The organism is Shinella sp. (assembly GCF_035998705.1).
GTDB lineage: Bacteria > Pseudomonadota > Alphaproteobacteria > Rhizobiales > Rhizobiaceae > Shinella.
Window position 1 is genome coordinate 1 of sequence record NZ_DASYHH010000033.1, and the last position, 223,472, is coordinate 223,472.

Here is a 223,472-nt window from a genome sequence, read left to right on the forward strand (position 1 = left end):
TCTCGACGCGCATGGCATCACCTTCATCGGCCCGACGGCGGAGCACATCCGCATCATGGGCGACAAGATCACCGCCAAGAAGACGGCGCAGGAACTCGGCATCCCGGTCGTTCCGGGCTCCGAAGGCGAGGTGAAGCCGGAGAACGCGCTGGAAATCGCCCGCCAGATCGGCTTTCCCGTGCTGATCAAGGCAACCGCCGGCGGCGGCGGCCGCGGCATGAAGGTCGCCAAGAACGAGGCCGATCTCGAGGAAGCCGTCTCGACGGCCCGTTCCGAGGCGCTCGCCGCCTTCGGCAACGATGCCGTCTACATGGAAAAATACCTCGGCAAGCCGCGCCATATCGAAATCCAGGTCGTCGGCGATGGCATGGGCAATGCGGTGCATCTGGGTGAACGCGACTGCTCCTTGCAGCGCCGCCACCAGAAGGTCTGGGAAGAGGCGAATTCCCCGGCCCTCAATGTCGAGCAGCGCATGAAGATTGGCCAGATCTGCGCCGACGCCATGATGAAGCTGAAATATCGCGGCGCCGGCACGGTCGAGTTCCTCTACGAGAACGGCGAGTTCTATTTTATCGAAATGAACACCCGCCTTCAGGTGGAGCATCCGATCACCGAAGCGATCACCGGCATCGACCTCGTGCACGAGCAGATCCGCGTCGCCTCGGGTGCCGGCCTCTCGGTGCGCCAGGAAGACATCGTCTTCTCCGGCCACGCCATCGAGTGCCGCATCAACGCCGAAGACCCGCGCACCTTCGTGCCCTCGCCGGGCACGATCACGCATTTCCATGCACCGGGCGGCCTTGGCGTGCGCGTCGATTCGGGCGCCTATCAGGGCTACAGGATCCCGCCCTACTACGACAGCCTGATCGGCAAGCTCATCGTGCACGGCCGCACCCGCGTCGAATGCATGATGCGCCTGCGCCGCGTGCTCGACGAGTTCGTCATCGACGGCATCAAGACGACGCTGCCGCTGTTCCAGGACCTGATCGGCAACCAGGACATCGCCAACGGCGATTACGACATCCATTGGCTGGAGAATTATCTGGCCGACAAGACCGACGCCTGAGGGGCGTCGGTTATGGCAGGGCGTCGCGGACGGCACCCGGAAATCACGCCGGAACTGCTTTTGCGCGCCTATTCCATCGGGCTCTTCCCGATGGCCGATTCGGCGGACGACCCGGAGCTCTTCTGGGTCGAGCCGGACATGCGGGGCGTCATCCCGCTGGATGATTTCCACGTCTCGCGCAGCCTTGCGAAAACCATCCGCAAGAACCCCTTCGACATCCGCTTCGACACCGCCTTCGACGCGGTGATGGCCGCCTGCGCCGAAGCCGCTCCGGACCGCCCCTCCACCTGGATCAATGCAAAAATTCGCTCGCTCTACGGAACGCTGCACCGCATGGGGCATGCGCATTCGGTCGAGGCTTGGGAGGGCGGCCGCCTCATCGGCGGGCTCTACGGCGTCTCGCTGGGCGCGGCCTTCTTTGGCGAGAGCATGTTCTCCCGCCGCACCGACGCCTCAAAGATCTGCCTCGTGCATCTCGTGGAGCGGCTCAAGGCCCGCGGCTTCCGCCTGCTCGACACGCAGTTCACCACCGAGCACCTGAAGTCATTCGGGGCGATCGACGTGCCGAAGACCGAATACGAGGACATGCTGGCAAACGCGCTTGCGTCACCCCATCTGCCGTTTTGAGGGATGAGTCGCGTTTGCGGTGGTGGATCCTCGGGTCAAGCCCGAGGATGACGGAAGAGAAGCAGGACAAATATAGAACACTGACGCATGCCGCACCGTTTGACGGAGGCCGGCCGCACTCCCTCCCCTCCGTCATCCTCGGGCTTGACCCGAGGATCCACCCAAACGCAGCCTTTACTCGGCCTTCGTCTCGGCGTCTTCCGGCGGCGGTACGTCGGACTTGGCCTTGCACTCGATGAGCCAGACGTCATAGACGGGGTGCTCGACGGCGTTGAGGCCGGGGCTGTCGGCGAACATCCAGCCGGTGAAGATGCGGCGGATCTTGCGGTCGAGCGTGATTTCGTCGACTTCGACGAAGGTGGTGACCTTCTGCGCCTCGGTATCGTCGCGGCTGTAGCAGACTTTCGGCGTCACCTGCAGCGCACCGAACTGCACCGTCTCGCCGATATAGACGTCGAAATTGGTGATGCGGCCGGTGATCTTGTCGATGCCGGAGAAGACGGCGACTGGGTTTTCCACCCGCGCGGCCTGGGACAGGACGGGGGTCGCGACGACGGCGACGGCCGCAAGCGCGACCGAAACGAACCGCCGTCCGGCGTTTGCCCGAAAAAACCCGAATGTCATGAATGCCGTCTCCTGCGATCTGCACCGGTTTTCGCCGGTCGCTTCGAGCTACCGGCGAATTGTGGCCAAATCGGTATCAGTTGCCCGGCGTCCAGGCGTCGTAGTCGCCCGTCACGCGCGGACGCTCGCCGGCCACGGCAATCGAGCCCGGCGGGCGATAGGCCTGCGCGCTGCCGGTGCCGTTCGGGCGGTGCCCCTTCTGCCATTCACGCGGCTTGTAGTCCTCGTCGGCGGGCGAAACGTCGGTGCGGTGGTGCATCCAGCCGTGCCAGCCCGGCGGAATGGCGGAGGCATCGGCATAACCGTTATAGATCACCCAGCGGCGCGTGCGGCCTTCGGAATCCTTGGCCGTGCCCTGATAGTAGACATTGCCCAATTCGTCTTCGCCGACCTTGGTGCCGAAGCGCCAGGTGTGAAAACGGGTGCCGATCGTCTGACCGTTCCACCAGGTGAAAATCTGCGTGAGGAGCTTCATGGGCAGGCATCCTTGGCAGGGCCATGCCTGGAGCGCGGCCCGCGACTGAATATTCTTCCGCTTATGGCGCGCGGGCGCCGGAATGTCCAGCGATTCCCGCGCCTTCGCACACGCCTTTTCGCCGCACTCAGCCGCCGAGCGGCTTCTCGTAGACATGCAGCGGCACGCCGGAAACGTCGTCCGCCGTGTGCTTGGCCTCGCCGACCTTGACGAAGCCATGTGCGGCATAGAAGGCCACCGCCGCGTCGTTGCGCGGATCGACTTCCAGCAGCATGGCATTGGCATCGGGAAAGCAGGTTTCGAGTTCGGCGAACATGTCGCGGCCGATGCCCTGGCGCTGGTAACGCGGCAATACATAGAGCTGGTGCAGGAGAACCGTCTTCGGCCGCTCCTTCCACATGGCGGCATAGCCCATGCCGGCAAGCTCCTTGCCGTTGTCGGCCACGACGAATTCCGCGTCCTTGCGCTCCAGCCGGCTTTTCAGCGCCGGCACGGCATGCCAGCGCGCGGTGATCTGGCTTACCTTGTCGGCACCGTAGAGGGCGTCATAGGTCGCGTGCCAGGTCTCGCCCAATAGCGCGCTGACCTTTGCAAGATCGCTCTCGGAAGCCGTGCGGACGAAGAACACGGGATCAGTCCTCCAGGCCGAGCTTGGCCTTGACGAGCGCCTGCACGGCTTGCGGGTTGGCCTTGCCGCCCGTCGCCTTCATCACCTGACCGACGAACCAGCCGGCAAGCGTCGGCTTGGCCAGAACCTTGGCCACCTGGTCCGGGTTGGCGGCGATGATCTCGTCGACGGCCTTCTCGATGGCGCCGGTGTCGGTCACCTGCTTCATGCCGCGCGTCTCGACGATGTCGGCCGGGTTGCCGCCCTCGGTCCAGACGATCTCGAACAGGTCCTTGGCGATCTTGCCGGAGATCGTGCCGTCCTTGATGAGATCGATGATGCCGCCGAGCTGATCGGGCGAAACCGGAGTCTCTTCAATGGCTTTGCCGTCCTTGTTCAAGGCGCCCAGCAGGTCGTTGATGACCCAGTTGGCGGCAATCTTGCCGTCGCGGCCGGCGGCCACGGCCTCGTAATAATCGGCGATCGCCTTTTCCGAGACGAGCACCGAGGCGTCGTAGACCGAGAGGCCCAGATCCTTGACGAAACGGATCTTCTTGTCGTCCGGCAGTTCCGGCAAGTCGGCCAGAAGTTTGCCGACGAATTCGTTGTCGAACTCCAGCGGCAGCAGGTCCGGATCGGGGAAGTAGCGGTAGTCGTGCGCGTCTTCCTTCGAGCGCATGGAGCGCGTCTCGCCCTTGCCGGGATCGAAGAGACGGGTTTCCTGGTCGATCGAGCCGCCATCCTCGAGAATGCCGATCTGGCGGCGGGCTTCGTATTCGATCGCCTGGCCGATGAAGCGAATGGAGTTGACGTTCTTGATCTCGCAGCGCGTGCCGAACCCTTCGCCCGGACGGCGCACGGAAACGTTGACGTCGGCGCGCATGGAGCCCTCGTCCATGTTGCCGTCACAGGTGCCGAGATAGCGCACGATGGAGCGCAGCTTCGTCATATAGGCCTTGGCCTCGTCGGACGAGCGCATGTCCGGCTTGGAGACGATCTCCATCAGCGCCACGCCCGAACGGTTGAGGTCGACATAGGACATGGTCGGATGCTGGTCGTGCATCGACTTGCCGGCATCCTGCTCCAGGTGCAGACGCTCGATACCGATCTCGATATCCTCGAAGTTGCCCTGGCGGTCGGGGCCGAGCGAGATGACGATCTTGCCCTCGCCGACGATCGGGTCCTTGAACTGCGAGATCTGGTAGCCCTGCGGCAGGTCGGGATAGAAGTAGTTCTTGCGGTCGAAGATCGAGCGGTGGTTGATCTGCGCCTTGAGGCCGAGGCCGGTGCGCACGGCCTGGCGCACGCATTCCTCGTTGATGACGGGCAGCATGCCGGGCATGGCGGCGTCGACGAGCGAAACGTTGGCATTCGGCGCCTTGCCGAACTCGGTGGAGGCGCCGGAGAACAGCTTGGAATTCGAGAGAACCTGCGCGTGCACCTCCATGCCGATAATGACTTCCCAATCGCCGGTGGCGCCGGGAATGAAGCGTTTCGGATCGGGGGTGCGGACGTCGACGAGGGTCATGGCAGGCTCTTGGCTGGGGTGTCTTCGATTGCTGTCTCGGTAGAACATATGGGGAGGCCGCGCAAGGTTTTCAGCGGGTGCGGCGCGCCGTCGTTAGCCAGACCGCAAGGATGATCGGCTAAAGACAGGCGATGAGCACGGCAACAACGCTTCTGATCATTTTCCTTCTCGTCAACGTCGTGACGTTCTGCGTCTTCTGGTGGGACAAGGAGGCCGCGCGGGATGGCCATTGGCGCGTTTCCGAAGCGCGGCTGCTGCAATTCGCGCTCATCGGCGGCAGCCTCGGCGCCTTTGCCGCGCAACGGTTGCTGCGGCACAAGACGCGCAAGGAGCCGTTTCGCACGCAGTTGATGGCGATCCTGATCCTGCACGCGGTGTTGATCCCGACGGCGCTGATCTTCGGCCCTTCCCTGTACCAGATGTTGCATGCCGGCTGATATCTCGCTCGCCAGCATGTGTTGACAGGCTGCACGTTTCGTAACTATTATTGTTACATGAAAAGAAACAGCCGCCTGTCCGCCGTGCTTCACGCACTCATGCACATGGCCGAGCGCGAAACGCCGATGACCTCGGACGATCTCGCGCTCTGCCTCGACACCAATGCCGTCGTCGTGCGGCGCACCATGGCCGGGCTTCGCGATGCCGGCATCGTGCAATCCGGCCGCGGCCATGGCGGCGGCTGGCACTTTGCCAAGCCGCTTGCCGAGATCTCGCTGCTCGACATCTACAATGCGCTTGGCGAGCCGATCGTCTTCCAGATCGGCCCGGCGACGGAAATGCCGGGCTGCGTGGTCGAGCAATCCGTCAACCGGGTGATCGGCGATGCGCTGAAGGATGCGGAAGCAATCCTGATGGCGCGGTTTTCCGGCACGACGCTTGCCGATCTCGCCGCCGACTTTCGGATGGCGGTAAAACAGTGCCGGGCCGATACGGGCTGACGGCAGCCAATTCCAAAGACCCGCATCGAACGACCGGCACCCGCCGGGCGAACGATGCCGCTTGTTCCATGAAAGGATCCACCATGACCGAAGATGCCATCATCATCGGCGGGGGCTTTGCCGGCCTTTCCGCTGCCATGCAGCTCGCCCGCGCCCGCCGCCGCATCACCATTCTCGACACCGGCGAACCGCGCAACCGCTTCTCGCCGCATTCGCACGGTTTTCTCGCGCAGGATGGCCGGCCGGGGGGCGATATTCTGGCCGACGCCCGCCGCCAGCTTGCCGTCTACGAGACCGTGACTTTCCGCGATGCGCCGGCCGAAAAGCTGGAGGGCGAGATCGACGGCTTTTCCATCCTTACCGGCGATGGCGGGCGGATCGACGCCCGGCGCGTGCTGCTCGCCACCGGCTTCGAAGACCAGCTGCCGGATGTGCCCGGTCTTGCCGAGCGCTGGGGCAAGACGGTGCTGCATTGCCCCTATTGCCACGGCTATGAGGTCGGCGGCGGTCCGGTCGGCGTGCTCGCCCGCACGGCGGATGCGGCGCGCTTCGCGACGCTCGTCGCCGATTGGGGCGGCGTGACGCTCTTCACCAACGGGACGCCGGAGCCGGACGATGCAACCCTCGCCTTGCTGGAACAGCGCGCCGTGAAACTGCGGCCGGGCCGCGTCACGGCAATCGCGGACGGACCGAACGGCACGCTCTCCGTCGAGACCGGGCTGGGCATTCCGACGCTGGTCAAGGCGCTCTTCGTCATGCCGGAAGCGCGGGTGCGTAGCGCGATCCCGAAAGATCGCGGCCTCACGCTGAAGGAGACGCCGGTCGGCAAGATCATCCAGACTGACGAGACCGGCCAGACGTCGCTCCCCGGGCTTTATGCCGCCGGCGACATCGCGCTCGGCCCGGCGAATATCTCGATTGCCGCCGCCGATGGCGTGAAGACCGGCGTCATGCTGCACCATTCGCTGATCTGGTCGGCGCATTGACGTTCGCGGCCGTCCCGGTTATTTCGGGACATCCGTGAATGGAGTTTTGATGTCCAACTCGTCTGAGACCTGCTGAGGACCCTGCCCGCTCACCAATGCGCGCAGGGTCGGAAAAAACGATGAACCCTGCCACCTGACCGGTGGCGGAACGTTTTTTCGCGTTCATTCGAACGCCAGACGGATTTCTCAAGACAATGGACATTTCCCGCGCCGAACAGCGCATTCTCCACCTGCTCGCCCAGGGCGGCCGGATCGACATCGAAAAAGACGAAAACCGGAAGATCGTAACGGTCGCCTGCATCACGCGGGACGGCTGGCGCGCCAGCGGGCTCGATATCGCGCTCTTCCGCAAGCTGAAGCGCCGGCGCAGCATCGCCTCCTCCGGCGGCAGGCCCTACCGCATCACGCAGCGCGGGCTGGAGCTGGTGCGCTCGCAACTGGACAATCAATAACAAGGGCGGGCAATAGAAAGACGGGAGGCGCGGCGAAAGCCCCGCCTCCCCCTCAAAACCCGTCCGGCCCATAGCCGATCGGCGCATCCTCGACGAGCTGCCGGCGCAGGCCGATCGATTCCACATCCCTGTCGAGGCGCTCGGAATAATCGACGGAAAGCCAGCTGACGGAATAGCCATGCTTCTGGAAGAACCCCACGGCCGCCGTGTTGCGCGCATGGGTCTGGAGCCGTGCGGCCTCGAAGTCGGCGGCGACGATTTCCGCCTCCATGACGGCAAGCAATGCCGCGCCGACACCCTTTTTCTGATGGGGCGGATCGACCCAGAGGTCGGTGATCTCGTCGTCGAGGGATTCGCGCGAGGCCCAGCCGGCAAGCCCGCCGTCGAATTCGGCCACGCTCACCCGCAGCCAGTGCTGGCCGAGAAACTGCTGGAAGGCATTGCGGGCATGGTCGCGCCGCACCTGTAGATCGGCGACACCGACGACAGCCTGTTCCCAGGCCCGGACGCCGATTTCGACGATGGCCAAAACATCCTCTTCACGGGCATTGCGAACGGTGATCATGTCGCCATCAAAGCACTGCACCCCGCCCTTGGCGAGAGAGCCGAAGGTCTATCCACGGAGATGATGGGGAGCGTTGTCGCAAAACGGAACCGCCCGGCCTTGCCGGCCGGGCGATCCCTTACTTGTCGCGGAGCTGGACGATATCGTTCATCAGGCCCGCCGTCCCGTTGTGGATGGTCAGGCGCTCCACCTTTCCGGCGATGGCTTCGAGCGCTTCGAGCTCCTTCAGCCGCAGCATGACCGGGTTTTCCGCCATCACCTTGGCCGTGTTGAGCAGCGAACGGGTGGCGTTCGTTTCCTCGCGGCGGCGGATGATGTTGGCTTCGGCCTGCTTTTCCGCAGCGACGACCTGGTTGAGGAGATCGCGCATCTCGCCCGGCAGGATCACGTCCTTGAGCTCGATGGCCGAGACCTCGATCCCGATCGCCGCCATGTCGGCGCGCACCTTCTCGGCAGCCTCCGCATTGACCGTCACCTTGCGCTCAAGGATCTGGTCGAGCGTCAGCGTGCCGAGCGTCTGGCGGAAGGCGAACTGCAATGCGCGGTATAGGGCATCGGCAAAGTCCTTCACCTCCGAGACCGCCTTCAGCGGGTCGGCGACGCGGTATTCGGCGGAAATGTTCACCCGGATCGTGACCTTGTCCCGGGTGAGCAGTTCCTGACCGGTCACGTCGAGCGACTGGCGCTTCAGGTCGACCACGCGCACCTGGATCGTCTTGCCGACATTCCAGAAGGCGTGCGCGCCCGGCTCCAGCATGCGCTGGTGCGTCCCGTCGACGAAGAGCAGACCGACCTGACCGTCGTTGACGACGAAGGCCGTCGTCAGCTCCGTGCGGCGGGCGCGCGTCAGCCGGCGCATCAGCTCCGGATCGATGTCGAGCCGATCCTTGAGATCGACGCGCGTCTCGGTCCACGGCCCTGCCGCATTCCACACCACGAGCTTCTGGTTCGGCGCCAGCACCGCAAAGAGCTCGCCGTCGCGTTCGACCACCGTCATCTCGCGGCTGCCGGTCCGCAAGACCGTCAGTTCACGGCGTGCCACCTCCGGGAGCGTATCGAACAACGGCTTCTCGTAGGCGGAAGCGAAGGCCGGGCGGTTGACGTCGTGGCGCTCCAGCTCGAGCATGCCGCGGCGGTTCGGCAGGGCGTGTTCACCCGGTCCGAAAATGCCGAGCACCTCTCCCCTGTAGAGGGCGAGCACGCGTTCGTTGGCCTTCACGAGGACGCGCTGGCGCCCCAAAATCATATCGAGAAACGTCGTCATTGGTCTTGCTCCTTCGGGTCATACGCTACGTCACGAACCGATCTTCCTTTCGTTGATGATGTCGTTTGGCATCGGCAAGTTGTCTTGTCAGTTCCCTGAGAAACCCTGATCGCCCGGGGAACCCGCGGGCGGGGCATGCGAACAGTGATCCGAGGACCGGATGGCGGCCATCGGCGGTGGGCTTTCGGGAGAGGACCGCGCGGCCTTTCGGCGGGCTCGGGAGCGTCACGCTCCCTCGCTGGCCGGAAGGCGGCTTGGCCGTCACCGCGAACCGGACCGCAAACGTCCGGCGTCGGGCTTTCCGGGTTACCCCGGTCCGCCGTCCGCAGTCCGGTCCCCGGACCGGATATCGAGACAGCTTGGAAGGCTGTTTGGAGAAGGATTCGAACCTTCCACAGTCAGAGTAACAGTCTGATGCTCTACCACTGAGCTATCCAATGGAGCAGACAACGGGAATCGAACCCGCGACCTCCGGAGGAATGTCCGGCGCTCTACCGCTGAGCTAGGTCCGCAAACCAGTCTTCATGGTGCGGCATCCGTACACGACGACGGCAGGGCCGCCTCGCGCGGGAGGAGCGTGAAACTCCATCCGTTGACATCCGCACCGGCTGAACGACCGGGAGGGCGCGTTTATTCTCGACTTGTGCGGGGATCAAGCGAAAAAGGCGCAGGCACGCCTCTCGTAACGGCAGGTGTTGCCGTTACGACACGTTTTGGACGATGAAAGCGGTGCCTAGGGCTGCCCCTCACCCTAACCCTCTCCCCGCAAGCGGGAAGCGGGGACGTGGCCTGCGATCGGGTTGAGGTTAGGGAAAACGGCGCGGCATATCCCTTCTCCCCGCCTGCGGGGAGAAGGTCGCGGCAGCGGGATGAGGGGCTATTTGCCCCTTACCACCATTTGTTCGGCGAAAACCGGCCGGCGGCCTGTTCGATGACATGGGCGGTCTTGAAGAGGATGTCCTCCTCGAAGGGCTTGCCGATGAGCTGGAGGCTGAGGGGCAGGCCCTTGTGGTCGAGACCGGCGGGTACGGAGAGGCCCGGCAGGCCGGCCATGTTCACCGTGACGGTAAAAATGTCCTGGAGATACATCTTCACCGGATCGGACGCGAGGTCCTCGTCGGCGATGCCGAAGGCCGAGGAAGGGGTGGCGGGGGTGAGGATCGCGTCGACGCCGGCGTTGAAGGCGAGTTCGAAGTCGCGCTTGATCAGCGTGCGCACCTTCTGGGCCTGGAGATAATAGGCGTCGTAGTAGCCGGCGGAGAGAACGTAGGTGCCGATCATGATGCGGCGCTTGACCTCGGTGCCGAAGCCGGCCGCGCGCGTCTTCTCGTACATGTCGACGATGTCCTTGCCGTCGACGCGCAGGCCGTAGCGCACGCCGTCGTAGCGGGCGAGGTTCGACGAGGCTTCCGCAGGCGCCACGATGTAATAGGCCGGAAGGGCATATTTCGTGTGCGGCAGGGAAATGTCGACGATCTCGGCGCCGGCATCCTTCAGCCAGGCGATGCCCTGCTGCCAGAGCGCTTCGATTTCCTCCGGCATGCCGTCGACGCGGTATTCGCGCGGGATGCCGATGCGCATGCCCTTCAGCGACTGGCCAAGCGCGGCTTCGTAATCCGGCACCGGCAGATCGACGGAGGTCGTGTCCTTGGCGTCAACGCTGGCCATGGACTTGAGCAGGATCGCAGCGTCGCGCACGTCGCGGGCGATCGGACCTGCCTGGTCGAGCGACGAGGCGAAGGCGACGATGCCCCAGCGCGAGCAGCGGCCATAGGTCGGCTTGATGCCGACGGTGCCGGTGAAGGCGGCGGGCTGGCGGATCGAGCCGCCGGTATCCGTCGCGGTAGCACCGGCGCACAGGAACGCGGCGACGGCTGCGGCCGAACCGCCCGACGAGCCGCCGGGCACGAGATCGAGGTTGGAGCCCGTGGCGCGCCACGGGTTCTTGACCGGGCCGTAATAAGAGGACTCGTTGGAGGAGCCCATGGCGAACTCGTCCATGTTCAGCTTGCCGAGCATGACGGCGCCGTCGTTCCAGAGGTTCTGGGTGACGGTCGATTCGTATTTCGGCTGGAAACCGTCGAGGATGTGGCTGCAGGCCTGGGTGTGTACGCCTTCGGTGGCGAACAGGTCCTTGATGCCGAGCGGGATGCCTTCCAGCGCGCCGGCCTTGCCTTCGGCGATGCGGGTGTCGGAGGCCTTGGCCATTGCACGCGCCTTGTCCGGCGTGACGGCGACATAGGCGTTGATCGCCGGGTTCGCCGCCTCGATCGCGCCGAGATAGGCGTCCGTAAGCTCGACGGCGGTGATCTCCTTGGCGCCGAGCTTTTCGCGGGCTTCGGCAATGGTCAGGCGGGTCAGATCGGTCATGGTGCGGTCACTTCGGGTCAGGCAGCGAGAAGCTGCTTTTGGTAAAATACGGAAAACGGTGAAGCCGGATAGTCGAGCACGGGGCCGCAGCGGGTAAAGCCGGCCTTCTCGTAGATCGCCCAGGCCGCCGGGTGCTGGTCGCCGGTTTCGAGCACGAGCGTCTTCAGCTCCTCCCGCTCGGCGACGCTAAGGATTTCGCCGAGGATGCGCCGGCCGATGCCCTGCCCCTGCCAGGCCGGCCGGGTGAACATGCGCTTCACCTCGCCCGTGGTCTCGGAATGGCGCTTCAGCGCGCCGCAACCGACGACGGTGTCGCCGTCGCGGGCGATCCAGACCGTCACGGTCGGCTCGGCCATCTGCTCGACGGTGAGGTGGTAGCAGGCCTCCGGCGGCGACAGCGCGAGCAGGATCGTGTTCAGCTCCGCGATCAGCGTGCGAACCTCATCCGTGAGCGGGCTTTCGACGGCGATGGTGACGGTCAAGGATTACTCCACAACCTTCGGAACCTGGAAGAAATTGCGGTCGGTGGCCGGCGCGTTGGCGACGATGTCATCGGCCTTGCTGCCGTCGTTGACGATATCTTCGCGCTTGCGCATCACCATCGGCGTGACCGAGGTCATCGGCTCGACGCCCTCGACATTCACCTCGGAAAGCTGCTCGACGAAGCCGAGGATGCCGTTCAATTCGCCCGTCATGCGGTTTGCCTCTTCCTCGCTGACGGCGATGCGGGCAAGGCGCGCGACGCGCTTCACGGTGGCTAGATCTACGGACATGGTAAGCTCCGGTGGGATTTTCCTACCCGCTATAATGACCAAGCCCAAGGGGCGCAACGGGGGAATGGCCCCTTCCACGCCCCCTCGCCCGTTTTCCGGCGGCTCAGCGCGAGACGACGCTGCCGACGCCCGGCACCTCGATCTTCGCCGATGCACCGTCCATCGCCTGCACGAAGAGGTCAGCCGTCTGGTCGATGATGCCGAAGGAGCCGTAGTGGCAGGGAATGACGGTGTCGAACTTGAAGAAGCGCTGGCAGGCGAGAGCCGCCACGGCACCGCCCATGGTGAAACGGTCGCCGATCGGCACGAGGCCGATTTCCGGCTGGTGCAGTTCCTGGATCAGCGCCATGTCGGAGAAGATGTCCGTGTCGCCCATATGGTAGAGCGTCGGATCGTTCTCGAAATGCAGGACGAGGCCGTTGGCGCTGCCGAGCGAATGGGAAACGCCGTCCTCGGTGATCTGCGCGGAGGAGTGCAGCGCATTGACGAAGGTGGTGGAAAAACCGTCGAAATGCACGGTGCCGCCGGTATTGCCCATTTCGAGCTTTTCGACGCCCTTCTTGCCGAGCCAGGCGGCAAGATCGGCATTTGCCAGCACCGTCGCGCCGGTTTCCCGGGCGATCTGGATGGTGTCGCCGACATGGTCGCCGTGGCCGTGGGTGAGCAGCACATGGGTGAGGCCGGCCACGGCGTCCTTGCGGGTCGATTCGTCGAAGGCGGGATTGCCGGTGAAGAACGGGTCGATGAGGATCTTGGCTTTCGCCGTTTCGATGCGGAAGGCGGAATGGCCGAGCCAGGTAATCTTCATGGAGGGTCTCCTGTTTGAATGCTTGCGGAATATAGGCCCGGCGATTGTCGTTTCCATCCGCCGCGCGATCGTTATAAGCGTGACTTTCCCAAATGTCCTCACAAGGAGCCACCATGGCCGACGACGATTATATCTATGACGAAGCGACAGGCGAATGGCGCCCGGCATCGGAGATCGCGGCGGAGAAGGCGGCGGGCAATGTGGTGCGCGATGCCAGCGGCACCGTGCTTGCCGATGGCGATTCGGTCGTGCTGATCAAGGACCTCAAGGTGAAGGGCGCCGGGCAGACGCTGAAACAGGGCACCGTCATCAAGACGATCCGCCTCACCGAAAACCCCGAAGAGATCGACTGCCGGCACGATGCCATCAAAGGCCTGGTGCTGCGCACCGAATTCGTCCGCAAGCGCTGAGAAGGGTCTGGCCATGGCGACGCTGACACTGGAGGAACTGGCCGGCATTCTCGCCCCCGGCCAGCCGATCGCCGGCCTCGACCTCGGCACCAAGACCATCGGCCTTTCGGTTTCGGATATCGGCCGTCGGCTCGCAACGCCGCGGCAGGTTTTGAAACGCGTGAAATTCACCCAGGATGCCGAGGTGCTGCTGGCTTTCGCCGCCAAGGAGAAGGTCGTCGCCTTCGTCATCGGCCTGCCGGTGAACATGGACGGCAGCGCCGGCCCGCGCGTCCAGGCGACGCGCGCCTTCGTGCGCTCGATGGCGGACAAGACCGACATTCCCTTCGTCTACTGGGACGAGCGGCTGTCGACGGTGGCGGCGGAGCGCACGCTGATCGAGATGGATGTGTCGCGCAAGAAGCGGGCCGAACGCATCGATTCGGCCGCCGCCTCCTTCATCCTTCAGGGCGCGCTGGACAGGCTTTCGTCGCTGGCAAGGGCATCCGAAGACGACTGACGGCGGGCCTGCCACCAGGCCCGGATCTGCTTGCGGCGGCGGAAGGCGATGAGGCCGAGCACCAGGAAACTGTCGAAGATGATGGCGCGCAGCACGAGCGGCGGCAGGTCTTCCGGCGGAATGCCGAGAATGTGGCCGTAGATCTGGAACACCAGGTCATGCGCATCGCGCGTCAGCATGAAGACGCCGAAATTCATGTCGTAGTAGGAGAGCCCGTACCAGCTGCCCAGAAGCGCGATCGGACCGGCCCACAGGAACAGGAACCACTTCATGCCGCCCTCCTCTTCATCACGAGAAGGTCGCCGGCCGCGAAGATGATCTCGCTCACCGCCACGCCCGCGACAAGCACGAGAAGCGGCACGGCAATATCCACCGCCACGAAGCAAAACAGGGTCGTCATGACCGAAATCCGGGCCGTTCTGGCCATACTCAGCACTCGCTCACATGGTTAACACCAGGTAAACGCCACCTTCACCGGTTAACCCTGATCGCGCAATGTAAACCCTTCGTTAAGGTTAATATCCACATGGCCGCTCGCCGGCCCGAGCCTTGCCAGACCCGCCAAGGCATGGAATGAGCGGGGATCATTCCTCTGCCGATCCGGTTCCATGCTCGCCATCTTCGAAAGCATCCTCCCCGTCTTCCTGCTCGTCGTGCTGGGAACGCTGCTCAAGCGCTGGCGGCTGATCGACCGCGACATGTGGAACGGGCTCGAGCAGCTCGGCTTCTTCGTGCTGTTCCCCTGCCTCCTGTTCACGACGCTTGCCAATGCGGAGTTTTCCGGCATTGCCGCCGGCAGCGTGGCGCTCGGCTCGATCGGCTCGGTGACGCTCATCGCGGGCCTTCTGGCGCTTTGCTGGCCGCTCTTTCGCGCGGCGAACGTCTCGGGGCCGGCCTACACCTCGGTCTTCCAGACGTCGACGCGCTGGAACGCCTTCATCGCGCTGGCGATCGCCGAAAAGCTCTATGGCCCGCAAAGCCTCGCGCTCGTCGCGCTGGTGGCGACGCTGATCATCATCCCGATCAATTTCTACAATATCGGTGTTCTCGTCTGGTTCGGCGGCGGCACGCGCAGCCTGAAAACCTTCCTGCACAAGATCGTCACCAATCCCATGATCATCGGCTCCGTGCTCGGTGTCGCCGTCAATCTCGCGGGTATCCGGATCTACGACCCGCTGATGCAGGCGGCCGAACAGGTCGCGGACGCCTCGCTCAGCCTCGGTCTCATCATGGTCGGCGCCGGGCTGAAGCTCGTCGATGCGCTGAGGCCGCGCCCGCTGGCAATGCTGCCGGTGGTGCTGAAGCTGATCTTCATGCCGCTGGTCATGACCTGGGCCGCCTATGCGCTCGGCATGCGCGGCGAGCCGCTGTTGACGATCGCCATGGGTGCCAGCGTACCCACCGCGATGAACGGCTATGTGCTGGCAAAACAGATGGGTGGCGACGCGCCGCTCTACGCCGCCGTCGCGACGCTCCAGACGATCGCGTCCTTCTTCACCATTCCGATGGTGCTGGCGGCGACGGCCTATCTCGCCGGCGGATAGAGCAGGTCGACGATATAGGCCGAATCGAAGCGCGAATCGAGCATGCCGTAGGTCGAGCGCCAGCCGGAGGCGAGGCGCGTTTCCAGGAACGCATCGGCAATGCGACCGGCACCGGCGCGGTAGAATTCGGCGGCCGCCGAGGCGAGCGCCAACTGCTCGACCAGCATGCGGGCGGCGCCCTCGTCGCGCTCGCAGAGCGACAATGCCGCGCGCAGCACGTCCACCGTCTTCTTGCCGGCCGAGCCGAGGTCGCGGGCAAGCCCGGCGAAGAGCATCTCGAACAGGTCCCTGCCCCGGCCGATGACGCGCATCAGGTCGAGCGCCATGACATTGCCGGACCCTTCCCAGATCGCGTTGACCGGCGCCTCGCGGTAGTGCCGCGCGATCGGGCGCTCCTCGACATAGCCGCTGCCGCCGATGCACTCCATCGCCTCGTAGATCAGCGCGGGCGCGATCTTGCAGCACCAGTATTTCGTCACCGGCGTCATGATGCGGGCATAGGCGGCGTCTTCGGCGCTGTCGCGTGCCTTGTCGAAAGCTTCGGCAAGGCGCAGCGAGAGCGCAGTCGCGGCGGCAACGTCGAGCGCCATGTCGGCGAGCACGCGGGTCATGATCGGCTGGGCGACGAGCGGCTTGCCGAAGACCTGACGGCCGCGGGTGTGGTGTACGGCTTCAGCCAGCGAAGCGCGCATGACGCCGGACGAGGCCAGCGCGCAGTCGAGCCGGGTCAGCGTCACCATGTCGAGGATGGTGCGGATGCCGGCATCGGGCGTGCCGAGCAGGAACCCGAAGGTTTCGGAGAACTCGACCTCGGAGGAGGCATTGGAGCGGTTGCCGATCTTGTTCTTCAGGCGCTGGAAGCGCAGGCCGTTGGTGGAGCCATCCTCCAGCAGGCGCGGCACGAGGAAGCAGCCGACGCCCTCGCGGGTCTGCGCCAGCATCACAAAACCGTCGCTCATCGGCGCGGACATGAACCACTTGTGGCCCGTCAGCCGGTAGATGCCCTCGCCGAGGCGTTCGGCCGTCGAGGTGTTGGCGCGCACATCCGTGCCGCCCTGCTTTTCCGTCATGCCCATGCCGATGGTGACGGCGGTCTTCTGCATGGCGGGCTTGTTGGTCGAATCGTATTTGCGCGACAGGATCTTTCGGCCCCATTCGCGCTGCACCTGCGGCGAGGTGGAGAGCGCTGCGACCGAGGCGCTGGTCATCGTCAACGGGCAGAGATGGCCGCATTCGAGCTGGGCCGTCAGGTAGAAGCGCACGGCGCGCGCCCGGTGCGCCCGGCCCTGCTCGTCCGGCACGTTTTCCCACAGCGAGGAATGCAGGCCCGTCGCCATGGAGCGGCGCATCAGGGCGTGCCAGGCCGGGTGGAAATCGACGACATCCAGACGCTCGCCGCGTGGCCCGTGCGTGCGCAGTTGCGGCGGGCTCTCGTTCGCCATGCGCGCGAGTTCCTGCGCTTCCGGCGAGGTCACATAGCGGCCGATCGTGTCGAACTCGTCGCGCAAGCCCTTCGGCATCGCGTCCGTGGCGTCGACCAGGAGCGGGTCGGAACGATAGGCATTGATGCCCGACCAGAGCGGCGGCTGGTTGAGATCGGCGAATTTCTGTTCGGTGCGGGTGTCGCGAGTCATGAGCGGGTTCTAGCCCAAGTCGCGGCGGGGCGAAACGGGGCGTTGCGCGCTGCGGCACTTGCGCCCTCACAAAAGCGTGGGAATGCACGAAAGGCGCGTGTCGCCGCCTTGCCGCGACGGAACCTACACTCTATAGACCCCGCATATCCACGACAGTTGAGGCGGAGTTTTATGGACTTCTTTCCGCATCGCCACCTTCTCGGCATCAAGGGTTTGACCGAGCAGGACATTACCCTGCTGCTCGACCGCGCCGACGAGGCGGTCAAGATCTCCCGGCAGCGGGAGAAGAAAACGTCGACGCTGCGCGGCCTGACGCAGATCAATCTGTTCTTCGAAGCCTCCACCCGCACGCAGGCCTCCTTCGAGCTCGCCGGCAAGCGCCTCGGCGCCGACGTGATGAACATGTCCGTCGGCAATTCATCGGTGAAAAAGGGCGAAACGCTGATCGACACGGCGATGACGCTGAACGCCATGCATCCGGACGTGCTGGTGGTGCGCCATTCCTCCGCCGGTGCGGCAGCGCTGCTGGCGCAAAAAGTCTCCTGCGCGGTGGTCAATGCCGGCGACGGCCAGCACGAGCATCCGACACAGGCGTTGCTCGACGCGCTGACCATCCGCCGCGCCAAGGGCAAGCTTTCGCGCATCATCGTGGCGATCTGCGGCGACGTGCTGCATTCGCGTGTCGCCCGCTCCAATATCCTGCTGCTCAACGCCATGGGCGCGCGCGTGCGCGTCGTCGCCCCCGCCACGCTGCTGCCTTCGGGCATCGCCGACATGGGCGCCGAGGTCTACCACTCCATGGCGGAAGGCCTGAAGGATGCCGACGTCGTGATGATGCTGCGCCTGCAGCGCGAGCGCATGTCCGGCGCCTTCGTGCCGTCGGTGCGGGAATATTTCCACTATTACGGCCTTGATGCGGAAAAGCTGAAGGCGGCGAAGGACGATGCGCTCGTCATGCATCCCGGCCCGATGAACCGCGGCGTCGAGATCGCCTCGGAGATTGCCGACGGGCCGCAGAGCGTCATCGAGCAGCAGGTCGAGATGGGCGTCGCCGTGCGCATGGCCGTGATGGAAATGCTTCTTCTTTCGCAAAACCAGGGACCCCGCGCATGAGCCGCACGACCGTCCTCAAGAACCTCCGCATCCTCGACCCCTCGCGCAACGTCGATGAAAACGGCTCGATCGTGATCGTCAACGGCAAGATCGCCGGGATCGGCAGCGGCGCGCAGAACCAGGGCGCGCCGGACGGTGCCGAGATCGTCGACGGCAAGGGCCTGATCGCCGCTCCCGGCCTCGTCGATGCCCGCGTCTTCGTGGGCGAACCGGGTGGCGAACACCGCGAGACGATCGAATCGGCGTCGCGTGCGGCAGCCGCAGGCGGTGTGACGACCTTCATCACCATGCCGGACACCGATCCGGTGATCGACGATATCGCACTGGTCGAATTCGTGCTGAAGAACGCCCGCGACAAGGCGATCGTCAACATCCACCCGGCTGCCGCCCTCACCAAGGGGCTGAAGGGCGAGGAGATGACGGAGTTCGGCCTGCTCCAGGCCGCCGGCGCCGTCGCCTTCACCAATGGCCGCAACCCGATGCACAATGCCCAGGTGCTGCGCCGCGCCATGACCTATGCCCGCGAATTCGGCGGCGTCATCGCGCTCGAAACCCGCGACAAATATCTCGGCGCCGGCGGCGTCATGAACGAGGGGCTGCTCGCAAGCTGGCTCGGCCTTTCGGGAAGCCCGCGCGAGGCGGAACTGATCCCGCTCGAACGGGACCTGCGCATCGCCGGCCTGACGCGCGGCGCCTACCATGCCGCGCAGATTTCGGTGCCGGAATCGGCGGAGGCCGTGAAGATCGCCCGCGAGCGCGGCGCGAACGTCACCTGCGGCATCTCGATCAACCACCTGACGCTGAACGAGAACGACATCGGCGAATACCGCACCTTCTTCAAGCTCTCGCCGCCGTTGCGCGGTGAGGACGATCGCAAGGCCATGGTCGATGCGCTTGCCCGGGGCGAGATCGACATCATCGTCTCCTCGCACGATCCGCAGGACGTCGATACCAAGCGCCTGCCCTTTGCCGATGCGGAAGATGGCGCGATCGGGCTTGAAACCATGCTGGCGGCGGCGCTGCGGCTGCATCACAGCGGCGAAGTCCCGCTGATGCGGCTGATCGATGCGCTCTCGACGCGCCCGGCAAAGATCTTCGGCCTCGATGCCGGGACGCTCGCACCGGGGGCGCGCGCCGATATCGTGCTGATCGACCTGGACGAGCCCTGGCTTGCCACCAAGGACACCTTCGTCTCGCGTTCGAAGAACACGCCTTTCGAAGATGCCCGCTTTACGGGGCGCGCGGTTAGCACCTATGTTGCCGGCAAACGGGTGCATTCGCTGGGCTGAAAGGGACGTCGGTCTTTCGGGTGTGGGTCCTCGGGTCAAGCCCGAGGATGACGGAGGGGAGGAAATGTCGGCAAGCCCACCAATCGGTGCGGCATGCGGCAGCGTTCCTCAAGGTCTTCCCACCTTCCTTCTTTCGTCATCCTCGGGCTCGACCCGCGGATCCACGGCCACGGAATGCAGACAATCGGAATGGGGGAGCAAACATGTCCGACATCTTTACCTGGCAGCTCGGCGCCTTGGCGACGCTTGCCGCGCTTGCCTTCGGCTATCTTCTCGGCTCCATTCCGTTCGGCCTGATCCTCACCCGCATGGCGGGGCTCGGCGACGTGCGCCAGATCGGCTCCGGCAATATCGGCGCGACCAACGTCTTGCGCACCGGCAACAAGAAACTCGCCGCCGCAACCCTGCTGCTCGATGCGCTGAAGGGCACGGCGGCTGCCGCCATTGCCTCGCGCTGGGGGCTGGATGCCGGCATCGCCGCGGGCTTTGCCGCCTTCCTCGGCCACCTCTTCCCCGTCTGGCTCGGCTTCAAGGGGGGCAAGGGTGTGGCGACCTATGTCGGCCTCCTGCTCGGCCTCGTGCCGGTCATGCTCGCCGTCTTCGCCGCCGTGTGGATCGGGCTTGCCTATCTCACCCGTTATTCTTCGCTCTCTGCCCTAGTTGCAACCGCGGTATCTCCGGTTGTATTGTGGTTTCTCGGTCACGAGAAGGTGGCGCTGCTCTTTCTCGTGCTCACCATCATCACATGGTGGAAACACCGGGCCAATATCAGCCGCCTGATGAGCGGCACGGAAAGCAAGATCGGCAGCAAGGGATAGCCATGCACGACCGCAGCGCAAGGACACGGGGCATTGCGCTGACGGAACGACAGAGGATCGCCTGGCTGCGCCTCATCCGCAGCGACAATGTCGGGCCGGTCACGTTTCGCGAACTCATCAACCATTTCGGCAGCGCCGAGACCGCTCTGGACATGCTGCCGGAACTCTCCCGCCGCGGCGGCGCGTCGCGCGTCATCCGCGTCGCGAGCCAGGCTGAGGCGGAGCGCGAACTGGAGGTCGCCGAGCGGCATGGCGCCAGCTTCGTCGGCATCGGCGAGCCGGATTATCCGCCGCTGCTGCGCCAGATCGTCGGTGCGCCGCCGCTCCTTGCCGTCAAGGGCAACCTGAACGTCGTGTCGGCACCGGCCGTCGGCATCGTCGGCGCGCGCAACGCCTCGATTTCCGGCATGAAATTCGCCGGCCTACTGGCGCGCGAGATCGGGCGGGCCGGCTATTCCATCGTCTCGGGCCTGGCGCGCGGCATCGATACGGCCGCCCACCGCGCCAGCCTCGACACCGGCACGATCGCCGCCATGGCGGGCGGGCTCGACAAGCCCTATCCGCCGGAAAATATCGGTTTGCTCGGCGAACTGACCGACGGGCAAGGCCTTGCCGTCAGCGAAATGCCCTTCGGCTGGGAGCCGCGCGCGCGCGACTTTCCCCGCCGCAACCGGCTGATCGCCGGCATGGCGCTAGGCCTGGTGGTGGTGGAGGCGGCGGTGCGTTCCGGCTCGCTGATCACCGCGCGCAATGCGGCAGATTTCGGCCGGCTGGTCTTTGCGGTGCCGGGTTCGCCGCTCGACATGCGGTGCGAGGGCACGAACGGCCTGCTGAAGGACGGCGCGACCATCACCACGACGGCAGACGACGTGCTCGAAAGCCTGCGGCCGCTCTCGGAGCCCGACCTCTTCACCAACCGAACGGGCGCGGGCGAGCCGGCAGAAGACACGCCGCCGGCGCTGCGGCTGCCGCCAAGCGATGGCGAGCGCGAACGGATCGCCGACGCGCTCAGCCAGGTGCCGGCCGAGATCGACGAGATCATCCGCCATACCGGCATCGCGGCGGCGACCGTCTATCTCCTGCTCCTAGAACTTGACCTTGCCGGCCGGCTTCAGCGGCATGGCAATGGCGGGGTCTCCCTGGCCCCGGATTGACAGCGGCCGTATGCCGGCCAGGATGTCGCCCGCTTCCACATAGGCCATCTCGATGAAATAGCGCAGCATATCCGCGCCTTCATTGTTCGCGACGGTCCGCAACTCGGCCAGCATCTGGCGGGTGTAGGCGATGTTCTCCTCTGCCGTATGAGGTGGGAGAGCGGGCTTGGCTGATTTCGAGTTCATGACTTCCCCGTTGTGTCAACGATTCTGAATCACCAATAGGTTGCATTTCCCATGCCTAGGAAACGATATAACGATTATTTAAAATTGCAACAATTCAATACTCCCCCATAGATTGAATTTTAGCCTACAACGATTGCATTTATAAGTGTAGCAACCAATCCGTCGCCTTTTGGTTGCGTCCCGTTGTATCTCACTAATTTCGCCCCTACCTCTTGACCCGAACGCTTTGTCTGTTCATGTCGAGACACGACTTTTCCGGCGCATTGCGCCCGTTTCGCCGGCACCCAACCGCGCGGCACCCGGTACTCAGAGAAAAATGACGATGAATGTTGTAGTTGTAGAATCGCCTGCCAAGGCCAAGACGATCAACAAGTATCTCGGCCCCGGTTACACCGTGCTCGCTTCCTTCGGCCATGTGCGCGACCTGCCGGCCAAGGACGGCTCCGTGCGTCCGGACGAAGACTTCGAGATGACCTGGGAAGTGGACAGCGCCTCCGCCAAGCGTATGAAAGACATCGCCGATGCGGTGAAATCCTCAGACGGCCTCATTCTCGCGACCGACCCGGATCGCGAAGGCGAAGCGATTTCCTGGCATGTGCTCGACGTCCTGAAGAAGAAGCGCGTCCTCGGCGACAAGCCGGTAAAGCGCGTCGTCTTCAACGCCATTACCAAGTCGGCCGTGCTCGAAGCCATGCGCAATCCGCGCGATATCGACACCCCGCTCGTCGATGCCTACCTCGCCCGCCGCGCGCTCGATTATCTCGTCGGCTTCAACCTCTCGCCCGTGCTGTGGCGCAAGCTGCCGGGTGCGCGCTCGGCCGGCCGCGTGCAGTCGGTGGCACTGCGCCTCGTCTGCGACCGGGAATCCGAGATCGAACGTTTCGTCTCGGAAGAATACTGGAACCTCTCCGCCCTGTTGAAGACGCCGCGCGGCGACGAGTTCGAGGCCCGCCTCTCTTCGGCCGAAGGCAAGCGCCTCCAGGCGAAATCGATCAACAACGGCGAAGAGGCGAACCGCCTCAAGGCGCTGCTCGAAGGCGCGACCTACCGGGTCGAGAGCGTCGAAGCCAAGCCGATGAAGCGCAACCCTTCGCCGCCCTTCACGACCTCCACCCTGCAGCAGGCCGCCTCCTCGAAGCTCGGCTTCTCCGCGTCGCGCACCATGCAGGTCGCCCAGAAGCTCTATGAAGGCATCGATATCGGCGGCGAAACCGTCGGTCTCATTACCTATATGCGTACCGATGGCGTGCAGATGGCGCCCGAGGCGATCGATGCGGCGCGCCAGGCCGTCGCGGAACAGTTCGGCGCGCGCTACGTGCCGGAAAAGCCCCGCCTCTATTCCACCAAGGCGAAGAACGCGCAGGAAGCCCACGAGGCGATCCGCCCGACCTCCTTCGACCGGACGCCGGACCAGGTGAAGCGTTATCTCGATCCGGACCAGCTCCGGCTCTACGACCTCGTCTGGAAGCGCGGCATCGCCAGCCAGATGGCATCCGCCGAAATCGAGCGCACGACCGTCGAGATCGAGGCGGACAATGGCGGCCGCAAGGCTGGCCTGCGCGCCACGGGCTCCGTCATCCGCTTCGACGGCTTCATCGCCGCCTATACCGACCAGAAGGAAGACGGCGAGCAGTCGGACGACGGTGACGACGACGGCCGCCTGCCGGAGATCAACGCGAAGGAGGCGGTTGCCAAGCAGAAGGTGAACGCCACCCAGCACTTCACCGAGCCGCCGCCACGTTATTCCGAAGCGACCCTCATCAAGAAGATGGAAGAGCTCGGCATCGGCCGGCCGTCGACCTATGCCGCGACGCTCGCCACGCTGCGCGACCGCGAATATATCCTCATCGACAAGCGCAAGCTGATCCCGGAAGCCAAGGGCCGCCTCGTCACGGCCTTCCTGGAAAGCTTTTTCACGCGTTATGTCGAATATGACTTCACGGCGGATCTCGAAGAAAAGCTCGACAAGATCTCGGCCGGCGAACTCGACTGGAAGCAGGTTCTTCGCGATTTCTGGAAGGATTTTTTCGCCCAGATCGAGGACACCAAGGAACTGCGCGTCACCAACGTGCTCGATGCGCTGAACGAGGAGCTGGCACCGCTGGTCTTCCCCAAGCGCGAGGATGGCAGCGATCCGCGCATCTGCCAGGTCTGCGGCACCGGAAAACTCTCGCTGAAGCTCGGCAAGTTCGGCGCCTTCGTCGGCTGCTCGAACTATCCGGAATGCAACTTCACCCGCCAGCTTTCCGCCGACAACGGTTCCGATGCCGAGGCGAACGTCTCCAACGAACCGCAGAGCCTCGGCAAGGACCCGCATACCGGCGAAGAGATCACCCTGCGCTCCGGCCGCTTCGGCCCCTATGTGCAGCGCGGCGACGGCAAGGAGGCCAAGCGGTCGAGCCTGCCCAAGGGCTGGACGCCAGCGAGCATCGACCACGAGAAGGCGCTCGCTTTGCTCTCGCTGCCGCGCGATATCGGCCAGCATCCCGAAACCGGCAAGATGATTTCCGCCGGCATCGGCCGCTACGGGCCGTTCCTGCTGCATGATGGCGGTTACGCCAATCTCGAAACCGTCGAGGACGTGTTCTCGGTCGGCCTCAACCGCGCGGTCACCGTCATCGCCGACAAGGCGTCGAAGGGTCCGGGCGGGCGCGCGCGCGGCACGCCGGCCGCGCTGAAGACGCTCGGCGACCATCCGGATGGCGGTCCCATCACCGTGCGGGACGGCAAATACGGCCCCTATGTGAACTGGGGCAAGGTCAATGCCACCCTGCCGAAGGGCAAGGCGGCCGACAGCGTGACCATGGAGGAAGCGCTGGTGCTGATTGCCGAAAAGGCCGGCAAGACGCCCGTCAAGGGCGGCAAGGCCAAGGCGACGAAGACCACGAAGGCTGCGAAGTCCGACGACGCCAAGGCGGCAAAGCCGAAGGCGAAGGCGAAACCCAAAACCGCAGCCAAGGCGAAGAAGGCCTGACGACATGACGAGGGAACCACGCAGCCGGGCAGGACAATCCAAGCGGCCTGGCCGCGCGGGTCGTGACGCGCCGCCGACCGACAATATCCCGATCATCCATGGCGTCCTGCCGCCGCGCGACGTGTTGCTGCGCTTCATCGCGGAAAACCCGGAACAGGCCTCCAAACGCGAGATCGCCAAGGCCTTCGGGCTGAAGGGCGAGACGCGCGTCGAGCTGAAGGCGCTGCTCAAGTCCTTCGAGGAAGACGGTCTGCTGGAAAAGCGCCGCAAGTCCCTCGTGCGCCCCGGCGCGCTGCCACCGGTCGCCGTGCTCGACATCACCACGCGCGACGTGGACGGCGAGTTGATCGGCCGCCCGGCGGAATGGCTGGACGATGCGGGCGTGGCGCCTGCCGTGGCGATCCGCCAGTCCACCGTCGGCAGCAAGGGCAAGGCGCCCGTCGCCGGCCTCGGCGACCGCGTGCTCGCCAAGATTTTCCCGGCGAAGGAACGCGGCGGTCCGGCCTATACGGCGCGCATCATCAAGGTGCTCGACAAGCGGAAGAATTCCGGCATGGGCGTGTTCCGCGCCGCGGAAGCGGGCGGCGGCGGGCGCATCATGCCGATCGATCGCCGCGGCGAGGAGATGGAAGTCGATGCCGCGTTCACGGCAGGCGCCAAGGATGGCGACCTCGTCGAGATCGATGTCGTGCGCATGGGCCGCTTCGGCCTGCCGAAGGCGCAGATCAAGATCGTGGTCGGCTCGGTCGCATCCGAAAAGGCGATCTCGATGATCGCCATCCACGCCCACGGCATTCCCCATGTCTTCCCCGATGCGGTGATCCGTGAGGCGGAGGCCGCCGGCGCCGCCACCATGTCGCACCGCGAGGACTGGCGCAGCCTCCCCCTCATCACCATCGACCCGCATGACGCCAAGGACCATGACGACGCGGTCTATGCCGAGCCGGACACCTCTCCCGACAATCCGGGCGGCGTGATCGTCACCGTCGCCATCGCCGACGTCAGCTACTACGTCCGGCCGAAATCCGCGCTCGACCGCGAGGCGCAGAAGCGTGGCAATTCGGTCTATTTCCCGGACCGAGTCGTGCCGATGCTGCCGGAGCGCATCTCCAACGACCTCTGCTCGCTGAAGGAGGGCGTCGACCGCCCCGCCCTTGCCGTGCGCATGGTCTTCTCGCATGAGGGCCGCAAGGCAAGCCACACCTTTCACCGCATCATGATGAAGAGTGCGGCGAAGCTTTCCTACCAGCAGGCGCAAGCCGCCATCGACGGTGCGCCGGACGACAAGACCGGGCCGATCCTCGACACGATCCTGAAGCCGCTGTGGGAGGCCTACCGCATCATGACGGTCGGCCGGAACCGCCGCCAGCCGCTCGAACTCGACATGCCGGAGCGCAAGATCCTGCTGAAGCCGGATGGCACGGTGGACCGCGTCCATGTGCCGCCGCGGCTCGATGCGCACAAGCTCATCGAAGAGATGATGATCCAGGCGAACGTCGCCGCCGCCGAGACGCTGGAGAAGAAGAAGCAGGTCCTGATCTACCGCGTGCACGATGCCCCCTCGCTTGCCAAGCAGGAGGTGCTGCGCGAGTTCCTGCAGACGCTCGACATCTCGCTCGTCAAGGGCGGCAGCATGCGCTCCAACCATTTCAACGGCGTGCTTGCCAAGGCCCAGGACAAGCCGTTCCAGCAGATGGTCAACGAGATGGTGCTGCGCTCGCAGAGCCAGGCGATCTACAGCCCGGAGAATATCGGTCATTTCGGCCTGAACCTGATGAAATACGCCCATTTCACCTCGCCGATCCGCCGCTATGCGGACCTGATCGTGCACCGGGCGCTGGTGGGTTCGCTGGGGCTCGGCGAAGGCGGCATCACGCCGGACGAGGAAGCGGTGCTCGACGACATCGCCGCCGAGATCTCGACCTTCGAGCGGCGCGCCATGGCGGCCGAGCGCGACACGGTCGACCGGCTGATCGCGCATCACCTTGCCGGCCGAATCGGCGAGGAATTCGACGGCCGTGTCTCGGGCGTCACCAAGGCGGGACTATTTGTCACCCTGCCGGAGTATGGCGCCGACGGCTTCGTGCCTATATCTTTGCTGGGACGCGATTACTTTATCTATGACGAGGCCCATCAGGCGCTTTCCGGCGAAAAAACCGGGCTCGGCTACCGCCTCGGGGATATGGTGCGCGTCAGGCTCGCGGAAGCGGTGCCGCTCGCCGGTTCGCTCCGGTTCGACATGTTGAGCGAGGGACGCAAGATGCCGACGGCAGTGCGCTCCTTCCACAAGTCGGGCCGGCGCAAGGGCGGCGAACCGCGGCGCCAGCCGGGCACCCGCCCTCCCCGCGGGAGACGCTGAGGACGGCCGGTCAAGAGTGCCGGCAGGAAGGACTAGACCATGCAGGCGAACGAGACCAGCAGCACGCTGCAATTCGGCGATACCGCGAGCATCGCACCGGCGGAGCGCCCGCTCGGCCGCGCCATCAAGCGCGGCATGCTGAACCGCTGCCCGGCCTGCGGCACCGGCCGCCTCTTCCGCTCGTTCCTGAAGCCGGTCGACAACTGTGCGGCCTGCGGCGAGGACTATACGCACCAGCGCGCGGACGACCTGCCGCCCTATCTCGTCATCACCATCGTCGGTCATATCGTCGTCGGCGGCTACATGATGACGGACCTCGTCTGGCCGCTCACCACCTGGCAGCATCTCGCCATCTGGACGCCGATCACCCTCATCCTGGCGCTTCTCATGATGCAGCCCGTCAAGGGCGGCGTCATCGGCCTGCAATGGGCCGCGAAGATGCACGGCTTCAACGACAAGCCCGCCGAGGCGGAGGCCACTCCGGCCTACGGCGACCGAACCGCATGACGCCTATCCGGCCTGTCGATGCAGCCTCGATCCTGCTTCTCGACCGGTCGGGGGCCGGCGTGCGCGTGCTCGTCGGCCGGCGCAGCAGCAAACATGTCTTCATGCCTGATGTCTACGTCTTCCCCGGCGGCCGGCGCGACGCGACCGACCGCCTGGTCTCCATCGCCAACCCGCTGAACCCGCTCGCCAACGAGCGGCTCGCGTTGAAATCCGGCACGCGCTGTTCCGATTCGCGGCTGCGCGCGCTCGGCGTGGCGGCGATCCGCGAACTCTACGAGGAGGCCGGCATCCCCGTCGGTGTACCGCTCGCCGCGCCTGCGGAGGGTGCGCTTCCCTTCCGCCCCGACCTTTCCAACCTCCGCTTCCTCGCCCGCGCCATCACGCCCGCCGGCATGGTGCGGCGCTTCGACACACGCTTCTTTGCGCTCTTTGCCGACGAGGCCGGCGTCGATCCCGCCGGCGCCAAGGCCAGCCATGAGCTGGAAGACCTGCGTTGGGTCGATATTTTTGACCACAAGGGCATCGATATGCCCGACATAACCGTATTGATCCTTGAAGAGCTGAAAAAAAGCATTCAGGAAGACAAGTCTCTGCCCTTCGGGAGACCCGCGCCGCTGTTCTACGCCCAGCGCGGGCGTCACCTACGGGACATTCTTTGAGGATCGATCGCATATGACGCAGCCGCAGTCCGGCACCTCCGGCCCGGTGGAGAACATCCACTGGCGGTCTCTCATTGCTGCCGTCGCCGCCATTTCCGCAGTCGGCATCGCCATAGGCCTCGGCCTGCCGCTGCTTTCCATCATCATGGAAAAGCGCGGCATCTCGTCCACGTTGATCGGCATCAACTCCGCCATGGCCGGCGTCGCCGCCATGGCCGCAGCGCCCTTCACCACCCGGCTCGCCCACGCCTGGGGCACCTCGACGACGATGCTCCTCGCCATCCTGCTCTCCGCGATCAGCGGCCTCGGCTTCTATTACATCGAGAATTTCTGGCTGTGGTTCCCGCTTCGCCTGGTCTTCCACGGCGCGATCACCACGCTCTTCATCCTGTCCGAATTCTGGATCAACGCCGCGGCCCCGCCCCGCAAGCGCGGCCTGGTGCTCGGCATCTACGCGACCGTGCTGTCGCTGGGCTTTGCCACCGGTCCCCTGCTCTTCTCCATCCTCGGCAGCGACGGCGTGCTGCCCTTTGCGGTCGGCGCGGCGATCATCCTCGTTGCCGCGATCCCGATCTACATCGCGCGCGCCGAAAGCCCGATCATCGACGAGAAGCCGGAGCTGCATTTCATGCGCTACGTGCTTCTCGTGCCGACAGCGACAGCGGCGGTCTTCATCTTCGGTGCAGTGGAGGTCGGCGGCCTGTCGCTCTTCCCGATCTACGCCACGCGGGCCGGCTTCAGCGAGCCGCAGGCGGCCCTGCTGCTCACCGTCATGGGCATCGGCAACATGGCCTTCCAGATCCCGCTCGGCATGCTCTCAGACCGCATGAAGGACCGCAGGAGCTTGCTCACCATCATGGCCGTCATCGGCCTCGTCGGCGCGCTCTCGCTGCCGCTGGTGTCGCAGAACTGGGTGCTGATGGCCGTGGTGCTGCTGGTATGGGGCGGCTGCGTCGCCGGCCTCTATACGGTCGGCCTCAGCCATCTCGGCTCGCGACTCGTCGGCGCGGACCTCGCGGCCGCCAATGCGGCCTTCATCTTCTGTTATGCCGTCGGCACGGTCATCGGGCCGCAGGCGATCGGCGCGGCGATGGATGTCTCCGGCAATGACGGTTTTGCCTGGGCAATCGTCGCCTTCTTCGGCTTTTACCTCGTACTTTCCCTGGGCCGGATCGTTTTCCGGCCGAAACGGGGTTGACTTTTCGGGCGCGATTTGTAGTTTCCGCCCAGATTTAAGCCGTGGAGCAGACTGGCTGTCCGCGGCTTCGTTTTTCATAAAGGCAGGACGACCATGGCCAAGGCTACCACCATCAAGATCAAGCTGCTGTCGACGGCCGACACCGGTTTCTTCTACGTAACGACGAAGAACAGCCGCACGATGACCGACAAGATGACCAAGACCAAGTATGATCCGGTCGCAAAGAAGCACGTCGAATTCAAGGAAACCAAGATCAAGTAATCTTGGGGACCCTTTCGGTTCGCAAAGGCGCTGGACGGAAACGTCCGGCGCCTTTTCTTTTGCGCAGGGCCGCTGCAACCTGTTTTCAGATTCGCGAATCAAAAACGCCGCTCCCTTGACGGGAGCGGCGCTGAACGGGGGTCGGCCAGATACGACGACGGCACGAGGATTCCGTTTCTGTCGTAACCAGCCGACCGACCCCACGACCCAGGAGATGCGGCGGACCTAGCATCATGGGGTAACCGGTTGTGCGGGCTTGTTTGCCGCCCATGGGTTGAACATCGCGCTAAAACGAAAAAAAATCAACGATTTCTTAACGCTCCCGCCGCTTCTCCTTGTCTCATAGTTAACCGCGCGGACGACCATTGTCCCATTGGGCACCAGTTACGTTATGGATCACAACAACGGTGACCCTACGTTACGTCAACCATAGCGCGTGGGCCCTGCAACTTAGATAAAATGCAGCACCGTCACACGGAAAAATTGCAAGCGGCACAACCCATTGATAAGGTTTGTCAAAAAGAAATAGTAAGATTTTTAGCCAAATTTCGCTACACGCGCGACCCCATAGGGCACGGAATGCGTATTTCAACTGTGGCGGATATGTTTAGGCAACCGCGCGCAAATTAAGGCGATCGCCCGAAATCCCAACTGGCCTGTGGACAACCAATCGGCAGGCGCCGGAAAATCGCTGGATTCAAGCCGCGGCGGCCACGACCCGGTTCCGGCCGGAGCGTTTTGCCTCGTAGAGCGCGGTATCGGCGCGCTTCAGCAAGGTTTCCGGGCTGTCGCCAGAAGCCAGCGCGGAGGCGATGCCGAGCGAGGCGGTGATCGGCAGGAAGACATCGGTGCCGGGAATGCGGAAGGGCTCGCGCTCGACGATCGTGCGAAGGCGTTCCGCCACGCCTGCCGCCATCTCGGGCGCGGTATCGGGCATGACCAGAACGAACTCCTCGCCGCCGTAGCGGCAGGCGAGATCGGCGCCGCGCACCGCTGAGCGCACCCGGTTGGCGAACTCGCGCAGCACGGCATCGCCGGCATCGTGGCCATAGGTATCGTTGACGAGCTTGAAGCGGTCGATATCGGTGATGCAGACCGACAGCGGACGCGCGCGCGCCGTGGCGCGGTCGATGAGCAGCTTCATGTGGTTGTCGAGGTAACGGCGGTTGTGCAGGCCCGTCAGGCCGTCCGTCACGGCCAGCTCGATCGTCTGGCGGACGCTGGCGCGCAGGCGGTCGTTGCAGCGCTTGCGGCGGATCTGGGTGAGGCTGCGGGCGATCAGCTCGTTCGGGTCGATCGGCCGCATCAGGTAATCCGTCACGCCGAGATCGAGCGCACGCACGACCAGGTCGTCATCGCCCTGCTCGGCGACCAGCAGGATCGGCAGGAAGCGCGTACGCTCCAGCGAGCGCAGCTGCGAGCACAGGCGCAGCGGATCGTAGTCGTCGAAATTGGCGTTGACGATCACCAGTTCGTAATTGCTCTCGGCCGCCTGGAAGAGCGCTGCCTGCGGATCGGACATGCAGGTGACGTCGGCGATCGGTTTCAGCGCGCGGGAAATCCGCTCCTGCGAGCTCGCGCGGCTGTCGACGAGCAGCACGTCGCCGGCCTCGTCGCCCATGACGTTGTCCAGCCCCTCCTCCATGGAGATGGCGCGGGCGGTCGTCGCGCGCATGCGCAGCTCGTCCGTCAGCGTCTTCAGCCGCACCAGGCTTTTCACCCGCGACATCAGCTGGAGGTCGTTGACCGGCTTGGTCAGGAAATCGTCGGCGCCGGCCTTCAGGCCGCGCACGCGGTCCGATGGCTGGTCGAGTGCGGTCACCATGACGACGGGGATATGCGAAGTGCGCGGATTGGCCTTCAGCCGCTCGCAGACCTCGAAACCGTCGATGCCGGGCATCATGATGTCGAGCAGGATGAGATCGACCTGGGTGCGCTCGCAGATCGACAGCGCTTCGAAACCGTTGTCGGCCGTCAGCACGTCGAAATATTCCGCGAGCAGCCGCGCTTCGAGCAGCTTCACGTTGGCCGGAATGTCGTCGACGACGAGGATACGTGCTGTCATGGCCCTGGTCTCTACCTCATGCGTCGCCGAGATAGGTCTTGATGGTTTCGATGAATTTCGGAACGGAGATGGGTTTCGAGACGTAAGCCTCGCAGCCGCCCTGCCGGATTCGCTCCTCGTCGCCCTTCATCGCGAAGGCCGTGACGGCGATCACGGGGATGACGTGGAGTTCGTCGTCCTCCTTCAGCCACTTGGTGACCTCGAGGCCCGAAACCTCCGGAAGCTGGATATCCATCAGGATCAGGTCCGGGCGGTATTTGCGCGCGAGATCAAGGGCTTCCATGCCATTCCTGGTCTGGATGGTGGTGTAGCCGGACGCCTCGATGAGGTCCCGGAAGAGCTTCATATTGAGCTCGTTGTCCTCGACAATCATCACTTGCTTGGGCATTGTGCGTCCCTGTTCCTCTCACCGGCCTTGCAACCCTCCGGAAGATCGATACGTTGCGGCAAAGCCGAAATCACCCAGCCTGACCGTTGCCACGTTAGCGGCACTTGGTTGATTAAAAGGTAAATTTCCCGGGGAAGAACGATGAAAAGCCAAAAAGATACACCCGCGACAGCGGAGGCGGAATCAACCGCTGTCGCCATCCTCGGCTGGATCGCCGGCGAACCGGAACTGCTGTCGCGTTTCCTCGCGTTGACCGGGGTCGCGCCCACGGAAGTGCGCAACGCCGTCAACGATCCCGGTTTCCTCGCCGCCCTCGTCGATTTCCTGATGGGACACGAGCCGACGCTTCTCGCCTTCAGCGCGGCGACCGGCGTCACGCCGGAGACGGTCGTGCGCGCCCATGCGATCCTTTCCGGACCATATGGCGACACCGACTTCTGAGTGAATATGCCGGGCGTGCTACCCCGCGCGTCCAGCCTGTGCGTCGTCATGCTTTCTGCCCCGGTTCCTCTTGAGACTCTTCAACTTAAGCATTAATGTCGCGATGTTCAACATTTGTTCCATTCATGCGCACCGCCACACAGCGTTTTCCGGGCTTCTGTCGTGACTGCCTTACCGGGCAGGTGGCCGGTCTACGCCGTTGCCGCGAATGCGGCAGCCCTCGCCTCGTCTATCATGACGAACTCTACGACCTGACGCTCGCCCATATCGACTGCGACGCCTTCTATGCGTCGATCGAGAAACGCGACAATCCGGAGCTTGCCGACAAGCCGGTGATCATCGGCGGCGGAAAGCGCGGCGTCGTCTCGACTGCCTGCTACGTCGCGCGCATTCACGGCGTGCGCTCGGCCATGCCGATGTTCAAGGCGCTGGAGGCCTGTCCGAGCGCCGTCGTCATCAGTCCGGACATGGAAAAATATGTGCGTGTCGGGCGTGAGATACGCACCATGATGCAGGAACTGACGCCGCTCGTCCAGCCGCTCTCCATCGACGAGGCCTTCCTGGAACTGAGGGGCACGGAGCGCCTGCACCACGACCCGCCCGCCCGGGTGCTTGCGCGCTTTGCCGAGCGAGTCGAAAGGGAGGTCGGCATCACCATCTCGATCGGCCTCTCCTATTGCAAGTTCCTCGCCAAGGTCGCCTCGGACATGCGCAAGCCGCGCGGCTTTTCCGTCATCGGCGAAGCGGAGGCGCTCGGCTTCCTGCGGGACAAGTCCGTGCGCCTCATCTGGGGCGTCGGAAAGGCCTTTGCCGAGACGCTGGAGCGCGATGGCATCCGCACCGTCGGCCAGCTCCAGACCATGGAGGAAACCGACCTGATGCGCCGCTACGGCGTCATGGGCAAGCGCCTCTTCAATCTCTCGCGCGGACAGGACGACCGCGAGGTGCATCCGAACGACGCCGCCAAGAGCGTTTCGGCCGAAACCACCTTCTTCGACGACATTGCCGGCTATGACGAGCTGGTGACGCATCTGCGCCGGCTGAGCGAAAAGGTCGCCTCGCGGCTGCGGAAATCCGGCATTGCCGGCTATACGGTCGTGCTCAAACTGAAGACCGCCGACTTCAAGAGCCGCACGCGCAACCGCAAGCTCGAAGACCCGACCATGCTCGCCGACCGGATCTTTCGCACGGGCCTCGACTTACTGCGCAAGGAAGTGGACGGCACGAAGTACCGGCTGATCGGCATCGGCGTCACCGAGCTTACCGATCCCGGCCGCGCCGACCCGCCCGATCTCGTCGATCCCGCCGCGAGCCGCCGCGCGGCGGCGGAAGCGGCGATGAACACGTTGCGCGACAAGTTCGGCAAGGCGAGCGTCGAGACCGGCTATACGTTCGGCAAATCCGGGCCCGAACGCTTTCACGAAAAGTTGACCTTCAAAACTGCCGGAAAAACCGACACCCCCACCGAATAAATCCCGAAGAACCAGCGTTCTGCATTGCATCGGGTTGGCACAGATCGGGGGATCGTGAGCCTTGCATCAAGCCTTCCTTAAAACTGATGCGCTACGCTCCCTTTCGGTTTGTATTGCGTACGGATGGGTTACATGAAGTTTCGCCTCGCGACTGGCATGAGCATATTGGGCCTGATGCTGAGCTGCGCCACCGCGCTCGGCGGAACGCTCGAAGGTCCCCTCCAGATCATGGTCTCGAAGGACCTGCAGGAACTGAAGATCTATGACGGCGGCGTCATCGTCGCCACATCGCGCGTCTCCACCGGCAAGGCCGGCCATTCGACGCCGACCGGCATCTTCTCCATCCTGGAAAAGAAGCGCACGCACTTCTCCAACCTCTATGACAGCGCGCCGATGCCCTTCATGCAGCGGCTGACCTGGTCGGGCATCGCGCTGCACGCCTCCAATAGCGTGCCCTCCTACCCGGCCTCGCATGGCTGCGTGCGCCTGCCGAACGATTTTGCCAAGACGCTGTTCAGCGTCACGCGTCGCGGCGGCCATGTGCTGATCACCGACGGCGAGACGGCGCCGCAGCGTATCGTGCACGCCGCGCTGTTCAAGCCCGTCATCGTCGTGCCGGATACGCCGCTCCTGTCGGAAGCCGGTCTGCGCCCTGCCCTGATCGAAGCCGGTGACAAGAGCGTCGAGGTGGCGATGACCGATCCGAAGCCGGAGATCGTCACGCCCATCGTGCAGAAGACCGAGCAGGACCCGATCCGCATCCTCGTCACGCGCCGCGGCGAGCGCGAAATGCTGGTGGACCTCCAGCGGCTTTTGACCTCGCTCGGCTATGACGCCGGCATTCCCGACGGCCTGCACGGCAAGCAGACGGTGACCGCCATCCGCGCCTTTCAGCTTGCCGAAGGCCTGACGGAGGACGGTATCATCTCGCCGGCGCTCGTCGCCGCCGTCTACGCCAAGGCCGGCAAGGGCACGCCGCCGAACGGCCAGATCCTCGTGCGCCAGAAATTCAAGCCGCTGATCGAGGAGCCGATCACCATCCGCAACCCGGAAATCGCGCTCGGCACGCATTTCCTGCTCGCCCGCGCGGTGGACGCCGACAAGGGCAAGGCCGACTGGTACGGCGTGAGCATGGACAACCAGCTGCCGCAGGGCACGCTGAAACGCCTCGGCATCACCACCGAAGCCGACGCTTCCGCGCCCGACGCGATCACCAGGACGCTCGACCGCCTCGACATCCCGGAAGACATGCGCAACCGCATTTCCGGCATGATGGGCGAAGGCGCCTCGCTCTCCATCTCCGACACGGGCCTCGGCCCCGAAACCGGCGACGGCACGGATTTCATCACCGTGACCCGCAAGGTGCAGAAGGCGGATGCCTCGATCGTGCAGGGCGGCAAGAAGAAGAAGAAAAAGAAGAAGGCGTCCTCGGTCACGGTCGTCAATTAACCCGTGACACACCCCGTCAGGCCGGCCGGGCCAGCAGGCCCGTCGCGAGCACCTTGAACGCTTCCACCGCCTTGGGGAGGACCGCCTTCGGCTCGTCGCTCGCCGCGATCCAGAGCGCCGCGTTGAACGCCATGCTGCTGAGGAGCCTTGCGGCGGCCTCGCCGTTCACCGGCTTCAGCAGTCCCTCCGCGATCAGCCTTTCCACTTTCGCCTGCGTGACTTGCAGGCATTCGCTCTGGCTCGGCCATTGCGACGGGTCGCCCAGCACGGCAGGCCCGTCGAGCAGCACGATGCGCTGCACCTCGGGATCGAGCGCCATCTCGATATAGGCGGCCCCTTCCGCCAGCAGGCCACCCCAATCGTCACCAGCGCGCTCCCCGATCGCCTTGGCGCGCGCCGCCATGTCCGAATCGATCTGATGGACGACCGCGGCCAGAAGCCCGCGCTTGTCGCCGAAGATGTTGTAAAGCGCGCCGCGCGTCAGCCCGACATCCGCGGTCAGTTCGTCCATGGAGGCGGCGGAATAGCCCTTCTTGCCGAAGGCCCTGCGCGCCGCGCCGATCAGCTTGACGCGGTTTTCCTCCATCATCTCGATGCGCCGATTCACGATTTCATCCTTATTTTTGATATACGGACCGTATATTAACTTGACATCGGCGTCATGCGCGCCCAATTTAATATACGCAACGTATACGAAATTACGGCGACTGTGAAGCGACATTGCTCTGCCAGCCGCCCTTACAAAAGAAAGAGAGACCGAAATGACCCAACGCGAAGCAATTTTTCCGGCTGGCCGGCACGCTCTCTATGAAGAGCACGAATATTCGGCGGCCATCAAATCCGGCGACCTCCTGTTCGTTTCCGGCCAGGTCGGCAGCCGGGCCGACGGCACGCCCGAACCCGATTTCGAACAGCAGGTGCGCCTCGCCTTCGAAAACCTCACGGCCACGCTGGCGGCCGCGGGCGCCACGCTCGACGACATCGTCGACGTGACTTCGTTCCACACCGACCCCGAAAAGCAGTTCGACACGATCCTGGCCGTCAAGCACGAGGTCTTCAACACGAAGCCCTACCCGAACTGGACCGCCATCGGCGTCACCTGGCTCGCCGGTTTCGACTTCGAGATCAAGGTGATCGCCCGCATCCCGGCGGCAAAATAACCAGAGTATGTCTTTTCGGGAAAACCGGTTCCCACTTTTCCCTGATAAATTCTAGACCAGCTCCACATCCAGCACGCCCGGTGCGGAGCGCATGGCGGCGGCGATCTCGGGGGAGATGCGGAAGCGCTCGTTGAGCTCGACCTCGATTTCGCGCTGGCCATTGTCCTTGATGACGATGAACGAGACCAGGCCGTCGCCCTTGGTGTTGAGATGGGCGGCGATGGAGCGCAGCGGGCCGGAATCGCGGACATAGACGCGCAGCGCCTTCTGGGTCTGGAGCGATTCTTCCTCCAGCGAGCGCAGCGTCTGGATGCGCAGGCCGATGCCTTCCGGCCGCTCTTCCGCCTGCACGGTCATCACCAGCGATTTGCCGGCCTCCAGCAGGTCGCGGTACTGGTTGAGCATTTCCGAAAACAGCACGGCCTCGAACTGGCCGGACGAATCGGAGAAGGCGACGATGCCCATCTTGTTGCCGGTGCGGGTCTTGCGCTCCTGCTTGGAGGTTACCGTGCCGGCAAGGCGGCCGGCGGTGGCGCCGCGCTTCACGGCGATGGCGAAATCGGCAAAGGTCTGCACCCGCATCTTGGAGAGGATCGGCGCATAGGTGTCGAGCGGGTGGGCCGACAGGAAGAAGCCGAGCACCTGGAACTCGCGGTGCAGCTTTTCGGACGCGAGCCAAGGCGTGTAGGACGGCAGCGTGATCACCTCCGGCCCGGTGGCGGCCCCCATGCCGAAAATGTCGCCCTGGCCGCTGTTCTTGTCTTCCTGCGCGCGCTGCGCATAGCCGAGCATGCGGTCGAGGCCGGCGACCATGGCGGCGCGGTCATGGCCGAAACAATCGAAGGCACCGGCGACGATCAGGCTTTCGAAGACGCGGCGGTTGACGAATTTCGGGTCGATGCGCAGGCAGAAGTCTTCGAGGCTCTTGAACGGCGTGTCGCCGCGCACCTGGACGATGTGCTGCACGGCCGCCTCGCCCACGCCCTTGATGGCGGCGAGCGCGTAGTAGATGCGGTTCTCGCCGGTCTCGAAATGGGCAAACGAGGTCTGCACCGAGGGCGGGATGACCGCGATGGCGAGACGGCCGGCGTCCTGGCGGAAATCGTTGAGCTTGTCCGTGTTGGACATATCGTAGGTCATCGACGCGGCCAAAAACTCGACCGGGTAATGCGCCTTCAGATAGGCCGTCTGGTAGGAAACGATGGCGTAGGCGGCGGCGTGCGACTTGTTGAAGCCGTAGTTCGCGAATTTGGCGAGCAGGTCGAAGATCAGGTCGGACTGCGGCTTCGACACGCCGTTCTTCACGGCGCCCTCGACGAAGCGCGCGCGCTGCTGGTCCATCTCCGCCTTGATCTTCTTGCCCATGGCGCGGCGCAGAAGATCGGCTTCGCCGAGCGAATAACCCGACAGGACCTGGGCGATCTGCATCACCTGTTCCTGGTAGACGATAACGCCCTGCGTCTCCTTGAGGAGATGGTCGATCATCGGGTGGATCGATTCGATCTCCTCCTCGCCATGCTTTCGGGCATTGTAGACCGGGATGTTCTCCATCGGGCCCGGGCGGTAGAGCGCCACGAGCGCGATGATGTCCTCGATGCAGTCGGGCCGCATGCCGATCAGCGCCTTGCGCATGCCGGCACTTTCCACCTGGAACACGCCGACCGTCTCGCCGCGCGACAGCATCTCGTAGGTCGGCTGGTCGTCGAGCGGCAGGCTTTCGAGCTTCACCTCGACATTGCGCTTGCGGATGAAATCGACCGCCGTCTTCAGGACGGTCAGCGTCTTCAGGCCCAGGAAGTCGAATTTGACGAGGCCGGCCTGTTCCACCCATTTCATGTTGAACTGGGTGACCGGCATGTCGGAGCGCGGGTCGCGGTACATCGGCACCAACTGCGACAGCGGCCGGTCGCCGATCACGATGCCGGCGGCGTGCGTCGAGGCGTGGCGGTAGAGGCCTTCGATCTTCTGGGCGATATCGAGCAGGCGCGCGACGACCGGTTCCTTCTCCGCCTCCTCCTGCAACTTCGGCTCTTCCTCGATCGCCTTGGAGAGCGGCGTCGGATTGGCCGGATTGTTCGGCACGAGCTTGCAGATCTTGTCGACCTGGCCGTAGGGCATTTCCAGCACGCGGCCGACGTCGCGCAGCGCGGCACGCGCCTGCAGCGAACCGAAGGTGATGATCTGCGCCACCTGCTCGCGGCCGTATTTCTGCTGCACGTAGCGGATCACCTCTTCGCGGCGATCCTGGCAGAAGTCGATGTCGAAGTCGGGCATCGAGACGCGTTCCGGATTGAGGAAGCGTTCGAAGAGCAACGAGAAGCGCAGCGGATCGACGTCGGTGATCGTCAGCGCATAGGCGACGAGCGAACCCGCGCCCGAACCGCGGCCGGGCCCAACGGGAATATTCTGCTGCTTGGCCCATTTGATGAAGTCGGCAACGATGAGGAAGTAGCCGGGGAACTTCATGCGCTCGATGACGCCGAGCTCGAAATCCAGGCGCTCGCGATAATCCTGCTCGGTATAGCCGGGCGTCAGCCCCAGCAGTTCCATCCGGCTTTCAAGACCCTCCACGGACTGGCGGCGCAGTTCTGCCGACTCCGCACGATCCGCCTCCTCCGGATCGTCCGTCGCCCCCGTGAAGCGCGGCAGGATGGGGCTGCACGTCTTCAGCACGAAGGAGCAGCGCCGGGCGATCTCGACCGTATTCTCCAGGGCCTCCGGCAGGTCGGCAAAGAGCTTTGCCATGTCCTTGCGGCTCTTCAGGTAGTGGTCGGGCGACAGGCGGAAACGGTTGTCGTCCGAGACCATGGCATTGTGCGCCACCGCCATCAGCGCATCATGCGCGTCATAATCATCGGGCGCCGGGAAGAACGGCTCGTTGGTCGCGACCAGCGGCACGTCTTCCGCATAGGCAAGCTCCACCATGCGGCGCTCGTGCTGCTTGTCGTAGCGCCCATGCCGTTGCAGCTCGATATAGAGCCGGTCGCCGAAGACGCGCTTCAGCGCATGAAGCCGCGCCCGCGCGACGGCCGGCTGGCCGGCAAGGAAGGCCATGTCGACCGGACCGCCATGCGCGCCGGTGAGCGCGATCAGCCCGTCCATGCCCTTTTCCAGCCAGCTATAGGCGATGCGGATCGACTGGTTGCCCTCGCCGCCGAGATAGGCGCGGCTGACGATCTCGACGAGACGCGCATAACCGGCATCGGTCGCGGCGAGGAGCACGATCGACGGCAGCTTCACAAGCTGTGCCTGCCCGCCGCGCCGCTCGCCGTCGCCCTCGTCTTCCATGTCGATCGACAGCTGGCAGCCGATCAGCGGCTGGATGCCGTCGCCGATCGCCTTCTGCGAAAATTCAAGCGCCGCGAACAGGTTGTTCGTGTCGGTAATGGCGATCGCCGGCTGCTGGTCGGACAGCGCCTTGCCGATGATCTTCTTGATCGGCAGGGCGCCTTCGAGCAGCGAGAAGGCCGAATGCACGCGCAGATGCACGAATTGCGGCGTCTCGGCCACCGTATCGCCATCCATCTTCCGAGCTTCGTTCGCCATGCCATCTTCCTTCCGGTCAAGGCAGGAAGCTTAAGCGGATTCGCACCCGTCTCGTCCAGAAGGTTATTGCCGTTGCACCCGATTTCCACGCGCGAAGAACGCGGGACGGAAGGCGATCGGCTCGAAGAATGAAATGCGGGCCGTCAGATTCCGAAGAGGATGACGGAGAAGGTGGCGACGAACATGGCCATGGAGGTGAATGCAGCAAGATCGCGAAGAAAATCGGTCATTGTGTCTCCCTTTCCTTTTATGTTTTCATTTTGTTCTATTCCTGTTCTCGTGTCAACTGCTTTCCACAGGCCCTCTGGACCCGCGTTCGAAGGCGCAATATGGTCGCCTCGATCACATGGAGGAAAAGAGATGAAATCGTTGATTGCCGCCCTTCTCGTATCAGTCGCCCTGCCTGCCGCGGCCGGCGCCGCCGACTTTCCGGCCGAGCGCGTCCTGGCCATGGCGAGCGGCGACTGGGACAAGGACGGAACGATCGACCTCGCTCTCATCGCGACGGCGGAGGAGAACAGCGGCGAGGACAGCGGGCTCTATATCTATCTTAACAAGCCGACCGAGGCCCGGCTGTCGCTCGCGCTCTCGCTTCCGAACACGATCTGGGGCAGCCCGCCGATCATGGCCGGCCAGGAGCCGGAACTCGGGGCGCTTGCCAACGGCTCCCTCACGCTGGTGACGAAGAACGAGTCCATCGGCCGGGACCGTTGGCGCCAGACACTGACCATCGCCTACCGCAACTTCGATTTCATCGTCGCGGGTTACACGTTCTCTTCCTACGACACGCTCGACCCGAACGGGGGCAGCGAGTGCGACCTCAACGTTTTGACCGGCAAGGGAAAGGCGCTCGGGCAGCCCTTCAGCGGCAAGGCGCAATTCGTGCTGCTGAAGGACTGGAAGGACGAGATCGCCCGCTCGGCCTGCGGGCTGGACAACTAGCCAGCCGCGAGGCGTGACTCAGGCAAGCTCGCGCACGAGGCCGTCTTCGATCGTCACGCGACGATCCATCAGGGCGGCGAGTTCGTGGTTGTGGGTCGCGATGAGTGCCGCGAGGCCGGACTGGCGGGCAAGCGCTTCCAGCGCCTCGAAGACGTAGCCGGCGGTTTCCGGGTCGAGATTGCCGGTCGGCTCGTCGGCGAGAAGCAGCAGCGGCGCATTGGCGACGGCGCGCGCGATGGCGACGCGCTGCTGCTCGCCGCCGGAGAGTTCCGACGGGCGGTGCTCGGCGCGATGGCCGATGCGCATATAGTCCAGCAGCTGGGCGGCACGCTCGCGCGCCTCCGCCTTGGAGAGGCCGCCGATCAGCTGCGGCATCATGATGTTTTCCAGCGCGCTGAATTCCGGCAGCAGGTGGTGGAACTGGTAGACGAAGCCGATCTCGTTGCGGCGGATCGTCGTGCGCTCCTCGTCGCCAAGGTCGGCGCAGGAATGGCCGTTGACGAAAACCTCGCCGACATCGGGCTTTTCGAGCAGGCCGGCAATGTGCAGCAGGGTCGACTTGCCGGTGCCTGACGGTGCGACGAGCGCGACGGTCTCGCCGCTCCTGAGCGCGAAATCGGCGCCCTTGAGGATCGTCAGCAGGGTTTCGCCCTGGCCGTAGTGCCGTTCGATGCCCCGGAGTTCCAGTGCGTTGCGCGCGTTCATGGCGTTCTGTTCCTATTCGTAGCGCAGGGCCTGGACCGGGTCGAGCTTGGAGGCGCGCCAGGCGGGGAAGATGGTCGCGAGGAACGAAAGCGCCAACGCCATGACGATGACCGTGACCGTCTCGCCGGCATTCATGTCGGCCGGAAGCTGGCTCAGGAAATAGAGTTCCGGGTTGAACAGCGTCGTGCCTGAAATCCAGGAGAAGAACTGGCGGATCGACTCGACGTTCAAACAGACGACGACGCCGAGCAGCACGCCGGCGAAGGTGCCGACGGTGCCGATCGCCGCGCCCGTCATGAAGAAGATGCGCATGATCGCGCCGGACGTGGCGCCCATGGTGCGCAGGATCGCGATGTCGCTGCCCTTGTCCTTCACCAGCATGATGAGGCCGGAGATGATGTTGAGCGCGGCGACGAGCACGATCAGCGTCAGGATCATGAACATGACGTTGCGCTCGACCTGCAGCGCCGAGAAGAAGGTGCGGTTGCGCTGGCGCCAGTCGGTTATGTAGATCTGCCGGCCGGCGGCCGCCTCGATCGGCTGGCGCAACGCGTCGACCGCATCGGGATTGGCGACGAAGAGCTCGATCGACTGCACGATGCCTTCGGCGTTGAAATAGAGCTGTGCCTCTTCGAGCGGCATGTAGATGATCGAGGCGTCGTATTCCGACATGCCGATCTCGAAAATGGCCGAGACGGTGTAGGTCTTGACGCGCGGGTTGACGCCGAGCGGTGTCACGTCGCCTTCGGGGGCGACGAGCGTGATCTGGCCGCCGGCGCTCAGCCCGAGCTGTTCGGCCATGCGCGAGCCGATCGCCACGCCGCTGCCGGAAGCGAAGCCGACGAGGTCGCCTTCCTTGAAGTTGTCGGAGACGGCCTTCATCTTCGCCAGATCATCGGCGCGGATGCCGCGCACCAGCGCGCCCGTGCCGGCCCCGGCGGTACCGGAGGCCAGCGTCTGGCCTTCCACCAGCGGGATCGCCATCGTGACGCCCGCAACGGCGGAAAGGCGCTCGGCGAGTGCGGCATAGTCGTTCAGCGGCGTATCGATCGGCTGGATGATCATGTGGCCGTTGATGCCGAGGATGCGCGAGATCAGCTCCGTGCGAAAGCCGTTCATGACGGCCATGACGATGATGAGTGTCGCGACCCCCAGCATGATGCCGATGAAGGAGAAGCCGGCGATGACCGAGATGAAGGCTTCCTTGCGCCGGGAGCGCAGGTAGCGCCAGGCGACCATCCGCTCGAAAGCGGAGAACGGGCGGTTTTTCGTATAGGCCTGAGCCCCGGTTGCAGATGCACCGCTCGCTGCGTCAGCCATGGTCCCTCCCGTTGCCCCCGCCGCCTGCGGGCATCAATTGCCGGACGTCAGGCGGTTGATCGCCGCCTCGATGGTCAGCGTCTCGCGTTCGCCGGTCTTGCGATCCTTGATCTCGACCTCGCCGTTTGCGACGCCGCGCGGGCCGCCAATGACCTGCACCGGCGCGCCGATGAGGTCGGCGGTGGCGAATTTGGCGCCTGCCCGCTCGTCCTTGTCGTCATAGAGCACGTCGATGCCGGCCTTCAGGAGTTCGGCATAGATCTTTTCGCAGGCGGCGTCGCAGGCCGCGTCGCCGGACTTCATGTTGATGACGATCGCCTCGAAGGGCGCCACCGCCTTCGGCCAGATGATGCCGTTCTCGTCATGCGAAGCTTCGATGATCGCCGGCACGAGGCGCGTCGGGCCGATGCCGTAGGAGCCCATGTGCACGATGTGCTCCTTGCCGTCCGGGCCCTGCACCTTGGCGCCCATGGCTTCGGAATATTTCGTGCCGAAATAGAAGATATGGCCGACCTCGATGCCGCGGGCGGACAGGCGCTCGCCTTCCGCGATCGCGTCGAAGGCGGCCGCATCATGCATTTCCGACGTCGCGGCATAGCGCGAGGTCCACTTGTCGAAGATCGCCTTGAGGCCGGCAACGTCCTCGAAGTTGGTGTCTACGCCGGGAACGTCGAAGTTCAAGAAATCCTTGTGGCAGAAGACTTCCGACTCGCCGGTATCGGCGAGAATGATGAATTCATGGCTGAGATTGCCGCCGATCGGGCCGGTATCGGCACGCATCGGAATGGCGCGCAGGCCCATGCGCGAGAAGGTGCGCAGATAGGCCGCGAACATGCGGTTATAAGCGTGCTCCGCGCCCTCGCGGTTGAGATCGAAGGAATAGGCGTCCTTCATCAGGAACTCGCGCGAACGCATGGTGCCGAAGCGCGGACGGATCTCGTCGCGGAACTTCAGCTGGATATGATAGAGGTTGAGCGGCAGGTCCTTGTAGGATTTCACGTAGGACCGGAAGACGTCCGTGATCATTTCCTCGTTGGTGGGACCGTAGAGCATCGGACGCTCCTGGCGGTCCTTGATGCGCAGCATCTCCTTGCCATAGGCGTCGTAGCGGCCGCTTTCCTGCCAGAGCTCGGCGGATTGCAGCGTCGGCATCAGAAGCTCGACGGCGCCTGCGCGGTTCTGCTCCTCGCGGATGATGGCGTTCACCTTGTCCAGCACCCGCTTGCCCAGCGGCAGCCAGGTATAGATGCCCTGGGACTGTTGCTTGACCATGCCCGCACGCAGCATCAGCCGGTGCGAGACGATCTCGGCTTCCTTGGGGTTTTCCTTGAGGATGGGCAGGAAGAAACGGGAAAGGCGCATATCGGGTTCCGGGAGTGACTGATCCGCCCTATTCGGGGAATCGGGCAAAATGACGTTGATTTTGATGCGTTCATAAACGCTTCGCCGAAGGAAGGGAACCCGGCAGGCCCAGCCGGCCCATCGCGGCGGCGCGCTGTCCACCGCCGTTGACGGAGCGGGCAAATGTGGCGGAAAAATGGGGGCGTCAATAACAGAATTTGCCCATGCGTTGTCAATCGAAAAATTTTATTCCAGTGTAGCAAAAATGCAAAAAAAGCGGATGACAACGCCTAAGCTTTGGGCTAGTTTCAGGCCACAAAACAGGCAGGAAGTACAAATTCTTGCCATTTCGCGGTCAAGTCTTGGGAGGATCAGATCTTAGGCGCGCGTAGACGCTGCCACCGCACAACGGATAAAGATCACGCGATACCTGTAAAACAAGGCTTTCAGCCTTGTTTTTTTTTGCCTTTTGCCAAGCCGGCCCTCCCTCTGACAAATTCGTTCGCAAGGTCCATGCGTCAAAGACGCACACGCCGCGCGCCTGCGACACTCCGCCTCACGCGAGGTAAGGCAAATTGCTCCGCCGAGCGCCCAAAGGGGCACTCATGCGCCGTTTTCGCGGTGAATTATGACGGAGGGCAAAGGAAGACTTTTCCAGAACGCCCCGGAAGACGCGGAATGCCTTGCTTCAGGCCCTTGAAGGAGCATTAACCTTTGTGGCGCGCGCCTACTTAAAATCCGGCATGAATTGCGGGATGGAGTCGATGCCATAGCCGAGCCGCACCGACAGGACGTACCAACAGGCGTAGACCACGGCGGAGGCGATCGTCGTGACCAGCATCACGCGGCCGCCGCGGAAGCGCGCCGGGGCGCTCTCCACCGTGCCGGGCACCACTTCCTCGGCTTCGGCCTGCGTCTTCAGCCCGAAGGGCAGCACGGCAAAGAGCGTCATCCACCAGACGATGAAATAAACGGCGAAGTAGGAAAACCACTGCATGGATGAGACCCTCGTGCGACAGCGGGTCTTTTACGCCGGTCCGGCCGCAAGTTCAAACGGCGCGAGGGCGGCGTGCTGTCACACCTCTTCGAGTTCGACCAGCGTGCCGAAAAAGTCCTTGGGATGCAGGAAGGGCACCGGCTTGCCATCCCGCATCATCCAATCCCTCGAGAAAATCACACCTTCGTCAGGAACACCGTGACCACGGGCTTCTTGCCCCAGATCTCGTTTGCCGTGGAGCGCACGGCGCGGCGCACGGCTTCGCGCACCATTTCCAGGTCCTTGCGGCGGGCGCGCGGGATGCTTTCGACGGCGCCGAGCACGGCGTCGTAGAGCGTGTCGCCCATGTCCTCGCCCTCGTCGTCGAACTGCGGCAGGCCGAAGGGCTCGACTTCCGGATCGCCCATGAAGTCGAAGCGGCTGTCGAGCAGGATGCTGACGGCGACATGGCCGACGAAGGCGAGCTTGCGGCGGTCGCCGATGCCCATTTCCTCGTAGTCGCCGATGAGGTTGCCATCCTTGAAGATGCGGCCGAAGGGGGCGTGGTCGACGACCTCGGGCACACCGGGGGCGAGCTTCAGGACATCGCCATTGCGCACGCGCGGCACTTGCGCGATGCCGGACTGTTCGGCGAGCTCCGCATGGGCCGTCAGGTGTGCGGCCTCGCCATGCACGGGCACGACCATACTGGGGCGCGTCCAGCCGTACATCTGCTGCAATTCATGCCGGCGCGGGTGGCCGGAGACATGCACCAGCGCCTCGCTGTCGGTAATCACGTTGATGCCCTGGTCGACCAGGCCGTTCTTGATGTCGTTGATCGCCTTCTCGTTGCCGGGAATGGCGCGCGAGGAGAAGATGATCGTGTCGCCATCCGTGAAGGCGACGTTGCGCATCTCGTCGCGGGCGATCTTGGCCAGCGCCGCGCGCGGTTCGCCCTGGCTGCCGGTGAGGATGACGACGACCTTGTCGCGCGGGATATAGCCGAACTCGTCTTCCGCGATGAAGGGTTTCAGGCCCTCCATGAGGCCGATGTCGCGTGCGACATTCGTCACGCGCTTCATGGAACTGCCGAGCAGCAGCACCTCGCGACCGGCGGCCTCGGCCGCCTGCGCAATGGAGCGGATGCGGCCGACATTGGACGAGAAGGTGGTGATGCCCACCCTGCCCTCGGCGCTCTCGATGATCTTTGTCAGGCTTTCCGACACTTCGCGCTCGGAGGGCGACACGCCGTCACGTAGCGCGTTCGTGCTGTCGCAGATCAGCGCCAGCACGCCCTCGTCGCCGAGCTTGCGGAAGCGCGTCTCGTCGGTCAGCGGCCCGAGCGACGGATCGAGGTCGATCTTCCAGTCGCCGGTATGGATGACGGTGCCGAGCGGCGTCCTGATCGCCAGCGACATCGGTTCCGGGATGGAATGGTTGACGCCGATCGCCTCGATTTCGAACGGGCCGACATTGATGCGATCGCCCTGCTTGAAGATCGTCACCGGGATTTCGGTGCGGCTGCGCTCGTAGTCGCGCTTGGCTTCCAGCATGCCGGCCGTAAACGGCGAGGCATAGACCGGCACGTTGAGGCCAGGCCACAGCTCGTTCAGCGCGCCGTAATGGTCTTCGTGCGCGTGGGTGATGATGATGCCCTTGAGCTTCTCGCGTTCCTTGGCGAGGAAGCGGATATCGGGCAGCACGAGATCGACGCCCGGCAGGTCCGGCCCCGGGAAGGTGACGCCGCAATCGACCATGATCCACTGGCGGTTCGTCTTCGGGCCATAGCCGTAGAGCGCGAGGTTCATACCGATTTCGCCGACGCCGCCAAGCGGCAGGAATACCAGTTCGTCTTCTTTTGCCATCGGGTTCAAAAAGTCCTATCCAAAAAACACGTCGCCGGCCGCGATCAGTCGCGCGCCGCCATCATCCGTCTCCAGTTTCAGGAGACCTGTATCATCAATTCCGGCGAAGCGCCCGGAAATCGAACGGTCGGGAAGGTTGACCGTTATGTTTTCCCCGATGCCGCCGGCCACCTGTTTCCAGCGTTCCATGATGGCCGAGATCCCCCGTCCGGCGTCCCACAGCGACAGCGTTTCGGCCATCGACTGGAAGAGATAGGCGAACAATTCGTCAGGGGAAGCGGCGGCGCCGAAATCACGCAGGGTGGCGACCGGATAGAGGCCCGCATCGGGCGCCACGGCGACATTGATGCCGATGCCGATCGCCAGTCCATGCCGGCCATCGGGCAGCGTCTCCCCCTCGATGAGGATGCCGCAGACCTTGCGGCGGTCGACCAGAATGTCGTTCGGCCACTTGATCAGCACGTCGGGTGCCGCGAGCGGCATGATGCGGCTGACGGCGGCCTGCACGGCGACCGCGACGGCGAGCGGCAGGGAGCCGAGGCGTTCCATCGGCGCCGGATCGACCAGCATCAGCGAGGCGTAGAGATTGCCCGGCTCGGAAAACCAGGCCCGCCCGCGCCGGCCGCGCCCGCCCGTCTGGCGTTCGGCGGTGATCCAGAGACCGGAAAGCGCGCCCTTTCGGGCGCGCTCCAGGCATTCCGTATTGGTCGAGCCGACCTCGGCGAGCGCCTCGTGCCGGAAATCGTCGAGCGACAACGGCCGAGGATTTTCGGAGCCGCTCAAAAGAAGGTCCGCGCCGCGGCTTCGGCGGCAGCGCCGATCGGGCCGCCGATCAGCACGTAGCCGACGACGAACAGGCCGGAGAGCCCGAAGACCAGCTTCAGTTCGCCGGCGGTGCGGGCGAACTCACCGGTCGCCTCGTCGAACCACATCACCTTGATGATGCGCAGATAGTAATAGGCGCCGACGACCGATGCGAGCACGCCGATGATGGCGAGCGCATAGAGATGCGCTTCGATCGCCGCCATGAAGACGAAGTATTTTGCGAAGAAGCCTGCCATCGGCGGGATGCCGGCGAGCGAGAACATCAGGATCGTCAGCACCGTCGCCATGAAGGGGTTGGTCGAGGAGAGGCCGGCGAGATCGTCGATATTCTCGACATTGCCGCCTTCCTTGCGGCGCATCGCCAGGATGCAGGCGAAGGTGCCGAGCGTCATGACCATGTAGATCAGCATGTAGAGCGCCACGCCGCGCACACCGGCCATGGAGCCGGCGGCAAGGCCAACCAGCGCATAACCCATATGGCCGATCGAGGAATAGGCCATCAGGCGCTTGATGTTGCGCTGGCCGATGGCGGCAAACGAGCCGAGCAGCATGGAGGCGATCGAGATGAAGACGATGACCTGCTGCCAATCGGCGACGACAGGCTCGAAGGCCTCGATGACGATGCGCACCAGCATGGCCATGGCGGCAACCTTGGGGGCTGCCGCGAAGAAGGCCGTGACGGGGGTCGGCGCGCCTTCATAGACGTCCGGCGTCCACATGTGGAACGGCACGGCGGAGATCTTGAAGGCAAGGCCGGCGAGGATGAAGACCAGGCCGAAGACGAGGCCGAGCGAACGGCCTTCGGCGGTCAGCGCTGCCGCGATTTCCTGGAAACCGATATGGCCCGTAAAACCGTAGACCAGCGACATGCCGTAGAGCAGCATGCCGGAGGAGAGCGCGCCGAGCACGAAGTATTTGAGGCCGGCTTCCGTCGAGCGCAGGCTGTCGCGGTTGATCGCGGCGACGACGTAGAGCGCCAGCGACTGGAGTTCCAGCGCGAGGTAGAGCGACAGCAGGCTGTTGGCCGAGATCATCAGCAGCATGCCGAGCGTCGACAGAACGATGAGGACCGGGAACTCGAAGCGATCAAGCTGTTCCGAGCGGGCGTGGCCGACGGTCATCACCATGGCGGTGATGGAGCCGATCAGCGCCAGCACCTTCATGAACTTGGCGAAGGCATCGGAGACGAAGGCGCCGCCATAGGCCTGGCCCTCGCCGGTGGCGAGCACCAGCCAGAGGCCGGAGATGATCAGCAGCGCGACGGCAAGCCCGATGACGGTGGTGCCCGAGCGTTCGCCGGAGAAGACACCGATCATCAGCAGGGCCAGGGCGCCGACGGCGAGGATGATCTCCGGCAGCGAGAGCTGAAGGCTGGCGAGGATTGTATCAGCGGTCATATCGTCAGGTCCCGTCGTCAGTTCGCCGTGAGCGCAACGGATTGCGCCGCCTGCAGAGCCGCGGAGTAGTTGTTGAGCAGCGCGTCGACCGAGGCCGCCGTCGCATCGAACACCGGCGCCGGATAGACGCCGTAGAAGATCGTGAGGATCACGAGCGGATAGAGCAGCAGCTTTTCGCGTAGATCGAGATCGAGCAGCGACTTCAGGCTTTCCTTCTCGAGCGCACCGAAGATCACCCGGCGGTAGAGCCAGAGCGCGTAGGAAGCCGACAGGATGACGCCCGTCGTGGCGAAGAAGGCGACCCAGGTGTTGGCGCGGAAGACGCCGACCAGCGTCATGATTTCGCCGACGAAGCCCGAGGTGCCAGGCAGGCCGACATTCGCCATGGTGAGGATCATGAAGGCGACGGCGTATTTCGGCATGTTGTTGACGAGGCCGCCATAGGCGGAGATCTCGCGGGTGTGCAGCCGGTCATAGACGACACCGACGCAGAGGAAGAGCGCGCCGGAGACGATGCCGTGCGACAGCATCTGGAAGATGGCGCCCTGGAGACCCTGCACGTTTGCCGCGAAGATGCCCATGGTGACGTAGCCCATGTGGGCGACCGACGAATAGGCGATCAGCTTCTTGATGTCGTCCTGCATCAGCGCCACCAGCGAGGTGTAGATGATGGCGATGACCGACAGCGCGAAGACGAAGGGCGCGAAATAGTCGGAGGCCAGCGGGAACATGGCGAGCGAGAAGCGGATGAAACCGTAGCCGCCAAGCTTTAGCAGCACGCCGGCCAGGATGACAGAGCCCGCCGTCGGCGCCTGGACGTGCGCATCCGGAAGCCAAGTGTGCACCGGCCACATCGGCATCTTCACCGCGAAGGAGGCGAAGAAGGCGAGCCACAGCCAGGTCTGCATATGCGGCGGGAAGTTGTAGGCGAGGAGTTCCGTGATGTCCGTCGTGCCGGCCTGCCAGTACATCGCCATGATAGCGAGCAGCATCAGCACCGAGCCGAGCAGCGTGTAGAGGAAGAACTTGTAGGAGGCGTAGACGCGATCCTTGCCGCCCCACACGCCGATGATGATGAACATCGGAATGAGGCCGGCTTCGAAGAACACGTAGAACAGCACGATATCGAGCGACACGAAAACGCCGACCATGAACACTTCCAGAAGCAGGAAGGCGATCATGTATTCGCGCAGGCGATTTTCGATCGAATGCCAGCTCGCGAGCACGCAGAACGGCATCAGGAAGGTCGACAGGATGACGAACAGCATGGAGATGCCGTCGACGCCCAGATGGTAGGAAATGCCGGTGCCGAGCCAGTCGGCCTTCTCGACCATCTGGAAGCCCGGATTCGCATTGTCGAAGCCGATCCAGATGAAGAGCGAGAGGACGAAGGTGAAGACCGTCGTCAGAAGCGAGACATTCAGGATGTTGCGGCGGCCATAGGGGCTGTCCTCGCGGGTCAGCAGCAGAAGCGCCACGCCGACGAGCGGGAGAAAGGTGACCGCTGAAAGAATGGGCCAATCGGTCATCAGAGGGAGCTCCCGAGCATCATCCAGGTGACGAGTGCTGCAATACCCAGCAACATCGCGAATGCGTAGTGATAGAGGTAACCGGTCTGAAGGCGCACGACACGATCCGTGACGTCCATGACGCGGGCGGCGATGCCGTTCGGGCCGAGGCCGTCGATGACGGTGCCGTCACCCTTCTTCCAGAGGAACTTGCCGAGCCGCATGGCGGGACGGACGAAGAGGAAGTCGTACAGTTCGTCGAAGTACCACTTGTTGAGCAGGAACTGGTAGAGCCCGCGATGCTGCTCGGCGAGGTATTTCGGCGTTTCCGGCGAGCGGATGTACATGTACCAGGCGGTGACGAAACCGATGGCCATGGCGGCAAACGGGCTCCACTTCACCCAGAGGGGGACGTGGTGGTACTCGTTGACCAGCTCGTTTTCCGGCAGCGTGAACAGCGCGCCCTGCCAGAATTCGCCATAGTGGTGGCCGAAGAAATATTCGACGAAGATCACGCCCGCGACGACCGCGCCGGTTGCCAGCAGGTAGAGCGGGATCAGCATCACGGCCGGCGATTCGTGCACATGGTGCATGACGTCGGCGGAGGCGCGCGGCTTGCCGAAGAAGGTCATGAAGGCCAGGCGCCAGGAGTAGAAGCTGGTGAAGAGTGCCGCGATGACCAGCAGCACGAAGGCGAAGCCGGCGACGGGGCTGTGCGAGGCGAAGGTCGATTCGATGATCGCGTCCTTCGAGAAGAAGCCGGCGAAGCCGATGACCGTGCCCGGGATGCCGACGCCGGTCAGCGCCAGCGTGCCGATCGTCATCATCCAGAAGGTGATCGGGATGTGTTTGCGCAGACCACCCATGTAGCGCATATCCTGCTCGCCATCGACGGCGTGGATGACGGAGCCGGCGCCAAGGAACAACAGCGCCTTGAAGAAGGCGTGCGTGAAGAGGTGGAATATCGCCGCACCGTAAGCGCCGATGCCGAGCGCCACGAACATGTAGCCGAGCTGCGAGCAGGTGGAATAGGCGATGACGCGCTTGATGTCGTTCTGCACGAGGCCGACGGTCGCCGCGAAGAAGGCGGTGATCGCGCCGACGAGCGTCACGACCATGAGGGCGGTGTGCGACAATTCGAACAGCGGCGACATGCGGGCGACAAGGAAGACGCCGGCCGTGACCATGGTTGCGGCATGGATGAGGGCCGAAACCGGGGTCGGGCCTTCCATGGCGTCCGGCAGCCAGGTGTGCAGCAGGAACTGCGCCGACTTGCCCATCGCGCCCATGAAGAGCAGCAGGCAGGTGGCGGTCAGCGCCTGCGACTTGTCGAGCGTCATGCCGAAGAGGTTGATGACGGGCGCAGTGGCGTCCGCAGCACCTTCAGCCGGCAGGTAGGTGGCGGCGGTCGCAAAAATCGTCTCGAAGTTGATCGAGCCGAACAGCACGAAGATCGAGAAGATGCCGAGCGCGAAGCCGAAGTCGCCGACGCGGTTGACGATGAAGGCCTTCATGGCGGCGGCGCAGGCGGACGGCTTCTTGTACCAGAAGCCGATCAGCAGGTAGGACGCGAGACCCACGCCTTCCCAGCCGAAGAACATCTGGAGAAGATTGTCCGACGTCACCAGCATGAGCATGGCGAAGGTGAAGAGCGAGAGATAGGCGAAAAACCGCGGCCGGTGATGGTCGTGGTGCATGTAGCCGATGGAGTAGATATGTACGAGCGTCGAGACCGAATTGACGACGACGAGCATGACGGCCGTCAGCGTATCGACGCGGAACGCCCATTCGACATCGAAGCCGCCGGACTGGATCCAGCGCAGCACGCTGACCTTGACCATCTCCGTCTCGCCCATGGCGACGTCGAAGAAGACGATCCACGACAGGACTGCGGCCAGGATCATGAAGCCGGAGGTGACGTATTCGGACGCCTTGGCGCCGATCGCATTGCCGCCGATGCCGGCGATGAGGAAGCCGATCAGGGGAAGGAAGACGATTGCCTTGATGATGGTATCCATGACCCGATCAGCCCTTCATCATATTGACGTCTTCGACGGCGATCGAACCGCGGTTGCGGTAGAAGACGACGAGAATTGCAAGACCGATAGCCGCTTCAGCAGCCGCAACGGTCAGAATGAACAGCGCGAAGACCTGGCCGACGATATCGTTCAGGAAGGCCGAGAACGCGACCATGTTGATGTTGACCGCTAGCAGGATGAGCTCGATCGACATCAGGATGACGATGACGTTCTTCCGGTTCAGGAAGATGCCGAAGACGCCGAGGGTGAAGAGGATGGCGCTGACGGTGAGATAGTGGGAAATACCGATTTCCATTTTGCTTTTCCTTGGTCCCGCGCTGCCTCAGATGCCCTGGCCGGGCTTCACCTTGACGACCTCGACGGCGGTTTCCGGCGTGCGGGCAACCTGCTGCGAGATGTTCTGGCGTTTGATGTTCGGCTTGTGGCGCAACGTCAGCACGATCGCGCCGATCATGGCGACGAGCAGCACGAGGCCGGCGATCTGGAAGAAATAGACGTAGTGCGTGTAGAGCACGTCGCCGAGGGCTGCCGTGTTCGTCCGCTCGGAGACCGGCGGGATCGGCATCGATATGTTCTTGGCGATCTCCGGCGCAAAGGTCGAGCCGCCCACAACAATGATCAGCTCCGCCGCAAGAATGAGGCCGATCAGCGCGCCGACCGGCGCATATTCCAGCGCCCCTGTCCGCAATTCGGCAAAGTCGATGTCGAGCATCATCACGACGAAGAGGAAGAGAACCGCGACTGCGCCGACATAGACGACCAGCAGGATCATCGCCAGGAATTCGGCGCCCGTCAGCAGGAACAGGCCTGCCGAGTTGAAGAAGGTGAGGATCAGGAACAGCACGGAATAGACCGGATTCCTGGACGAGATCACCATGAAGGCGGACGCCACCGCCACGAAGGCGAAGAGATAGAAGAATAGAGCCTGGAGACCCATTTTGGTGCCTTTTCGTCTTCCCCGAAGAAGGTCCCCCTTCCCCGTCGAAGCCTGACGACCACTCGTCAGGCACTTACGTTCATCTTGCCTTTCCGCCGATCAGCGGTAAGGCGAATCCATCGCGATGTTGCGGGCGATTTCCCGCTCCCAGCGATCGCCGTTTTCGAGCAGCTTCTGCTTGTCGTAGTAGAGCTCCTCGCGCGTCTCGGTCGCGAATTCGAAGTTCGGACCTTCGACGATGGCGTCGACCGGGCAGGCTTCCTGGCAGAAGCCGCAATAAATGCACTTCACCATGTCGATATCGTAACGCACCGTGCGGCGCGTGCCGTCGTTGCGGCGCGGACCCGCCTCGATGGTGATGGCCTGGGCAGGACAGATCGCCTCGCACAGCTTGCAGGCAATGCAGCGCTCTTCGCCGTTCGGGTAACGGCGCAGCGCATGCTCACCACGAAAGCGCGGGGAGACCGGACCCTTTTCGAAGGGATAGTTCACCGTCGCCTTCGGGCGGAAGAAGTAGCGCATCGACAGGAAGAAGGCGGCCACGAATTCCTTGAGGAACAGCGAATTTACGGCTTGTGAGATACTAGCCATTTCAAGCTCCAATGCTGCTGAGGGTCGGGGCGGTCCTCATGCGGACCAGCCCGTGAGCTTCAGCACGAATGCAACGATGACCACCATGGCGAGCGAGATCGGAAGGAAAACCTTCCAGCCCAGACGCATGAGCTGGTCGTAGCGGTAGCGCGGCACGAAGGCCTTCACCATCGCGAACATGAAGAAGACGAAGGAGGCCTTGAGCACGAACCAGATGATGCCCGGGACCCAATTGAGGAACCAGACGTCGACCGGGGGCAGCCAGCCGCCGAGGAAGAGGATCGTCGTCAGCGCGCACATCAGGCAGATGGCGGCATATTCACCGAGCATGAACATCATGTACGGGGTCGAGCCGTATTCCACCATGAAGCCGGCGACGAGTTCGGATTCGGCTTCCGGAAGGTCGAAGGGCGGGCGGTTCGTTTCGGCCAGCGCCGAGATGAAGAACACCACGAACATCGGGAAGAGCGCCAGCCAGTGCCAATCCAGGAAAGAACCTGGCAGGCCGATCATCGTGCCGATGCCGTCGCGCTGCGAATTGACGATGTCCGTCAGATTCAGCGAGCCGACGCAGAGCAGCACGGTGACGATGACAAAACCGATCGAGACTTCGTAGGAGACCATCTGTGCGGCGGAGCGCAGCGCACCGAGGAACGGGTACTTCGAGTTCGAAGCCCAGCCGCCCATGATGATGCCATACACTTCGAGAGACGAGATCGCGAAGATGTAGAGGATGCCGACATTGATGTTGGCGATGACCCAGCCGTCGTTCAGCGGCACGACCGCCCAGGTGGCGAGCGCCAGCGTCACCGAGACGAGCGGGGCGAGCAGGAAGATCACCTTGTTGGCGGTCGCCGGGATCACCGGCTCCTTGAAGACGAACTTCAGAAGGTCGGCGAAGGACTGGAACAGGCCCCAGGGGCCGACGACGTTCGGGCCGCGGCGCAGCTGTACGGCGGCCCAGATCTTGCGGTCGGCGAGAAGCACGTAGGCGATGAAGACCAGCAGCGCGACCAGCAGCAGGAGCGACTGGGCCACCATGATCAGGCCAGGCCAAACGTAGGTCGAAATGAAAGCGTCCATAACGTCTTATTCCTTCGCGCTCATTCCGCCGCGGCTTTGAAATTGTTGCGGGCCAGCGCAGAGCACTCGGCCATGACCGCGGAGGCGCGCGCTATCGGGTTCGTCAAATAGAAGTCTTTGATCGGAGACGCAAACCCGGAATTCGCCATCGTCCCGCCTTTTTTCGCAAGTGCGGAAAGATCGGCGCTATCGCCCGTCGCAATCTCGTCGACTGCGGCAAAATGCGGGTGTGCGGCGTGGAGTTTCGCGCGCAGCTGCACGAGCGAATCGAAGGGCAGCTTGCTTCCGAGCACGTCGGACAGTGCACGCAGGATCGCCCAGTCCTCGCGGGCGTCGCCCGGCGCGAAGCCGGCGCGGTTGCCCACCTGGACGCGGCCTTCGGTGTTGACCCAGGTGCCCGACTTCTCGGTATAGGTCGCGCCCGGCAGGATGACGTCAGCGACATGCGCCGCGTTGTCGCCATGCGAGCCGATATAGACGGTGAAGGCGGTCTTCCTGGCAAAATCCATTTCGTCGGCGCCGAGCAGGAAGAGCACGTCCGTGCCATCAAGCATGTCGGCTGCGACCTTGCCGCCGTCGCCCGGCACGAAGCCGAGGTCGAGGCCGCCGACGCGGGACGCCGCGGTGTGCAGAACGGCGAGGCCGTTCCAGTCCGCCTTCACCGCGCCGACGCTTTCGGCGAGCTTCGTGACGGCCGAAAGGACGGCGAGGCCATCGGCGCGCGACAGCGCACCCTGACCGATGATGATCATCGGACGCTCGGCCTTCTTCAGCTTGGCGGCGAACTTGACAGAGCCGTCGATGAGGCCGGAGAGCGTGTCCGTGCCGGCGCCGAGATATTCGTAGCCGTAGCGCAGCTCGCCCTGTTCGCCGATCACGCCGATCGGGAAATTGTCCATCCGCCAGCGCTTGCGGATGCGGGCGTTGAGCACGGCCGCCTCGAAGCGCGGATTGGAGCCGACGATCAGCAGCGCATCGGCCTGTTCGATGCCTTCGATGGTCGGGTTGAAGAGGTAGCTGGCGCGGCCGAGCGACGGATCGAGCGTGGAGCCGTCCTGGCGGCAGTCGATATTGCTCGAGCCGAGCGCGGTCATCAGTTCGCGCAGCGCAAACATTTCCTCGACGGAGGCAAGGTCGCCGGCGATCGCGCCGATGCGGTCACCGGACGTGCCGGCAACGGCGGTCTTGATGGCGCCGAAAGCCTCTGCCCAGGTGGCGGGCTGGAGGCGGCCGTCCTTGCGGACGTACGGACGGTCGAGCCGCTGGGTCTTCAGGCCGTCCCAGATGAAGCGGGTCTTGTCGGAGATCCACTCTTCGTTGATCTCTTCATTGACGCGCGGCAGGATGCGCATGACTTCGCGCCCACGGGTATCGACGCGGATCGCCGAGCCGACGGCGTCCATGACGTCGATCGATTCGGTCTTGTTCAGTTCCCACGGACGGGCCGTGAAGGCGAACGGCTTGGAGGTCAGCGCGCCGACCGGGCAGAGGTCGACCACGTTGCCCTGAAGCTCGGAGGTCATCGCCTGTTCGAGATAGGTGGTGATCTCGGCATCTTCACCGCGGCCGATCAGGCCGAGCTCGGTGATGCCGGCGACTTCCGTCGTGAACCGAACGCAGCGCGTGCAGTGGATGCAGCGGTTCATGATCGTCTTGACGAGCGGGCCGATATACTTGTCCTCGACCGCGCGCTTGTTTTCCTGGTAGCGCGAACTGTCGATGCCGAAGGCCATCGCCTGGTCCTGCAGGTCGCATTCGCCGCCCTGGTCGCAGATCGGGCAGTCGAGCGGGTGGTTGATGAGCAGGAACTCCATCACCCCTTCGCGCGCCTTCTTGACCATCGGCGTGGTGGTGAAGACTTCCGGCGGCTCGCCGTTCGGGCCGGGACGCAGGTCCCGTACGCTCATGGCGCAGGAGGCCGCCGGCTTCGGCGGGCCGCCCTTCACCTCGACGAGGCACATGCGGCAGTTGCCGGCAACCGACAGCCGCTCGTGGAAACAGAAGCGCGGAACTTCGGCGCCCGCATCCTCGCACGCCTGAAGCAGCGTGAAGTGATCCGGCACTTCGATTTCTTTTCCGTCGACTTTCAGCTTTGCCATATCTCAATTCCCGCTTTTGACGCAGTCGCTGCGTCTTGCCAGCGCCATTCTCTCCAGCCGTTGTTTGGGCGCTCTGCCCGTCCCTTCGGCCTTTGTTCCGTTTCGCCAGTTCCGGCGGAGCCTAGCCCCTGCCCTTCGCCAGCGCCTTTGCCTGCTCCACCCAACGATCGCGGGCAATGCGCCCGGCGAACCCGAGTTCGGCTTCAATCCTCGCAACATCCTCGGCCTTCAGGGCCGCGATGTCGGCGTAACGCCGGAAGCCCATGCCGTTCAGCACCTGCTCCAGTTTCGGCCCGATGCCCGAAATCACCTTCAGGTCATCCACCTTGGCGGCTTTGGCGGCCGGCGCCTTGCGCGCGGGCTTCGCTTCCACCGTCTTCGGCGTCGCGCTTTCGCGCGCCACCTTGATCTTGCGTTCCGGCGCCGGCTCCTCCGCCTTTGCCGTGACGTCGATCGCCTCGTCGAGCGCCACCTTCGCCCGCTCCGTCGCCGTCTGCATCGCCCCCAGCATCAACCCGGCCATCTGGCCCGCAATGCTGAAACCGATCGCCGTCGTGGCAGCCATTGCCGCCACCGGATGGGCCATCAGCGGATGCAGCGGCACGCCCGGCATCTCCTTCAGCCACGGCGCCAGACCGAAAGGGTCGTCGCCGGCGGCTGGCGCCGGCTGAACCCTGGTTGCATTCGCATCCTGTCCTGCCGGCTTCGTCATCGCCTTTACTCCGCTGCTTCAAGCACGGCGCCATGCGCCGTGGCGTTTGCCGTATACTTGTCGATACGCGCCTCGATCTCCGGGCGGAAATTGCGGATGAGGCCCTGGATCGGCCAGGCCGCCGCATCGCCGAGCGCGCAGATCGTGTGGCCTTCGATCTGCTTCGTCACGTCGAACAGCATGTCGATTTCGCGCTTCTGCGCATTGCCCGTCACCATGCGCTGCATGACGCGCATCATCCAGCCGGTGCCTTCGCGGCACGGCGTGCACTGGCCGCAGCTCTCGTGCTTGAAGAAGGCCGAGATGCGCCAGATCGCCTTGATGATGTCGGTCGAGCGATCCATGACGATCATGCCGCCCGTGCCGAAAGAGGACTTCACCTCGCGCAGGCCGTCGAAGTCGAGCGTGACATTCATCATGTCCTCGCCCTTGACGACCGGGCAGGATGCGCCGCCCGGGATGACGGCGAGAAGATTGTCCCAGCCGCCGCGGATGCCGCCGCCGTGCTTTTCGACCATCTCCTTGAACGAGATGCCCATGCTTTCCTCGACCGTGCAGGGCCGGTTGACGTGGCCGGACATCATGAACAGCTTGGTGCCGACATTGTTCGGACGGCCGAACGAGGAGAACCAGGCGGCGCCGCGCCGCAGGATGGTCGGCGTGACGGCGATCGATTCGACGTTGTTGACCGTGGTCGGGCAGCCGTAGAGGCCCATATTCGCCGGGAACGGCGGCTTCAGGCGCGGCTGGCCCTTCTTGCCTTCCAGGCTTTCGAGCAGCGCGGTTTCCTCGCCGCAGATATAGGCGCCGGCACCGTGGTGGACGTAGATGTCGATGTCGTAGCCGAGCTTGTTGTTCTTGCCGAGCAGGCCGGCGTCATAGCACTCGTCGATGGCCGCCTGCAGCGCCTCGCGCTCGCGGATGAACTCGCCGCGCACATAGATATAGGCGGCGTTGGCGCCCATGGCGAAGGAGGCGACGACGCAGCCTTCGATCAGCGTGTGCGGATCGTTGCGCAGGATATCGCGGTCCTTGCAGGTGCCGGGCTCGGATTCGTCGGCGTTCACGACGAGGTAATGCGGACGGCCGTCGCTCTCCTTCGGCATGAAGGACCACTTGAGGCCGGTCGGGAAGCCAGCGCCGCCACGGCCGCGCAGGCCGGACGCCTTGACCTCGTTGATGATCCAGTCGCGGCCCTTTTCGAGCAGCTCCTTGGTGCCGTCCCAGTGGCCGCGGGCCATGGCGCCCTTCAGCGACTTGTCCTTGGTGCCGTAGATATTGGTGAAGATGCGATCCTGGTCTTTAAGCATGGTTCACCTCTTTACCGCGGCTTCTTGCCGAACACGCGGATGTATTCCGCTTCGCCGCCCTTTGCGAGCGCCTCGGCCTGCCTGACCCAGTCGTCCCGCTCGATGCGGCCCTTGAAATTCAGATAGGAATCGACCCAGGCGCGCTCTTCCAGCTTCCAGGAGGAAACCTGTGCGAAGGTGAAGATGCCCAGCGCGTGCAGGATGCCCTCGATCTTCGGGCCGACGCCGGAGATGAGCTTCAGGTCGTCCACGGTCGCGGGGCGCGCGATGCCGGCCGGACGGTTCTTGTCCTCCAGCGAGGGCTTGACGGCGGCCGCAACCGGCTGCTTGGCTTCATTGTCGCCGCCTTCGGCGCGCGTATCGCCCGTCGCCTTGGTGTTGGCGGCGGCTTCCGCCTTGGCGGTCGCCGGCGTCTTCAGCTTGGGATCGGTCTCCACCGCATCGGTCTTCGGCTTTGCAGCATTCGACGGCGGAACGCTGACGCTCTCGTCCTCGGTCTTCTTGGCGCGGGTCGTCACCTTCTTGGCGGCCGGTTCCGGCTCGTTGAGGCTGGTGAGGCCGCCGACCGGGGCGGAAAAGATGCGGTCGACCTGCGGGCCGGGCGTGATGGTGGAGCCCTTGCCGGCATCGAACCGATCGATGATGTGCTCGAGCTGCGTCGCGGTCAGGTCTTCATAGCTGTCCTTGAAGATCATGATCATCGGCGCGTTGACGCAGGCGCCCAGACACTCGACTTCTTCCCAGGACAGCGTACCGCTCTCGTTCAGGTGGTGAGGCTCGGCGTGGATGCGCTTCTTGCAGACGTTGATCAGGTCTTCCGCGCCGCGCAGCATGCAGGGCGTCGTGCCGCAGACCTGGACATGGGCGCGCGTGCCGACCGGCCCGAGCTGGAACTGGGTATAGAAGGTCGCGACTTCGAGCACGCGGATATAGGCCATGCCGAGCATGTCGGCGATGGCTTCGATCGAGGCCTTGGTGACCCAGCCGTCCTGCTCCTGTGCGCGCATCAGAAGCGGGATGACCGCCGATTGCTCGCGGCCCTTCGGATACTTCTTGATCGTTGCCTTGGCCCAGTTCGCATTCTCCTTCGTAAAGGCGAAGCTCGCGGGCTGGACATTGTCTTCGGCTAGTCGACGAACGGACATTCTGTAACGCCTTGTCTCAGTTAATCTGCCTGCACTGCGTTTGCGCCGTGTTGACGAATTCGCAGGCGTAGGCCGACTTGTCTTTCTGCATGAATACGACATTGCGGCTGCCGTTCGGCGCCGCAGCCTTGATCTCGTAACCCTGGCCGACCAGCTCGCCCATCGTGGCAGACGAGACGCCGCCTTCCGCATCCTGCGCCTGCGCAGCGAAAGCGGTCACCAGCAAAAGGGCGGTGGCAGCAGCCAGTCTCGGCATCAGCGGTCAACCTCGCCGAACACGATGTCGAGGGAGCCCAGGATCGCCGAAACGTCGGCGAGCTGGTGCCCGCGACAGATGAAATCCATCGCCTGGAGGTGGGCATAGCCCGGGGCGCGGATCTTGCAGCGGTAGGGCTTGTTGGTGCCGTCGGCGACGAGATAGACGCCGAACTCGCCCTTCGGCGCCTCGACGGCTGCGTAAACTTCGCCGGCCGGGACGTGATAGCCCTCGGTGTAGAGCTTGAAGTGGTGGATGAGTGCTTCCATCGACCGCTTCATCTGGCCGCGCTTCGGCGGAACCATCTTGCCGTCGACCGAGGAGACCGGGCCGACCTTGGCGTCGCCGAGCAGGCGGTTGACGCACTGGCGCATGATCTTCGCCGATTCGCGCATCTCGATCATGCGGATGACGTAACGGTCGTAGCAGTCGCCGTTCTTGCCGATCGGAATGTCGAAGTCGAAATCGGAATAGCACTCGTAGGGCTGCGAGCGGCGCAGGTCCCAGGCAGCGCCCGAGCCGCGCACCATGACGCCGGAAAAGCCCCAGGCCCAGCAGTCCTCCAGCTTCACCACGCCGATATCGACGTTGCGCTGCTTGAAGATGCGGTTGCCGGTCAAGAGTTCGTCGATGTCGTCGACGGTCTTCAGGAACGGGTCGATCCACTTGCCGATGTCTTCCACCAGCTCGTGCGGCAGGTCCTGGTGCACGCCGCCGGGGCGGATATAGGCCGAGTGCATGCGCGCGCCGCAGGCACGCTCGTAGAACACCATCAGCTTTTCGCGCTCTTCGAAACCCCAGAGCGGCGGCGTCAGCGCGCCGACGTCCATGGCCTGCGTGGTGACGTTCAAGAGATGCGAGAGGATGCGGCCGATTTCGGAATAGAGCACGCGGATGATCTGGCCGCGGATCGGAACCTCGGTGCCCGTCAGGCGCTCGACGGCGAGCGCGAAGGCATGCTCCTGGTTCATCGGCGCCACATAGTCGAGGCGGTCGAAATAGGGCACGGCCTGGAGATAGGTCTTCGTCTCGATGAGCTTTTCGGTGCCGCGATGCAGCAGGCCGATATGCGGATCGACGCGCTCGACGATTTCACCGTCCAGCTCGAGGACCAGACGAAGAACCCCGTGCGCCGCGGGATGCTGCGGGCCGAAGTTGATATTAAAGTTGCGAACGTTGTGCTCGTTCATACCGCTTGCTCCAGAGGCCGGCGCCCTTGCGGGGTCGCCTGACCCAAAATCAGTTCTGCTTCGCCTTCTCGTCGCCCGGCAGCACGTAATCGGTGCCTTCCCAGGGAGAGAGAAAATCGAAGTTGCGGAATTCCTGCTTCAGTTCGACGGGCTCGTACACGACGCGCTTGACCTCGTCGTCGTAACGCACCTCCACGAAGCCGGTGGTCGGGAAATCCTTGCGCAGCGGATGGCCCTCGAAGCCGTAGTCGGTGAGGATGCGGCGCAGGTCCGGGTGGCCGGTGAAGAGGATGCCGTACATGTCGTAGGCTTCGCGCTCGAACCAGTCTGCCCCCGGATAGACCGGGAAAGCGGAGGGAACGGGCACGTCCTCGCCGGTCGCGACCTTGACGCGGATGCGCTGGTTCTGGCGTGGCGACAAGAGGTGGTAGACCACGTCGAAGCGCTCGGCGCGCGCCGGCCAGTCGACGCCGCAGACATCGATGAGATTGACGAACCCGCACTGCACGTCGTCGCGCAGGAAGGTCAGAAGATCGAGGACGCGTGCCGCGTCCGTCTTCAGGGTGAGTTCGCCATAGGCGATATCCGAAGAGGCGACGAGACCGCCTGCCGCTTCGCCGATATAGGAGGACAGCTCCTGGAGGGCTTCGCTCATGTCTAAAGTCCCCTGCCCTTATCGCTCGATCGTACCGGTCCGGCGGATCTTCTTCTGCAGCAGCAGCACGCCGTAGAGGAGCGCTTCCGCCGTGGGAGGACAGCCTGGTACGTAGATGTCGACCGGCACCACGCGGTCACAGCCGCGCACCACCGAATAGGAATAATGATAGTAGCCGCCGCCGTTCGCGCAGGAGCCCATCGAGATGACGTAACGCGGCTCCGGCATCTGGTCGTAGACCTTGCGGAGCGCGGGCGCCATCTTGTTGGTCAGCGTGCCGGCGACGATCATGACGTCGGACTGGCGCGGGGAAGCGCGCGGCGCGAAGCCGAAACGCTCGACGTCGTAACGCGGCATGGACAACTGCATCATCTCGACTGCACAGCAGGCGAGACCGAAGGTCATCCACATCAGCGAGCCGGTACGGGCCCAGGTGATGAGTTCGTCCGTCGAGGTGACGAGAAAACCCTTGTCGGCGAGTTCGTTGTTGATCTCGCCGAAGAAGGCATCGTTGCTGCCGATGGGCTTGCCGGTCGAGGGATCGATGATCCCCTTCGGCTGCGGCGCGACGAGCGTGTTGGATGCTACTCCCATTCGAGTGCTCCCTTCTTCCATTCGTAGATGAAGCCGATGGTCAGGACACCGAGGAAGACCATCATCGACCAGAAGCCGAACCAGCCCATGTCGCCGAAGGAGACGGCCCAGGGAAAGAGGAAGGCCACTTCGAGGTCGAAGATGATGAAGAGGATCGACACCAGGTAGAAGCGGATGTCGAATTTCATGCGCGCATCGTCGAACGCATTGAAGCCGCACTCGTAAGCGGAAAGCTTTTCCGAATCGGGGGCCTTGTATGCGACGGCAAAGGGCGCGACCAGCAGTGCAATGCCGATCACGAGCGCAATACCGATGAAGATGGCGATCGGGATATAGGAACCGAGAAGTTCAGTCATTGGCGTCCATCCTGCCTGCTGCTGGCGCCGGGAAGACGCCTGTTGGTCGATGACCTGCAAGCCGAGAAAGTATGTTGCAACGCCACGTCGTTAGCGCAGTGAGAGCAACCGCGCAAGGCTTTGTCCGGCTTTCGCCGCAATCATTGTGCTGTTTTCCCGACCGCCCGGAAAGGCCGGCAGCAAAGCCATTTAAATCGTTACGATTTCGTGTCGCGCGGCATTCGGGGCGTTTCGCCGCAGGTGCGAAGGGAAATGCCTCCATGCGCCCTCCCCACCCCGGATTGGTATCGGGATGGAGGATCGCAATCGCACCAAACGACTGCCTGAGGTGCGGCAATCTGCACCAGGCCACCGAAGCCGGTTTATTCCTTGAGGACCACGCGGCGAATCGCATCATCGACGTACCGGAGAGACATCACGTGCCGCTTGAACAAACGGCACCAGATATATGAAGGAGAAGGGAAAATGGCGCGAGTGACGGGGCTCGAACCCGCGACCTCCGGCGTGACAGGCCGGCACTCTAACCGACTGAGCTACACCCGCGCATTGTGACCTTGCGGTCCCGACTGTTTCGTCCGGCCTTTCGATGGCGCGAGTGACGGGGCTCGAACCCGCGACCTCCGGCGTGACAGGCCGGCACTCTAACCAACTGAGCTACACCCGCATCCTCGAAAGCAACCGGATGGCGAACCACCCGTCCCGAGCGGCCTGCGCCGTTCGATGAGCGGCTAACTAAGGGGTTCGCCTGTGGGTGTCAAGCAGGTTTCACGACAAAAGAATGACGCGCCCTGAAATGTTTCCACACCCTTCTCTATCGCCGTGGAGACATTCAAAAAATGCAAAAAACTTTTCGATTGCCTCTTGCGGTTTGATCCGGTTCCGCATAGATCACGGCCACCAACGCGGCGGGCGATTAGCTCAGTTGGTAGAGCGCCTCGTTTACACCGAGGATGTCGGCGGTTCGAGTCCGTCATCGCCCACCATCTTTCTTCCCAAGATTTCCCTGTTTCGCGCGTTATTTCAACGCGCTCGCCGCGCGTCCGACACGGATGCCGGCCGCAAGCCGCAGGTCAGAAGCGCTCCCGCACCACCCGCAGCCAGTTCTTCAGGGGCTGCGGCAGGAAGGTGCGCAGGCCGGGGCGCAGGCCCGGCGGCAGCGACCAGCCGTCCATGGCAAGGGGAGCGGCCAGTGCCGGCGGGTTTGCCTGGATATCGCGCAGCACCGAGGCGTAATGCGCCGCCATGCGGTCCACGGTGAAAGCGCCGGCAACCTTGCGCCGCGCGCCGATGGAAAGCGCGTGCAACCGCGCGCGGTCCTTGTCCAGGCTGCAGATCAGGCCTGCGGCCTTCGCCGGGTCGCCGACCGGGAACAGCAGGCCGTCCCTCCCGTCCTCGACGATCATGTCGGTCACGCCACGCAGCGCCGAGGCGATCGGCACGCATCCGGCGGCCATGGCCTCCACCAGCGCCATTGGCAGCCCCTCATAGCGCGACGGCATGAGGAAGACATCGTGGGCCGCCAGCAGGTCCGGCACCGCATTCGCCGCGACGGCGCCGGCATAGGCGATCCTCGGCGCCATGCCGGGCATGGCGGCCTTCAGCCGCGCAAGATCCGGACCGTCGCCGGCAATGGTCAGGGTCACCGAAGCCGGCAGCCGGGCAAGGATTTCCGGCAGCCACAAGACACCCTTCGAGGCATCCTCGATTCGTCCGAGGAACAGCAGCCGCAGCCCCTCCCCGATCGGCCGTGGCAGCCGGTCTGCCTGGGGGTAGGCATCCGTCGAGATGGCATTGGCGATGACGGCGGTGCGCTCGGCCGGGAAATGATGGCGCTTCACCAGATCGTCGCGGCAGCGTCGCGAGACGCAGACGGTGGCGTGGACATGCGGCCGGATCGCGTGGGCGGCCGCGTAGGTGCCGGGCGTGATGTTGTGCACGACCATCAGGCGCAGGATTTTTGGCGAGAGATAACGCACGATATTGGTCTGTACCCGGTCGCTGAGCACGTTGACGATGACCCCGTCGAACCCTTCCGCGACAATGGCCTCTTCAAGCTGCCGTGCGGCCCCTTTCCCCTCGCCCTCAAGCGTTTCGACGAGCGTGCCGAAGGCGGCTTCGCGCTCCAGTCCGGCCGGAATGCTCCAGCCGCCGTGGGAAAGGCCGAGCCAGCGCAGGTCGATGCCGTGCGGCGCAAGGCCGCCGCGCAGGTGCCGGAACACGGTGTAGGTGCCGCCCATATGCGGCAGAACGAAATAGGCGATCTTCATGGTCGGCCCCTCGATGCCCATTGTCCAGACGGATCGACGCTGGAAAAGCCAGTTATTGGAAAACCGCCCCGGCTTTCGCAGGAGGGAAATACCCTAGCGCTGTACGACGACGTCGCCCTCCTCCAGGGCAAGGCTGACCCGCAGGATATCGCCCGCCATCACCGGATCGGTCTGGCCGACCTCGACTTCTTTATATTGGCCGTCGAGCAGCCGGATGGCGGAAAAGCGGAAGGCGGCCTGCCGGCTGCCGTCCTTCTTTTGCATTGCGATGCCGGCCTCGGCCATGGCCTGAACGCTGTAGGTCATCTTGCGGCGAAGGCGCAGGATGTCGATGTTCACCTCGCGCAGTTCCGCCGCGACGTCCCCGCGTCGCTGTCCGCGCATGGAGACCAGGCGGCCGTCGATCGCGGTCAGGTTCTGGCGGGCGCGGGCGAGGAAGGAGCCGAATTCCAGCACGTCGCGGTTGGTCGCGGATATTTCGCGCTGCTTCTCGCGAAGCTGGGTCTTGGACGTGATTCCGCGATCCACCATGGTGCGGGCCTGTTTCACGTCCTCGTCCAGAAGCGCGAGTTCACCGTCGCGCAGCTTGCCGCTGCGCTCCAGCGTGTCGATCTCCTCGACATAACTTTTCTTCTGGACTTCCAGGCTTTCGAGCTCGGTGGCGAGCGTCGCGCGGCGAAGCTCGAACAGCGTGCGCTCGGACTGCACGACCTGCTGGACGATGCGCGGATCGGGCGTGCCGAGCTCTTCGCGGGCCACATAGCTGAAGTCCCGTTCGTTCAGTTCCGCTTCCAGGCGCGCCCGCTTCACATCCTGTGCCAGAAGCTGCATGCCGAGATCGGCATAGTCCTGCCGCAGGCCGGCGAGCTGCATGCCAGCATTATCTCCCTGCGCCAGCGTCTCCTTCTGCCCGCCACCGAGCGCGAAAAGCTCCAGCGCGATCATGCCGGGACGGAACTCGTAGCGGCCGGGCCTCTGGACCTCGCCGACGATGAAGACCGGCGCATAGGCTTCCACCACCACCGCCACGGAAAGATTGGCTATATGCACCTTCAGCCCTGTGTCGATCGCTTCGCGAATCTCGTCGATGCTCCTGCCGGTGACCGAGATGTTGCCGAGCAGCGGGTAGCCGATCGTGCCGTCCGTGCCGATGGGAAAGGACCCGCTCAATCCGAGGTCCCCGTAAACCGTGATGCGCAGGACGTCACCGCGGGCCAGCCTGTAGCGCTGATCCTCGGCGCCGGCCGCCGCAAACGCCTGGGCGAGGAACAGCAGGCAGGCCAATAGCGCCAGGCAGAGGATACCTGGCAGGGGCCGATGCGCTTTTGGTGAGAGGGCGTGGACTTCTGTCATGACGTTTCAAGCCTCACATCCCGACGATCGACGGCTTGTCGATGGGGGGTTCGCTGCGTTTTGCGGCCTCCGCCGCGGGGCGACGGTGATCGGCGACGAGGGACACGACATTGCGGCGGCTCGCCGGGCTGTTGATGACGAGCCCACCGACCACGATGCCGGCCGTCTTCAAGGTGCGCAGCGCCCGAACCGTGCACACGGGATCGCTGCCGGCCGGAACGACGAGCACCGTCGTATCCGCAAGCGAGGAGACGAGCAGTGCGCTGGAACCGTTCGACAGCGCCGTCGAATCGACGATCACCACGTCGTAGGTCTGGCGGAGCGTGCAGAGGAGCCGCGCAAAACCCTTGTGGCCGAGAATATGCTCGGCGGGCACCTCCACCCTGCCGGCGCAGACCAGGTCGAGGCCGGACGCCCCGTCGCGGCGGACGAGTTCGTCGACCGGCACGTCCTCGGATGCAGCAACCGTATCGACCGTGCGCAGCGGCAGGACGCTGAATTCATCGGCAATGCCCGGGGCCGCGAGATTCGCATCCACGATGACGGTGCGCAGCCCCGTGGCGGCCAGCGAGCGGGCGAGACAGGACGCGACGAACGTCTTGCCCTCGCCGGGGGCGGCCGACGTCACCGAAATCACCAGCACGTTTCCCGACCGGGCGGAAAGCCGCAAGCGGCCCTGCACGTCGGCCACGGCATTGGCGAGCGGCGAGCGGCTGTTGCGGATCATCTCCGCGACATTGGAGCGCTGCTGCGCCGAAAGCTCCGGGATGCGGCCGATGACGGGGCTCCCGAGGTTGCTTTCGGCCGGATCGGGGCGACGCCGGAAGCTCGCGCGCAACTCCAGGAGAAGGGTCAGAAACGCCCCGCCGCCCAGGCCGAACATCAGCCCTCCCAGCATCCAGGCCGAAAGATCCGGGCTCGACGGCGTGCCGGACGGCATGGCGCGCGAAATGATGCGCGCCTCGGCCATGGCGATGCCGTCCTGTTCGATCGTCTGCTTGTAGCGCGTCAGGTAGCTCTCGTAGATCGCCCGGTTCGCGCTCGCCTCGCGGTCAAGCTGGTCGGCCTGGACGATCGATTCGTTTGCCGTCGACATTTCGGTCTGGAGCTGTTTCAGGCTGGCCTCCAGGCCGGATTGCTGGCGCCGGGTGACCTCGATCTCGTTGCGCAGGCTGCCGACGATCTGGTCCACCTCGACGTCGATCTGCGCCTGGATCGTCGCGAGCTGCGATTTCAGGTCGGGGATCTGCGGGTTCTTCACCGCGCCGCTTTCGCTGATGGCCGCAAGCAGGCGCTTGAGGCGCGCTTCCTCGGTGCGCAACTGCTGGATCGCAGGGGAATTCAGGACCTCAGACAGGGAGAGACCGCCCTTTCCTTCCGACGCGTCGATCGCGGTGGCAAGCCGCGCGACCGAGCCTGCAAGCTGGGCTCTGAGCCGCGCCAGCTCGCCATTCAGCCCGGCGATCTGCTGGGACAGCAAGGTCGTGCCGTTCGATTTGACGATGCCGGATTTTTCGCGGAACGAGGTCGCCGTGTGCTCCGAGCGCTCCAGGTCGCTGCGCAGGCTGACGAGGCGCGTGCCGAGCCAGTCGCTGACGCGCCGGGTTGCCGTGGTCTGGAGATCGACCTGATAATTAATGTAGGTTTCCGCATAGGCGTTGGCGACGTCGGCCGTGAACTGCGGCTCCGTGCCGCTGAAGGCGATGTAGATCGTATAGGAGCGGCCGTCATTCGTGACGCGCACGGCGGAGGTCAGCTTGTCGATGAGGACGCGCCGGTCGACGATCGCGCGGGCCGCGTGGCCGGGCGAGGCCTGGGCGGTGCCGCTTTCTGCGGCCAGGACAAAACCTTTGACGACATCGATGCCCGCCGCCTGCAGATGGGCCAGGACCCGTTCCGCCATCGAGCGGGAGGAGATGATATCGACCTCGGTGCGCAGTACCGGGCTTTCCTGCGGCAACGACGAGATGACGGATTCGGTCGGCAGGGCCTGGAACTTGCGCGCGTCGAGCGCCAGCACCGCCTCGGCGCGATAGCGGGACGGTTGATCCTTGTAGCTGACGACGGCGCCCCCCAGGCCTGCGGCAACGCAGAAGAGGATCAACCACCGTCGCTCCACGATGGCCGAAAACACCCTCGGAATGGCGGGCTCCTCCGGGCCGGCCTGATTTTCGGACCAGATCATGGCGGACTTCCTGTTGTGGAACGGGCCTATGCCCTGCTGTTATGAAGCGTCTCGTCCGACAGGATTTCGCCCACCTTGCAGGCGACTTCCGTACGGTTGGTGGCGCCGAGCTTCTTCATGATGTTGCGAATGTGCACTTTCACCGTGCTCTCGCAGAGATTGAGTTCGCGGGCGATCATCTTGTTGGCTTTGCCGCGGCGCAGCGCCTCGGCGACGGCGGCCTGGCGCACCGTGAAGGCGGAGCCGCAGATCTTGCGCGAGGCGTAGCTGCCGAGCAGGCCGCGCATCGCCAGGACGCTGCTTGCCGGCACGAACTGCCCGCCGGCGATGGCAAGCCCGATCGCCTCGATGCAGACGTCGATATCGACCGTGCTTGGAATGAGCCCGTGCACGCCGAGGTCGATGACCTGCAAGACGTGTTCGATGTCCTGATTGTCCGAAAGGACGACGACGGGCACCGGCTCCAGCGTCGTCACGAGCTGGGTGATCTCGTCGCGAAGCCCGGGATCGGTGACGCTGTTGCTGCCGATGTTGAGAAGTGCGGCGCGCAGCGTGCCGAGCGCGCCCTTGCGCTGCTGCCAGCTCGTCAGGCCCGAAAAGGTGAAGATGCTGATGCCGATCTGGTGGGAATCGAGGCTGTTGGCCAGACATTCGCGATCAAGGTTACGCTTGTCGAAGATCGCGACATAATCGTTCACGGCATATCGCTGCGACTGCCTTTCCATCTGGTCCCGGAAGTCGACACGAATGTCGCTGCTGGTCAGTCCTGCAGTCCGGAAAATATCAATCGATTCCCTGTCGGAATCCATCTCGTCGTCTCTTACCATGATACCCCTCACTAGATTCCTGGTCAAAATTACGAGTCTGTGCCTGCATCCGCATCCAAGATAAAACCACGAAGATCCGCGCCGCTTTGTTACGCAAGGGCCATCTTGCGCACCGTGAAGGCCTCCGCGAAGAGCGAGGGCGAACGGCATTCCATTCCACGCATTCGGGCCAAGCCCCGAAAGACATCCGCATGAAACCAGTCCTTGGACCTCTGCGTGACGAAGTGCTCCATGAGCAGGTCGATCTTGCGATCGATCACGCCGGGCAACAGGGGTACGTAGGCATTGCGTTCCGTGATGTCCCCGTCCCATTTCGGGATCTCATATTCTAAGACGAAGTGGTCCCTGAATATATTCATTGTTAACTTATTTAGCTCTCGGTGATCTTGGTGAGCGTCACGCCGACTATGGGTAAAAATGACGTCCGGCTCTACCTTTTCGCGTAAATCCAGCAGGAAAGCCTTGATCTCCCGGCTCTGGCTCGGGAAGTAGCTGTCCTCGAAGTTGCAGACCTCGACCGTGGCCGAGGCAGCCCCTTCGAGGAAGGCGGCCGCCGACCGTCGCGTCTCGGCCGCGCGCTCCGCGGTCGCACTCATGACGCACCAATGGACCTCCAGCTTCACGTCCGCGGCGATCAGCCCGAGGATCGTGCCGCCGGCGCCGATCTCGATATCGTCGGCATGGGCGCCCAGGCAGAGGATGCGCAACCGGTGGCCGGCAGACGCCATGGGCAGCGCTTTCATGACCGGCCCGCCACGCGAAGGTTCGAGACGCGCTCGCCCGGAACCTGCCGGACCCACGGCATCTCGCCGCGTTCGACCATTTCCTCGAGCATCTGCCAGTCGCGCAGCGTATCCATCGAGCGCCAGAAGCCCTCGTGTTTGTAAGCCATCAGCATGTCGTCCTCGATCAGCCGCAGGAAAGGTTCGAGCACCAGTTCCTCGCCTTCCCGCATGTAGTCGAAGATCTCGCGGCGCATCAGGAAGTAGCCGCCGTTGATCCAGATTTCGGACGTCTCCGACGAGCGGAACTCGCGCACCCGTCCGGTCTCGTCGATATCGGCGATGTGGTAGGTCAGCGGCGGGCGCACGGCCAGGAAGCAGGCGATCTTGCCGCTTTCCTCGAAGCGGGCCACCATGTCGTCGAGATCGACGTCGGTGAGGCCGTCGCTGTAGTTTGCGAGGAACATGCGCTCGCCCTTCACCTGCTCGCGCACCGCCCAGAGGCGTTCGCCGATATTGCGCCAGATGCCGGTGTCGATCAGCGCGATGCGCCATTGCTGCTGCGCGTCGCCCAGAAGCTCCACCCTGCCCTCGCCGGACACGATGCAGTCCGAAAAGGTCTGCGGCCGGCAGTTCAGGAAGAAGTCCTTGATGACGTTCGACTTGTAGCCGAGGCACAGGGTGAAATCGTCGTGGCCGTAGGAGGCGTAATATTGCATGACGTGGCGCAGGATCGGCTGCGCGCCGAGCGGGATCATCGGCTTGGGTATGCTTTCCGAATAGTCCCGGATGCGCGTGCCACGGCCGCCGCAGAAAAGCACCACCTTCATGACAGGACCTCCAGCGGATCGATGACACTGGCTTCGGGGATCGGGACGATGAACTTCGCCCCCCATTCGCCGACATGGCGCATCTGGCCGATGATTTCGCCCTTCAGGTTCCAGGGCAGGATGAGGATGTAGTCCGGCCGGTGCGTATCGATCGCCTCGACGGGCAGGATGGGTATGTGCATGCCCGGCGTGTAGCGGCCGTGTTTGTAGGGATTACGATCGACCGTGAAATCGAGGAAATCCGGGCCGATGCCGCAATAGTTCAAGAGCGTATTGCCCTTGCCCGGTGCACCGTAGCCGCAGATGCGGCCGCCGCGCTCCTTCACGCTGATGAGGTAGTAGAGCAGGTTGCGCTTGGCCTGCCGCGCCCGCACGGAAAAGGACGTATAGGCCTCCACGCCATGCAGGCCGGCGCGGCGCTCCTGCCCCAGCACGGCGGCGACGTTCGGGCTGATTACCCCGCAGCGCCCGGCATGGCCGAGATAGACCCGCAGCGAGCCGCCATGGGTCGGCAGTTCCTCGACGTCGAAGATCTCCAGGCCGTGCACCCTTGCGGCGACCTGCACCGTGAACAGCGAAAAATACGAGAAATGCTCGTGGTAGATCTGGTCGAACTGGTTTTCCGCAATCAGCGTGGCGACATGCGGGAATTCGATCGTCACGACGCCCTGCGGCTTCAGGATGCGCTGCATGCCCGCCAGGAAGTCGTTGATGTCGGGCACCTGCGCCAGCACGTTGTTGGCGACGATCAGGTCCGCCTTCTGACCGGCCGCGACCATCTCGCCGGCAAGGCGCTTGCCGAAGAAGGCGACCCGCGTCGGTATGCCCCTGGCGATCGCGGCATCGGCGACGTTTCTCGCCGGCTCGACGCCGAGCACGGGAATGTCGCGCGCCACGAAATGCTGGAGGAGGTAACCGTCGTTGCTTGCAAGCTCCACGACGAAGCTGTGTGCGTCGAGGGCGAAGCGGTCGATCACCTCTTCGCAATAGCGCTCCGCATGCGCCACCCAGCTGGTGGAGTAGGACGAGAAGTAGGCATACTCCTCAAAGATGCTTTCCCGGCTGACGAACTCCTCCAGCTGGACGAGCAGGCAGGCCTCGCAGACCCGCGCATGCAGCGGATAATAGGCCTCCATCAGGCCGAGTTCGCTTTCCTGCCGGAAGCTTTCGCATGGCGGCGACATGCCGAGGTCGACGACGGTGTGTTTCAGGGTCGCGCCGCACAGCCGGCAAGCGGGCCGCAGCGACAAATTATGCGAATTCGAGAGCGAATGGCCGGCCTGCAAGTTCATGGCAACGCCTCCAACAGGGATTTTCGGTCCTCGAGCCCTCGGGACCGTTTCTCGACGTGGTGGCAGAGTAAGCGCGGCATAAAAAGCCGACGATACTACCATAGGAACATTCTACCCTGACCGAAAGGCGTAGCACTCTGAAACGCGTGTAAGCGAACCTTAACCAAACCTAAACCGCACGCACCGGCCTACCCCGGAAACCCCACTTGGCAGGCCGTCCGCATCGGGCAGGATGGCGCCGAAAAGGGAGAATTTCATGCTCTTCACCAGGACCGATCTTGACGGCGTCTGGCTGATCGAAGCCCGCCCCGTCGGCGACGAGCGGGGTTCCTTCGCCCGAACCTTCTGCACCGACGAGATGGAGCACCACGCGCTCGAAACCCGTTTCGTCCAGCACAGCCTTTCCCGCTCGACGCAAAAACACACGCTTCGCGGCCTGCATTTCCAGAAGGAGCCGCACCAGGAGGTGAAGCTGGTATCGTGCCTTACGGGCGCGATCTGGGACGTGGCGGTCGACCTGCGCCCGCAATCGCCCACCTACGGCCGCTGGACGGCGGCGGAACTGAGTGCGGACAACATGCGCCAGCTCTACATTCCACAAGGCTTTGCCCACGGCTTCCTGTCGCTGACGGAGGACGCGGCGGTCGGCTACCTCATCTCGACACGCTACGCGCCCGAGGCGGCCTCCGGCGCCCGCTACGACGATCCCGCTTTCGCGATCGGCTGGCCGGCGAAACCGGCCGTGATCTCGGACAAGGACAGGGCCTGGCCGCTCCTAAATCATGTCTGACGGTTAACAGAATTCTCCACCTCACCGAGTAGACCGCATTGCCGCAGCCGCCCGGCCGCATGGGCGATATCCGCGAACGGCAGGCCGGAGCGGCGGGCGATGTCGAGTAGCGAATAGCTGCCATCCGCGAGATTCAACACCCAGAGATAGGCCATGGTGATGTCGGAGGTCGTCTTGTGGCCGCCCGTCGCCGAATAAAGCCCCCGCCGCCCGAGTTGCGGCTCGCCCTTCGGCGAGAGGTTGAGCGGCACCCAGTCCGTTTCGAGTATGTCGATGATATCCGTGATCATCCGGAAGGAGGATGCGAGGTGCTCCGACCGTACGAAATCCAGATTGTCGGCGGAGGTATGATATTCGGGGAAGGTGCCGAAAGCGCTGCGCTGGAGCAGACCGACCGGCAGATCGAAGCCCGGCGAGCAGAATTGCCGCTCGTCATAACCGTACGGGCTGAAATCGAGCATCGTCACCTTTCGTCCGGCACAACGCACGCTTTCCATGACCCGGTCGATCGTCGCATCGCCGCGGCGGCTGCGCTTGTAGACCGGCCCGCCGCCGTCGCCGATGCAGGAGACGACGAGGCCGTGGTCGATGCGGGCAAGCCCGTCCTCGTTGGCGGCAAGCCAGCAGAGCGCCCCGATCGTGCCGGGCGCGAAGAGGAAACGATAGCTGTAGCGGTTTTGCCGCCCGGCGAGCCTCCTTGCGAGGAGGGTCAGCACGGCGAGGCCGGAACAATTGTCATTGGCAAGCGAGGGATGGCAGATATGGGCGGTGAGCAGCACCTCGCGCTCCGTCGTGCCCGGCAGGAAGATCTCGCCATAGGTGAGCGAACCGTCGGCGAGCGTGGTGTCGATGAGGACGTCGTAGTCCCCCTCCTCCAGCGCCAGATAGTCGCGATGGCGCATGCAGAAACCCCAGTCCCGGCTGTAATAGCTGGTTCTGTAGGGGATCAGGTCGGGCTGGTCCGGCAGCGTGTGGAGATGCGCCCGCAGTTCCGACAGCGGCATGCGGCGGGCAATCGGCTCGCTGTAGCTGACGAGGTGCAGGTTGGATTGGGCAAAGTCCACCACGACCCTGCCGCTTGCCGTGCGGATATGAGCGTTTCGAACGGTCCATTCCTGCGGCGCCGTCCAGTCGAAGGCGGGCGTGCCGGAAGGCACTTCCCGCACCTCGATGTCGATGTGCTCCGACAGGATCGCGAGCGTCTCGCGAACCCCGTCGCCGGTGATGCTGCGGCAGATCGGAAAAAGCCGGGAGACCAGGGCATGGAGTTCGCCGCCGATATCGGCCGCACCTTCGTCGGTTCGCGCAATCCCGTCCATCGCCGATCCTCAGGCACGCACTTCCCGCAAATCCGCGACGCTCTCGACCGTCGGCTGCCAGCGCAGGCTCTCGTCGATCGTGTTGCTGCGCAGCAGTTCGCGGACATGGCTGATGCGCTGGTAGCGCGGCCCTTCGAATTCACGCATGGTAAGCCCGCCGCTGCGATAGGCGGCATGGAGCTGGCGCGCGCCCGCAACCACGTCCCATTTCGGGCGGAAGGCCGGCAGAGCCCGTTCGATCTTGCCGAAATCGACACGATAGGAGCGCGGGTCCGGTCCCGCCTCGCTGGCATAGTCCAGCAGGCAGCCCGGCACGGTCTGGGCCACCACGTCGGCGATGTCGCGGATGCGGTAGTTATGCGCTGTCTGGCCGACATTGAAGGCCTGGTTGAAGACGACCTCCCTTGGCGCCCCCAGCGCCGCCAGGAACGCCGCGGAAATATCCTCGACATGCACGATCGGCCGCCAGGGCGTGCCGTCCGACTTCAGCAGGATGAGGTTTTGGGTGACCGCCCAGGCGACGAGATTGTTCAGCACGATATCGAAGCGCAGCATGGGCGACAGGCCGTAGGCCGTCGCCGGCCGCAGGAAGACGGGGCAGAAGTCGCGATCCGCAAGCGCGCCGATATCCATCTCCGCCCGCACCTTGGAAATACCATAGGCCGAGACCGGGTTGAGCGGCGCATCCTCGTTGACGAGACCGTCACCGGCAAGGCCGTAATTGCTGCACGAGGAGGCGAAGAGAAAGCGGGCGACCCCCGCCTTCCTTGCCGCGCGTGCTACCCGCACGCTGCCTTTGTGGTTGATATCGTAGGTGACGTCCGGATCGAGATTGCTCAGCGGATCGTTCGAAAGCGCCGCCAGATGGATGACCGCGTCGAAACCTTCGAGGTCCTTGGCCGTGATGTCGCGCACGTCCTTCAGGACCGAGGGAACCTCGGTCATCGGCCCGCCGGGCGCATAGGAGCAGCGCCGGTAGAGCCGGCTGTCATAGCCGTGCACGTCATGCCCCGCCTGCAAGAGGATGGGCACCATGACGGCGCCGATATAGCCCTGGTGTCCCGTCACAAGCACCTTCATATCCGGATCTCCCCATCGTGTTTGTAAAGGGATGCTAAGACGGTGCGCAGCGGAGCACGATTGATGACAAAGACGGCGCTGCGCACCGGAAGGAGGCACTGGGTTGCAAAGCCTACTTCTTTTGGACAGGGTCAGGCGATCCTGGCCGCCGCAACCGGCTCCCCGGCACCGGACACACTGTTGTAACGACGGAAGACGACGTCGGACGGACGCCCGACGAGATAGTTCTCGATGCCGTGTTCGAGGGCCAGGCGGTAGACGCCGAGCGCAGCGTCGAAGGCCGCGATGGTCTGGTCTATCTCCTCGTCGCCATGGGTGTAGCTCACCACCAGCGACGGCGCGAGCACCCCGCGGCGGATGGTCTCCTGCAGCAACAGCGTCCGGAAGGCCTGCGAGGGCGTACCCTCCGGCCCGCGCGTGGCATAGGACAGGCAGGCGGGGTGCCCCGCGACGGAGACGAAGCGCTGGAGGCCGTGATGCATGATCGCCTGCTCGATGCCGGCCTTCAGCCGCAGCCCCTGGCGGCGCAGGCGCGCGATGACCGGCTCTTCCGCATAGACATGCATCGTCGCGATCGCCGCCGCCATGGCGTGGGTTTCGGCACCGTGGGTGGTCGACAGCAGGAAGACGCGCGGTCTTGCCACCTGCTCGATGCCGCCGAGTTCCATGAACTCCCGCCGCCCGGCAAGCGCCGATATGGCGAAACCGTTGCCGAGCGCCTTGCCGAAGCAGGAGAGGTCCGGCCGCAGGCCGTAATATTCCTGCGCGCCGCCCCTCGCCCAGCGAAAGCCGGTGATCATCTCGTCGAGAATGAACAGCGCGCCGTTCTGGTGGCAGAGTTCCTGGAGGGCATGGAGGTAACCCTCCGCCGGATCGTCACCGCGCGAGGCTTCCAGGATGAAGGCGGCGATCCTGCCCGGATGGCGGGCGAACAGGTCGCGTGCGTCGTCGAGATCGTTGTAGCGAAAGCCGAGCGTCAGGTCGCGCACCGCCTCGGGAATGCCGGCATTCATCTCCGTCGTGCCGATGAACCAGTCGTCGGTGGAAAAGAACGGATGGTCCTGGCAGCGCGCGATATAATCCCGGCCCGTCGCCGCCCGCGCGAGGCGAACCGCCGCCGAGGTCGCATCCGAGCCGTCCTTGCAGAATTTCACCATGTCCGCGCCGGGGATCATCTGAAGGAAGGCCGAGGCGCACTCGACCTCGATGCTCGCAGGCCGGGTGAAATTGCAGCCGAGTCCCAATTGGCGCGCGACGGCGTCGATGACGGGGGGATAGGCATGGCCGAGGCCGACCGCGCGGTTGCCCATGCCGTATTCGATATAGGCGTTTCCATCGACGTCGAAGACGTGGCAGCCATGGCCTCTGACGATGAAGCCGGGGGAAAGCACCGGATACTGGTCATCCCCCTTGGCATAGGTGTGGGCACCGCCGGGGATGACCCAATGGGCACGCCGGCGAAGCCTGTCCGAATTCACGAAGTCCTGAATGAACGCGTCCATGGAACTCTCCCGTTCGGTCCTTCGATGCACTATCGGCGCTTCAGCGCCGGGTGCATCCGCACTCTTGGGGGAAAGCGACCTGACCGAAAGGCGTAGGACCAATCGACATTCAGTTCAGGCCGGCTGGACTGAATGTCGATTGGTCCCAGGGCTCAGTCGAACAGTTCGTTCAGCTTGAAGATCACTTCCGTTCGGTTGCGCACCTTCAGCTTCTTCATGATGTTGCGGATATGAACCTTGACCGTGCTTTCCTGCAGGTCGAGTTCGTAGGCAATGATCTTGTTGGCCTTGCCGAGCTTGAGCATCGCGATGACGTCCTCTTCCCGGTAGGTGAATATCTCGGCGCGCTTGCGCTCCTGCTGGTCGGCGACGGACATCAGCCGGCGCAGTTCCGGCAGGCTTTCGGTGGAGATGAAGATACCACCCGAAAGCGCCAGCGAGATCGCCTTGACGCAGACGGCGATGCCGACGGCCGAGGGAATGAAGCCCCTGACGCCGAGTTCGAGCGCGGTCAGCACCTGCCGCAGGTCGTGGCTGTCCGAAAGGATGATGACCGGCAGATCCGGGAAGCGCGTGAGAAGCGTTCGGATCTCCTCCTCGATGTGCGGCTCGGTGACGTCGTGGCTGCCGACATTGATCAGCACGCCGCTCGATGCCTCGGCATATTTCGCCATCCAAGTTTCTATCGAGTTGAAAAGCACGATCGTCATTTCGAGACCGTGCGATACCAGGCTTTGCGAAAGGCATTCCCGGTCGAGGGCGCGTTCATCGATGATATCGAGGACCCGCGTCGTTCCGAATGTACTCTTCACCGGATTGGCTGACCTGAAAGCTGTCGACCGGGCCATGCCATTCGAAGGCTTCCGGTAATTCCACCCATTTATTCCTGCGATTTCGGCCACAGCAAAATTCTCCGTACTGTACGATTTACCTTTAGAGAACTGTCCCCTGCCAATTAAGCGCCAACCAACCAAAACAACTTCCGGTGCAAAAACATCGGAAGACGCCGGGCAAAACAACAATGGTTTTCGGCAAGCGCCCCTTTAATTAGTTTTAATTTATATCAAAAAAGCAGCCGAGAACAGATTCGGAAAATACGTAAGACCAAGGGTTTGCAATCGCGCCGCGTGCGCTTATACTGTGCCAGGCCTCCATAGGTGCGCTAAACGCTCAAAATGTTTGCAGAATCCCCGAGATCGCATCCATGAGTTCGAGCCGATCCTCCTCACGCACGCCGTCGGGATTCGATGACGCAGGCGCCAGCCCCGTCGCAGGCGTCGTCGCGATCGGTGCATCGGCCGGCGGGCTCGATGCCTGCCGAAGCCTTCTCGACGCCATGCCGTCGGGCGGCGGCAACGCCTACATCCTCGTCCAGCATCTCGATCCGGTCCATGAGAGCATGCTGGTGGGCCTGCTGTCCGGCCACACCCCGATGACCGTGATCGAGGCCGCGGACGGCCAGCGGCTGGAGCCGGACCACCTCTTCGTCATTCCCCCCGGCCGCTACATCGCCGTCAATGCCGGCACGATCCGGCTGAGCACGCCGCCGGTCGGCAACGGCATGCGCATGCCCTACGATTTCCTGCTGCATTCGCTGGCGACGGAATACGGACCGCGCGCGACCGCCGTGGTGCTGTCGGGCACCGGCACGGACGGCAGCATCGGCGTGCGGTTCATCCGCGAGGCGGGCGGACGGGTCTATGTGCAGGATCCGGACGAGGCCAGCTACGAGGGCATGCCGAACAGCGTGATCGATTCCGGCATGGCAGACCAGGTCATGCCGCTCTCGGCCATCGGCCAGGCGCTGCACGGCGCGCTCTTCCCGGCCATCGCGCAGGACAAGGAGCACATCTCCAAACAAGCGGGCATGGAGGCGATCCTTGCCCTGCTTCGCCAGTCGACCGGCAAGGATTTTTCCCTCTACAAGCAGGGCACGCTCTATCGGCGGGTGGAGCGGCGCATGGCCATGGCCGGCATTGCCTCTTCCGAAAAGGCGCGTTATCTCGACATCCTCGAACAAAACCCGTTCGAACTGTCGCAGCTCGCCACCGACATCCTCATCAATGTCACGAGCTTCTTTCGCGATCCCGAGATCTTCGAGCGCCTGCGCGCGACGATCGTGCCGCAACTCCTCCGCCATCACCCGCCCGAGGTGACGCTTCGGCTCTGGGCTGCCGGATGCAGCACGGGGGAGGAAGCCTACTCGCTGGCGATGCTCGTGCAGGAATGCATCGCGGACGCCAAATCCGACGTCAAGTTACAGATCTTCGGCTCCGATGCCGACGAGGAGGCGATAGCCTTCGCCCGCGAGGGCATCTATCCGAAGACGATCGAGGCCGACGTCTCGCCGGAGCGGCTGCAACGGTTCTTCATCGCGGAGGAACACGGCTACCGCGTGGGGCCGGAGCTGCGTGCGTCGGTGATCTTCGCGGTTCAGAACATTCTGACCGACCCGCCCTTCTCGAATATCGACCTCATCTCCTGCCGCAATCTTCTCATCTATCTCGGACCGGAAGCGCAGGCGAAGGTCATGGCGCTCTGCCATTTCGCACTCAACGAAAGCGGCATCCTGCTGCTCGGCAGCACCGAGACGATCGGCAACGCGGCGAGCCGCTTCGACGTCGTCGACAAGGCCGCAAAAATCTTCCGGCGACAGGGGCCGCGCGGTCGCTACGGTTTCCCGATCAACGCCTTCGACACGGCGCGTGCGCGCGCGCAGCAGGGCCAGGCCCAGTTCCCGAACCGCCAGGCAGCGCTTGCCGACCTCAGCCGCCGCACGGTGCTCGATGCCTATGCGCCCGCCACGGTGCTGATCAACCGGAAATACGAATATCTCTATTCATTGGGGCCGGTGCAGCGCTACCTGCGCATCGCGCCCGGCCACCCGACCCAGGACCTGTTCACCGCGACGCCGCGCAGCGTGCACACCAAACTCCGCTCGGCGCTGCACCGCGCGTTGCAGGACAGGGTGCGCACCGTCGCCGCCGGCCTCTACCATGATGCGGACGACACCCTGTCGCGCTACGACATCGCGGTGCAGCCCGTCACCAGCGATGGCGAGGACCTGCTGCTCGTCTCTTTCTTCGACGTGGCGCGCGAACCTTCGGCCACCGACACCGCGGATATGCCGGACGACGCCCGGTCGCGCGCCCTGGAGCGTGAACTGGCCGCAACCCGGACGGAGCTCCAGGCCGCAATCCGCGATCTGGAAAATGTGGCGGAAGAGCAGAAGGCGATCAATGCGGAGACGCTCTCGCTCAACGAGGAGTATCAGTCCGCAAACGAGGAGCTGCTCACCTCGAAGGAAGAGCTCCAGTCGCTGAACGAGGAGCTCACCGCGCTCAATATCCAGCTCCAGGAAGCGCTCGAGCGGCAGCGCGCCACGGCGAACGACCTCGAAAACGTGCTCTACAGCACCGACGTCGCGACGATCTTCCTCGATCCGGACTTGCGCATCCGCTACTTCACGCCGGCGACACGCGCGATCTTCAACGTGCTCGTCGGCGATATCGGCCGGCCGCTCGGAGACCTCAATTCCCGCGTGCCGGACTCGACGCTGCTCAGCGACGCCGCGGCCCTGCTGAAGGGCAGCAGCGGCAAGGAACGCGAAGTGAGAACCACCAGCGGCATCTGGTATCTCCGCCGCATCATGCCCTACCGGACCCAGGAGGGCGGCACCGAAGGGGTCGTCATCACCTTCGCCGACATTACCACCCAGCACCACGCCAACGACGCGCTCGACCGGGCGAAACACACCGCCGAGCGGGCCAATGCGGCAAAATCCCGCTTCCTCGCCACGGCAAGCCACGACCTGCGCCAGCCCCTGCAATCGCTGGTGCTTCTCCAGGGCCTGCTGGAGAAATCGGTCGAGGGCGAAAAAGCGCAGCGGCTGGTCCGCAGTTTCCGCGATACGCTGGGCTCGATGTCGGCCATGCTCAACGCGCTGCTCGACATCAACCAGATCGAGGCCGGCACCGTCTATCCGCGCATCGTGACATGCAGCGTCAACGACGTGCTCGAACGGTTGCACGAGGAATTCAGCTACAGCGCGATGGAAAAGGACCTGTCGCTCCACTTCGTTGCCTGCACGCTGCCGATCAGGACCGATCCGCGCCTCCTGGAACAGATCGTGCGCAACCTTCTGGCCAATGCCGTCAAATACACGAAGAAGGGCAAGATCCTGCTCGGATGCCGGCGGCATGGCGATGCGCTCGCCATAGAAGTCTGGGATAGCGGCGTGGGCATCGCCTCGCACGAGCTTCAGTCGATTTTCGACGAATACCACCAGGCACTCAACGAAACGCCCGAGGCCGAGCTCGGCCTCGGGCTCGGCCTGTCGATCGTCCGGCGCCTCAGCATGCTGCTCGGCCACAAGGTTCAGGTCCGCTCGGTGCCGGGCAAGGGGTCGGTCTTCTCGATCCATGTGGCGCTCGGCCTCGACGACCCGCACAAGGACAAGCCCGCCCTCATCGGCGAAAGCCTGCCGGGGCCGCCGGTGCGCGGCACCGTCCTCGTCGTGGAGGACGACCCGAAGGTCCGCAGCCTCATCGAGATCGCGCTGCGCGACGAACAGCACCTCGTCCATGTGGCGGAGAACGGGGCGACCGCGATCGAACTCGTCGCGAGCGGCACGGTCGTGCCGACGCTCATCCTCGCCGACAACAACCTGCCGCACGAGAAGAACGGCATCGAGGTCACAAAAGAGCTTCGCGCGATCCTCGGCCGCGACATCCCCGCGATCGTGCTGACCGGCGATATTTCGGCGGAGACATTGCGCCGTCTCTCGGCCGAAGACTGCCTGCACATGCCCAAACCCGTGAGCCTCGACGATCTGTTGAAGGCAATCCAGCTGCTGCTGCGCTCGAATGCGGATGTCGACGAAGGACAGCCCGGCGGGCCCTCGCCCGGTCCTCCCGACGGCCCGGAAATCTTCGTCATCGACGACGACCGCACGATGCGCGAGGCGATGCGCGAGACGTTCGAAGCCCATCGGCGGCCGGTCAGGACCTTTGCGAGCGGCGAGGCCTTTCTCGCCGCGTTCGACGACAGGGAGCCCGGCTGCGTGCTGATGGATGTCAATCTGCCGGGCATGAGCGGCCTGAAGGTGCTGGAGACCCTGCGCGGCAAGGGGGTGACATTGCCGATCATCCTGATCACCGGTGCCGGCGACGTCGCCATGGCCGTGCAGGCCATGAAGGCCGGCGCCTCCGATTTCGTCGAGAAGCCGATCGGCCCGTCCGAATTGCTGGCCTGCGTGGCCGCGGCGCTGGAGCGCAATCGGGACATCGGCAAGCGCGGCGTCTGGCAGCGGCAGGCGAAGGACCGCCTGGCGGCGCTGACCGGGCGGCAGCGCGAAATTCTCGAACGGGTGCTGGCCGGTCAGTCCAGCAAGGTGATCGCCCGCGATCTGGATCTCAGCCAGCGCACCGTCGAGGCGCATCGCGCCGCGATCATGAAGCGCATGGGCGTCGGCTCGCTGCCGGCGCTGGCGCGGCTGATGGCGGCGGCGGAAGGCGGCGGCGCAGGCTGAGCCTTAGGACCGATCGACATTCAGTTCAGGCCGTGCCGAAAATGGTGAGTTTCCGTGTTCCGGAGCGCAGCGTACTTTCGGTACGTGAGCACCGGAAGCGCGGAAAATCGCCGTTTGCAGGCCGGCCTGGGCGGAATGGCGATTGGTCCTACGGATGATGCTGCTTGACCAGGCTGTTGCGGCCCGAGGTCCTCCAGCGATGATAGAGTTCCTCGATGCCGGCGCGAAGCGCGATCTTGTGCGACCAGCCGAGCCGGTGAAGGCGGGATGTGTCCAGGAGCTTGCGGGGCGCACCGTCCGGCTTGAAGGCATCGAAGACGATGCGGCCGCGAAAATCGATGACGTCGGCGATCAGGAAGGCGAGGTCGCCGATGCTGATCTCCTCGCCCGAGCCGATATTGATCAGCTTGGGGCTTTCATAGCTTTTCATCAGGAAGACGCAGGCGTCGGCAAGATCGTCGACATGCAGGAATTCCCGCTTCGGCGTGCCGGTGCCCCAGACGACGACGCTGTCGCGATGGCCGACGCGCGCATCGTGCATCTTGCGGATCAGCGCCGGGATGACGTGCGAATGGTCGAGGTCGAAATTGTCGTTCTGGCCGTATAGGTTCGTCGGCATCACCGAAATGAAGCGACAGCCATGCTGTTCGGCATAGGCGCTGGCGAGCTTTATGCCGGCGATCTTGGCGATCGCGTAGGCCTCGTTGGTCGGCTCCAGGCTGCCCGTGAGCAGGGCATCCTCGGTGATGGGCTGCTCGGCATGTTTGGGGTAGATGCAGCTCGAGCCCAGGCAAAGCAGCTTTTCGACGCCGAGGTCGGAGGCCGTCTTGATGATGTTGAGGAGGATGAGGGCGTTTTCGGCGAGAAACTCCGCCGGATAGCGCGCATTGGCGCCGATACCGCCGACCCGGGCGGCCGCGATGAAGATCGCCTCCGGCCGCGCCTTGCGCATCCAGGCTTCCGTATCGGACTGGCGCGTCAGGTCGAGGTCCTCGCGTGTCACCGTCTGGATGTCGCAGCGTTCCCGTTTCAGCCGGCGCATCAGCGCCGAGCCGACCATTCCCGAATGCCCGGCCACCCAGACCCGCTTGCCGCGCAGGTCGTAAGATACCGTGTCGTCTTCAGCCGTGGAGATCATTTCGCCCCTCCTCCTTGGTGATCACCCGCAGGTCCGATTCGACCATCTCCGAGACGAGCTCGCCGAAGGTCACCGTCTGGCGCCAGCCGAGCCGCTCGCGCGCCTTGCTCGCATCGCCAAGCAGGATATCGACCTCCGCGGGGCGGAAATAACGGGGATCGATCTGGATGAGCGGCTTGCCGCTCTTGCGCTCATAGCCGATCTCGTCGACGCCCGTGCCGTCCCATTCGATGGATTTTCCCACGACGTCGAAGGCGCACTCGACGAATTCCCGGACCGTATGGGCCTCCCCGGTGGCGAGTACATAGTCGTCCGGCACGTCCTGCTGCACGATCCGCCACATGCCCTCCACATAGTCGCGTGCATGTCCCCAGTCGCGCCTGGCATCGAGATTGCCGAGATAGAGCTTGTCCTGCAGCCCCCATTCGATCGCCGCCACCGCCCGGGTGATCTTGCGCGTGACGAAGGTTTCGCCGCGCCGCGGGCTTTCATGGTTGAAGAGGATGCCGTTCGAGGCGTGGAAGCCATAGGCCTCGCGATAGTTGACCGTCATCCAGTAGGCGTAGAGTTTCGCGGCGGCATAGGGGCTGCGCGGATGGAACGGCGTGCCCTCCCGCTGCGGCGTTTCCTTGATGCCGCCGAAGAGTTCCGAGGTCGATGCCTGGTAGAAGCGGCATTGTTCGCCGACCTTCAAAAGCCGCATGGCCTCCAGCAGCCGCAGCGTGCCGAGCGCGTCGGTATTCGCGGTATATTCCGGCGTCTCGAAACTCACCTGAACATGGCTCTGGGCGCCGAGATTGTAGATCTCGTCCGGCTGGACCTCCTGGATCACCCGGCAGAGGTTCGTCGCATCGGTCAGGTCGCCGAAATGCAGGTGGAAGCGCACCCCCGGCGACCGTGGATCGGCATAGAGATGATCGATGCGGGCCGTGTTGAAGGATGACGAGCGGCGCTTGAGGCCGTGCACCCGATATCCCTTGGAAAGCAGAAGCTCGGTCAGGTAGGAGCCGTCCTGGCCCGTGACGCCGATGATCAAGGCTGTTTTGTCAGGCATTGTAGGATCAGCTCTCGCAGGAGGGGCATGCGGGCACACGTCTTCACGGCCCGTCCCACGAGTTAGCGATGACGCGGTCCGCGCGGCAAGGTGGCCGTTCGGGGGACGGGGATCGTCCCGCTTTCCCCGGATCGGACGCCGCCGCACCTCAGCCCGACGAAGGACTAGCCCCCCTCGTCGGAAGGCGTAGGCCGGGTGCTGGGGCAAAGTACCCCCTAGCGCCTTTGGAGAACTTGCCGCCGTCCGCGTATTGGCAGGATCGTATCCCGCAGGAATTGTGATCCCGGGGGGCTCATGCGGACGATCTTCGTCAATCGATATTTCCATCCCGACCAGTCGGCGACGAGCCGCATGGTATCGGCGCTCGCTTTCGGCCTGGCGCGGCAGGGCGGCGAGGTCGCGGTCGTCGCGAGCCGCACCCGCCATGACCAGGCCGACGCTCCGCTCGCCGGGCGGGAAACCTGCTCCGGCGTGGATGTCGTCAGGCTTTCCACCTCGCGCTTCGGCCGCGGCACCCTGCCCGGCCGCGCCATCGATTATCTCTCCTTCCACCTCGCGGCCTTCGGCTGGCTCATCCGCAATGTCCGGCGCGGCGACGTCGTGGTCGTCTGCACCGATCCGCCGCTGATCTCGCTCGGCTGCGCGCTGCCCATCCGGCTGCGCGGCGGCGAGATGGTCAACTGGGTCATGGACCTCTTCCCCGAAACCGCCATCGAGCTCGGCCTTTTCAGCAGGGCGCCCGTGCTCGGACGGTTCGCCGCGTGGCTGCGCGACCGGTCGGTCGCCCGCGCGCGCCTCACCATCTGCCCGACGGAGCGGATGGAGGATTACCTGCTCGCGCGCGGCGCCCCGGCTGATCGCATGCGCGTGTTGCACCATTGGTCCGATGCGGCCGAGATCCGCCCTGTGCCGCGCGACGAAAACCCCCTTCGCGCCGCTTGGGACTACACCCGGAAATTCGTAGTCGGTTATTCCGGCAATTTTGGCCGCGCCCATGAATTCGCCACGCTGATCGAGGCGGCGACCCTTTTGCAGGACCGGCAGGATATCCGCTTCCTGATGGTCGGCGGCGGCCACAAGCTCGCCTCCGTGCAGGGCGCCGTGCGCGAACGCGGCCTCGCCAACGTCACCTTCAAGCCGTTGCAACCGGCCGAGCAGCTTGCCGAAAGCCTCGGCGTGCCGGATCTCCATGTCGTCTCGCTGCTGCCGCGCCTCGAACATTGCATCATCCCGAGCAAGTTCTACGGCATCCTCGCCGCCGGCAGGCCGACGCTCTTCATCGGCGATCCGAAAGGCAGCGTCGCGGCCGTCATCGATGCCGAGGGTTGCGGGGTGAATATCGGGATCGGCGAGGCCGAAAGGCTCGCCCGCACGATCGCCGAGCTGGCGGCATCGCCGGAAAAGGTCGTCGCGATGGGCGAGACCGCGAGGGCCGTGCTCGAAGCCGACTATGCCTATGACCGCGCGCTCGCCACCTGGCGCGTGCTGCTGCGGGACCTGGCGGAAGCCGCGCCCGCGCCCGCACGCGCCGTCCTGCTGGAGCAGGAGACGTCATGACCGACACCGTCGTCGTCAGCCAGCTCGGCGCCCGCATGCACTATGCCGTCGCCCGCATTCTGGCGAAGGAAGGCCGGCTTGGCCATTTCTTCACCGATATCTGCGGCACCAAGAGCTGGCCCGCCCTCCTCCACCGCCTGCCCCAGTCGATGCTGCCGCGGCCGGTGCGGCGGCTGGTCGGGCGGGTGCCCAACGGTGTGCCGCCGGAACTCATCACGGATTTTCCGCTCTTCGGCGTGCGCTCCGCCATCCGGCGCCTGCGCATGGAGGACCAGGCCGGGGAAATGTCGCATGCCGTCTGGGCCGGTAGCCGCTTCTCGAACCTCGTCGCGGCCCGGGGCTTTCACAACGCCGCCGGCCTTTATGCCTATAGCGGCGACGCGCTGGAACAGATGCGCGCCGCCAAGAAGCAGGGCCTCTGGGTCGCCGTCGAGCAGATGGTCGCGCCGCGCGCCGTGCTGGAGGCCATCCTCGCCGAGGAGATGGGGCACTTTCCCGACTGGGCCGGCCCGCCGGCGAAGAACCCGCATGCCGAGACCTTCGCGGCCCGCGAACGCGCGGAATGGGCGTTGGCGGACTGCATCGTCTGCCCGTCCGATTTCGTCCGCGACCATGTCATCGCCGAGGGCGGGCCGGCGGAACGCTGCGTCGTCGTGCCCTACGGCGTCGATGCGAAGGACCGCTCCGACCCGACGCCCCGCGCACCCGGTCCGCTGCACGTCCTGACGATCGGCGAGGTGGGCCTGCGCAAGGGCTCGCCCTATGTGCTGCAAGCCGCCGAACGCCTCGGCACCGCGGTGCGGATGCGCATGACCGGCCCCCACCGGCTGCCCGAGCCGGTCCGCCGGCGGATGAGCCGGTCGATCGAGCTCCGGGGCATCGTGCCGCGCGCCGAGATCGCCGGAGAATATCGCTGGGCGGATGTCTTCCTGCTACCTTCCCTTTGCGAAGGGTCCGCCACCGTCATCTACGAGGCGCTGGCCTCCGGCCTCCCGGTCATCACCACCTACAGCACGGGCAGCGTCGTGCGGCATGGCGTCGAGGGTCTGATCGTGCCGGAGCGCGATCCACAGGCGATCGTCGATGCCGTGCGCTACCTCGCCGACAACGAGGACGTCCGCGCGACCATGTCGGCCAATGCACGCCGCACGGCGGCCAGCCACACCGTCGACAAATATGGCGCCCGCCTTCTCGACGTGCTGTCCCGGCTGCACGGCCCCCATGGCGGCAAGCCATGAAGATCGTCCATGTCATCACCACCATGGATCCGGACAAGGGAGGCCCGCAGGCGGTCGTGATGCGGCTTGCGGCGGCCCAGGCGAACCTCGGCCATGCGGTGCATGTGGTGAGCCAGGCGGATACGCAGACGCTCGGCCATGTGGCGCGGCTCGGCGAAGCCATCCCCGGCTTCCAGCACATCGTCTGGCACACCGCGCCGCCGGGCAGGCTGGAAGAGGTGCTCTGCCGCAAGACACGTCCGCTTCTGGCGCGCATCCTCACCGATGCTCACCAGGTCCACCTGCACGGCGTCTGGGAGCCGATACTCGTCTTCGCCGCAGCCATCGCCGCCCGCAACGGCGTGCCCTATTGTGTCTGCCCGGCCGGTATGCTCGACACGTGGAGCTTGGCGCAAAAACCCTGGAAGAAGCGCGTGGCGCTGGCGCTCGGATGCCGCCGGATGCTCGACCGCGCGGCCTTCATCCACGCCCTCAACCGCGACGAGGCGGAGCTGATGCGGCCGCTCGGCCTGAAGGCGCCGGCCGAGATCATTCCCAACGGCGTCTTCACCGAGGAATTCGAACACCTCCCCTCCGCCAGGGCCTTTCCCGCGCTGATCGGCCTTCAGGCGGAGCGGCGCTTCGTGCTGTTCCTGTCGCGCCTGCACTACAAGAAGGGCCTCGACCTGCTCGCCGCCGCGTTCCAGCGGGTTGCGCGGGAATGCCCGGATGTCGATCTCGTCGTGGCGGGGCCGGATGGCGGGGCGGAGGACGATTTCCGCGATCTCGTGCGCCGTTTCGGGCTCGAAAGGCGGGTCTTCATGGTCGGCCCGCTCTATGGCGAGACGAAGCTTCAGGCCTTCGTTTCGGCCGCCTGCTTCTGCCTGCCCAGCCGGCAAGAGGGTTTTAGCGTGGCGATCACCGAGGCGCTCGCCTGCGGCACGCCGGTCGTCATCACCCGTGCCTGCCATTTTCCGGAAGTGGCCGTTGCCGGTGCCGGCGCGGTCGTGGCGCTCGATGCGACGGATGTCGCGAGCGCCCTGGTCGAAACGCTGTCGAATGCGCCCGCCGCACGCGCCATGGGGCAGAACGGCCGCCGGCTGGTGTTCGAGAATTACACCTGGCCGCGCATCGCCCAGCTGACGATCGGCCTCTACGAGGCCTATGCGCCGGCGACCGAGAATGTGGGGCTTTCCATCACCTGACGGCTAACCAACCTGCCGGCGGCTGGCGACGGCCCGCGCCGGATTGCCGGCATAGACGGTCCACGGTTCCAGCGCGCGGACCGCGACGCCACGTGCGCCGAGAACCGCGCCCTCGCCGGCCTCCATGCCCGGGCCGACGAAGGCCTCCGCGGCGATCCAGGCGTTGCGGCGCAGCACGATCGGCCGCGCCACCAGCGGAAAAGCCGGCTGCTGGATATCGTGCGTGCCCGTGCACAGATGCGCGCGCTGCGACACGATGGCCATCGCCTCGAGCGTCACCGGCGCGACGTTGTAGCAGATCACGCCCGGCCCCATCGAGGCATTCGGCCCCATGGTGAGGTTGCCCGGCCACCAGACGACCGTGCTGCCATGCACGATCGCCGTCGGATCGAGCTTGGCGCCGAAGAGGCGCAGCAAAAGATTGCGCCAGGGATGGAAGGGCGACGGTGTCCACGCCGCAAGGCACCGCCAGGCGACGAGCCAGGCAAGCCGCATCAGCCGGAAGCGCAGCGCGAATGTCGGCCCGCCCAGCAGCGGTGCCGCGAGGCCCAGCGTATCGAGACCCGGATCGTCGTAACGGGACTTCATGAATGGACGGGCCTCCCTGCCATGGCCGGAACGCAACAGCTGCGTCGACTGGACATGACTGCCAGCCCCAGCAACGGGGCGAGGAAAAGCACCGTATGCATCCAGACCATGACGATCATCGCAAGTCTCCTTCCCCAAACGGCAACCGCCAGGAGGCGGGGCCTCGCATCTCCCGCTCCCGGCGGCGGTCGCAGGCATGGGGGTACTGCCCGCAACGCCGAACGGACGAGCCGCGTCAAACGGGCAAACCTTCCTCCCGCCGCCGCAGCTCCTCCGTCTTGATGACGATCATGTATTCGTAGGCAGCGAGCAGCCGGCAGTAGTGATAGCCTTCCCGGCCGTCGCGGAAGCCGCCGCGCAGGACATACATGTAGAGGAAGCGCGCGGCCGGTCGGAACGGCAGGCGCATCGACAGTTCCTTCAGGGCGCGCCGCCGCACCTCGGGCACCCGGCTCAGCATGTCGCGCCAGGGCACGCGTTTCTCGCGCAGGCTGATCACCGTCTCGCGCGCCTCCGAGGAGGAATAGCGATTGTGCTTGTCGTACCAGGCGTTGAGGCCCTTGTTGAAACTGTAGTGGATGAAATGCGCGTCGAGCCGACCCTCCGGCCCCTCGGGCAGGCAGCGCGAATGGGCGTCGCGCTCGTAGCGCACCCGATCCGGCCGCACGAGGCGGGTGATCCAGGTCGGGTAGAGGCTGCTGTGCTTGATCCAGCGCCCCATGAACATGTTCTTGTAGCGGATGCGGAAGGAGCTTTCGGGGCGCACCGGGTCGCGGGCGATCGCCAGCATCTCGTCGCGCAGGTCCGGCGGCGTCACCTCGTCGGCGTCGGGCGTGTAGACCCAGGGATATTTGTAGGTGATCTCCTTCAGCCCGTAGGTGCGCTGGTGCGATTCGGTATCGTGCACCCGCTGGTAGACGCGGGCGCCCGCCGCCTTCGCAATCTCCACCGTCCTGTCGGTGCTGTAGGAATCGAGCACGACGATATCGTCGCACCAGTCCAGCGAGGCCAGGCAGGCGGGGAGATTCCTCTCCTCGTTCAGCGTCATGATCAGCACGGAAATCGACATCGGCCGCCCTCCCCCGTTACATCTGCAGCTTGATTGAGGGACGGGCGGCGCGATGGACCCGCCGGCGCGTGGCGGACTCGGCGGCGAGCACGAATGCGGTATGGGCGATCGCGACGAAGACGAGGCCGATCACCATCACTGGCCCCGGAAGATTGAACACCAGGCCGAGATAGCCGACGCCGCCGCACAGGAACGACACCAGGACGATGACGTAGCTGGTGGCCGCGGGCGAAAAGCCGGCATCGATCAGGAGGTGATGCAGGTGCCGACGGTCCGCCGACATGGGGCTGCGGTGATCGAGCATGCGGCGCACGATCAGGCTCAGCGTATCGACCACCGGAACCACCACCAGCCACAGCAGGCACTGGAAGGGCAGACCTTCAGCGCCGTTCGACAGGCGCAGGATCAGGTAGGCGATGATCGCGCCCAGCGCCGTGCTGCCGGCATCGCCCAGATAGACCGAGGCGCGGGCGCGCCAGGGGCTGCGCAGGTTGAAGATGAGGAAGCCGCCGGTCGCGGCAAGCAGAAGGGCCACGGGAACGACCAGCCCCTCGGCCCCCGCCTGTAGCGACAGCAGGAGGATCCACACCAGCGCGGCGACGGCACTGCCGCCGGCAAGCCCGTCAACGCCGTCCAGCATGTTCCAGGCGTTGATCAACCCGACGATGAAGGCGACGGAGAGCACGAGAAGGCCGATGGGACCGAAGACGATGCCCAATTCCGGCAGGTCGCCGAACGATACCTGCCCCAGTCCCTCCGCGGAGATCAGCGCGATCGCGATCAGCACCTGCGCCCCGAAGCGGAAGCGGGCCGGCAGCGCGAACCGGTCGTCCGCGACGCCGAGCCCGACGATCAGCAGCGTCGCCGCCCAGAAGCCCGGCCCGCAATCCATCGGGCCCGAAGCCAGGAGGCTGATGCCGGCGAAGGCCAGGAAGATCGCGATGCCGCCGCACAGCGGAATGGCGCCCTCATGGATCTTCCGGTGATCCGGCAGATCCATGAGGTGAAGCGGAACTGACAAGGAACGCAACAGGACGACGAAAAAGGCGCTCAACGCGAGAGACGCCGAGCTTTCGAGCAGCAAGAAGATCATATGACGCCCCTGCAATCGCCGCGATGCCCTGACCTTGAGCGATCAGGTTGCATGGACGATGATGCAAGCATAGCGATAGAAATGCGGGGCCGACATTTGGGCAAAAGGTCAGGGAGCCCTCATCGAAGCGAAGGAAACCACCCGCAGGCGTACCCGCGCCTACTCCCTTTCCGCGCCCATCTCCTCCCTTTGGCCAAGGTTTCATACAGCGCGGCCGTGTTTTGGCGGTCTCGATTCGCGGCTTGACATCCGTCGCCGAAAATGGAACATAAAGAGAACAAATGGAGCTGCCGATGCAAACCGATGCTGTCGAACGTGCCCTTGCCGAAGTTGCCGCCTGCCGGGCGCTGCGGGAAAAGCAGCAGGCCCACCGGGCCGAATTCCAGCGCAAGCTGGAGGCGGTGGCAAAACCGCTTTACGTGCTGAAGAGCAAGCGGCAGCTGGAGCTTCGGCTGCAATGATGCGCGCGGCTCACCGGCAGGACAGGATGGAGCGCGAGGAAGCGGCGGAAATCCTCGCATTTCACAACGGCAATGCCCTGGAGGCCTTGCGCACGATGATCGCCGAGCGGGATGCAGTCGAGGAACGGCTCGCCATCGCGACGCAGATCATGCGTCGCGACTGTGCGGCGGCTTATCGCGTCGCAAGCAGCGCGACATAGGCAATGACCGTCAGCAGCAGGCCGCGGAAGGCGAAGCCGACGAAACGGTACTTGTCGCTGGCGATGGAGGCGATGGCGTCGGCGTTCTGCATATATTGCTCGAAGAGATAACCGACGTCGCGGGTCTCGGCCGCCTTGCGAAACCCCTCGCGATGGTGCGGCCAGGCGCCCCAGAACAGCGAGGTCGCCTTGTCGACGCGGCGCGGCAGCACGACGAGGATCGCCGAGACCATGGAAAACACCAGGGCGAAGGCGAGCAGGCCGGACAAGACGATGGTGGAGAGATCGCTCTCGGCATAACGCGACCAGGTGAACACGGCGCGGCTTTCCGTCGAGGTGACGAGCAGCGCCAGCATGAAGGTGAAGATGTAGGCCGCCTTCTGGTCGGAAATCTTCACCTGGTCGTAGAACACGTCGTTGATGCGGCGGATATGATCGAAATGTTCGAGTGCGATCCCCCCGGTGCCGTCCACCGCCCGTTCGAGAATGTTTTGCCGATCGTCCATTGCCGCCATGGCGCTTTTGTTCCCCGTTTCCCTGGTGATAGCCGAGAGGTTTTGGAAAGCAACGGCATGCGTGCAGCACCGCTTGACTTTTTTGAGGGGATGTCGAGTGCTGGGCGCCATGCGAAGCCCCGTACCGACATCCCGTCCCATCCTGCCGCGCCCTGCACGGAGCGCCGGCGCATGAGCGCGGGACTGCGCCGTCCGCACAGATGGTCACGCCGGAGCAAACGCCTCGCCGTGCTCACCTTCGCGGTGATCGCGCTGGTTTCCGCGCTGCCGCAGCTTCCGGGCTGGTCGCTCGCGGACCTGCGCGCCTTCGACTATTTCTCCACCCTCGACGATCCCCGGCCGCCGGCCGCAAGCCCGGTCGTCGTGGCGATCGACGAACCGTCGCTGGCCGAGATCAACGCGCAATGGCCCTGGCCGCGCGAATTGCACGCGCGGCTGGTCGAAAGCCTGCGCAAGGCCGGCGCCACGGCGATCGGTCTCGACATCATCTTCGCCGAGCCGTCCAACCCGGCCTCCGACGCCGCGCTCGCCAAGGCACTCGGGCCGGACGTGGTGCTCGCCGGCGACGAGAGCGTCATCGTCACGCCGCAGGCCGAGCAGTTCCTGCGCACGACGCCGCTGCCCGCCTTTTCGCAAGCGGGTGCCGTGACCGGCATCGCCTCCATCACGCTCGGCGGCGACGGGGTCTTTCGCGACCTGCCGCGCTACGAGGATGGTTTTGCGCTGGCGCTCGCCCGCGTCGCCGGCAAGGCGGCGGTCTCGCCCACGGGCAAACTGCTGCAATCCTTCGGCCCCTCGCGCAGCTACCCGACCGTCTCCTACTACCAGGCGCTCGACCCGGAAAACATGCTGCCGAAGGATATGTTCAAGGGCCGCGTGGTGATCGTCGGACTCAGCCTGCAGAATGCGCCCGACATCAATTCCGGCGGCGCCGACGCCTTTGCGACACCCTATACGGTGCATACCGGCCGGCTGGTGGCGGGGGCGGAAATCCAGGCGACGATTTTCGACAACCTCACCACGGGTGCCGCGATCACCCGCGCCGGCACGCCGCTCGCCATCACGTCCGTCGCCCTTGCGGCGCTTTTCTCGGCGGCGCTCGTGCGGCGCGCGACGCGCTGGCAGACGGCCGTGCTCAGCCTGTTCGCCACGGCGGTGCTCGGGCTGTTGAGCTTCGCGCTGATCCGCGAGGCCACCCTCTTCGTCTCGCCGATCGGCCCCACCGTCGCGCTGCTTCTGGTCGCCGCCGGCCAGACGGCGCTCGACTATGCGGAGGAGCGGCGGCGGCGGCGCGAGATCGTGCGCGCCTTCTCGCAATATCTCTCGCCCGCCCTCGTCGAGCGCCTCGCCCGCGATCCCTCGCAGCTGAAACTCGGCGGCGAACGGCGCACGCTCTCCATCCTGTTTTGCGACGTGCGCGGCTTCACCACCATCGCCGAGACGATGAAGGACGACCCGGAGCAACTGACCACGCTGATCAACCGGCTGCTGACGCCGCTGTCCGACATCGTGCTGAAACATGGCGGCACGATCGACAAATATATCGGCGACTGCGTGATGGCCTTCTGGAACGCGCCGCTCGACGACGAGCACCATGCCCGGCACGCGGTCGCCGCCGCCCTCGACATGCTCGACGCGATGGCGACGCTGAATGCCAAGCTCAAGGCGGAAGCGGCGGCGAGCGGCACGCCCTATCACGCCTTGCGCATCGGCATCGGCATCAATACGGGCGACTGCGTGGTCGGAAACATGGGCTCGTCGCAGCGCTTCGACTATTCGGTGCTGGGCGACGCGGTGAACCTCGCCTCGCGGCTGGAGGGCGCGTCGAAGGCCTATGGCGTGCCGCTGCTCATCGGCGAGCGCACGGCGACGCTTGCCGCGACGGATTTCGCCGTGCTGGAACTCGACCGCATCACGGTGAAGGGCCGCAGCGGTGCGGCGCCCGTCTTCACCGCCCTGCGCAGCCTGCCGGATGCCGCGATGGCCCAGCATGCCCGCTTCATCGAGGACAAATATGCCGGGAAGCTGACGGCCGACGACGCGATTTTCGATGTGCTGAGCGAGACGAGCCCGTCGCTGGCGCCCTACTACGCCACCATCCGGTCCGAACATTTCGCCGGCGGCGCCTGAGGCTTCACGCGCTCTGCTTGGGATATGACGGGGCGAATTCGGCGACGAGCTCGTGTTTTTCGCCCGGATAGGTCAGCCGGACATGGGTGATATAGACGCCGCCGCTCCAGGTGCGCCGCTCGACGACCAGGCAGGCCGTGCCGGGGGCGATCGCCAGCAGGTCCGCGGCGCGGGCGTCGGCGCCGACAGCGCGGATGCGGTGTTCGGCGGCGCTCCACGGCACGCGGCTGATCAGCCAGGCGCCGGGCGCGATATCGTCGAACGTTTCGTCGGCGGCTTCCGGCACGGCGACGCGGTTGATCAGGCGATCCTCCAGGCAGAACGGCTGGGCGCCGGCAAAGTGCAGCGCGGAAATCTCCGTCAGCGGCGCGGGCTCCGGCAGGTCCATCAGGCGGCGGTCGGCCGCTTTCGCGACGCGGTCGAGGCGCGTGCGCTTCTCGTAACGATAGCGCAGCCCGAGTGATTCGACCTCGAGCCGGATGTCGTGGATCTCCAGCACGGCGGATTGCGCGTGCGGATGGGTGACGTAGCTGCCGGACTTGCGCCGCCGCTCGATGAGGCCGCGCTTGACCAGCTCGGTGATCGCCTTGTTCACCGTCATGCGCGAGCACTGGTATTGCTCGGTCAGCTCGTGCTCGAAGGGAATGCGGTGGCCCGGCGGCCATTCGCCCGAGAGGATCCTGCCTTCCACGTCCTCCAGGATGCGGCGATGCAGCGGCGGCTCCTTGGCCTCGGTCCGGGTCTTCTCCTGGTCGATGGAAATGGTCGCCTCCGCGCTAGAGCATTTCCAGCCGAAGCGGAATAGCTTCGGCGTCGGATAATGCGGCACAAACAAAACCTGGGGCGCAATCGCCCGGTGGGACAAGTCATAGGAAAGGCAGGCCCGCCTTACAATACGCCCTCAGGCGTCAGTCAGCGCCCGCATCGTCGCGCCGAAGCGCCGGCCGATTTTTTCGCGCGCCGCATGCCGCCCGCCCTCGACCTGCTTGCGCCCGTTCACCCAGACGCAATCGACCTCGGCGCCGTTCGAAAAAATCCAACCGTCGAGCAACGCATCGCCTGCAAGATCGAGGCCGTGACGGGCCTTGACGCTGACGAAGTCCGCCGCCTTGCCGGCTGACATGCCCGCTTCCACCCCCAGCGCCGCGGCACCGCCGACCAGCGCGCCGTCGAACAGCGCCCGGCCCGTCGAGCCGCCGGGGGCGGCGAGCACGTTGCGGGCGCGGTGGGCGAGACGCTCGGAATATTCCAGCTGGCGCAGTTCGTCCGGCAGGCCGATCAGCACGTTGGAATCGGAGCCGACGCCGAACCGGCCGCCGGCGGCGAAAAACTCTGCCGGGAAGATGCCGTCGCCGAGATTGGCTTCGGTGATCGGGCAGAGGCCGGCGATGGCGCCGGCTTCCGCCATGCCGCGCGTCTCGGTGTCCGTCATGTGCGTGGCGTGGATGAAACACCAGCGACCGTCGACGGCCTGGTTGTCGAGCAGCCACTCCACCGGGCGGCGGCCGGACCAGGCGATGCTGTCCTCCACTTCCTTCACCTGCTCGGCGATGTGGATGTGGATCGGCTTGTCGCCGGCCATGGCGACGACGGCGGAAAGCTCGTCCGGCGTGACCGCGCGCAGGCTGTGCGGCGCGACGCCGGTGATGCCGCCGGGCAGGCCATCCGTCAGCGTGCGGCAACGTTCCAGCAGCGCGGCATAGGAATCCCGGTCGTTGATGAACCGGCGCTGCCCCTCGCCCGGCGCCGTGCCGCCGAAGCCGGCATGGGCATAGAAGACGGGCAGCAGCGTCAGCGCGATTCCGGTTTCGGACGCGGCTGAAGCAATGCGCACGGCCATCTCGGCGATATCGCCATAGTGCCCCCCGTCCTTGTCGTGGTGCAGGTAGTGGAACTCGCCGACGCGGGTAAAGCCCGCCTCCAGCATCTCGACATAGAGCTGCGCGGCGACCGCCTCGACATCGTCCGGCGTCATGGACAGCGCGAAGCGATACATGACATTGCGCCAGCTCCAGAAGCTGTCGCTGCCCGGCCCGCGCGTTTCGGCAAGGCCCGCCATGCCGCGCTGGAAGGCGTGGCTGTGCAGGTTCGGCATGCCGGCGACGATGGTGTCGTGACGCTCGTCGCTGGAGGCTGCGGCGGCGTCCGTTTCGAGGCGCGCGATGCGGCCGCCTTCGATGTGGAGACGCACATTCTTCGCCCAACCGCCCGTAAGCAGCGCCTGCCTTGCATGAATGACGGCCATGCCGCTCCCTCCCTCTTCCGGTGTATCTTCGACGCCGATCCGCAAATTCGCTCTTGCGTCCTCTGCGATTATGTATATACATTATCTTCATCACAGGGAAGAGGCAATCATGGTATCAGCAGCGGAAAAGGACACGGTGCGCGTCTGGCGCAATGCCCGGCTTGCAACGCTCCAGGAGAGCCTGCCCGGCCTCGGTATCGTCGAGGATGGCGCTATCGCCGTGCGCGACGGCCGCATCGCCTTCGTCGGTCCGGAAGCCGATCTGCCCGCCGAATTCTCCGCCGCGGGAACCGTCGATTGCGAAGGCCGCTGGATCACCCCGGGCCTCATCGACTGCCACACCCATCTCGTGCATGCCGGCGACCGCGCCCATGAATTCGAGCTGCGGCTTGCCGGCGCCTCCTATGAGGAGGTCGCGCGCGCCGGCGGCGGCATCGTCTCCTCGGTCAAGGCGCTGCGCGCCGCGAGCGAGGACGATCTCGTGCGCCAGACGCTGCCCCGCCTCGACGCGCTGATCGCGGAGGGCGTGACGACCGTCGAGCTGAAATCCGGCTACGGCCTCGATACCGAAAACGAACTCAAGTCGCTGCGCGCCGCCCGCCGGGTTGCCGAACAGCGCGACGTCACCGTGCGCACCACCTTCCTCGGCGCCCACGCGCTGCCGCCGGAAATGAACGGCGACAAGACCGCCTATATCGACAAGGTGGTCAGCGAGATGCTGCCGGCGATCGCGGCGGAAGGCCTTGCCGATGCCGTGGACGGTTTCTGCGAGGGCATCGCCTTCCTGCCGGACGAGATGGCGAAGGTCTTCGATGCCGCCATAAGCTTCGGCCTGCCGGTCAAGCTGCACGCCGACCAGCTTTCGAACCTCAATGGTGCAGCCCTTGCCGCTTCCTACGGCGCGCTTTCGGCCGACCACCTCGAATATACCGACGATGCGGGTGCCGCCGCCATGGCGAAGGCCGGCACGGTCGCCGTCATCCTGCCGGGCGCCTTCTATTTCATCCGCGAGACGAAGAAGCCGCCGGTCGAGCTCTTCCGCAAGCACGGCGTGAAAATGGCCGTCGCGACGGATTCCAATCCCGGCACCTCGCCGCTGACCTCGCTTCTCCTCACCATGAACATGGCCGCCACCCTCTTCGGCATGACCGTCACCGAATGCATTGCCGGCACCACCCGCGAGGCAGCCCGCGCGCTGGGCCTGGTCGATGAAGTGGGGACGCTCGAAGCCGGAAAGTGGGCCGATTTCGTCCTCTGGGACATCGGCCGGCCGGCGGAACTGGTCTACCGCATGGGCTTCAACCCCATGTTTGCCCGTATCCGCAGCGGACATTAGGTCAATTCGCAGCTTACGGCTGCATCGAGGACTGCAACATGACGATCACGCTTCATCCGGGCTCCGTGCCCCTCAAAACCCTTGAATCCATCTACTGGACCGGCGTTTCCGCTCGTCTCGACCCGTCCTTCGACGCCGGCATTGCAAAAGCGGCCGCGCGCATCGCGGAAATCGCCGGCGGCGACGAGCCGGTCTACGGCATCAACACCGGCTTCGGCAAACTCGCCTCCATCAAGATCGCGACGGCCGATGTCGCCACGCTCCAGCGCAACCTGATCCTGTCGCATTGCTGCGGCGTCGGCAAACCGCTGTCCGAAAACATCGTGCGCCTCATCATGGCGCTGAAGCTGATCTCGCTCGGCCGCGGCGCTTCCGGCGTGCGCCTCGACATCGTCCGCCTGCTGGAAACCATGCAGGAAAAGGGCGTCATCCCGGTCATCCCGGAACAGGGTTCCGTCGGCGCCTCCGGCGACCTCGCGCCCCTCGCCCATATGGCGGCCGTGATGATCGGCGAAGGCGAAGCCATTCATGGCGGCGAACGCCTTCCCGGCGGCGCGGCCCTCGCAAAGGCCGGGCTCAAGCCCGTCGTGCTCGCCGCCAAGGAGGGCCTCGCCCTCATCAACGGCACGCAGGTCTCGACCGCGCTAGCGCTCGCCGGCCTCTTCCGGGCGCATCGCGCCGCGCAGGCGGCCCTCGTTACCGGCGCGCTTTCCACCGATGCCGCCATGGGGTCCTCCGCGCCGTTCCATCCCGATATCCACACGCTGCGCGGCCATAAGGGCCAGATCGACGCCGCATCCGCGCTGCGCGCGCTGCTTGCCGGCTCGGTCATCCGCGAGAGTCACATCACCGGCGACGAGCGCGTGCAGGACCCCTATTGCATCCGCTGCCAGCCGCAGGTCGACGGCGCCTGCCTCGATGTCCTGCGTTCCGCCGCCCGCACGCTGGAAATCGAAGCCAATGCCGTCACCGACAACCCGCTGGTTCTGTCCGACAACAGCGTCATCTCGGGCGGCAATTTTCACGCCGAACCCGTCGCCTTCGCCGCCGACCAGATCGCCATCGCGGTCTGCGAGATCGGTGCGATTTCGCAGCGGCGCATCGCGCTTCTCGTGGATCCGGCGCTGTCCTTCGGCCTGCCGGCCTTCCTCGCCAAGACGCCGGGCCTCAATTCCGGCCTGATGATCGCGGAGGTCACCTCGGCCGCGCTGATGAGCGAGAACAAGCAGATGGCGCACCCCGCCTCGGTCGATTCGACGCCGACTTCCGCCAACCAGGAAGACCACGTCTCCATGGCCTGCCACGGCGCCCGCCGCCTGCTGCGCATGACGGAAAACCTGTCCGCCATCATCGGCATCGAGGCGCTGACGGCGGCCCAGGGCATCGAGTTCCGCGCGCCGCTTACCACTAGCCCGGAATTGCAGAAGGTCGTGGCAACGCTGCGCACCGTGGTCGCGACGCTGGAAGAGGACCGCTACATGGCGCCGGATCTCGCCGCCGCCAGCAGCTTCGTCTCCTCGGGCGCCCTCGGCGCATCGGTCTCCAAGGGCATCCTGCCGGTGTTGGAGGCGTGAGGATGGGTATGTGCGTGACGATACCCCCCTCTGCCCTGCCGGGCATCTCCCCCTCAAGGGGGGAGATCAGCAAGGGGTGGAGACATTGCCCAACCGCAATGGCCGAGACGGGCGAGACACCGCTACAACCGATCTCCCCCCTTGAGGGGGAGATGCCCGGCAGGGCAGAGGGGGGTGAACGCCGCCTGGAGGTCGCCCGATGAGCGCCGTCTTCGAAACCCACCAGGGCACCTCGCCCGTCATCCTCGCCTTCCCGCATACCGGCACGGACGTGCCGGCCGACATATGGGAACGCCTGAACGACAATGGCCGCATCCTTGCCGATACGGACTGGCACATCGAAGGTCTCTACGACGGTCTCCTGCCAAACGTGACGACGGTACGTGCCACCTTCCACCGCTACGTCATCGACGCCAACCGCGATCCGGCCGGCGTCAGCCTCTATCCCGGCCAGAACACCACCGGCCTTGTGCCGGAAACGGATTTCGACGGCAAGCCGATCTGGAAGGACGGCGCGGCGCCGACCGAGGCGGACATCGCCTTCCGGCTCGCCCATTTCCACGCGCCCTATCACGCGGCGCTTGCCGCGGAGATCGAGCGTGCCAAGGCGATCCATGGCGTGGCGATCCTCTATGATTGCCACTCGATCCGCTCGCTGATCCCCTTCCTCTTCGAAGGCCGGCTGCCGGATTTCAACGTCGGCACGGACATGGGCCGCACCTGTGATAAGGCGATCGAAACGGCGACATTCGAAGCCTGCGCGAAGGCCGAGGGCTATACCGGCATCCTCAACGGTCGCTTCAAGGGCGGCTGGACGACGCGCCATTACGGCAGGCCGAAAACCGGCGTGCACGCCATCCAGATGGAACTCGCGCAGGTGAGCCATCTCGCCACGGAAGCCCCGCCTTTCGCCCTTGATGGGGAGAAGGCCGCGCGGCTGCGCATTGTTCTGACAGACATCCTGAACCGTCTCGAGGCGCTCGCCTCCACCCTTCCACGCTGATCCCGGGAGACCCAGCCAATGACCACCAATCCCCGCCACAACATCCGCGAAATCCGCGCTGCCCGCGGCACCGAACTCACCGCCAAGAGCTGGATGACGGAAGCGCCGTTGCGCATGCTGATGAACAATCTCGACCCGGACGTCGCGGAAAACCCTCATGAACTGGTCGTCTATGGCGGCATCGGCCGCGCCGCCCGCACCTGGGCGGATTTCGACAAGATCGTCGCGTCGCTGCGCGATCTCGAAGAAAACGAGACGCTGATCATTCAGTCCGGCAAGCCGGTCGGCATTTTCCGCACGCACAAGGATGCGCCGCGCGTGCTGATCGCCAATTCCAACCTCGTGCCGCACTGGGCGACCTGGGATCATTTCAACGAGCTGGATAAGAAGGGCCTCGCCATGTACGGCCAGATGACGGCCGGCTCGTGGATCTATATCGGCAGCCAAGGCATCGTTCAGGGCACCTATGAAACCTTCGTGGAAGCCGGCCGCCAGCACTATAGTGGCGACCTCAAGGGCAAGTGGGTGCTGACCGGCGGCCTCGGCGGCATGGGCGGCGCCCAGCCGCTCGCAGCCGTCATGGCCGGCGCCTCGTGCCTTGCCGTCGAGTGCAACCCGGACTCGATCGATTTCCGCCTGCGCACCCGCTACATCGACGAGAAGGCCGAGACGCTCGACGAGGCGCTCGCGATGATCGATCGCTGGACGAAGGCCGGCGAAGCCAAGTCCGTCGGCCTGCTCGGCAACGCCGCCGAAATCCTGCCGGAAATGGTCCGCCGCGGCATCCGCCCCGACATGGTCACCGACCAGACGTCTGCGCACGACCCGATCAACGGCTACCTGCCGAAGGGCTGGACGATGGCCGAATGGAAGGCAAAGCGCGAAAGCGACCCGAAGACCGTCGAAAAGGCCGCCCGCGCCTCGATGCGCGAGCATGTCGAAGCCATGATCGCCTTCCAGGACATGGGCATCCCGACCTTCGACTATGGCAACAACATCCGCCAGGTCGCCAAGGAAGAGGGTCTCGAAAACGCCTTCGCTTTCCCGGGCTTCGTGCCGGCCTATATCCGCCCGCTGTTCTGCCGCGGCATCGGCCCGTTCCGCTGGGCGGCCCTGTCGGGTGATCCGGAGGACATCCGCAAGACCGACGCCAAGGTCAAGGAACTGCTGCCCGACAACAAGCACCTGCACAACTGGCTCGACATGGCCGCCGAGCGCATCGCCTTCCAGGGCCTGCCGGCCCGCATCTGCTGGGTTGGCCTCGGTGACCGTCACCGCCTGGGCCTCGCCTTCAACGAGATGGTGAAGAACGGCGAACTGAGCGCGCCCATCGTCATCGGCCGCGACCATCTCGATTCGGGCTCCGTCGCCTCGCCGAACCGCGAGACGGAAGCGATGAGGGACGGCTCGGACGCCGTGTCCGACTGGCCGCTGCTCAACGCGCTGCTCAACACCGCCTCGGGTGCCACCTGGGTGTCGCTCCACCACGGCGGCGGCGTCGGCATGGGCTTCTCGCAGCATTCGGGCGTCGTCATCTGCGCCGACGGCACGGATGCGGCAGCCGAGCGCCTCGGCCGCGTGCTGTGGAACGACCCGGCGACGGGCGTCATGCGCCATGCGGATGCCGGCTACGACATCGCGCTCGATTGCGCCAAGGAAAAGGGCCTGCGCCTGCCCGGCATCCTCGGTAATTGAGGATGCGGCTTCTCCGCAATGTCGAGCATCGCCGCATGCCGTGGAAGAACGGCGGCGGCGAGACGGTCGAGGTGATCGTCCGTCCGGAAGGCGCCGACCTTTCGGCGTTCGGCTGGCGCGTCAGCATGGCGACGGTGGCGAGCGACGGGCCGTTTTCCGTCTTTCCGGATATAGACCGTACGTTGGCGGTGCTTTCGGGCGACGGCATGGTGCTGTCGATCGAAGGGCTTGGCGACCGGTTGCTGACGCCGTCTTCCACGCCCCTCGCCTTCCCGGCCGATGCGCCCACGACGGCGCGCCTCACCGGCGGGCCGATCACCGACCTCAATGTCATGACCCGTCGTGGCGTTTTCCGGCACAGGCTGGCGCGGCACGTCGCGGAAGGCTCGCTGGTTCTGGCGCAATCATCCGGCGAACGCCTGTTGCTGGCGCTCGAACCGCTCGGCGTTTCCACCGCTGAAGGCCTCATCGGGCTCCAGCCGCTCGATGCCCTGGTTCTCGATGGCTCGGAGCGTGCCGAGGTGGTCTCGGCCGGCGAAAGTGCGGCCTTCTATCTGGTAGAAATCACTCCGGCGTGAGCTTCTCGCGGAAGCGATTTCCTTGTCCGCCTCCGTGCGGAATGCTACCTCCCGACACAATCAATCTGTCGGGAGACCTTTTCATGAGACATCGCAAATTCGGCCGCACGGGTTTTACCACCACGGATATCGGCTTCGGCGCCTGGCAGATCGGCGGCGCCTGGGGCGATGTCAGCGAGGCGGACGGCCGCGCCGCCCTCCATGCCGCGCTCGATGCCGGCATGTCCTTCATCGATACCGCCGACGTCTATGGCGACGGCCGCTCGGAAAAGATCATCGCCGACGTTCTGAAGGACCGCGGCGGCCAGCGCCCGATGGTCGCGACCAAGGCCGGCCGCCGGCTTTCGCCGCATGTCGCCGACGGCTACAACAAGGAAAACCTCGAAGGCTTCATCGACCGCAGCCTGAAGAACCTCGGCGTCGAGCGCCTCGATCTCGTGCAGCTGCATTGCCCGCCGACTGACGTCTATTACCGGCCCGAAGTCTTCCATGCGCTGGAGGAGATCAAGGCCGCCGGCAAGATCGCCAATTACGGCGTCAGCGTCGAGAAGGTCGAGGAAGCGCTGAAGGCGATCGAGTTCCCGGGCGTCGTCAGCGTACAGATCATCTACAACATGTTTCGCCAGCGCCCGGCGCCGCTCTTCTTCAAGGAAGCCGCCCGCCGCCAGGTCGCCGTCATCGCCCGCGTGCCGCTGGCAAGCGGCCTGCTCTCCGGCAAGATCACCCGCGACACCGCCTTCGCCGCCGATGACCACCGCAACTTCAACCGCAATGGCGACGCCTTCGACGTGGGCGAGACCTTTGCCGGCGTGCCCTTCGAGACCGGCTTGCAGGCCGTCGAGGAAATCCGCGCGCTTGTCCCCGCCGGCACGACCATGGCCGCCTTCGCGCTGCGCTGGATCCTGATGGCGGATGCCGTCAGCGTCGTCATCCCCGGCGCGCGCAATGCCGAGCAGGCACAGGCGAACGCCCGGGCCGCCAGCCTGCCGGCCATTCCGGAAGACGTGATGGAAGCGACACGCGAGGTCTACTACCGCCTCGTCGCCCCGCATGTGCACCAGCGCTGGTAGCGATGACGAAATCCGCACCGTCGATGCAGGCTGAAAAACTGGATTGGAAACAGGCGGTTAGCCCGGTTTGCGAAGAGATTGAGTCAGGCGCGCCCCTTGCGCACCCCCTGCCCGTGTGATCCAACCGCCGGGGTTGGGGTCTGGAGGAATGACGATGATGGAAGAATGTTTTCGCTGGTATGGCCCGAAGGATCCGGTGAGCCTCGACCATATCCGGCAGGCCGGTGCGACCGGCATCGTCTCCGCGCTCCACCATATCTATGACGGTTCGGCCTGGCCGCTCGACGACATCCTTGCCCACAAGGCGACGATCGAGGCGGCCGGCCTCACCTGGTCGGTGGTCGAAAGCATTCCGGTGCACAATTCGATCAAGATCGCCGGCCCCGAGCGCAGCAAATATATCGGCGCCTACAAGGATACGATCCGGGCGCTCGCCAAAGCCGATATCAAGACGATCTGTTATAACTTCATGCCGGTCTGCGACTGGACGCGCACCGATCTGCTCTACCGCATGCCTTCCACCGGCTATGCGCTGCGCTTCGATGCCGTGGATTTCGCGGCCTACGACCTGCTGGTGCTGCGCCGGAAGGATGCAGAGAAGGATTATACGCCAGCGGCCATCCGCACCGCGAAGGACCGGCTGATCTCGCTCAACGACGATCAGGTGGCGACGATCGAGCGCAACCTCATCGCCGGCCTGCCGGCGACCGAGCGCAGCTATGATCGCGACGGCTTCCGCAAGGCGCTGGAAGAGTATCAGGGCATCGACGCCGAGGCGCTGCGCGCCAACCTCAAAACCTTCCTGCGCGAGATCGTGCCGGTGGCGGAAGAGGTCGGCGCGCAGCTGTGCATCCACCCGGACGACCCGCCGTTCTCGCTGTTCGGCCTGCCGCGCGTCGTCTCCAACGCCGGGGATGCCCGGGCGATCCTTGCCGCGGCACCGAGCTCCGCGAACGGCCTCACCTTCTGCACCGGCTCCTATGGTGTCCGGGCGGACAACGACCTGCCGGCCATGGTGCGCGAGTTCGGCCCGAACATCCATTTCGCCCACCTGCGCAACGTCACCCGCGAGCCGGACGGTTCCTTTCACGAGGCCGACCATCTCGACGGCTCCACCGACATGGTGGAGGTCGTCGTGGCGCTTCTGGAGGAGCAGGCGCGGCGCAAGGCGGAAGGTCGCGCCGACTGGCGTATTCCGATGCGCCCGGACCACGGCCACCTGCTCGCCGACGATATCGGCAAGGCGCGCATCAATCCCGGCTACTCGCTGATCGGCCGGCTGAAGGGGCTGGCGGAACTGCGCGGCGTGATGCGCGGCATCTCCCGTTTCATGGCGGCCTGACGCATAAACCGAAATGATAGCGACTATCAGGGCTATCTATTTCGTTTATGCGCGAGGCCGCGCTACCGTTCCCCCGGTCACAATCAGAACAGGGGAACGACCATGAAAAAACTGCTGCTCGCGCTGGCTCTTGCAGGCTCCACCCTGCTTTCCGCCCAGGCTTCCGCACAAACGCTGAAGATCGGCACGGAAGGCGCCTACCCGCCCTTCAACTTCCAGGATTCCGCCGGCAATCTCGACGGCTTCGACGTGCAGATCGGCCTTGCGCTCTGCGAGAAGATGAAGGTCGAATGCGACGTCGTCGCGCAGGATTGGGACGGCATCATTCCCGGCCTCGTCGCCAAGAAATACGACATGATCATCGCCTCGATGTTCATCACCGAGGAACGCAAGAAGTCGGTCTCCTTCACGGACCCCTACTACCTCGCCGCCATGACGCATGCCGCGCCGAAGGGCGCCGGGCTTACCGATTTCACCAATGAAGGCATGAAGGGCAAGACGATCGGCGCCCAGTCCGGCACCACCCAGGCCGATTACGTCGCGGCCGTCTATCCGGATGCGGACATCAAGCTCTATCCGACGCAGGACGAAGTGAACCTCGACATGGCGAACGGCCGCCTCGATCTGCAGGTCGGCGACATGATCCCGCTGCTCGACTGGGTCACCAAGAACGACGACGGCAAGGCCTGCTGCGAGTTGGTCGGCACGCCGATCACCGATCCGAAATTCGTCGGCGAAGGCGTGGGCATCGCGGTGCGCCAGGACGACAACGATCTTCGCGAGAAGCTGAATGTCGCTCTCAAGGAGATCCGCGAGGACGGCACCTACAAGAAGATCAACGACAAGTATTTTTCCATCGACATCTACACAATGAAATAAATGGACCGGGAGGCGGCTTCGGCCGCCTCTTTCGTTTGCGCCATCAAGGCTCGAAGCGGGGCGACCTCCCGATGGCCGATCCATCGATGGGACGGGTGAAAAACGCTTCGGCTTCCCCCTCGTCATCGAGACTGACCAGAAAGGGATGGGGATCGAACGCCCGCCTCGGGCGGAATTCCATGCGCGCCTTCACGCCATCCGCCAGCAGGTCATCGAGATAGGACCCCGCGAGCCCGCTGGTGCTAAACCGTTCCCACATATGGCGATTTCCCCTTCGTTCGACCGGCAAAATGCGCCTGCGGGCTTTTTGGTTCCGGTAAAAGCAAGCCTTTGCGGTCGAAAAGCGCATGCCGCCGACCAGGGGTCGTCATTTATCCAGCAGGGGTTGTGAAAGCGGGCCTTCGCCTCGGCTCTTGCCTTTTGCCACGACGCCGTCCTAGCTACACGCATGCCCACCAACCGCCTCGAACGCTTCGCCCACAATCTCGACTGGAACCTGCTGCGCACCTTCGTGGTCGTGGTGGAGGAAGGCAGCATCACGCGGGCGGCGAACCGGCTGCTCCTCCAACAGCCGGCCGTCAGCATGGCGCTGAAGCGGCTGGAGCAATCGGTCGGCCACCGGCTGATCGACCGCAGCCCCGGCCGTTTCGAGCTGACGGAGGCCGGCGAGCGGCTGCATGCGCTCTGCCACGATATTTTCACCGCCATCGTGCGGCTGCCGGAGGCGATGCAGCCGTCCGGCGAGGATATTGCCGGCCATATCACCATCCATTCGGTGAGCCACGCCATGAACCCCGCCTGGGACCGGGCGATCGCCGATTTCTTCCGGCGGCATCCGCGCGTCACCGTTGGCGTGACGGTCGAGACGACCACCGACGTTATCCGATCGGTGGAGCGCGGCGTGGCGACGCTCGGGCTTTCCGACGGCATCATTCCGGAGGGGCTGGAAAAGGTGCCCTTCTGCTACGAGCGCTATGCGCTCTATTGCGGCCGCGGGCACCGGCTGTTCGGCGCGCGCGATGCGCGGCCGGAAGACCTGCGCGGCGAACCCTATGTCTCCTTCCTTGCCGACGTGCTGGGCGGGCCGCATATGGGGCCGGTGACCGCCGTGCGCGCCGTCGGCTCCTTCGGCCAGCAGGTGCGCGCGCTTGCCTTCAACGTGGAGGAAGTGCTGCGCCTCGTGGTGGCCAACGCCGGCATCGGCATGCTGCCGGTCCACCTCACCGGCGTGGCGCTGGCGGCCGGCGAACTCTGGCAGCTTCCGCCCTATGACGACCTGCCGGTGGCCGAAACCTTCCGCATCACCAATCCCGGCTCGGCGCTCAATCCGGCCGAGCGCGCCTTCCTTACCCACATGGCCGAAGTGCCGCCATGGCGCTGGGGCGAGCCGCATCAATCCGGCTGATATCCACCTTCACCTCTATAAATTTGAAGAATGCACAAAGCTTGCTTAGGCCTGTCCCTGCAACGACAGTGGAGGCGGCCATGCAGACGTTCGACATCGCAATCATCGGCGGCGGCATTGCCGGCCTGTCGCTCGCCTATTTCCTCAGCCCGCATCGCTCCGTCGTCGTGCTGGAGCGCGAAGGCGCGCTCGGCTATCACAGCACCGGCCGTTCGGCCGCCGAATTCACGCTGCGCGACAATGCCCCCCTTGTGAACGCGCTCGCCCGCGCCAGCCATGGTTTTCTCACGCAGCCGCCTGAGGGGTTTGCCGCCGTGCCGCTGCTCGCCGACCGGGGCAGCATCATCCTCGGTTCCGAGGGCAAGGAAGCGTTGGTGCGTGCCCGTTTCGAGGCGGCGAAGGCGCTCGGCGTGGCGGTGGAATGGCTCGATACGGCGGCGATGCTCGCCCGCGCGCCGATGCTCGACCCCGCCTATGCCGTCGCGGCCTATTTCGACCCGGATTATTGGGATATCGAGGTGGACGCGCTGTTGCAGGCCTATGCCCGCCATGCGCGGCGCAACGGTGCCGCGATCCTCGAAAATCGTGCCCTCGCCGGCGCCCGACGGGTCGGCGGCAGTTGGCTGATCGAGACCAGTGACGAAACGATCGCCGCCGGAACGCTGGTGAATGCGGCCGGCGGCTGGGCCGACACCGTGGCGGGGCTTTGCGGCGTCGCGCCTATCGGCATCGTGCCGCATCGCCGCACGGCGGTCACCGTCGACCTGCCTGATAGCATCGACGCCAGCCGCCTGCCTGAGATCAACGAGGTTGAGGACGTCTTCTACTTCAAGCCCGAGGGCGGCCGCCTGCTCGCCTCGCCCGCCGACGAAACGCCGTGCGAGCCGGCAGACGTGCAGCCGGAAGAACTCGACGTCGCCTATGCCGCCCACTATGTCGAGGAGGCGACGACGCTGAGCGTGCGTCGCGTCTTCAAGAGCTGGGCCGGCATGCGCAGTTTTTCTCCGGATCGGCTGCCGGTGATCGGCCCGGCCAGGGACGAACCGGGCTTCTTCTGGCTCGCCGGACAGGGCGGATACGGCATCCTCACCTCGCCCTCCCTCGGCAGCCTCGCCGCTGCGCTCCTCACGAAAAGTCCGGTGCCCGAGCCGCTGGCCCGCGAGGGCATAGGGGCGGAGACGTTCAGTCCCGCCCGCTTCCCCTGAAACGAAACGGGCGCCTCAAGGGCGCCCGTTCCGGTTTCAAGCTTCGGTTGCCGGCGTGGTTGCCGAGCCGGGCGCGCGCGTCGTTTCGCGGTCCCTCCACCAGCGGCTGAGGAAGAGCAGGATCGGGCCGCCGATATAGATCGACGAGGTCGTCGCGACGATGACGCCGAACAGCATCGGCCACGCGAACGGCTTCACCGTATCGCCACCCCAGATCGCCATCGGCAGCAGCGAAGCCGCGACGGCCACCGAGGTGAAGATGCATCGCATGACCACCTGGTTGATCGACAGGTCGATCAAATCGGAGAACGGCATCGACTTGTACTTGCGCATGTTCTCTCGCATGCGGTCGTACACCACCACCTTGTCGTTGACCGAGTAGCCGATCAGCGTCAGCACGGCGGCAATGGCCGTCAGGTTGAAGTCGATCTGCATCAGCGCGAAGAAGCCGATCATCTTGGTGATGTCCAGGATCAGCGTCGCGATGGCGCCGACAGCGAAGTGCCATTCGAACCGCCACCAGATGTAGATCAGGATCGCCAGCATGCCGAGGCCGACGGCGAGGAAGCCGGAGCGTGCAAGCTCCGTGCTCACCGTCGGGCCGACCACTTCCGTGCGCTCGAAGTTCGCATCCGCGATCACTTCGGCAACGCCGTTGCGGACCTGCTGGAGGGCGGCGGACTGCGCCTCTTCGCCGCCCGGCTGGCGCTGCACGCGCACCAGCACGGACGTGCCCTGGCCGAATTCCTGCAGCGCCACTTCGCCGAGGTTCAGGCTTTCCATCTTCTCGCGCACGACGGCGAGGTCGATCGGCGTCTTGGAGGTCGCCTCGACCTGGATGCCGCCGACGAAATCGATGCCGTAGTTGAGGCCCGGCGTGAAGAACAGGATGATCGAACTCGTCGAGATGAAGGCCGACATGGCGATCGCGATATAGCGGCCGCGCATGAAGGAGAAGGTCGGGATGCTCGGCACCGCGCCGAACAGCGAGTGGATGTCGATCTTCTTCATCTTGCTGCGGATGACGACCTCGCGCATCAGCAGGCGCACGAAGGTGATCGAGGTGAACATCGAGATCGCCAGACCGATGATCATGGTGATGGCGAAGCCGCGCACCGGGCCGGAGCCGAACATGAAGAGCAGGATCATGCCGACCATGGTCGTCATATTGCCGTCGACGATGGTGGCATAGGCCTTGTTGAAGCCGACGTCGAGCGCCTTCATGGCCCCGGCGCCCGCCGCCGTCTCTTCCCGGATACGGGCATTGATGAGGATGTTGGCGTCCACCGCCATGCCGATACCGAGGATGATACCGGCGATACCGGGCAAGGTCAGCGTCGATCCCAGCAGGCCGAGCAGGCCGATCGTCAGCACCGTGTGCAGCACGAGGCCGAGATTGGCGATGAGGCCCCAGGAGCCATAGAGTACCTGCATCAGCACCACGACGGCGAGCAGGCCGGCAAAGCCGGTATAGAGGCCCATGCGGATCGAGTCGGAGCCGAGGTTCGGGCCAACGGTGCGCTCTTCGATGATGGTGAGCGGCGCCGGCAGTGCGCCGGAGCGCAGCAGCGCCGAAAGCACGGTCGCTTCCTGCGGGTTGAAATTGCCGGAAATCTGGCCCTGGCCGCCGATGATCGGCTCGCGGATGACGGGTGCCGTCAGCACCTTGCCGTCGAGAACGATGGCGAAGGGTTTTCCGACATTCGCCTGCGTGATTTCCGCGAACTGGCGGGCGCCGGTCGAATCGAAGCTGAACGAGACGATCGGCTCGTTCGTGCGCTGGTCGAAGCCGGCCTTTGCGTCCGCAAGACGGTCGCCCGAGATCGCCACGCGCTCTTCCACGGCATATTTGCCGGGGTCGTTGGCGCCGGGCAGGATCATCAAGCCGCGCGGCGCGACGCCGTTCGGGTCCACGGTCTGGTCGACCATGTGGAAGCTCATCTGCGCGGTGGAACCGAGCAGCTGGCGCAGGCGCGTCGGGTCCTGGAGGCCCGGCAGCTGCACGAGGATGCGGTCGCCGCCGACGCGCTGGATGAGCGGTTCGGCAACGCCGACCTGGTCGACGCGGCGACGGATGATTTCAAGGCTCTGCTCGACGGCGGCCGACATGCGCTCGTTGATGCCGGCTTCCGTCAGCGCCACGGTGATGACGGTGCCGGAGGTCTCGACATCGATGTCGGAGGAGCCGGTGCCGAAGCCGAGCGACGTGGTCGGCGCGGCGAGCTTGCGCACTTCCGGCAGGACCTTGTCGAGCGCGGCCTGGTCGGTAAGCGTGATCGTCAGCGTCGTGCCGCTGAGGCGGGCGGCCGAGGCGCGCTCGCCGGCAGTGCGCAGGATGCCGCGCGCATCGTTCAAGAGCACGTCCATGCGCGCCTTGCGCAGTGCGGCGGAATCGACTTCCAGCACGAGATGCGAGCCGCCCTTCAGGTCGAGGCCGAGGGTGACGGGCTTGGCGGGCAGGAAGCGCCCGATCGTCGCCTGCTGTGCGGTCGTCAGCACGTTGGGCACGGCCGCGAGCACCCCGAACAGGATGATTACGGTGTACAACAACAATGCCCATTTGGAGGTTTTCATGGGGTGTTCCACTTAAACTGACGGACGGGCGCGACAGGGTCAGTCGGCGCCGTCCGCTGGGATCGGAATTTCAATCGAATGGCGCGGCATCAGGGACGCCACAGGGCCTCAGGCGACAAAAGCCGGAGGCGCGCGGCTGCGGAACGCCGCATGGCCGGACAAAGCGGGTGCGGCATCGTCGACAGCAAAGAACGCCCCGGAAGAGGCGATTTCGAAGGGATAGAGCAGCAGGCCGGTGCTCGGCACGATCGCCTTGCCGGCCGCATCGCCCTCGGGAAGCCCGGTCTTCGCCTTGGCGACCCGCCGTTCGGCGTGGCCGCTCGCCGGGAACCACAGCTCGTCGCCCGTCGTGGAGAGCGGCGACGGTGCCACGCCGCCTTCCGCGGCTGCGCGCTGCGGGTGGCCCGCCGTCGCGGCGTTCTGCGGCAGGGAGAACTGCGACAGGAATAGGGTGAAGAGCAGCACGAGGAAGCCGACGGGCGCAAAACCCCGCTCCCAAATGGTCGCCTCTCTGCCGGTCCTGTTCGTCATATCCGTCCGTCTGATGCCCGTCCGTCTGTGCGCCGCGCAAAGCAGCGGTGCCGATGGTGCGCCAAGAACCACTTACCGTCATTCAAGTCAAGTTCCGGGCGTTAACGCTTTCCTTACAGCTCGAACGTTTCAGCCCTCACAATTCATGGATCACGACATCCGGGCAGGCTTCGCGCGCGAGATCGCGCAGGTGCTGGTGGTGTGTCAGGTAGATCACCTGCCCGCCCGTGGCCATCGCACCCATGACCTTCAGCGCATTCAGCGCGCGCCTGTCGTCGAAGGTCTCCATGATATCGTCGGCGATGAAGGGCACGATCTCGCGGCTTGCGGCGATCTCATGGTAACCGGCGACGCGCAGCGCCAGGTAAAGCTGGAACCGCGTGCCCTTGGAGAGGTCCTTTGCGAGCTTCGAGCCGCCGGCGGCGGCATTGACGACGAGGAACTCGCTGTCCTTCTCCAGGACCGTCGAAAGCCCGGAATATTCGCCGCCCGTGATGTCGCGAAACGTCTTCGAGGCGCGCTCCATCATCACGCTGCGATGGCGCTCGCGATAGAGCCGCAAGGCCTGCTCGGCCGCGAGAATGCCGGCGCGCGTCGCGAGGTAGCGCCGCGATTTTTCCGCAAGCTCGATCAGCGCCGTGCGCCGACGCTCCTCCAGCACCGCCGCCTCGTCGCTGCCGGCGATCTTGGACAGCGCCTCCTCCGCCCGCGCCCGCGCCAGATGATGCTCCTGCACCGCGCGGTCGAGCTCTTCCAGCCGCACAGCGAGGTCGCCCTTCTCCGCCGCAAGCTGGTCGTCGTCGACCGCCGAAAGCCACGCTTCCGCCTCGTCGACCGTTTCGGCGCGCATCTGTTGCGTGAGATCGCGCCCGGCATCCTCGATGCGCCCCAGAATGTCGTCCCGCTTGCGATAGGCTTCGAGCAGCTGGTCCGCCTCCGCGAGATTGTCGCAGCCGAGGAAGGCGTAGATTTCCGCGAGCCGCGATGTCAGCACGGCCCGGCGCTCGTCCAGCGCCTTCTCCTCGTCATCGAGGCGCAGCAGCGCCTTGTCGATCGCCTCGCGGCGTTCGCGCACCGCGTTGGCCGCGGTGAGCCGCCGGGAAAGGCCGGCGACGGTTGCAAGCGGGTCCTCGGCATCGAACGGTTCGGCAAGCCGCTCGGCAAGGCGGCGCGAATGGCTGCCGTAATCCTGCTGGTCGCGGCGCATGCCGGCGATGCGGTGATCGAATTCGCGCCGCCGCTCGACATTCTGGGCGAGCGCCTGCAAGGCGGGAAGCACCGCGGCAAGCCGCTCCGGCTCGGCCGGGGCTTGCTCCGTCGCAAGCCAGGTGCCGGCGATCTCCCGGCCCCAGGTCTCCTGCCATGCCGCCAGTGCCGCAGCAGTTTCTTCCGCAGCCTTCCGGCGCGCTTCCGCATCCGTCCTGGCGCGGGCGAGATGCTCCGCGACGGCGAGCCGCTGCGTCCGCGCCGCCTTCAGCGCTTCCAGCCGGTCTTCCGCAAGGAACAGCGTCTCGTCGAGCGGCGTACCGCTGGCGAATTCGCTGCCCAGGAGGCCGGAGAGCCGCGCCAGCAGATCGCGTGCGTCGTTTTCCACGAGGTCGGCCTCGATCGTCTGCCGCGCGAGATCGCCGAGCTTCTCCAGCGTCACCGCGCGCCGCTCCAGCCAGGCCGTCACCTCCGCCAGCGGGGTCTCTTCGGGGAGGCCGAAGCGCTTGGCGAGCGAGGACACCTCTGCTCCGACGACCGCCCTCACCTGCCCCAGCCGCAGGGCTTCGTCGCCAAGCGCATCGAGCCGTGCAACGCCCTCCGCCACCGTGCGTTCGAGCACACGCAGTTCCGACAGACGGTCGGCGTTGCGCAGGCGCGTCTCGCCGGCGTGGTCATCATCGTGCATGGCGCGCTCGAACTCGGTCGCGGTGTCGCCGTCGAGCGTCGCACGGTGCCTCTGCCACGCCGCATCCCGCAACATCCTCAGGTGGCCGGCCTGTTCCTCCCCTGCCGCACCGGTCGCCTTCCGGAGCGCATTGAGCGTCACCCGCGCGGAAGCAACCTCAAGCTCCAGCGCCGTGACCTGTTCCTGTTGCCGGCGCAGGGCCTCGGCTGCTGCGTCGTATCGCTTGCGCAGGCCCTCGAATTCCGAAGGTGCCGGGATGGACATGCCCTCCAGCGCCTTGGCCGTGCCGGACCACGGCGCCAGACGCGCCATCGCGCCATCGGCGTCCTGCCGGGCAAGAGCGGTTAGCCGCCGGGCCTCGCGGAGACGCGCAAGAAGATCGCCGGTGCGGGCGGCGCGCAGGATGGCGCCGAGGGTGGCTGCGAGTTCCTCTTCCTTCTGGGCGTCCGCATCCGAAACGGCGCCTGCCTTGCTGCCGAGCGAAACCAGCGTCCGTTCCGCCTCGGTGTGCTCGCGACGGGCCGTTTCGGCGCGTTCGACAAGCGCCGTTCGCCGTGACAGCAGGGCCGTGAGTTTTTCGCCGAGACCTGGCGGCAGGACGATGTCCGCCGGCTCTATATCCGGCGGCAGGCCGAGCGCGGCGATGCCGGCGCCGATCGTGGCGACGACGCGGTCGCGATCCGCCTCGCGGGCGGAAAGGTCCATCACCGCGGTGCGGAAACGGGCTTCCAGCCCCGAGCCGGCGAGTGCCGCAATGTCCCCTCCCGCCGCAAGCACGGCCTCGTCTTCGGTAAACCCGTCGCGCTCATCCTCATAGCGTTCGCGCTCGCCCGTGACCCGCTCGGCCCGCGCAGCGATCTCCGTCGCCTCGCGCGCCAGTTCGCCCGTGAGAGAGCGCCAGGCGGCCGGTGGCGATGAGCCGAGGTCGTAGGCGCCGAGCTCGGTGCGTAGCGCCCGCAGCCGGCGGAGATAGGGAAGTGCTGAGAGGCTGCGCTCGATCTGCGCCAGCGCGGTGCGCACCTCGGCGCGGGCGGCGGCCGCCTCCTCGTGGTGGCGGGTGGCGGTGTCGCGGTCGCGCACCAGCACGCCGTAGTCGCGGGCGGCAATGTCGAGCGCCTTGCGCTCGGCCGCCAATGCTTCGATTTCGGCCTTCAGTGTGGAGAGGCCGTGTTTGCGGCCGGAGGGGCGGTAGAATTCATCGGCTTCCGCCTTCAGCGCGGCGATGCCGGAGGCCATGTCGGAGAGGCCGGAGCTGGCGGAAAACAGCATGGCGCCGAGCTCGCCTTCGCTCTTCAAAATGTCCTCGCCGCCCTTTTCGATGCTCTCGTCGTCGAGCGAGAACATGGTGCGGTAGGCGTTGCGGTCCATGCCGCCGAGCACGCTGGCAAACAGCGTGTCCGGCAGCGGGCGCTCATCGGCGGCGACGAGCGAGGCCTGGTTGCGCTTGAGGCGATAGGCCTGGTGGCGCTCGAGGCCGACGGAAAACTGCCCGCCGACGCGCATCAGCTGATAGGGATGCAGGAAACCGTAGGTGCTCGTCCGCTCGATGCCGAACAGCAGGTCGAGATAGGCGGAGAACAGCGTCGACTTGCCGGCCTCGTTGGGGCCGTGCACGAGGTGGAAATCCGGCTTGCCCGGCCGCGCCGTGCCGAAATCCAGGCTGCGATCGGTGAATTTTCCGTAGCGGACGAGGTCGAGGCGATCGAGGCGCATGCGCTTACGTCCTCCCGCTCTCGTCGCCGAGACGGGCGAGCACGGCATCGGAGCCTTGTAGGGAGAGATCGGCGAGCAGTGCCTCTTCCGCCGCCTCGTCCGCTGCCAAGAGGCTGCGGGCCTCCTTCGGCAACTGGCGCAGCATGTCGGCGAGCGTCTCGCGCAGCTCCTCGCGATAGGCATGGTTCTGCACCACGTCCTCATGCATCAGGCGCGACAGCTCGGTGAGCGGGCCGGCATCGGCGCCTGTGGCCGCGCGCGGCGCGGAGACGGCGAGTTCCACCGCCTCGATCCAGCATTCGCCGAGCGAGGCGGCAATGTTCTGCAATTCGCCGAGCATCAGGTCCTCGTCCCGGCGCAGGCGCCAGGCGAGCGGCGTGGCGCCGGTCAGCGCGAGGCGGGCGACGAGATGGGCGCCGCCTGCGGCCGCCCTCGCCTGCCCCAGCACGGTTTCGACGCGGTCGAGCATGCCGGACCACTCATCGACGCCGGTGAGATCGACGGACAGCCGCTCAAAGACCGCGACGGCCACCCGGTGCTCCTCGCAGGTGATCGTGCCGTCCTCGGCGATCGTCGCGAGTGTCACGCCCTTCGGCCCGCCCTCGTTGATGTCGCGGCCCTGCGGATTGCCGGGCATGACGATCCACGGCTTTTCCAGATGCACGCGGCGCTGGTGGATATGGCCGAGCGCCCAATAGTCGAAACCGTGCGCGGTGAGGTCGGGAATGCCGACGGGAGCGTAGGGATCGTGGCGGCTCGCACCGGCAAGGCTGGTGTGCATGAGGCCGATATTGACGGCATCCGGCACCGGCGCGCGAAAGGTCGGCAGCAGCGAGGCGGGCGCGTGCGGCTGGGCGAAGCTGACGCCGTGCACATGGATTTCGCGGCCGCTTTCAAGCGCGCCGGCCTTCACCGGCTTCCCGCGGCCGTCGAAGACGTGCACGTTCGGCGGGAAGGTCAGCTCACGGGTGATCTGCGACTGCGCATCGTGATTGCCGCGGATGAGGAAGACGCCGATGCCGGCCGCCTCCAGCCGCCGCATCTGCCCCATCAGGAACAGCGCCGTCGCCATGGAGGTCTGCGAGCCGTCATAGAGGTCGCCGGCGACGATGACGGCATCGACACCCTCTGAAATGGCGAGGTCGACGATGCGCTCCAGCGCCTTGCGCGTCGCGCTGCGCACGAGATCGCCGAGATCGGCATTGCGGAGCGCGAGAGACGTGAGCGGCGAATCAAGATGGAGGTCGGCCGTGTGAATGAAGCGGAAAGGCATGGCCGGACAATCGCCTCAGCCCCCTTTCCGGTCAATGCTTGCAGCAACGCTTGCCCGGTTATGCAGGAAAGAAATCATCCCACCCCGAAAAAGCCGGAGAATAGACAGGAAAAATGCGTGTTGCCTGACCGTTCGCATTTACAGCCATCGTTCACTATCTATGATCAAATTATCCGAAAAACTTCACGATCATTTGACATGGTCCCTCATAATACCTATATTCCACCTCATGACTAGCACGATAGAAATCTCCCAGGGCATGTTCAAACTCTACCATCAGGTCAGCCGCCTGGTGAACGAGTGCATGATGGACGAAGGCGTGTCGCTTGCCCGCAGCAAGTTCCTGCTTCTTCTGGAATGTCAGGGCCCGCAGCGCTCGACGGACATCGCCTGCGCGCTCGGTTTCGCGCCGCGCACGGTGACGGAAGCGATCGACGGGCTCGAGCGTGACAAGCTGGTCAAGCGCGAGCCGGACGCGAAGGACCGCCGCGCCAAGATCGTCTCGATCACGGATATGGGCCGCACCGTCATTTCGGCCGCCCAGCAGCCGCAGCACAAGATGATCGAAGCGATCTTCGCCGTCCTCACCGAGGAGCAGAAGCAGCAGCTGAAGGAAATCATCCGCTGTCTCAGCGAGAAGACCGACGAGCTGCAACGCGGCCGGGACCTGAACGAGAACGGTGCCGAAGCGGCTCCCATCCGTCCCTTGCAAGCCGTCGGTTAGCCCGGACGGCAACGGACATCAAAAAAGGCCGGGATCGCGAGATCCCGGCCTTTTCGTTTGCCCTTTCCGGCAGGGCCCGGTGCCTCCCCCGCACGAGGAGACGCCGGAAATCCGTTGCTTACATGGCGTTCATCGGGCCGATGCCGAAGAACAGCGTCTCGCCGGAGGAACCGTCGACGCCGTCATTGTCGGTGACGACATAGCCGTTGCCGGCGGCGTCGATGGTGAAGCCTTCGACCTTGTCGACGACATAGCCGTTGGTGGCGGACTTCAGGTCGGGAACGAGGTCACGAACCTCTTCCTTCTTGACGACCGGCAGTTCGCCGCCGATCTTGCCCGGCTTCAGGTCGGCAAGCGCCACGCGGTAGAGCTTCTTCAGCTTGGCAGCCTGGCCGATCTGGTTGTCGCGCTCGATGATGTAAGCATAGTCGCCGCTTGCCGTGATTTCGGAAAGGCCGACCCAGCCGGCTTCCGTCTTCTCCAGCGGATAGCGCACGGCGCCCCATTCTTCCGAGGAAGGCTTGTAGGAGACGAGCTTCACAAAGCCCTTCTCGTCATCGCCCCATTCGCGCTGCACGGCCATCCAGAGGACCTGCCCATCGCCTTCGCCGACGCTGGTGATACCCTCGAAGCCGAAACGCTTCTCGCCGGCACGCAGTTCGGCCGGGATGGCGATCTCCTTCTGGATCTCGCCCTTCTCGTTCACGTGGATGATGGCATGGCTGTAGAGCTTGTCGGCATCACCCTCGTTGGCAAGCCAGAACCCGCCTTCGCCATCCGGCGTCAGGCCTTCGCTGTCGAGCTTCTGGGCGGCGGCGCCGTTGCGCGTGATGCGCAGGGCATCAACGATCTTCGCCGGCTTCTGGTTGGCGTCGATCGTGAAGATCGTCGGCTGCGCGGCGTAGAAGGAATCGTTGACGGCGTAGAGCATGCCGGCCTGGTCCTTGACCGGAGCCAGGCCCGAAAGCGCGCCAAAACCGATCAGTTCGCCATCCTTCTCGGTGGAGACGATCTGCGGATAGGCCGCTTCGCCTTCCGTGCGCTCGTAGATCATGACGTGCGAACGGGCGCCACCATCTTCGACCAGGTCGGTTTCGTTGGCGGTCACGAAGAGGTTGCGGCTCGGGATGGCGACAGCGCCCTCCGGACCGATGCCCGACGGCAGAAGCTGGAGAAGTTCGGGCTCGGCACCGGTGTCCTTGTAGACGCCGACGATCGAGGCGCGCTCGGCCATGACGAAGAACAGATTGTCGTCGCCGAACTTGGCGGCTTCCAGGCCTTCCGGCTCGACGCCCTTCTTGTTGCGCTTGTCGGGATAGTGGCCGATCCTGGCAATCTCGCGTTCAAAGGCGGCACCGTTCTCGTAAAGAACCTTGCCGGTCTTGTCGAAGATGGTGAAGCCGCGCGCGCCGCCCTTCCAGTCGCCTTCATTGGCGACGACGAAGCGGTTGTCGTCCAGCCACTTCACGGCGTCGGGTTCGCGGGCGACATCCTTCATCTCGCCGGTGAACTTGAGGGCGCCGTCCTTCTTGGTGTCGATGCCTTCCAGGTTGACCGTGCCGGCGGAGAAGTGGGACTTCACGGTGCCGGTCTTGCCATCGACGATGACGATGTAGTTGTTTTCCTGCAGCGTGAGCGCGATTTCGTCGAGGCCGTTGAAGGCGACGAATTCCGGCTCCGGATCGTCACCGGCGACATCGGCGAGGCCGGTCAGCGTGACATGCTTGACCGAACCGCAATCGACGACGCCGTCCTTAAGCGACAGGATGACGAGATCGCCGGCCGGCATCTGCGGGATGTCGCCGTCATTGACCTCCTCGTCGCGCTCGTTTTCGATGGCGATCGCGGCGAGCGTCTTGTCCTTGTTCAGCGCAATCGAGTCCGGCTGGCCGCCGAGATCGCAGGTCGCGTCGATGGCCTTGGAGGCGACATCGACCTGGGCGAGGATGCCCGACGGCTTGACGAAGCTTTCGCGCGTGTTGATGGCGACGAGCGCCTTGCCGCCGGCGAAGGTAACCGAGGTCGGCTCGCCTTCGAACGCGACCGTGCCGCCGGCCTTCGGGGCCTTGGCGTCGGTGATGTCGATAAAGCCGATCGCCTTGTTCGGGCTGTCGGAATAGACGAGCATGTTGCCGTCTTCCGATGCGCTGATGATTTCCGAAGAGGTCGGCGTCGCCTTGTCCACGCCTTCCGCCAGGTTTTCGGCGACGGCGAAGGATGCAATGCGATTGAAGACGGGCTCGGCGCTGGCGGCGGACGCCACCGATGCGGCAAGGACCGCTGCCAGTGCAGCGGTGAGCGAACGAGTTTTCATGAAAACCTCCGGGATCCGGTCAAAAGGAACCCGGCGGTTCTGAGGCTTTCGTGTTACAGGCCGATGACAGTTCGGCGACGGCCGTACGCCCGTGCCCCGAAAAAAGGGGCCCGGAAGAACCGGGCCCCTTCGCTGAAACTCTGGCCTGAAACCCAGGATTGGCGGCGGAGTGGATAACCGCTCTTTGCCCTGCCGCGCCAAGCGCCCCGAAGGACGCGCTTCGGGCGCCGCAGAACTCTGGATGCCGCATCATGTCTCCCCGCACCTGTTCGGGTGCGGGGACCATGCGTGCGGCATCGGGTCAGCCGTTAACGGCGTCCTTCAGCCCCTTGCCGGCCGAGAACTTCGGCACGTTGCGTGCCGGGATCTCGATCTCGGCGCCAGTCGAAAGGTTGCGACCCTTCGAAGCTTCACGACGCGATACGGAGAAATTGCCGAAACCGACCAGACGAACGTCGCCGCCGTTCTTGAGTTCGCCCTGGATCGTCTCGAAAACGGCGTCGACAGCAGATGCTGCGTCCGTCTTGGACAGGCCCGACTTCTCAGCCACTGCGGATACGAGTTCATTCTTGTTCATGTTTCCACCCCTTTCTTACGGTTTGAAACGACTCATACAAGTCGGGGGCAGAATACGCATCGCCCTTCAGCCCGCAAGAAAATTTCGTCGCAATCCCCTGAGAATCCGGGGTTTACACACGCTTTTCAATAAAAAAGACCGGCCCGAGGGCCGGTCTCTCCAGTTTCGTGCCAAATTGCCGGATGCTTTACCCGGCGTTAAGGCTCAATGCGCGATCGCGCCGAGGCCGTCTTCAGTCGATTCGACAGCCGGAACCTTGGTATCCTCGACGGTCCCGTCCCACTCGATCGGCTCGGGCCGGCGCACGAGCGCGTGCTTGATCACCTCGCCCATGCGCGAGACCGGAACGATCTCCATGTTGTTCTTCACGTTGTCCGGAATGTCGGCCAAATCCTTGGCGTTCTCTTCCGGGATCAGCACCTTCTTGATGCCGCCGCGAAGGGCTGCGAGCAGCTTTTCCTTGAGGCCGCCGATCGGCAGCACCCGGCCGCGCAGCGTCACTTCACCCGTCATCGCGATATCCTTCGAGACCGGGATGCCGGTCATGATGGAGACGATGGCGGTCGCCATGGCGATACCGGCCGACGGGCCGTCCTTGGGCGTTGCACCTTCCGGCACATGCACGTGGATGTCGGTCTTGTCGAAGCGCGGCGGCTCGATGCCGAAATCGACGGCGCGCGAGCGGACATAGGATGCCGCCGCCGAGATCGATTCCTTCATCACGTCCTTCAGGTTACCGGTCACCGTCATGCGGCCCTTGCCACCCGGAAGGCTGACGCCTTCGATGGTGAGCAGTTCGCCGCCGACTTCCGTCCAGGCAAGACCCGTGACGACCCCGACCTGGTCCTCGCCCTCGGCTTCGCCGTGGCGGAAACGCGGGATCCCGAGGAAATCGTGGATGTTCTCCGCCGTGACCTCGACCTTCGCCGACTTGCCCTTGATGATCTCGGTGACCGCCTTGCGGCCGAGCTTCATCAGTTCACGCTCCAGGTTACGCACGCCCGCCTCGCGGGTATACTGCTGGACGACCGCCATCAGCGCGCCGTCGGTGACCGAGAATTCCTTCGGCTGCAGCGCGTGGTCGCGGATCGCCTTGGGCAGCAGGTGCCGCTTGGCGATTTCCAGCTTTTCCTCTTCCGTGTAGCCGGCGATGCGGATCACTTCCATGCGGTCCATCAGGGGCGCCGGAATGTTCAGCGTGTTCGCCGTCGTCACGAACATGACGTTGGACAGGTCGTATTCGACTTCCAGGTAGTGGTCCATGAAGGTCGAGTTCTGTTCCGGATCGAGCACCTCGAGAAGCGCAGACGACGGGTCACCGCGGAAATCCATGCCCATCTTGTCGATCTCGTCGAGCAGGAAGAGCGGGTTGGACTTCTTCGCCTTCTTCATCGACTGGATGACCTTGCCGGGCATCGAGCCGATATAGGTGCGGCGGTGGCCACGGATCTCGGCCTCGTCGCGCACGCCGCCAAGCGCCATGCGGATATATTCGCGGCCGGTCGCCTTGGCGATCGATTTCGCAAGCGAGGTCTTGCCGACGCCCGGAGGACCGACGAGGCACAGAATCGGGCCCTTGATCTTGGACGAGCGGGCCTGCACCGCGAGATATTCGACGATGCGTTCCTTGACCTTGTCGAGGCCGAAGTGATCTTCGTCGAGGACCTTTTCCGCGGCGTTGAGGTCGGTCTTGACCTTCGACTTCTTGTTCCACGGAATGCCGGTCAGCCAGTCGAGATAGTTGCGCACGACGGTGGCTTCCGCCGACATCGGGCTCATCTGGCGCAGCTTCTTCATCTCGGCATCCGCCTTCTCGCGGGCCTCCTTGGAGAGCTTGGCCTTGGTGATCTTCTCTTCCAGTTCGGCCATCTCGTCGCGGCCGTCCTCGCCGTCGCCGAGTTCCTTCTGGATCGCCTTCATCTGTTCGTTCAGGTAGTACTCGCGCTGGGTCTTCTCCATCTGGCGCTTGACGCGCGAGCGGATGCGCTTTTCGACCTGGAGAACGGAGATCTCGCCTTCCATGAAGCCGAGCGCCTTTTCCAGGCGCAGCTTGACGCTCGTCGTCTCGAGCATTTCCTGCTTCTCGACGATCTTGATGGAGAGGTGCGAGGCGACGGTATCGGCGAGCTTCGAGTAATCCTCGATCTGGCTCGCGGCACCGACGACTTCAGGCGAAATCTTCTTGTTGAGCTTTACGTAGTTCTCGAACTCGGAGACGACCGAGCGCGACAGCGCTTCGATCTCGACCGGGTCCTCATCGGGCTCGACCAGCACATGGGCCATCGCCTCGTAGAACTCGTCGCGTTCGGTGTAGCCGTCGATTTCAGCACGCGCACGGCCTTCGACCAGCACCTTGACGGTACCGTCGGGCAGTTTCAGCAGCTGAAGCACGTTGGCGACGGTGCCGATGCGGTAAATCGCGTCGACTTCCGGATCGTCGTCGGAGGCGTTGATCTGGGTGGCAAGCATGATCTGCTTGTCGGTGCCCATCACCTCCTCGAGCGCGCGGATCGACTTCTCGCGGCCGACGAACAACGGAACGATCATGTGCGGGAACACCACGATGTCGCGCAGGGGCAGGACCGGGAAGGCCGTCGATTCGTGCGGCGCAGACGTCTTTTTCGTCATGTCATTTCCTTTCAAAGGTCCCGTTTCCGGGAACCGGTCCAATCGGCGCTTTGGGGCGCCGGGCCGGCGATCTTTTCCATCCACAAGTGGCGTTCGGTTAACGCTTTTTCAAGCCCGGCTACGGAGTGCCCCACGCCGTAACGGGCCAGACGAACCAACGGAAGGAAGTGTAGTCTTCCGCGCTGTCGCGGAACTTGCGGCCTTCCCCCGGCAATGCGCCGGAGCATACGCGAGATACAGAATCAAAGTTGTTCATATTCGCTTGGCCCGCGATGTTTCGCAACGTCTTATAGAGGCGGCGGGCGACACCATCATGCCCCGTCCGGCGCCATGCGGCCAGTCACGAAATGTCACGCGCTGACCCGAAACGAAAAGACCCGCCGCAGCGGGTCTTGATTGTTGGCGAACTCACCCCACCCACACCGTCATCCTCGGCCTTGAGCCGAGGAGCCACCGGCTTGCTGGGAGCATGGATGGTCGGGTCAAGCCCGACCATGACGGAGGAGAGGTTTGCGGCCAATCAGGCCGAAACGTTGGCCTTCTCGTCGGAGCGCTCCGAGTAGATGTAGAGCGGGCGGGCGGAACCCTTGACCACCTCGTCCGAGATGACGACCTCGCGCACGCCTTCCAGCGTCGGCAGTTCGAACATCGTGTCGAGCAGGATCTTCTCCATGATCGAGCGCAGGCCGCGTGCACCGGTCTTGCGGGTGATCGCCTTCCTGGCGATCTCGCGCAGCGCGTCCTCGTGGAAGGTCAGTTCGACGTCTTCCATCTCGAACAGGCGCTGGTACTGCTTGATCAGCGCGTTCTTCGGCTCGGACAGGATCTGGATCAGCGCATCCTCGTCGAGGTCTTCCAGCGTCGCCAGGACCGGCAGTCGGCCGATGAATTCCGGGATGAGGCCGAACTTCACCAGGTCTTCCGGCTCCAGTTCGCGCAGCACTTCGCCGACGCGGCGATCTTCCGGCGAGCGCACCGTCGCGCCAAAGCCGATCGAGGTCTTTTCACCGCGCGCCGAGATGATCTTGTCGAGGCCGGCAAAGGCGCCGCCGCAGATGAACAGGATGTTCGTCGTATCGACCTGCAGGAATTCCTGCTGCGGATGCTTGCGGCCACCCTGCGGGGGAACCGAAGCGACCGTGCCTTCCATGATCTTCAGAAGCGCCTGCTGCACGCCCTCGCCCGAAACGTCGCGGGTGATGGACGGGTTGTCGGACTTGCGCGAGATCTTGTCGACTTCGTCGATATAGACGATGCCGCGCTGCGCGCGCTCGACATTGTAGTCGGCCGATTGCAGGAGCTTCAGGATGATGTTTTCCACATCCTCGCCGACGTAACCGGCTTCGGTCAGCGTCGTCGCGTCGGCCATGGTGAAGGGCACATCGATGATGCGGGCGAGCGTCTGGGCGAGATAGGTCTTGCCGCAGCCGGTCGGGCCGACCAGCATGATGTTCGACTTCGCCAGTTCCACATCCGTGCCCTTGGCGGCATGCGCCAGGCGCTTGTAGTGGTTGTGCACCGCGACCGACAGGATGCGTTTGGCCTGCTGCTGGCCGATGACATATTCGTCGAGGACCTTGATGATGTCCTGGGGCGTGGGTACGCCGTCACGGGACTTGACCATCGAGGTCTTGTTCTCTTCGCGGATGATGTCCATGCACAATTCGACGCATTCATCGCAGATGAAGACGGTCGGTCCGGCAATAAGCTTGCGGACTTCGTGCTGGCTCTTTCCGCAGAAAGAGCAATACAGGGTATTCTTGGAGTCGCCGCCGTTGCTGCCGCTGACCTTGCTCATATCACTTTCCTTCCAGCACGCCGTTCATCTCCCGGAAGATGGCCGGACCACTCACACCGCCTTGCCGGAAGCGCTTCCGCGTCCTCCAAAGGCTCCAGGGGCACTGACCGGACCGGGCGCAAGCCCGCCAACCGGTCGCAACGCATTCCCCGCTTAAACACCGAATGCTAGGCTGTCACAAATCAACATAGCATTAACGGCCAATATTACCGGCTTTGCAGCGCGGATAAAGCCCCGCGATCATTACAAATCGCACGATTGCGTTCATCCGCGCATTAAGCCAAGATCAGCGCGCGCCTTGCGCGTCAACTTGGCCGCAACCAAACCGTGACTTTCCCTTAGATAGTCACACAAGGCCGCGTCGTCCACTGATTCGCCCGTTTGCCGCTGTATCCACTTCATGCCCCGCGAGGCAAGATAGGGCGCCGGCCGGCATCCGGGCTGCTCGCGCAGGATATCGAAGGCGAGCTCCGACACCTTGAACGTGACGCCCGGCAGTTCCGCCTCGCTCCAGCCGGCAACGGCGAAAACCTTGTCGCCGACCTTCCAGACATGCGCCCCGCCCCATTGCACGACATGGGTCGTGGCCGGGAGCGAAGCGCAGAAGGCGTTGTATTCTTCGAGCGTCATGGGATCGCGCAGTCTCGAACCTCGATGTTACGACGCGTCCACGCCCTCGATCGCCTCGCGGCTGGTGATGACGCGGTCGACCAGACCCCAGTCCTTCGCCTCGTCGGCCGTCATGAAATGGTCGCGGTCGAGCGTCTGTTCCACTTCCTCATAGGTGCGGCCGCAGTGCTTGACGTAAACCTCGTTGAGCCGACGCTTCATCTTGATGATGTCTTTTGCATGGCGCTCGATGTCGGACGCCTGACCGGAGAAGCCGCCGGAGGGCTGGTGAACCATGATGCGGGCGTTCGGCGTGGCAAAGCGCATGTCCTTGTGACCGGCGGCCAGCAGCAGCGAGCCCATGGACGCGGCCTGGCCGATGCAGAGCGTCGACACGGCCGGGCGAATGAACTGCATCGTGTCATAGATCGCCATGCCGGACGTGACGACGCCGCCCGGCGAATTGATGTAAAGCGCGATCTCCTTCTTCGGGTTTTCGGCCTCGAGGAAAAGAAGCTGCGCGCAGACGAGCGTGGCGATGTGATCTTCGACGGGACCTGTCAGGAAGATGATACGTTCCTTGAGGAGACGCGAATAAATGTCGTAGGAACGCTCGCCGCGGTTGGTCTGCTCGACGACCATCGGCACCAGAGCCATGGCGGTATCTACGGGATTTCTCATATCAATCCTTATCGGTGTGGCCCTGAAACCCCACGCCAAACGTTGGGAATCAGCAAGTTTCGTCCTCCCTACATAGAGTGTCAGGGTATCGGACTTCAAGACGGCCGAGCGTTTTGCGGCGCTCTATGCCAGAATGCGGTTAACCGGCGCGCGTTGGATGCACGATTTCCACAGCCGAGCCGCCGGCAGGGTAAAGGAAGGATGAATCCGGCCATCCGCCCTGCCTGACCTTCCCGGGCGCCCGCGCCCCTCTTGCCGGACGGAGGCAGCCATGACGACACGCGTGACCGCAGCCCTCGGGCTCCTTCTCCTCACGACCGCGGGCGCGCTTGCCCAGCAGGCGTCCGACACCGTTTCGCCGGAGCGCGCGACCGGCTTTTCCGCCGCCAGGGTCGTGAGCGCGAAGGCGCATATGGTGGCGGCCGCGCACCCGCTTGCGGCGGAGGCCGGCGAAGCGGTGCTTGCCGCCGGCGGCAGCGCCATCGACGCCATGATCGCCGTGCAGACGGTGCTTGGCCTCGTCGAGCCGCAATCCTCCGGCCTCGGCGGCGGCGCCTTCCTCGTCTATTACGATGCCGGCGCCAAGCGCATCACCACGCTCGACGGCCGCGAGACCGCGCCGATGGAGGCCACGCCAAAACTCTTCCTGGATGAGACGGGCCAGCCCCTCAAATTCTTCGATGCCGTCGTCGGCGGCCGGTCCGTCGGTACGCCCGGCACCGTGATGCTGATGCAGGAGGCGCATAACCGCTGGGGCCGCACGCCCTGGAAGGACCTCTTCGCCCCGGCGGAAAAGATCGCCCGCGACGGCTTCGCCGTCTCGCCGCGCCTCGCCAGCCTGATCGCCGCGGAAGGCGACAAGCTGAAAACGTTCGAATCGACGACAGCCTATTTCTTCGGCGCCGACGGCGCGCCGCTGAAGGCCGGCACGATCCTGAAAAACCCCGCCTATGCCGAAACGCTCTCCGCCATCGCTGCGGGCGGGGCGCCCGCCTTCTATACCGGCGCCATCGCCGAGGCGATCGTCGATACGGTGCGCATGTCCGGCAAGAATGCCGGCGTGCTGGCGCTTGCCGACCTCGCCAACTACCAGGTCAAGGAGCGGCGGCCGGTCTGTGTCTCCTACCGCGCGCTCGACATCTGCGGCATGGGGCCGCCCTCGTCCGGCGCGGTGGCCATCGGCCAGATGCTCGGCATGCTGGAGAATTTCGACCTGAAGGCGCTCGGCAAGGACAATCCGGAAAGCTGGCGGCTGATCGGCGACGCCCAGCGCCTCGCCTTCGCCGACCGCGAGCGCTTTCTTGCGGACAGCGATTTCGTGCCTTCGCCGATCAAGGGCCTCACGGAAAAGACCTATCTCGGAGAGCGCGCCAAACTGCTCGACGGCGACAAGGCGCTTGGCGACGACGCCGTGACATCCGGTAAGCCGGAATGGGACCACGCCTTCAATTTCGGCCGCGACGCCGCGATCGAATTGCCCTCCACCAGCCATTTCGTCATCGTCGACAAGGACGGCAACGTCGTCTCGATGACCACGACCATCGAAAACGGTTTCGGCTCCCGCCTGATGACCAACGGTTTCCTGCTCAACAATGAATTGACCGACTTCTCCTTCAAGACGCATGACGAGGGCATGCCCGTCGCCAACCGCGTCGAGCCCGGCAAACGCCCCCGCTCCTCCATGTCGCCGACCATCGTGATGAAGGACGGCAAGCCGCTGCTCGCCATCGGCTCGCCCGGCGGCAGCCAGATCATCGGCTATGTCGCGCAGGCGCTGATCGCCTATATCGACTGGGGCATGGATGTCGGCGCCATCGTCGCCATGCCGCACGCCATCAACCGCTTCGGCCCCTACGACCTCGAAGCCGGCACCGACGCCGAAAAACTCGCCGAACCGCTGAAAGCCCTCGGCTACGAGGTGAAGATCGGCGACATGAACTCCGGCCTCCACGCCATCGAACTCACCGCCGACGGCCTGAAGGGCGCCGCCGACCCCCGGCGCGAGGGGATTGCCTTGGGACAGTAAAATCAGACGAGGCGGATCGGGCCGGAATAGGATGCCAGACGCCGATCGGCGGTGAGCAGCAGCAGGCCTTCGGTTCGCGCCTGGGCGACCAGCATGCGATCGAATGGATCGTTGTGAATGCTCGGAAGGCTTGCCACCGCGATCGCGTGGGCGGCATTGATCGTCAATTCCTCGTAGCCGCTTTGGACAAGGCCGTGCCGGAAAAGAGACGCGTCCACGGAGAAATCGGGCCGGTTCAAAGTCTGCTTGATCGCGACTTCCCAAAGGCTCGCAACGCTGAAGACCAATATATTGTCCTGATCGGCCATCATCGTGACGGCCTCGGCGCTCAGGCACTCAGGCCCTTCGGCGGCCCAGATCAAAAGATGGGTGTCGATCAGCAGCCTCATTTATCGCCCTGAAACATCTTTTCGATCTCGCCCTCGCCCATCGTGTCGAAATCGTCCGGGACCTTCAGCTGTCCCCGAAGGAATCCGAAGCGGCTCGGAGCGGCCTTTTCCACGGGCTCCTCCAAGGGCATCACCCGCACCATCGGTTTCCCCGCCTTGGCAATAACGAAGGATTCGCCTTCCGCGGCCTGTTCGACGAGGCGTGACAGATGGGTCTTGGCTTCATGAATATTCACGACGCGCATTTTCACCTCCAGTAGACTTAGTTTAGTAAACTTAGTCCACTGCCGGCAGAAAATCAAATTCCGGTTTTCCGCGGCACCGGAATGCGCTACCGATCCCCCATGACAATGCTTCCCTTCCCCTTCCTCTCCATCGATGCCGCCAGTCGCCGGGTTTCTCTCGACGCGCGCGATCCTGCTTTCTATCGCGATCCGAATCCGGTCTATGCGGCGCTGCATGCGCACTGTCCCACCTTCTACTGGGAAGAGCAGAAGATGTGGTATTTCACCGGCTACGACCATGTGAACGGCCTGCTGCGCGACCGCCGGTTCGGGCGGCAGATCCTGCATGTGGCGACGCGGGAAGAGCTCGGGCTTCCGGAGCCGCAGGATCATGTGAGGCATTTCGATGCGGCGGAGGCCTGGTCGCTGCTGGAGCTGGAGCCGCCGGAGCACACGCGGCTGCGCACGCTCGTCAACCGCGCCTTCGTCTCGCGCACGATCGAGCGGCTGACGCCGGAAATCACAGCACTCTGCCATCAGGCGATCGATCGGTTCGAGACGGACGGCAAGGTCGAGCTGCTCGCCGCCTTCGCCGATATCCTGCCGGTAACGATGATCGCCCGGATGATCGGCATTCCCGACGAAATGGGGCCGCAGCTGTTGAAATGGTCGCATGCCTATGTGCGCATGTACATGTTCGGCCGCACGCAGGACGACGAGATCGCGGCCGACAGGGCGGCGAAGGAATTTTCCGACTATGTGCGCGGCGTCATCGCCGAGCGCCGGGCGGAACCGCGCGACGACCTGCTCTCGCATATGGTGCACACGGAGCATCGCGGCCAGCTGCTCACCGAAGACGAACTGATTTCGACGACCATCGTGCTGCTCAATGCCGGCCACGAGGCGACGGTGCACCAGATCGGCAATGCCGTGCGCAGCATTCTCAAAAACGGCGCCGACCCGTCCGCGATCTTCGCGGACGAGACGGCGACGGAACGCACCGTGGAGGAATGCCTGCGCATTTCCGCGCCGGTGCATATTTTCGATCGTTTCGCGCTGGAGGATGTCGAACTCGACGGCATCCAGTTCCGCCGCGGCGACAAGGTGGCGATGATCCTCGCCGCCGCCAATCTCGATCCGAAGAAGTTTTCCGATCCGCTCGCCTTCAGGCCGGATCGCAACGAGGGCGCCAACCTCTCCTTCGGCGCCGGCATCCACTTCTGCATCGGCGCGCCGCTGGCAAGGCTGGAGCTCAACATTGCCCTGCCGATCCTGTTCCAGCGCCTGCCGGGGCTGAAGATCGCCCAAAAACCCGTGGTCAAGGATGTCTACCATTTCCACGGGCTGGAGGCGCTGGACCTGACCTGGTGAGGCTCAGGCGGCCGCGTAGCGCGTGGCGGGCTTGTTGTGCGAAATGTTCGGGCCGAGCGCCTGGCGCGTGGCTTCGTGCTTTTCCCAATCCGCCTTTTCCGGCAGCGAGGGGATCGTGACGAGTTCGCCCTGATCGAGGCCGGCAAGCGCCGCATCGACGAGGTCGGCGACGTCCATGACGCGGCTCTGGTCGAGCGCCTCGACGGAGCCCCCTGCCCGGTCGAAGATTTCCGTCCGCGTCAGGCCCGGCAGCACGGCCTGGAGGCGCACGCCGGTGCCGTCCAGCTCGCGGGCGAGCGACTGCGTAAAGGCGAGCACGAAGGCCTTGGTGCCGCTATAGGTGCCGTTGAACAGTTCCGGGATGATGGCGACGGCCGACGCGATGTTGACGATCGTGCCCTTCTTGCGCGCCACGAAGGCCTGGGCTGCGGCCACGGCGAGACGGTTGGCGGCGGTGACGTTCAGCGCGATCATCGTATCGAGATAGTCGATGTCATCGGCAAGCAGCGCACCCTTCGGGCCGATGCCGGCATTGTTGACGAGGAGCGTGATTGCCGCGTCGTCGCGGATGCGGCGTTCGACGGTGCGGACATCGGCAGAGGCCGAGAGATCGGCGCGCAGCACGTCGACGGCAACGCCATGGTCCGCCTTCAGCTTTTCGGCGAGCGCCGCAAGCCGCGCTTCATCGCGGGCGACGAGCACGAGATCATAGCCGCGGCGGGCGAGCCGGTCGGCATAGGTGGCGCCGATGCCGGCGGATGCGCCGGTCACGATGGCGGTTCCAAGGTTTGTCGTGCGGGTCATGTCAGGTCTCCGGTTTGAATTTAGTGGTATATGCCACTATATTGGGAGCACTATCCGGGCTTGCAATAGGCCCGCGCGATTTTTATCGAGAGATGAGCGAGGTGTGAGATGAGCAAAAACGACGGCGTCTGGCAGCACTGCACGAACAGCGCGATCCGCCGCGCCGCGCGGCAGCTCGGCCAGCTCTATGACGACCTGATCGAACCGAGCGGGCTGAAGGGCACGCAGTTTTCGCTGATGTCGCAGATCGCGCTTTCCGGCAAGGACGGTACGCCCCTGAAGCCGCTGGCGGAGGGGCTGGTGATGGACCTCTCCGCCCTCGGCCACACGCTGAAGCCGCTGACGCGCGACGGGCTGGTGGAGCTCATCCCCGATGAGCGCGACGGGCGCGTGAAACGCGCGCGGCTGACGCCGCTGGGTGCGCAAAAACAGGAAGAGGCGCTGGCGCTCTGGCAGGACGCGCAGGGGCGCTTCGACGCCGTGTTCGGCGCCGAGCGCTCCGCCGAGATGCGCAGCCTGCTCGGGCTTATCTCGACGCCCGACTTCGCCAAGGCCTTTCGGGCGGCGAAGCCGGACTCCAACGATTAGAGGCGGATGACATAGTCCTTGCGAGTCGTTTCAACGACTTCCCAGCTTCCCTTGAAGCCGGGCCTGAGGATCAGGCGGTCGCCGGCCTTGAGGTGGAAGGTCTCGCCGTCGTCGGAGGTGACGATCGAGCGGCCTTCGAGGATGTGGAAATATTCCCACTCGTCATACTGGATGCGCCATTTTCCCGGCGTCGATTGCCAGATGCCCGAATAGATGCCGCCCTCTGCCTCCTCGATGTTCCAGCTCGTGAAGACCGGATCGCCGGAAATCAGCCGGTCCGCGGCCGGCCGGCCCTCTTCCGGCACGATGTCGGAAATGTCGAAGGGTTGCGCTTTGCTCATGCTTGCTCCTTGGGAAGGATGCCGACGGCCCGAAAAGGCCGCCCGGAAGGTATCAGGCCTTGGCCAATGCCTGTTCGATATCCGCGATGATATCGGCGACGTCCTCGATGCCGATCGACAGGCGCACGACATCCGGGCCGGCGCCGGCGGCGACCTGCTGCTCTTCCGAAAGCTGGCGGTGCGTCGTGGAGGACGGGTGGATGACGAGCGAGCGCGTATCGCCGATATTAGCGAGGTGCGAGAGCATTTCGAGACCCTCGACGAAGCGCTTTCCGGACTCGTATCCACCCTTCAGGCCGAAGGTGAAGACGGCGCCCGCGCCCTTCGGCGAATAGCGCTGCTGCACGCCGTGGTTCGGGTCGTCGTCCAGGCCGGCATAGGTGACCCAGGAGATTTTCTCGTGCCCCTTCAGCCATTTGGCGACGGCGAGCGCATTGTCGCAATGGCGCTGCATGCGCAGCGGCAGGGTCTCGATGCCGGTCAGGATCTGGAAGGCGTTGAACGGCGAGATGGCCGGGCCGAAGTCACGCAGGCCCAGCACGCGGCACGCGATGGCGAAGGCGAAATTGCCGAAGGTCGCGTGCAGCACCATGCCGGCATATTCCGGGCGCGGCTCGGAAAGCGCCGGATATTTGCCCGAGGCCGTCCAGTCGAAGGTGCCGCCATCGACGATGACGCCGCCCATGGAATTGCCGTGGCCGCCCATGAACTTGGTCAGCGAATGCACGACGATATCGGCACCGTGTTCCAGCGGGCGCACAAGGTATGGCGTCGCCATCGTGTTGTCGACGATGAGCGGCAGGCCGTGGCGGTGCGCCACGTCGGCAATGCCGGCGATGTCGATGAAGGTGCCGCCGGGGTTGGCCAGGCTCTCGATGAAGATCGCCTTGGTCTTGTCGTCGATCTGGCTTTCGAAGGAGGAAAGATCGCGCGTATCGGCCCAGCGCACATGCCAGTCGAAGCTCTTGAAGGCATTGCCGAACTGGTTGACCGAGCCGCCATAGAGCTGGCGGGCCGAGATGAAATTATCACCCGGACGCATGATCGTGTGGAAGACGAGGAGCTGCGCGGCATGGCCCGAGGCGACGGCGAGCGCCGCCGTGCCGCCTTCGAGCGCCGCGACGCGCTCTTCGAGCACGGCCTGCGTCGGGTTCATGATGCGGGTGTAGATATTGCCGAAGGCCTGCAGGCCGAAGAGCGAGGCGGCGTGGTCCGTGTCGTTGAAGACGAAGCTGGTGGTCTGGTAGATCGGCGTCGCGCGGGCACCCGTCGTCGGGTCCGGCTGGGCGCCGGCATGGATGGCGAGCGTGGAAAATCCGGGCTTGTTCTTCGTCATGAAATGGCCTCCCTGGCTGAAGTCGGGCGCACTATTTCAGAGGGATAGGGGCCGGTCAAAGGAAGTTTTCCGGCGCGACAATAGGCGTCGCGCACGCAAAATTTCAGGCGACGAGGCGCGGATATTCTATCGCCGGGCAGCGATCCATCACCACCTTGATGCCCGAGGCTTCCGCTTTTGCGGCGGCGCCATCGTGGCGCACGGAAAGCTGGCCCCAGATGACCTTCGGCAGAGGAGAGAGCGCCAGCGCCTCCTCGACGACCGACGGCAGCGCGTCGGCCGCGCGAAAAACGTCGATCATGTCGATCGGCTCGACGATGTCGGCAAGGCGGGCGACGACGGGCTGGCCGAGGATTTCCTTGCCGGCCTGGCCGGGATTGACCGGGATGACGCGATAGCCCTTGCGCAGCAGGAAGGCCATCACCCGATGGCTCGGCCGCTCCGGGTTCGGAGAGGCGCCGACGAGCGCGATCAGCTTGGTCGAGCGCAGGATGTCGGCGATGTAATAGTCCGGATAGGAATCATGGTTCATGGCGTTATCCCGTCTTCTCCGGGGAGAATTGGGGTAACGCTGCGTGAAGTCAATATTCTTGACAACCGTCAGGAGGCCTTGAGCATCAGCACCGGATATTCCGTCACCGGGCAGCGATCCATGACGACCTGGATGCCGGCGGCTTCGGCACGCGCCGCCGCCGCATCGTCGCGCACGGTGAACTGGCCCCAGATGACCGCGGGCAGCGGGCGCAGCGCCAGCACCTCGTCGACCACCGTCCCGAACTGGCTGGCCGCGCGGAAAACGTCGACCATGTCGATCGGCTCGGGAATGTCGGCGAGGCGGGCGTAGACGGTCTGGCCGAGGATGGTTTTTCCCGCATGGCCGGGGTTCACCGGAAAGACGCGATAGCCCTTGCCGAGCAGGAAACCCATCACCCCATGGCTCGGCCGACCGTCGTTCGGCGAGGCGCCCAACACGGCGATGGTATGCACGGATTTAAGGATGTGGCGGATATAGCTGTCGGCATAGTGATCGTGGTTCATCGCTGCCTCCTCCGGCGTTGGCGACCGTCTCTCACACGTCTTCCAGATACGTATAGTAGCGCAGAACCTTAAAGAAGACGACCGGGCGGGCCAGCGGGAAAGCCGGGCAATTGTGCCAATACGGATCACATTTCGGGGTTTCACCGTTCCCACTGGTCGAAATCGCTGAAAATCCCGATTGCAAATCGCCGGTTTTGCGCAGATGAAGGGGCCAACTCCCCATCCGCCTGCCCGCCCCCCGAGGTCCCAGATTGCCGCTAGACGTCCTTTTTCTCGTGCTGTTCGGCGCGGCTCTGCATGCGGTCTGGAATGCGCTGGTCAAATCCGGCACGGACAAGTCGCTCGATGCCGCCATGGTCTCGCTTGGCGGCGGCATGGTCGGCCTTGCCTGCCTGTGGCTGGTGCCGCTTCCCCATCCCGAGGCCTGGCCGTTCATCCTGACGTCGGCCGTCCTGCAATTCGCCTATTTCCAGCTCGTCGCGGCGGCCTACCGGGCGGGCGACATCGGCCTCGTCTATCCGCTGATGCGGGGAGCCGCCCCCCTTCTCGTCGCCACCACCAGCGGCCTCGTGCTCGGCGAGCACCTGACGCCCACGGCCATGGCCGGCGTGCTGGTCATCTCGGCCGGCGTGCTGACGCTCGCCTTCGAATCGCGGCACGGCAGCCGACGCGCCATCGTCTTCGCGCTGGCCAACGCCGTCGTCATCGCAAGCTACACCTTCGTGGATGCCGCGGGCGCGCGCGCATCGGGTAATGCGATCTCCTACACGCTGTGGATGTCTCTGCTGCCGCCGGTGCTGCTGTTCGGCTGGGCGATATCACAGCGCGGCGCTGCCCCGGTCTGGAACCACGTACGCCGCAACTGGATCCGCGGCCTCCTCGGCGGCGGCGGCTCCATCGCCTCCTACGGCCTCGCGCTCTGGGCCATGACGAAGGCTCCCGTCGCTACCGTCGCAGCACTCCGCGAAACCGCCATCCTCTTCGCCCTCCTCATCTCCGTCTTCATCTTCAAGGAAAAGGCCAGCATCTGGCGCTACATCGCCGGCGCGGTGATTGCGGGGGGCGTGCTGGTGCTGAAGCTCGCGTGAGCATTGAAATCCGGCCGCTCATGCTATATGTACGTATTCCTGTACAGAGGAGCTGGAAATGCGTGTCGTTAGTCTTTCCGAACTGCGTGCGAACATCGCGAAACATTTCGACAGCGTCGAGGCCGACCGGGACGAGCTGATCGTCACGCGGCAGAACCGCGAGCCGATGGTCATCATGTCGCTCGCCGATTTCGAAAGCTGGAAGGAGACCATGCACCTGCTGGCCAGCCCCGCAAACCGGGATCACCTGCTTGCCTCCATCCAGTCGCTCGATGCCGGCAAAGGCACCACGAAGACCCTCGAAGATCTGACCGTCGCCGGCGAATGAACATCTGCTTCTCTCCCGAAGCCTGGGCTGATTTCACCTATTGGATGGAGACGGACCGCAAGACGGCGGAAAAGATCGTGGCATTGATCAAGCAATGCCGGCGCGAGCCGTTTTCAGGCCTTGGCAAACCCGAGCCGCTTCGGGGCGAACTGAAAGGTTTTTGGTCGCGCCGGATAACCCAGGAACATCGTCTGATTTACCGCGTGGCCGGCAGCGGCGCAGCGCAAGTATTGGAAATCGCCGCCTGCCGCTATCACTACGGCTGACGGGCCGTCACTTCCACTCCGGCATGCGCTTGTCGAGAAAGGCGCCGATGCCTTCCTTCGCATCGTCCGCGAACATGTTGTCGACCATGGTCGCGACCGCCACGTCATAGGCATCCGGCAGCGGCAGGCCGGTCTGGGCGCGCATGGCGGCCTTGCCGATGCGCAGCGCTTGCGGCGATTTCGAGGCGATGACGGCGGCGTATTTGTCGACGACCTGGCGGAGATACTGCTGGGGTACGATGCGGTTGACGAGGCCGAAATCCTTTGCGGTCGAGGCGTCGATCGTCTCGCCGGTCAGCAGCATTTCCATCGCCTGCTTGGGGTGGGCCGCGCGGGTGACGGCGACCATCGGCGTCGAGCAGAACAGGCCGATATTGACGCCCGGCGTGCAGAAGGTCGAGGTGTCGGTGCAGATGGCGAGGTCGCAGCTTGCGACGAGCTGGCAGCCGGCCGCCGTCGCAAGCCCGTCGATCTCCGCCACCACGGGCTGCGGCAGCGCGGCGATCTTCAGCATGAGATCGGCGGCCATGCGCATGGTCTCCTCGAAGAAGGCGCGGCCGCCGTCCGGATCGCCGCGACGCGCCGTCATTTCCTTGAGATCGTGGCCGGCGGAGAAGACCTTTCCGGTCGAGGCGAGAATGACGATGCGGATCGCCTCGTCGGCGGCAGCGGCATCGAGCGCCGCGCCGAGTGCCTCCATGACGGCGATGGAGAGCGCATTGGCCGGCGGATTGTTCAGCGTGATTCGGAGGATGGGCTCGAAGCGCTCGACACGCACCGGGTTGGCCGGCTCCTCTTTCCTGAACGACACCACATCCGCCATGACCGGCCTCCTTCGCTGTTCGGTTTTGCGGTCCTACGCCTCGCGGCAGACAGTTTCAAGCACGGCGCCATAGACTTTGAGGGGGCTTGCCGCGGCCGGCAAATCGGTCTGTAAACGCAGGCGACAGGAGACGTGCCGATGAAACTGACGCCGATCATGGACCCGGAAGCGCTGAACCGCTTCCTAGAGGAAGACTTTCCGCAGCTTCACACGGACGGCAAGGTTTTCGAGGTGATGGAGGTGCATCCCGGCGCGATCGTCATGCGCCTCATGCCCAATGAGCGGCACCTGCGCCCCGGCGGCACGATTTCCGGCCCCACGCTCTTTGCGCTTGCCGATGTCGGCGCCTGGTGCGCGGTGCTGGCGCATATCGGCCCGGTGGCGCTCGCCGTCACCACCAATCTCAACATCAACTTCCTGCGCAAGCCGGCGCCCGGCCCCCTCTCCTGCACCTGCCGGGTGCTGAAGCTCGGCAAGCGGCTCGCGGTGGTCGAAGCATCGATTTTCGACGAGGATGCCGAGGATCTGGTGGCGCATGCCACCGCGACCTATTCGATTCCGCCGCGATAATTTGTGGTATCCAAATACCACTTACACAAGCCCTTGTTTTTGCTATACTATCTTTGACGCCGCCTGGGTCGCGTCTCTTGACGCCAGACCAGCACTCGCTTATAAGCCGCCCAGATCGCGGTCCTTTGGGGCCGCTTTCGATTTTTGGCATCCGCCCAGAAATGGGAAAGCGCCAAACCAAGCAACAAAAAGCGCCCAAAACCGCAAGGTTTCGGGACCCCTAAAGAAAGAGCTACTCCCATGGGAACCTTCGTACAGAAGCCCGCCGAGGTAGAGAAGAAGTGGATCCTCATCGACGCCGAAGGCCTCGTTGTCGGTCGCCTCGCTACCCTGATTGCAAACCGCCTGCGCGGCAAGCATAAGGCAACCTTCACCCCCCACGTCGACGATGGTGACAACATCATCGTTATCAACGCGGAAAAGGTCGTCTTCACCGGCAAGAAGTATTCCGACAAGACGTATTACTGGCACACCGGTTATCCGGGTGGCATCAAGGAGCGTACGGCTCGCCAGATCATCGAAGGCCGCTTCCCGGAGCGCGTTCTCGAGAAGGCTGTCGAACGCATGGTTCCGCGCGGTCCGCTCGGCCGTCGCCAGATGAAGAACCTGCGCGTCTATGCCGGCTCCAACCATCCGCACGAAGCCCAGCAGCCCGTCACCCTCGACGTTGCCAAGCTGAACAGCAAGAACACAAGGAGCGCCTGATCATGGCCGACCTCTCCTCGCTCAAGGACCTCGGCGTCGCTGCCGCAGCTCCCGCTGCCTCCGCCCCGGTTCACGTCAAGAAGGTTGACGCCCAGGGTCGCTCCTACGCCACCGGCAAGCGCAAGAACGCTGTCGCCCGCGTATGGGTCAAGCCGGGCTCCGGCAAGATCACCGTCAACGGCAAGTCTTTCGAGACCTACTTCGCCCGCCCGGTTCTGCAGATGATCCTGCAGCAGCCGATCATCGCGGCTGCCCGTGACGGCCAGTTCGACATCGTTGCCACCGTCGCCGGCGGCGGTCTTTCCGGCCAGGCCGGTGCCGTTCGTCACGGCGTCTCCAAGGCACTGACCTACTTCGAACCGGGCCTGCGCTCGGTTCTCAAGAAGGGCGGCTTCCTGACCCGCGATTCGCGCGTCGTCGAACGCAAGAAGTACGGCAAGGCCAAGGCCCGCCGTTCGTTCCAGTTCTCCAAGCGTTAATCGCTCGGACGATTTTTGGTTCGGGAAAGGCCGGGGTTCACCCCGGCCTTTTCGTTTTCAGCGCGTAGAATCCCTCTTGCCTTAAAGCCCGCGATTGGCGAACGTCCGGCCAGATTTCGGAGGGAATTTCATGGCCAACAAGACGATCGACCACGCCATCACGGCAAAATCGCTGAAGAGCGCCGCCTCGGACCCGACCCATGCCGGCATCCTCTCCTTCATGCGCCGGCGCTATTCGAAGGTGCTGAAGGATGTCGACGCGGTCGTCTGGGGCATTCCCTTCGATGCCGCGACCTCCAACCGCCCAGGCACGCGCTTCGGGCCGCAGGCGATCCGCCGCGCGTCCGCGATCATGGACAACGACCCGCAATATCCCTTCGAGCGCGACCTCTTCGAGGACATGGCCGTCATCGACTACGGCGATTGCCTGCTCGACTACGGCAACCACCAGAAGACGCCGGCGACGATCGAGCGCGAGGCGAAGAAGATCCTCAAATCCGGCGCCTATATGCTGACGCTCGGCGGCGATCATTTCATCACGCTGCCGATCCTGCGCGCGCATGCCGAAAAATACGGTCCGCTGTCGCTCGTCCAGTTCGATGCGCACCAGGATACCTGGGCGGACGAGAAGGGCCGCATCGACCACGGCTCCTTCGTCGGCACCGCCGTGCGCGAGGGGCTGATCGATGCGGAGACGTCGATCCAGATCGGCATCCGCACCCATGCGCCCGAGGATTGCGGCATTCGCATCCTCTATGGCTACGAGGTGGAGGAGATGACGGCCGGGGAGCTTGCCGACACGATCGTCCACCATGTCGCCGACCGGGCGACCTACCTCACCTTCGACATCGACTGCCTCGACCCGGCCTATGCGCCCGGCACCGGCACGCCGGTCTCCGGCGGCCCGTCGAGCGCGAAAATTTTGTCGGTGCTGCGCAAGCTCGGCGCGCTGAACGTCGTCGGCTCGGATGTCGTCGAGGTCTCGCCGGCCTATGACCATGCCGATATTACCGCCATCGCCGGCTCGACCATCGCCATGTACATGCTGGGGCTGCATGCCGCGCAGCTCGCGGAACGACGCTGAACTGACGGCATTGAATGCGACAGGCCAAGCCGCTATATCGGGCCGACCCTCGCGGGTGGTCCGCGGCGCATGCATTGACAGGATGGGATTCCAGATGAAACCGAAGATCTTCATCGATGGCGAACACGGCACGACGGGCCTGCAGATCCGCACGCGCATGGCCGGCCGCGACGATGTCGAGCTTCTGTCGATTCCGGAGGCCGAACGGCGCAATGCGAAGCTGCGCGAGGACCTGCTGAACGACGCCGACGTCGCGATCCTCTGCCTGCCGGACGATGCCGCCAAGGAAGCCGTCGCCATGGTCGCCGGCAACAATTCCGTGCGCATCATCGACACCTCGACCGCGCACCGCGTGCACCCGGACTGGGCCTATGGCTTTGCCGAAATGGACAGCGCGCAGCTGAAGAAGATCGCCGACGCCCGCTATGTCGCCAATCCCGGCTGCTATCCGACGGGCGCCATCGGCCTCATCCGCCCGCTGCGCCTCGCCGGCATCCTGCCGGAGGATTATCCGATCACGGTCAACGCGGTTTCCGGCTATACCGGCGGCGGCAAGCAGATGATCGCGCAGATGGAAGATGCCGGGCATCCCGAGCACATCTCGTCGCCCCACTTCCTCTACGGCCTGCCGCTGAAGCACAAGCATGTGCCGGAGATGCAGGTGCACGGCATGCTGTCGCGCGCGCCGCTCTTCTCGCCTTCGGTCGGAAAGTTCGCGCAGGGCATGATCGTGCAGGTGCCGCTCTATCTCGCCGACCTCAACGATCACGCCTCGCTTGGCTCCATCCATGAGGCGCTTGCCGCCCACTATGCGGGCCAGGACATCGTCGAGGTTGTCGACCTCAAGGAAAGCGCAGCACTCCCCCGCGTCAACGCCGTGGAACTCGCCGACACCGACCGCATGAAGCTCTACGTCTTCGGCACCGCAGGCAGCCCCCACGTCAACCTCGTCGCCCTGCTCGACAATCTCGGCAAGGGCGCTTCGGGGGCTGCGGTGCAGAATATGGATCTGATGCTGAAGGGTTGAGGGTCGCCCCTCATCCGCCTGCCGGCACCTTCTCCACGCAAGCAACAAGGCAATCGCATATATCACACGGCGATGCCACTTTCCCTTCTCCCCCGCGGGGAGAAGGTGGCCCGAAGGGTCGGATGAGGGGGGCGGCACGGACGGATCAATGCGATTTCTAGCGTCTGCGACCTCCCCCTCATCCGCCTGCCGGCACCTTCTCCCCCAGGGGGAGAAGGGAACCGTGGCGATGATTGCATTTCACGGGGATTTCCCTGCCGTCTCGCCAGGATAACGGGCTAACCGCTCCTACCGCTCATATTCCCCGATAAACCCGCGCCAATGCGCCACCGCAAACCCCAGCACGATCAGCGCGCCGCCCTGGTGCGCCAGCGCCCAGCCGAGCGGCACCTGCCAGATCAGCGTCAGGATGCCGATCGTTGCCTGAAGACAGACGAGGGCGAAGAGGACGAGGGCGCGGCGGGCGTGGGTGGTTTCGGGGGCGGCGCGCAGCGATGAGAGCATGTGGACAAGCACAAGCGCGAAGAGCACGTAGGCGCCGATGCGGTGGACGAACTGCACCGTCTTCGGGTTTTCGAAGAGGTTGATCCACCACGGCTGCTGGAGGAAGAGGCCGCCGGGCACGACGGCGCCGTCCATCAGGGGCCAGGTGTTGTAGGACAGGCCGGCGTCGAGGCCGGCGACGAGCGCGCCCAGATAGATCTGGAAGATCGCCATGCAGGCGATGATGCCGGCCATGCGCTGCGAGGTCGCGGCCGGGGCCGGATCGTCGCTGTGCGGCGAGAGCGCGCGCATCAGCCAGGTGGTCCAGGCGAAGATCAGACAGGCGATGGTGAGGTGGGTGGCGAGCCGGTACTGGCTGACGGAGACGCGGTCGGCGAGGCCCGAGGACACCATCCACCAGCCGATGAACCCCTGGAAACCACCGAGCGCCAGGAGCCCGACGAGCGGCCAGCGCAGCTTCTTCTCGACGCGGCCGGTCAGCCAGAAGAAGGCGAGCGGCACGGCGAAGACGAAGCCGATGGAGCGCGCGATCAGCCTGTGCGCCCATTCCCACCAGAAGATCGTCTTGAACTCGTCGACGGTCATGCCCTTGTTGACCTGCTCATATTGCGGAATGCGCTTGTAGAGGTCGAATTCCTCCTGCCATTCCGCGGCCGTGATCGGCGGGATGACGCCGTGGATCGGCTTCCATTCGGTGATGGACAGGCCGGATTCGGTCAGCCGCGTCGCGCCGCCGACGAGCACCAGCACGAACAGCGTGAACAGCACGAAGCCCAGCCACCGGCGCACCTGGCGGCGGTTGCGGTCAGTCTTTTCCGTGTCGTTGTCACTGCGGTATGCGGTCGCGGTGGTGGCGGTCATCATAACTGCTCCTTGTCTTGGCGTTGATTTGCCCGACCGGGCCGTGCAAAACAAGGCCCGAACCTTTGCGGCATGCCGTCGCGCCCCTTTGCCGGCCCTGCCGCCCTTGAGATCGAAAGACCGAAAATGCCCCCTCGCCTCAGAAAACTGATCGGAACGGTGCTGATCATCATCCTCGTGCTCGTCTATGCGCTGGTTGCCACGACGGTCGCCGCAGCCCTGCTCGGGGCCTCGCCGTGGTACATCCACCTGCTCTATTTCGCCGCGACGGGCCTGCTCTGGATCCTGCCGGCCATGCTGATCATCAAGTGGATGGAAAAGCCCGAAAAGCCCCGCGAGGAGTGAAGGCAATGCGCATTGCAGTGATTGCGGACATCCATGGCAATGATCTCGCACTGGAAGCGGTGCTGGCGGATATCGATCGCCGCGGCATCCGAGAGATCGTCAATCTCGGCGATCACCTGAGTGGCGCCCTCAATGCAGGCCGCACCGCCGACATCCTGCTGTCGCGCACCGATATCGCATGCATCGCCGGCAACCACGACCGCTGGCTCCTCGAAAAACAGCCCGACGCCATGGGAAGCTGGGACCGCAGGGCGCACGCGCAGCTCGCCGCGCACCACCTGAACTGGCTGGCCCAGCTGCCGCCGACCCGTCTCGTCGCAGACACCGTCTTTGTCTGCCACGGCACGCCCGAGACCGACGCCACCTACTGGCTCGATGAACCCTCCGGCGAAGGCGTGATGCAGCTTTCCCCGATCGAGCGGATCGAGGCGCTGGCCGGAGGCATCGACCACCCCGTCCTTCTCTGCGGCCATACCCATATCGCGCGCGCCGTGCGCTTGCGCGACGGCCGTCTGGTCGTCAATCCCGGCAGCGTCGGCTCGCCCGCCTATGATGACGATGAGCCGGTGCCGCACAAGGTCGAAGCAGGTACGCCCCATGCGCGTTATGCCGTGATAGAGCGGCACGGAGACCGCTGGGACGCCACATTTCATCTCGTGGACTACGATCACATCGCCATGGCCCGTCTGGCGGAAAGCCGCGGCGAGCTTGCCTGGGCAAGTGCGCTTGCCACCGGCTGGCTGCGCTGAAGATCCGGTTTCAACCGATCGCCCCGAACGTTCGGCTTTTCGGATTTTCGTTATGAAATTGCTAACCGCGACGGCCAAATTCCCCGGGCATGCGCCGCGATGCCACTGGATTTAAACCATTTCCGCAAGTCTGGTGCCTATGGTGTTTGTGCGGCGATCCGGCCGCATCGGGTGCATAAGGGCGACGCCATGGGAGCGATGCAACTCAATTTCCAGATCATGCCGTCCGAGCGGGAGCTCGCGAGCCGCTATTTGGGCCTTGTGGCCGGCGGCGAGCGCACACCCTCGACGGTGCCGCTGTCGATCCGCCTGCACGACCGCATGGAGACGCTCGAAACCCGCTGGCGGGCGCTCGAAGCGGAAAACAATCTTTCGCTCCACCAGAGCTACGACTGGTGCCGCGCCTGGGCGGAGACCCATGCCTGCAAGCTCCTGATCGTCGAAGGTTTTTCCGGCGGCCGTACCCATCTCATCCTGCCGCTCGAAATCGTGCGCCACGGGCCGGTACGCACCGCCCGTTTCCTCGCGACCTCCTTCAGCAACATCAATACCGGGCTCTATACGGAAGAATTCCACTTTCTCGCAGCCCCCCCGCGGCTGCGCCAGGCGTTCGAGCAGGCGCGCAGCCAGTTCGCCCGCTATTTCGACCTGTTCATGCTGGAAAAGGTGCCGCTCAACTGGCGCGGGGAAACGAATTCCTTTGCCGACCTGCCCTCGGTGCTGAACCAGAACGCCGCCTTCCAGCTCGAGCTTTTCGACGATTTCGACCGCACGCTGGCGCAGGTCAATGCAAAGCGCCGGCGCAAGAAATTCCGCAATTCCGAGCGCCGGCTGGCGACGCTCGGCGGATATGAACATGTGGTGGCATCGACGGGCGACGAAGGCCGCCACCTGCTCGAAACCTTCTTCCGCCAGAAGGCCGCGCGTTTCGACACGATGGGCCTGCCGGACGTCTTTCGCGACGAAGAGACCCGCAATTTCTTCCGCCGCGCGGTTTCGGTGCCGGCAAAGGACGGCAACTATCCGCTCCAGATCCACGCCGTGCGCCTGAAGGGTGAAAACGACGGGCGAATCATCGCCATTGCCGGACTGTCGCGCAAGGGCGACCATGTGATCTGCCAGTTCGGCTCGATCGACGACACGATCGCGGCCGATGCCAGCCCCGGCGAATTCCTGTTCTACCTGGCGATCCGCAAACTGTGCGACGAAGGTGCCCGCCTCTTCGATTTCGGCATCGGCGACCAGCCCTACAAGCGCTCCTGGTGCACGATCGAGACGCCGCAGCACGACCTGCTCTGGCCGACGACGGTGGCCGGCAGCATGGTTGCGGCGGTGCACCGGGCGAAGGCCGGCGCCAAGCGGCTCATCAAGCAGAACCCGCAGGTCTATTCCTTCCTGCAGCGCATGCGCTCCGGCAAGACGGAGTTCGTCCGCGCCGACGACGCAGAGTAGCGTTTTTTACGCCGCGCGGCGCCCCGGATAACGCGGCGGCTCCGCGCCCTCGCCCGTCATCAGCACGATCTCGCTGTAGCCGGCCTCGCCGAAGGCGCTGATCAAGTCGACGATCTCGTCTTCCTCGGCCCCCGGAATGGACAGGATGATGTCGGTCTCCCGCCCGCGCGTCAGGCGGCGCACGCCTTCCACGTCGGCCGGGCCGCACTCGACGATCACCGTGTCATAGGCGCCGGCGAGCGAATCGATCACCATTGCCAGCCGGTCGATGCCGCGCATGGCGCGCTTGATGTTGGCGTTGCCGCGCGGGATGATATGCGCGCTGGACAGCCGGTCGCCGTGGATGATGTCGCCGAAGGCGGCGTCGCCGACGAGAAGGTCGGTGATACCGGGCACATGGGTCGACTGCGCCATCAGGCGCGTCGGGCAGGCCGAGCCGGTCAGGTCGATCAGCAGCGTCTTGCGGTGTTCCTCCGCGATGCGGCGGGCGAGCATGACGGTGGCGGTCGATCCGCGGTCGCCGGAGGGCGAGACGGAGATCGCGACCGAAACATTGTTCTCGATCATGTGCCAGGCGACGGAGGCGACGGAGAAATCCCCATCGTCGGCGAGGCCGGGCGTATCGAGCAGCGAGGCCTGGACGGTTTCCGGCTCGACCTCGTCCTCGTCGGGCGCAATGCTCGACAGCAGCGATTTTGCCGGCGCGCGCACGTCCCTGACGGGGCCGTAGTCCGGACGGGCAACCGGTTCCGTGCGGACAACCTGTTCGTTGCGCACCGCCGGCTCTGCATGCACAACCGGTTCGGGCTTTACGACCGGCTCCTCCACCACGATTTCGGGTTCGATCTCCTCGATCTCCTCCTCGCGGCGATAGGCGACGACGCCGACCGGTTTCAGCGCGCGGCCGCTGAACAGTTCGGCAAGCAGGATGACGATGGCGCTCAGCGCAAAGCCGGCGACGGCGCCGACGATGGTGATCGGCAGGATTTTCGGGAAGGACACTTCGGTCGGCTCGACGGCCGCCGAGATGATGCGGGCATCGGCCGGCGTCGAGCCGCTGTCGGTGCGCGACGTCGCCTCGCGGTAGCGGGCGAGATAGGTTTCGAGCAGCTGGCGCTGCGCCGTCGCCTCGCGTTCCAGCGCCTTGAGGCCGACTTCGTCCTCGCCGGCGCGCGCCGTATCCGCCTTCACCGTGTTGAGCTGCTGCACCAGCTGCGTTTCGCGCAGCCGCGCGGTCTTCGCCTCGTTTTCGAGGCTGGACAGGATTTTCTGCGTCTCCGCCTTGATCTGGCCGCGGATGCCGACGAGCTGCGAGCGCAGGCCCTTCAGCCGCGGATGGCCTTCCAGCAGCGAGGTGGAGAGATCGGAGATCTGCCCCTGGATCTGCGCCTCGCTCTCCTTCAGCCGCTGGATCATCTGCGAGCCGACGACGTCGGTCAGCGTATCGGGCGCGCCGCCGGCCGTCAGCACGTTGCGCACGCTTTCGGCACGCGCCTCCGCATTGGCGCGCTCGCCGCGCACCCTAGCCAGTTCCGTCGAGATGTCGGTCAGCTGGCGCACGGCGAAGGTGGAGTTTTCGCCCGTCGGCAGCAGGTCGGATTTCGAGCGGTATTCGGCGACCTTCTGTTCAGCCTCGCGCACTTTTTCGCGCAGGTTGGCGATTTCCGGTTCCAGCCAGCGTGTCGCCTCGGAATTGGTGTCGAGCTTGGCGCCGCTTTGCAGCGAGAGATAGACCTTGGCCATCTCGTTGGGGATCCGGGCGGCAAGGTTCGGATCCTTCGAGCTGAACTCGATGGCGATGACGCGCGACTTCTCCACCTGGTAGACGACGAGCTTTTCGGCAAACTCCTTCAGTACGCGGTCTTCGGGTGCGAGATCGAGCGGGTTCTTCTTGAGCCCGAAAAGAACGAGCAGGTCGGAAATGGCGGATGGCTGCGCCGTCGGATCGAATTCCTCGATCTCCTGCAGCTTCATGTTGCGCGTGACCTGCTTGATGAGGTCGGCGGATTTCAGGAGCTGCACCTGGCTTGCAATGCCGAGCTCGTCGAAGGCCGGCGGCTGTTCGCGGCCCTGCGAGCGGTCCGTGCCCGTCGTGAAGGCCGGCTCGCGCGTTTCGATGAGAAGGCGCGCCTCGCTCTTGTATTTGGGCGTGATGAGGTTTGCGCCGGCAAAGGCGATGCCCGCGCAGGCGACGGTCGCCAGAAGCACGCGCATGCGGTTGCGCCAGATCGCACCGAAAAGACCGCCAAGGTCGATATCGACATCCTGCTGGCTTCCGTGAACGCCCGACATATCCCTACTCCACCACACGACGATGACACGACGATTTCTGGGCACGGTAAACAAACATGGTAACGCAAGGGTTAATCACCGGCGGTTGTCCCCTCACCTCCGCGCGCTGGCCTCACGAAAAAATCGGACCCGGCCTGCCGGCACCTTTACCAGCCATTAACCCTAACGGATCGATAACGGGATCAGATTTCTGATTTGCGGGATTGGGTTCAAGCGAATGACATTCGCCACCATCAACAAGGGCATGCTGCTCGCGCTGGCACTCATCGTGCCGGCTGTGGCGGGCTGCAGCAGTTACCGCCCCGCCCCCAAGGCGTTCCACGAGGCGACCATCCAGCCCTATCGGCTCGACAGCGGCGACCGCCTGCGCATCACCGTCTTCGAGCAGACCGGCCTTACCAACACCTATTCGATCGACCAGGCGGGCTACGTCGCCTTCCCGCTCGTCGGCGCGGTGCCGGCGCGCGGCAAGACGATCCAGGAACTCGAAGGCGCCATCGCGGCAAAACTGCGCCAGGGCTATCTGCGCGATCCCGACGTCTCCATCGAGGTCGACCGCTACCGCTCGATCTACATCATGGGCGAAGTCGGCCAGGCCGGGCAGTACAGCTATGTCGCCGGCATGACGATCCAGAATGCCATTGCGGTGGCCGGCGGCTTCTCGCCGCGCGCCAACCAGGGCAGTGTCGACGTAACCCGCAAGATCAACGGAAAAATCCTTACCGGCCGCGTTTCCATCTCCGACCCGATTCTTGCCGGCGACACGATCTATGTTCGCGAACGGCTGTTCTGAGCGTTATGGCGGACGATGGGCCTCTGCGCATCATACATTGTTTCCGCTCCCCCATCGGCGGCATCTTCCGGCATGTGCGCGATCTCGCCGAATTCCACGCAAAGGCGGGCCATGAGGTCGGCATCGTCTGCGACAGCCTTACGGGAAGCACCTTCGAGGACGGGCTTTTCGACGAGATCCGGCCCTATCTCGCACTCGGCCTCGTTCGCCTGCCGATCAGCCGGTCGGTCAGTCCCGGCGACATCCGCGCGTTCTGGAACAGCTATCATGAAATAAAAACTTTGCAGCCGGATGTCCTGCACGGGCACGGCGCCAAGGGTGGCGCCATTGCCCGTCTCATCGGCTCAGCCCTGCGGGTCAACAGGTATCGCGTAGCCCGCCTCTATTCGCCGCATGGCGGCAGCCTGCACTACGACCGCCGCACCGCGACTGGTTTCGCGGTGCTGGCGGCCGAGCGGCTGCTCGAACCGCTCGGCGACGCGCTCGTCTTCGTCTGCGACTATGAGCGGGACGCCTATGCCGCACGCGTGGGAAAACCGCGCGTACGCACCGAGCGCATCTATAACGGCATCCACGACCGCGACTTCGCGCCGGTCTATTCCCGCGAGGATGCCGTCGATTTCCTCTATATCGGCATGCTGCGCGACCTGAAGGGGCCGGACCTCTTCGTCGACGCCTTCGCCCGCACCGAGCGCCGCGTCGGCCGGCCGCTGTCCGCGCTGATGATCGGCGACGGGCCGGACAAGGCGAAATACGAGGACATGATGCTGCGCGCGGGCCTTGGCCGGCGCATCGGCATGCTGCCCGCCATGAAGGCGCACGACGCCTTCGCGCTCACCCGCAACGTCGTCGTGCCGTCGCGCGCCGAGGCCATGCCCTATATCGTACTGGAAGCGCTCGCCGCGCGAAAACCGGTGATCGCCAGCCGCGTCGGCGGCATTCCGGAGGTTCTCGGCCCCGATAGCATCGCGCTCGTCGAGCCCGGCAATCCCGATGCGCTGGCCGCCGTGATGGCCGAGGCGGCGGTCGACCCGGACTGGCGGCGCAAGGTGATGCCGGAGCCGGCGGCCTTCAAGGAAACCTTCTCCGCCTCCGTCATGTCCTCCTCCCTCATTGGCCTCTACCGCGAGATCCTGGCCCGGCAGAGTGGCGGAAATCGGCACGTTTCCTGACGCCGGCACCTCACGCCACGTAAACGTTTCTTAGGGGCTTCGTGCTATTCCCGAAGCAAAGCCTCCACAGGTGCGTGCCATGAACCATGTCGACAAGCCCGCCTCCTTCGATGCGGAAGCCCTGAGGCGGAAAGCCTCCGAGATCAGAACCATCACACCGGGATCGCCGGCCGAGGAGTATGACGGCGGCAAGACCGTCGAGCTCAATCCGCTTGCCCAGAAGATCGCGCTCCAGTTTCGCGCCGATACCTATTCGCCGAGCATGATCATCGGCCTGTTGCGCCTCGCCGAATTCCTGGCGCTGCTGACGCTCGGCTATGGCATTCATGTGCTCTATGTCAGCATGGGCATGACGGGGTTCTACCTGTCGGTGCTCGTCGGCGGTGCTGCGATCGGCGTGCTGCTGCTCCAGCTCGCCGATGCCTACCAGGTGCCCGCGCTTCGCTCCCCCTGGCGCATGACGCCGCGCATCCTTGCCGCCTGGGCCATCGCTTTCGCCATGATGGCGCTCATCGTCTTCTTCTTCAAATCCGGCGATCACTATTCCCGCGTCTGGTTCGCGTCGTGGTTTGCCGCCGGCGCCGTCTATCTCGTCATCGAGCGGCAGGTGATCGCCTATTCGATCCGCCGCTGGGCGCGCAACGGCACCATGGAACGCCGCGCCGTGATCGTCGGCGGCGGGGAACCGGCCAAGGAGCTCATCCGCACCCTCGAGCACCAGCCGGAAAATGACATCCGCATCTGCGGCATCTTCGACGACCGCGACGAGCGCCGCTCGCCCTCGATCATCGCCGGCTACCCGAAACTCGGCAACGTCGCGGAACTGGTGGAATTCGCGCGTCTGGCGCGCATCGACATGCTGATCATCTCGCTGCCGCTCTCGGCCGAGGCACGCATCCTGGCGCTGCTGAAGAAGCTCTGGGTGCTGCCGGTCGATATCCGCCTTGCGGCACATGCCAAGGGCCTGCGCTTCCGCCCGCGCAGCTATTCGCAGGTCGGCAGCCTGCCGATGCTCGACATTTTCGACAAGCCGATCGCCGACTGGGACAATGTCGCCAAGCGCATCTTCGACATCTTCTTCAGCCTGCTCGCCATCACCCTGCTCTGGCCGGTGATGCTCGGCGCCGCCATCGCCGTGAAGCTCACCTCGAAAGGCCCGATCATCTTCAAGCAGAAGCGCCACGGCTTCAACAACGAGATCATCGAGGTCTACAAGTTCCGCTCGATGTACACGCACCTCGCCGACCCCTCGGCCAAGGCCGCCGTGACGAAGGGCGACCCGCGCGTCACCCCCGTCGGCCGCTTCCTCCGCAAGTCCTCGATCGACGAATTGCCGCAGTTCTTCAATTCCCTTCGAGGCGATCTCTCCCTCGTCGGCCCGCGCCCCCACGCCATCCAGGCGCAGTCGCACGACCGCAAATATGTCGATGTCGTGGAAGGCTACTTCGCCCGCCACCGGGTCAAACCCGGCGTCACCGGCTGGGCGCAGATCAACGGCTGGCGCGGCGAGATCGACCATGACGACAAGATCCGCTTCCGCACCGAGTTCGACCTCTACTACATCGAGAACTGGTCGCTCTGGCTCGACCTGAAGATCCTGTTCCTGACGCCCTTCCGCCTGCTCAATACGGACAACGCGTATTGAGCGACGCGGCCTTACCCTACGCGCCGCCCTTCCGGCCGCATCTGGCGGCCGTCGGCGTCATCGGCTCCATGCTGGTGACGGTCGGCGTGTTCCTGTCGGGCTTCGTCATCAGCGAGCCGGCGCCCTACGAGGTCTTCATGGCCGGCCTCATCGGCCTGTGGGCGATCGTCGGCCTGCGCATCTCGCGCCATATCGCGCCGCTCCTGATCCTTCTCGTGCTTTTCAATGTCGGCGGCATGCTGTCGCTGACCGTCATGGACGACCTCGCCGGCGGGCCGATGTACATCGCCGTCTCGCTGTTCCTGGCGCTTTCCAGCGTCTTCTTCGCCGCCATCATCGAGGCAAAGCCCGCGCGGCTCGACCTCATCTTCCGCGCCTGGGTGGCCGGCGCCCTCATCACGTCCCTCCTCGGCATCCTCGGCTACTTCCATGCCTTTCCGGGTAGCGAAGCCTTCACGCTCTACGACCGCGCCAAGGGCGCCTTCCAGGATCCGAACGTCTTCGGCCCCTTCCTCGTCGCGCCCTCGCTCTACCTGATGCATGGCCTGCTCACCGGCCGCATCCTCGCCGCCCCCCTGAAGGTCGCAGGCGTGCTGATCCTGGCGCTCGGCCTGTTCCTGTCCTTCTCGCGCGCCGCCTGGGCGCTCTATCTCTTCTCCGTCGTGGCGCTCGTCTTCGTCATGCTGCTGAAGGAGCGCACCGGCGCCTTCCGGCTGAAGATCCTCATTCTCAGCCTCTCCGCTGCGGGCCTGATGGTCCTGGCGCTGGTCGTCGCACTCCAGTTCGACAAGGTCGCCGACCTGTTCTCCAGCCGCACCCAGCTCGTGCAGGAGTATGACGGCGGGCATCTCGGCCGTTTCGATCGCCATCGCATCGGCTTCCTGATGGCGATGGAAAAGCCGCTCGGCATCGGCCCGATGGTGTTCAGCACGATGTTTCCGGAAGACGAGCACAATATCTGGCTGAAATCGCTGACCACCTATGGTTGGCTCGGCTTCGTCTGCTACCTCGCCCTGATCCTCTGGACACTATGGGCCGGCTTCAAGGCGCTGCTGCGCAACCGGCCCTGGCAGCCCTACCTGATGATCGCCTACATCACCATCGGCGGCCACACCGCGATCGGCTTCGTCATCGACACGGACCACTGGCGCCATTTCTACCTGCTGCTGGGCATCGTGTGGGGTTGCCTCGCGCTCGAAAAGCGCCACGCAAGCCAGATCGCATCGGACCGGCCATGAGCAAGAAGCAGGACAGGACCCCGCGGCAGATGCGTCTGCTCCAGGTGCTGGAGCCGAGCGGCGGCGGGTCCGGCCGGCATTTCATCGACCTCTGCCGGGGCATGCAGGCGCGCGGCCACATCGTGCACGCCATCTATTCGCCGCTGCGCGCCGAGGAACGCTTCGTCGAGGAATTGCAGTCGCTGGCCCTTGCCGGCACGCATATCGTCGCGATGACGCGTTCGCCCGGCCCCTCGGACCTCAACGCCTGGCGGGCGATCCGCGCCGTCATGCACCAAGCCGGCCCCTTCGACATCGTGCACGGCCACAGTTCCAAGGCCGGCGCGCTGTCGCGCCTGCGCCTGCCCGGCCGCCACATCCCGCGGGTCTATACGCCGCACGCCTTCCGCACCATGGATCCCGGCCTCGGCAATCTCGGCCGCAAGGTCTACGGCTCGATCGAAAAGCTGCTCGCGCGCGGCTTCACCGACAGGTTGATCTGCGTCTCCGCCGACGAATATGCCCATGCCCGCGCGCTCGGCATGCCGCGGGAGAAACTCTCCATCGTCGTCAACGGCGTGGAGACCCCGCCCGACGACGCAAGCGAGGCCGTGCGCCGGACGCTCGGCATTCCCATGGACGCCCTGCTCTTCGGCTTCGTCGGCCGGCTCTGCCACCAGAAGGCGCCGGAGCGCCTGGTCGCCGCCTTCCAGCTTCTCGCCGGCCGCGTGCCCAATGCCCATCTCGTGATGATCGGTTCCGGAGAAGCGGAGCGCGCGATCGCAAGGCAGGTCGCAGCCAGCGATCACGCCTCGCGTATCCACCTCACCACCGGCTTTACCGGCCCGCAGGCCATGGCGGCCATCGACGTGCTCGTCATGCCGAGTCGCTACGAGGCGATGTCCTATGTCATGCTGGAAGCGGCTGCGGCCGGCAAGCCACTGATCCTGACCGACGTCGGCGGCGCCTCCATGGTGCTGAAGGACGGCCAGAACGGCGTGCTGGTGGAAAACGACGACGATCCGAAGCGGCTTGCCGGCGCCATGCTGCGTCTCAGCGATCCCGACCGGCTCGCCCGCCACGGCGCCGCCGCCCGCGCCCGCAGCGGCGACTACAGCCTGGCGCGCATGATCAGCGAGACGGAAGCCGTCTATCGCGGCCTCGTCGCCTGAAACGAAAAAGGCCGCCCCTCCTTTTGGGAGAGACGGCCCTTCGAAACCTTTGCCGTGCCCTATCGCCTGACCGCCCTGGCGATCGCGATAAGGATGCAGGCGCCGATGAAACCGGCGATGAGATAACCGATCCAGCCGCCGAGCGAGACGCCGATCAACCCCAGCAGCAGATTGGCCACCGCCGCGCCGATGATGCCGAGCACGATGTTCATGAGAACACCCATATTGCTCTTCATGAACATTTCGGCGAGCCAACCGGCAACGCCGCCAATGATGATGGCCGCAATCCAGCCGATACCTGCGTCTTCCATTCCCGTCTCCTCAAGCTCCGGATAACCGGCGACAGGGCCGGCGGGTAAGATAACGCAGACAGGGTCATAAAGTTCCGCTCACCCATTCCGGTGACCCGTGAACGGGGTCCTGGAGGCAAAGTTCCGATGGAACAAGGACGCGAAGGGCTGCGTTTGGCTGCAAACCGAAAGGAGTTTCGCCATGAACAACATTATCTATCTGGTAGGCCTCGTCGTCGTCGTCCTGGCCGTGCTGTCCTTCTTCGGGCTGCGCTGACACCATGACCGACGATCGCGAAAGCCGCATTCGAGACCGCGCGTTCGAGCTCTGGCAGCAGGAGGGCTCGCTCGACGGGCGGTCCCTCGGCCAGTGGCTGCAGGCTGAGAAGGAAATCGACGAGGAAAAGGATGAGGTCGTCAGCGAAGACGGCCCGAACCCCATCAGCTTGAACGAAGACCGCAAGGGCGCGCCGAATTAACCGGCCAACCTGGCTCGCCACATAGATGGCAGCGGGTGGGGACAATTTCTGCTGCAAATTTTACGGCTAAAAGACTTTGGGGGCTAAGTCCTTGAGTTTAATGGTCGGAATGGCGGGATTCGAACCCACGACCCCTTGACCCCCAGTCAAGTGCGCTACCGGGCTGCGCTACATTCCGGACCGCCGAAACCCCTATAGTCTGGGGCACGGCGATGCAAGGGGAAATTTTTCGCATTCCACCACAGATGTCGGCAGTGCCCGCAAAAGTGCAATTTTTTTCACAACCGTACCAGAATCGGAGAATCAGGCCTTCCCGGGGATTAGACCAAAGTCGTAGGGTGTTGTCGCTCGCTCGTCATTTGCGGGCACTCCCCCGCGTCACAGAAAGCCAAGCGTGACGCTTGTTTGCCCCGCCACTGTGCGGGGCTTTTTCTCTCCGCCGATCCCATCTCGCCGCTTGACTCGCAAGCGAATGAGAACATAATAGGAACAACGGTAGAGACCTTTCCCGGACCTCGAACAACAACCCCGCTTGCTGTGCCATCACAGGAGAATGCAGACGTGCGACCGCTTCCCGAGTACGAAGCCCAGACCGAAGATGGCAAGGACGATGCCGTAAGCGCCGCCCTTGCCTGGCATGATGGCGATGCCCGCGCGACGATCGCCACGCTGCTTGCCGATTGCGCCCATCTGCGGCGCCAACTCGACATGAGCCGTTCGGCGATGAGCCGGGGTTTTGTGCGCGGATGGGAACCGGTGCAGCAGCGCGACTGACGTTAAAGGCCGACTCAGAGGACGTTAAAACGTCCCGCCGCCCGCAATGGGGCTGACTAGCGGCAACGGTGGGTCGTTCGGGTTCTTCTGATCGCCGGGCTTGATGATCGGCGGGACGACGCCGTCTTCCTGCTTGCGATCGGGAATACCGCCGGTGTCCTGCGGGCCGCGCGGCGTTTCGGTCTCGTTGTCCTCGGGCGTGCGCTTTTCTGTGGTCATAGTGGTCTCCTTTCGTCGAAGGGAGAACCAATCCGCTGCGGCTATGTTCCAGGCGATGGCGGCCGCCTACCAGTCAGGGTTCGGCCGAATACCTCCTGACGCGCTCAGCGGACCTGGTCGAGCAGGCGCTTGCATTCCAAGAGGTCGTAGAGCGCTTCCTGAAGCAGCGCGCGGTCTTCCTTGCCGACGCTGGTCTTGCCGAGCGAGATTTCCGGCGGGTCGTCGGTGCCGCCGACGAAGGAGAAGAAGCGGCGGCTGGTGGGCGCCTTGGCGCGGCCGACGATCTGGTCCTCGTCGCTGGCGGCCTTCGGCGGCGACGGTTCCTCGTGGCTTGCGGCGGCGAGCGCCTCGACGGTCGCAAGATCACCGCTGGCGATCGCCGCGACGAAGCGGTTGCCGTTGACCTTCAGCAGCTTCTGCACGCCCTTGATCGTATAGCCGTGGTCGTAGAGCAGGTGCCGGATGCCCTTCAGGAGATCGACATCTTCCGGACGGTAATAACGTCGCCCGCCGCCGCGTTTCATCGGCTTGATCTGCGTAAAACGTGTCTCCCAGAACCGCAGCACGTGCTGCGGCAGGTCGAGATCGTCGGCCACTTCGCTGATGGTGCGGAACGCGTCCGGACTCTTGTCCATTCTACCCTCGATGAAAGCTCACGGCACAGCGCGCGGTCGACCTTGCCGAATCGTATTCATTTCAGCGGGTTGCCGAACGATATTCAAGTTTCAATTTGCCGAACGGCCGGCAATCGGCAGGAAAATCGCCCAAAGCGCGTCGCGATCCTTAAGATTGGCACGCTGGGCGGCAGGCTTCAGGAGGCGGGCGACGCCGGCTTCAGCTTGGCCTTTCGCGAGAGATGCGACTTCAGCACCCGCTGCTTGAGCACGTTGGAGGCCTTGAAGGTCATCACCCGGCGCGGCGATATCGGTACTTCCTCGCCGGTCTTCGGGTTGCGGCCGATGCGCTCGTTCTTGTCGCGCACCTGGAAGGTCGCGAAGGAGGAGAGTTTCACGCTCTCGCCCCGCACGATGGCATTGCAGATCTCGTCGATCACGGTTTCGACAAGCTCTGCGGATTCGGTCCTTGAAAGGCCGACCTTCCGGAAAACCGATTCGGCCAAATCTGCACGTGTCACCGTTTTGCCGCTCATCGTTCCTCACCGATTTCCTATTGAAAGCGCATGGTTAAGTGGCGAAAGAGTATTGTCCTTGCCCCTTCGGGTCAAGCGGTCCGGCGGGCCGGCGTTACGCTACCAGCGCAGCAGCACCGCGCCCCAGGTGAAGCCGCCGCCCATCGCCTCCAGAAGCACGAGGTCGCCCTCCTTGATTCGCCCGTCGCCCGCAGCGGCGGCCAGCGCCAGCGGGATGGAGGCTGCGGACGTATTGCCGTGCAGGTCGACGGTGACGACGACCTTTTCCAGCGGAATGCCGAGCTTCTTGGCCGAACCGTCGATGATGCGTTTGTTGGCCTGGTGCGGCACCAGCCAGTCGATGTCGTCGGCCGAAAAGCCGGTCGCGTCGAAGGAGGAGTAGACCACGTCGGTGATCATGCCGACCGCGTGCTTGAAGACCTCGCGGCCCTCCATGCGCAGATGGCCGACCGTGCCGGTGGTGGACGGGCCGCCGTCGACAAAGAGTTTTTCGCGGTGCGCGCCGTCGGAGCGCAGTTGCGTCGTCAGCACGCCGCGGTCCTGGTTGGTCCCCGCCCCTTCCTGGCCTTCCAGCACGACGGCGCCGGCGCCGTCGCCGAAGAGCACGCAGGTCGTGCGGTCGGTCCAGTCGAGGATGCGCGAGAAGGTTTCCGCGCCGATGACGAGCACGCGTCTTGCCAGGCCGCCGCGGATATAGGCGTCGGCGGTGGTCACCGCATAGACGAAGCCGGAACAGACGGCCTGCACGTCGAAGGCAAAGCCGTGATGCATGCCGAGGCGGTTCTGGATGTTGACGGCGGTCGCCGGGAAGGTGTTGTCCGGCGTCGAGGTCGCGACGATGATGACGTCGATGTCGGCGGCGGTCAGCCCTGCCTTGTCGAGGGCAGCGCGCGCGGCGCCTTCGCCGAGCGAGGCGGTCGTCTCGCCCTCGCCCGCGATGTAGCGCTGGCGAATGCCGGTGCGCTGCACGATCCAGTCATCGGACGTGTCGACCATGCTTTCCAGTTCGGCATTGGTGAGTACCCGCTTCGGAAGCGCTGTTCCGAAGCCGCGGACCACTGAACGGATCATTCTATACCTCGTCGATCATGCCCTGGGCGGCGCCTTCAACGGGGCGGCCCGCATGATACTTCTGCAAATCTTTTTCGATCTTGTCCTTGAGGCCGTTGCGGGCCATGTCGTAGCCGACATCGACCGCGGCCGCGAACCCTTCGGCATCCGTGCCGCCATGGCTCTTGATGACGATGCCGTTCAGGCCCAGGAACACGCCGCCATTGACCTTGCGCGGATCCATCTTCTCGCGCACCCGGTCGAAGGCGCTCTTGGCGAGGATATAGCCGAGCTTGGCGAGCCAGGTGCGCGACATGGCGGCGCGCAGGTATTCGGCCATCTGCCGCGCCGTGCCTTCCGCCGCCTTCAGCGCAATGTTGCCTGCAAAGCCTTCCGTGACCACCACATCCACCGTGCCGCGACCGATATCGTCGCCTTCCACGAATCCGTAATAGTCGATCGTGTCGAAATTGGCCTCGCGGATCAGCTGGCCGGCGGCTTTCACCTCTTCCTGGCCCTTGATCTCCTCGACGCCGACATTGAGCAGGCCGAGCGTCGGCTTGTCGATCTCGAACAGCGCGCGCGCCATGGCGCCGCCCATCAGCGCGAAATCGAAGAGCTGGCCCGCATCCGCGCCGATCGTCGCGCCGATATCGAGCACGATGCTTTCCCCTTTGAGGGTCGGCCAGATGCCGGCGATCGCCGGGCGCTCGATATTGGCCATCATGCGCAGGCAGAATTTCGACATGGCCATCAGCGCGCCGGTATTGCCGGCGGAGACGGCGACATCGGCCTCGTTCTTGGCGACCGCATCGATCGCCCGCCACATGGAGGATTTGCCGCGGCCGCGGCGCAGCGCCTGGCTCGGCTTCTCGTCCATGGCGACGGCGACGTCGCAATGATGGAAGACGCTTGCGGCCTTCAACTTCGGATATTGCGCCAGGATCGGCTCACATTCGGCGGAAATGCCGAAAAGCACGAAACGAATGTCGGGATGGCGCTCGAGAGCCTTGGCTGCGCCCGGGATAGCGACCTTGGGGCCGAAATCGCCACCCATGACGTCGACGGAAATTCTGACCACGCGTGTCTTGCCTTAGTTCTTGTTTCCCGCGGCAGAGGGGCCACCGCAGCGGAATTCGGCCAAAATACCGCTTTTCGCCGAGGGCACAACTGAATTATCGGGCGCTTCCGGGGCCGTTCAGTCTTTTTTCCAGTCCTTGAGAACGGCGAAGGGCGAGGGTTTGCGATCGTCCTCGTCGGTGCTTTCGATATGGCCGGCAAAGGCGACGTCGGCCCGGCGCGGATAGGGGTCGATCGCCAGTGCGACATGTTCGGCGGCGGCGACGCCGGCGTCGATCGTGTCGCCGGTGAAGATTTCCGGCGCATCCGGCCCCTCGGGGTCGAGCAGCATCTCGCCGCTCTCGGCGAGCGGAAGCCGCGCGAGCTTGGACCCCTCCGGCACGAAGATGACATCGACCGGCTCGTCGATATGCGCCTCGACCGGATCCAAGGTCACGACGCAGGCCTGCACGATATCCGCCGTCACGCGCCCCTTGAGGCGCACGCCGTCGCGCTTCCAGCGCTGGACCTGCAGGGTGGCGGACAGGGCCTTTACCTCCAGCACGGACCAGAGCCTTGTCAGCCCCGCGCGCTCCTCGGCATCGGCGTTGATCCTCACCTCGACCGGGTTGGCGGAGATATGCCCTACCTTGACCAGGTAGGAGAACGGCGTGTCGTCGTCTGTGTTCATTCTATCTTCCTCGGGCCGCCCTCAGGCGGCCTCTCCTTGCGGGCCGGGCTCCGCCACGCGCAGCGCACCGGTCGCGATGTCGTTCTCGCCGACGGCCGTCATCGTCTTTTCGGCCGAAAAGAGGTAGTCGGCAAGTCCCGCCATCGACGGTGCGCCCTCGCCCGCCTGCGGGTGGATGTTGCGCCTGAGCGCTGCCGCAAGCGCTTCGCGATCGCCGGAATCGAGCGCCGCCGCATAGGATTCCAGCCGACCGTAGAACATACCGGCGAACTTCTTCATGCGTTTGGGCACACCGACGTCGCCTACTCCGAGCTCGCGAATCGAATGATCGACGTCCTCGAAGAAGGCGTCGACGATCTCCTGGGCGATCTCCTGGCCCGAGGTCGCACTTTTGCGCGTGCGCCGGAAGTAGAGGATCAGCATGGCCGACAGCATCTCGAAACGACCCATCACCGTGTCCGGAACATCAAGCACTTCATAGAGATAGGGGTGACGCGCCGCCTTTGTCAGCGTCGCGTACTGTTTTTCGACGATGCGCCGGTTGCCGTTTTTTTTGCCGAACAGGCCGAAAATCATCATAAAGCCTAGTTTTGCCCGATTCAAACAATGTGCCGTCGCAAGTCATGTTGCATGACGGTCGAAGCTGGTTTACCGAAGCAGGCATGAATTGCAATGGCTGCGCGGCCATCACTATCCCGGGATGTTGTTGAAGAGAGATGCTCTGAACATGAAGCTGTTGCGTAACGCCGCCATTGCCGTCACCCTCTCCGCATCCGTCGTCGCAGGCTGCCAGGGTCCGGGCGAAGTGCTGCACCAGGGATATGTCGTCGACCAGGAGACGCTGGCGCTGGCACCGGTCGGCTCGTCGCGCGAACAGGTCCTGCTCTCGCTCGGTTCGCCCTCGGCGACCGCGACCTTCGACAACGAAGTCTTCTATTACATATCCCAGAAGCGCACGCGCCCGGTCGCCTTCATGAAGCCGAAGGTCGTCGAGCAAAGCATTCTCGCCGTCTATTTCGACAAGGAAGGCGTCGTCGAGCGCCTCGCCCATTATACGCTGAAGGACGGCCGCGTCTTCGACATGATCGCCCGCGTTACCCCCACCGGCGGCAACGAGCTCACCTTCCTCGGCCAGCTTTTGCGTGGCGGCGGCGGCAATGCGCCGGGTGCGGCGATCCAGAACTTCTTCAACACCGGCGGCCCGAAATAAGCATCGGCAGTATCGCAAGAATCAAAAAAACCCCGGGGATCGCTCCCCGGGGTTTTCTTTTGTGCGTCTTGCCGATCAGGCCAGGACGGCGAGCAGCAGGAGTGCCACGATATTGGTGATCTTGATCGCCGGGTTGACCGCCGGGCCTGCCGTGTCCTTGTAGGGATCGCCGACGGTATCGCCGGTGACGGAGGCCTTGTGGGCTTCCGAGCCCTTCATGTGGCGCTGGCCGTCCTTGTCGACGAAACCGTCTTCGAAGCTCTTCTTGGCATTGTCCCACGCACCGCCACCGGAGGTCATGGAGATGGCCACGAAGAGGCCGTTGACGATGACGCCGAGCAGCGACGCGCCGAGCGCCGCAAAGGCCGAGGCCTTGGAGCCGGAGATCAGCAGCACGCCGAAATAGACGACGAGCGGCGCCAGCACCGGCAGCAGCGAGGGCACGATCATCTCGCGGATCGCCGCCTTGGTGAGAAGGTCCACCGCGCGGCCATAATCCGGCCGCTCGGTGCCGGCCATGATGCCGGGTTTTTCGCGGAACTGCCTGCGCACTTCCTCGACGATGGCCCCTGCCGCACGGCCGACGGAGGTCATCGCGATGCCGCCGAAGAGGTACGGGATGAGGCCGCCGAAGATCAGGCCGGCAACGACATAGGGGTTGGAGAGGTCGAAGGAGACCGGCCCCATATCCGCGAAATACGGGTACTTGTCTCCGTTCGCCGCGAAATAGGCGAGGTCGTTCGAATAGGCGGCGAAGAGCACGAGCGCGCCGAGGCCCGCCGAACCGATCGCATAGCCCTTGGTGACCGCCTTCGTCGTGTTGCCGACGGCGTCGAGCGCGTCGGTCGACTTGCGCACCTCCGGATCGAGACCGGACATTTCGGCGATGCCGCCGGCATTGTCGGTGACCGGGCCGAAGGCATCGAGCGCCACGATCATGCCGGCAATGCCGAGCATGCCGGTGACCGCGATGCCGGTGCCGAACAGGCCTGCCAGCTGGTAGGTGGAAATGATGCCGCCGACGATGACGATGGCCGGCAGTGCAGTCGATTCCAGCGAGACAGCGAGGCCCTGGATGACGTTCGTGCCGTGGCCGGTGACCGACGCCTGGGCGATCGAGTTCACCGGGCGCTTGTTGGTGCCGGTATAATATTCGGTGATCACCACGATGAGCGCCGTCACCACGAGGCCGAGCAGGCCGCAGATGAAGAGGTTCGTGCCGGTGATCTCCTTGCCGGCCACCGTGCCGACGACGCCCCAGCCGATGGTGAGCGAGGTCGCGGCCCCAAGGCCGAGGATCGACAGCGCGCCCGTGACGATGAGGCCCCGGTAGAGGGCGCCCATGATCGAGCCGTTCGAGCCGAGCTTGACGAAGAAGGTGCCGATGATCGAGGTGATGATGCAGGCACCGCAGATGGCCAGCGGATAGATCATCGTGCTCGCAAGAACCGGGGCGCCGGCGAAGAAGATCGCGGCGAGAACCATGGTGGCGACGACCGTCACCGCATAGGTCTCGAACAGGTCGGCAGCCATGCCGGCGCAATCGCCGACATTGTCGCCCACATTGTCGGCGATGGTCGCCGGGTTGCGCGGATCGTCTTCCGGGATGCCGGCTTCCACCTTGCCGACGAGGTCGCCTCCCACATCCGCGCCCTTGGTGAAGATGCCGCCGCCGAGGCGGGCGAAGATGGAGATCAGCGAGGCGCCGAAGCCGAGCGCCACGAGCGCATCGATAACCTCACGCGAGGCCGGATCCTGGCCGAGAATGGCGGTAAGATAGCCGTAGTAGATCGAGACGCCGAGAAGGGCGAGGCCCGCCACCAGCATGCCGGTGATCGCACCCGACTTGAAGGCGATATCGAGGCCGGAGGACAGGCTGACGGATGCGGCCTGCGCCGTGCGCACATTGGCCCGCACGGAAACGTGCATGCCGATGAAGCCGGCGACGCCCGACAGCACGGCGCCGATCAGGAAACCGATCGCAGCCGTTGCGGAAAGCAATAGCCAGGTGCCGATGAAGACGACGACCCCGACGATGGCAATGGTCTTGTACTGCCGGGTGAGGTAGGCCTGCGCCCCTTCCCGGATATAACCTGCAATTTCCTGCATGCGGGCATTCCCCTGATCGGCGGCAAGCACCGACCTCGTCGCCCAGATGGCATAAACCACCGAGAGCAACCCGCATGCGATCACGCCAAACAATATGGTCATTTTCGCTCTGTCCTCCTTGAAGACCGCAGGGTCCTCTCCCTGTGGCCGGTTCGCGCCCGTCCCTGCTTGCCTCCTCACAAGGCGGGGGCCGGCGCGCGGCCAGAGTGCGTTTGCGAATCGGCTGCGTCAAGCCGCCGCACCGCGGCAAGCCGTGCTGCGCGCTGGATTTTTCGGCGCCGATCGGATGCGAAACGATTAGACGGTTGCGCGGCGGGTGCGCAGCACCAAGAGGAGCACGAGGACCAGGCTGACGCCGGTGATCGGCCAGAACATCAGGTTGATCGTCTGCCAGCCATAGGTGTTGAACACCTTGCCGGAGGAGAAGGAGGCAAGCGCCACCGTGCCGAACAGGATGATGTCGTGAAATCCCTGCACCTTGTCGGCCTCGTGCGGCTGGTAGCTGGAGGCGACGATGGCGGTGGCGCCGATGAAGCCGAAATTCCAGCCGATGCCGAGCAGGATCAGCGCGCCCCAGAAGTTCCAGAGCTCGATGCCCGCATGGGCGACCAGCGCGCAGACCATGAGGATGATCAGGCCGGCCGCGACGACCTTCTCCGTGCCGAAACGCTGGATCAGCATGCCGGTGAAGAAGCTCGGCGCGAACATGGCGAGCACGTGCCACTGGATGCCGAGCGTCGCGAGTTCCGGCGAGAAGCCGCAGCCGATGACCATGGCGAGCGGCGCGCCGGTCATCATGAAGGTCATCAGGGCGTAGGAGGAGATGCCGCAGATCATGCCGGTCATGAAGCGCTGGGTCAGCACGATTTCGCGGAGCGGCCGGACGGGCAAGCCGGTCGCGACGGCCTGCGCCTTGTGATCCGGCAGGCGCAGGAACAGGAAGAGCACGATGGCCGCAAGGCAGAGCGGCGCGAGCGCCACGAAGGCGCCGGCAAACAGCACCGGCTCGAACATGTCCTTGGTGAGGATGACCACCTGGGGCCCGAGCACGGCGGAGATGACGCCGCCGGCGAGAATCCAGGAAATGGCGCGCGGCTTGTAGAAGGACGGCGACGCGTCGGCGGCTGCAAAGCGGATCTTCTGCGCAAAACCGCCGGAAATGCCGATGAAGACGAAGCCGAAGGCGAAGAGCCAGAAATCGCCGCGAAAGAGCGCGATGGCCGCGACGAGGCCGCCCGCGGCGCCCAGCAGGGCGCCGACGATGAAACCGTAGGTGCGGCCGAGCAGGCGCGCGGCGATGGCGACGAGCACGGCGCCGAGCGCCACGCCGACATTGAAGGCGGTGAGCGGCGCGGTTGCGAGCGACTTGTCGGCGCCGAGCAGGTTGTAGCCGGCAAGGCCGCCGATCGAAAAGGCGATCGGCCCGGCAGACGCCAGCAGCGCCTGCGCCAACATCAGGAGGAAGACATTGCGGCGCGCGGCCGAAAGTTCCCGTTCAAGACCTTCGACCGTACCCGTGCTCATGCCACTCTACCAACCTATTTGCGCGTATCCGGACGCAGCTGCTTGGCGATCCGGTCGAGCACCGCGTTCACCAGCTTCGGCTCCTCGTCGTCGAAGAAGGCCTTGGCGATCTCGACATATTCCGTGACGATCACGGCGATCGGCACGTCCTTGCGTTCCTTGAGTTCGAAGGTACCGGCACGCAGGATGGCGCGCACGGTGGAATCGAGCCGCGAAAGCGCCCAGTCGTCCTGAAGGGCTGCGCCGATCATCGGGTCGAGCAGGCGCTGGTCGCGCACGACGCCGGCGACGATCGAGCGGAACCACGAGGCGTCCGCCTTCAGATAGGTATCGCCGTCGATCTCCTGGCCGAGGCGATGGGTCTCGTATTCGGCGACGATCTCGAGCACGCCGCTGCCGCCGATATCCATCTGGTAGAGCGCCTGCACGGCGGCAAGCCGCGCTGCACCGCGCTGGTTGGCCGGCTTTACCGGCTGCTGGTCCTTGTCCGTCGTCACTGTTCGCCGCCCAGTTTCTTCTTCAATTCGATCATCGTCAGCGCCGCGCGCGCCGCAAAGCCGCCCTTGTCGCCTTCCGAGCGGCGGGCACGCGCCCAGCCCTGCGCGTCGTTCTCGACGGTCAGGATGCCGTTGCCGATCGGCAGGCTCTCGCTGACGGCGAGGTCCATCAGCGCCCGGCTGGATTCGTTGGCGACGATGTCGAAATGGTAGGTCTCGCCGCGGATGACCATGCCGAGTGCCACGAAACCGTCATACCAGGTGCCGCCGTTTTCCATGCCGTCGAGCGCCATGGCGATCGCGGCCGGGATTTCGAGCGCGCCCATGACGGTCACGACATCGTAGCTGGCGCCGGCGGTGGCGAGCGCGTTCTTGGCGCCGTCGAGCATCGCATCGGCCATGTCATCGTAGAAGCGGGCTTCGACGATGAGGAGATGGGGATTATCGGTGTTGGCCATAAATCACCTGATATTGGAGGCAGGCCGCGCAAATGCGGGCAGAGGCGGCGGTCAAACCACGACGGGCGATGCTTGGCAAGAGTTTTCCGCCCCGCCCGGCGATTTCGGCTCCCGGCATGGGCCTTGTCGCTTGGAACGGGGTTGACAGACATGAACAAAAAGTGAACGATATGTCAATCCCGATTGAGGAGAAAACAATGGATGCGCAGAACCCGCCGATCGTCACCCTTGCCAAACTGGAGCTGGAGCACTGGACACAGGGCACACTCTACGAGTCCCGCGATGCGTCCTTCGGCGCCGTGCTCGGCCTCAAGGACCTCGGCATCGGCTATGGCGAGGTGCCGCCCGGCAAGTCCGGCTGTCCGTTTCACAGCCACCATGTCGAGGACGAGCTTTTCGTCATTCTCGAAGGCCACGGCACCTATCGTTTCGGCAGCGAGCGGCATCTCGTCGGCCCTGGCGACGTGCTTGGCGCACCGGCCGGCGGGCCGGAAACGGCGCACCAGATCATCAATACCGGCACGGTGCCGCTGAAATACCTGTCGATCTCGTCCATGGCGGCGACCGAGATCTGCGAATATCCGGCTTCCGGGAAGTTCCTCGCCAAGACACGTCTCGCCACCGGCGGCAGGACGGAATTTCGAACGATGGCACGCGCGGGCGAAACCATAGACTACTGGGAGGGCGAGCCTGGCGCGTGAGGAACTTCAGGCGGCGAGCGAGACGCGGTTGCGGCCGTTGCGCTTCGACTTATAGAGCGCCTTGTCGGCATTGCTGAGCAGGGAATCGAAGCTGACGCCCTCCTCGTTGCCAAACGCGATGCCGGCGCTGACGGTGCAGGTGATGGAGCGCCCGCCGATGGGGATGAGTTTGGAGGCGAAGTCCTCGCGGATGCGCTCGGCGATGCGTTGCGCGCGGTCCGGCAGGGTGCGGTCGAGCACGACGACGAATTCCTCGCCGCCGAGGCGGGCGATGCAGGCGGATGCGCCGCAGGCATCGCGCAGGATATCGGTGAACGCCGTCAGCACGGCATCGCCGGCCGCATGGCCGTGGCGGTCGTTGACGGACTTGAAATTGTCGAGGTCGAAGGCGATCGCGGCGCCGTTTTCCCGGACCGGCACGTCGCCGTAACGGTCGAAGAGGGCGCGGCGGTTGAGAAGGCCGGTCAGCGGGTCGGTCATCGCGGCGCGCTGGTGGCTGCCCGCCACGCGCCACTGATTGAGCGCCAGCGACATGGCGCCGATGCCGGTAATGCCCATGATCGCGGCGATCAGGTTGAGATTTTCCGCCCAGTTTTGCGGCGCTTGTCCCATCACCCATTTGCCGTCGTGGATCAGAACGCCGGCGCAGAGCAGGAAGGAGACGGCCATCAGCAGGTAGAGAATGACGATGCCGGTCAGCGGAAGCCTCGCCTCTTCCCGGGCACACCAATATTCCTGCGCCGTCGCGACGAGGCAGCCGGCGATCAGCAGGTTGAGGGCGATGAAGGCGAGACCGTCATAGCCGACGATCAGGAGCGGCAGCGCTATGGCCGAGCAGGCGAGGAAGATCGCCGCGATGTGACGGCGTGCACGTCCGCCGGAGCGGAACCGGTGGGCGGCGCCGTAGATGAAAGCGAAACCGAGGAACTGCAGCAGGAAGGCAAGGCAGCCGACGGCGATGTTCACCCGGTCGATATAGAGGCTGTAGACGGCCACCGCCGGCACGATGCAGCCGATGCCGATCGACCAGGACAGGAGAAAACGCTCGACACGCGCCGACATCCACGAGGCGAACAGGGTCCCCGACAGGCAGAAACCGGCAAGCCCGATCGCCAGCAGGAGGGTGTGGTAGTCAGGCGCCATGCGGCAACGGTCTCCAAAAGTCCGATGCCCGCACACTAGGGAGCGAGAGGTATCGATATCGTTACCTGAATCGGTGGTTTTTTATCTCCAGCTGTCCCGATCCGCGACGGCGTTCTCGTATGTCACGCCACCGTCACGCCTTGCTTGCGGGAAACTCCGCAAGCCGCGCCGCGTAACGCGCCATGGTGTCGACTTCGAAATTGACGAAATCGCCTGCCTTGCGCTCGCCCCAGGTGGTGACCTCCAGCGTGTGGCGGATGAGGAGCACGTCGAAGACCGCGCCGTCGACCGCATTCACGGTGAGCGAGGTGCCGTCGAGCGCGACGGAGCCCTTGGGGGCGACGAAGCGCTCCAGGCCTTCCGGCGCGCGGATGCGGAAGCGCGTGGCGTCGCCCTCGGCCTCGACCGACAGGATTTCCGCCTTGCCGTCGACATGGCCGGAAACGATGTGGCCGCCGAGTTCGTCGCCGATCTTGAGAGACCGTTCGAGGTTGATCTTCGTCCCGGCCGTCCAGCCGGCGATCGTCGTCAGCCGCAGGGCCTCTTCCCAGGCCTCGACCTCAAACCAGCGGGCGTTGGAGCCCTCTTCCGGCAGCGCCGTGACGGTGAGGCAGGTGCCCGAATGGGCAATCGAGGCGCCCATTGGGATGGTGGCGGGGTCGTAGACGGTGCGCACGCGCAGGCGAACGCCCGCGTTCATGGGCTCGACCGCCTCGACCGTTCCGATATCCGTGACAATGCCGGTAAACATCAATCGTCTCTTTCGTAGTCTTGCAAACTATCCGCGCCGTAGCGCGCCGTGTGGCGGAGCGAAAACCCGTCCGGCATCCGCCCGGAGACAAATGGGGATGCGACCCCGTCTTTGCCAATGGTGCCGGCGCCTTTGAACAGCAGGATGCGGTCGACGAGGCCCGCATCGAGGAACGACCGCGCCGCGCGCGCGCCGCCTTCGACCAGCAACGAGGAAATGCCGCGCGTGGCGAGTGCGGCCAGCAAGGCATCGAGCCGGCGCGGATCGCAGATCAGCACCTCGACGCCCAAGGCTTCCAGCGCGCGGGCGTGGGCGCTTCGCGCGTCGGATGCGGCGCCTTCCATACCCCCCTCCGGCCTGCCGGCCATCTCCCCCTCAAGGGGGGAGATCGGGGAGGCAGCGTCCCCATCCGCGTCAAATGTCGGCACGGCAGGCGATGCAGATGATGCTGTACTGGAAGCAGGCTGCCATCCAATCTCCCCCCCCGAGGGGGAGATGGCCGGCAGGCCAGAGGGGGGGTGTTCCGCCCCTTTCGTCGTCACCACGATGACCGGAACATCGCGCGCCGTGCGGGCAAGCTTCGAGGCCACCGGCAGTTCCAGCCGCGGATCGAGCACGATGCGCACCGGCGAGCGGGCTTCGAGCCCCGGCAGCCGGCAGGTCAGCTCCGGATCGTCGGCGAGCGCCGTGCCGATGCCGATGAGGATCGCGTCCGTCTCGGCGCGCAGACCATGCACCTGCCCGCGCGACACCGGCCCGGTGATCGCCACCTGCCCCGCACCGAGCCGGCCGAGCATGCCATCGGCGGAAACGGCAAGTTTGAGAGTCACATGCGGCCGCTTCTTCGTCTGGCGCGTCAGGTATGCCGCAAGGGCTTCGCGGCCTTCCGCCTCCAGCACGCCCGTCTCGACGACGATGCCGGCTTGACGCAGCATCGCAAGCCCCCTGCCCGCCACGCGCTCGTCCGGATCGGTCACCGAGACGACGACACGCGCGACGCCGGCGGCGATCAGCGCATCGGCGCAGGGCGGCGTCTTGCCGTGGTGCGAGCAGGGTTCCAGCGTGACATAGGCGGTGGCGCCGCGTGCGGCCTCGCCCGCTCCCGCAAGCGCCTGCGTTTCCGCATGCGGCCGTCCACCGGGCGCGGTTACGGCGGTGGAGATGACCACGCCGTCCTTGACGATGAGGCAGGCGACGGAGGGGTTGGTGGCAGTCAGGCCGAGATTGCGGCGGCAGAGGCGGATCGCCGCCGCCATGAACCGCTCGTCTTCCGCCGCGCCGGACATCTAGCTGTCGACGCCCGGATCCCGGGCGATCTTGGCGGAGACCTCGGCGAGGATCTTCTCGAAGTCGTCGACATGGGAGAAGTCGCGGTAGACCGAGGCGTAGCGCACGAAGGCGACGTCATCGAGCGCCTTCAGCGCCTCCAGCACCTGGAGGCCGATTTCTTCGGACGAAATTTCCGTCTCGCCGGAGCTTTCGAGCCGGCGCACGATGCCCGAGACCGCGCGTTCGATGCGATCCCGATCGACGGGCCGCTTGCGAAGCGCGATCTCGAAGGAGCGAAGCAGCTTGTCGCGGTCGAAGGGGGCCTTGCGGCCCGTCTTCTTGGCGACCATCAGCTCACGCAACTGCACCCTCTCGAAGGTCGTGAACCGACCGCCGCAATCCGGGCAGATGCGTCGACGGCGAATGGCGGCCCCGTCCTCTGCGGGACGGGAGTCCTTCACCTGCGTATCTTCCGAACCGCAATAGGGGCAGCGCATATAGGCTCCTTGTTTTACGCAGTTCCGGACGGAAAACCGCGGAACACTTTTCCTGGAACGACTGCCTTACATATAGGTGTACATCGGGAAGCGGTCCGTCAGCTTGACGACCTTTTCCCGCACGGCCGCTTCGACACCGGCATTGCCCTCGTCGGAATTGGCGATCTTCAGGCCGTCGAGAACCTCGACGATCAGGTTGCCGATTTCCTTGAACTCGGCTTCCTTGAAGCCGCGGGTGGTGCCCGCCGGCGTGCCGAGACGCACGCCCGAGGTGACGAAGGGCTTTTCCGGGTCGAACGGGATGCCGTTCTTGTTGCAGGTGACATAGGCGCGGCCGAGTGCGGCTTCCGCGCGCTTGCCGGTCGCGTTCTTCTTGCGCAGGTCGACGAGCATCAGGTGGTTGTCGGTGCCGCCGGACACGATGTCGAGGCCGCCGGCCTTCAGCGTTTCGGCAAGCGTCTTGGCGTTCTTGACGACCTGTGCGGCGTAGTCCTTGAATTCCGGCTGCAGCGCCTCGCCGAAGGCGACGGCCTTGGCGGCGATGATGTGCATCAGCGGGCCGCCCTGCAGGCCCGGGAAGACGGCCGAGTTGATCTTCTTGGCGATATCGGCGTCGTTGGTGAGCACGATGCCGCCGCGCGGGCCGCGCAGCGACTTGTGCGTCGTGGTGGTCGCGACGTGGCAATGCGGGAACGGCGACGGGTGCTGGCCACCGGCGACGAGGCCGGCAATGTGCGCCATGTCGACCATCAGATAGGCGCCGATTTCATCGGCGATCTCGCGGAAACGCTTCCAGTCCCAGATGCGGGAATAGGCGGTGCCGCCGGCGATGATGAGCTTCGGCTTGTTCTTGCGCGCCTTCTCGGCGACGTCGTCCATGTCGAGCAGGTGGTCTTCCTCCCGCACGCCGTAGGAAACGACGTTGAACCATTTTCCCGACATGTTGACCGGCGAACCGTGCGTCAGGTGGCCGCCCGAGTTGAGGTCGAGGCCCATGAAGGTGTCGCCCGGCTGGAGCAGCGCGAGGAACACGGCCTGGTTCATCTGCGAACCGGAATTCGGCTGGACGTTGGCGAAGTCGACGCCGAACAGTTTTTTCGCGCGCTCGATGGCGAGTTCTTCGGCGATATCGACGAACTGGCAGCCACCGTAATAGCGCTTGCCCGGATAGCCTTCGGCATATTTGTTCGTCATGATCGAGCCCTGGGCTTCGAGCACGGCGCGCGAAACGATGTTTTCCGAGGCGATCAGTTCGATCTCATGGCGCTGGCGACCGAGTTCCTTCTGGATGGAACCGAAAATCTCCGGATCGGTATCGGCAAGGGAACGCGTGAAGAAAACGTCGGTAGCGGAAGAATTGCTCATCCTCGAGGCTCCTTAAGGGTAGGTGGCACGGTGTTTATCGTCCTCGCATGGCAAGGGCAATATCCGCTCCACGGTTTGCGCCATTTCCGCGCGCGTTATGAGACAAAAACGACAAGGCGCAAAATGCTTGAAAACGCGAAGGCCCCGCGTTCCTTCCGGAAGCGGGGCCTTTGGAAAAGTACGACGAATGGCCTTATTGCGGCAACAGGTCGCTGTCGACGGCCTGGCCGCCTTCCTGGTTGTAGTTGGTCTGGAGGGCGAGTTCGGTGGCGCCGTCCTTCTGGTAGATATCGTCGCGGAACTGCACGACGCGGTCCTTGGCCGACCAGGCGGTGATATAGGTGAAGAACACCGGCACTTCCTCGGCCAGCTTGACCGGCGTGTTGACGCCGCTCTTGATCGTCGCTTCCATCTGCGCGCGCGACCAGCCGGGCGTATCCTTGAGCAGCCAGAGCGAAAGGTCGCGCACGTTCTGCACGCGCACGCAGCCCGACGATTCGAAGCGCATCAGCTTGTTGAACAGGCCCTGCTGCGGCGTATCGTGCATGTAGACCTGGTGCTCGTTGTGGAAGTTGATCTTCGTCGACGACATGGCGTTGATCTTGCCGGGGTCCTGGCGGAACATCAGGTTCGGCGCTTTTTCGGCGTTCCAGTCGACCGTCTCCGGCGAGACTTCGCCGCCATTGCCGTCGAACAGGCGGATCGCGTTGCGCGACAGGTAGGTCGGGTCCTTGCGCATCAGCGGCATAATGTCCTTCTGGATGATCGAGCGCGGCGCGGTCCAGTAGGGGTTGAGGATCACCTCGTAGATTTTCGAGTTCAGCACCGGCGACTGGCGGTCGATCTTGCCGACGATGGCGGTGTGGCGCGAGGCGACGCGGCCGCTCTCGACGGCCTCGATATAGGCGGCCGGGATGTTGACCATGACATAGCGGCGGCCGAGGTCCCCGGACATGGCCTGGAGGCGCACGAGGTTCGTCTGGAGCTGGCCGAGGCGGGTCACGGCCGGGATATTGAGCGCCTTCAGCGTGTATTCGCCGACGGCACCGTCGGACGGCAGGCCGTGACGGGCCTGGAAGCGCTTGACGGCGCCGTCCACGTAGGAATCGAAAGCGCCGTTGGTGCCGGCGGAGCGCGGCAGGTCGCCGGAAATGATCAGGCGCTGGCGCAGTTGCGCCACGGCCGGGTCGGCGACGCCCATTTCAAGCTTCTGCTGCGTGTTGATCGTCGGCCAGCCGCCGCTCGACACGATGTTCTGGTAATCGACGATCGCCTGCTGGAGGTAACCGGAACTGCCGGAGCCGAAGATCGGATTGTTGGAGACGGTGGCGATCGCGGTGCGCGATACCTCGGCGTCGAACTGGTCGTCCCAGTTGCCGCGGCGCGGAGCATTGAGGATGTCGTCGAGCGCTGTCTGGGCGAGCGCCTGGCCGGCGACGGCGGCGGCACTGAGCGTTGCGGCAGAGCGCAGGAATGCGCGGCGCGAGAACACATCAAATCCGGTTTTGCGAGACATTTATCCTACCATCTCCTGAGCGCCGCGAAAGGCGGCGAGGTGCACGTGGCACAGCGACCGAAAAGGTCCATACCCGATGCAGCTATCACGAACAGGGTTAACAAACGCAAACCGGCCCTGCCGCCCGCGCATACCTTAAACCCCACTGTCCGGGTGTCACAGCAATATGGCCAATTCGTGTCTCGGCAAGGGCGGCAGGCCGCAAGTGCCAGCCCGAAAACGCGAAAAGCCGGACGCGCAGGGAACGCGGCCGGCTTTTGGGGAGAAGGTCGAAAGGCGCGCCTGGACTTACAGGCGATAGAGGATCGAGTCGTTCCAGAAGCGATCGAGACGCTGGAGCAGCTTGTTCATCTGGTTGAATTCGCCTTCGCCGATGCCGCCGACCTTCTGGATCGAGCCGACGTGGCGCTCGTAGAGCTTTGCCACGGTTTCGGCAATTTCCTGGCCGCTTTCCGTCAGGCTGATGCGGACGGAACGGCGGTCGATGCGGGAGCGCTGGTGGTTGATGAAGCCGAGGTCGACCAGCTTCTTGACGTTGTAGGAGACGTTCGAGCCGAGATAGTAGCCGCGCGAGCGAAGTTCGCCGGCCGTCAGTTCCGAATTGCCGATGTTGAAGAGGAGCAGCGCCTGGACGGCGTTGACATCGGAGCGACCGCCACGGTCGAACTCGTCCTTGACGACGTCAAGCAGGCGACGGTGCAGACGCTCGACGAGGTGGAGGGATTCCAGATAGAGGTTGCGGATCGCGTCTTCCTGCGGGTCGACGACGGGGGCCTGCTGCGGCTTCATCTTGGTGTTCATGGTTACTGCCTCACTGTTTTGTTTGGCGGTGTGGTTTGTTTTCCCGCCTTGAGTGAGAACCTAACGAATGCATCTAAAATTCTACTTAAACCGCAGGCTTAACAGCGCCTTACCGGGACGCGACCCTGTCTCAGGGTGAATCAGTTCTTACCGTGCGGGCCTGGCGGCGGCGCTGGACGAAGAGCGCGAGGCGGAAAAGCACGAAGACGACGGCGATTGCGGCATGCATGAAAACCAGCAGCCGGTCGATGCCGAAAATGGACGGATAGGCCTCGTGCATGGCGATTTCGGTGGCCGCGGCGATAAGCCAGATCACCGGCCCCCAGGACACCAGCAGCCACAGCCCGACGGCCGCGACCGGGAACAGGACGGCAAGCGCCGTATAGGCCGCCTTCCACGCCGGCGGCAGCAGATCGAAGCGCCCCTGCCCGTTGAAGGACACGCCCGTCAGCATCGCCCAATATTGCAACGCGAACCACAGCGAGCCGAGCGCCACCAGCCGCAGGAACAGCACGAACAGCGTTTCGGTCAGGCTAGATTTCGGGCCCTTGGCAGAATCAGCAACCATGGCGCGGACAGTAAGGGCAAGGTAGGCTGGTATAAAGCCCGCAAAATCCGTCATGCACGGCCATATGCCGCAGGCCCCCTCGCCGCTCGCGATTTGATCGATGGTTTTTGCGTGATAAGGAGGCGGCAAAGGACCCATGCAAGGGAAGAAGCATCATGACCGGCAGCAGGAACATCGTCGACGAGATCACCGGCGGGCGCCGCATGCGGCGCAACCGCAAGGCCGACTGGACGCGCCGCCTCGTGCAGGAAAACCGCCTGACGGTGGATGACCTCATCTGGCCGGTCTTCGTGGTGCCGGGCACGAACGTCGTCGATCCGGTCGCCGCCATGCCGGGCGTCAACCGCATGAGCGTCGACAGGCTCGTGGAAGCCGCCAGGGAAGCCGCCGACCTCGGCATTCCGGCCCTCGCCACCTTCCCGAACATCGAGATGAGCCTGCGCGACGAGACCGGTTCCCACTGTCTCGCCGCCGACAACCTGATCAACGAGGCGACCCGCGCCATCAAGAAGGCGGTGCCGAATATCGGCGTCATCACCGATGTCGCGCTCGATCCCTTCACCAGCCACGGCCATGACGGCGTGCTGCGCGGCGACGTCATCGTCAACGACGAGACGGTCGAGCTGGTGGCGAAGGCCGCCGTGCTGCAGGCCGATGCCGGCTCCGACATCATCGCGCCCTCCGAGATGATGGACGGCCGCGTCGGCGCGATCCGACAGGCGCTCGACGCCGCGGGCCACCAGAATGTCGGCATCATGGCCTATGCGACGAAGTTCGCCTCCGCCTTCTACGGCCCCTATCGCGACGCGATCGGCACCGGCGGGCTGCTGAAGGGCGACAAGAAGACCTATTACATCGACCCCGCCAACGGCACCGAGGCGATGCGCGACGCGGCGCTGGACGTCGAGGAAGGCGCGGACATGCTGATGGTCAAACCCGGCCTGCCCTATCTCGACATCTGTTGGCGCATGAAGGAGACGTTCGGGCTGCCGGTCTTCGCCTACCAGGTTTCCGGCGAATACAGCCAGATCAAGGCCGCCGCGATGAACGGCTGGATCGACGGCGAACGCGTCATGCTGGAAACCCTGCTCGCCTTCAAGCGCGCCGGGTGTGACGGCATCCTGACCTATTTCGCAATGGACGTCGCGCGGCATCTCGCCCGCAAGGCTGAAATCTGATTTGCCCCTCACCCTAGCCCTCTCCCCGCAAGCGGGGAGAGGGGACGTGCCCAACTCTACAGCAGAGAGTTAGGAAAACGGCGCGGCATATCCCCTTCGCCCCGCTTGCGGGGAGAAGGTGGCCGGCAGGCCGGATGAGGGGCATACGCCCCAATCCCAATCACCGTTGTTTTCCCCAAAAAGCCTCCCCATATAACAGGCATGTTCCATTCAGGAGACGATGAGATGAGCGCCGACTTTAATGAAACGCGGGTTCCGACGACGGATTGGCAGGCCTATCGCGGCGTGCTGTCGCGCCGGATCTTTGCGTTTCTGATCGACTATGCGATCGTCGCGCTGTTGTGGATCCCGGCCGCCGTCATCGTGTTCTTCCTCGGTATCCTGACGCTTGGCCTGGGCTTCTTCCTCTATCCGGCGCTCTTCGCGATCGTCGCCATGCTCTATTTCGGCCTGACGATGGGCGGCCCGAGCCAGGCGAGCGCCGGCATGAACGTGATGGGTCTGGCGCTTGCCCGCACCGACGGCCGTCCGGTCGATTTCCTGACGGCGATCGTGCATCTCGTGCTGTTCTGGATCGGCAATGCGCTGCTGACGCCGTTCATCGTGCTCGTCGGCCTCTTCACCGATCGTGGCCGCCTGGTGCACGACCTGCTGCTCGGCACCGTGATGGTCCGCCGCGACCGCTATTGAGGAAACGGACTGGCGAAGACCCTTCGTTCGTGCATGATCCAAATCGATTCCGGTTTGAAGGGTCATGCGCCAGTTGACCTTTTTTCGAACTAGGCCATGGTATTGGCATAGAAGTGTCACACGACGGAGTCGCCTCACGGCCGATGAATACGCAGGCAACATCCTCTCCGCAGTTCTATCTCACCGCGCCGGCGGCTTGCCCCTACCTGCCGCAGGAGATGGAGAGAAAGGTGTTTACCCATCTGGTGGGTGAACGCGCGCCGGAGCTGAACGATCTGCTCACCCAGGGCGGCTTCCGCCGCTCGCAGAACATCGCCTATCGCCCGGCCTGCGAAACCTGCCGCGCCTGCATTTCCGTGCGCATCCTCGTCAACGAGTTTACGCCGCGCCGCTCCATGCGCCGCGTGCTAGCGACGAATGCCGACCTCGTCTCCTACGAATATCCGGCAGAACCCTCCAGCGAGCAATATTCCCTCTTCCGCACCTATCTCGACGCCCGCCACCAGAAGGGCGGCATGTCGGACATGTCGGTGCTCGACTATGCGATGATGGTCGAGGACACCCACGTCAACACCAAGATCATCGAATACCGCCTGCGCGAGGAAGGCTCCGGCCTTCAGGAGCGCCCGCAGGGCGAGCTGCTCGCCGTGGCGCTGACCGACCGCATGGGCGACGGCCTCTCGATGGTCTATTCCTTCTACAATCCGGAACGCGACGAACGCTCGCTCGGCACCTTCATGATCCTCGACCATATCCGCCGCGCCCAGGCGCTCGGCCTGCCGCATGTCTATCTCGGCTATTGGGTCAAGGGTTCGCGCAAAATGGACTATAAAACGAAGTTTTTGCCGCAGGAGCACCTGATGCCGCGCGGCTGGGAGCGCTATGATGGGGAAAATACCGAAACCCAGCCGTAGAATCGATTCCCGCCTTGTCCCAGACAAATGACCCGGCCCTTCATCGCAAGGGGCTTCTCATCACCGCCATCGGCGGCCTTGCCCTCTCCTTCGACATCCCGCTGATCCGCTCCGCCGACGGTGACGTCTGGTCGATGGTCGTCCTGCGCAATATCTCGGTGTTCGTGATGGCGCTCGTTCTGTGGGCCGTGCTGAATTTCGTGCTCCGGCGCAAGACGGTGCTCGTTCCCGGGCGCATCGGCCTGCTGATCGGCCTGGTCTACGGCGTCAACGGGCTGACCTTCATGCTGGCGGTCTTCAACACGACAACGGCCAATGTCGTCTTCATCCTCGCCTTCACCTCGATGTTCGCGGCCATCCTCTCGTGGATATTCCTGGGAGAGCGGCCGAGCAACGCGACCCTCCTGACCATGGCAGCCATGGTCGCGGGTGTCCTGCTGATCGTGCATGACGGGCTTTCGAGCGGAAACCTCTTCGGCGACGCGATGGCCGCCTGTTCGGCCCTGCTATTGGCCATCGCCCTGACGCTCAGCCGGAAAAGCGGCGCCGACATGGGCTTCGTGCCGCTCGTCGCCGCCGTGCTCTCGGGCGTCGTCGCGCTGTTCTATCTTCCTTCCGGCGGCCTGACGGTCGCCGAACCGGTCTACATCCTCTTCAACGGCCTCGTGCTGCTGCCCCTCGCCTTCTGGTGCCTCGCGACCGGTCCGCGCTATCTCTCGGCGCCGGAAGTCGGCATGTTCTACCTGGTCGAAACCGTGCTCGCCCCCATCTGGGTCTGGATCGTCTTTTCCGAAACCCCCACCACCCAAACCCTCATCGGCGGCTCGATCCTCATCCTGGCGCTTCTCGCCCATTCCTTATGGCAGATGCGCTCAAAGTCCCGCGCCGCCCGGCAAGGCGACCCGGCGGGGGAATTTCCGTTTACGGGGTGAGGTTGAGATTTGCGGTGCGCCATGTTATAACTTGGTTATAACAAAGGATCGTCACCATGAACGTCACCATCCGCAAGATCGGCAATTCCGAAGGCATCATCATCCCGAAGGACGTCCTCGACCGCATGGGCGTCAAGGCGGGTGATGAGATCACGATGACGAGCGAGGGCAGCAAGCTTATTCTGACTGCGGCAGACGGCGATTTCGACCGGCAGCTCGCGCACGCCGAAAAATTCATGGACCGTTACAAGGTCGCGCTCAAGAAGCTTGCGGAATGAACATTATCTTTTTGCAGCGGCCTCTCGTCGAGCAGCTGCATACCCTTCAGATCCAGCGGTTCGGCGGCGCGGCCGGCTTGCGGGACGAAAATGCCTTCGAGTCGGCGCTTGCCCGGCCGATCAACAAAGCGATCTACGGCTGCGAAGACATATTCGAACTCGCGGCCGCTTATCTCTATGGCCTCGCGAAGAACCATGCTTTCGTTGACGGCAATAAACGTATCGCTATCGTCGCGGCGGCAGCCTTTCTGATGGAAAACGGCTTCGAGATCGCAACCGACGACGCGACGCTCTATACTTTTGTCCTCGCCGTTGCCGCCGGTGAGATCGACGAAGAGGGCGCGACGCGCTTCCTACGCGACGTCAGCGTCCCCTATTCCGGCTGATCAGCCGCTGAACTTGCCGCTCCTCGGGAAACCCTTCGGCACGGTGCGGCCGGCGGTGGCGCGGTCGGCGATCCATTCGGCGAGTTCGTCCTTGCTGCGCACGAAGTTGCGGCCGGCGCTGTCATCCCAGGTGAGGCCGTCGGCGATGGCGAAGCAGCGCAGGTCCGAGATGCCGCCGTCCTTGTAGCGTTGCAGGCGCACGCCCTTGCCGCGCGTCATTTCCGGCAGTTGCGAGAGCGGGAAGACCAGCAGCTTGCGGTTCTCGCCGACGACGGCGACGTGATCGCCGCGCACCGGCACGACAAGCTTCGCCTCATCCGGCATGCCGACATTCATCACCTGCTTGCCCTTGCGGGTATTGGCGACCATCTCGGTTTCCGGGACGATGAAGCCATTGCCGGCCTGCGAGGCGACGATGAGCTTGCGCGACGAATCGTGCACGAAGGCGGTCAGCACGTCCTGGTCGTTCTCCATATCGACCATGATGCGCAGCGGCTCGCCATGGCCGCGCCCGCCCGGCAGCTTGTCGGCGCCGAGCGTGTAGACCTTGCCGCCCGTCGTCACGATCAGCACTTTGTCGGTGGTCTGCGCCGGGAAGGCCACCTTCAGCCCATCGCCCTCCTTGAACTGGAGGCCGGACGTATCGGCCATATGACCCTTCAGCGCGCGGATCCAACCCTTTTCCGAGATGACGACCGTGACCGGCTCCTTCTCGATCATCGCCTGCTGGATGGCCTCGACATCGGCATCCGGGGCGCTGGCGAACTGGGTGCGGCGGCGGCCGAGCTCGGTGGCTTTCGCGAATTTCTTGCGGACTTCGCCGATTTCCCAGGCGACGGTCTGCCACTGCTGTTCGTCGGAGGCGAGCAGCGCCTCGATCTCCGCCTTTTCCTTCGACAGCGTGTCGAACTCGGTGCGGATTTCGAATTCTTCCAGCTTGCGCAAGGAGCGCAGGCGCATGTTGAGGATCGCCTCGGCCTGCACATCCGTAAGCGAGAAGGTCTCCATCAACGAGACCTTCGGCTCGTCCTCCTCGCGGATGATGCGGATCACCTCGTCGAGGTTGAGATAGGCGACGAGGTAGCCGCCCAGGATTTCCAGCCGGCGGTCGATCGCGGCAAGGCGATGGCGCGAGCGGCGCTGGAGCACTTCGCGCCGATGCGCGAGCCACTCGACGAGAACCTCCTTGAGGCCCATGACGCGCGGCACGCGGCCCATCGACAGCACGTTCATGTTGAGCGGAATGCGGCTTTCGAGCTCGGAGAGCTTGAACATCGATTCCATCAGGATCGTCGGATCGACGGTGCGGCTCTTCGGCACCAGCACGATGCGCACGTCTTCCGCCGATTCGTCTCTGATATCTTCGAGCAGCGGCAGCTTGCGGGCGATCAGCAGCTCGGCGATCTTCTCGATCAGCCGCGACTTCTGCACCTGGTAGGGAATTTCGGTGATGACGATCTGGTAGCCGCCGCGGCCGAGATCTTCCGTCTGCCACTTCGAGCGCACACGGAAACCGCCGCGGCCCGTGCGGTAGGCCTCGGTGATGCTCTCGCGGCTATCGATGATGATGCCGCCGGTCGGCAGGTCCGGGCCCTGCACGAAGTCGACGAGCTTTTCGAGCTCGGCCTCGGGATGGCGGATGAGATGCAGTGCCGCATCGCAGAGTTCATGCACATTGTGCGAGGGAATAGAGGTCGCCATGCCGACGGCGATGCCGGAGGAACCGTTCGCCAGCAGGTTCGGGAAGGCGCCCGGCAGGACGACCGGCTCCTCGTCTTCCTCGTTGTAGGTCAGGCGGAAATCGACGGCGTCCTGGTCGATGCCGTCGAGCAGCAGCGTCGCGACATCCGTCATGCGCGCTTCGGTGTATCGGTAGGCGGCGGCATTGTCGCCGTCGATATTGCCGAAATTGCCCTGCCCGTCGACGATCGGGTAGCGCTGCGAAAAATCCTGCGCGAGGCGCACCAGCGCGTCATAGACCGACTGGTCGCCGTGCGGGTGGAATTTACCGATGACGTCGCCGACGATACGGGCGCATTTCTTGAACGAGGAGTTGGCGCGGATGCCCATCTCGCTCATCGCATGGATGATGCGGCGATGGACCGGCTTCAGGCCATCGCGCACATCCGGCAGCGCGCGTTGCGTGATGGTCGACAGCGCATAGGCGAGGTAGCGCTCTTCCAGCGCCGCCTTCAGGTCGACCGGCAGAATGTTGTCGTCTCCGCCATCCGGCGGCAAGGTGTTTTGTCCCATGGGACTTGACTAGCCCGCGGACCGATTCGCGGCAAGGAATCCGGGCAATCCGGCTGTGGATAGTGCTTTGTAAAGCCTGTCGGAGAAAACCGGCGGGCGGGCGAGAAAGCCATGGAAAGTTGCGCCGGCCCGAATATAGTCACCGCGCCGCACGTCTATGAGCGGTAACGGCAAGGCAGCCGTCCAAAATCCAGAAAGAGAGCCAAATCTATGATGCGCACCTCCCATTTCCGCACCCTTCTCGCCGGCGCCGCGCTCGCCACCCTGGCAAGCCCCGCATTTGCGCTCGATGGCGCGGATCTGATGGCCAAGCTGAATGCCACCTATGCCACGAGCGGCGTTACGATCGGCTATTCGAATGCTGCGGTCGACGGCTCCACCGTGACGCTGGAAGGCACCGAGCTGAAGGCGACGGGCGCAGAAGCGCCGATCAAGCTCGGCACCATCACCATGGAAGGCGTCGAGGAAGACGGCGAAGGCGGCTACACGATCGAGACCGTCGCGTTCCAGGACATCGACGTGACCGAAGCCGATGCGACGGTTACGGCCAAGGACCTCGCGCTGAACGGCGTATCGATCCCCGGCACCGTGGTTTCCGGCACGCTCGAATCGCTGCTGATGTACGAATCGGCAACCGCCGGCCCGGTCAGCGTCTCGACCAAGGGCAAGGAAGTCTTCTCCATGTCCGGCATGGAAGCGACCATCACCCGCATGGACGCCGATGCCGGCCTCGAATTCGACGCCACGCTCAACGACCTCAAGGCGGATCTCACGACCGTCGAGGACCCCAAGGCCAAGGACACGCTTGCCAAGCTCGGCATCCAGTCGCTGGAAGGCAAGGTCAACATGTCCGGCAGCTGGGAACTCGCCAGCGGCAAGCTTGCCGTCGACGAATATGCCTTCGACTTCAAGGATATCGGCCGCCTCAACCTGTCGCTGGAATTCTCCGGCTACACGCTGGACTTCCTGAAGAACCTGCAGGAAGCCATCAAGACCGCCGAAGCCAACCCGAACAAGGAAGAGGCCAACGCCGCCATGGGCATGGCGATGATGGGCCTCGTGCAGCAGCTGACCTTCAACAGCGCCTCGCTGTCCTTCGAGGATGCCTCGATCACCAAGAAGCTGCTCGACTATGCCGGCAGCGAACAGGGTGTGACCGGCGACCAGATGGCGCAGTCGCTGAAGGGCCTGGTTCCGATCATGATCGCCCAGCTCAACATGCCTGACCTGCAGAACCAGATCTCGGCCGCCGTCAACACCTACCTCGACGACCCGAAGAGCCTGACGATCAGCGCCGAGCCGAAGGAGCCGGTGCCGTTCCCGATGATCATGGGTGCCGCCATGGGCGCACCGCAGACCATCCCGCAGGTCCTCGGCGTCACCATCACGGCCAACGACGAGATGTAAGCCGTTTCGGCTGATCGATTGAAAAGGAAGGCCCGGGGCAATCGCTCCGGGCCTTTTTCATGGGCAAAGTCCGCCAAACCCCTCTTCCGTCATGGTCGGTCCTCGGGTTAAACCCGAGGATGACGTCGGGGAGGTTTTACGTTTCACCGGGTCGGGATCGCCTGCGACGCCGGGGCCGACCATTCGACGCGGCGTGTCGCGTACATGGTCGCGGCGATGGTGACGAACGAGATCAGCGCGCCGGCGAGCAGCGCGTATTCGTCTTCGCGCAGCACGAGATACATGACGCCATAGGCGGAGAGCAGCACGGCGCCGAGCGACAGGCCGTTCTTGCGTCTGCCCGTGGCGCTGCCGAGATAGGCGGCGATCAGCAGTGTCGTGGCGAGGGCTGCGACCGCATAAGCAATGGTGAAGCCGGTATGTTCGGCGAGCGCCAGCAGCAGCACGTAGAAGACGATGAGCGCAAGGCCCGTCAGCACATACTGGATCCAGTGCACCATGCGGCCGCCCTTCAATTCCACGACGAAGACGGCGAGGAAGACGAGCGAGATGAAGCCGATCGAATATTTCAGCGTGCGCGAGATCACCTGGTAGAACTGCACGGGCTCCACGAGGTTGATCGTCATCAGGCTGCCCGACAGCGGCAGCGTCGAACCGGCCGCGACCCGGTCGATGCCGCGGGCGAGATAGGGGATCGTCCATTTGGCCTCGAAATTGGTCGCCGTGACGGACTTCTGCTCCGGCAGGAAGAGACCCTCGAAGCCCGGATGCGGCCAGTCGGCCCTGGCGGCGAAACTCGTCGTCTGGCCGGCGGGTGCCACGGCAAAACTGCGCGAGCCGTTCAGCGACAGCGCGATCTCGAAGGCAAAGCCGTTTTCGATGAGCGGTCGTTCGATCGCCCGGTGAACGCCGACATTCGTCTGTGGCGTCGGGTAGCCGTCCGCGGCGGCGATCGCCATGGCGGACACCTGTCGCATGCCGGGGTCGAAGGGCAGCACGGCGCCGTTGTCGATCTTCACGCCGGCATCGGAGCGGATGCCGGTAATATCGTTGATGTTGAGGACAAGGAACGCCCGGTCGAGCTGCGGTTCGCCCGGAAACTGCGTCAGGTCCTGCAAGATGCCCTTGCCGAAACGGCCCTTGAGCGTCAGCGCGCCGTTGTAGACCGGCAGCGTGTAGATCGAGAGCTTGCGCTCCTCGGTCTTCAGGTCCGCGGTGACGTCGAGCGTCTCCGGCATCACCAGCGCCCATTCGGTCACCTGATCGACGATCGTGCGGCCATCCACGTCTCGGCTGCGCTGCACGAAGAAGGGCACCGCCAGATAGGGACCGTTGATCGTCTGGTCGCCGCCCCAGCCGTTGGCGATGCGGCGGGAGACGTCGGCCGCGCGCTGCGCCCGCTCTTCCGTCAGGCCCCAGACGAGCAGCAGCGGCACGAGCAGCGCCACGGAGATGATGCCGATCATGATGAACTTGACGCCCGGCGAGCGCAGGAAGGTGGCGAGGTTGCCGCGCGGCTCGGGGTTTAGCGCATGCGGATATGATGCGGGAACGGGATCGTCCGCTTCGGTCGTCGTCATGAAAAGTCCCTCCAGTCGTGAATCGCCTCTGTGGGCGCAACTTCACGCTAGGGGTGCATTTCGACTGATTGCGCGCCGAATTCTGATCGACTGGCGGCGAATTCGCGGCATTGTGGCGTCTTTCGGCAAAAGAAAGGGCCGGCGTTTCCGCCGGCCCCTTTTTCTGAAAATCCGCCCCACCTCCAGGTCAACCCCGACCATGACGGAGGAGAGGTTTTTACGATTAGTCCTTCTTGGCCGTCGGAACGACGCGGAGCGCCAGTTCGCGCAGCTGCGTCGGCGTTGCCGGCGACGGGGCGTTCATCAAGAGGTCCTGCGCCTGCTGGTTCATCGGGAAGAGCGAGATTTCGCGCAGGTTCTTCGCGCCGACGAGCAGCATGACGACACGGTCGATGCCGAAGGCGCAGCCGCCGTGCGGCGGCGCACCGTACTGGAACGCGCGGTAGAGGCCGCCGAAGCGTTCTTCCACGTCCGTCTGGCTCAAGCCGACCTTTTCGAACGCCTTGACCATCAGGTCCGGCGACTGGTTACGGATCGAGCCCGAGGCGATTTCGAAGCCGTTGCAGACCGCGTCGTACTGGTAGGCCTTGAGCTCCAGCGGATCCTTGCTGTCGAAGGCCTCGATGCCGCCCTGCGGCATGGAGAAGGGGTTGTGCGCGAAGTCGATCTTCTTTTCGTCCTCGTTGTATTCGTAGAACGGGAAGTCGACGATCCAGCAGAATTCGAAGCGGTCGCGATCGACGAGGTTCAGCTCCTCGCCGGCGCGGGTGCGGGCTTCGCCGGCAAACTTGTAGAATTTTGCGGGGTCACCGGCGACGAAGAAGCAGGCGTCGCCGTCGTCGAGACCAAGCTGCTGACGGACCGCTTCCGTGCGCTCCTCGCCGATGTTCTTCGCCAGCGGGCCGGCGCCTTCGAGCTTCTCGCCTTCCTTGCGCCAGAAGATGTAGCCGAGGCCGGGCTGGCCGGTCGACTGAGCCCAGGCGTTCATGCGATCGCAGAACGCACGGCTGCCGCCGGTCTTCGCCGGGATCGCCCAGACCTGCACCTTCGGGTTCGACGCGATCATGTTCGCGAAGACCTTGAAGCCGGAGCCGGCGAAGTGATCGGTCACGGCCTGCATGACGATCGGGTTGCGCAGGTCGGGCTTGTCGGAGCCGTATTTGCGGATCGCCTCGTCATAGGGGATGCGCGGCCACTGCTTCGTCACCGGCTTGCCGTCGGCGAACTCTTCGAAGACCGCCGTCATCATCGGCTCCATCGTGTCCCAGACGTCTTCCTGGGTGACGAAGCTCATCTCGACGTCGAGCTGGTAGAATTCGCCCGGCAGGCGGTCGGCGCGCGGGTCTTCGTCGCGGAAGCACGGCGCGATCTGGAAGTAGCGGTCGAAGCCGGCAACCATCAGCAGCTGCTTGTACTGCTGCGGCGCCTGCGGCAGGGCGAAGAACTTGCCCTCATGGACGCGCGACGGCACGAGGAAGTCGCGTGCCCCTTCCGGCGAGGAGGCGGTCAGGATCGGCGTGGTGTACTCGGCAAAACCCGCCTCGCCCATGCCCCTGCGCATGGAGGAGATGATCTGCGTGCGCTTGATGATGTTCTTGTGCAGCGTTTCGCGGCGAAGATCGATGAAGCGGTACTTCAGGCGCACGTCTTCCGGATAGTCCGGCTCGCCGAAGACCGGCAGCGGCAGTTCCTTGGCGGCGGAAAGCACTTCGATTTCCTGCGCGTAAAGCTCGATCTCGCCCGTCGGCATGGTCTTGTTGATGGTGTCCTCGGTGCGCGCCTTGACGCGGCCGTCGATGCGGATCACCCATTCGCCACGCACGGTTTCGGCCATCTTGAAGGCCGGAGAATCGGGGTCGGCGACGACCTGGGTGATGCCGTAATGGTCGCGAAGGTCGATGAAGAGCACGCCGCCATGATCTCGAACGCGGTGGACCCAGCCGGAAAGACGGACGGTGGCGTCGACGTCGGACTTGCGGAGGGCGGCGCAGGTGTGGCTGCGGTAACGGTGCATCGTGCTATCCTGAAATGCTGAAGGGCCGCGCGGGAAGAACCCGGCGCAGCGACCATGAAAATCGCGCGGAAAAGCGCATGACCACGCCCGTTTGTCAAGGCTTTCGGGGGAACGGCAAGGTCGGCGCGATGGGAGCAAGTGTTGAAAGCGATGCGGATGGGCACCCCTCTCTGCCCTGCCGGGCATCTCCCCCTCAAGGGGGGGAGATCAGCTAGATGCAGACTCACCACTTCAAATATGGCGTCGATTAAAGGCAAGGCATCGCCACATCCAATCTCCCCCCTTGAGGGGGAGATGCCCGGCAGGGCAGAGGGGGGTAGCCGCGAGAGCTGCCTGGCCGGAATAGCGAGAATCACCCGCCCTCAGCCGAACTCGCCCCGATGCAGCATCAGCCATTGCAGCAGCACGATCGTCTTGGCATCCAGAATGCCGCCGGTGGCGATCAGCCCATAGGCCTCGTCGATCGGCATTTCGACGATCTCGATATCCTCCCCCTCGCCGTCCACGCCGCCGCCCTTGCCTTCTCGCAAGGACGTGTCGATGCGGGCGACGAAGCAGCCGACTCGTTCCGTCAGCGTGCCGGGGCTGGAATAGATGTCGAAGATGTGGCGGACGTCTTGCACGGCATAACCGGTCTCCTCCATCGCCTCGCGGGCGACGGCCGCTTCCGGCGCGTCGTCATCGAGCAGGCCGGCCGGCACTTCCAGCAGGAAGCCATCGGAATGGCCGCCGAAGAAGGCGCCGGGGCGGAACTGGCGCACGAGGATGAGCGACTGGCGGGCGGCATCGACGAGCAGGACGCAGGCCGCCGGGCCGTGGTCGTGCACCTCGCGGTTCAGCCGCTCGACCCGGCCGTCGGCGCGGGTCTGTTCGATGACGAGGGTGCTGAGGTGGATGAAGCGCTTCCAGACGGTCTGCTGGTCGACGATGCGGATGGCGGACGTGGCTGGAGCCGTCATGGAAAACTCTTCATGGGGAATCAGGCCTTGCGCAGCCAGACGCGGTTGTCGTGGAAGGCGGCACCGCCATAGGGTGCGACGGGATCGGCGCCGGTCAGGACATTGATGCCCTCGCCGTCGAGATGGGCGGAATTCGGCCAGATGCCCTCGGCGATCAGCACGCCGGGCTTCACGCCATCGGTGATCTTTGCGTGCAGGCGGATATCGCCGCGGACGTTGCCGAGATGCACGATATCGCCCTCCGCGATGCCCTCGGCCGTCGCATCCTGCGGGTGGATCATCACCTCCGGCCGGCCTTCGCGTTCACGCGAACCCTTGGTCTCCGAGAAGGTGGAGTTGAGGAAGGTGCGGGCGGGTGACGTCGCAAGGCGGAACGGGTGTTCGGCATCCGGCGTCTCGATGAGTTCGACGTGATCGGGAAAGGCCGGCAGCGCCGCGTGCGGGCCGAAGGCGCCGAGCACCTTCGGCGGCCGGTTGGGCGCCGGCGTGTCGGTCCATTTCGGGCGGAAGCGGAATTTGCCGTCGGGAAAGCCGAAACCCTTGGAAAAATGCGCAGCCTCGAAATCCGGCTGGCAGTCGATCCACTTCTCTTCTTTCAGATCGTCGAAATCCTTCTCGTAATAGGGCAGCATGCGGGTGATGTGCTCCTGCTCGGAAAGGCCGAAGCCCGGCATGTGATCGACGCCGAGACGCTTTGCCAGTTCCTCGATGACGAAGAGATTGGTGCGCACGGTGGCGGGCGGCTCGACGAGTTTCGGGCCGAGCAGGATGTGCTGATGGCCGCCGCCGCGGTAGAGGTCGTCATGCTCGACGAACATGGTGGCGGGGATGACGATATCGGCGAGCTTCGCCGTATCCGTCATGAACTGCTCGTGCACCGCGACGAACAGGTCATCGCGTTCAAAACCCTGTTTCACCAGGCGCTGCTCGGGCGCGACGTTCACCGGATTGGTGTTCTGGATCAGCATCGCCGTGACGGGGCCGCGATGGCGCAGTGCCACGGCGTCACCGGTCAGCACGCGGCCGATCTGCGACTGGTCGAGCACGCGGATATCCGGATCGATGAGCCTTGTGCCCATCAGCTCGCTCTTGCGCAGGCGGAAGATGCCGGAATTGCTGTGGAAGGCGCCGCCGCCCTCATATTGCCAGGAGCCGAGCACCGTGGCGATGGAAAGTGCTGCATGCATGGAGACCGCGCCGTTGCGGCTGCGGGTGAAACCGTAGCCGAGGCGGAAGAAGCTCTTCTTTGTTTGGCCCACCAGCGCGGCGAAGGTTTCGATTTCCTCGACGGTCAGTCCAGTGATCGCGGCCGCCCATTCGGGGCTGCGCGTCGCAAGATGCGCTTCCAGGCCGGCCGGGTCGTCGGCGAATTTCTCCATATAGGCGCGGTCGGCGTAGCCGTCGCGGAAGGCGACGTGCATGACGGCGCAGGCGAGCGCGGCGTCGGTGCCCGGCCGCAGTTTCAGCGCGAGGTCGGCCGTTTTCATCGTCGGGTTGTCGTAGATATCGATGACGACGATCCTGGCGCCGCGCTCCTTGCGCGCCTTCACCGCATGGGTCATCACGTTGACCTGCGTCGAGACGGCATTGGTGCCCCAGATCACCACGCAATCCGACTTCGCCATTTCGCGCGGATCGGGGCCGCGCAGCGTGCCGGCGCCCATGGTGAAGCCGGTCCAGGCCGGGTTGGTGCAGATCGAATCGAAGAAGCCGGAATAGCGTTTTGCGTGGCGCAGGCGTTCGATGGAATCGCGCTGTACCATGCCCATGGTGCCAGCGTAATAATAGGGCCAGACGGCCTCCGTGCCGTGGACCTGCTCGGCCTTGACGAAGGCTTCGGCGATCGCGTCGAGGGCCGCCTCCCAGGAGATGTCGGCCCAGTCGCCGCTGCCCTTCTCGCCCTTGCGCACCATCGGCTTCATCAGGCGGTCGGGATGGTAGAGGCGCTCGGCATAGCGGGCGACCTTGGCGCAGATGACGCCGGCCGTGTAGCTGTTGTCGGCGCTGCCCTTGACGCGGCCCATGCGGCCATCCGCGCCGATCTCGATGTCGAGCGCGCAGGTCGAAGGACAGTCGTGCGGACAGGCGGAATGGCCGATACGCGGTTTTCCGAGATGGGGGGTCGCAACGTTCATGGCTCTGTTTCCACGCAATTCCGGACGGAAAACCGCTTCACACTTTTCCTGGAATTGCTCTATAGGACAGAGCGCAAAGTGCCAAAAGGCAAATCATTCTACCATCGCAACAATTCATCGTCGCATCAGCGCGGATGATCGTGGGTGTCGCACAATGAACTACCGCCACATCTACCACGCCGGCAATTTCGCGGACGTGCTGAAACATGCCGTGCTCGCGCGCCTCGTGCTCTACATGCAGGGCAAGGACAAGGCGTTTCGCGTGCTCGACACCCATGCCGGCCTCGGGCTCTACGATCTCTCCAGCGAGGAAGCGCAGAAGACCGGCGAATGGCTCGACGGCATCGGCCGGCTGATCGACGGCGACATGCCGGCAGCGGTGGCGGATATCCTCGCGCCCTACCTGAAGGTCGTTCACGAATTGAATCCGCATGGCGGGCTAACCTATTATCCGGGCTCGCCAAAACTGGTGCGCCAGCTCTTCCGCCCGCAGGACCGGCTCTCCGCCATGGAACTGCACCCGGACGATTACGAGACGCTGCACCGGCTGTTCGACGGCGATTTCCAGAGCCGTGTCACCCGGCTCGACGGCTGGCTGTCGCTCGGCGCGCACCTGCCGCCGAAGGAAAAGCGCGGCATCGTGCTGGTCGATCCGCCCTTCGAGATCGAGGGCGAATACGAGCGGCTGGTCGACGGGCTGCAAAAGGCCGTGCGGCGCTTTCCCGGCGGGGTCTATTGCCTGTGGTATCCGCTGAAGAAGAACGCCCCCATCGCCGCCTTTCACACGGCGCTGAAGGAGACCGGCATTTCCAAGATGCTCTGTGCGGAGCTGACGGTCAGGAGCGACCGCGAGACGACGGGGCTGACGGGCTCCGGCCTCATCGTCGTCAACCCGCCCTATACGCTGAAGCAGGAGCTCGACGTGCTGCTGCCCTTCCTGAAGGAGCGGCTGGCGCAGGACCGCTTCGCCTCGGCGCGCGCCTTCTGGCTTGCCGGTGAAACGAAGGCCTCTTGACCTTTGCCGTTCGGCGGCAACAATCGCGCGCCGAACCGGGAGACTTTCATGACGCCTTTCCTCGCAGCCGCCGATCGATGAGCAGCTGGTTGCCGCTTTCCCCCGTCGCACGCTCCGCAGGCCTGCTCCTCGCCGGCCTGGTGGTGCTTGCCGGTTGCAGCGAGGAGAAGCCGGCCGAAAAGCCGAAGACGGAAGTGAGCCGCAAGACGCCGGCGCAAAAAATCCCGCTCGGCAAGGGATTCGATTTCTACGTGCTCTCGCTGTCCTGGTCGCCGACCTGGTGCGCGGGCAATGACTCCACCGGTAAGACCCGGCAATGCCGGCGCGGCGAGAACAACGGCTTCATCGTGCACGGGCTCTGGCCGCAGAACGACCGCGGCTATCCGGAATTCTGCCGGACCCGCGAGCCGGACCGGGTGCCGGAAAGCCTCGGCCGCACCGTCCTGGACATCATCCCCTCCATGGGCCTGGTCGGCCACCAGTGGCGCAAGCATGGTTCCTGCTCCGGCCTCGACCAGAAGGACTATTTTGCAGTCACCCGCGCAGCCTGGGAGCGTATACGCATACCGGCAGAGCCGCAGCGCGGCGGCGCGCGCCTTTCGCCCGATGCCATGGAGCAGGCCTTCATCGCGACCAATCCCGGGCTCGACCGCAAGGGCATCGCGGTGACCTGCGAGGACGGTCGGCTGGAAGAAGTGCGCATCTGCATGACGCCGGACCTGTCCTTCCGCCCCTGCCCCGAAGTCGATCGCGCGGCCTGCCGCGCCAAATCCATCGAACAACCGCCCATCCGCTAGCATGACCCCTTAAATCGGAATCGATTTAAGGAAAGGATCATGCGCAAACTCAAAGAGCACAGGATATTGCCGATGAAAATCTTCTATTCCACCACCTCGCCCTATTCCACCAAGGTGCGCATGGCCGCGCATTTCGCCGGACTGCCGGTCGAGGCGATCGCCACCGACACCAATGCCGACCCGGCGGCGCTGCTGGCCGCCAACCCGCTCGGCAAGATCCCGACGCTGGTGACCGACGACGGCCTCGCCGTCTTCGACAGCCGCGCCATCATGAACTATATCGACCGCCAGACGCGCGGCTCGCTCTACCCGCGCAATGCGGCCAAGCGCACCGAAGTGGACGTGCTGGAAGCGACCGCCGACGGCATCTGCGACTGCCTGCTCGCCATCGTCTATGAACGCCGGCTCCGGCCGGAGGATAAGATCCACCAGCCGTGGATCGACCGGCAGTGGGAAAAGGCCGAGCGTGCGCTCGATCATCTCGAAGCCAACATGCCGCGCCTCGGCAAGAAGCCGAATGGCGGCCATTTCGCCCTCGCCGCCATGCTGCGCTACATCGAACTGCGTTTCGAAGGAAAATGGCAGCGCGGCCGGCCGAAGCTGAAGCGCTTCCTCTCCCGCTTCGAAGCCGTCTTCCCGGACTTCGCGCAGTTCAAGGATTGAAGATCCAACTGCGGGAATGCCCCTCATCCGCCTGCCGGCACCCTCTCCCCGCAAGCGGGGCGAAGGGCATATGCCGCGCCCTTTTCCTCAATCACGACCCGTTCGTGGGGCAAGTCCCTCTCCCGCTTGCGGGGAGAGGGTTAGGGTGAGGGGCAACCTCAAAAGACAAGTCGACAAACAAAAAGGCCGGGCTTTCGCCCGGCCTTTCCGTATTCCAGAGCCGTTTGGCTTAGAACTTCACGCCGAGACCGACGCGGACGCTGTGGTCTTCGAAGCCCGACTTGACCTTGTCGCCGCCGAGGTTGAAGCCCTTCTTCTGGTAGTCGCTGTAGCGGTATTCGACGCGCGCCGTGACGTTGTTGGTCACGAAGGCTTCGGCACCCGCACCGGCGGTCCAGCCGACCATGTTGCGGTCGTCCTTGCCGGCGCCGTTCTTCAGCTCGACATTCGTGCCTGCGACACCGGCGGTGCCGTAGAGCAGGACCGGGTTGAGGTCGATACCGACGCGGCCGCGGATCGAGCCGTTGACGCCCTGCTTGGCCTTCAGGCCGTTGCGCTCGGCGTCGACGCCCGAGTAGTTCAGGTCGGCTTCACCGCCGTAGACGATCTGGCCGGACTGCATGTTGTAGCCGCCGTAGACGCCGCCGCCGAGGCCGTTAGCCTTGGCATCGCCCTGGCGGTTGAAGTCACCGCGCTGCCAGCTTGCCGTACCACCGGCATAGGCACCGGCCCAGTTGCCGCCCGAGACCGGCTCGGAATATTCAGCGGCCGGAGCCTGGGGGATATCGTCGATGGCGTCGGCTGCGTGAGCGGCCTGGAAAGCAACCATCGAAACGGTCGAAGCGATGAGGGTGGCGATGAGTGTACGCATGATATTCTCCTTTACTAAACGACGCCCTCTGTTGGGAGGCTGTCGGGCGTCGTCATTTCTAATTCAGTCCCGCCCGGTTGAGGGGAAATTGAATAAAGATTGAGGAATTGAAAGAGCCAAAATGTGAAATGATTGTGGCAGAGACACGGCACAAATGGGATGTGACTTTTGAACAACAGGGAATTTGTTAACCATGAATTCAACAAGTGCGAAAACTGGTAAAATATACTTCAAATTACTTTGAAGTGGCTTTTGCAGTTAATTTTTCTGCAACCAATTGTCGGGGGGAGTTTAAGCCTGCGCTGGGATGTCTATATCTTGGGCCGGTTAAACAAATGAATCGGCAGGACGGATTTTCTTGAAGAACCCCCTCAGGACGGCCCTCGTGACGGGCGGCGCGAAACGCATCGGCAAGGCCATTGTGGAGGATCTCGCGGCGAACGGCTTTGCCGTCGCCATCCACGCAAACGAATCCCGCGAGGAGGCGGACGCGATCGCCAGCGTCCTCGCCGCGCGCGGCGTGACGGCGGCCGTCGTGCAATGCGACCTTTCGGACGGAGCGGCGACGGCGGAGCTCATCGCGGCCGCGCGCGCTGCGGTCGGCCCGCTCGATCTGCTCGTCAACAACGCCTCGCTGTTCAAGCCCGATACGGTCGAGGCCTTCGACGATGCGCTTTGGGACCGGCATTTCGCCGTGCATGTGAAGGCGCCGTCCATCCTGGCGCGCGATTTCGTGCGCCAGCTTCCCGACGGCACGGCAGGCTCGATCGTCAACATCATCGACCAGCGCGTCTGGAACCCGACGCCGCGCTATTATTCCTACACGCTCTCGAAATCGGCGCTGTGGATGGCGACACGCACCATGGCGCAGAGCTTCGCGCCGCGCGTGCGCGTCAATGCGATCGGCCCCGGCCCGTCGCTGCCGAACGAGCGGCAGGACGATGCGGCCTTCCAGGCGCAGGTCGAGGGATTGATCCTGCGCCGTGGCCCTTCGCTTGGGGAATTCGGCCGAACGGTTCGCTTTTTGTTCGACACGCCCTCCATTACGGGGCAAATGATAGCGCTCGATGGCGGGCAGCATCTCGCCTGGGAAACACCCGATGTCGGGGGAATAGCGGAATGAATGGCCGGAAGGTGGAGGATGGCGGCATCCTCTACGACGAAAACGAGACGGAAGAGGACGACGAGCTTCAGGAAAGCCCGCTCGAAGGCGCCGTCGCGCCCGCCGCCGCGACACCCGGCATGGACTGGAACGAAGGCGGCGACGTGCCGGAAGGCGTCGTCGGCGCTGCGCTGATCGAGTTCTTCGTCAAGCGCCTGCCCAACAGCCCCGGCGTCTACCGCATGTTCAATGCGGATGGCGACGTGCTCTATGTCGGCAAGGCGCGCAGCCTGAAGAAGCGCGTGACCAACTATGCGCAGGGCCGCGGCCATTCCAACCGCATCACGCAGATGATTCGCCAGACGGCGAACATGGAATTCGTGACGACGCGCACGGAGACCGAGGCGCTGCTCTTGGAAGCCAACCTCATCAAGCGCCTGCGCCCGCGCTTCAACGTGCTTCTGCGCGACGACAAGTCCTTCCCCTATATCCTGCTGACGGGCGACACGCGGGCGCCGGCGATCTTCAAGCATCGCGGCGCGCGCAGCCGCAAGGGCGACTATTTCGGCCCCTTCGCCTCGGCCGGCGCGGTGGGTCGCACCATCAACTCGCTGCAACGCGCCTTCCTGCTGCGCACCTGCACCGACAGCGTGTTCGAAAGCCGCACGCGGCCCTGCCTGCTCTACCAGATCAAGCGCTGTTCCGGCCCCTGCACGCACGAGATCCGCGATGCGGACTATGGCGAGCTCGTGCAGGAGGCGAAGGACTTCCTCTCCGGCAAGAGCCAGAAGGTGAAGGCGCACATGGCCGAGGCCATGAATGACGCGGCGGAAAACCTCGATTTCGAGCGCGCCGCCGTCTATCGCGACCGGCTGACCGCGCTCTCGCACGTCCAGAGCCACCAGGGCATCAACCCGGCGGGCGTGGAAGAGGCGGACATTTTTGCGATCCACCACGAGGGCGGCGTGTCCTGCATCCAGGTGTTCTTCTTCCGCACCGGGCAGAACTGGGGCAACCGCGCCTATTTTCCGAAGGCCGACCCGCAGCTTACGGGTGCCGAGGTACTGAACGCCTTCCTCGCCCAGTTCTACGACGACAAGCCCTGTCCCCGGCAGATCCTGCTCTCCGAAACCGTAGAGGAGATCGACCTTCTGGCGCAGGCGCTGTCCGAGCGGTCCAACTACAAGGTGACGATCTCCGTGCCGCAGCGCGGCGAGAAGAAGGACCTCGTCGACCATGTGGTGGCCAATGCCCGCGAGGCGCATGGGCGCAAGCTGGCGGAAACGGCCTCGCAGTCGCGCCTGCTCGAAGGCTTTGCCGCGACCTTCAAGCTGCCCACCGTGCCGCGCCGCATCGAGATCTACGACAACTCGCACATCATGGGCACCAATGCCGTCGGCGGCATGGTGGTGGCGGGGCCGGAAGGCTTCGTGAAGGGGCAGTACCGAAAGTTCAACATCAAATCGACCGACATCACGCCCGGTGACGACTTCGGCATGATGAAGGAAGTGATGACCCGGCGTTTCTCCCGCCTCATCAAGGAAGAGGGCCTGCCGGACCGCAATGCCGAGACCGGCTCGGAAGCCGCCGACCTGCCCTTCCCCGCCTGGCCCGACGTCATCCTCATCGACGGCGGCCAGGGCCAGATGACGGCGGTGCGCGCCATCCTGGAAGAACTCGGCATCACCGACCAGGTCGTCGCCATCGGCGTCGCCAAGGGGGCCGACCGCGAGGCCGGGCGCGAACGTTTTTTCACGCGCGGCGTCCCCGACTTTTCCTTGCCGCCGCGTGATCCCGTGCTTTATTTCGTGCAGCGCCTGCGCGACGAGGCGCACCGCTTCGCCATCGGCTCGCACCGGGCGCGGCGCAAGAAGGAAATGGTCAAGAACCCGCTCGACGAGATCGGCGGCATCGGCCCGACGCGAAAGCGCGCTTTGCTCCAGCATTTCGGCACGGCCAAGGCCGTTTCGCGCGCCGGCATGTCGGACCTGATGGCGGTCGCCGGCATCTCGGAATCGGTCGCCCGCATCGTCTACAACCATTTCCATGACGACGCGGCGGGGTAGGCAACCGTAAATTCGCCAAGAATTGCCGGAAACAAAGGTTGACGGCACTGTCACAAAGACCTCATCTAGCCGGAAACAGTCGAGACTGAAGAATCCATGGCTTCCCGCGCATACAGCATCCCGAATCTCCTCACCTACGCCCGCATCGTGGCCGTACCGCTGATCGTCCTCTGCTTCTTCATCGAAGGGCGGCTGGAATCGTCGGATTTCGCGCGCTGGGCGGCCTTCTGGCTGTTCGTCGTGGCCTCGATCACCGACTACCTGGATGGCTATCTCGCCCGCATCTGGAACCAGACGTCGAATATCGGCCGCATGCTGGACCCGATCGCCGACAAGCTGCTGGTCGCCTCCGTGCTGCTGCTGATGGCCGCCGACGGGACAATCGCCGGCTGGACGATCTGGGCGGCGATCATCATCCTGTGCCGCGAGATCCTCGTCTCGGGCCTGCGCGAATATCTCGCCGACCTCAAGGTCAGCGTGCCGGTGACGCGCATCGCCAAGTGGAAGACGGCGATCCAGATGTTCGCCATCGCCTTCCTGCTGGCCGGTCCCGCCGGCGACAAGGTGCTGCCCTATACGACCGAGATCGGCATTACCCTGCTCTGGGCGGCTGCGTTGATCACCATGTATACGGGCTACGACTATTTCCGGGTCGGCCTGAAGCACATCGTGGACGAATGAGATGACGAAGCTCGTCTATTTCGCCTGGGTGCGCGAGCGGATCGGCAAAGGCGAGGAAGAGATCGACCTGCCCGCCTCGGTGAAGACCGGCGGCGACCTTCTCCGGCACCTGAAGACGCTCGGCGACGACTATGCCCATGCGCTGGAGCACGAGAACGTCATCCGCATCGCGATCAACCAGGAACATGTCGAGCACGACGAGCCGATCGCGGGTGCCCGCGAGATCGCCCTCTTCCCGCCGATGACGGGGGGCTGAACGGTGGCCGGCGACGCTCCGGTCATCGTGCGCGTCCAGGCGGACGATTTCGACGCCGCATTGGAAACCGCGCGCCTCACCGGCGGCCGCGGCGATGCCGGCGCCATCGTGACCTTCACCGGCCTCTGCCGCGATGAGGGCGGCCTCCTCGCCGCACTGGAACTCGAACATTACCCCGGCATGGCGGAAGCCGAGATTACGCGCATCTGCCGCGAGGCCGTGACGCGCTTCTCCCTCCTCGGCATCGCCGCCATCCACCGGGTGGGCAAGATCGCGCCGGGCGAGAACATCGTGCTGGTCATCGCCACCGCCGCCCACCGCCACGCCGCCTTCGACGGCGCGTCGTTCGTGATGGATTACCTGAAGACCTCCGCTCCCTTCTGGAAGAAGGAGCATTTCGCCGACGGCCGCACCGGCGGCTGGGTCGACGCCAAGGACAGCGACGACCGGGCGCGGGAGAAGTGGGCGTAATTAGCTCTTTTGTTTTCGTTTGTCTTTTCGGGAAAACCGGTTGCCACTTTTCCCTGACAAACTCTACGGCACTGGCCGCTCGCGGCGGAAAATCACCAGCAGCAGCACGAGCGCGGAAAAGATCACCAGGTCGCGCCAGAGGAAATCGCCGTAGGCGCTCCAGAGCGTTTCGGCGAAACCCATGGCCGCGCCGCCGAGCGCCGAGAGCAGGGGCGCCCCTGCCCCGCCGATCGCGGCGATGAACAGCACCTTCACCCCGAAGACGAGGCCGGCGCCGAAATCCATGTTGCCGTAGTAGGAGACCGCGAGGATGCCGGCGAGGCTGGCGATCAGCGCCGCGGCGGCATAGGCGGCGAGGTAGACGCCGGCGGCATCCACGCCGCACAGTTCCGCCGCCTGCCGGTCCTCCGAGACCGCCCGCCAGCGCCGGCCCCAGGCGGAGCGGGCGAGGAAGACATGGCCGATAAGGACGATGGCGACCAAGGCGGCCGTGTTGACCAGTTGCAGCACCGTCAGCGTCACCGGAAAGGCCGGATCGCCCCAGAACACGATCGGCGTGTTGAGGAACGGCGGCAGCCAGAGGCTGCGCGTGTCCGAGGCGAGCCGCGCCGTCTCCATCAGCACCAGCACGGTGCCGAGGGCCGCGACCACCACGGTGTTATCCGAGGAGAAGGCGAGCGGGCGCATCACGAACCGCCCGATGACCAGGCCGGCACCGACGCTGTAGAGGAGCGCCACGGCTGCGCCGAAGCCCAGCGCCGCCGGCAGCGCCAGCCACAGCCGATCCCAGCCGAAACCGGCAAACAGGATGAACATCTGCGCCGCGAAGGCGAAGAGCGCGCCGTAGCCGATATCGGCCCGTCGCGTCACGGCAAAGGCGATCGAATAGCCGAAGGCGAGCGTCGCATAGAGCGCGGCGACGGGCACGGCATTGGCGATCTGCTGGAGGAAATAGGCCATGGCGGTTCCGGACGGGTTCGGTAAATTATAACTGGCAAAATTGCTTTTACCAGTTAGAATATCACCATGACCTTCTCCTGGACCCCGCATCGGTTTTCCGGCGGCGCGCTTGCCCTCGATGTCGCGAACTCCGTCGTGCTGCGCGCCGATCCGGAGCGACGGATCGACCGTTTCGCCGATCCCGCCGTGATGGACGCCTTTCCCGACGGCGCGAACCGGCATGGCGCCGAGCGCGACCTTTTTGGCGCGCTGGAGCCCGTCGGCTTGGACGCCCGCGACGGGCTGGTGGCGTTGCGCGAGGCGATCGACCGGCATTTTCGTGCCGAGGTGCTGGGTGCGGGAAAGCCGGCGCTGATGGCCGACCTGCTCGACGCCATTTCGGCGACGCTGCGCCGCTCGGGCACCCGGCCCCACGCGCTCGATACGGCCACCGCCCGCTCCGCCCTGATGCTTTTGGCGCAGCCGGAGCCGGAGCGGCTGAAAATCTGCCCGAACTGCCACTGGCTCTTCCTCGATCGCAGCCGCAACCGGTCGCGCGCCTGGTGCGACATGGCCGTCTGCGGCAACCGGGCGAAGGCCAGCCGCCATTATCGCCGCAACCGCGAGGAGCCACGGCCATGAAGAGGTTTCTGCTGATCGCCCTGCTGCCCCTGATGCTCGCTGCGTGCCAGCGCGAGACGGGGGCGGACCCGCTGAAGCTGACCGGAAAGATGTTCGTCTTCAACTACCGGCTGGCTTACGCGACCTACATGATCACGCTCGACCGCATCGCGCCGGTGCCGGAGGGATCGGTGGTGAAGGCCGAATTCGAGAACCCGGCGGGCGGCGCGCCGCTGACGCTGGAGCGCAAGCTTTTCGCCAATCTCAAGCGCGTCGCGCTGGAAAGCCCCGACCTGTCCTGCGTGAAGAAGGGCAAACCGTACAAGGTAGCGATTTCGGTCGTCGGGCCGGATGGCGCGACGCTGCAAACGCTTCAGGCCGAGGTCACCTCCACGCTCGACCAGAGCGCGCTGCCGGCAAAGGCGCTGGTCGTCGGTCCCGGCTATGACAAGAACCCCGAAGTTTTCAAGGACGGCAAGACGCCGGAGCATTTCGAAATGGCGACGTGCCCGTTCTGAGCGAATATTCGTCAAGGCTCATGCGTTCCGCCTGAAATGGTTCGTCGCCGGAGGGCATGCGCATGAGGGTCCTGCCTGTCCTGGCCGCCGCCGGCCTCATGGTGATGTCCGCTGCGGCCCGCGCGCAGGAACCGGCCGCCTGCCCGGCCAAGGCCGCCATCCTCGCCCTGTCCGATACGGTGCTCGCCGGGCGGGAAACGTTGCCGCGGCTGAAGGCGCGCGGTTTTGGCGCGGAGGCCGCCTATCTCAAGATCCGCTACGGCGGGCTTTCGGCGGAAGACGCCACCACGCTTGCCCACGGCCTGCGCGACGTCGGCGTGCGCGAGGCGATCGACCTTGCCGGCGCGCTCGATGCGCGGCGCGGCGGCTTCGATGCCGTTGCCGTGGGTCCAGCGGGCCTGCCGCAATTCGGCGTGCTCATCTCCACCGTCCGGGCGGTTCTGGAACAGGGCGATACGGAAAAGCTGCTTGCCGCGATCGCCGCCTTGAAGGCCGACCAGCAGGCGTCGATCGGCCAGCGCATCGTGGCGGCTGTCATCGACTGGCCGGACGAGAGAAAGGCAGCGCTTGCCGAGGCCGCAGGCAAGCATGGCCTCCTCCTGCTGCAGGCCGGCCTCATCGCCTCGCAGCGCGACCCGAAAGCCTGGGCCACCTTCGCCGCCTCGAAACCGGACAGGTTTGCGGACCTGGTGCAGGCCTGGAACTGGGCGCCGGGATTCGTCGGCAACCCGGCCCTGCCGCGGCCGGCGCAGGACGCGAAAGCCGAGGCGATGCGGAAATCCGTCCACACCGTCTTTATCGTTGCCGCCCGCGAGCCGGAGCGGGATTTTTTGATGACCTACCTGAACTATACGGGCGACATCGCCGACACGGAGAAAGCGGCGCAGGCCGTGCTGGCGGAGATCGACGCCGGTCGCATCCGGTCGGAGGGCCTGCTCGACCCCGCCTGGCTGACCGCCTATCGCAGCCTGCGCGCCACGGCGGCCGATCCGGCAAAGGTCGATACGGTGCTCGCGGAAATCTCGTTCTATGCCGGGCGTTATCTGCGCACCGCCGACGGTCTCTCCGTGCGCGACGTCATCGACCGCCTCGTCGCGGTGGAGGCCCTGACACCCTTCCTCAAGGGCGAAGCGACCGCCGTGCCGGAGATGCCGGAAGAGCTCAGCGCCAAGTTCCAGGCGCAATGGCCACTCTGGACGGAGATGGCGGCGGCTTTGAAGGCGGCCCCGCTGACGCCGCTCGCCAAGGACCCGCTGGAGGCACCGATCCTTGCGGAACTGCTGTTTGCCGCTGGTGACCACGCCCGCCTTGCCGACGTCGTGCTCGCGGCAGAACCGGTGGAGGCGAAGCTTGCCATGGCGACCGACTTTGCCATGCGGCTCGACCGCGGTTGCGCAAGCTTCATGTATCACCAGGCCGAAGCAGTGCTTTTGTCCGGCCAGCCGATCTTCAAGTTCGATACCCTGAAATGAAAAAACCGGAGCCTTTCGGCCCCGGTTCTTCAACCATATCAGTCATGTCCGGCCGGAGCCGGACAATCCGATTCAGCCGACGATTTCGGTGTCGGAGAACCAGTACTTGATTTCCTGCGCAGCGGTTTCCGGAGCGTCGGAGCCGTGAACGGAGTTTTCGCCGATCGACAGGGCATGCGTCTTGCGGATCGTGCCTTCGTCGGCGTTTGCCGGGTTGGTGGCGCCCATGACTTCGCGGTTCTTGAGGATCGCGTTCTCGCCTTCGAGAACCTGGACGATCGTCGGGCCGGAGGTCATGCCTTCAACCAGTTCGCCGAAGAAGGGGCGTTCCTTGTGAACGGCGTAAAAGCCTTCGGCTTCGCGCTTGCTCATCCAGACGCGCTTGGAGGCCACGACGCGCAGACCCGCGTCTTCGAGCATCTTGGTGATCGCGCCGGTCAGGTTGCGCTTGGTCGCGTCCGGCTTGATCATCGAAAAGGTGCGTTCAATCGCCATTTTCCGGTTTCCCTTGGTTTTCCTGTGAAAGTGGCGGTTCCATAGCCGCCAATGCCCGGCAAAACAAGGGGGTGGCGGCGATTGGCGATTTCACGGCCGAAGTTTCACGCAGCCGTCACACGGTGGCCTGGGCCGCCGTCAAACGGTGGCCTGGGCCGCCGCAACGCGGTGGCCGACGCCGCCGTGCAGATCGAGGCAGCGGGCAAACCAGTCCGCCACCGGATCATCGTCCGCCAGCACCTTCGTGCCCGCCGTGGTGCGCAGCCATTGCAGCGCGCCGAAGACGATATAGTCCGGGAAAAGCGGGTCTGCGCCGCCGATGAAAGGCTGGATCTTCAGCATGTTGCGCAGCGGCTGGAGCTTTTTGGCGAAACCCTCGATCTCCGCCTTGCCGGCTTCCGCAATGTCTTCCAGCGAGGCGCCGAGACGCTCCTCCCGGCTGCTGCGGAAATAGTCCCGGTCGACCGGACCGAGCAGGTTGTGGATGTCGAGGATGGCGATGCGGGTGACCGCCATGTGCAGCGTCGTTTGCGACCAGTTCTCGATGAAGCGGGCCATCGCCTTGCCGCCCTCGCCGCCGAAAAGCGACGGCCGGTCGGGATAGGTCTCGTCGAGATAGAGCGCGATGTCGAAACTGTCGCGCACCAGGCGGTCACCATCGCGCAGCAGCGGCACGGTCGGCGTGCTGCCACCTTCGATCGTCGGAATCTCGGTGAAGCCGACCGGCACCGTCTCATAGTCGAGGCCCTTGTGGGCGAGCGACAATACCGTCTTCCACACATGGGGCGAAAACTGGCGGGTCCTGTCGGCGCCGGAGAGCGCGTAAAGCAGTCGGGTCATCAAAGCCTCGTCATCTGGTGTCGGCGCATTGGAGCGCAGGGCGGCCCGTCACGCAAATCAGATAATTTCATGGGTCGCATTCATGCAGGCGATGCAGGCTTCCGCTATAGTCCGGCCCCACATCACGGAGATCCCGATGCTCGACCACTACCGCATGTATGCCGCCTACAATGCCTGGGCCAACCGCACGCTCTATGACGAAGTGGGCAAGCTCGACGACGGCGCCTACCGCCGGAACGTCGGCGCTTTTTTCGGCTCGCTGCATCGCACGCTGAACCACCTGCTCACCGCCGACCGCATCTGGCTGAAGCGTTTTACCGGCAGCGGCGAGGCGCCGACCACCCTCGACACGATCCTGCACGAGGACTTCGCCGGCCTGCGGGCGGCAAGGGAGCACGAGGACGCGCGCCTGGCGGCCTTCATCGATTCGCTGACGGAAGAGAAGATCGCGGCCGACTTCACCTATAGCCCGCTCACCAACCCGGCGATCATCACCCATCCGCTCGGCCCGGCGCTGACCCACGTCTTCAACCACCAGACCCATCATCGCGGCCAATGCCACGGGATACTCACGGCGGTGGGGGGATCAAGTATCACGCTGGACCTGATTTATTTTGTGAGGACCGAGGGCTCGAAATTCCTATAAATTTTAGGGGGAGTGCTATCTTCGGTTCCTGCAATAGTGGTGATACAGTCGTGCGGTATGGGAGCGCTCTACATCGACTGTGAGGGCAGCCCCGCCCTGTCACTCAGGTGACAGGCACGGGCATTCGGTGATGGGATAGTCGCTGCCATGGGGTTGGTGCCAGGAGGGCACTTTCCCCTCCTGGAAGAGGGAAAAACAATGGCAAGAACGACCGAAGAGTGGGCAGCCCTGCTCGGCAGTACGCTTTGCAAGATGGCACGGGTCTATGGCACGGACGCCCCCAATGCCTACCTGCCGGAAGAATGTTATCCGGTGATCGAGAAGACGCTGGAGGTGGCCCTGAAGGACGCTCGCGCGGAGGGCTATGCCGCCGCCATGCGCGACCTCCAGCAGAACCGACCGGCCCGCGCCAAGGAACAGACGCGCTCCACCGTGATCGGACAGGTGATGCGGGTCATCCCGCTCGCCCGCCGGACAGCCTGAATTCAAGCGACACCCTTCGTGCGGCTGCATCCGGGCGATGCGGCCGCACGAGGCGTGCGGCCCGTTTTGCGTTTCGTCAACTTTGGTTGAATTCGTTTCATCAGCACACGCAAAATTAACGGTGCAATCCGATAGTTATGCCGACTGACATTCCATGGCGCAGGGGGCAACCGCTGCGCCCAGCCGACGGCATTTCATGACCAGCAAAGCCACCCCCGCCCCGAAAGACCAGCAGCCGGCCGTTCCGCCGATCATGGCGCGCATCGCGCATGTGATGGCCAATCTCGGCATTTCCGGCCTGCCGCGGAACTACGAGCTGCTGTTCGAGGCGCTGAACGGCAATGCGAGCGTGGCACGCGAGATCGCGGCGCTCGGCAAGGCGCCGGAGCAGGCCGCGCTCGATTCGATCGCGCTGCGCCATTCCTTGCCCAGCCACAATGTGCTGGCCGCCGGCCAGGCCGCGGGGGAAGCCGTGCGCGTGCTTGCGGAAATTTCCCAGACCGCGGAAACAAGCCGCCGCGACCGCGCCGTCGCACTGCACGAATTGCAGGAAATCGCCGACCGCATGCGTACGGATCCGGTGCTCGGCATTTCGGATTTCTCCAGCGACACGGTGCGCCTGCTGTCGCTCGTGCGCGACATCCTCGGCATGGACCGCTCGGCGGCGACGAAGATCGACGATCTGCAAGCCCATCTCGACGGGCTGCGCACCGGCCTCTCCGTCAGCCGCGAGGCGTTGACGCACGATCCGGTGACGGGCCTCGGCAACCATGCCGCCCTGCTCGGCCGGATGAAGGCGCTTTTCCAGGGCGACGCGGCGGGCACCTCCGCGCTCCTGATGTTCCGCGTCGAGCAGCTCAAGGAGTTCGCCGAGACCCACCCGGCGGGTGCGGCGGAAAAGACGCTGAAGCGGCTTGCCGCCATCTTCCGCCGCTCGGTCAAGAAGGACGATTTCGTCGCGCGCACCGGGCCGGACCTGTTCTGCCTGCTTTTGTCGGATGTCACCCGCGAGATCGCGGTCACCATCGCGCGCCGCATCGCCGTTCGCGTCGCGGAAAAACCGTTTCCCTTCATGGACCGCGAGCTGCCGGCCGGCTTCCTGACGCTGACGGCCGGTGTCTCGCTCAGCGATTCGGCGAGCGCACCCGCCATGCTCTACGAGCAGGCCGACCAGGCGCTCGCCTATGCCGCCGAAACCGGCATTGCGCTGCGCATCTACTCGGCCGAGGTCGCCGATCGGGCGGGCCGCGGCTACCGTTCCGGGTCGGCCGCCTGACGCGCCCCTTGCCTTGACCGGGCGCCTGCTTTTTTAACGCGATTCCGGACGCAAAACCGCTTCGCACTTTTGCTGGAATTGCTCTATAGACCCGGAATGATCACGATTTCCGGCCTCACGGCCCGCATTGCCGGGCGTCTCCTCATCGAAAACGCATCCCTCTCGCTGCCGAGCGGCGTGAAGGTGGGTCTCGTCGGCCGCAACGGCACCGGCAAGTCCACGCTTTTCCGCATCATCACCGGCCAGTTCGCCTCGGAAGCCGGCAGCATCTCGCTGCCGAAGAACGCGCGCATCGGCCAGGTGGCGCAGGAGGCGCCGGGCACGGACGACGCGCTGATCGAGATCGTGCTGGCCGCCGACAAGGAGCGCGCCGCGCTGCTCAAGGAAGCGGAGACCGCGACCGATCCGCACCGCATCGCCGAAATCCAGACGCGGCTCACCGATATCGGCGCGCATTCGGCGCAATCGCGCGCGGCGAGCATCCTTGCCGGCCTCGGCTTCGACCACGAGGCGCAGCAGCGGCCGGCCAAGAGCTTTTCCGGCGGCTGGCGCATGCGCGTGGCGCTGGCGGCCGTGCTGTTTTCCGAGCCGGACCTGCTCTTGCTCGACGAGCCGACCAACTATCTCGACCTCGAAGGCACGCTGTGGCTGGAGGATTATGTGCGGCGTTATCCGCACACCGTCATCATCATCAGCCACGACCGCGACCTGCTCAACACCGCCGTCAACGCCATCGTGCATCTCGACCAGCAGAAGCTCACCTTCTATCGCGGCTCCTACGACCAGTTCGAACGGCAGAAGGCCGAGAACGACGAATTGCAGATGAAGGCGAAGGCGAAGAACGACGCCGCGCGAAAACACCTGCAAAGCTTCATCGACCGCTTCAAGGCCAAGGCCACCAAGGCCAAGCAGGCGCAGAGCCGCGTCAAGGCGCTGGAGCGCATGGGCACGATCGCTGCCGTGATCGAGACGCATGTGCAGCCGATCACCTTCCCCGAGCCGGAGCGCCAGCCCGCCTCCCCGATCATCGCGATCGAAGGCGGGGCGGTCGGCTACACGCCGGGACAGCCGATCCTCAAGCAGATCAACCTGCGCATCGACAATGACGACCGCATCGCGCTGCTCGGCTCGAACGGCAACGGCAAGTCGACTTTTGCAAAATTCATCTCCGGTCGGCTGGAGGCGGAATCGGGCGCGGTGAAGCGTGCGCCGGGTCTGAAGATCGGCTTTTTCGCGCAGCACCAGCTGGACGACCTCATTCCCGACCAGTCGCCCGTCGAGCATGTGCGCCGGCTGATGCCGGAGGCGACGGAGGCCAAGGTGCGCGCCCGCGTGGCGCAGATGGGGCTTGCGACGGAGAAGATGTCGACGGCCGCCAAGGACCTCTCCGGCGGCGAGAAGGCCCGCCTGCTGATGGGCCTTGCCGCCTTCGACGCGCCGAACCTCTTGATCCTCGACGAGCCGACCAACCATCTCGACATCGACAGCCGCCGCGCGCTGATCGAGGCGCTGAACGATTATGAGGGCGCCGTCATCCTGATCTCGCACGATCGCCACCTGATCGAGGCGACCGTCGACCGGCTGTGGCTGGTCAACGAGGGCACGGTCAAGACCTTCGACGGCGACATGGAGGAGTATCGCAGCCTCATCGTCCAGACGGCCAAGAAGGACGACAGGGAAAAACCGGCCGGCAACGGCGAGCAGGCAAACAAGGCCGACCAGCGCAAGGCGAATGCCGACCGGCGCGCCCAGTACGCGCCGCTCAAGAAAAAGATCAATGAAATCGAATCCCTGACGGCAAAGCTGCAGAAGCAGATTCAGCTTCTTGATGCGGAGCTTGCGGATCCGGTGCTCTACGAGAAGAGCCCGGCCAAGGCGGCAGAGAAGGCGAAGCTGCGCGCCATGGCGGTCGACAAGCTGCATGAAGCCGAAGAGCAATGGCTGGAGCTTTCGGCCGAATACGAGGAGGCGATGGCGGGATAAGCCCGTTCCGCCCGCCACCTCAACGCTTCATTAACCATGATCGGACAAAAGTGCTTGCAAGATCATCGTCTTGCCGAGTGCGCCCATGCGTTGCCGCCTGCTTCTTGCCGCATTGGCGGTCCTGCCCCTTCTCGCCGGGTGCAACACGACCAGACCGCGCGCCTCCACCGAAACCGCCTTCGTCGAGGCGAAGCAGGCGAAGGTGCTCGACGCCGATGATCCGGTGCCGATGTCGCCTGCCCGCTGGGCCGGGCGCACGGAGCTTGCCGGGCGGACGCTCGCCGTCGCCTCGCTCGCCGACCTGAAGCTGCGGCACAAGGAGGTCGTGCTGACCTTCGACGACGGCCCGGTGCCGGGTCGCACCGAAGCGATCCTCGCCACGCTCGACGCCTATCACGTCAAGGCGACCTTCCTGATGGTCGGCCAGATGGCGGATGCCTATCCGGCGATCGCCCGCAAGGTCGTCGCCCGCGGCCATACGATCGGCAGCCATACTTATCGTCATGCCAACCTGCGCTATCTCGCCTTCGATGCGGCGATGGCGGAAATCCGCAAGGGCGAAAAAGCCGTGCAGCGCGCCACCGCCCGCCAGCCGGATTTCTTCCGCTTTCCCTATCTCTCGGACACGTCGGCGCTGCGCAGCGCCGTCTCCCGGCGCGGCACGATCATCATGGATATGGACGTGGATTCGAAGGACTATTTCAAGGTTTCACCGGCCTCCGTCGCGAGCCGCACCATGGAAGGCCTGCGCAAGCGCGGCCGCGGCATCATCCTGCTGCACGACATCCACAAGCGCACCGCCGCGGTACTGCCTGCCCTGCTCGCGCAACTGAAGGCCGAGGGCTATTCCGTCGTGACGCTGCGCCACAAGGGCGTGGGCGGATCGGATCTGCTCGCCATGGCGGGGAACTAGGACCTATCAGCCGAGCTCGAATGTCGTGATGCCGAAGATGCGGTTGAGCGGCAGGTCCGGCATCTTTCCGCGATACATGCGCGCCGTCTCGAAGACCGGCGACAGGTCGTGGCGCACGCAGAGCGCCTTCGCCTCGGCATTCGGCGCCGGGATGTCGAGGAAGATCCGGCCGGCGCCGACATTTGCGACGAGTGCCCGGAACAGCAGGTCGGCGCCGACATCGGTGTCGGAGAACAGCGGGCCGATCTTGAAACCCTCGCGGCAGGCGCGGATCGTGCCGTAGCCGGAGACCTTGGTGCCCTGGAGCAGCGCGAAGCTCTGGCGCGTCTCCTGTTCCTTCAGCCATTCGCGCAGGAAGGTCTCCCGGCGGGCCGGATTGAACCGTTCATCGTAGTCGGCGATCAGCGGCACATGGACGGGCGAGACCGGCGTCACCCGCGGGTCGCTCGGCGCTGTGCATTGCACCCGGCCGCCGTAGCGCACATTGGCATGGGCATAGGCGAAGCCGGATTTGCGATAGTTCTCCTGCTGCGCCACCACCCCGTCGAGGCCGACGGTGCGGTCTTCCGCCATCGCCATCGCGGCTTCCCACAGGCGCAGCCCCACCCCCTGCCCGCGCACGTCCTTGTGCACGATATAGAAGCCGAGGAAGGCGTAATGCGCGCCATAGCGGACGAGCGAAATCGCCCCCACCATGCGTTTGTCCGCCTCCGCGACGAGATAACCCTCGGGATCGGCCACCCAGAAGGGTGCGGCGTCGCCAAGGCCCGGGTTCCAGCCTTCCGCCGCCGCCCAATCCAGAATGTCGACCAGTTCGTCGCGATAGGCCTTGCGAATCCGGATATCCATGCCCTGCCCTTCGCCCTGCCGCGTTGCTGCCAATCTTTCAACCGGAAAGAGGGCTGTCAACTATGCAGGAAAAGGAAGAAACGCTCAAAAAACAGGCAGATAGCAAAATGCTGCACGTAAGACGAAAGTCGTAGGGGTCTCATTCACCCTTCTTTCTCCCGGCGGCTTGAAACACCAAACCCGACATGGTTAGCTTCCGCGCGATGATACAAGGGTGGGGAAGAGGAACCCTGCTCGCCATTGGGAGGAAAACTATGGATCGTCGTTCATTCATCAAGAAGGCCGGTGTCGCTGGCGTGGGTGGTGCGGCTGCGACCGTGCTGGCCGCTCCGGCGCTGGCGCAGAGCAGCCCGAAGATCAACTGGCGCCTCGCCTCCTCGTTCCCCAAATCGCTCGACACGATCTATGGCGGCGCGGAAGTGCTGTCGAAATACGTATCCGAAGCGACGGACGGCAATTTCCAGATCCAGGTTTTCGCCGCCGGCGAAATCGTGCCCGGCCTGCAGGCCGCCGATGCGGCATCCGCCGGCACGGTCGAAGCCGCGCACACGGTTTCCTATTACTACTGGGGCAAGGACCCGGTCTGGGCGCTCGGCGCGGCCGTGCCTTTCGCGCTCAACGCCCGCGGCATGAACGCCTGGCAGTACCATGGCGGCGGCATCGACATGTTCAACGAGTTCCTGGCGACTCAGGGCCTCATCGGTTTCCCGGGCGGCAATACCGGCGTGCAGATGGGCGGCTGGTTCCGCAAGGAGATCAAGACCGTCGCCGACCTCTCCGGCCTCAAGATGCGCATCGGCGGCTTTGCCGGCAAGGTGGTCGAGAAGCTCGGCGTCGTGCCGCAGCAGATCGCCGGCGGCGACATCTATCCGTCGCTGGAAAAAGGCACGATCGACGCCGCCGAATGGGTCGGCCCCTATGACGACGAGAAGCTCGGCTTCTACAAGGTCGCGCCCTATTACTACTATCCCGGCTGGTGGGAAGGCGGCCCGACGGTTCACGCCCTCTTCAACAAGGCGGCCTTCGACGGTCTGCCGAAGGCCTACCAGTCGCTGCTGCGCACCGCCTGCCAGGCGACCGACGCCAACATGCTGCAGAAATACGACTACCTGAACCCGACGGCCATCAAGCGCCTCGTCGCCGCCGGCGCGAAGCTGAGCCCGTTCAGCCAGGAAATCCTGTCGGCCTGCTTCGACGCCTCCAACGAGGTCTATGCCGAGATGGAAGCCTCGAACCCGACCTTCAAGAAGATCTGGGAATCGATCAAGGCGTTCCGCGGCGAGTACTACCTCAACGCCCAGATCGCCGAATACAACTACGACACGTTCATGATGATCCAGCAGCGCAGCAACAAGCTGTAAGCGCCCGCCGGAAACCGCATAAAAAACCCCGGAGCAGCGCTGCTCCGGGGTTTTTCTTTGGCTTGCGGCGATCCCTCGGTTTGTTGACAGACCTCACCCCACCCACGACGTCATCCTCGGCCTTGAGCCGAGGACCCACCGCAGCACCCGGAGGGTGGATGGTCGGGTCAGGCCCGACCGTGACGCAGGAGAGGTTGGCGGGACGTCGCCATCAGTCTGAGGGGCCGGCTTGCGCCAGCCCCATTGGCAGTTCTTCAATTGAAGGACGGTGGGCTGGACAGGTCCGTTGCCGGTTTCTGCTCACCGCCCTCGGCCGGCTTCTGCTCCCCACCTTCCAGCGGATTGCCGCCGGGCAGTTGCAGGCCGCCGGGAAGGCCTAGACCGCCGCCGTTGTCGGGCAGCGTCATGCCGCCTCCATTGGCGCCGAAGCCGGGCACCTCGATCTTGATCGTCGCCGGGTCGATGCCGGTTCCCTCGCCCTTGTAGTGCATGACCATCTGCGGGAACATGATGGTCAGCCCGACCATGAGGATCTGGATGCCGACGAAGGGCACTGCGCCCCAGTAGATCTGCCCCGTCGTCACCGGCTGGGTCACCTTGCCCGTCACCTTGTCGAGATACGGCACCTTGGCGGCGACCGAACGCAGGTAGAACAGCGCGAAGCCGAAGGGCGGGTGCATGAAGCTCGTCTGCATGTTGATGCCGAGCAGCACGCCGAACCAGATGAGGTCGATGCCGAGTTTGTCGGCGGCCGGTGCGAGCAGCGGCACGATGATGAAGGCGAGTTCGAAGAAATCGAGGAAGAACGCCAGGAAGAAGACCAGGATGTTCACCCCGATCAGGAAGCCCGTCTCGCCGCCCGGCATGGAGACCAGCAGGTGCTCCACCCACAGGTGCCCGTTCACGCCGTAGAAAGTGAGCGAGAAGACGCGCGCGCCGATCAGGATGAACAGCACGAAGGCCGACAGGCGGGTCGTGGCGGCAAGGGCGGATTGCACCACCTCCATGCTCAATCGCCCCTTGGCCGCCGCCATGACCAGTGCACCCACCGCCCCCATCGCGCCGCCTTCCGTCGGCGTCGCGATGCCGAGGAAGATGGTGCCGAGCACGAGGAAGATCAGTGCCAGCGGCGGGATCAGCACGATGATGACCTGCTGGGCAAGCCTGGACATCATGTTGATGTTCATCGTTTTGTCGACGAGCGCCACGACATAGATGAAGGCGACGCCGCAGGTGGCGCCGAGGATATCGGCATTCGCCCCTTGCGTCGGCGACAGGTAGACATGAGCCGCATAGGCAAAGCCGGCGGCGACCAGCAAGGCGATGATGAGCGAGGTGACACCGGAACCGAGCAACCGCGCCTCCAGCGGCAATGCCGGCATGGAATCCCGCTTCAGGAAGGTCATCAGCAGGATATAGAGCATGTAGAGCCCGGTCAGCACCAGGCCCGGGATGAGCGCGCCGGCATACATGTCGCCGACCGAACGGCCGAGCTGGTCGGCAAGCACGATCAGCACGAGCGACGGCGGGATGATCTGGGCGAGCGTGCCGGACGCCGCGATGACGCCGGAGGCGACCCGCCGGTCGTAGCCGTAGCGCAGCATGATCGGCAGCGAGATCAGGCCCATGGCGATGACCGAGGCCGCGACGACGCCGGTGGTGGCAGCCAGCAACGCGCCGACGAAGATGACCGCATAGGCGAGACCGCCGCGGATCGGCCCGAAAAGCTGGCCGATCGTATCGAGCAGGTCTTCCGCCATGCCGGAGCGTTCGAGCACGATCCCCATGAAGGTGAAGAAGGGGATGGCGAGCAATGTGTCGTTCGACATCACCCCCCACAGCCGTTCCGGCATCGCGTTCAACAGCGGCCAGGAGAGGTTGATCGAATCGGACAGCGGCGCCAGTTCCACGCCGATGATGAAGAAGAGCAGGCCGTTTGCCGCGAGCGAGAATGCCACCGGATAGCCCAGCAGCAGGAAGACGATCAGCGACACGAACATGATCGGCGCGAGGTTTTCCGCAATGAACTCGATCATGCGCCCTTCTCCTCGGCAATCGCCGTGTCGAGTGGCGCGTGGCTCGGCACGTAGGGCGTCGGGTCGTCCATGTCGCCGCGCATGATGGCGATCTTCTTGATGATTTCCGATACGCCCTGGAAGGCGAGCAGCACGAAACCGGCAAGCAGGATGGCCTTGGCCGGCCACACGATCAGGCCGCCGGCGCTCGACGAGCCCTCGCCGGAGCGGAAGGACATCGTGACATAGGGCACGAGGAAATAGACCATCAGCAGCACGAAGGGCATCAGGAACAGGCAATGGCCGAGCAGGTCGATCCAGTGCTGCACCCGGCGGGAAAACTTGCCGTAGACCACGTCGATGCGGATGTGCTCGTTCTGCGACAGCGTATAGGCGGCCGCCAGCATGAACGCGCCCCCGAACAGATACCATTGCGCCTCGAGCCAGGCGTTGGACGATATGTTGAACATTTTCCGGATAACGGCATTTCCGGCGCTGACGAGCACGGCGATCAGGATCAGCCAGCCAACGGCCTTCCCGATATTTGCCGTAATAGCGTCGATAAGCCGGCTGAAAACCAGCAGCGTCTTCATGAGAACTCCTCCCCGCATGGCGTGTTATTGCTATTGTGCCAAGCACCGCCAGAGTGCCGATTTCATGGTTCGTTTCAAGTCCGGGACCAGGTTTTCCCGGTCTGAGGCCCGGCATTAGACGAAAGGCGAATAGGATCTGGGCCATCGTGCACAAACGTTAGGCAGGCGCGGAGGAGGAGGCACTCTTGCCCCCGCGAAAGGTTCTGCTACAACAGCGCCAAATCATCATACAAATGAGGGTGGAGCCATGTCCCCGATCAATCTCGCAATCGTCGGCGTCGGCAAGATCGTGCGCGACCAGCATCTTCCGGCCGTCGCGAAGAACAGCGATTACAAGCTGATCGCCGCTGCAAGCCGCCACGGCACGGTCGATGGCATCGACAATTTCAAGTCGATCGACGAGATGCTGGCGGCGGTGCCGGCAATCGACGCCGTCTCGCTCTGCATGCCGCCGCAATATCGCTACGAGGCGGCGGAAAAGGCGCTGTCGGCGGGCAAACACGTCTTCCTCGAAAAGCCGCCGGGCGCGACGCTTTCCGAAGTCGCCGACCTTGAAGCGCTCGCCGCCGCCAAGGGTGTTTCGCTCTTCGCCAGCTGGCATTCGCGTTATGCGCCGGCCGTCGAAGCCGCAAAAAGCTTCCTTGCGGGCACGGCGATCCGCTCGATGCAGGTGATCTGGAAGGAAGACGTGCGCCACTGGCACCCCAACCAGGAGTGGATCTGGCAGGCCGGCGGCCTCGGCATCTTCGACCCGGGCATCAACGCGCTCTCCATCGTCACCCATATCCTGCCGCGCCCGGTCTTCATCACCGCCGCCACGCTGGAATTCCCGGAAAACCGCGACGCGCCGATCGCCGCCGCGATCACCTTCTCCGACGCCAGGGGCCTCGACCTCAAGGCCGACTTCGACTGGCGCCAGACCGGCAAGCAGAGCTGGGACATCATCGCCCGGACGGAGGCCGGCGAGATGGTGCTGTCCGAGGGCGGCGCCAAACTCTCCATCGACGGCAAGCTCGTGCACGAGGAGCCGGAGCAGGAATATCCGATGCTCTACAAGCGCTTCGCGGAAATCGTGAAGGCCGGCAAATCCGACGTCGACCTCGCGCCGCTGCGCCACGTCGCCGACGCCTTCATGCTGGGACGCCGCAAATTCGTCGAGGCGTTTCACGACTGAGATTTTCGGGAGACGATCCCTAAGCCTTCTTCTCCCAGCGGCCGTCGCTGTTCTGCTGCCAGTAGGTGAGCTGGTGGCCCTCGCCCTTCAGGCGCTTCCAGTGCTCGCGTGCGGTCTCGACTTCCGTCTGGTCGTAGCCGTCGAACATGAAGATGACGCGGTCGTAGGGGTCGAGCGGCGGCGGTTCGGCGCCGGCGACGAGGAAGCGCACGGTGGCGGCGTTGGCGTTGTCGGCCGTCGTCGTCAGCAGCACCGGCTGCTCGGCGGGGAACGCCTGCTCGTCGGTGCCGTGCGGCAGAAAACTGTCCTCGCGGAAGGTCCACAGATGCGTGTCGAGCGCATCGCGGCGCTCCGCGTCGCCGGCCTGCACGACGACGCGCCAGCCGCGTTCGAGGCTCTTGTCGAGGAGCGGCGGCAGCGCGTCCTCGAGCTTCGATTCGGTCAGGTGGTAGAAGAGGACCTCGCTCACCCTTCCCTCAGCTTTCGTAATTCGCGCGCACCAGCTCGTCGAGCAGGCGCACGCCGAAGCCGGAACCCCAGGACTGGTTGATCTCGTCCGTCGGCGAGCCCATGGCGGTGCCGGCGATATCGAGATGCGCCCAGGGCGTCTCCTTGACGAAGCGGTGCAGGAACTGCGCGGCGGTGATCGAGCCGGCATAACGCCCGCCGGTGTTCTTCATGTCGGCGAACTTGCTGTCGATCATCTTGTCGTATTCGCGCCCGAGCGGCAAGCGCCACAGGCGCTCGTTCGTCGAGAGGCCGGCGGCGGTGAGCCGCGCGGAAAGCGTGTCGTCGTTGGAGAACAGGCCGGCATGATGGCTGCCGAGCGCCACCATGACCGCGCCGGTCAGCGTCGCGAGGTTGATCATGAACTGCGGCTTGAAGGTTTCGTTGCAGTACCAGAGCGCATCGCACAGCACGAGGCGGCCTTCGGCATCGGTGTTGATGATCTCGATCGTCTGGCCGGACATGGACTTCACGATGTCGCCGGGGCGCTGGGCATTGCCATCAGGCATGTTTTCCACAAGGCCGAGGATGCCGACGACATTCGCCTTGGCCTTGCGCGCGGCGAGCGTGTGCATGAGGCCGATGACGGCGGCAGCCCCGCCCATGTCGCCCTTCATGTCCTCCATGCCGGCGGCCGGCTTGATGGAGATGCCGCCGGTATCGAAGACGACGCCCTTGCCGATGAAGGCGATCGGCCGGTCCTTCTCCTTGCCGCCCTTCCAATGCATGACCGCAAGGCGCGGCGGGCGCACGGAACCCTGCGCCACGCCGAGCAGCGCGCCCATGCCGAGCCGCTTCATCTCGCGCTCGGTGAGGATCTCCACGTCGACGCCCAGCTTTTCGAGCGCCTTGGCCTTTTCGGCGAATTCGACGGGGCCGAGCACATTGGCCGGCTCGTTGACGAGGTTGCGGGCGAGAATCACGCCGTCGGCAATCGCGTCGGACACGTCGTTGGCCTTCTTGGCGGCGCTGGCGGCGGCGGTGACGATCGTCACCTTGGCGGCCTTGCCGTTCCTGGCGTCGTCGTCCTCGCCCTTCTTCGTCTTGTAGATATCGAAACTGTAGGCGCCGAGCTGCATGCCGAGCGCGAAATCGGCGGCGTTCTTCGCCGTGACGGTGGCGCCCGGCGCATCGAGGTAGATCGTCGCCTTGTCGGCGCGGCCGATCTTGGCGGCGGCGGCACCGCCGGCCTTCAGCCAGTCGTGCGCGACGAGCTTCGCCACCTCGCCGAGGCCGAGAACCAGGATACGGTCGACGGGAGCACCGTGCGGCGCCAGCACGTCGAGGGTCTTCAGCGCCTTGCCGGTGAATTTCGCCACGCCCGCGGCGCGGGTGACGATGCCTTCCGGGTCGACCTCGCCGAGACCGGCCGCCGTCTGGTCGGCAATCTGCAGGAGGATCGCAAGACCGCCCGAGGCGCGTGCCGTCTTTGCGAAACCGATGTCGAATCTGGAAGCCATGACTTACTCCGAATCTGTGGCCGGCCGGCCTGTCGTCCGATAAGAGACGGCCGCCAATCTCATCAATTCCTTGTCGCTTTTGCGGCGCTTGGCAAGATGCGGCACCTTGTTTACAGATGGTTAGTCATGCTTGTTCGCCATAAATTTTCCTTGGCCGGAGAGACTCCCGGCTATGGCATCAGCCTGAAGAAAGCTTATATGCCCATGGCTGTTCCGAGGGGTGCCACCGCACGAAGCCGGAGCCGCCTGTCGGAAACGCGGACGAAACGATGAAATTGATCGAGCGCTATATCCTGCGGCGGGCGTCGCTGATGTTCGTCGCCACGCTCGTGCCCCTGCTCGGCATCGTCTGGGTCACGCAGGCGCTCGCCAGCATCAACCTCGTCACCGACAGCGGGCAGTCGATCTTCGCCTTCCTGCGGCTCGCAACACTTATTCTCCCCTCCGTCATCCCGATCATCCTGCCCTTCGCGCTCGTCATCGGCGTGTCGCAGACGCTGACGGTGATGAATGCCGATTCGGAGCTGACGGTGCTGAACGCCGCCGGCGCCTCGCGCATGACGATCATCCGCCCCGTCATGATCCTCGCCGTGGCGATGAGCTTCGTCTCGTTTGCCGTCGACAATTTCGTCGAACCCTATTCGCGCACCGCCGTGCGCAAGATGATCGCGACGGCGCATGCCGACATGCTGTCCTCCGTCGTGCAGGAAAACACCTTCCGCAAGATCACCGACGGCCTCTATGTGCAGGTTGCGCAGCGGCGCAACGGCGGCGTGCTGGAGGGCCTGTTCGTGGCCGATACGCGCGATCCGCGCTTCGAGCTCGTCTATTATGCCCGCGAGGGCGCAGTCGACGAGAACAGCTCGGCGCTGGTGATGAAGGACGGCGAGGTGCACCGCAAGCTGCCGGACGGCAACGTCTCGATCATCAAGTTCGATTCCTACGCCTTCGATCTCGCGGACCTGACGCAGAGCGTCGGCAAATCGAACATCCGCGCCAAGGATCGCGACCTCATCTATCTGTTCGATCCGGACCCGAACGATCCGCAATACCAGCGCAATCCGGGCGCGTTCACCGCCGAAATCCACCGCCGCTTCACGGAATGGCTGTTCCCGGCCGTCTTCGGCCTCATCGCGCTCGTCGTCAGCGGCGATGCGCGTTCGCATCGCGAAGCGCGCGTGCACCCGATGATCACGGCGCTGCTCACCGCCCTCTTCGTGCGCTGGGCGAGTTTCTATGCGTCCAACAATGCGGAAGATTCCGTCTATTTCATACCGATCATGTATCTCATACCCGGCATCACCGCGGCGCTGGCGATCCGCTATCTCGGACGCAACAAGAGCCTCGACATTCCCGTGACGCTCGGTGAACGGCTGAGCGACCTCGGCAATCGATGGCGGGCGGGCCCGGCCTCCACCGGCGGGAGCGGCCAGCCATGATCCGCACGCTCGGCTTCTATTTCTTCCGCCGCTACACGATCACCACCGTCTGGTTCCTGCTCGGCATCTTCTCGCTGATCTTCATCATCGATTTCAGCGAGATGTCGAACCGCGTCGGCGCCCTGCCCGGCTACACGCTGACCAGCGGCCTGCTTGTGACGGCGCTGCGCATCCCGACGATCCTCATGCAGACCGTGCCCTTCGTCGCGCTCTTCGCCGGCATGGCGTCGCTGATCTCGCTCAACCGGCGCTACGAACTGGTCGTTACCCGCGCGGCGGGCATTTCGGTCTGGCAGTTCCTGCGCCCCTTCGTCATCGGCTCCTTCCTGTTCGGGATCCTGGCCGTTCTCGCCATCAACCCGATCGCCGCCTGGAGCGGCAAGAAGGCGATAGAGCTTGAAGCGGGCTGGGGCGCCACCAATGCGTCGCGCACCGAAAACGCCGTGCCGTGGCTGCGCCAGATCCATGGCGACGACCAGGCGATCATCGGCGCCAAGGCCGTTCTCGACGAGGGCACGCGGCTGTTGAACGTCACCGTCATCCACTTCGATCCGGACGGCCGCATCGTGCTGCGCCAGGATGCCGATTCGGCAACCTTGGAAGATGGTTACTGGCTTCTTAAGAACGTGCACGAGACGCGCAACGGCGAGTTGCCGGTTCGTCTCGAGGAGGTACAACTTCGTACCAACCTGAAACGCGAATTCGTGCAAGAGAGCCTCGAAAAGCCTGAATCCATTCCGTTTTTGAGCCTCGGACGCAAGATCGAGGCGGCAAAGTCCTTCGGTTTCCCCACCGACGCGATGGAAACGCAGTTCCATTCCCTGCTCTCGCTGCCACTGCTCCTGGTTGCCATGACGCTGATCGCAGCCTGTGTATCATTGAAATTTAGCCGGTTTAATCAATCGCGTGCGGTGATTCTGGGTGGAATCCTTTCGGGCTTCATGCTTTATGTCGTCACCGTGCTTGTGAAAGCATTCGGAAGCAGCGGTGTTGTACCTCCGTTCGTTGCGGCCTGGCTCCCAGTGGTCGTCGCAATGTCCTTAGGGGCGACCATTCTTCTCCATCAGGAGGACGGCTAGTGGCGGCAGGCGACCGCAAAACGAACAGGTGGTTGAAAGCCGCCCTGCTTGCAGGTGCGGCCATGTGCGCCATCGTGCCCGCCTCCGCGCTCCCCGCCCGGGCGCAGGCACCCGACATCCAGTCGATGGAACCGAATATCCCGGACGACGCCAAGCTGCTTCTGGCGGCGAACGAGCTCGTCTATAACAATGACTCCGAAAAGGTGATCGCCCGCGGCGCGGTGCAGATCAACTATGGCGGCTACAAGCTCGTCGCCCGCCAGGTCGAATACGATCAGAAGACCGGGCGGCTGACGGCGCACGGCAATATCGAACTCATCGAGCCGACCGGCAACCGCATCTATGCGGACGAGATGGACCTGTCGGACGATTTCGCCAACGGCTTCGTCAATGCCCTGCGCATCGAGACCACCGACCTCACCAAGCTGGCGGCGACCAGCGGCGAGCGCGTCAACGGCGAGGAGATGATCCTCAACCACGCCGTCTATACCGCCTGCACGCCCTGCGCCACGGATCCGACGCACCGCTCGCTCTGGCAGATCAAGGCCGAGCGCGTCGTGCAGAACGGCCGCACCAAGACGATCCGTCTCGAGCGCGCGCGCTTCGAGATGTTCGGCCGGCCGATCGCCTATATTCCCGTGCTGGAAGTTCCGGATCATACGGTGAAGCGCAAGAGCGGCTTCCTGTTCCCGCAGTTCAGCTATGAGCAGAAGCTCGGCCTCGGCATCAAGACGCCCTATTATTTCGCCATCGCCCCGGACATGGACGCGACGATCTCGCCGAGTGTGCTGACCCGGCAGGGTTTCCTCGTCGAGACGGAGTTCCGCAAGCGCTTCCACAACGGCCAGGTCACGCTGCGCGCGGCCGGCATCGACCAGTGGAATCCGGGCGTGTTTTCCGCCGGCACGAGCGACCGGCGCGACGATTTCCGCGGCATGGTCGCCTCCGAGGGCCGCTTCAAGATCAATCCCCGCTGGGCTTTCGGCTGGGACGTCATGGTGCAGAGCGACAACAACTTTTCGCGCACCTATAATCTGGACGGTCTGAAAGACCGCATCCACACCAATCAGGTCTACCTGACCGGGCTTGGCCGCCGCAACGTCTTCGACATGCGTTCGTTCTATTTCGACGTGCAGGACGCAGACCCGCAGAACCGGCTGGAGCGCAAGCAGGCGATCGCCCAGACGCTCGACTACGAATATATCGCGCCGCAGCCGGTGTTGGGCGGCGAGCTCTCGATTACGACGAACATCACCAATATCGAGCGCGACCTCACCGACCGGTATAGCGTGCGCGGCAACGAGCGGTTCCGCGGGCTTGCCGGCGGCACGACGCGGCTGACCAGCGAACTCGAATGGAAGCGCCAGTTCGTCGTGCCGGGCGGCCTCGTGCTGACGCCGCTGCTGGCGGCACGCGGCGATGTGCACCGCCTCAACATGAACGACCCCGGCGTGGCGTATGCCGGCATCTACGAGAGCGACGACAGCGCGACCCGCTCGATGCTGACCGCCGGCCTCGAGGCGCGCTACCCCATTCTCGCGACGACCGACACCAGCACCCACCTCTTCGAACCGATCGCGCAGATCTATTTCCGCCCGGACGAGGATCACGCCGGCGGACTGCCGAACGAGGACGCCCAGAGCTTCGTGTTCGACGCGACCAACCTGTTCGAGCGCGACAAGTTCTCCGGCTACGACCGCATCGAGGGCGGCTCGCGCGCCAATATCGGCCTGCGTTACACCGGCACCTTCGACAACGGCGTGCGCCTGCGCTCGATCGTCGGCCAGTCCTTCCATCTCGGCGGCGTCAATTCCTTCGCGACGCCGGACCTCGTGAATGTCGGCGCGAATTCCGGCCTTGAACGGGATACGTCGGACTATGTCGGCATGGCCGGCTTCGACCTGCCGAACGGCCTTTCGTTCGCCCACAGCGCGCGGCTCGACAAGAACGACCTGTCGCTGCGCCGCTCGGACACGTCGGTGCGCTTCGACGGCGCACGCTTCGAGACCGAGGTCACCTATACGCGCATCGCCGCGCAGCCGCTTTACGGCCTGGCGGAGAATGCCAGCGAAATCCAGAGTGCCGCGGCCTTCAAGTTCGAGAATTACTGGTCGGTGTTCGGGTCGCTGACCTACGACATCAACCGCCAGAGCCTGTCGCGCAACGGCTTCGGCTTCTCCTACGACGATCGCGACACGGTCTTCTCGGTCGTCTACGAGCAGACGCGCGACAAATCCGGCACGACGGCGAACGACTGGTCGATCGGTGCGCGGCTGATGTTCCGCACGCTCGGCGACATCAATGTCGGCGATACGACGCTGTCCGGCTTCGAATAGGCCGCGCTGCCGCTCTTGTCATCGTTTGGCCGCATGTATTATGCACATCCGGGAGAACGCCCGCCGGTGAACGCCTTCCGCATGGGAGGCGCGCCCGCACGAATGGCACCGGTGGACGCGGCAATGGGTTTGGGAAAGGGACTGGCATGATGGGCAGACAATCTCTGGTGCGCTCCATGATGATGGGCGTGGCACTTGCCGCCGCCGTGACGATCGCGGCCCCCGTTGGCACGGTTCAGGCGGCAAGCTCCGTCGTGGCTGTCGTCAACAACATGCCGGTCACCTCCGGCGAGGTCGAACGCCGCGCCGCCTTCCTCAGGCTGCAGCGCGCCAAGGGCAATCTGCGCGCCATGGCCCGCGAGCAGATGATCGAGGATGCGCTGAAGCGGACGGAAATCCTGCGTGTGCGCAATTCCGTCAGCAGTTCCGATGTCGAAGCCGCCTATGCGCGTTTTGCCTCGTCCAACAAGATGACGACCAAGCAGCTGGGCGAAGTTCTTGACCGCGCCGGCGTCGGCGTCGAGCACTTCAAGCAGTATATCGCCGTGCAGATGAGCTGGCCGCGCGTGGTCAACGCCCGCTACAGCGGCACGGCCACCGGCAAGACGCTTGTCGAGCGCATGCAGGCAAACGGCGGCAAGAAGCCGGTGACGACGGAATATTTCCTCAAGCAGGTCATCTTCGTCGTGCCGGAAAAGCGCCGCAACGCCATTCTCGGCAAGCGCAAGGCGGAGGCGGAAGCCTCGCGCTCGAAATTCCCGGGCTGCGACCAGGCAAAGGTGTTTGCCGCGACGATGCGCGACGTCTCGATCCGCGATCTCGGCCGCGTGCTGGCGCCGGAAATGCCGGAGGACTGGAAGCCGCTGATCGAAAAGGCCGATGGCCAGACGACCGGCACGCGCGTCACCGAACGCGGCGTCGAATATCTTGCGATCTGCATGAAGCGTGAAGTCAACGACGACGTAGCTGCCGAAATGGTGTTCCGTGCCGAGGACCTCGCCAAGTCGAACGGCAACGAGAACGACGAAAACAGCAAGAAATACCTCGCCGAGCTGCGCAAGAAGGCGACGATCACCGAACGGTGATGCCTCAGCCGTAAGCTTCCGGCCGGTCCGCTCTCTCCAACCCGCTGACGGCAGGTCCCATGACGACGACGAACATTCCTCCGCTGGCGCTCACCATGGGCGACCCGGCGGGGATCGGGCCGGATATCACGCTCGCGCTGTGGTCGGCCCGCAAGACGCTTTCCCTGCCGCCTTTCCTGTTCATCGGCGATGCCGGCGTCTTGCGCGAGCGCGCAGCCCTGCTCGGCCTCGACGTCGCCATTGCACCCGCGGAACCGGAAACGGCGGCCGCCCTCTTCCCCGATGCCCTTCCGGTACTCGCCTGTGATTGCGCCACCGCCGTCGTGCCCGGCGCGCCCAGCTCGGAGAACGCCGCCGCCATCACCGGCGCGATCGAGACGGCGGTCGCCCTGACCTTTGCCGGGCGCACGTCCGCCGTCGTGACGAACCCGATCGCCAAGGCCGTGCTCTACGATGCCGGCTTCGGTTTCCCGGGCCATACCGAATTCCTCGCCGATCTTGCGGAAAAGGCGACCGGCAGGCCCGCGCTGCCCGTCATGCTGCTCGCCGGGCCGAAGCTGCGCAGCGTGCCCGTCACCATCCACATACCGCTGAAGGATGTTCCCGCCGCGCTGACGGAGGAGCTGATCGTCGAGACCGCCGTCATCACCGAACGGGACCTGCGCCAGCGTTTCGGCATTACGCGCCCGCGCCTTGCCATTGCCGGCCTCAACCCGCATGCGGGCGAAGGCGGGGCGCTCGGCCTGGAGGACGACGCGATCGTGCGCCCGGCCGTGGAGCGGTTGAAGGCCGCCGGCATCGACGCCGTCGGGCCGTTGCCCGCCGATACGATGTTCCACGATGCCGCGCGGGCCACCTATGACGTGGCCCTCTGCATGTATCACGACCAGGCGCTGATCCCCGCCAAGGCGCTCGGCTTCGACGATTCCGTCAATGCGACGCTCGGCCTGCCCTTCATCCGCACCTCGCCGGACCATGGCACCGCCTTCGCGATCGCCAGCAAGGGTGTCGCCAAGCCGGACAGCCTGCTGGCCGCTATCCGCCTCGCCTACGACCTCGCCTTGCACGAAAGGACCGCGTGATGGCGGCACTCGACGGACTGCCGCCGCTGCGCGACGTCATCCAGCGCCACGGGCTCGACGCCAAGAAGGCGCTCGGCCAGAATTTCCTGCTCGACCTCAACCTCACCCAGAAGATCGCCCGCACCGCCGGCCCCATCGAAGACCACACGGTCATCGAGGTCGGCCCGGGACCGGGCGGCCTGACGCGCGCCATCCTGGCACTCGGCGCCAGGCGGGTGATCGCCATCGAGCGCGACGCCCGTTGCCTGCCGGCGCTGGCGGAAGTGTCCGACCATTATCCGGGCCGGCTGACGGTCATCGAAGGCGATGCGCTGAAGACGGATTTCGAGGCGCTGGCGCCCGGCGAAAAGGTGCGCATCATCGCCAACCTGCCCTACAATGTCGGCACGCAGCTGCTCGTCAACTGGCTCTTGCCGAAGGCCTGGCCGCCGTTCTGGGATTCGCTGACGCTGATGTTCCAGCGCGAGGTGGGCCTGCGCATCGTGGCCGATGAAAACGACGACCATTACGGCCGGCTCGGCGTGCTCTGCGGCTGGCGCACCGACGCCCGCATGGCCTTCGACGTGCCACCCCAGGCCTTCTCGCCGCCGCCGAAGGTGACCTCCACCGTCGTGCACCTGGAGCCCATCGCCAACCCGTTGGCGTGCGACGTGGCCAAGCTGGAGCGCGTCACCCACGCCGCCTTCGGCCAACGCCGCAAGATGCTGCGCCAGAGCGTCAAGTCACTCGGCGGCGAGGCACTGCTGGCCCGCGCGGAGATCGATCCGCAGCGGCGGGCGGAGACGTTGAGCGTGGAAGAGTTCGTGCGGCTGGCGAACGCGCTCTGAGGTCGCATTCATAGCTACCCCCCTCTGCCCTGCCGGGCATCTCCCCCTCAAGGGGGGAGATCGGCAAGAGGCGAAAACCTTGCTCGACCAGCAACGCTGGAGATTGGCGAAGCGTTGCCCCATCCAATCTCCCCCCTTGAGGGGGAGATGCCCGGCAGGGCAGAGGGGGGTGTGGCTCCCCTAAGCACTATTACAGATCCGGCTTCTCCGTCACCAGCTTCGTCACGAATTCGAACAGCCCGTGCCGCCGGTCGCGTCTCAGGCGTTCGGCTTTCACGATGCTCTGCACCGCGTCGAAGGCGACGGAGAGGTCGTCGTTGAGGATGACATAGTCGTATTCCCGCCAATGCTCGATTTCCGCGCAGGAATTGGCAAGGCGCGTCTGGATGACCTC

213 protein-coding genes and 5 tRNA genes (1 of these 218 running past the window's edge) are annotated in these 223,472 nt (G+C 64.5%); 99 read left to right on the forward strand and 119 right to left on the reverse strand.

What is annotated here, in order from left to right:
• Together VGN93_RS28230 and aat are read left to right on the forward strand one after the other, a co-directional pair.
• Positions 1-1,066: acetyl-CoA carboxylase biotin carboxylase subunit (locus tag VGN93_RS28230; protein WP_327510251.1), on the forward strand; the 1,066-nt coding region annotated here is incomplete at its 5' end.
• A gap of 12 nt (positions 1,067-1,078) precedes the next feature.
• On the forward strand, positions 1,079-1,693 hold the full coding sequence (gene aat / locus VGN93_RS28235) for a leucyl/phenylalanyl-tRNA--protein transferase (protein ID WP_327510252.1): 615 nt from the start codon (positions 1,079-1,081) through the stop codon (positions 1,691-1,693).
• 174 nt (positions 1,694-1,867) lie between these two features.
• Here aat and VGN93_RS28240 read toward each other — a convergent pair whose 3' ends face one another.
• From VGN93_RS28240 to gatB, 4 genes are all read right to left on the reverse strand, one after another.
• Positions 1,868-2,317 (reverse strand): DUF2155 domain-containing protein, encoded by a 450-nt coding sequence (locus tag VGN93_RS28240; RefSeq protein WP_319312150.1) that lies wholly within the window; start codon positions 2,315-2,317, stop codon positions 1,868-1,870.
• Between the two features lie 76 nt (positions 2,318-2,393).
• Positions 2,394-2,792 carry an NADH:ubiquinone oxidoreductase subunit NDUFA12 gene (locus VGN93_RS28245; RefSeq protein ID WP_327510253.1) on the reverse strand — a complete coding sequence of 133 codons (399 nt, stop codon included), beginning with the start codon at positions 2,790-2,792 and terminating at the stop codon, positions 2,394-2,396.
• Positions 2,793-2,919: 127 nt separating this feature from the next.
• Complete coding sequence (locus VGN93_RS28250) at positions 2,920-3,420, reverse strand: GNAT family N-acetyltransferase (RefSeq protein WP_319312146.1); 501 nt, start codon at positions 3,418-3,420, stop codon at positions 2,920-2,922.
• A 4-nt stretch (positions 3,421-3,424) separates the two neighbouring features.
• Positions 3,425-4,927 carry an Asp-tRNA(Asn)/Glu-tRNA(Gln) amidotransferase subunit GatB gene (gene gatB, locus VGN93_RS28255; RefSeq protein WP_327510254.1) on the reverse strand — a complete coding sequence of 501 codons (1,503 nt, stop codon included), beginning with the start codon at positions 4,925-4,927 and terminating at the stop codon, positions 3,425-3,427.
• Positions 4,928-5,058: 131 nt separating this feature from the next.
• Here gatB and VGN93_RS28260 point away from each other — a divergent pair, with 131 nt between their 5' ends.
• From VGN93_RS28260 to VGN93_RS28275, 4 genes are all read left to right on the forward strand, one after another.
• On the forward strand, positions 5,059-5,364 hold the full coding sequence (locus tag VGN93_RS28260; protein ID WP_327510255.1) for a DUF1294 domain-containing protein: 306 nt from the start codon (positions 5,059-5,061) through the stop codon (positions 5,362-5,364).
• Between the two features lie 57 nt (positions 5,365-5,421).
• A complete protein-coding gene (locus VGN93_RS28265; protein ID WP_327510256.1) occupies positions 5,422-5,865 on the forward strand; it encodes an Rrf2 family transcriptional regulator in 444 nt (147 codons plus the stop codon).
• Positions 5,866-5,948: 83 nt separating this feature from the next.
• Positions 5,949-6,851, forward strand: coding sequence for an NAD(P)/FAD-dependent oxidoreductase (locus VGN93_RS28270; protein WP_327510257.1), 903 nt, complete (start codon positions 5,949-5,951; stop codon positions 6,849-6,851).
• Positions 6,852-7,045: 194 nt separating this feature from the next.
• Positions 7,046-7,303, forward strand: coding sequence for a YjhX family toxin (locus VGN93_RS28275; RefSeq protein WP_327510258.1), 258 nt, complete (start codon positions 7,046-7,048; stop codon positions 7,301-7,303).
• Between the two features lie 52 nt (positions 7,304-7,355).
• On the opposite strand, the gene VGN93_RS28280 is transcribed toward VGN93_RS28275, so the two are convergent.
• From VGN93_RS28280 to VGN93_RS28310, 7 genes are all read right to left on the reverse strand, one after another.
• On the reverse strand, positions 7,356-7,868 hold the full coding sequence (locus VGN93_RS28280) for a GNAT family N-acetyltransferase (protein WP_327510259.1): 513 nt from the start codon (positions 7,866-7,868) through the stop codon (positions 7,356-7,358).
• Between the two features lie 118 nt (positions 7,869-7,986).
• The gene (locus VGN93_RS28285) at positions 7,987-9,132 is read right to left on the reverse strand and encodes a slipin family protein (protein WP_327510260.1); all 1,146 of its coding nucleotides are present in this window, start codon (positions 9,130-9,132) and stop codon (positions 7,987-7,989) included.
• A gap of 438 nt (positions 9,133-9,570) precedes the next feature.
• Positions 9,571-9,644, reverse strand: a tRNA-OTHER gene (locus tag VGN93_RS28290).
• 376 nt (positions 9,645-10,020) lie between these two features.
• Positions 10,021-11,502, reverse strand: coding sequence for an Asp-tRNA(Asn)/Glu-tRNA(Gln) amidotransferase subunit GatA (gene gatA / locus VGN93_RS28295; protein WP_327510261.1), 1,482 nt, complete (start codon positions 11,500-11,502; stop codon positions 10,021-10,023).
• A gap of 17 nt (positions 11,503-11,519) precedes the next feature.
• The gene (locus tag VGN93_RS28300) at positions 11,520-11,984 is read right to left on the reverse strand and encodes a GNAT family N-acetyltransferase (RefSeq protein ID WP_327510262.1); all 465 of its coding nucleotides are present in this window, start codon (positions 11,982-11,984) and stop codon (positions 11,520-11,522) included.
• 3 nt (positions 11,985-11,987) lie between these two features.
• Positions 11,988-12,275, reverse strand: a complete 288-nt coding sequence (gatC, locus tag VGN93_RS28305; RefSeq protein ID WP_327510263.1) for an Asp-tRNA(Asn)/Glu-tRNA(Gln) amidotransferase subunit GatC — start codon at positions 12,273-12,275, stop codon at positions 11,988-11,990.
• Positions 12,276-12,378: 103 nt separating this feature from the next.
• A complete protein-coding gene (locus VGN93_RS28310; protein ID WP_327510264.1) occupies positions 12,379-13,083 on the reverse strand; it encodes a metal-dependent hydrolase in 705 nt (234 codons plus the stop codon).
• Positions 13,084-13,196: 113 nt separating this feature from the next.
• Between VGN93_RS28310 and VGN93_RS28315 the strand changes: the two genes are divergently transcribed.
• Positions 13,197-13,493 carry an alkylphosphonate utilization protein gene (locus tag VGN93_RS28315; protein ID WP_319312124.1) on the forward strand — a complete coding sequence of 99 codons (297 nt, stop codon included), beginning with the start codon at positions 13,197-13,199 and terminating at the stop codon, positions 13,491-13,493.
• 13 nt (positions 13,494-13,506) lie between these two features.
• Positions 13,507-13,992, forward strand: a complete 486-nt coding sequence (ruvX, locus tag VGN93_RS28320; RefSeq protein ID WP_327510265.1) for a Holliday junction resolvase RuvX — start codon at positions 13,507-13,509, stop codon at positions 13,990-13,992.
• Here ruvX and VGN93_RS28325 read toward each other — a convergent pair.
• Positions 13,938-14,264, reverse strand: coding sequence for a DUF6105 family protein (locus VGN93_RS28325; RefSeq protein ID WP_319312120.1), 327 nt, complete (start codon positions 14,262-14,264; stop codon positions 13,938-13,940). The two genes, ruvX and VGN93_RS28325, sit on opposite strands and share 55 nt — an antisense overlap.
• Positions 14,261-14,392 carry a hypothetical protein gene (locus VGN93_RS28330; protein WP_256119034.1) on the reverse strand — a complete coding sequence of 44 codons (132 nt, stop codon included), beginning with the start codon at positions 14,390-14,392 and terminating at the stop codon, positions 14,261-14,263. The genes VGN93_RS28325 and VGN93_RS28330 overlap by 4 nt, the downstream gene beginning before the upstream one ends.
• Before the next feature lie 208 nt (positions 14,393-14,600).
• Between VGN93_RS28330 and VGN93_RS28335 the strand changes: the two genes are divergently transcribed.
• Positions 14,601-15,536: an AEC family transporter gene (locus VGN93_RS28335; RefSeq protein ID WP_327510266.1), complete on the forward strand. Its 936-nt coding sequence runs from the start codon at positions 14,601-14,603 to the stop codon at positions 15,534-15,536.
• Here VGN93_RS28335 and VGN93_RS28340 read toward each other — a convergent pair.
• Entirely contained in the window at positions 15,518-17,170 is a 1,653-nt protein-coding gene (locus VGN93_RS28340; protein WP_327510267.1) for an acyl-CoA dehydrogenase family protein, read from the reverse strand. The two genes, VGN93_RS28335 and VGN93_RS28340, sit on opposite strands and share 19 nt — an antisense overlap.
• 171 nt (positions 17,171-17,341) lie before the next feature.
• Between VGN93_RS28340 and VGN93_RS28345 the strand changes: the two genes are divergently transcribed.
• From VGN93_RS28345 to dprA, 4 genes are all read left to right on the forward strand, one after another.
• A complete protein-coding gene (locus VGN93_RS28345) occupies positions 17,342-18,283 on the forward strand; it encodes an aspartate carbamoyltransferase catalytic subunit (RefSeq protein ID WP_327510268.1) in 942 nt (313 codons plus the stop codon).
• Positions 18,280-19,572, forward strand: a complete 1,293-nt coding sequence (locus VGN93_RS28350) for a dihydroorotase (RefSeq protein WP_327510269.1) — start codon at positions 18,280-18,282, stop codon at positions 19,570-19,572. Before VGN93_RS28345 ends, VGN93_RS28350 begins: the two co-directional genes overlap by 4 nt.
• 203 nt (positions 19,573-19,775) lie before the next feature.
• Positions 19,776-20,390 (forward strand): glycerol-3-phosphate 1-O-acyltransferase PlsY, encoded by a 615-nt coding sequence (gene plsY, locus VGN93_RS28355; protein ID WP_327510270.1) that lies wholly within the window; start codon positions 19,776-19,778, stop codon positions 20,388-20,390.
• A gap of 2 nt (positions 20,391-20,392) precedes the next feature.
• Entirely contained in the window at positions 20,393-21,544 is a 1,152-nt protein-coding gene (dprA, locus tag VGN93_RS28360; protein ID WP_327510271.1) for a DNA-processing protein DprA, read from the forward strand.
• On the opposite strand, the gene VGN93_RS28365 is transcribed toward dprA, so the two are convergent.
• Entirely contained in the window at positions 21,476-21,730 is a 255-nt protein-coding gene (locus VGN93_RS28365; protein ID WP_327510272.1) for a hypothetical protein, read from the reverse strand. The two genes, dprA and VGN93_RS28365, sit on opposite strands and share 69 nt — an antisense overlap.
• A gap of 322 nt (positions 21,731-22,052) precedes the next feature.
• Between VGN93_RS28365 and topA the strand changes: the two genes are divergently transcribed.
• The 6 genes from topA to rpmG all read left to right on the forward strand — a co-directional run bounded on the left by topA (position 22,053) and on the right by rpmG (position 29,688).
• A complete protein-coding gene (gene topA, locus VGN93_RS28370; protein WP_327510273.1) occupies positions 22,053-24,704 on the forward strand; it encodes a type I DNA topoisomerase in 2,652 nt (883 codons plus the stop codon).
• Positions 24,705-24,708: 4 nt separating this feature from the next.
• Positions 24,709-27,063 (forward strand): ribonuclease R, encoded by a 2,355-nt coding sequence (rnr, locus tag VGN93_RS28375; protein ID WP_327510275.1) that lies wholly within the window; start codon positions 24,709-24,711, stop codon positions 27,061-27,063.
• 39 nt (positions 27,064-27,102) lie between these two features.
• Complete coding sequence (locus VGN93_RS28380) at positions 27,103-27,570, forward strand: DUF983 domain-containing protein (RefSeq protein ID WP_327510276.1); 468 nt, start codon at positions 27,103-27,105, stop codon at positions 27,568-27,570.
• Complete coding sequence (locus tag VGN93_RS28385; protein ID WP_327510277.1) at positions 27,567-28,229, forward strand: NUDIX hydrolase; 663 nt, start codon at positions 27,567-27,569, stop codon at positions 28,227-28,229. Before VGN93_RS28380 ends, VGN93_RS28385 begins: the two co-directional genes overlap by 4 nt.
• A 13-nt stretch (positions 28,230-28,242) precedes the next feature.
• Positions 28,243-29,427, forward strand: coding sequence for an MFS transporter (locus tag VGN93_RS28390; protein WP_319312095.1), 1,185 nt, complete (start codon positions 28,243-28,245; stop codon positions 29,425-29,427).
• Between the two features lie 93 nt (positions 29,428-29,520).
• Positions 29,521-29,688 (forward strand): 50S ribosomal protein L33, encoded by a 168-nt coding sequence (rpmG, locus tag VGN93_RS28395; RefSeq protein WP_003547442.1) that lies wholly within the window; start codon positions 29,521-29,523, stop codon positions 29,686-29,688.
• A 697-nt stretch (positions 29,689-30,385) separates the two neighbouring features.
• On the opposite strand, the gene VGN93_RS28400 is transcribed toward rpmG, so the two are convergent.
• Both VGN93_RS28400 and VGN93_RS28405 read right to left on the reverse strand, forming a co-directional pair.
• The gene (locus VGN93_RS28400) at positions 30,386-31,753 is read right to left on the reverse strand and encodes a PleD family two-component system response regulator (RefSeq protein WP_327510278.1); all 1,368 of its coding nucleotides are present in this window, start codon (positions 31,751-31,753) and stop codon (positions 30,386-30,388) included.
• 16 nt (positions 31,754-31,769) lie between these two features.
• Complete coding sequence (locus VGN93_RS28405) at positions 31,770-32,141, reverse strand: response regulator (RefSeq protein WP_010065708.1); 372 nt, start codon at positions 32,139-32,141, stop codon at positions 31,770-31,772.
• Positions 32,142-32,282: 141 nt separating this feature from the next.
• On the opposite strand from VGN93_RS28405, the gene VGN93_RS28410 reads away from it, so the two are divergent.
• The 3 genes from VGN93_RS28410 (at position 32,283) to VGN93_RS28420 (ending at position 35,503) form a co-directional block, all read left to right on the forward strand.
• Positions 32,283-32,582: a DUF3572 domain-containing protein gene (locus VGN93_RS28410; RefSeq protein ID WP_327510279.1), complete on the forward strand. Its 300-nt coding sequence runs from the start codon at positions 32,283-32,285 to the stop codon at positions 32,580-32,582.
• A gap of 95 nt (positions 32,583-32,677) precedes the next feature.
• Complete coding sequence (locus VGN93_RS28415) at positions 32,678-34,054, forward strand: DNA polymerase IV (RefSeq protein WP_327510280.1); 1,377 nt, start codon at positions 32,678-32,680, stop codon at positions 34,052-34,054.
• Positions 34,055-34,186: 132 nt separating this feature from the next.
• Positions 34,187-35,503 carry a L,D-transpeptidase family protein gene (locus VGN93_RS28420; RefSeq protein ID WP_327510281.1) on the forward strand — a complete coding sequence of 439 codons (1,317 nt, stop codon included), beginning with the start codon at positions 34,187-34,189 and terminating at the stop codon, positions 35,501-35,503.
• Positions 35,504-35,519: 16 nt separating this feature from the next.
• Here the strand turns inward: VGN93_RS28420 and VGN93_RS28425 are convergent, their stop codons facing one another.
• Positions 35,520-36,092 (reverse strand): TetR/AcrR family transcriptional regulator, encoded by a 573-nt coding sequence (locus tag VGN93_RS28425; protein ID WP_414714213.1) that lies wholly within the window; start codon positions 36,090-36,092, stop codon positions 35,520-35,522.
• A 172-nt stretch (positions 36,093-36,264) separates the two neighbouring features.
• On the opposite strand from VGN93_RS28425, the gene VGN93_RS28430 reads away from it, so the two are divergent.
• Complete coding sequence (locus VGN93_RS28430) at positions 36,265-36,663, forward strand: RidA family protein (protein WP_327510282.1); 399 nt, start codon at positions 36,265-36,267, stop codon at positions 36,661-36,663.
• Between the two features lie 51 nt (positions 36,664-36,714).
• Here VGN93_RS28430 and dnaE read toward each other — a convergent pair whose 3' ends face one another.
• Positions 36,715-40,209: a DNA polymerase III subunit alpha gene (gene dnaE, locus VGN93_RS28435; protein ID WP_327510283.1), complete on the reverse strand. Its 3,495-nt coding sequence runs from the start codon at positions 40,207-40,209 to the stop codon at positions 36,715-36,717.
• A gap of 360 nt (positions 40,210-40,569) precedes the next feature.
• Between dnaE and VGN93_RS28440 the strand changes: the two genes are divergently transcribed.
• Complete coding sequence (locus tag VGN93_RS28440; RefSeq protein WP_327510284.1) at positions 40,570-41,151, forward strand: hypothetical protein; 582 nt, start codon at positions 40,570-40,572, stop codon at positions 41,149-41,151.
• 18 nt (positions 41,152-41,169) lie between these two features.
• On the opposite strand, the gene VGN93_RS28445 is transcribed toward VGN93_RS28440, so the two are convergent.
• The 24 genes from VGN93_RS28445 to VGN93_RS28560 form a co-directional block, all read right to left on the reverse strand.
• Positions 41,170-41,856, reverse strand: a complete 687-nt coding sequence (locus tag VGN93_RS28445; RefSeq protein ID WP_327510285.1) for an ABC transporter ATP-binding protein — start codon at positions 41,854-41,856, stop codon at positions 41,170-41,172.
• A gap of 12 nt (positions 41,857-41,868) precedes the next feature.
• On the reverse strand, positions 41,869-43,176 hold the full coding sequence (locus VGN93_RS28450; protein ID WP_319311877.1) for a lipoprotein-releasing ABC transporter permease subunit: 1,308 nt from the start codon (positions 43,174-43,176) through the stop codon (positions 41,869-41,871).
• A gap of 33 nt (positions 43,177-43,209) precedes the next feature.
• Positions 43,210-44,538 carry a proline--tRNA ligase gene (gene proS, locus VGN93_RS28455; protein ID WP_327510286.1) on the reverse strand — a complete coding sequence of 443 codons (1,329 nt, stop codon included), beginning with the start codon at positions 44,536-44,538 and terminating at the stop codon, positions 43,210-43,212.
• A 706-nt stretch (positions 44,539-45,244) separates the two neighbouring features.
• Complete coding sequence (locus tag VGN93_RS28460; RefSeq protein ID WP_327510287.1) at positions 45,245-45,514, reverse strand: DUF1467 family protein; 270 nt, start codon at positions 45,512-45,514, stop codon at positions 45,245-45,247.
• Between the two features lie 176 nt (positions 45,515-45,690).
• Positions 45,691-47,358, reverse strand: coding sequence for a ribonuclease J (locus VGN93_RS28465; protein ID WP_327510288.1), 1,668 nt, complete (start codon positions 47,356-47,358; stop codon positions 45,691-45,693).
• A 15-nt stretch (positions 47,359-47,373) separates the two neighbouring features.
• Positions 47,374-48,141: a biotin--[acetyl-CoA-carboxylase] ligase gene (locus VGN93_RS28470; RefSeq protein ID WP_327510289.1), complete on the reverse strand. Its 768-nt coding sequence runs from the start codon at positions 48,139-48,141 to the stop codon at positions 47,374-47,376.
• Positions 48,138-49,580, reverse strand: a complete 1,443-nt coding sequence (nuoN, locus tag VGN93_RS28475; protein ID WP_319311867.1) for an NADH-quinone oxidoreductase subunit NuoN — start codon at positions 49,578-49,580, stop codon at positions 48,138-48,140. The genes VGN93_RS28470 and nuoN overlap by 4 nt, the downstream gene beginning before the upstream one ends.
• Before the next feature lie 17 nt (positions 49,581-49,597).
• Entirely contained in the window at positions 49,598-51,109 is a 1,512-nt protein-coding gene (locus tag VGN93_RS28480) for an NADH-quinone oxidoreductase subunit M (RefSeq protein WP_327510290.1), read from the reverse strand.
• Complete coding sequence (nuoL, locus tag VGN93_RS28485) at positions 51,109-53,106, reverse strand: NADH-quinone oxidoreductase subunit L (protein WP_327510291.1); 1,998 nt, start codon at positions 53,104-53,106, stop codon at positions 51,109-51,111. The genes VGN93_RS28480 and nuoL overlap by 1 nt, the downstream gene beginning before the upstream one ends.
• A 7-nt stretch (positions 53,107-53,113) precedes the next feature.
• Positions 53,114-53,422 carry an NADH-quinone oxidoreductase subunit NuoK gene (gene nuoK, locus VGN93_RS28490; protein WP_160860343.1) on the reverse strand — a complete coding sequence of 103 codons (309 nt, stop codon included), beginning with the start codon at positions 53,420-53,422 and terminating at the stop codon, positions 53,114-53,116.
• 27 nt (positions 53,423-53,449) lie between these two features.
• Positions 53,450-54,064, reverse strand: a complete 615-nt coding sequence (locus VGN93_RS28495) for an NADH-quinone oxidoreductase subunit J (RefSeq protein ID WP_327510292.1) — start codon at positions 54,062-54,064, stop codon at positions 53,450-53,452.
• Between the two features lie 99 nt (positions 54,065-54,163).
• Positions 54,164-54,655 (reverse strand): NADH-quinone oxidoreductase subunit NuoI, encoded by a 492-nt coding sequence (gene nuoI, locus VGN93_RS28500; RefSeq protein ID WP_327510293.1) that lies wholly within the window; start codon positions 54,653-54,655, stop codon positions 54,164-54,166.
• Positions 54,656-54,691: 36 nt separating this feature from the next.
• Positions 54,692-55,738: an NADH-quinone oxidoreductase subunit NuoH gene (gene nuoH / locus VGN93_RS28505; RefSeq protein ID WP_327510294.1), complete on the reverse strand. Its 1,047-nt coding sequence runs from the start codon at positions 55,736-55,738 to the stop codon at positions 54,692-54,694.
• 20 nt (positions 55,739-55,758) lie between these two features.
• A complete protein-coding gene (nuoG, locus tag VGN93_RS28510; RefSeq protein ID WP_327510295.1) occupies positions 55,759-57,837 on the reverse strand; it encodes an NADH-quinone oxidoreductase subunit NuoG in 2,079 nt (692 codons plus the stop codon).
• A 121-nt stretch (positions 57,838-57,958) separates the two neighbouring features.
• On the reverse strand, positions 57,959-58,549 hold the full coding sequence (locus tag VGN93_RS28515; RefSeq protein ID WP_327510296.1) for a hypothetical protein: 591 nt from the start codon (positions 58,547-58,549) through the stop codon (positions 57,959-57,961).
• A 5-nt stretch (positions 58,550-58,554) separates the two neighbouring features.
• On the reverse strand, positions 58,555-59,859 hold the full coding sequence (gene nuoF, locus VGN93_RS28520; protein WP_319311849.1) for an NADH-quinone oxidoreductase subunit NuoF: 1,305 nt from the start codon (positions 59,857-59,859) through the stop codon (positions 58,555-58,557).
• A gap of 11 nt (positions 59,860-59,870) precedes the next feature.
• The gene (locus tag VGN93_RS28525) at positions 59,871-61,004 is read right to left on the reverse strand and encodes an NADH-quinone oxidoreductase subunit E (RefSeq protein ID WP_327510297.1); all 1,134 of its coding nucleotides are present in this window, start codon (positions 61,002-61,004) and stop codon (positions 59,871-59,873) included.
• A 16-nt stretch (positions 61,005-61,020) separates the two neighbouring features.
• Positions 61,021-61,260, reverse strand: a complete 240-nt coding sequence (locus VGN93_RS28530) for a hypothetical protein (RefSeq protein WP_327510298.1) — start codon at positions 61,258-61,260, stop codon at positions 61,021-61,023.
• Entirely contained in the window at positions 61,260-62,450 is a 1,191-nt protein-coding gene (locus tag VGN93_RS28535; protein WP_327510299.1) for an NADH-quinone oxidoreductase subunit D, read from the reverse strand. The genes VGN93_RS28530 and VGN93_RS28535 overlap by 1 nt, the downstream gene beginning before the upstream one ends.
• Before the next feature lie 49 nt (positions 62,451-62,499).
• A complete protein-coding gene (locus VGN93_RS28540; protein WP_327510300.1) occupies positions 62,500-63,105 on the reverse strand; it encodes an NADH-quinone oxidoreductase subunit C in 606 nt (201 codons plus the stop codon).
• Positions 63,106-63,123: 18 nt separating this feature from the next.
• Entirely contained in the window at positions 63,124-63,699 is a 576-nt protein-coding gene (locus VGN93_RS28545; protein ID WP_134652285.1) for a NuoB/complex I 20 kDa subunit family protein, read from the reverse strand.
• Entirely contained in the window at positions 63,690-64,055 is a 366-nt protein-coding gene (locus VGN93_RS28550; RefSeq protein WP_119258712.1) for an NADH-quinone oxidoreductase subunit A, read from the reverse strand. The genes VGN93_RS28545 and VGN93_RS28550 overlap by 10 nt, the downstream gene beginning before the upstream one ends.
• A 466-nt stretch (positions 64,056-64,521) precedes the next feature.
• Positions 64,522-64,598, reverse strand: a tRNA-Asp gene (locus VGN93_RS28555).
• A gap of 44 nt (positions 64,599-64,642) precedes the next feature.
• A tRNA-Asp gene (locus tag VGN93_RS28560) sits at positions 64,643-64,719 on the reverse strand.
• Between the two features lie 243 nt (positions 64,720-64,962).
• Between VGN93_RS28560 and VGN93_RS28565 the strand changes: the two genes are divergently transcribed.
• Positions 64,963-65,038: transfer RNA gene (locus tag VGN93_RS28565), tRNA-Val, on the forward strand.
• A gap of 87 nt (positions 65,039-65,125) precedes the next feature.
• Here the strand turns inward: VGN93_RS28565 and VGN93_RS28570 are convergent.
• From VGN93_RS28570 to VGN93_RS28600, 7 genes are all read right to left on the reverse strand, one after another.
• Positions 65,126-66,322, reverse strand: coding sequence for a glycosyltransferase family 4 protein (locus VGN93_RS28570; protein WP_327510301.1), 1,197 nt, complete (start codon positions 66,320-66,322; stop codon positions 65,126-65,128).
• Between the two features lie 93 nt (positions 66,323-66,415).
• The gene (locus tag VGN93_RS28575) at positions 66,416-67,675 is read right to left on the reverse strand and encodes a polysaccharide biosynthesis/export family protein (RefSeq protein WP_327510302.1); all 1,260 of its coding nucleotides are present in this window, start codon (positions 67,673-67,675) and stop codon (positions 66,416-66,418) included.
• A gap of 13 nt (positions 67,676-67,688) precedes the next feature.
• Complete coding sequence (locus tag VGN93_RS28580; protein WP_327510303.1) at positions 67,689-69,860, reverse strand: polysaccharide biosynthesis tyrosine autokinase; 2,172 nt, start codon at positions 69,858-69,860, stop codon at positions 67,689-67,691.
• A gap of 26 nt (positions 69,861-69,886) precedes the next feature.
• On the reverse strand, positions 69,887-70,687 hold the full coding sequence (locus VGN93_RS28585; RefSeq protein WP_319311823.1) for a response regulator transcription factor: 801 nt from the start codon (positions 70,685-70,687) through the stop codon (positions 69,887-69,889).
• Between the two features lie 89 nt (positions 70,688-70,776).
• Positions 70,777-71,430: a PIG-L deacetylase family protein gene (locus VGN93_RS28590; protein ID WP_327510304.1), complete on the reverse strand. Its 654-nt coding sequence runs from the start codon at positions 71,428-71,430 to the stop codon at positions 70,777-70,779.
• Positions 71,427-72,239, reverse strand: a complete 813-nt coding sequence (locus tag VGN93_RS28595; protein WP_319311819.1) for a sugar phosphate nucleotidyltransferase — start codon at positions 72,237-72,239, stop codon at positions 71,427-71,429. The genes VGN93_RS28590 and VGN93_RS28595 overlap by 4 nt, the downstream gene beginning before the upstream one ends.
• Entirely contained in the window at positions 72,236-73,531 is a 1,296-nt protein-coding gene (locus VGN93_RS28600; RefSeq protein WP_327510305.1) for a class I SAM-dependent methyltransferase, read from the reverse strand. Before VGN93_RS28600 ends, VGN93_RS28595 begins: the two co-directional genes overlap by 4 nt.
• A 256-nt stretch (positions 73,532-73,787) precedes the next feature.
• On the opposite strand from VGN93_RS28600, the gene rfbC reads away from it, so the two are divergent.
• The gene (gene rfbC / locus VGN93_RS28605; protein WP_327510306.1) at positions 73,788-74,321 is read left to right on the forward strand and encodes a dTDP-4-dehydrorhamnose 3,5-epimerase; all 534 of its coding nucleotides are present in this window, start codon (positions 73,788-73,790) and stop codon (positions 74,319-74,321) included.
• Here rfbC and VGN93_RS28610 read toward each other — a convergent pair.
• From VGN93_RS28610 to VGN93_RS28625, 4 genes are all read right to left on the reverse strand, one after another.
• Positions 74,312-75,640, reverse strand: coding sequence for a DUF4910 domain-containing protein (locus VGN93_RS28610; RefSeq protein WP_327510307.1), 1,329 nt, complete (start codon positions 75,638-75,640; stop codon positions 74,312-74,314). The genes rfbC and VGN93_RS28610 overlap by 10 nt on opposite strands.
• A gap of 9 nt (positions 75,641-75,649) precedes the next feature.
• Positions 75,650-76,720 (reverse strand): SDR family oxidoreductase, encoded by a 1,071-nt coding sequence (locus tag VGN93_RS28615; RefSeq protein WP_327510308.1) that lies wholly within the window; start codon positions 76,718-76,720, stop codon positions 75,650-75,652.
• A 131-nt stretch (positions 76,721-76,851) separates the two neighbouring features.
• Positions 76,852-78,222, reverse strand: a complete 1,371-nt coding sequence (locus VGN93_RS28620; RefSeq protein WP_327510310.1) for a glutamate-1-semialdehyde 2,1-aminomutase — start codon at positions 78,220-78,222, stop codon at positions 76,852-76,854.
• 152 nt (positions 78,223-78,374) lie between these two features.
• Positions 78,375-79,034 (reverse strand): response regulator transcription factor, encoded by a 660-nt coding sequence (locus VGN93_RS28625; RefSeq protein ID WP_327510311.1) that lies wholly within the window; start codon positions 79,032-79,034, stop codon positions 78,375-78,377.
• Positions 79,035-79,426: 392 nt separating this feature from the next.
• Between VGN93_RS28625 and VGN93_RS28630 the strand changes: the two genes are divergently transcribed.
• Positions 79,427-83,752 carry a chemotaxis protein CheB gene (locus VGN93_RS28630; RefSeq protein WP_327510312.1) on the forward strand — a complete coding sequence of 1,442 codons (4,326 nt, stop codon included), beginning with the start codon at positions 79,427-79,429 and terminating at the stop codon, positions 83,750-83,752.
• 148 nt (positions 83,753-83,900) lie between these two features.
• Here the strand turns inward: VGN93_RS28630 and VGN93_RS28635 are convergent, their stop codons facing one another.
• Both VGN93_RS28635 and gmd read right to left on the reverse strand, forming a co-directional pair.
• Complete coding sequence (locus VGN93_RS28635; RefSeq protein ID WP_327510313.1) at positions 83,901-84,890, reverse strand: GDP-L-fucose synthase; 990 nt, start codon at positions 84,888-84,890, stop codon at positions 83,901-83,903.
• Complete coding sequence (gene gmd / locus VGN93_RS28640; protein WP_327510314.1) at positions 84,874-85,944, reverse strand: GDP-mannose 4,6-dehydratase; 1,071 nt, start codon at positions 85,942-85,944, stop codon at positions 84,874-84,876. The genes VGN93_RS28635 and gmd overlap by 17 nt, the downstream gene beginning before the upstream one ends.
• Before the next feature lie 294 nt (positions 85,945-86,238).
• Between gmd and VGN93_RS28645 the strand changes: the two genes are divergently transcribed.
• The 3 genes from VGN93_RS28645 to VGN93_RS28655 are packed head-to-tail and all read left to right on the forward strand — an operon-like array spanning position 86,239 to position 89,923.
• On the forward strand, positions 86,239-87,501 hold the full coding sequence (locus tag VGN93_RS28645) for a glycosyltransferase family 4 protein (protein WP_327510315.1): 1,263 nt from the start codon (positions 86,239-86,241) through the stop codon (positions 87,499-87,501).
• Positions 87,498-88,739 carry a glycosyltransferase family 4 protein gene (locus VGN93_RS28650; RefSeq protein WP_327510316.1) on the forward strand — a complete coding sequence of 414 codons (1,242 nt, stop codon included), beginning with the start codon at positions 87,498-87,500 and terminating at the stop codon, positions 88,737-88,739. The genes VGN93_RS28645 and VGN93_RS28650 overlap by 4 nt, the downstream gene beginning before the upstream one ends.
• Entirely contained in the window at positions 88,736-89,923 is a 1,188-nt protein-coding gene (locus VGN93_RS28655; RefSeq protein WP_327510317.1) for a glycosyltransferase, read from the forward strand. Before VGN93_RS28650 ends, VGN93_RS28655 begins: the two co-directional genes overlap by 4 nt.
• Before the next feature lie 3 nt (positions 89,924-89,926).
• On the opposite strand, the gene VGN93_RS28660 is transcribed toward VGN93_RS28655, so the two are convergent.
• From VGN93_RS28660 to VGN93_RS28670, 3 genes are all read right to left on the reverse strand, one after another.
• Positions 89,927-90,511 (reverse strand): putative colanic acid biosynthesis acetyltransferase, encoded by a 585-nt coding sequence (locus VGN93_RS28660; protein WP_327510318.1) that lies wholly within the window; start codon positions 90,509-90,511, stop codon positions 89,927-89,929.
• A 235-nt stretch (positions 90,512-90,746) separates the two neighbouring features.
• Positions 90,747-91,580: a glycosyltransferase family 2 protein gene (locus tag VGN93_RS28665; protein WP_327510319.1), complete on the reverse strand. Its 834-nt coding sequence runs from the start codon at positions 91,578-91,580 to the stop codon at positions 90,747-90,749.
• 16 nt (positions 91,581-91,596) lie between these two features.
• Positions 91,597-92,673: an MraY family glycosyltransferase gene (locus VGN93_RS28670; protein ID WP_327510320.1), complete on the reverse strand. Its 1,077-nt coding sequence runs from the start codon at positions 92,671-92,673 to the stop codon at positions 91,597-91,599.
• A gap of 293 nt (positions 92,674-92,966) precedes the next feature.
• On the opposite strand from VGN93_RS28670, the gene VGN93_RS28675 reads away from it, so the two are divergent.
• Together VGN93_RS28675 and VGN93_RS28680 are read left to right on the forward strand one after the other, a co-directional pair.
• On the forward strand, positions 92,967-93,134 hold the full coding sequence (locus tag VGN93_RS28675; protein WP_256118970.1) for a hypothetical protein: 168 nt from the start codon (positions 92,967-92,969) through the stop codon (positions 93,132-93,134).
• The gene (locus VGN93_RS28680; RefSeq protein WP_327510321.1) at positions 93,131-93,334 is read left to right on the forward strand and encodes a hypothetical protein; all 204 of its coding nucleotides are present in this window, start codon (positions 93,131-93,133) and stop codon (positions 93,332-93,334) included. Before VGN93_RS28675 ends, VGN93_RS28680 begins: the two co-directional genes overlap by 4 nt.
• Here the strand turns inward: VGN93_RS28680 and VGN93_RS28685 are convergent.
• A complete protein-coding gene (locus tag VGN93_RS28685; protein ID WP_327510587.1) occupies positions 93,307-93,840 on the reverse strand; it encodes a Pycsar system effector family protein in 534 nt (177 codons plus the stop codon). The two genes, VGN93_RS28680 and VGN93_RS28685, sit on opposite strands and share 28 nt — an antisense overlap.
• Positions 93,841-94,020: 180 nt before the next feature.
• On the opposite strand from VGN93_RS28685, the gene VGN93_RS28690 reads away from it, so the two are divergent.
• The gene (locus VGN93_RS28690; protein ID WP_327510322.1) at positions 94,021-95,979 is read left to right on the forward strand and encodes an adenylate/guanylate cyclase domain-containing protein; all 1,959 of its coding nucleotides are present in this window, start codon (positions 94,021-94,023) and stop codon (positions 95,977-95,979) included.
• Between the two features lie 4 nt (positions 95,980-95,983).
• Here the strand turns inward: VGN93_RS28690 and hutC are convergent, their stop codons facing one another.
• Together hutC and VGN93_RS28700 are read right to left on the reverse strand one after the other, a co-directional pair.
• Positions 95,984-96,742, reverse strand: a complete 759-nt coding sequence (gene hutC, locus VGN93_RS28695; protein ID WP_319312348.1) for a histidine utilization repressor — start codon at positions 96,740-96,742, stop codon at positions 95,984-95,986.
• Positions 96,743-96,880: 138 nt separating this feature from the next.
• Positions 96,881-98,224 (reverse strand): formimidoylglutamate deiminase, encoded by a 1,344-nt coding sequence (locus VGN93_RS28700; protein ID WP_327510323.1) that lies wholly within the window; start codon positions 98,222-98,224, stop codon positions 96,881-96,883.
• Positions 98,225-98,333: 109 nt separating this feature from the next.
• Between VGN93_RS28700 and hutI the strand changes: the two genes are divergently transcribed.
• From hutI to VGN93_RS28740, 8 genes are all read left to right on the forward strand, one after another.
• A complete protein-coding gene (gene hutI / locus VGN93_RS28705; protein WP_327510325.1) occupies positions 98,334-99,560 on the forward strand; it encodes an imidazolonepropionase in 1,227 nt (408 codons plus the stop codon).
• Between the two features lie 38 nt (positions 99,561-99,598).
• Entirely contained in the window at positions 99,599-101,134 is a 1,536-nt protein-coding gene (gene hutH / locus VGN93_RS28710; RefSeq protein WP_327510326.1) for a histidine ammonia-lyase, read from the forward strand.
• Between the two features lie 199 nt (positions 101,135-101,333).
• Complete coding sequence (gene hutG, locus VGN93_RS28715) at positions 101,334-102,137, forward strand: N-formylglutamate deformylase (RefSeq protein ID WP_327510327.1); 804 nt, start codon at positions 101,334-101,336, stop codon at positions 102,135-102,137.
• Positions 102,138-102,155: 18 nt separating this feature from the next.
• Complete coding sequence (gene hutU / locus VGN93_RS28720) at positions 102,156-103,832, forward strand: urocanate hydratase (RefSeq protein WP_327510328.1); 1,677 nt, start codon at positions 102,156-102,158, stop codon at positions 103,830-103,832.
• Positions 103,833-103,834: 2 nt separating this feature from the next.
• Positions 103,835-104,410 carry a HutD family protein gene (locus tag VGN93_RS28725; protein WP_327510329.1) on the forward strand — a complete coding sequence of 192 codons (576 nt, stop codon included), beginning with the start codon at positions 103,835-103,837 and terminating at the stop codon, positions 104,408-104,410.
• 83 nt (positions 104,411-104,493) lie between these two features.
• Positions 104,494-105,480 (forward strand): aldo/keto reductase, encoded by a 987-nt coding sequence (locus VGN93_RS28730; protein WP_327510330.1) that lies wholly within the window; start codon positions 104,494-104,496, stop codon positions 105,478-105,480.
• 157 nt (positions 105,481-105,637) lie between these two features.
• The gene (gene uxuA / locus VGN93_RS28735; RefSeq protein ID WP_327510588.1) at positions 105,638-106,822 is read left to right on the forward strand and encodes a mannonate dehydratase; all 1,185 of its coding nucleotides are present in this window, start codon (positions 105,638-105,640) and stop codon (positions 106,820-106,822) included.
• A 102-nt stretch (positions 106,823-106,924) separates the two neighbouring features.
• Positions 106,925-107,701, forward strand: coding sequence for an ABC transporter substrate-binding protein (locus VGN93_RS28740; protein ID WP_319311768.1), 777 nt, complete (start codon positions 106,925-106,927; stop codon positions 107,699-107,701).
• A gap of 43 nt (positions 107,702-107,744) precedes the next feature.
• Here VGN93_RS28740 and VGN93_RS28745 read toward each other — a convergent pair whose 3' ends face one another.
• Positions 107,745-108,050: a hypothetical protein gene (locus VGN93_RS28745; protein ID WP_327510331.1), complete on the reverse strand. Its 306-nt coding sequence runs from the start codon at positions 108,048-108,050 to the stop codon at positions 107,745-107,747.
• Between the two features lie 99 nt (positions 108,051-108,149).
• Between VGN93_RS28745 and VGN93_RS28750 the strand changes: the two genes are divergently transcribed.
• Positions 108,150-109,106: a LysR family transcriptional regulator gene (locus tag VGN93_RS28750; protein WP_327510332.1), complete on the forward strand. Its 957-nt coding sequence runs from the start codon at positions 108,150-108,152 to the stop codon at positions 109,104-109,106.
• A gap of 80 nt (positions 109,107-109,186) precedes the next feature.
• Entirely contained in the window at positions 109,187-110,311 is a 1,125-nt protein-coding gene (locus VGN93_RS28755) for an FAD-dependent oxidoreductase (RefSeq protein WP_327510333.1), read from the forward strand.
• Positions 110,312-110,347: 36 nt separating this feature from the next.
• Here VGN93_RS28755 and secD read toward each other — a convergent pair whose 3' ends face one another.
• The 4 genes from secD to VGN93_RS28775 form a co-directional block, all read right to left on the reverse strand.
• On the reverse strand, positions 110,348-112,885 hold the full coding sequence (gene secD, locus VGN93_RS28760; protein ID WP_327510334.1) for a protein translocase subunit SecD: 2,538 nt from the start codon (positions 112,883-112,885) through the stop codon (positions 110,348-110,350).
• 108 nt (positions 112,886-112,993) lie between these two features.
• Entirely contained in the window at positions 112,994-113,416 is a 423-nt protein-coding gene (locus VGN93_RS28765) for a hypothetical protein (RefSeq protein ID WP_327510335.1), read from the reverse strand.
• Between the two features lie 136 nt (positions 113,417-113,552).
• Positions 113,553-117,023, reverse strand: a complete 3,471-nt coding sequence (locus VGN93_RS28770) for an ATP-binding protein (protein ID WP_327510336.1) — start codon at positions 117,021-117,023, stop codon at positions 113,553-113,555.
• A gap of 4 nt (positions 117,024-117,027) precedes the next feature.
• A complete protein-coding gene (locus tag VGN93_RS28775) occupies positions 117,028-118,296 on the reverse strand; it encodes a DNA repair exonuclease (protein ID WP_327510337.1) in 1,269 nt (422 codons plus the stop codon).
• Between the two features lie 229 nt (positions 118,297-118,525).
• On the opposite strand from VGN93_RS28775, the gene VGN93_RS28780 reads away from it, so the two are divergent.
• Entirely contained in the window at positions 118,526-119,020 is a 495-nt protein-coding gene (locus VGN93_RS28780; RefSeq protein ID WP_327510338.1) for a MarR family transcriptional regulator, read from the forward strand.
• 118 nt (positions 119,021-119,138) lie between these two features.
• Here VGN93_RS28780 and VGN93_RS28785 read toward each other — a convergent pair whose 3' ends face one another.
• The 6 genes from VGN93_RS28785 to VGN93_RS28810 all read right to left on the reverse strand — a co-directional run bounded on the left by VGN93_RS28785 (position 119,139) and on the right by VGN93_RS28810 (position 127,627).
• The gene (locus VGN93_RS28785; RefSeq protein WP_327510339.1) at positions 119,139-121,334 is read right to left on the reverse strand and encodes an esterase-like activity of phytase family protein; all 2,196 of its coding nucleotides are present in this window, start codon (positions 121,332-121,334) and stop codon (positions 119,139-119,141) included.
• A gap of 301 nt (positions 121,335-121,635) precedes the next feature.
• Positions 121,636-121,911 carry a DNA-binding protein HupB gene (gene hupB, locus VGN93_RS28790; protein WP_023516583.1) on the reverse strand — a complete coding sequence of 92 codons (276 nt, stop codon included), beginning with the start codon at positions 121,909-121,911 and terminating at the stop codon, positions 121,636-121,638.
• A gap of 204 nt (positions 121,912-122,115) precedes the next feature.
• Positions 122,116-124,539 (reverse strand): endopeptidase La, encoded by a 2,424-nt coding sequence (lon, locus tag VGN93_RS28795; protein WP_327510340.1) that lies wholly within the window; start codon positions 124,537-124,539, stop codon positions 122,116-122,118.
• A 520-nt stretch (positions 124,540-125,059) separates the two neighbouring features.
• Positions 125,060-126,337, reverse strand: a complete 1,278-nt coding sequence (clpX, locus tag VGN93_RS28800) for an ATP-dependent Clp protease ATP-binding subunit ClpX (protein WP_319311731.1) — start codon at positions 126,335-126,337, stop codon at positions 125,060-125,062.
• Between the two features lie 264 nt (positions 126,338-126,601).
• Positions 126,602-126,967: an MmcQ/YjbR family DNA-binding protein gene (locus VGN93_RS28805; RefSeq protein WP_327510341.1), complete on the reverse strand. Its 366-nt coding sequence runs from the start codon at positions 126,965-126,967 to the stop codon at positions 126,602-126,604.
• A 27-nt stretch (positions 126,968-126,994) separates the two neighbouring features.
• On the reverse strand, positions 126,995-127,627 hold the full coding sequence (locus VGN93_RS28810; protein ID WP_319311727.1) for an ATP-dependent Clp protease proteolytic subunit: 633 nt from the start codon (positions 127,625-127,627) through the stop codon (positions 126,995-126,997).
• Between the two features lie 271 nt (positions 127,628-127,898).
• On the opposite strand from VGN93_RS28810, the gene ggt reads away from it, so the two are divergent.
• Positions 127,899-129,653 (forward strand): gamma-glutamyltransferase, encoded by a 1,755-nt coding sequence (gene ggt / locus VGN93_RS28815; RefSeq protein ID WP_327510342.1) that lies wholly within the window; start codon positions 127,899-127,901, stop codon positions 129,651-129,653.
• Between the two features lie 2 nt (positions 129,654-129,655).
• On the opposite strand, the gene VGN93_RS28820 is transcribed toward ggt, so the two are convergent.
• Both VGN93_RS28820 and VGN93_RS28825 read right to left on the reverse strand, forming a co-directional pair.
• Positions 129,656-130,042: a type II toxin-antitoxin system VapC family toxin gene (locus VGN93_RS28820; RefSeq protein WP_327510343.1), complete on the reverse strand. Its 387-nt coding sequence runs from the start codon at positions 130,040-130,042 to the stop codon at positions 129,656-129,658.
• Positions 130,039-130,287 carry a type II toxin-antitoxin system prevent-host-death family antitoxin gene (locus tag VGN93_RS28825; RefSeq protein WP_327510344.1) on the reverse strand — a complete coding sequence of 83 codons (249 nt, stop codon included), beginning with the start codon at positions 130,285-130,287 and terminating at the stop codon, positions 130,039-130,041. The genes VGN93_RS28820 and VGN93_RS28825 overlap by 4 nt, the downstream gene beginning before the upstream one ends.
• Before the next feature lie 105 nt (positions 130,288-130,392).
• On the opposite strand from VGN93_RS28825, the gene VGN93_RS28830 reads away from it, so the two are divergent.
• Positions 130,393-131,637 carry a cytochrome P450 gene (locus tag VGN93_RS28830; RefSeq protein WP_327510589.1) on the forward strand — a complete coding sequence of 415 codons (1,245 nt, stop codon included), beginning with the start codon at positions 130,393-130,395 and terminating at the stop codon, positions 131,635-131,637.
• Between the two features lie 3 nt (positions 131,638-131,640).
• Here the strand turns inward: VGN93_RS28830 and VGN93_RS28835 are convergent, their stop codons facing one another.
• The gene (locus tag VGN93_RS28835; RefSeq protein ID WP_327510345.1) at positions 131,641-132,441 is read right to left on the reverse strand and encodes an SDR family oxidoreductase; all 801 of its coding nucleotides are present in this window, start codon (positions 132,439-132,441) and stop codon (positions 131,641-131,643) included.
• A gap of 108 nt (positions 132,442-132,549) precedes the next feature.
• Here VGN93_RS28835 and VGN93_RS28840 point away from each other — a divergent pair, with 108 nt between their 5' ends.
• The gene (locus tag VGN93_RS28840) at positions 132,550-133,029 is read left to right on the forward strand and encodes a MarR family winged helix-turn-helix transcriptional regulator (RefSeq protein WP_327510346.1); all 480 of its coding nucleotides are present in this window, start codon (positions 132,550-132,552) and stop codon (positions 133,027-133,029) included.
• Here the strand turns inward: VGN93_RS28840 and VGN93_RS28845 are convergent.
• The 4 genes from VGN93_RS28845 to VGN93_RS28860 form a co-directional block, all read right to left on the reverse strand.
• Complete coding sequence (locus VGN93_RS28845; protein ID WP_327510347.1) at positions 133,026-133,370, reverse strand: cupin domain-containing protein; 345 nt, start codon at positions 133,368-133,370, stop codon at positions 133,026-133,028. The two genes, VGN93_RS28840 and VGN93_RS28845, sit on opposite strands and share 4 nt — an antisense overlap.
• 52 nt (positions 133,371-133,422) lie before the next feature.
• Positions 133,423-134,706, reverse strand: coding sequence for an O-acetylhomoserine aminocarboxypropyltransferase (locus VGN93_RS28850; protein WP_327510348.1), 1,284 nt, complete (start codon positions 134,704-134,706; stop codon positions 133,423-133,425).
• A 103-nt stretch (positions 134,707-134,809) separates the two neighbouring features.
• Positions 134,810-135,238 carry a CoA-binding protein gene (locus VGN93_RS28855; RefSeq protein WP_327510349.1) on the reverse strand — a complete coding sequence of 143 codons (429 nt, stop codon included), beginning with the start codon at positions 135,236-135,238 and terminating at the stop codon, positions 134,810-134,812.
• 68 nt (positions 135,239-135,306) lie between these two features.
• Positions 135,307-135,744: a CoA-binding protein gene (locus tag VGN93_RS28860; protein ID WP_319311708.1), complete on the reverse strand. Its 438-nt coding sequence runs from the start codon at positions 135,742-135,744 to the stop codon at positions 135,307-135,309.
• Positions 135,745-135,995: 251 nt separating this feature from the next.
• On the opposite strand from VGN93_RS28860, the gene VGN93_RS28865 reads away from it, so the two are divergent.
• The 3 genes from VGN93_RS28865 to VGN93_RS28875 are packed head-to-tail and all read left to right on the forward strand — an operon-like array spanning position 135,996 to position 137,426.
• The gene (locus tag VGN93_RS28865; protein ID WP_327510350.1) at positions 135,996-136,832 is read left to right on the forward strand and encodes an EamA family transporter; all 837 of its coding nucleotides are present in this window, start codon (positions 135,996-135,998) and stop codon (positions 136,830-136,832) included.
• A 58-nt stretch (positions 136,833-136,890) separates the two neighbouring features.
• A complete protein-coding gene (locus VGN93_RS28870) occupies positions 136,891-137,160 on the forward strand; it encodes a type II toxin-antitoxin system prevent-host-death family antitoxin (protein ID WP_327510351.1) in 270 nt (89 codons plus the stop codon).
• Positions 137,157-137,426 carry a Txe/YoeB family addiction module toxin gene (locus VGN93_RS28875; RefSeq protein ID WP_327510352.1) on the forward strand — a complete coding sequence of 90 codons (270 nt, stop codon included), beginning with the start codon at positions 137,157-137,159 and terminating at the stop codon, positions 137,424-137,426. Before VGN93_RS28870 ends, VGN93_RS28875 begins: the two co-directional genes overlap by 4 nt.
• A 7-nt stretch (positions 137,427-137,433) precedes the next feature.
• Here VGN93_RS28875 and VGN93_RS28880 read toward each other — a convergent pair whose 3' ends face one another.
• Positions 137,434-138,249, reverse strand: coding sequence for an enoyl-CoA hydratase (locus VGN93_RS28880; protein WP_327510353.1), 816 nt, complete (start codon positions 138,247-138,249; stop codon positions 137,434-137,436).
• Positions 138,250-138,387: 138 nt separating this feature from the next.
• On the opposite strand from VGN93_RS28880, the gene VGN93_RS28885 reads away from it, so the two are divergent.
• The 5 genes from VGN93_RS28885 (at position 138,388) to argC (ending at position 142,114) form a co-directional block, all read left to right on the forward strand.
• Positions 138,388-138,819, forward strand: a complete 432-nt coding sequence (locus VGN93_RS28885) for a PaaI family thioesterase (RefSeq protein ID WP_327510354.1) — start codon at positions 138,388-138,390, stop codon at positions 138,817-138,819.
• Positions 138,820-139,059: 240 nt separating this feature from the next.
• On the forward strand, positions 139,060-139,524 hold the full coding sequence (gene rplM / locus VGN93_RS28890; RefSeq protein WP_256118930.1) for a 50S ribosomal protein L13: 465 nt from the start codon (positions 139,060-139,062) through the stop codon (positions 139,522-139,524).
• Positions 139,525-139,526: 2 nt separating this feature from the next.
• Positions 139,527-140,003 (forward strand): 30S ribosomal protein S9, encoded by a 477-nt coding sequence (rpsI, locus tag VGN93_RS28895; RefSeq protein WP_319311695.1) that lies wholly within the window; start codon positions 139,527-139,529, stop codon positions 140,001-140,003.
• A gap of 130 nt (positions 140,004-140,133) precedes the next feature.
• Positions 140,134-141,087 carry an agmatinase gene (gene speB / locus VGN93_RS28900; protein WP_319311693.1) on the forward strand — a complete coding sequence of 318 codons (954 nt, stop codon included), beginning with the start codon at positions 140,134-140,136 and terminating at the stop codon, positions 141,085-141,087.
• Between the two features lie 94 nt (positions 141,088-141,181).
• Positions 141,182-142,114 carry an N-acetyl-gamma-glutamyl-phosphate reductase gene (gene argC / locus VGN93_RS28905; RefSeq protein WP_327510355.1) on the forward strand — a complete coding sequence of 311 codons (933 nt, stop codon included), beginning with the start codon at positions 141,182-141,184 and terminating at the stop codon, positions 142,112-142,114.
• A 288-nt stretch (positions 142,115-142,402) separates the two neighbouring features.
• Here the strand turns inward: argC and VGN93_RS28910 are convergent, their stop codons facing one another.
• Positions 142,403-143,482 (reverse strand): COX15/CtaA family protein, encoded by a 1,080-nt coding sequence (locus VGN93_RS28910; protein WP_414714205.1) that lies wholly within the window; start codon positions 143,480-143,482, stop codon positions 142,403-142,405.
• 123 nt (positions 143,483-143,605) lie between these two features.
• Between VGN93_RS28910 and VGN93_RS28915 the strand changes: the two genes are divergently transcribed.
• From VGN93_RS28915 to VGN93_RS28925, 3 genes are all read left to right on the forward strand, one after another.
• Entirely contained in the window at positions 143,606-143,824 is a 219-nt protein-coding gene (locus VGN93_RS28915; RefSeq protein WP_319311684.1) for a DUF2842 domain-containing protein, read from the forward strand.
• 5 nt (positions 143,825-143,829) lie between these two features.
• Positions 143,830-144,573, forward strand: coding sequence for a metallophosphoesterase family protein (locus tag VGN93_RS28920; protein ID WP_327510357.1), 744 nt, complete (start codon positions 143,830-143,832; stop codon positions 144,571-144,573).
• 189 nt (positions 144,574-144,762) lie between these two features.
• Complete coding sequence (locus VGN93_RS28925; protein WP_327510358.1) at positions 144,763-146,025, forward strand: GNAT family N-acetyltransferase; 1,263 nt, start codon at positions 144,763-144,765, stop codon at positions 146,023-146,025.
• A gap of 6 nt (positions 146,026-146,031) precedes the next feature.
• Here VGN93_RS28925 and VGN93_RS28930 read toward each other — a convergent pair whose 3' ends face one another.
• On the reverse strand, positions 146,032-148,317 hold the full coding sequence (locus VGN93_RS28930) for an exopolysaccharide transport family protein (protein ID WP_327510359.1): 2,286 nt from the start codon (positions 148,315-148,317) through the stop codon (positions 146,032-146,034).
• A 217-nt stretch (positions 148,318-148,534) separates the two neighbouring features.
• Between VGN93_RS28930 and VGN93_RS28935 the strand changes: the two genes are divergently transcribed.
• The 5 genes from VGN93_RS28935 (at position 148,535) to VGN93_RS28955 (ending at position 154,316) form a co-directional block, all read left to right on the forward strand.
• Positions 148,535-149,110: a polysaccharide biosynthesis/export family protein gene (locus tag VGN93_RS28935; protein WP_319311676.1), complete on the forward strand. Its 576-nt coding sequence runs from the start codon at positions 148,535-148,537 to the stop codon at positions 149,108-149,110.
• 5 nt (positions 149,111-149,115) lie between these two features.
• Positions 149,116-150,282 carry a glycosyltransferase family 4 protein gene (locus VGN93_RS28940; protein ID WP_327510360.1) on the forward strand — a complete coding sequence of 389 codons (1,167 nt, stop codon included), beginning with the start codon at positions 149,116-149,118 and terminating at the stop codon, positions 150,280-150,282.
• 79 nt (positions 150,283-150,361) lie between these two features.
• Entirely contained in the window at positions 150,362-151,927 is a 1,566-nt protein-coding gene (locus VGN93_RS28945; RefSeq protein WP_319311672.1) for an undecaprenyl-phosphate glucose phosphotransferase, read from the forward strand.
• On the forward strand, positions 151,924-153,165 hold the full coding sequence (locus VGN93_RS28950) for an O-antigen ligase family protein (RefSeq protein ID WP_327510361.1): 1,242 nt from the start codon (positions 151,924-151,926) through the stop codon (positions 153,163-153,165). Before VGN93_RS28945 ends, VGN93_RS28950 begins: the two co-directional genes overlap by 4 nt.
• Positions 153,162-154,316, forward strand: coding sequence for a glycosyltransferase family 4 protein (locus VGN93_RS28955; RefSeq protein WP_327510362.1), 1,155 nt, complete (start codon positions 153,162-153,164; stop codon positions 154,314-154,316). The genes VGN93_RS28950 and VGN93_RS28955 overlap by 4 nt, the downstream gene beginning before the upstream one ends.
• 59 nt (positions 154,317-154,375) lie before the next feature.
• On the opposite strand, the gene VGN93_RS28960 is transcribed toward VGN93_RS28955, so the two are convergent.
• Positions 154,376-154,627, reverse strand: coding sequence for a GlsB/YeaQ/YmgE family stress response membrane protein (locus tag VGN93_RS28960; protein ID WP_319311665.1), 252 nt, complete (start codon positions 154,625-154,627; stop codon positions 154,376-154,378).
• Positions 154,628-154,724: 97 nt separating this feature from the next.
• Here VGN93_RS28960 and VGN93_RS28965 point away from each other — a divergent pair, with 97 nt between their 5' ends.
• Together VGN93_RS28965 and VGN93_RS28970 are read left to right on the forward strand one after the other, a co-directional pair.
• Complete coding sequence (locus VGN93_RS28965) at positions 154,725-154,883, forward strand: hypothetical protein (RefSeq protein ID WP_327510363.1); 159 nt, start codon at positions 154,725-154,727, stop codon at positions 154,881-154,883.
• 4 nt (positions 154,884-154,887) lie between these two features.
• A complete protein-coding gene (locus VGN93_RS28970; RefSeq protein WP_319311663.1) occupies positions 154,888-155,085 on the forward strand; it encodes a DUF2934 domain-containing protein in 198 nt (65 codons plus the stop codon).
• A gap of 101 nt (positions 155,086-155,186) precedes the next feature.
• On the opposite strand, the gene VGN93_RS28975 is transcribed toward VGN93_RS28970, so the two are convergent.
• Positions 155,187-155,263 (reverse strand) — tRNA-Pro (locus VGN93_RS28975).
• Between the two features lie 383 nt (positions 155,264-155,646).
• Between VGN93_RS28975 and VGN93_RS28980 the strand changes: the two genes are divergently transcribed.
• Positions 155,647-155,859: a hypothetical protein gene (locus tag VGN93_RS28980; RefSeq protein WP_319311490.1), complete on the forward strand. Its 213-nt coding sequence runs from the start codon at positions 155,647-155,649 to the stop codon at positions 155,857-155,859.
• 24 nt (positions 155,860-155,883) lie between these two features.
• Here the strand turns inward: VGN93_RS28980 and VGN93_RS28985 are convergent, their stop codons facing one another.
• The 7 genes from VGN93_RS28985 to VGN93_RS29015 form a co-directional block, all read right to left on the reverse strand.
• Positions 155,884-156,078, reverse strand: coding sequence for a hypothetical protein (locus tag VGN93_RS28985; RefSeq protein WP_327510364.1), 195 nt, complete (start codon positions 156,076-156,078; stop codon positions 155,884-155,886).
• 104 nt (positions 156,079-156,182) lie between these two features.
• Positions 156,183-156,713: a MerR family transcriptional regulator gene (locus tag VGN93_RS28990; protein ID WP_319311486.1), complete on the reverse strand. Its 531-nt coding sequence runs from the start codon at positions 156,711-156,713 to the stop codon at positions 156,183-156,185.
• A 176-nt stretch (positions 156,714-156,889) separates the two neighbouring features.
• Positions 156,890-157,228, reverse strand: coding sequence for an integration host factor subunit alpha (locus VGN93_RS28995; RefSeq protein ID WP_319311484.1), 339 nt, complete (start codon positions 157,226-157,228; stop codon positions 156,890-156,892).
• 99 nt (positions 157,229-157,327) lie between these two features.
• Positions 157,328-158,299, reverse strand: coding sequence for a beta-ketoacyl-ACP synthase III (locus VGN93_RS29000; protein ID WP_327510365.1), 972 nt, complete (start codon positions 158,297-158,299; stop codon positions 157,328-157,330).
• Between the two features lies 1 nt (position 158,300).
• Positions 158,301-159,359, reverse strand: a complete 1,059-nt coding sequence (gene plsX / locus VGN93_RS29005) for a phosphate acyltransferase PlsX (protein ID WP_319311480.1) — start codon at positions 159,357-159,359, stop codon at positions 158,301-158,303.
• Positions 159,360-159,476: 117 nt separating this feature from the next.
• A complete protein-coding gene (locus VGN93_RS29010; RefSeq protein WP_327510366.1) occupies positions 159,477-160,028 on the reverse strand; it encodes a DUF177 domain-containing protein in 552 nt (183 codons plus the stop codon).
• Positions 160,029-160,049: 21 nt separating this feature from the next.
• On the reverse strand, positions 160,050-160,604 hold the full coding sequence (locus tag VGN93_RS29015) for a ubiquinol-cytochrome C chaperone family protein (protein ID WP_327510590.1): 555 nt from the start codon (positions 160,602-160,604) through the stop codon (positions 160,050-160,052).
• Positions 160,605-160,755: 151 nt separating this feature from the next.
• On the opposite strand from VGN93_RS29015, the gene VGN93_RS29020 reads away from it, so the two are divergent.
• Positions 160,756-161,238 carry an outer membrane protein assembly factor BamE gene (locus VGN93_RS29020; protein ID WP_319311476.1) on the forward strand — a complete coding sequence of 161 codons (483 nt, stop codon included), beginning with the start codon at positions 160,756-160,758 and terminating at the stop codon, positions 161,236-161,238.
• Between the two features lie 75 nt (positions 161,239-161,313).
• On the opposite strand, the gene VGN93_RS29025 is transcribed toward VGN93_RS29020, so the two are convergent.
• From VGN93_RS29025 to ribH, 4 genes are all read right to left on the reverse strand, one after another.
• Complete coding sequence (locus VGN93_RS29025; RefSeq protein WP_327510367.1) at positions 161,314-163,449, reverse strand: sodium-translocating pyrophosphatase; 2,136 nt, start codon at positions 163,447-163,449, stop codon at positions 161,314-161,316.
• 195 nt (positions 163,450-163,644) lie between these two features.
• Positions 163,645-164,871 (reverse strand): MFS transporter, encoded by a 1,227-nt coding sequence (locus VGN93_RS29030; RefSeq protein ID WP_327510368.1) that lies wholly within the window; start codon positions 164,869-164,871, stop codon positions 163,645-163,647.
• 14 nt (positions 164,872-164,885) lie between these two features.
• Complete coding sequence (gene nusB, locus VGN93_RS29035; protein ID WP_256118905.1) at positions 164,886-165,368, reverse strand: transcription antitermination factor NusB; 483 nt, start codon at positions 165,366-165,368, stop codon at positions 164,886-164,888.
• Positions 165,365-165,826: a 6,7-dimethyl-8-ribityllumazine synthase gene (ribH, locus tag VGN93_RS29040; protein WP_319311469.1), complete on the reverse strand. Its 462-nt coding sequence runs from the start codon at positions 165,824-165,826 to the stop codon at positions 165,365-165,367. The genes nusB and ribH overlap by 4 nt, the downstream gene beginning before the upstream one ends.
• A gap of 197 nt (positions 165,827-166,023) precedes the next feature.
• Between ribH and VGN93_RS29045 the strand changes: the two genes are divergently transcribed.
• Positions 166,024-166,527 carry a cupin domain-containing protein gene (locus VGN93_RS29045; protein WP_327510369.1) on the forward strand — a complete coding sequence of 168 codons (504 nt, stop codon included), beginning with the start codon at positions 166,024-166,026 and terminating at the stop codon, positions 166,525-166,527.
• Positions 166,528-166,533: 6 nt separating this feature from the next.
• Here the strand turns inward: VGN93_RS29045 and VGN93_RS29050 are convergent, their stop codons facing one another.
• From VGN93_RS29050 to VGN93_RS29085, 8 genes are all read right to left on the reverse strand, one after another.
• Positions 166,534-167,670 (reverse strand): diguanylate cyclase, encoded by a 1,137-nt coding sequence (locus VGN93_RS29050; RefSeq protein WP_327510370.1) that lies wholly within the window; start codon positions 167,668-167,670, stop codon positions 166,534-166,536.
• A 133-nt stretch (positions 167,671-167,803) separates the two neighbouring features.
• Positions 167,804-168,421 (reverse strand): riboflavin synthase, encoded by a 618-nt coding sequence (locus VGN93_RS29055; RefSeq protein WP_327510371.1) that lies wholly within the window; start codon positions 168,419-168,421, stop codon positions 167,804-167,806.
• Positions 168,421-169,707, reverse strand: coding sequence for a bifunctional diaminohydroxyphosphoribosylaminopyrimidine deaminase/5-amino-6-(5-phosphoribosylamino)uracil reductase RibD (gene ribD / locus VGN93_RS29060; RefSeq protein WP_327510372.1), 1,287 nt, complete (start codon positions 169,705-169,707; stop codon positions 168,421-168,423). Before ribD ends, VGN93_RS29055 begins: the two co-directional genes overlap by 1 nt.
• On the reverse strand, positions 169,708-170,187 hold the full coding sequence (gene nrdR, locus VGN93_RS29065) for a transcriptional regulator NrdR (protein WP_319311457.1): 480 nt from the start codon (positions 170,185-170,187) through the stop codon (positions 169,708-169,710). It abuts the gene before it with no gap.
• Between the two features lie 66 nt (positions 170,188-170,253).
• Positions 170,254-171,552 carry a serine hydroxymethyltransferase gene (gene glyA, locus VGN93_RS29070; RefSeq protein WP_327510373.1) on the reverse strand — a complete coding sequence of 433 codons (1,299 nt, stop codon included), beginning with the start codon at positions 171,550-171,552 and terminating at the stop codon, positions 170,254-170,256.
• A gap of 193 nt (positions 171,553-171,745) precedes the next feature.
• On the reverse strand, positions 171,746-173,068 hold the full coding sequence (locus tag VGN93_RS29075; RefSeq protein WP_327510374.1) for a L,D-transpeptidase family protein: 1,323 nt from the start codon (positions 173,066-173,068) through the stop codon (positions 171,746-171,748).
• Between the two features lie 288 nt (positions 173,069-173,356).
• Positions 173,357-173,869 (reverse strand): transcriptional regulator LdtR, encoded by a 513-nt coding sequence (gene ldtR / locus VGN93_RS29080; RefSeq protein ID WP_319311453.1) that lies wholly within the window; start codon positions 173,867-173,869, stop codon positions 173,357-173,359.
• A gap of 130 nt (positions 173,870-173,999) precedes the next feature.
• Entirely contained in the window at positions 174,000-174,437 is a 438-nt protein-coding gene (locus VGN93_RS29085) for a DUF6163 family protein (RefSeq protein ID WP_327510375.1), read from the reverse strand.
• Positions 174,438-174,592: 155 nt separating this feature from the next.
• Between VGN93_RS29085 and hemB the strand changes: the two genes are divergently transcribed.
• The 6 genes from hemB to VGN93_RS29115 all read left to right on the forward strand — a co-directional run bounded on the left by hemB (position 174,593) and on the right by VGN93_RS29115 (position 178,815).
• Positions 174,593-175,615: a porphobilinogen synthase gene (gene hemB, locus VGN93_RS29090; protein ID WP_327510376.1), complete on the forward strand. Its 1,023-nt coding sequence runs from the start codon at positions 174,593-174,595 to the stop codon at positions 175,613-175,615.
• 225 nt (positions 175,616-175,840) lie between these two features.
• Positions 175,841-176,305: an RDD family protein gene (locus VGN93_RS29095; RefSeq protein ID WP_319311448.1), complete on the forward strand. Its 465-nt coding sequence runs from the start codon at positions 175,841-175,843 to the stop codon at positions 176,303-176,305.
• Between the two features lie 143 nt (positions 176,306-176,448).
• Positions 176,449-177,219 (forward strand): arginyltransferase, encoded by a 771-nt coding sequence (locus VGN93_RS29100; RefSeq protein WP_319311446.1) that lies wholly within the window; start codon positions 176,449-176,451, stop codon positions 177,217-177,219.
• A gap of 14 nt (positions 177,220-177,233) precedes the next feature.
• The gene (locus tag VGN93_RS29105) at positions 177,234-178,151 is read left to right on the forward strand and encodes a DMT family transporter (RefSeq protein WP_327510377.1); all 918 of its coding nucleotides are present in this window, start codon (positions 177,234-177,236) and stop codon (positions 178,149-178,151) included.
• A 56-nt stretch (positions 178,152-178,207) separates the two neighbouring features.
• Entirely contained in the window at positions 178,208-178,429 is a 222-nt protein-coding gene (locus VGN93_RS29110; RefSeq protein ID WP_327510378.1) for an AbrB/MazE/SpoVT family DNA-binding domain-containing protein, read from the forward strand.
• Positions 178,426-178,815, forward strand: coding sequence for a type II toxin-antitoxin system death-on-curing family toxin (locus VGN93_RS29115; RefSeq protein ID WP_327510379.1), 390 nt, complete (start codon positions 178,426-178,428; stop codon positions 178,813-178,815). Before VGN93_RS29110 ends, VGN93_RS29115 begins: the two co-directional genes overlap by 4 nt.
• Here the strand turns inward: VGN93_RS29115 and parC are convergent, their stop codons facing one another.
• A complete protein-coding gene (gene parC / locus VGN93_RS29120; RefSeq protein WP_327510380.1) occupies positions 178,816-181,068 on the reverse strand; it encodes a DNA topoisomerase IV subunit A in 2,253 nt (750 codons plus the stop codon).
• Between the two features lie 210 nt (positions 181,069-181,278).
• Between parC and VGN93_RS29125 the strand changes: the two genes are divergently transcribed.
• Positions 181,279-182,475, forward strand: coding sequence for a hypothetical protein (locus VGN93_RS29125; RefSeq protein ID WP_327510381.1), 1,197 nt, complete (start codon positions 181,279-181,281; stop codon positions 182,473-182,475).
• A gap of 143 nt (positions 182,476-182,618) precedes the next feature.
• On the opposite strand, the gene creD is transcribed toward VGN93_RS29125, so the two are convergent.
• The 4 genes from creD to VGN93_RS29145 form a co-directional block, all read right to left on the reverse strand.
• Positions 182,619-184,055 (reverse strand): cell envelope integrity protein CreD, encoded by a 1,437-nt coding sequence (gene creD / locus VGN93_RS29130; RefSeq protein WP_327510382.1) that lies wholly within the window; start codon positions 184,053-184,055, stop codon positions 182,619-182,621.
• A gap of 223 nt (positions 184,056-184,278) precedes the next feature.
• Complete coding sequence (gene aspS, locus VGN93_RS29135) at positions 184,279-186,069, reverse strand: aspartate--tRNA ligase (protein ID WP_327510383.1); 1,791 nt, start codon at positions 186,067-186,069, stop codon at positions 184,279-184,281.
• Between the two features lie 362 nt (positions 186,070-186,431).
• Positions 186,432-187,028, reverse strand: coding sequence for an NUDIX domain-containing protein (locus VGN93_RS29140; RefSeq protein WP_327510384.1), 597 nt, complete (start codon positions 187,026-187,028; stop codon positions 186,432-186,434).
• Positions 187,029-187,048: 20 nt separating this feature from the next.
• Positions 187,049-189,163, reverse strand: a complete 2,115-nt coding sequence (locus tag VGN93_RS29145; RefSeq protein WP_327510385.1) for a molybdopterin oxidoreductase family protein — start codon at positions 189,161-189,163, stop codon at positions 187,049-187,051.
• Positions 189,164-189,317: 154 nt separating this feature from the next.
• Here VGN93_RS29145 and VGN93_RS29150 point away from each other — a divergent pair, with 154 nt between their 5' ends.
• From VGN93_RS29150 to VGN93_RS29160, 3 genes are all read left to right on the forward strand, one after another.
• Complete coding sequence (locus tag VGN93_RS29150; protein WP_327510386.1) at positions 189,318-190,178, forward strand: 23S rRNA (adenine(2030)-N(6))-methyltransferase RlmJ; 861 nt, start codon at positions 189,318-189,320, stop codon at positions 190,176-190,178.
• A 77-nt stretch (positions 190,179-190,255) separates the two neighbouring features.
• Complete coding sequence (locus VGN93_RS29155; protein ID WP_327510387.1) at positions 190,256-190,975, forward strand: ribonuclease T2 family protein; 720 nt, start codon at positions 190,256-190,258, stop codon at positions 190,973-190,975.
• A gap of 72 nt (positions 190,976-191,047) precedes the next feature.
• Positions 191,048-191,638 (forward strand): glutathione S-transferase family protein, encoded by a 591-nt coding sequence (locus tag VGN93_RS29160; RefSeq protein WP_327510591.1) that lies wholly within the window; start codon positions 191,048-191,050, stop codon positions 191,636-191,638.
• A 229-nt stretch (positions 191,639-191,867) separates the two neighbouring features.
• Here VGN93_RS29160 and VGN93_RS29165 read toward each other — a convergent pair whose 3' ends face one another.
• Positions 191,868-192,509 carry an outer membrane protein gene (locus tag VGN93_RS29165; RefSeq protein ID WP_319311426.1) on the reverse strand — a complete coding sequence of 214 codons (642 nt, stop codon included), beginning with the start codon at positions 192,507-192,509 and terminating at the stop codon, positions 191,868-191,870.
• 358 nt (positions 192,510-192,867) lie between these two features.
• On the opposite strand from VGN93_RS29165, the gene VGN93_RS29170 reads away from it, so the two are divergent.
• The 5 genes from VGN93_RS29170 (at position 192,868) to VGN93_RS29190 (ending at position 197,085) form a co-directional block, all read left to right on the forward strand.
• A complete protein-coding gene (locus VGN93_RS29170; protein ID WP_327510388.1) occupies positions 192,868-193,632 on the forward strand; it encodes an SDR family oxidoreductase in 765 nt (254 codons plus the stop codon).
• Positions 193,629-195,677 (forward strand): excinuclease ABC subunit UvrC, encoded by a 2,049-nt coding sequence (gene uvrC / locus VGN93_RS29175; RefSeq protein ID WP_327510389.1) that lies wholly within the window; start codon positions 193,629-193,631, stop codon positions 195,675-195,677. The genes VGN93_RS29170 and uvrC overlap by 4 nt, the downstream gene beginning before the upstream one ends.
• Positions 195,678-195,773: 96 nt before the next feature.
• Entirely contained in the window at positions 195,774-196,358 is a 585-nt protein-coding gene (pgsA, locus tag VGN93_RS29180) for a CDP-diacylglycerol--glycerol-3-phosphate 3-phosphatidyltransferase (protein ID WP_319311423.1), read from the forward strand.
• A 1-nt stretch (position 196,359) separates the two neighbouring features.
• Complete coding sequence (gene moaD / locus VGN93_RS29185) at positions 196,360-196,614, forward strand: molybdopterin converting factor subunit 1 (protein ID WP_327510390.1); 255 nt, start codon at positions 196,360-196,362, stop codon at positions 196,612-196,614.
• A 3-nt stretch (positions 196,615-196,617) separates the two neighbouring features.
• Positions 196,618-197,085, forward strand: a complete 468-nt coding sequence (locus VGN93_RS29190; protein ID WP_327510391.1) for a molybdenum cofactor biosynthesis protein MoaE — start codon at positions 196,618-196,620, stop codon at positions 197,083-197,085.
• Positions 197,086-197,148: 63 nt separating this feature from the next.
• On the opposite strand, the gene VGN93_RS29195 is transcribed toward VGN93_RS29190, so the two are convergent.
• The gene (locus tag VGN93_RS29195) at positions 197,149-198,045 is read right to left on the reverse strand and encodes a branched-chain amino acid ABC transporter permease (RefSeq protein ID WP_327510392.1); all 897 of its coding nucleotides are present in this window, start codon (positions 198,043-198,045) and stop codon (positions 197,149-197,151) included.
• A gap of 66 nt (positions 198,046-198,111) precedes the next feature.
• Between VGN93_RS29195 and VGN93_RS29200 the strand changes: the two genes are divergently transcribed.
• From VGN93_RS29200 to VGN93_RS29210, 3 genes are all read left to right on the forward strand, one after another.
• Positions 198,112-198,666, forward strand: a complete 555-nt coding sequence (locus VGN93_RS29200; protein WP_327510393.1) for a CGNR zinc finger domain-containing protein — start codon at positions 198,112-198,114, stop codon at positions 198,664-198,666.
• Positions 198,663-199,163 carry a hypothetical protein gene (locus tag VGN93_RS29205; RefSeq protein ID WP_327510394.1) on the forward strand — a complete coding sequence of 167 codons (501 nt, stop codon included), beginning with the start codon at positions 198,663-198,665 and terminating at the stop codon, positions 199,161-199,163. Before VGN93_RS29200 ends, VGN93_RS29205 begins: the two co-directional genes overlap by 4 nt.
• A 62-nt stretch (positions 199,164-199,225) precedes the next feature.
• Entirely contained in the window at positions 199,226-200,635 is a 1,410-nt protein-coding gene (locus VGN93_RS29210; RefSeq protein WP_327510395.1) for a hypothetical protein, read from the forward strand.
• Positions 200,636-200,707: 72 nt separating this feature from the next.
• On the opposite strand, the gene ndk is transcribed toward VGN93_RS29210, so the two are convergent.
• Together ndk and VGN93_RS29220 are read right to left on the reverse strand one after the other, a co-directional pair.
• Positions 200,708-201,130, reverse strand: a complete 423-nt coding sequence (gene ndk, locus VGN93_RS29215; protein WP_050742909.1) for a nucleoside-diphosphate kinase — start codon at positions 201,128-201,130, stop codon at positions 200,708-200,710.
• Between the two features lie 138 nt (positions 201,131-201,268).
• Positions 201,269-201,970 carry a glutathione S-transferase family protein gene (locus VGN93_RS29220; RefSeq protein ID WP_327510396.1) on the reverse strand — a complete coding sequence of 234 codons (702 nt, stop codon included), beginning with the start codon at positions 201,968-201,970 and terminating at the stop codon, positions 201,269-201,271.
• A gap of 136 nt (positions 201,971-202,106) precedes the next feature.
• Here VGN93_RS29220 and VGN93_RS29225 point away from each other — a divergent pair, with 136 nt between their 5' ends.
• From VGN93_RS29225 to VGN93_RS29245, 5 genes are all read left to right on the forward strand, one after another.
• Positions 202,107-202,616: a DinB family protein gene (locus VGN93_RS29225; RefSeq protein WP_327510397.1), complete on the forward strand. Its 510-nt coding sequence runs from the start codon at positions 202,107-202,109 to the stop codon at positions 202,614-202,616.
• Positions 202,617-202,814: 198 nt separating this feature from the next.
• Entirely contained in the window at positions 202,815-203,099 is a 285-nt protein-coding gene (locus VGN93_RS29230; RefSeq protein WP_327510398.1) for a hypothetical protein, read from the forward strand.
• A 196-nt stretch (positions 203,100-203,295) separates the two neighbouring features.
• A complete protein-coding gene (locus tag VGN93_RS29235; protein ID WP_327510399.1) occupies positions 203,296-204,375 on the forward strand; it encodes a GGDEF domain-containing protein in 1,080 nt (359 codons plus the stop codon).
• Between the two features lie 96 nt (positions 204,376-204,471).
• A complete protein-coding gene (locus VGN93_RS29240; RefSeq protein WP_327510400.1) occupies positions 204,472-206,358 on the forward strand; it encodes an ABC-F family ATP-binding cassette domain-containing protein in 1,887 nt (628 codons plus the stop codon).
• An 85-nt stretch (positions 206,359-206,443) separates the two neighbouring features.
• Complete coding sequence (locus tag VGN93_RS29245; protein WP_327510401.1) at positions 206,444-207,271, forward strand: polysaccharide deacetylase family protein; 828 nt, start codon at positions 206,444-206,446, stop codon at positions 207,269-207,271.
• 6 nt (positions 207,272-207,277) lie between these two features.
• Here VGN93_RS29245 and VGN93_RS29250 read toward each other — a convergent pair whose 3' ends face one another.
• Complete coding sequence (locus VGN93_RS29250; RefSeq protein WP_327510402.1) at positions 207,278-208,120, reverse strand: GNAT family N-acetyltransferase; 843 nt, start codon at positions 208,118-208,120, stop codon at positions 207,278-207,280.
• Between the two features lie 254 nt (positions 208,121-208,374).
• Between VGN93_RS29250 and VGN93_RS29255 the strand changes: the two genes are divergently transcribed.
• Positions 208,375-209,481 (forward strand): TRAP transporter substrate-binding protein, encoded by a 1,107-nt coding sequence (locus VGN93_RS29255; protein WP_319311406.1) that lies wholly within the window; start codon positions 208,375-208,377, stop codon positions 209,479-209,481.
• 254 nt (positions 209,482-209,735) lie between these two features.
• Here the strand turns inward: VGN93_RS29255 and VGN93_RS29260 are convergent, their stop codons facing one another.
• Both VGN93_RS29260 and VGN93_RS29265 read right to left on the reverse strand, forming a co-directional pair.
• Positions 209,736-211,517 (reverse strand): TRAP transporter large permease subunit, encoded by a 1,782-nt coding sequence (locus VGN93_RS29260; protein WP_327510403.1) that lies wholly within the window; start codon positions 211,515-211,517, stop codon positions 209,736-209,738.
• Positions 211,514-212,089: a TRAP transporter small permease subunit gene (locus tag VGN93_RS29265; protein ID WP_327510404.1), complete on the reverse strand. Its 576-nt coding sequence runs from the start codon at positions 212,087-212,089 to the stop codon at positions 211,514-211,516. Before VGN93_RS29265 ends, VGN93_RS29260 begins: the two co-directional genes overlap by 4 nt.
• A gap of 247 nt (positions 212,090-212,336) precedes the next feature.
• On the opposite strand from VGN93_RS29265, the gene VGN93_RS29270 reads away from it, so the two are divergent.
• A complete protein-coding gene (locus VGN93_RS29270; RefSeq protein ID WP_327510405.1) occupies positions 212,337-213,263 on the forward strand; it encodes a Gfo/Idh/MocA family oxidoreductase in 927 nt (308 codons plus the stop codon).
• A gap of 19 nt (positions 213,264-213,282) precedes the next feature.
• Here the strand turns inward: VGN93_RS29270 and VGN93_RS29275 are convergent, their stop codons facing one another.
• A complete protein-coding gene (locus tag VGN93_RS29275) occupies positions 213,283-213,732 on the reverse strand; it encodes a DNA polymerase III subunit chi (protein WP_327510406.1) in 450 nt (149 codons plus the stop codon).
• 7 nt (positions 213,733-213,739) lie between these two features.
• Positions 213,740-215,230: a leucyl aminopeptidase gene (locus VGN93_RS29280; protein ID WP_327510407.1), complete on the reverse strand. Its 1,491-nt coding sequence runs from the start codon at positions 215,228-215,230 to the stop codon at positions 213,740-213,742.
• Between the two features lie 269 nt (positions 215,231-215,499).
• Here VGN93_RS29280 and lptF point away from each other — a divergent pair, with 269 nt between their 5' ends.
• The 6 genes from lptF (at position 215,500) to rsmA (ending at position 223,078) form a co-directional block, all read left to right on the forward strand.
• On the forward strand, positions 215,500-216,669 hold the full coding sequence (lptF, locus tag VGN93_RS29285; RefSeq protein ID WP_327510408.1) for an LPS export ABC transporter permease LptF: 1,170 nt from the start codon (positions 215,500-215,502) through the stop codon (positions 216,667-216,669).
• Positions 216,666-217,748: an LPS export ABC transporter permease LptG gene (lptG, locus tag VGN93_RS29290; protein ID WP_327510409.1), complete on the forward strand. Its 1,083-nt coding sequence runs from the start codon at positions 216,666-216,668 to the stop codon at positions 217,746-217,748. Before lptF ends, lptG begins: the two co-directional genes overlap by 4 nt.
• On the forward strand, positions 217,748-220,084 hold the full coding sequence (locus VGN93_RS29295) for an LPS-assembly protein LptD (protein WP_327510410.1): 2,337 nt from the start codon (positions 217,748-217,750) through the stop codon (positions 220,082-220,084). Before lptG ends, VGN93_RS29295 begins: the two co-directional genes overlap by 1 nt.
• Positions 220,085-220,230: 146 nt before the next feature.
• Complete coding sequence (locus VGN93_RS29300) at positions 220,231-221,169, forward strand: peptidylprolyl isomerase (RefSeq protein ID WP_319311397.1); 939 nt, start codon at positions 220,231-220,233, stop codon at positions 221,167-221,169.
• A 59-nt stretch (positions 221,170-221,228) separates the two neighbouring features.
• Positions 221,229-222,251 carry a 4-hydroxythreonine-4-phosphate dehydrogenase PdxA gene (gene pdxA / locus VGN93_RS29305; protein ID WP_327510411.1) on the forward strand — a complete coding sequence of 341 codons (1,023 nt, stop codon included), beginning with the start codon at positions 221,229-221,231 and terminating at the stop codon, positions 222,249-222,251.
• Positions 222,251-223,078 (forward strand): 16S rRNA (adenine(1518)-N(6)/adenine(1519)-N(6))-dimethyltransferase RsmA, encoded by an 828-nt coding sequence (gene rsmA, locus VGN93_RS29310; protein ID WP_327510412.1) that lies wholly within the window; start codon positions 222,251-222,253, stop codon positions 223,076-223,078. The genes pdxA and rsmA overlap by 1 nt, the downstream gene beginning before the upstream one ends.
• A gap of 190 nt (positions 223,079-223,268) precedes the next feature.
• Here the strand turns inward: rsmA and gmk are convergent, their stop codons facing one another.
• Positions 223,269-223,472: the 3' end of a guanylate kinase gene (gene gmk, locus VGN93_RS29315; protein ID WP_327510413.1), read on the reverse strand. Its footprint extends 456 nt past the window's final position; 204 of the gene's 660 nt are visible here — the last part of the coding sequence; its start codon lies off the right edge, out of view; the stop codon is at positions 223,269-223,271.

What these genes read in the sequence shown, in the direction of transcription:
- nrdR (WP_319311457.1), bottom strand. Translation starts at nt 170,187, where the DNA reads ATGCGCTGCCCCTATTGCGGTTCGGAAGATACGCAGGTGAAGGACTCC.
- VGN93_RS29235 (WP_327510399.1), top strand. Translation starts at nt 203,296, where the DNA reads ATGACCAGCAAAGCCACCCCCGCCCCGAAAGACCAGCAGCCGGCCGTT.
- creD (WP_327510382.1), bottom strand. Translation starts at nt 184,055, where the DNA reads ATGACGACGACCGAAGCGGACGATCCCGTTCCCGCATCATATCCGCAT.
- VGN93_RS29030 (WP_327510368.1), bottom strand. Translation starts at nt 164,871, where the DNA reads ATGAGCACGGGTACGGTCGAAGGTCTTGAACGGGAACTTTCGGCCGCG.
- VGN93_RS28620 (WP_327510310.1), bottom strand. Translation starts at nt 78,222, where the DNA reads ATGGACGCGTTCATTCAGGACTTCGTGAATTCGGACAGGCTTCGCCGG.
- VGN93_RS28920 (WP_327510357.1), top strand. Translation starts at nt 143,830, where the DNA reads ATGCGCATTGCAGTGATTGCGGACATCCATGGCAATGATCTCGCACTG.
- VGN93_RS28805 (WP_327510341.1), bottom strand. Translation starts at nt 126,967, where the DNA reads ATGACGCTCGAAGAATACAACGCCTTCTGCGCTTCGCTCCCGGCCACG.
- VGN93_RS28925 (WP_327510358.1), top strand. Translation starts at nt 144,763, where the DNA reads ATGGGAGCGATGCAACTCAATTTCCAGATCATGCCGTCCGAGCGGGAG.
- VGN93_RS28750 (WP_327510332.1), top strand. Translation starts at nt 108,150, where the DNA reads ATGCCCACCAACCGCCTCGAACGCTTCGCCCACAATCTCGACTGGAAC.
- VGN93_RS28420 (WP_327510281.1), top strand. Translation starts at nt 34,187, where the DNA reads ATGAAGTTTCGCCTCGCGACTGGCATGAGCATATTGGGCCTGATGCTG.
- rfbC (WP_327510306.1), top strand. Translation starts at nt 73,788, where the DNA reads ATGCTCTTCACCAGGACCGATCTTGACGGCGTCTGGCTGATCGAAGCC.
- VGN93_RS29155 (WP_327510387.1), top strand. Translation starts at nt 190,256, where the DNA reads ATGAGCAGCTGGTTGCCGCTTTCCCCCGTCGCACGCTCCGCAGGCCTG.
- VGN93_RS28575 (WP_327510302.1), bottom strand. Translation starts at nt 67,675, where the DNA reads ATGACAGAAGTCCACGCCCTCTCACCAAAAGCGCATCGGCCCCTGCCA.
- VGN93_RS28480 (WP_327510290.1), bottom strand. Translation starts at nt 51,109, where the DNA reads ATGACCGATTGGCCCATTCTTTCAGCGGTCACCTTTCTCCCGCTCGTC.
- VGN93_RS28915 (WP_319311684.1), top strand. Translation starts at nt 143,606, where the DNA reads ATGCCCCCTCGCCTCAGAAAACTGATCGGAACGGTGCTGATCATCATC.
- VGN93_RS28645 (WP_327510315.1), top strand. Translation starts at nt 86,239, where the DNA reads ATGCGGACGATCTTCGTCAATCGATATTTCCATCCCGACCAGTCGGCG.
- VGN93_RS29085 (WP_327510375.1), bottom strand. Translation starts at nt 174,437, where the DNA reads ATGGTTGCTGATTCTGCCAAGGGCCCGAAATCTAGCCTGACCGAAACG.
- VGN93_RS28870 (WP_327510351.1), top strand. Translation starts at nt 136,891, where the DNA reads ATGCGTGTCGTTAGTCTTTCCGAACTGCGTGCGAACATCGCGAAACAT.
- VGN93_RS28335 (WP_327510266.1), top strand. Translation starts at nt 14,601, where the DNA reads ATGCTCGCCATCTTCGAAAGCATCCTCCCCGTCTTCCTGCTCGTCGTG.
- nuoF (WP_319311849.1), bottom strand. Translation starts at nt 59,859, where the DNA reads ATGCTTAAAGACCAGGATCGCATCTTCACCAATATCTACGGCACCAAG.
- pgsA (WP_319311423.1), top strand. Translation starts at nt 195,774, where the DNA reads ATGGCTTCCCGCGCATACAGCATCCCGAATCTCCTCACCTACGCCCGC.
- VGN93_RS29055 (WP_327510371.1), bottom strand. Translation starts at nt 168,421, where the DNA reads ATGTTTACCGGCATTGTCACGGATATCGGAACGGTCGAGGCGGTCGAG.
- VGN93_RS28275 (WP_327510258.1), top strand. Translation starts at nt 7,046, where the DNA reads ATGGACATTTCCCGCGCCGAACAGCGCATTCTCCACCTGCTCGCCCAG.
- gatA (WP_327510261.1), bottom strand. Translation starts at nt 11,502, where the DNA reads ATGACCGATCTGACCCGCCTGACCATTGCCGAAGCCCGCGAAAAGCTC.
- ruvX (WP_327510265.1), top strand. Translation starts at nt 13,507, where the DNA reads ATGGCGACGCTGACACTGGAGGAACTGGCCGGCATTCTCGCCCCCGGC.
- VGN93_RS28495 (WP_327510292.1), bottom strand. Translation starts at nt 54,064, where the DNA reads ATGGGTCTCCAGGCTCTATTCTTCTATCTCTTCGCCTTCGTGGCGGTG.
- VGN93_RS28930 (WP_327510359.1), bottom strand. Translation starts at nt 148,317, where the DNA reads ATGTCGGGCGTTCACGGAAGCCAGCAGGATGTCGATATCGACCTTGGC.
- VGN93_RS28540 (WP_327510300.1), bottom strand. Translation starts at nt 63,105, where the DNA reads ATGAGCGAAGCCCTCCAGGAGCTGTCCTCCTATATCGGCGAAGCGGCA.
- VGN93_RS28525 (WP_327510297.1), bottom strand. Translation starts at nt 61,004, where the DNA reads ATGTCCGTTCGTCGACTAGCCGAAGACAATGTCCAGCCCGCGAGCTTC.
- aat (WP_327510252.1), top strand. Translation starts at nt 1,079, where the DNA reads ATGGCAGGGCGTCGCGGACGGCACCCGGAAATCACGCCGGAACTGCTT.
- VGN93_RS29150 (WP_327510386.1), top strand. Translation starts at nt 189,318, where the DNA reads ATGAACTACCGCCACATCTACCACGCCGGCAATTTCGCGGACGTGCTG.
- VGN93_RS29165 (WP_319311426.1), bottom strand. Translation starts at nt 192,509, where the DNA reads ATGCGTACACTCATCGCCACCCTCATCGCTTCGACCGTTTCGATGGTT.
- VGN93_RS29195 (WP_327510392.1), bottom strand. Translation starts at nt 198,045, where the DNA reads ATGGCCTATTTCCTCCAGCAGATCGCCAATGCCGTGCCCGTCGCCGCG.
- VGN93_RS28850 (WP_327510348.1), bottom strand. Translation starts at nt 134,706, where the DNA reads ATGACGAAGAACAAGCCCGGATTTTCCACGCTCGCCATCCATGCCGGC.
- VGN93_RS28365 (WP_327510272.1), bottom strand. Translation starts at nt 21,730, where the DNA reads ATGAACTCGAAATCAGCCAAGCCCGCTCTCCCACCTCATACGGCAGAG.
- hutI (WP_327510325.1), top strand. Translation starts at nt 98,334, where the DNA reads ATGGTATCAGCAGCGGAAAAGGACACGGTGCGCGTCTGGCGCAATGCC.
- VGN93_RS28580 (WP_327510303.1), bottom strand. Translation starts at nt 69,860, where the DNA reads ATGATCTGGTCCGAAAATCAGGCCGGCCCGGAGGAGCCCGCCATTCCG.
- VGN93_RS28415 (WP_327510280.1), top strand. Translation starts at nt 32,678, where the DNA reads ATGTCGCGATGTTCAACATTTGTTCCATTCATGCGCACCGCCACACAG.
- VGN93_RS28955 (WP_327510362.1), top strand. Translation starts at nt 153,162, where the DNA reads ATGAGCAAGAAGCAGGACAGGACCCCGCGGCAGATGCGTCTGCTCCAG.
- VGN93_RS28270 (WP_327510257.1), top strand. Translation starts at nt 5,949, where the DNA reads ATGACCGAAGATGCCATCATCATCGGCGGGGGCTTTGCCGGCCTTTCC.
- VGN93_RS29125 (WP_327510381.1), top strand. Translation starts at nt 181,279, where the DNA reads ATGATGCGCACCTCCCATTTCCGCACCCTTCTCGCCGGCGCCGCGCTC.
- rnr (WP_327510275.1), top strand. Translation starts at nt 24,709, where the DNA reads ATGACGAGGGAACCACGCAGCCGGGCAGGACAATCCAAGCGGCCTGGC.
- moaD (WP_327510390.1), top strand. Translation starts at nt 196,360, where the DNA reads ATGACGAAGCTCGTCTATTTCGCCTGGGTGCGCGAGCGGATCGGCAAA.
- VGN93_RS28785 (WP_327510339.1), bottom strand. Translation starts at nt 121,334, where the DNA reads ATGAAAACTCGTTCGCTCACCGCTGCACTGGCAGCGGTCCTTGCCGCA.
- clpX (WP_319311731.1), bottom strand. Translation starts at nt 126,337, where the DNA reads ATGAGCAAGGTCAGCGGCAGCAACGGCGGCGACTCCAAGAATACCCTG.
- VGN93_RS28875 (WP_327510352.1), top strand. Translation starts at nt 137,157, where the DNA reads ATGAACATCTGCTTCTCTCCCGAAGCCTGGGCTGATTTCACCTATTGG.
- VGN93_RS28855 (WP_327510349.1), bottom strand. Translation starts at nt 135,238, where the DNA reads ATGAACCATGATTCCTATCCGGACTATTACATCGCCGACATCCTGCGC.
- VGN93_RS28280 (WP_327510259.1), bottom strand. Translation starts at nt 7,868, where the DNA reads ATGATCACCGTTCGCAATGCCCGTGAAGAGGATGTTTTGGCCATCGTC.
- VGN93_RS28960 (WP_319311665.1), bottom strand. Translation starts at nt 154,627, where the DNA reads ATGGAAGACGCAGGTATCGGCTGGATTGCGGCCATCATCATTGGCGGC.
- VGN93_RS29260 (WP_327510403.1), bottom strand. Translation starts at nt 211,517, where the DNA reads ATGATCGAGTTCATTGCGGAAAACCTCGCGCCGATCATGTTCGTGTCG.
- speB (WP_319311693.1), top strand. Translation starts at nt 140,134, where the DNA reads ATGGCCAACAAGACGATCGACCACGCCATCACGGCAAAATCGCTGAAG.
- VGN93_RS29300 (WP_319311397.1), top strand. Translation starts at nt 220,231, where the DNA reads ATGATGGGCAGACAATCTCTGGTGCGCTCCATGATGATGGGCGTGGCA.
- VGN93_RS29220 (WP_327510396.1), bottom strand. Translation starts at nt 201,970, where the DNA reads ATGACCCGACTGCTTTACGCGCTCTCCGGCGCCGACAGGACCCGCCAG.
- VGN93_RS28945 (WP_319311672.1), top strand. Translation starts at nt 150,362, where the DNA reads ATGAACCATGTCGACAAGCCCGCCTCCTTCGATGCGGAAGCCCTGAGG.
- VGN93_RS28450 (WP_319311877.1), bottom strand. Translation starts at nt 43,176, where the DNA reads ATGGCTGACGCAGCGAGCGGTGCATCTGCAACCGGGGCTCAGGCCTAT.
- VGN93_RS29270 (WP_327510405.1), top strand. Translation starts at nt 212,337, where the DNA reads ATGTCCCCGATCAATCTCGCAATCGTCGGCGTCGGCAAGATCGTGCGC.
- gmd (WP_327510314.1), bottom strand. Translation starts at nt 85,944, where the DNA reads ATGCCTGACAAAACAGCCTTGATCATCGGCGTCACGGGCCAGGACGGC.
- VGN93_RS28310 (WP_327510264.1), bottom strand. Translation starts at nt 13,083, where the DNA reads ATGAAGATTACCTGGCTCGGCCATTCCGCCTTCCGCATCGAAACGGCG.
- VGN93_RS29000 (WP_327510365.1), bottom strand. Translation starts at nt 158,299, where the DNA reads ATGATCCGTTCAGTGGTCCGCGGCTTCGGAACAGCGCTTCCGAAGCGG.
- VGN93_RS28285 (WP_327510260.1), bottom strand. Translation starts at nt 9,132, where the DNA reads ATGACGACGTTTCTCGATATGATTTTGGGGCGCCAGCGCGTCCTCGTG.
- secD (WP_327510334.1), bottom strand. Translation starts at nt 112,885, where the DNA reads ATGAAAACCTCCAAATGGGCATTGTTGTTGTACACCGTAATCATCCTG.
- VGN93_RS29255 (WP_319311406.1), top strand. Translation starts at nt 208,375, where the DNA reads ATGGATCGTCGTTCATTCATCAAGAAGGCCGGTGTCGCTGGCGTGGGT.
- VGN93_RS28940 (WP_327510360.1), top strand. Translation starts at nt 149,116, where the DNA reads ATGGCGGACGATGGGCCTCTGCGCATCATACATTGTTTCCGCTCCCCC.
- VGN93_RS29245 (WP_327510401.1), top strand. Translation starts at nt 206,444, where the DNA reads ATGCGTTGCCGCCTGCTTCTTGCCGCATTGGCGGTCCTGCCCCTTCTC.
- VGN93_RS29045 (WP_327510369.1), top strand. Translation starts at nt 166,024, where the DNA reads ATGGATGCGCAGAACCCGCCGATCGTCACCCTTGCCAAACTGGAGCTG.
- lptG (WP_327510409.1), top strand. Translation starts at nt 216,666, where the DNA reads ATGATCCGCACGCTCGGCTTCTATTTCTTCCGCCGCTACACGATCACC.
- VGN93_RS28650 (WP_327510316.1), top strand. Translation starts at nt 87,498, where the DNA reads ATGACCGACACCGTCGTCGTCAGCCAGCTCGGCGCCCGCATGCACTAT.
- VGN93_RS29050 (WP_327510370.1), bottom strand. Translation starts at nt 167,670, where the DNA reads ATGGCGCCTGACTACCACACCCTCCTGCTGGCGATCGGGCTTGCCGGT.
- VGN93_RS28260 (WP_327510255.1), top strand. Translation starts at nt 5,059, where the DNA reads ATGAGCACGGCAACAACGCTTCTGATCATTTTCCTTCTCGTCAACGTC.
- VGN93_RS28440 (WP_327510284.1), top strand. Translation starts at nt 40,570, where the DNA reads ATGAAATCGTTGATTGCCGCCCTTCTCGTATCAGTCGCCCTGCCTGCC.
- VGN93_RS28880 (WP_327510353.1), bottom strand. Translation starts at nt 138,249, where the DNA reads ATGGCGGATGTGGTGTCGTTCAGGAAAGAGGAGCCGGCCAACCCGGTG.
- VGN93_RS28810 (WP_319311727.1), bottom strand. Translation starts at nt 127,627, where the DNA reads ATGAGAAATCCCGTAGATACCGCCATGGCTCTGGTGCCGATGGTCGTC.
- VGN93_RS29205 (WP_327510394.1), top strand. Translation starts at nt 198,663, where the DNA reads ATGAAGAGGTTTCTGCTGATCGCCCTGCTGCCCCTGATGCTCGCTGCG.
- hutG (WP_327510327.1), top strand. Translation starts at nt 101,334, where the DNA reads ATGAGCGCCGTCTTCGAAACCCACCAGGGCACCTCGCCCGTCATCCTC.
- glyA (WP_327510373.1), bottom strand. Translation starts at nt 171,552, where the DNA reads ATGAGCAATTCTTCCGCTACCGACGTTTTCTTCACGCGTTCCCTTGCC.
- VGN93_RS28635 (WP_327510313.1), bottom strand. Translation starts at nt 84,890, where the DNA reads ATGATCTCCACGGCTGAAGACGACACGGTATCTTACGACCTGCGCGGC.
- VGN93_RS28845 (WP_327510347.1), bottom strand. Translation starts at nt 133,370, where the DNA reads ATGAGCAAAGCGCAACCCTTCGACATTTCCGACATCGTGCCGGAAGAG.
- hemB (WP_327510376.1), top strand. Translation starts at nt 174,593, where the DNA reads ATGACCGGCAGCAGGAACATCGTCGACGAGATCACCGGCGGGCGCCGC.
- VGN93_RS28405 (WP_010065708.1), bottom strand. Translation starts at nt 32,141, where the DNA reads ATGCCCAAGCAAGTGATGATTGTCGAGGACAACGAGCTCAATATGAAG.
- rplM (WP_256118930.1), top strand. Translation starts at nt 139,060, where the DNA reads ATGGGAACCTTCGTACAGAAGCCCGCCGAGGTAGAGAAGAAGTGGATC.
- VGN93_RS28610 (WP_327510307.1), bottom strand. Translation starts at nt 75,640, where the DNA reads ATGGACGGGATTGCGCGAACCGACGAAGGTGCGGCCGATATCGGCGGC.
- VGN93_RS29100 (WP_319311446.1), top strand. Translation starts at nt 176,449, where the DNA reads ATGAATACGCAGGCAACATCCTCTCCGCAGTTCTATCTCACCGCGCCG.
- VGN93_RS28445 (WP_327510285.1), bottom strand. Translation starts at nt 41,856, where the DNA reads ATGAACGCGCGCAACGCACTGGAACTCCGGGGCATCGAACGGCACTAC.
- rsmA (WP_327510412.1), top strand. Translation starts at nt 222,251, where the DNA reads ATGGCGGCACTCGACGGACTGCCGCCGCTGCGCGACGTCATCCAGCGC.
- nuoI (WP_327510293.1), bottom strand. Translation starts at nt 54,655, where the DNA reads ATGGCTAGTATCTCACAAGCCGTAAATTCGCTGTTCCTCAAGGAATTC.
- VGN93_RS28600 (WP_327510305.1), bottom strand. Translation starts at nt 73,531, where the DNA reads ATGAACTTGCAGGCCGGCCATTCGCTCTCGAATTCGCATAATTTGTCG.
- VGN93_RS29140 (WP_327510384.1), bottom strand. Translation starts at nt 187,028, where the DNA reads ATGACGGCTCCAGCCACGTCCGCCATCCGCATCGTCGACCAGCAGACC.
- VGN93_RS28380 (WP_327510276.1), top strand. Translation starts at nt 27,103, where the DNA reads ATGCAGGCGAACGAGACCAGCAGCACGCTGCAATTCGGCGATACCGCG.
- nuoL (WP_327510291.1), bottom strand. Translation starts at nt 53,106, where the DNA reads ATGGATACCATCATCAAGGCAATCGTCTTCCTTCCCCTGATCGGCTTC.
- VGN93_RS28425 (WP_414714213.1), bottom strand. Translation starts at nt 36,092, where the DNA reads ATGATGGAGGAAAACCGCGTCAAGCTGATCGGCGCGGCGCGCAGGGCC.
- VGN93_RS28995 (WP_319311484.1), bottom strand. Translation starts at nt 157,228, where the DNA reads ATGAGCGGCAAAACGGTGACACGTGCAGATTTGGCCGAATCGGTTTTC.
- VGN93_RS28835 (WP_327510345.1), bottom strand. Translation starts at nt 132,441, where the DNA reads ATGACCCGCACGACAAACCTTGGAACCGCCATCGTGACCGGCGCATCC.
- nuoG (WP_327510295.1), bottom strand. Translation starts at nt 57,837, where the DNA reads ATGGCAAAGCTGAAAGTCGACGGAAAAGAAATCGAAGTGCCGGATCAC.
- proS (WP_327510286.1), bottom strand. Translation starts at nt 44,538, where the DNA reads ATGCGCCTTTCCCGTTTCTTCCTGCCCATCCTCAAGGAAAACCCCAAG.
- VGN93_RS29075 (WP_327510374.1), bottom strand. Translation starts at nt 173,068, where the DNA reads ATGTCTCGCAAAACCGGATTTGATGTGTTCTCGCGCCGCGCATTCCTG.
- VGN93_RS29200 (WP_327510393.1), top strand. Translation starts at nt 198,112, where the DNA reads ATGACCTTCTCCTGGACCCCGCATCGGTTTTCCGGCGGCGCGCTTGCC.
- VGN93_RS28535 (WP_327510299.1), bottom strand. Translation starts at nt 62,450, where the DNA reads ATGAACGAGCACAACGTTCGCAACTTTAATATCAACTTCGGCCCGCAG.
- VGN93_RS28515 (WP_327510296.1), bottom strand. Translation starts at nt 58,549, where the DNA reads ATGACGAAGCCGGCAGGACAGGATGCGAATGCAACCAGGGTTCAGCCG.
- rpmG (WP_003547442.1), top strand. Translation starts at nt 29,521, where the DNA reads ATGGCCAAGGCTACCACCATCAAGATCAAGCTGCTGTCGACGGCCGAC.
- VGN93_RS28655 (WP_327510317.1), top strand. Translation starts at nt 88,736, where the DNA reads ATGAAGATCGTCCATGTCATCACCACCATGGATCCGGACAAGGGAGGC.
- VGN93_RS28530 (WP_327510298.1), bottom strand. Translation starts at nt 61,260, where the DNA reads ATGCCGAGACTGGCTGCTGCCACCGCCCTTTTGCTGGTGACCGCTTTC.
- ldtR (WP_319311453.1), bottom strand. Translation starts at nt 173,869, where the DNA reads ATGAACACCAAGATGAAGCCGCAGCAGGCCCCCGTCGTCGACCCGCAG.
- VGN93_RS29265 (WP_327510404.1), bottom strand. Translation starts at nt 212,089, where the DNA reads ATGAAGACGCTGCTGGTTTTCAGCCGGCTTATCGACGCTATTACGGCA.
- VGN93_RS28325 (WP_319312120.1), bottom strand. Translation starts at nt 14,264, where the DNA reads ATGAAGTGGTTCCTGTTCCTGTGGGCCGGTCCGATCGCGCTTCTGGGC.
- VGN93_RS29230 (WP_327510398.1), top strand. Translation starts at nt 202,815, where the DNA reads ATGGCAAGAACGACCGAAGAGTGGGCAGCCCTGCTCGGCAGTACGCTT.
- VGN93_RS29015 (WP_327510590.1), bottom strand. Translation starts at nt 160,604, where the DNA reads ATGATTTTCGGCCTGTTCGGCAAAAAAAACGGCAACCGGCGCATCGTC.
- VGN93_RS28570 (WP_327510301.1), bottom strand. Translation starts at nt 66,322, where the DNA reads ATGAAGATCGCCTATTTCGTTCTGCCGCATATGGGCGGCACCTACACC.
- VGN93_RS28825 (WP_327510344.1), bottom strand. Translation starts at nt 130,287, where the DNA reads ATGCGCGTCGTGAATATTCATGAAGCCAAGACCCATCTGTCACGCCTC.
- VGN93_RS28765 (WP_327510335.1), bottom strand. Translation starts at nt 113,416, where the DNA reads ATGACGAACAGGACCGGCAGAGAGGCGACCATTTGGGAGCGGGGTTTT.
- lon (WP_327510340.1), bottom strand. Translation starts at nt 124,539, where the DNA reads ATGACGAAAAAGACGTCTGCGCCGCACGAATCGACGGCCTTCCCGGTC.
- VGN93_RS29020 (WP_319311476.1), top strand. Translation starts at nt 160,756, where the DNA reads ATGAAGCTGTTGCGTAACGCCGCCATTGCCGTCACCCTCTCCGCATCC.
- VGN93_RS28590 (WP_327510304.1), bottom strand. Translation starts at nt 71,430, where the DNA reads ATGAAAGCGCTGCCCATGGCGTCTGCCGGCCACCGGTTGCGCATCCTC.
- VGN93_RS28550 (WP_119258712.1), bottom strand. Translation starts at nt 64,055, where the DNA reads ATGACTGAACTTCTCGGTTCCTATATCCCGATCGCCATCTTCATCGGT.
- ggt (WP_327510342.1), top strand. Translation starts at nt 127,899, where the DNA reads ATGACGACACGCGTGACCGCAGCCCTCGGGCTCCTTCTCCTCACGACC.
- parC (WP_327510380.1), bottom strand. Translation starts at nt 181,068, where the DNA reads ATGGGACAAAACACCTTGCCGCCGGATGGCGGAGACGACAACATTCTG.
- VGN93_RS28910 (WP_414714205.1), bottom strand. Translation starts at nt 143,482, where the DNA reads ATGATGACCGCCACCACCGCGACCGCATACCGCAGTGACAACGACACG.
- VGN93_RS28390 (WP_319312095.1), top strand. Translation starts at nt 28,243, where the DNA reads ATGACGCAGCCGCAGTCCGGCACCTCCGGCCCGGTGGAGAACATCCAC.
- VGN93_RS29280 (WP_327510407.1), bottom strand. Translation starts at nt 215,230, where the DNA reads ATGGCTTCCAGATTCGACATCGGTTTCGCAAAGACGGCACGCGCCTCG.
- VGN93_RS28675 (WP_256118970.1), top strand. Translation starts at nt 92,967, where the DNA reads ATGCAAACCGATGCTGTCGAACGTGCCCTTGCCGAAGTTGCCGCCTGC.
- VGN93_RS28330 (WP_256119034.1), bottom strand. Translation starts at nt 14,392, where the DNA reads ATGACGACCCTGTTTTGCTTCGTGGCGGTGGATATTGCCGTGCCGCTT.
- VGN93_RS28350 (WP_327510269.1), top strand. Translation starts at nt 18,280, where the DNA reads ATGAGCCGCACGACCGTCCTCAAGAACCTCCGCATCCTCGACCCCTCG.
- VGN93_RS28990 (WP_319311486.1), bottom strand. Translation starts at nt 156,713, where the DNA reads ATGGACAAGAGTCCGGACGCGTTCCGCACCATCAGCGAAGTGGCCGAC.
- VGN93_RS28740 (WP_319311768.1), top strand. Translation starts at nt 106,925, where the DNA reads ATGAAAAAACTGCTGCTCGCGCTGGCTCTTGCAGGCTCCACCCTGCTT.
- VGN93_RS28400 (WP_327510278.1), bottom strand. Translation starts at nt 31,753, where the DNA reads ATGACAGCACGTATCCTCGTCGTCGACGACATTCCGGCCAACGTGAAG.
- VGN93_RS28430 (WP_327510282.1), top strand. Translation starts at nt 36,265, where the DNA reads ATGACCCAACGCGAAGCAATTTTTCCGGCTGGCCGGCACGCTCTCTAT.
- VGN93_RS28585 (WP_319311823.1), bottom strand. Translation starts at nt 70,687, where the DNA reads ATGGTAAGAGACGACGAGATGGATTCCGACAGGGAATCGATTGATATT.
- ribH (WP_319311469.1), bottom strand. Translation starts at nt 165,826, where the DNA reads ATGGCCAACACCGATAATCCCCATCTCCTCATCGTCGAAGCCCGCTTC.
- VGN93_RS28985 (WP_327510364.1), bottom strand. Translation starts at nt 156,078, where the DNA reads ATGACCACAGAAAAGCGCACGCCCGAGGACAACGAGACCGAAACGCCG.
- VGN93_RS28465 (WP_327510288.1), bottom strand. Translation starts at nt 47,358, where the DNA reads ATGGCAAAAGAAGACGAACTGGTATTCCTGCCGCTTGGCGGCGTCGGC.
- hutH (WP_327510326.1), top strand. Translation starts at nt 99,599, where the DNA reads ATGACGATCACGCTTCATCCGGGCTCCGTGCCCCTCAAAACCCTTGAA.
- VGN93_RS28460 (WP_327510287.1), bottom strand. Translation starts at nt 45,514, where the DNA reads ATGCAGTGGTTTTCCTACTTCGCCGTTTATTTCATCGTCTGGTGGATG.
- VGN93_RS28265 (WP_327510256.1), top strand. Translation starts at nt 5,422, where the DNA reads ATGAAAAGAAACAGCCGCCTGTCCGCCGTGCTTCACGCACTCATGCAC.
- VGN93_RS28730 (WP_327510330.1), top strand. Translation starts at nt 104,494, where the DNA reads ATGAGACATCGCAAATTCGGCCGCACGGGTTTTACCACCACGGATATC.
- uxuA (WP_327510588.1), top strand. Translation starts at nt 105,638, where the DNA reads ATGGAAGAATGTTTTCGCTGGTATGGCCCGAAGGATCCGGTGAGCCTC.
- VGN93_RS29210 (WP_327510395.1), top strand. Translation starts at nt 199,226, where the DNA reads ATGAGGGTCCTGCCTGTCCTGGCCGCCGCCGGCCTCATGGTGATGTCC.
- VGN93_RS28670 (WP_327510320.1), bottom strand. Translation starts at nt 92,673, where the DNA reads ATGATCTTCTTGCTGCTCGAAAGCTCGGCGTCTCTCGCGTTGAGCGCC.
- gatC (WP_327510263.1), bottom strand. Translation starts at nt 12,275, where the DNA reads ATGTCCGTAGATCTAGCCACCGTGAAGCGCGTCGCGCGCCTTGCCCGC.
- VGN93_RS28690 (WP_327510322.1), top strand. Translation starts at nt 94,021, where the DNA reads ATGAGCGCGGGACTGCGCCGTCCGCACAGATGGTCACGCCGGAGCAAA.
- VGN93_RS28345 (WP_327510268.1), top strand. Translation starts at nt 17,342, where the DNA reads ATGGACTTCTTTCCGCATCGCCACCTTCTCGGCATCAAGGGTTTGACC.
- nuoH (WP_327510294.1), bottom strand. Translation starts at nt 55,738, where the DNA reads ATGGACGCTTTCATTTCGACCTACGTTTGGCCTGGCCTGATCATGGTG.
- VGN93_RS28935 (WP_319311676.1), top strand. Translation starts at nt 148,535, where the DNA reads ATGACATTCGCCACCATCAACAAGGGCATGCTGCTCGCGCTGGCACTC.
- VGN93_RS28680 (WP_327510321.1), top strand. Translation starts at nt 93,131, where the DNA reads ATGATGCGCGCGGCTCACCGGCAGGACAGGATGGAGCGCGAGGAAGCG.
- VGN93_RS28775 (WP_327510337.1), bottom strand. Translation starts at nt 118,296, where the DNA reads ATGCCTTTCCGCTTCATTCACACGGCCGACCTCCATCTTGATTCGCCG.
- aspS (WP_327510383.1), bottom strand. Translation starts at nt 186,069, where the DNA reads ATGCACCGTTACCGCAGCCACACCTGCGCCGCCCTCCGCAAGTCCGAC.
- VGN93_RS28630 (WP_327510312.1), top strand. Translation starts at nt 79,427, where the DNA reads ATGAGTTCGAGCCGATCCTCCTCACGCACGCCGTCGGGATTCGATGAC.
- VGN93_RS28725 (WP_327510329.1), top strand. Translation starts at nt 103,835, where the DNA reads ATGCGGCTTCTCCGCAATGTCGAGCATCGCCGCATGCCGTGGAAGAAC.
- VGN93_RS29095 (WP_319311448.1), top strand. Translation starts at nt 175,841, where the DNA reads ATGAGCGCCGACTTTAATGAAACGCGGGTTCCGACGACGGATTGGCAG.
- hutU (WP_327510328.1), top strand. Translation starts at nt 102,156, where the DNA reads ATGACCACCAATCCCCGCCACAACATCCGCGAAATCCGCGCTGCCCGC.
- topA (WP_327510273.1), top strand. Translation starts at nt 22,053, where the DNA reads ATGAATGTTGTAGTTGTAGAATCGCCTGCCAAGGCCAAGACGATCAAC.
- VGN93_RS29160 (WP_327510591.1), top strand. Translation starts at nt 191,048, where the DNA reads ATGAAAATCTTCTATTCCACCACCTCGCCCTATTCCACCAAGGTGCGC.
- VGN93_RS29225 (WP_327510397.1), top strand. Translation starts at nt 202,107, where the DNA reads ATGCTCGACCACTACCGCATGTATGCCGCCTACAATGCCTGGGCCAAC.
- dnaE (WP_327510283.1), bottom strand. Translation starts at nt 40,209, where the DNA reads ATGGCGAACGAAGCTCGGAAGATGGATGGCGATACGGTGGCCGAGACG.
- VGN93_RS29025 (WP_327510367.1), bottom strand. Translation starts at nt 163,449, where the DNA reads ATGACCATATTGTTTGGCGTGATCGCATGCGGGTTGCTCTCGGTGGTT.
- VGN93_RS28665 (WP_327510319.1), bottom strand. Translation starts at nt 91,580, where the DNA reads ATGTCGATTTCCGTGCTGATCATGACGCTGAACGAGGAGAGGAATCTC.
- lptF (WP_327510408.1), top strand. Translation starts at nt 215,500, where the DNA reads ATGAAATTGATCGAGCGCTATATCCTGCGGCGGGCGTCGCTGATGTTC.
- VGN93_RS28885 (WP_327510354.1), top strand. Translation starts at nt 138,388, where the DNA reads ATGAAACTGACGCCGATCATGGACCCGGAAGCGCTGAACCGCTTCCTA.
- rpsI (WP_319311695.1), top strand. Translation starts at nt 139,527, where the DNA reads ATGGCCGACCTCTCCTCGCTCAAGGACCTCGGCGTCGCTGCCGCAGCT.
- VGN93_RS28685 (WP_327510587.1), bottom strand. Translation starts at nt 93,840, where the DNA reads ATGGACGATCGGCAAAACATTCTCGAACGGGCGGTGGACGGCACCGGG.
- VGN93_RS28385 (WP_327510277.1), top strand. Translation starts at nt 27,567, where the DNA reads ATGACGCCTATCCGGCCTGTCGATGCAGCCTCGATCCTGCTTCTCGAC.
- gatB (WP_327510254.1), bottom strand. Translation starts at nt 4,927, where the DNA reads ATGACCCTCGTCGACGTCCGCACCCCCGATCCGAAACGCTTCATTCCC.
- VGN93_RS29115 (WP_327510379.1), top strand. Translation starts at nt 178,426, where the DNA reads ATGAACATTATCTTTTTGCAGCGGCCTCTCGTCGAGCAGCTGCATACC.
- VGN93_RS28770 (WP_327510336.1), bottom strand. Translation starts at nt 117,023, where the DNA reads ATGCGCCTCGATCGCCTCGACCTCGTCCGCTACGGAAAATTCACCGAT.
- ndk (WP_050742909.1), bottom strand. Translation starts at nt 201,130, where the DNA reads ATGGCGATTGAACGCACCTTTTCGATGATCAAGCCGGACGCGACCAAG.
- VGN93_RS29145 (WP_327510385.1), bottom strand. Translation starts at nt 189,163, where the DNA reads ATGAACGTTGCGACCCCCCATCTCGGAAAACCGCGTATCGGCCATTCC.
- nuoK (WP_160860343.1), bottom strand. Translation starts at nt 53,422, where the DNA reads ATGGAAATCGGTATTTCCCACTATCTCACCGTCAGCGCCATCCTCTTC.
- VGN93_RS28545 (WP_134652285.1), bottom strand. Translation starts at nt 63,699, where the DNA reads ATGGGAGTAGCATCCAACACGCTCGTCGCGCCGCAGCCGAAGGGGATC.
- VGN93_RS28820 (WP_327510343.1), bottom strand. Translation starts at nt 130,042, where the DNA reads ATGAGGCTGCTGATCGACACCCATCTTTTGATCTGGGCCGCCGAAGGG.
- pdxA (WP_327510411.1), top strand. Translation starts at nt 221,229, where the DNA reads ATGACGACGACGAACATTCCTCCGCTGGCGCTCACCATGGGCGACCCG.
- ribD (WP_327510372.1), bottom strand. Translation starts at nt 169,707, where the DNA reads ATGTCCGGCGCGGCGGAAGACGAGCGGTTCATGGCGGCGGCGATCCGC.
- VGN93_RS28755 (WP_327510333.1), top strand. Translation starts at nt 109,187, where the DNA reads ATGCAGACGTTCGACATCGCAATCATCGGCGGCGGCATTGCCGGCCTG.
- VGN93_RS28240 (WP_319312150.1), bottom strand. Translation starts at nt 2,317, where the DNA reads ATGACATTCGGGTTTTTTCGGGCAAACGCCGGACGGCGGTTCGTTTCG.
- VGN93_RS28780 (WP_327510338.1), top strand. Translation starts at nt 118,526, where the DNA reads ATGACTAGCACGATAGAAATCTCCCAGGGCATGTTCAAACTCTACCAT.
- VGN93_RS29240 (WP_327510400.1), top strand. Translation starts at nt 204,472, where the DNA reads ATGATCACGATTTCCGGCCTCACGGCCCGCATTGCCGGGCGTCTCCTC.
- VGN93_RS28340 (WP_327510267.1), bottom strand. Translation starts at nt 17,170, where the DNA reads ATGACTCGCGACACCCGCACCGAACAGAAATTCGCCGATCTCAACCAG.
- VGN93_RS28410 (WP_327510279.1), top strand. Translation starts at nt 32,283, where the DNA reads ATGAAAAGCCAAAAAGATACACCCGCGACAGCGGAGGCGGAATCAACC.
- VGN93_RS28860 (WP_319311708.1), bottom strand. Translation starts at nt 135,744, where the DNA reads ATGAACCACGATCACTATGCCGACAGCTATATCCGCCACATCCTTAAA.
- dprA (WP_327510271.1), top strand. Translation starts at nt 20,393, where the DNA reads ATGCACGACCGCAGCGCAAGGACACGGGGCATTGCGCTGACGGAACGA.
- nuoN (WP_319311867.1), bottom strand. Translation starts at nt 49,580, where the DNA reads ATGACCGCTGATACAATCCTCGCCAGCCTTCAGCTCTCGCTGCCGGAG.
- VGN93_RS29250 (WP_327510402.1), bottom strand. Translation starts at nt 208,120, where the DNA reads ATGGATATCCGGATTCGCAAGGCCTATCGCGACGAACTGGTCGACATT.
- VGN93_RS28315 (WP_319312124.1), top strand. Translation starts at nt 13,197, where the DNA reads ATGGCCGACGACGATTATATCTATGACGAAGCGACAGGCGAATGGCGC.
- VGN93_RS28840 (WP_327510346.1), top strand. Translation starts at nt 132,550, where the DNA reads ATGAGCAAAAACGACGGCGTCTGGCAGCACTGCACGAACAGCGCGATC.
- VGN93_RS29010 (WP_327510366.1), bottom strand. Translation starts at nt 160,028, where the DNA reads ATGAACACAGACGACGACACGCCGTTCTCCTACCTGGTCAAGGTAGGG.
- hupB (WP_023516583.1), bottom strand. Translation starts at nt 121,911, where the DNA reads ATGAACAAGAATGAACTCGTATCCGCAGTGGCTGAGAAGTCGGGCCTG.
- VGN93_RS28830 (WP_327510589.1), top strand. Translation starts at nt 130,393, where the DNA reads ATGCTTCCCTTCCCCTTCCTCTCCATCGATGCCGCCAGTCGCCGGGTT.
- VGN93_RS28595 (WP_319311819.1), bottom strand. Translation starts at nt 72,239, where the DNA reads ATGAAGGTGGTGCTTTTCTGCGGCGGCCGTGGCACGCGCATCCGGGAC.
- VGN93_RS28745 (WP_327510331.1), bottom strand. Translation starts at nt 108,050, where the DNA reads ATGCGCTTTTCGACCGCAAAGGCTTGCTTTTACCGGAACCAAAAAGCC.
- VGN93_RS28245 (WP_327510253.1), bottom strand. Translation starts at nt 2,792, where the DNA reads ATGAAGCTCCTCACGCAGATTTTCACCTGGTGGAACGGTCAGACGATC.
- argC (WP_327510355.1), top strand. Translation starts at nt 141,182, where the DNA reads ATGAAACCGAAGATCTTCATCGATGGCGAACACGGCACGACGGGCCTG.
- VGN93_RS28700 (WP_327510323.1), bottom strand. Translation starts at nt 98,224, where the DNA reads ATGGCCGTCATTCATGCAAGGCAGGCGCTGCTTACGGGCGGTTGGGCG.
- uvrC (WP_327510389.1), top strand. Translation starts at nt 193,629, where the DNA reads ATGAATGGCCGGAAGGTGGAGGATGGCGGCATCCTCTACGACGAAAAC.
- VGN93_RS28970 (WP_319311663.1), top strand. Translation starts at nt 154,888, where the DNA reads ATGACCGACGATCGCGAAAGCCGCATTCGAGACCGCGCGTTCGAGCTC.
- VGN93_RS28660 (WP_327510318.1), bottom strand. Translation starts at nt 90,511, where the DNA reads ATGAAGTCCCGTTACGACGATCCGGGTCTCGATACGCTGGGCCTCGCG.
- VGN93_RS28615 (WP_327510308.1), bottom strand. Translation starts at nt 76,720, where the DNA reads ATGAAGGTGCTTGTGACGGGACACCAGGGCTATATCGGCGCCGTCATG.
- plsY (WP_327510270.1), top strand. Translation starts at nt 19,776, where the DNA reads ATGTCCGACATCTTTACCTGGCAGCTCGGCGCCTTGGCGACGCTTGCC.
- VGN93_RS29110 (WP_327510378.1), top strand. Translation starts at nt 178,208, where the DNA reads ATGAACGTCACCATCCGCAAGATCGGCAATTCCGAAGGCATCATCATC.